Below are 230,686 nucleotides of genomic sequence, written 5' to 3' on the forward strand. Positions count from 1 at the left end.
CTAGCAAGAGCGAACCCAATTCGCCATTGTCGTCGGAGCCGGGAATATCTTCCTCGTCCTCATCGGCCGAGTTGCTATCATCAAGCGAGTCGAGAAATCCGCCAACGATTGACTGGTCGGGAAGCTGCCTGAGTAGATTGTTTACGTAATCGTTGTCTGCGGATTTGCCTTGGAGCTCAGGTATGCGATTTTCAAGTTTAAGCACGACTCGCTCCATCAACTCGGCGAGGCCAAGGCCGTCAAGAACCTCCTCTCTGATTTCCAGATCGCCAAAACTGGAGTCTTCTGCAATTGGCTTGAAGGTAACCGAATGCTCGTCTTGCAATGCACAGAGTAGTGGGTTCTGTACTACGTTTCTGTCGTCATCAAAAAACTGAGTAAGCTCGCGGAGGCGCGCTTGGTTAAACTCGCGCTGGAATCCTACGGTCTCCGGAGATTCGCTGTCGCCGCTATCGACGCGGCGTCGCTGGGGAATGCCTACCCACTGCTCTATCTGAGTTGCTGGCGCGTCAAAAAGGAGCAGTGATTTACTGTTTTTCGTCTGTTGCGTCCTGTACGCAGCGTAGCGATAGGTACGTACAGTCACACTCGTCTCCAGATGGGCAGCGTCTGACTATGACCACACCACACTAGCGAAGTGCTGGCCGTGGTCGTTACGGTCTTACGAGGTTAGAACACGGTGAAGGTTGGTTGGTCCCGAGGAGGGATGCGCGAGGTGGTCGCGTCGCGGACCGCTCGGGGTCCTAGCTGGGGGTCTCACGCACGACGTGTCGGGCGAGCTCATCGCTGGGAGTCACGTCCTGCCCATGCTCCTCGAGATGGAGCCGTGCGAGAACACGAGGAGCCACTACAGCTCGCCCGGGTGCATGGCAATCAGCGCCATGCGATCTCGATGGCGCCTTCCATCGCGGGTTGCAAGGCCGGAAGCGCACCGTGTCCTCGTCTGCCTCGACTAGGCGCGCGATCGCCGGCGCACCGCTCGCCGACCCCATGATCAGAGCTCTGCGGACTCGGATCGAGCCGTGTCTCCCACAGCGCACGATCGCTTGGAGCTGTTGGTTTCCTCGTCGGTCAGCTTCCGCGCCCGCTGTCCTATCGGGTTCACTCGCCCGGATCGGCATCAGCTACCGATCCCGACGCTGCATCCGAAACCGCCCGATCCCTAGCAGCCCACCCGGCGTGTCCTCACAGCCCGGGAACGTTCGTGGTCAGTGCTAGAGAGCGTCGTCGGCAGCCTCCCCGAGGGCCAGTTTCGCGAGACTGGTGGAGTCCTTGATCTCGCGGTCGCCGGCCAGGTAGAGAAGGCCGCGGGCTATGTGGCGGTGGAGTTCGTCGGTCGCGGTCTGCTGGTCCCAGGGGAGGTTGTCCTCGCGGAGGCGTGCGACGAGGAGGAGCCAGGGCAGTTCGCCGAGTTGGCCGGAGACGAGGCGCCAGGCGATGTCGACTGGCTTCTCGGTCCATTCGGGCAGTGATGGCGGCCGAGAAGGTTCCGCCAGGGAGCGGCATAGCGCCCAGCGAAGTAGGACGTTGCGGTGACGGACGCCGGTGCGGCGGACAAGCGTCATGATCGCGTCTCGGATGTCTGCGCCGAAGCGGACCGCGTCGGGTGGTTCGAGGCGCGCTAGCTGGGTCATGCGTAGATCGCTTCCGATTCGGACTGTGCGCTCTGAGTCGCCGCCGACTTGTTCTTCTTCATCGCCGGACTGCTTGCCGGTAGAGGCAGTRGACCTTCGCGCACGACGGTTCCTTCCGGGGTCTGCGCTAGGTGCAGCGTGTGGCTGATCGACGCCTCAATCCGCTCAAGGGTCTCCTCGCCGACCTCGGTGTCAGTCGCAAGCACAATGACCTGGTGCGCGGCATTCGGTAGGTACTGTTCGGCAAAGCGGGCTCGGTGTAGGCCATCGAGTCGGCCCAGGGGTGTGTCGATGACCACGGGAAGAGGTCGGCTCGCGGCTCTGGCGAGGCCCCAGAGAAGCGCGACCGCGAAGAGCTGGCGTTCGCCTGCTGACAGGCTACCCGTCTGAATGTTCCGGCCGTCTGGCGCGATCAGCGTGAGTTCGTAGGTTGCCGGGTCGATGCGTACATCGGCAACGAGGTCGGTCTTGTGGAGGAGGGTCTGGCAGGCTTCGAGAACCTCGGCCTGGATGCGATCGGCGTGACGCTTGGTTGCTGCAACCCTGAGCTTCATGAGCGTGGCGCGTGCGCGGACCGAGTGTTCGACGAAACGGAGAGAGTCGCCCTCCATGACCTGGGCTTGGAGCAGGTCCTTGCGTCGGATCATGGCCCGTTCCTGGTCGCGTACCTTCGCCTCTACCACGGCATTTGCTTCCTTGGCGGTGGCTTCAGCCCGTTCCTTCACGGAAACGGTCTCGGTGAGTCGGGCGTTGAGATCCTCGATGACAGCGTGGTGTGGAACCGTGTCGCGGGTGCGCTCGGCATCGCCTGCCTGCAAGGTCGCTTCCTCGAACGACTCAATCAGTTTTTTGAGGTCCGTCCGGGTCGCCTGCAGACCTCGGCCGAGATACTGGTCCAGCTTGACGAGAGTCTCTGATGACATCCCGAGCCATGGTTCGGACTCGGTGGCGGCTCGCCGATCACGATCCGCGCTCATCCATTCGGCTACGGTGTCAATGGCTGGCTGCGCGATGTCACCGACGGACGCCAGTTCGCGCAGCAGGTCTAGGAGCCCGTTGTCTCGTCCAGCCAGAACACTGGCGATCAGCTTGCCATTTTCCTGGTCCTGTTCCTGGTGGGCTTGCTCAGCGAGCTTGCGTAGCTGCTCGGCGACCAACAGAAGCGGTGCTGAGCCCGCAGCGGCGTCCAGAAGTCGCACCCGGGCACCTGTGACGGCGTCTCGGGTCTCCTGCACGCGGCCTTCGAGTTTGGCGCGGTCGGCGTAGGCCCGTCCGCCTTCCTGTACCCGCTGTTCCTCGGCTTCAGCCAGGCGCTTCCTAGCATGGTCCAGTTCGGTGTGTGCCTGTTCGCTCGCGCTCTTTGCTTCGTCGATTTCCCGGGCGAGCACTTTGAGGTGTAGATCCACGCCCTTGAGCTGCTCCGCGGCGTCGCCTGTCGCGGCATCTGCGCGGCGTCGACGCTCGATGAGGTCCAGGTCGCCGACGAGCCGGTCAACCAGGTCCAAGCCCAGGAGTCCACCAATCGCGGTCCGGAGTAGTTCCCGGCTGGCTTCCAGATCCGCGAAGGCTTCGATCTGCTCACCATCGAAGAAAAACAGACCCGCGATGCCACGAGGAACCAGCGTTTCCACGTGCTCGGTCCATGCCTCCGCGAGGCCAAGGTCGACGCGGTCGTCAACGGTGACTTGAAGGTAGTCGCGGATTCGCCCGCCAGTCTGACGCCAGCTTCGACGGATACGGTATGTCCGTTCGACTCGGTCGACGTATCCGCGCAACGCAAGTTCCACTGCAGCATTGCCGCCTGGATCCGCGTTGTGGTGGATGGACCGGGCGAGGTAGGTCTCGTAACTGAGCCCGCGGCGGCTGGTGGGTGAGGCCAGCGGGCCATAGAGCGCGAGTTGCACGGCTTCAAGAAGGGTCGTCTTCCCGCTGCCGTTGAGAGCACCGATGACAACGACCGGACGGTGTTCTCTGGGGGCAAGGGGCACAACCTGCCGGCCCGCGAAGGCGCCGAAATCCTGGAGAACAATTTCATCGAAGATCACGACTGGTCCTCGTCGTCGATAGGCAGTTGGTCCGCACGATTACCGACCTCGCGGCGATGCTGTGCCCAAGCCACCGCGTCGTCTACGTCGGTGTAAAACCCCCGCTCGAGCGCCTTCTCTAGCGCTCCATAGACGCCGGTGCGGCGGACCATGTGGCGGTAACGGCGCTCGACGTCGAGGAGTTCGCGGACCGTCTCGAAGTGGAGGCGGTCGTCGCCGCAAATCTCCTCGAGGATGCTAAGTTCGACCTTGCCTAGCGGAAGGCGTTCGCCGAGGTCTTGGCCCGGATACGGCTCATTCGTGGCTTCCGTGTAGATTTCGGGAAGTCGGTCCTCGAATTCGTGTTTGTCGATGACCCAGAGCCGGCGGATCTCCTCCAGCTCGGCCAGCGTGATCAGATTGATGGTGCGCACAGGCTCGGGGCCATGCTCGCGTACATGGGCCTGGGCCTTCAGGAGCTTCCGAAGCCAGTCCTCGCGGGCATTCTGCGTGTAAGGACCGTGGATGGTTTGGGGTCGTTCCAGGTCGCCAACGTTCTTGGTGTTCACGCTGAATAGAGTGACGCGGCCGTCCATGCGTCGAAAATCGCGGAGCTTCCAGTCGTCGGAGGCATCGAGTTCGTCGCGGAGTCTCAAGAGCGGAAGCATCCACTCCTTCTCATCGTCGTTGACGATCATCGCCGTCATCGACTTGTCCTTCTCGACAAGCGTGCAGGTCCAGCAGCCGAAGCGACTGTCACCGCAGGAAGGAGTGCTGCTGTCGACGACCAGCGGGCACTCGCCGTCGGCCGAGGCACCCTGGTAGAGGGTGAGGAGTTCCCGGTTCGAGTAACCCCAGGGATTGTCGACCTGCATGAGGAAGGTCCAGATGTCGTCGCTGGTCCAATCCTCGACTGGCGTATAGACGAGGGAGTTGGGTAGTTTCGCGTTGGGTGACAAGCGGTCGCGCACGCGGCCCTGCTCCAGAGCAGCCATCACACGGGCACGGGTTATCGATTCGGCTTTGCGGGTACCCAACACAAGAATGGCCTCGCCGTGTCGGCGGACGACCCCGCGGATGAACTGGTTGCTGGGCCTGATCTTCAGCCGTTCGGTGCACCAGCGGAATTTCGGCCGGGGTGCGGGGTAGCCGCGGCCGATGAGGTTCACCCAGAAGGTGTCCTGGACCRCGGGCGTGAGCCGGTGGGGCTCGATCGGGAGACCAGCGACCTTGGCTGCGCTCCGGAGCACCTCGAGGCTCCGCTCGACCCAGGCGGCGACGATCGGGTTCTCGACGAGTGTGTCAGTTGTGATGACGTGGACCGTCTTCGTGCGGCGCTCGGCGGGCATCTTCGCGAGTGCCAGCCAGACAAGCTGTAGGACGGCCGTGCTGTCCTTGCCTCCGGAGTACCCGACGACCCAGGGAATATCGTCCTCGCCGTAAAGGCGCGCGATCTCGTCGAGCAGACCATCGACGACGACACGCATGCCATCGTCTGCGAATGCGGATCGCCGCGAAATCGTGACGGTGGTCGTGCGCCGCGATTCTTCCGAAGCCGCTTGAGCCTCAGTGCTGCGCGTTGCCATGCCGTCCCCTTCTCTATAGTCGTCCTGTTTCCAATTACAGCTTACCGTGTGCCGTCATCAATTGGCAACCCGGCGCCGACGTGGCTCGCCTTCTCTGCGAGTATTCTAGAAACGATCGACAAGTGTTCGCTGAAACATTGTATTCGGCTTCCCCACAGCACTACGTAGCTGCCGCCCTCGCGTCTGGCCTGCGGAACTCTCGCGCCGAGCTTATCGGCCCAGGGTGGCGCGTTAACATAGGTCGAGATCGACGCTGCCGGGAGCACGCACGAAGACAGAGGCAAAATCCAACGGCAAGGTGGCTCCGTGTGTCTGCAGGGTGTCACGGAGCAAGGAACACGTTCACTGTTAATTCGTCGCTGGGTCGATCGGAGCAGGCTGTTGTTCTGGCGTCCACCGGCTGCTTCGAGTCGCGGGGTAGATCGAGTGGCTCTGAACGGGCGTGGCCCCGCTGTGTGCTGTCGCCGGCCGGTTTCCGTCTCGACGGCGCGCGCGGAGGCCGCAGCCCGTCGAGCGAGACAGGCTGCTGCTGCGACCCGAGCGGGCGCTGGGGGGGCCTGGACGGCGGATGCAGTTGCCAGATCGCGCGACGCGATGGGGGTGGTCGTTGCCATCGCGCGCACTTGGGTCAAGCTACACAAGTAGCTCGTGCAGCTTGACCTCGGGCTAGCGGATGGGGCTGGACCTTGGGTTGGCGGGAGGAAGCGATGATCGCCTACTACGACACGTGCGCTACGACTGTGGTCGACGAGCGGGTGGCGGCGGAGGTCCTGCGGCTCATGACCGAAGAGTTCGGGAATTCGGGTAGTCGTACCCACACCTACGGGCAGGATGCGCTGGCTGCCGTCGGCCGGGCGCGTCGCCAGGTCGCGGACGTCGTCGCCGCTGATCCGAACGAGGTCATCTTCACCTCCGGTGCGACCGAGGCCGACAACATGGCGATCCTCGGCCTGGCACCCGAGGGGGAGCGCTCCGGTCGTCGGCACATCATCAGCTCCCCGATCGAGCATAGGGCGGTCTTGGAACCCCTCGGCAGGCTGCGAGAGCAGGGCTTTGAGATCGATCTCGTCCCGATCGACAGCAGCGGCAGGGTCGACCCGGCGGAGGTCACGAGGCGGCTGCGTCCGGATACCCTGCTGGTCTCCGTCATGCACGGCAACAACGAGACGGGTGTATTGCAGCCGATTGACGAGGTCGCTGCAGCGCTGGCCGGCAATCCTGTCCTCTTCCACGTAGACGCGGCCCAGACATTCGGCAAGGTACTGGAGCCATTGCGTAACCCCCGGGTCGACCTGATCAGCGTTAGCGCCCACAAGGTCTTCGCTCCTAAGGGCGTCGGCGCCCTCATCGCCCGGCGACGCAACTACAAGCGGCCACCTCTTACACCGCTCCTCGTCGGCGGCGGCCAGGAACGTGGCCTGCGACCGGGGACGGCGCCCGTCCCGCTGATCGCCGGGTTCGGCCTGGGCGCCGAGCTAGCCGTCGCCGAGCACGACACCCGCCGCAAGGAATGCCTGCGGCTGCGCACCCAGGTCCTCGAGGGTCTTTCCTCGCTCGACCCGTTCATCAACGGCGACCAGAGCGCCGTCCTGCCCCATGTGCTGAACCTCAGCATCCCCGGCGCGGACGCTGAGGCTGTCATGGTCGCCTGGCGCGACCTCGTGGCCATCTCCAACGGCTCGGCCTGCACCTCAGCCAGTTACGAACCCAGCCACGTCCTGCTTGCGATGGGCCTGAGCGACGAACAGGTCCGCGGAGCGCTCCGCATCTCCTGGTCGCATTTCTCACCCGCCGTAGACTGGGCGGAGGCCGCAGCCCGAGTACGCGGCCTGTTCTAGGAAGACACTCTCTACAGGCCATGACGTCAGCAGCCGCCACGCCGACGATCCACCGTGAACGCACCGCGATGGTGCGCGCCGGCCTGTCGGTACCGGCCCGCACCGCGCTCGCAGACAGGATCTTCGATGGCCGGTCAGTTCTCGACTACGGTTGCGGCCGGGGTGGCGACGTCCGCCGGCTGGCGGCAGAGCAATTAGACGTCCGCGGCTGGGACCCTCATCACCAGCCAGACCCACCGCCGTCGCCTGCCGACGTCGTCTTACTCAGCTACGTCCTCAACGTCATCGACGACCCCGCCGAACGTGCCCGCACCTTGGCCGCTGCCTGGGATCTGGCGAGGGTCTGTCTGGTCGTCGCGGTGCGTACGCATCATGACGCTCGTAAACTCCAGGGAACCGCGCATCGCGATGGTCTGCTCACCTCGCGAGGCACGTTCCAGATCCTCTCCCATCCGGAAACGTTCGCGACCTGGGCACAGCAGATCGTCCCTGTTCGCGCCGTGACCACTCGGCCAGGCCAGCTCTACCTCTTCCGCACCAACGAAGCCCGCGCGCGCTACTTCGCCTATAGATATGCCGCAGCCCCCGACCCGGCCGGTGGCACGGACATTCTGACTGACCTGGCTGCCTGGCTCGGTCACCATGGCCGGCCGCCCAAGGATGACGAGGCGCCTGACCTGGTTCGGCGAGTGGAGCAGCAGTTCGGCACCATGACCCGTGGCGCCAAGGCTGCCGGTGGGCTGTTCRGGCCGGACGACCTCGCGTTGGCGCAGAAACGACGCAAGACCGATCTGCTGGTCGTCCTCGCCATGGATGCATTCCACGGCCGCTCCCAGTTCAGTGACCTGCCACCGGCCCTGCGCTACGACGCCCGCTTCCACTTCGGGAGCTACCGCGATGCCACCCAGCGTGCCGACCAGCTCCTCGCGGCCCTTTCCCGTCCCGAGTTCATCCGCAAGGCCACTCACGCCAGCCGGCTCGGCAAGGTCACCCCGACCGCGCTCTACGTCCACACCGACTGTGAACCGTCCCTAAGCGCAGCACTCCGCGTCTACATCGCTTGCGCCGAGCTGGTCGCCGGCCGCCCACCTCAGTCCAACATCCTCAAGCTTCACCACGACCGCGCCGCTGTCTCGTTCCTCGAGTACCCCGGCTTCGACACCGACGGCCACCCCAAGCTTGCTGCGTCGATGCTCGTCAACCTCGCCCAGATGAAGATCGACCRCCGCGACTACACAGCCTCGGCGAACCGTCCGATCCTTCACCGCAAGGAGGAGTTTCTCCCCTCCACGCACCTTCGCCGGGACCTTTACGCCCGCCTGACCCGGCGCGAGGTCGCCGCCGGCCTTTACTCTCAGCCACACCTCATCGGCACCGAAGACGGCTGGAACAAGATCCTCGCCGCCGCCGGCCTTCGCCTCGCGGGCCATCGTCTGCTGAAGGCTGCCCCCGAAACCCAGCCGACGGTGTCATAACTAATTGCCCTAATCGATCTCTGGATGCATCCAAGCGTGGAGCCCTCCACCTCTCGCGATCAATATGCGACTGGTTCCTCGGACGTCCGACCAGACTGCGACTGACGCGCGCGGATCAAGGCAACGAGCTGTGCTCGGAGAGCCGCGTGCCCTCGCTGGCGACCGTGCCCGACGGGCAAGGAGCGAGACGGTCCCCGATCAACGGGGTATCTGACGTCCATCAGGTGGCTGGCGTGCATGCTCGTAGCGGTGGGAGCCCGCGCTGATGCGGACCCAAGGCCGTCGTACCCCTGACGTAACCTCATTACCAGTTCCGTGGGGGAGGTGCGCGGCTCGATGGTGACACAGGGGGACCCTTCGCGGGAGAATGACGTGCACCAGTACCTTGACGGCGCTGAGCGCGCCTCGAACAGCACCCCTAACTGGCGGTCTGGGGTGGTCCGCTTCAGTGGATCGATGTACGAGGGTGGGCAGGGTCTCCGGGCCGCTGCGCGCCGTTCCAGAGGAGCGCTGCACGAGGTACGCGCGACTCTGGCCAAGGCGCTCGCCGTCAACGAAACGGCGCTGCAACCGCAGCCGTCGCAGAGCGCCGAGCAGGCACAACCCAAGCCGCGGCCGGACAACGCTCAGGCGCAAGTTCGCGATGCGCTGGCGACAGTGATCGCGCAGCAGTCGCCGGGACTAGCCGGCGTTGCTGGCGAGGTTGCCCTGGCCGTACACCCGTGGCCCGACGTTGCGGTGACGCGGCAGTTCCGTGAGGCTGTCGCGGAACAGCTCAACCCCTGGCTGAATGCGCGCCACCCCGACGTCCGCGAGGTCACCACCGACCGATTGCGCCGGCTAGCTGAAGTGTTTCGTGACCACTGCCTCCCCAGCACTGCCCTGGCCGAGTTGGAGGATGCCGCAGCCAGACTGACCGACATGGCCACGGCTCGGACGCCCTATCCTGCCGGCGAGGTGCCGGTGCCGCCCCAGCTGCTGGCGGCCGGGGAACCCGCTCCGGCCGGCCAACCGGCCTTGGCGGCCATAGCGGCAGGCAGCGCGACCGTCGACACGGCGACGCTGGCTGTGGTCATGGCGGCTGTCGCCCGCACGGGTTCCTCGGATCTCGGGGTCGTCCTCGGCTCCTCGCCGGTAGGTGTCTCGGTCGCTGCCCTGGTCCGGACGACAGGTCTGGTCGAGCTGCTGCAGCCGTTCGACGACTGGATCGGCGGACTGTCCCCGCGCGAGCATGACATCCTCACGCGGCGGATTCTCGCCTTCGGTGAGGTGCCCACTCTTGGCGAGCTCGGCGTTGTTTGGGGCTGCAGCCGGGAGCGGATCCGGCAAGTCGAGACTAAACTTGACGACCACGTGGCGGCGTTCCGATCTCGCTGGAACGATCTCGCGCCGGCATTTGAACCCCTGCGCGCCGTGATCTGGCCTACGAGAAGTTTCGAGCTGGCGTGCATGGCCATGGGCTCGGGATTGGCGCATCCGACCGCGGTAGCCATGGCCGCCGCGCGAAGCGCCGGGCCCTGGAACCACCAGCAGGGCTGGACTAGCCACCCATCTCTCAAGGCACGCCTCGACGAAGCTCGGCTACGGGTGCGTGACGGCGCGGACGAGGTCGGGCTGCTGCCCGAAGACGCGCCATCTCACCTCGACGGGCTGTTCGCCACGACCGACGATCGTGACAAGTATCTCCATTCGATTCTTGGGATCACCCGGCTCAGCGGATACTGGGCACTGCGAGAAACGTTGCGCGCACGCGTCCTCGCGGCGCTGCGCCGGCTCGGACGCCCGGCGACAAAGGAGGAGATCGCTGAATTCGCGGGCCTTAATCCCGAGGAACAGGACATCGGTGGCACGCTGTCGAACATCGACAGCGTCGTGCGTGCTGACAAGACCCACTGGGGTCTGAGGGAGTGGGTCGACGAGGCATATGACGGCATTGTCGCCGCGATCGGTCGGAGGATTGATGCCAACCAGGGGTCGATCGCGGTCGCCACGCTCCTTGACGAACTTCCCCACCAGTTCGGCGTCAAAGCGAGCTCGATCATGGCGTACCTGGCGACCTCGGTCTTCGTCGTCGCGGACGGGGTCGTCCGGCGCGCGGAGGGCGACTCTTTCGTCCCGTCATCGCCAACCCGGTGGGCCGACACCTTCCGTATCGACGGGTTGTGGGGCCAGCGCATTCGCCTTGAGGAGCGACATTTCCGCGGCTACTCGATGAAAATCCGATTCGACGTTGCATACGCGAATGGCGTCCGGCCCAACGACGACCTGCGGGTCCCAGTCGAAGACACAGACCATGAGGCGAGTGTCATCTGGCGACCTCACGACGCCGGCGGCGCCGTCGACGTGGGTCGCGTGACGGCTGTACTCACCGAGGGCGGCTACACAGCCGGCGATCAGGTGGTCATCTGTCCGAGTCGAGAGCGCGTCCGGATCGCCAGAGCGGACTCGTCCTGCGTGGAGGACCCCCGGGTAGCTGTCGCGGAGCCGACCGCCCGCGGAGAAAACACCGACGGCGGCTATAATGACCCGCTGCTTGACCTGCTGGGGGGATCGTGACGGTGTCCGGCCTCTCGGGCCGAGAGTGGAAGAGACGTTACGAGTCGCCGCCCGACAACCTGCTCGAGATCTTCTACAAGCCGTCGTTTGCGAGGTCGGTACGCTACGACCGGGCGGTCGGGTTCTTCTCGTCGAGCCTTCTTGCCCAGATCGCGCCTTCGATAGACGACTTCGTGCTGCGTGGCGGGCGGATGAGCCTGATCACCTCGCCCGCGAACCTGAGCGATGCGGACCTGCTCGCTATGGGTAAGGGCGAGGTACTCCGGGAGCGGCTGCAGCAAGACCTCATGGCCGCGGCCGCTGCGGTCGTGCCCTCGCCGATCCTGCGGGATCGGCTCAGCCTGTTGACCTGGATGATTGCACATGGGCGGCTCGACGTACGGATTGCGCTGCGGGAGCACGCCGATCACTACTCGCTGTTCCACGAAAAGATCGGCGTCTTCACAGATTCCGACGGCAATTGGATGACCTTCACTGGGAGCCCGAACGAGACGACCGCGGCCATGCGGGAGCACTCCGAATCCTTCCCGCTGCACCGAAGTTGGCTGAGCGAAGACCAGCGTGGCTATGCTGATGACGAGCGGCGACGCTTCGACAACCTGTGGCGCGACGCGGTAGCCGGTATCCGTTTCTGGTCGGCTAACGAGTGGATTGAGGAGCCGTTGCGTCGTGCGGTCGGCATGCGCGAGCCGTCGGTGCGCATCGACCGTCCCAGATCCGCAGAGTCGCCCGACGACATCCCCGTCAATCGCATGAGCCTACTCCCCGTGTTTCCGGATGGCCTTCAGCTCCGCGACTACCAGAAGGATGCCGTCAACGCCTGGCTGACAGGACATGGCCGCGGTACCTTTGCCATGGCGACTGGCACTGGTAAAACCATCACTGCGCTGACCGCAGCCACACGAGTCGCGGGCCTRGCCAAGGAGACCAACCGGCCGCTGCTCGTCCTCGTCGTGGTGCCGCTCGTCGACTTGGTCCACCAATGGAAGCGGGACGCCGAGCGGTTTGGCTGGCGCCCGGCGCTCGCTCACGGCGACATGACCGCCGCAGAGGAAACGTATCTGCGCACCGTGCTCGCTGCCGCGCGGTCCTCGGTCGGCCGCCGCGCGGAGATGGTTATCACGACGGCGGGCAGCCTGACCCCGCGTGCGACGGACGTAGACCACTTCCTACAGCGCCAGCTCCAGCAGCATCCGGGAAGCCTACTCGTCATCGGGGACGAGATGCATTCGCTCGGGACTCCGGCTCGACTCGCGGCGTTGCCGGAGCATGCCACCTTTCGACTGGGTCTGTCGGCCACGCCGAAGCGTCACGGCGACGAGGAGGGCACAGCCGCGTTGCTCGACTACTTCGGGCCTCCTGTCGTGAGCATCGGCATTAAACAGGCGATCTACGACTACGGCGCCCTCGTTGAGTATGACTATTACCCGCTGCGCATCGATTTCGCCGACGACGAGCTTACCGAGTACCGTGCACTTTCTAGCAGAATCGCCGCCGCCTTCGCCCGGCCCGACAAAGCGGGGCTCGACGGCCTCATCCGCCGACGTAGCCGGCTTACCCAGCACGCGTCCGGAAAGCTCAGCCGACTGCGGGCGTTGATGACCGCCGGGCTAGCGACCTCCTCACGCCAGATCGTGTACGTCGCCGAAGGCAAGGATCCCTCGACGGAGCTTAACCAGCTCGCCGCCGTGGAGGAGATCCTGACCGAGGAGTACGGGATGCGGGTGGCCCGCTACTATGGCGCTACTGAAGCCGCGGAACGAATAGACTTGCAACGCAGACTGGCCGACGGCGAGCTTACCGCATTGATCGCGATGAAATGTCTAGACGAGGGCGTAGACATCCCGTCGGCGCGAGTGGGCATCATGATGGCCTCCACCCAAAACCCGCGGCAGTTTGTCCAGCGCCGAGGCCGTCTTCTCCGTAAGGACCTTGCGAGCGGCAAAACACATGCAGAGATCTACGACTTCGTCGTGCTGCCCCCTCCGGACCCAGAGGGTGTAAGCGAGTCCGAGAAGACTCTCGTCGGCGCCGAGCTGGGTCGCGCCGTCGAACTCGCTGACGCCGCGCGGAACTCCGAGATGCGTTATGACCTGATCGAGTGGGCCTACGAGTACGGGCTTGATCCCGACCGCTATACCTGGATGAACCTTGAGGGCAGCGACGAGATGGAAGTGTGGACCGGATGATTGAGTTCGAGCAGAAGATGGCCGAGCTGTCGAACAAGCTCTCGCCCGCGGCCAAGGCGCTCATGCGTGACGTGCTCAAACTCGAATGGGACCACCGGTTCGGCGCACGCACGAAGCTTCCCGAAGAGTTCGCGACCAAGGCGCTGAAGTCCGTCACGATAGGATCCGGGAGCGTCGCCTGATGCGCTTCGAACGGATGACCATCCGAAACTGGAGGTCCTTCTACGGCGACCACGAGATCGAGTTCAGTACCGACCCGAACCGCCCGGTCACGCTCCTCCTTGGCCCGAACGGTGCGGGCAAGACTGCGCTACTGAACACCTTCACCTGGGTGATCTACGGGAAGTTCACCAAGGGATTCCTCCGTGAAAATGACCTGATCAGCCACGAAGCCCTGGCTCTGGCGGAGGACGAAACCACTGAAGTCACGCTTGTCTTCACCGACGGCGGCCGCAGATTCACCGTTCGGCGAGTCGCGACCAAGACCCAACAGGATGCTGGGACCAGCAGCCTGTTCGTAACAGTCGACGGGAGAGCGGGAACGGAGGAGGAGGTACACCGGATCCTACCCGACGCGCTCAAAGATCTGTTCTTCTTCCCGGCAGAGACGTTCGGCACGGCAGAGGTGCTCCGCTCGTCCGATCCGAAGGAGCCGGGTGGCGATCTCCAGATCGATAGAGCAATTAGGACCTTGCTCGCCAGCGATGTATACGGCAATGCGGTCAGCGATCTGAAAGCGGCCACCAAGGTTGGGGCCCTTCGCAGCAAGGGCCGGGTCACCGACGCAGCGCTTGCCCAAGCAACCGTCGACTTTGAAGACGCCGACAAACGGCTCGTAGAGAAGGAGCGTGAACTCGGCGAGTTGCCGGCCCAGGTTGAGGCGGCGTTGGCCGCAGCGGTGAGGGCGGAGGCAGTGGCAGAGCAGTACGACCGCGAGAAGATCAGAAAGTGGGGTGAGGAACACCAGCGTAAGATCGACGCCGTCAACGCGGCGCAGAAGGACGTGGAGAAAGCCAACGAACTCTACGTTAAACTCGCGCGCCACGCCTACGCACACTTTGTCGAGAAGGCAGTGACCGCCGCGGTCGGGCGGCTCGACGCCGCCGAGCAGTGCGGCCTGATCCCGCCCAGGATCGACGGAGATATCCTGCGAAGGACTCTTGACGAAGGACGCTGCTTACTCTGCGGCGAGAAACTTAACGATCACGCTATGGGTCGGGTCCAGGAACTGGAGCGCAGCGTTGCCGACTCCCGAACGGCGATGCGTGGCTTGGAAGCGCGGACCTCGCTGAGAAATCACCTTAGTCAGAACAGGACGAATCTGGACGGGCTTCGCGGCGATGTGGCGGCGTTTGCCGCTCGTTTCGAGAATGTAGGAATGCCTGCTCCCGATGCCGACCTCGTCCACCTGCGCGCAACTGTGCATGAGTGTATTGAGCTCGCGGACCGTTACCTCGGCCGTGCGCACAATGCAAAGGCCAGCTTCGAGAAGCAGGAAGGTCCCGAGCAGCCGTCAGACGACCCGTTTAAAAAGGCTCGCATCAAGCGGCTCAAGGCCAGCGATCTCCAAGAGCGGCTTCAGGAGCTTCCGGGTATTGTCAAGGGCTATGAACGGACTCGTAATGACAAGCTTGACGCCATGCATCGCAAAGCCAAGGGCTCGAGAGCTGCGACTGATAGGGCAGCGGCGATCAAGCTGCTTGACGAGGCACGGATCTTCTTCGAATCAGCCCTCGATGGGTTGACCGAGTATGGCCGCACGGACTTCGAGAAAGCGATCAATCAGACGTATGTTGAGCTCGTCAGGAAGCCTTACGAGCTCAAAGTCGGCGATGACTTCCGAATCTCGATCTTCATGCGGAACACCTCCCAAGAGGTGGCTCCCTCCCAGGCGGAGAACGTCCTGCTGCTGATCGCTTTCCTTGGTGCCATCGCCCGGCTCGCTCCGGTGTACCTGCGGATCGCAAGCCAGAAGAAGCAGTTCACGGAGGTCGGCAAGGTGCAGACTTCCGCGGCGGAAGGCTTCCCTGTGGTCATCGACTCGCCAGTCACCCCGCTCGACGAAGAGTACGAACTTGAAGTGGTCAAGGCGCTGCCGCATCTTCTGCCACAGATTGTAGTCCCGGTGTCCGCGAAGTCGGTCGCAACCTGGGAGACCATTACAGGCCATGTCGGCAGCGTCTATATTCTCGAGCTAACTTCGAGCGAGCAGAGCGACCGCGTCGTCCGCTGGGGCGGGAAAGACTGGGTCTATAGCCGACGCGACGATTCCGTCATGACCCGCACCCGAATTGTCAGGGTGGGTTAAGAATAGCGATGGCGAATGTCCATATCTACCCTGAACACCAGGGCATCCTTAACGGCTTGGTTTCCACTCACAGGGTCGCCTCTCATGAGGGCAGGACGGAGACGGGCCCTTTCAACTCATACCGAGACGCCTACGTGTTCGCGGCGTCGCTTGGAGTGGCGCTTAACCAGCCGACCTCCGAGAGCGCTATGCCGACGTCGAAGAGGGGCTCCACCGACATCCACGACACGACCTTCCTTGACGCAGACGGCGCCCGTGAGCTGGTCTTTACGGTCATCTTGCTCCAGGGGCTCGACGACCACGACGTCGCTGAGAACGGGCTGCGGGTACAGCTTGAACGGATCGCAGACACGGACAAGGGCGAGTCGCTTGCGCTGCTCGACCGGTATGCCTATGCCGGCTTCGAGTGGTTGAAGAAGACCACGAAAGACGTCGGTACGACCCGTGAGCTCGTAATGGAGGCGATCGACAAGGTCGTAAGTGTCGACCACGCTCCGGTGGACTTTCTAAGCCAGAAAGATCCGCTCCTGAAGTTCTTGATGTAGTCGGGATTCTCTGATTGGTGTATTCTCTGGCCTGACCTCTGATCCAGTTTTAGATGACCAGAGAGGGTGGGATGGCGTCGCTGCGTAGAGTGGATGCAGCGCTCTAAACGCGCGCTGACGGTTGTGATTACTTGGCAAAGACGGGTCAAGCGGGTAGTGGCCTGGCCACTACCCGATTGAGAGCTGCGCCGGGCACCCGGGCCGTGCAGGTCATCCGGCAGCTGCGGCTGATGTGTCGGTGGCGGACGTACGGCAGCGTCGCCCTGCGTTTTCGCTGGTAGGAGGCCTGCTTGTGCGTTCGGGGATCCTGGTCACGGGCCCAACGATGGTGGGGTGGCGGTTCGGGTTGTCCTCGGTCCTGTCCACCGTCACCACCAGGCATACTGAATCCCCCCAAGGATCTTGGCGGGATTCGTGGTCTCAGTCTTGGTCTCAGACACCCCTCCACCCGGTCGGCGGCAGCGCGGTTGCTGGCGGGTCGTCCTCCTCGCAGGCCTTGTTCGGCGTCGGCGAGAGCAGTCCGCCGACTAGGCTAGGTCCGCGCTGCCGGTCCGAACCTCGGTGGGCACGTGCTGGATGTCCAGCTGTTCGGAACAGGGGGCTATCGATCGGGCCACGAGCGCCGCCGAGGGTGCGGACTGGCCCCGGCAAGCTCGCTCAACGGCTACTGGGTAGCGTCTCCTTGGTGGATGTCCACCTCATCAACGACATACCCGATGGCCTGACCYGGCGAGCTCGAACGTTTGTAGCCGCGCATGGTGTCAGGATCGACGTTCGGCCCGTTGAGAGGAACAGGCAGTGGTGGCTTGAGCGAGACATTCCCGCAGTAGTGATCGACCGAATGGCTGCCTACCAGAAGCGATGGGGCGGTCTGGTTTTGCCACCCGCATTGCAGTACGACGGTGGCCCCAAATACCTCGATCCGGACTCGCCCGAATCAGATTCCGCAGGTTGGTGGTTTGAAGCCGGGATGCAGCGGACCGCAGTCCCATACTCGTTCATGATTAGTCCGTCTGGTGAGTTTGGCATTCAAGCAGACAGATGGGCGCCTCTCCACACGACCGTCCAGGGCTGGGTGGAATCGCTCGCACTTGCGCATCACGTATCCATGTGCGCAAAACAGGTCACCAGGCTCGTCGGCGATGACGTCAATGGCATCGAGCTGGACGGCTACGAGCCGGTGCCCGAGGTGATGGGCCTGGCAGACACCTGGTGGAGGGGGACCGACTCGCTGGTGGCGCTCTATACAGGGGAGGCCATGTCACTCGAGTTTCCCAAGGGTCGTATCGCATTGATCTACTCCGGCCTTGATGAGTGGGGACTACGAGGAGGCGTCGAGGTAGGCGATGGCTGAACTCCTCGAGGGTCGAGTGCAAGTTCTGAGTGCTGTCGTGGGCCAGGTTTATCGAGCGAGCGATCTCTCCTTCAAAGACGGCTCCCCGGCTTGGGGATCTGACGGCAACGGGCGTGGACGCTGGTGAACGGGCATGGACGACCGGGCCGGGAGACACAGACCCAGGGACGACCGTGGACAGTGGCGGAACCAGCGGCCATTTGAAAAGCAAAGGTCGGTGGTTCGACCCGCCCCTGCCCACCGTCATATACAGGCAAGGCAGGAGCCACCGGCGCCGCCGGTGGCTCCTTGGTCTCATTTGCCCCCCGGCTACCCCGTTGGGGCCAGAACGCTGGCCGCGCAGTCGTCCCCCTCGTCGTCCGGGCTCGGCGTCTGCCAGAGCAGGCCGCCGACTAGATCGGCGATCCTGGTCAGGACTTCCGCAGGCACGTCCTGATAGCGGGTGGCCATGCTTGCCTGCGACCAGTCCATGACATCCGTGACGGCACGGGTCGGCACCTTGAGAACCAAGAGCATCGGTAGTCGACCCAGACATGGGCGCGCCGTGGACCCGGGACGTCGGGCCGTGGGCCGCGCCCGGCACCGGGCCCCGTACGGTCACCCGGCAGCGGCAGCGGCAGCGGCAGCGGCAGCGGCAGCGGCAGCGGCAGCGGCAGCGGCGATCGGTGTGTCGGTTGTGGACGTACGACGGCATCACCGTGCGTCTCCGCTGGTAGACGTCCTGTTCGTGTGGTCGGGGATATTGATCACGGGGCCGGGGATGGTGGGGTGGCGGTTCGGGTTGTGCCCGGTCCTGTCCACGCGATCGACCTTCCTCTGTTCGGCGGTCTTTGACCACCTTCCCGGGCTCTCGCGCCATGCTGGCCCAGGGGGGCTACCCCCTGGAACCCCCGCCTCAGGGGGCTTCGCCCCCCGAACCCCCCGGCCGCTGCGCTTCGCGCGAGCGGCTTTTCTTCTTTAATGTGCGGGCGGAGGCCGCCGGCAGCGCCAGTGGCCTCGTTGGTCTCAAATCTGGGCTCAGTTGCTCTTTGCTACCTTGCTACGGTCAGGGCCAAGTGCCGGCCGTGCCGTCGTGTCCCTCGTCGTCCGGGCTTGGCGTGTGCCGGAGCAGATCACCGACCAGATCGGCGATGCCGGTCCGGACCTCGCTGTGCACGGGCTGCTACCGGGTAGCCGTGCTCGGCGCACGCCGGCCTCGGTGCAGGCTGCGCCATTCGCCTTAGTCGGTCGCGTCGAAGGCGAACGGCTCGCGGCTTGGCGATGGCCGGAGGGTTCTTCACGATCCAGCGACGCCGCTCGGCCTCGTTCAGAGCGGTCCGCGAGGTTCGGTGAATCTGGTGGATCGTTGCGGGCTTCAGGTTGTTCATGGGTTAGTCCTCAGGGAAGCATGACCTGCGCACCAACTATCTGGGCACACTGCGGATCACCCGAGCGTTCGTGCCGGCGTTGAAGGCCAACGGCGGTGGGGCGATTGTCAAACTGCTCACCTGATCGGCGCTGGCACCGGTTGGCCCGATGGCCGGCTACAGCGCCTCCAAGGCCGCCGTGCACTCCATGACCCAGGCCCTGCGGGCCGAGCTGCGCGGTACGGGCATCACGGTTGTGGGGGCGTACCCCGGTGGCATCGRCACTGACATGCTCGCCGGGGTCGATGCCGACAGGGCCGCGCCCGAGGTTGTCGCCGCGCGCATCCTCGACGGCGTTGCCGACGGTGACAGCGTCGTGTGGCCCGACGACGCCTCGGCCGGCGCCGGTTCGGTGTACCTGGCCGACCCGGTCCGGCTGGAGGAGATGCTGGCTGGTTGACCTGGGCGCCGCCCTCGGAAGAGGGCGCAAACGCCACGGGGACCGCCCGGCTCGACCTGGCCGGGAGGTTCAGCCAGCCGCTTCGGAGGCGCGGTGGCGGACGCGGAACGACGCGCTCTTGGCGCGGTTCCCGCACGCGGCCATGTCGCACCAGCGCCGCGAGGTGTTGCGGGAACCGTCAACGAAGACCCATCGGCAGTCCGCCCCCCGGCAGGCCTTGAGCCGGGGCCAGCCGGGTCGCGCCGTGGCACGCAGAAGGGCCGTGACGGTGGCCGCGCAGACGTCGCGAACRAGCCCGTCGGGGCCGACCGCAAGCAGGGACGGGCTACCTCGCAGATCCGGACGCAGGGTGAGCCGGTCGAGCCCGGCAGGGTCGACCCGGATGTCGACGCCATTGTTACGCAGGGCGAGGCCGCGGACCACGGCGCGCAGAGCGCGAAGCGTCGTCAGGTCCTCAGGGGTGTCGGGCCGCACGGATCCCAGGTCGGCTGGCGCGTCCAGGGCTGCCCACCAGGCCCGCATCGCGGGCGGATCGGCGAGTTCGTCGTGCTCGCCGTGCCCGGTGTTGGCCACCGCTACCAGGAGCTCTTCGTCTGAAAGGCCTGGCCACCCCGGCTCCTGCATCACCTAACCACCGTACGAGATTAATCGGTTGACCATCTGGATAACCAGTGTGACCGTTACAGCGGTTACATCACCGGTGGGGTGGTGTCAGGACGGGAGGCTTCGGTGGCACCGCACGGCGGCACCACGACCGGCATCCAGGCCCGAGCCGGCGAGTTGTCGATCATCGTCGCCGCCGCCGTCGACGGGGTGGGCACCACCGTCTCGGTGGCCGCCCTGCAGGCCGTGCGCCCGGCCGACCTGCTGGCGGTCGAACTTGGCGGTGCCGCCGCGGTACTGCTCGGGACGGCGGCGGCGACCGGGCGGCTGCACCGGCGCGGAGCGGGGCGGCACCTGCTGCTCGGCGCGCTGGTGCCTGGCCTGGCGTTTCTGCTGGGCGACCTGGGGCTGGCCCGCACCAGCGCCTCGAACGGCAGCCTGCTTCTGGCGGCCGAACCCCTGCTGTCGGTGCTGCTGGCTGTCGCCGTCCTGAGGGAACGACTGCCCGGCCGGGGGGTAGTCGCGCTCGTCGTCGGCCTCGCGGGCGGCGCGCTCGTGGCGTTGGAGCCTGGCGTCGACCGACCGGGCGGGAACATGACGGCCGGCAATCTCCTCGTCCTCGGCGCGGTCGTCGCGGCGGCGGTGTTCCTCGTCGCCACCCGCCGTTACGGCGATGTCGGTGACGGCGTCAACGCCAGCGCCTGGCAGACGACCGGCGGAACGTTGAGCACGGCACCGTTTGCCGCCGTCGCCTGGACCGAGGGAGGCAGCCGGCTGGGTACTGCCGGCATCACAGCCTGGGTCGCGTGTGCCGCCGTCGCGCTCTGCGGCGTAGTGGCCGGGGTCGCGTTCAACCGGGGCATCGGCCGGGTGCCCGCCGCCCGTGCCGGTCAGCTGCTGAATCTGACACCGGTGGTCGGCACGGCCACGTCCGTCGCCTTCCTCGGAGAGCGCCCGACGGCGCTGCAGTGGGCAGGAGGCACAGCCATCCTCGTCGGTCTGGCAATGCTCCTGCTCAGGGGCTCGGCGTATGCCCGGCAACATCCGCTCGACGACCTGACCGGTCGCACCACCGGTGAACCCCCGGCCATGGTCGAGGTCCACTCCGGTTCGCGTGGACGTCACGAAAAGGAGCCGTGATCATGTTTCCCTGCGGCCTGGGCGTCATGCCGCCGCTGGCGTACCCGGTCGTGCTCGCTTCTCCAACCGCCGGCGAACCGCAGGCCTCAGCTCTGGGAGTCCCCATGCCACACCGTCCTGACGGGCAGCCGCTGTTCTGCGCCGTCGCCCTCGCCGAGCGCATCGAGCGGGCCGAAGCCCAACTCATCACTGAAAGCAGCGAGGCAGCCCGCCGCCGTCGACCGGGTGCCACCGGGTTCGCCACGCCCCTTGCCGGCGGCGTGGCGAGCTTCGCCGACGAGGGCTCACCGCTGAACAAGATTGTCGGACTCGGCTTCGCCGGAGCGCCCGAGGCAGCCGACCTCGACGAGGTCGAGCGGGCGTTCGCGGCCTGTGGCTCCCCGGTCCAGGTCGAACTGGCCCATCTCGCCGACCCGGCGGTCGGCGAGCTGCTGACCGGTCGCGGTTACCGGCTGATGTCATTCGAGAACGTGCTCGGCCGTGTCCTGGAAGGCTGCCCGGACCAGACGAGGCCACCAGGCGTCGAGGTCCGGCCGAGCGGCGACGACGAGTTCGAGCTGTGGCTCGACGTCGTCTTCGACGGCTTCGCCCACCCCGACACGCAGGGGGTGCCCTCGCACGAGGACTTCCCGCGCGAGGTGCTCGCGGACGCCGTGCGCGACATGGCGGCATCCGGTGTCCGACGCTACCTCGCTTTGTGCGACGGATCTGTCGCCGGTGGTGCCAGCATGCGTACGGCTGACGGCGTCGCGCAGCTCACCGGCGCGGCGACGGCGCCCGCGCACCGGCGCCGCGGTGTGCAGTCGGCGCTGCTGGCCGCCCGGCTCGCCGACGCGGTCACCGCCGGCTGCGACATCGCGGTCGTCACCACCCAGCCCGGCTCCACATCCCAGCAGAACGCGCAGCGCCAGGGATTCGACCTGCTCTACACCCGGGCCGTGCTCGTGAAACACGCCTGAACAGCCCACTGCCGGAAAGGCGAGTTCGCCGATGAGCGGGGAGACGGCCGGGCGTCGCCGAGCACGCCGACGACGCTGTCAGACCGGCGGTTACCGCCTCCGTCGCCGGCTGGGGCGGGGCGGCACGGGAGTCGGACGCGTCTAGATTCCCGGACTCGGCAGGGTTGGGGCTGCGGACCGCAGCCCCAACCCTGGGGTCAGCCGCCGGCGGCGGCCGGGATTCTGGGCGGCGCCGTATGCCTGCGTCGCCGTGTGTTTCCACTGGTAGGCGGCCTGCTTGTGCGATCGGGGACGGTGATCGTGGGGCCGGGGATGGTGGGGTGGAGGTTCGGGTTGTGCCCGGTTCTGTCCACTCTCCCCGTCTGACCAGCGCAAACGTCGACAGGCCGGTTAAACCGTCCGTCGCACAGCGCTGGAACAGAGGAAAACTTTCGATGACGGCTTCCCGGCCCCGGCAACCCAAGACCTTGATCGCTGGCCCGTTCCAGCCCGTGATCAACTCCTTCCGGCTCCACCTGAGCGCCGAAGGCAAGTCCCCCAAGATGATCCGCACGTACGTCGAAGCAGCGCAATGGTTCGCCGCCGCGCACCTGCTCGCGCACACCAAGCAACGACGACTGGACGGACGTCACCGCGGACAACGTCCGCGCGTGGCTGGTCTACCTCCTTGATCAGTACTCGGACAGCTACGCCAACAACCAGTACCGGGCCCTGCAGTAGTTTTCAATTGGCATGCGGACGAAGACAAGGTCGACAACCCGATGGGCCGGCTCAAGCCGCCCAAGGTCGCTGCCGGCGGGGCGAACATGATCGCATGGGATCGTCCTGGGCTGTGACCTCCGTGGGATCTCGCCGGCATCTGGGGGTCGTTCGGGTCGCGACCTGCGCGGAGCGCCGTATGCTGGTCTCGGTTCGTAGCGTGGCGGAGACACCAGCGAGGAGGTCTCGTCTATGGGCGCTCCAGAGATCGGCCATCCGCTGTACCCGCCGCTGCGCCCCACGGTCAGCGTCGAGGAGCTCTTGGCCGCGAGAGGCACCCAACCGATCCGGTCCCTCGACGACTTGGCCGCCGACACCTTCGATTCTGACGAGGAGCTCGACGAGTTCCTCGCGTTCACCTATGCCGAGCGTCGTCGCGACGTTGCCTGAGTCGTCGCCGTGCAGTCTGTCGTCCTTGACACCGACATCGTCTCCCTGAGCCACAAGCGCAGGTTCGGCGGACCCGTGGCAACTCGCCTGATCGGCCGCCGGCCACTGATCACGTTCGTGACCTTTGGTGAGCTCACCAAGTGGACAGACCTGTGAGACTGGGGCAGTCGCCGACGTCAGGAACTCGCAGACTGGCTTTCAGGAATCCCTGTACTGCCTGGCGACGAAGCAGTTGCCGCTACCTGGGGCATACTCTCCGCGGCCGCCACCCGGGCCGGACAGCCCCGGCCGGTCAACGACATGTGGATCGCTGCCTGCTGCCTTACCCACAATCTGCCGCTCGCCACCTTGAACCTGAAGGACTACATGTACTTCAGGGATCATCACGGTCTACGGATTCTCGGCGAGGAGTAACCGCTGTTCCCGACTTGGACAGTGGTGTGCGGGGCCGGACCGCGCCCGGCACCCGGCCGTACTGATCTCCGGCAGTCGTGGCCGATGGATCGGTGGCAGACGTATGGCGGCGTGGCAGTGTGTTTCTGCTGGTCGGCGGTCTGTTTATGCGATCGGGGATGGAGATCGCGGGGCCGGGGATCACGGGGTGGCGGTTGGGGTTGTGCCCGGTTCTGTCCACCATCAGTACTAGGTAAAATAAAGCCCGCCAAGAATCTTGGCGGGCTTTGTGGTCTCGATCCTGGTCTCGTTTGGGCTTGTTACCCGCCGGCACCAGCGCTCAGGTTGGCCCTGCCATCGTGCCGACGGGACGCTCTCGCTGCACTGCCTGCCAGAAACCGCCCGTCGACCTGATCGGCGACGCGATGAGAGTCTCGGATTCGGGTGAGAGCATCGGTGGGGCAGGTGCTGGAATCTCCTGGGGTGCCGGTCGGGCAGGCAAAGGTCGTTCAGCCGATAACGAGCCGTTCCCCTCCGAAGTCCGCGATGATCTCCAGCTGCCCGCCGAGTGCTTTGACGTAGGCGGCGAGGGTGCGTAGCTCGCTGGCGTCGATGTTGGCCCGCTCGATGGCGGAGACGCGCTCCTGCCGGACATGCATGCGGTCGGCGACTTCTGCCTGGGTGAGGCCCAGGCTTCGACGCATCTCGGCGAGCCGATGTGCGCGGTTCTCCGCCACGAGCCGCCCGGCCCCTGCTTCGACCTCGCGGCGGTCGTGCTCGGAATCAGCTTTGACGGGCGGGTCATCTTCGGCGCCGGTACCCAGGTCGGCACCCGCGTCCAGGCGCTCGCGGACGCGGGTGTCTCGCCCGAGAAACCGGTGCTCTATTTTGGTGATCTTGATGCCGGAGGGCTCAGAGCCGCCCGGCTCGCGGCCAGTGTGGCTCAGTCCGCCGGATGGCCGGCCGTTATGCCGTGCCGCGAGCTCTACGAGCTCGCCCTGGCCTCCGAACACCGGCTCACGCAGCCACCGGTGTCGGCCGAGCTAGCCGGGTGGTCGGAACAGTGGTTTGGTGGTCATCTTGGCGAGCGGGTGCGCACCGCCCTGGTGAGCGGCCTCACCGTTCGGCAGGAGGCTGTCGGGCTGGAGCAGCTGTCCGGCCGTTCTTCGGCGGCGGACGTTGGCTGGTCGTGGAGAACTGGTCCACCTTCGAATCACTGTGCTCGGTCGCCGCGATGTCGGTCGGCTCGCCGCGGTGCCGGCACCGCGGCGACGCCCGTACTGAGCGGCGCCCGTGCTCAGGACGAGGAGAGGGCCTCCGCTGGAGTGACCCGGCTGGCCCGCACCGCCGGGTAGAGCCCGGCCAGGACGCCGATGACCAGGGTGGCGGTGAAGCCGCCGACCGTCGCCCATCCGGGCACGACCGGCGGCCATCCCCGGGTGATGGCGTAGATGCCGGTCACGACGACACCCAGCGCCACACCACCGCCCCCGCCGAGGCCGGACAGCAGCAGCGATTCGCTCAGGAACTGCGCCCGCACATGCCCTCGGGTGGCACCCAGCGACCGGCGCAGGCCGATCTCGGCGCGTCGTTCCAGGACGGAGATGACCATCGTGTTGGCGACCCCTACGCCGCCGACGAGCAGCGCCACTGCGCCGAGTCCGAGGAGCAGCGCGGTGAGGGTGTCGTCGGTGGCCTCCTTGGCCTTCAGCGCGTCGGAGGGGCGTGAGACGGCCACCTCCTCGGGGTTCGCCGGGTTGGCCGTCCGCCCCAGCACTGATCGGGTGGCTGCGATCTCGCTTTCCACCGTCCGGACGTAGACCGTGGTCGGATGGCCGTCGAAGCCGGCGTAGGTCTTCGCCGCCGTCCAGCCGATGAGGGCGGCGCTGTCGAGTTCCGGCGCGAGGGGCACCGGCGCGAGGACTCCGACGACGGCGTACCACTGCCGGCCGAGCCACACCCGGGTGCCCGGGCCGTTCAGGTCCAGCCGCTGGGCCGCCTGGGCGCCGAGGACGACGGCGGGGTAGGTCGCCGTCGCCGGGGTCAGCCACGAGCCGGCGCTCAGCTCGGCGTGCACGGTGCCCGGCAGGTCACGATCGACGGCGAGGACTTCGATGCTGCCGGTTTCTCCCGGTGGGATGTGGTCGTTGCGGTAGATGTACGCGGGGACCTTCCCGGTGGCGGCGGCCGTCTCGACCGGCCCGATCCGGTCGATCATCTGTACGGCCTCGGCCGGCAGTTTCGTGCTCTCACCGAAGACGGTGTTGCCCGGCGCGACGGTGAGCAGATTCGTGCCCAGCCGGCTGAGCGTCTGGTCGAGTTCCGCGTGGCTGGATGCCGAGATGCCGACGACCGCGAGCATCGCCCCGATGCCGATCGCGATTCCGAGGGCTGACAGCGAGACGCGCAGCGGCCGTGAACGCAGCCCGACCGCGCCGAGCCGGGCGATGTCGGCCGGGCTGAGGCGCCCGACGCGGGGCGCGCTCACGGCATTCCCGCAGCATTCGTCGCAGCGGCTGCATCGGCCGTCCCGGCTGCATCGCCGGTGATGGCTGCATCGGCCGTCCCGGCTGCATCGGCGGTGACGGCCGAATCGTGGACGATGCGGCCGTCACGAAGTTCGATGCGGCGCGGCAGCCGCGCCGCGATCTGCTGGTCATGTGTGATGACGAGGACGGTGGTGCCCGCCGCGTTCAGCTCGACGAGCAGTTCCAGAACCGATTCACCGGAGACGCTGTCGAGGTTGCCGGTGGGCTCGTCGGCCAGGAGCAGCACGGGCTCCCCGACGACGGCTCGGGCGATCGCTACCCGCTGGCGCTCACCGCCGGACAGCGCGTTGGGTAGATGGCCGGTGCGGTGGCCCAGCCCGACCCGGTCCAGCGCGGACCGCGCCCGGCGCAGCCGGTCACGCAGATGCACGCCCGAATACAGCAGACCGTCGGCCACGATCTCCACCGCCGGCACCCCGGGCGGCAGGTGGAACTGCTGGAAGACGAAGCCGATCGCGGTGGCGCGCAGGGCGGACAGCGCCCGGTCGGACAAGGCGGCGACCTCATGCCCGTCGATGCGCACGCTGCCGGCCGTCGGCCGGTCCAGCGTGCCCAGCACATGCAGCATCGTGGACTTGCCCGAGCCCGACGGGCCGACGATCCCGGCCAGTTCGCCGCGCCGGACGACGAGGTTGACGCCGCTCAGCGCCGTCACACCGCCGGGATAGACCTTCGAGACGTCCGTCAGTTCCACCGCGGGGGTCACGRCCTGGGTCGCAGCACGGGCCGCCGCGCGGGTCACTGCGGCAGCTCCACGGTGAGCCCGACGCGGAGATCCGGTCCGGAGACCTCGACCCGCCCCTCGGCGAACATGCCCACCTGCGCGGCGACGACCCGGGTGGAATCGCCCTCCACGAGTTCCAGGCCGTAACCCCCCTCGGCGAGGGCCAGGAGGGCCGCGACGGGGACGGTGAGCGCACCCTTCTTCTCACGGACCACGTGCCGGATGGTCACGGCGCCGTCGACGCCGTTCAGGGCCTGTTGGTCCTGCACCGCGACGGTCAGGTGGACCTTGGAGTCGCCGCCTTCCGAACCGGTGGACGAGGACGGCTGCGCGGCGGAGGAGACCGTGCCCGCGGCGGTCTTCCCCGCGGGGAGGGTGACCGTCACCGGGGCGCCGGGTACCGCCCAGGCGGCCTCGGACTCGTCGACGGACGCGGTCACCACCTTGGTCGTCGTGGTCGCGGACAGCACGTCGGCCGGAGCGGCGGCAMCGACGCCCACCAGCCGCTCGGACACGCGCAGGCGGTCCGCCGCATAGATCACCTGCCCGGGCTCGACCGTCCCGGTGTCGGGCAGCCCGAGATCGCGCTGCCAGCGTTTCACGGCGGTCCCGGTGGAGGCGGTGAACTCCTGGTCCGCGGTGAAACCCTGATAGCCCAGGGCTTGGAGGTTCTGTTCGAACTGGGCGACGTCGTTGCCCTTGACCCCCACGTTCAGCGACCGGTACATGGGCAGCTGCCCGTAGAGCAGCACGACCGGAAGGTCGTTCACCCTCAGCAAAGCCTGTCCGCGCTCAACGGTGGACCCTTCGTCGGGCAGCCAGGTGACGGTTCCGTCCGCCTTGCTCGCCACCTTCAGGCCCGCGCCGTACCCGGTGCTGCCGTCCACGGTGACGTAGTCGACGAGGGTGCCCAGCTTGATCGTGGTGGTGGTGCTCCGGTCGGGCGCCGTCCGCGCGCTGGTCCCGCCGCCCCGCCAGCCGAAGCCGACCGAGGCCGCGACGGCCAGGACGATCAGCGCAGCGGCGGCGGTGATGACGCTCGTCCGCAGCCGGCGTCCGCGCATCAGCCCACTCCGCCGCTGGTTGCCGACGGATCTCCGATGAGCGACGCGCAGGCCTGGGTGGCGCGGCGCGCGCCCTCCGACGTCTGGTCCCACCCCTGCTCACCCGGGGCCGATGCCGGGTAGTAGCCGTCGGGCCCGGGGTCAGGAAAGTCCGCCGCGCCGTTCTCCCGCATGCACTTCGCATAGTCGCGGGCCATTTTTATCTCCTCCTGCGTCCGGGCGGGCCTGCTCTGCAGAACCGACGGGACCGCGGGCAGGAGCTTCTTGCACTTCTGCTGGGCGGTGGTGAATTTCGGGTCACTCTTCAGGAGCTGGAGGTCGCCTTCGAAGGTGAATTTCCCCTGAGCGTTCGGGTCGGTCACCTTGAGCCCTTCGGCGCGTAGGCACGCCACGTAGGCGCGGACGCCTTCGACATACGCCGTCACCGGGTCGCCGGTGGCGGTGGCGGCCGCCGTCGGCCTGCCGCCCGCGGTGGCGACCCGCGGTTCGTCTTTCCCCCCTCCGCAGCCGGCCAGGGCGGCGCCCGTCACGACGATCACCAACAGTCCCAGGGGTACTCGGCTCCACCGCATGAGGGCACGATAGGCGGCGGCTGTGAAGAACCCGTCAAGAATCTGTCCGTACCTCATGTGGGTTCCGGGCCCGGCCGCACCGTCCCCGCGGTCGGCCCCGTGCCGGCCTCCGCGAGTGCCTCACGGATATCTTCTGTGCAGACGGAACGGGGAGGAGCCGCCGGTGGGGGCTCGTATTCTGGTAGCCGAGGACGACGTCAAGCAGGCGAATCTGGTGCGGATCTACCTGGAACGCGAAGGTCACAGCGTGCAGGTCGCCGATGATGGGCTCACCGCACTGGATCGGTGCCGGGCGGACCGGCCCGATCTCGTCGTTCTCGACATCATGATGCCCGGCATGGACGGCCTGGAAATCTGCCGTGTTCTTCGCGGCGAGTCCGACGTGCCGATCCTGCTGCTCACGGCCCGCGCCACCGAGAATGACCTGCTGGTCGGGCTGCACATGGGTGCCGACGACTACCTGACCAAGCCATACAGTCCGCGCGAGCTGACCGCGCGGGTCCGTGCGCTGCTGCGCCGCTCCGGCCGCCTGGCCGCGGACGACACCGTCGTCCTGACCGTCGGCGACCTGCAGGTCGACGTCGGGCGTTTCGAGGTGCGCGTCGGCGAGCGCGTCGTGAACCTCACGGCGAAGGAGTTCGGCATCCTTCAGGTGCTCGCCGCCGAGCCCGGGCGGGTCTTCACCAGGGCACAGATCATCGACCGCGCCTTCGGTTTCGATCACCATGTCGAGGAACGAACCGTGGACGCCCATGTCATGAACCTGCGCCGCAAGGTCGAGAGCGACCCCCGCCGGCCGCGGTACGTGCAGACCGTCTACGGCCGCGGGTACCGGATGGGGCAGTCCGGATGAGCTTCCGGCTGCGGGTGGTGCTGCTCATCGTCCTGCTGGTGGCCACCTCCACCGGCGCCACAGCATGGCTGACCTTACGGCAGGCATCCCGGGAACTCAGCGACAGCGTGGCCGCGAGCCGGCACGACGCCGCCGTCGCCGTCGACGCGCTGTCCGCCTACGGGCGGCTCCACGGGTCGTGGCGGGGAGTCGCGGGCACGGTGCGCGACCTCGCCGACCAGCTGCATCAACGCATTCGCCTGGAGACCGCAGGCGGGGAGCCGATCGCCGATTCGGACCTGCTCGCGGGGCGCCGCGCCCGGGCCGTCACCGGCGCGCCGACCACGGTCAACCCGCAGCCGGCCCTGCCGCCGCTAGCCGCCGCCAACCCCGACGCCCGCAGTCGGACGGTGATCACCCTCGTCGACGCGTACCGCCGCGGCTGGCTCTTCGCCGCCTGCCTCACCGAATCCGGCATCGGCGTTCAGCAGGTCTTCTACATGAAGGTGTCCGACGGGCGGGGTCAGCCGATCTTCCCGCTTTTCGAAGCGATCGACGATCAGGGCCCGGCCGTCGACGCCTGCCGGCAGCGGGCCGACAGTGAGCCCTTCGACAGCGAGACCGTCACCACCCGCGGCCGGGCCTGCGTCCAGCGGCCCGACGAGAGGACCTGCCTGCAGAACCTGCTCACGGAACAGATCGGCCAGGTCGCGCCGCCTTCCCTGCGGCTCTACATCGGCGCACAGGATGAGAACCCCCACGGGCTGTCCAGCGGGTCGATTGTCACGGCGGCCTCGGCCGTCATGCTGGCCGCGATCCTCAGCGCGCTGCTGCTCAGCAGGCGCGTGCTGCGCCCCATCGGTACGCTGATCGCCGCGTCGCGCCGCGTCGGCGCGGGTGACCTGGCCGAGCGGGTGACGGTCACCGGCCATGACGAACTCGCCGAGCTGGGCCATGCCTTCAACCGGATGGCCCAGTCCCTGGCCCAGAGCGAGGAGCGTCAGCGCCGCCTCATCGCCGACGTGGCCCACGAACTGCGGACGCCGCTGGCGAACCTGCGCGGCTACCTGGAGGCCCTCGCCGACGGGGTGATCGCGCCGAGCCCGGAACTGTTCCACTCGTTGCACGACGAGGCCCTGCTGCACCAGCGCATCGTCGACGACCTGCAGGATCTCGCGCTGGCCGAGGCGGGCCGGTTGGCCTACCACAGGGCGACCGTCGATCTGTGCGAACTCGCGGAGACCTGTCATACCGCCCACAGCGTCGCCGCCGAAGCCGCGGGCATCGCACTGCGCATCGACACGGCTGAGCCGGTCGGCGTGCAGGCCGATCCCGACCGCCTCCGGCAGGTGCTGAGCAACCTGATCCGCAACGCGGTCGCCGCCACCCCGCCCGGCGGGACCATCACGCTGCGGGTCCGCGGAACGGGCGGGCGGGCATCGATCGAGGTCGGCGACACCGGCAAGGGCATCGCCGCGCCGGATCTGCCGCATGTCTTCGACCGTTTCTGGCGGGCGGACACGGCCCGCGGGCGCGGCGGCAGCGGCCTGGGCCTGGCGATCGCCCGCCAGATCGTGACCGACCACGGCGGCACGATCGCCGTGACCAGCCGTCTCGGCGCCGGAACCACCTTCACGATCGATCTGCCGGCGACGCCGGCAGACGCTGAACAGCGCCCCCGGTGACGAGATCACCGGGGGCGCCGCAGCGCGGCCCGAAACGGCCGCCGGCCGAGTGGTTTCAGTCCGGCCGAGCGGTCTCAGTGTGAGACGTCAGCAGTGGTAGTTGGAGCCGTAGCCGACGAGCAGGTCGTCCCGGACCCAACCCTGCTTGCCCGTGGTGCTGTCATAGAGGTGCGTCCAGGTGTAGCCGCCGTCCCCCAGCTTGTAGCAGTCGTACTGGACGTAGTGGGACGTCTGCCCCTGCCCGACCGCGGTGCAGCCGGTACCCGGGCCGGTACGGATGTTGACGGCGTTGGTGTTGAAGAAGTAGCCGGTGCTCCCGTCGTAGATGCCCCAGCCGTTGTCCGGGCAGGAGGCAGCCAGCGCGGGGCTGGCGGGCAGCAACACCGTCGAGACACTGGTGGCCGCGGCGAGACCGAAGGCCGCGATGAGGGACCTTATTCGCATTTCTGCTCCTTGACTTGGACAGCTCAACAAATGCCGTCGGGCGGGATGCGCCGGGCGCGCGGAATCCGCACCTCATGAATCACGCCCGACTGTCGCGGAGGGATTTCGCGTACGATTTGCAGGCGAGCAAATGAGTCGGCTGGAATGGAGTCGAGCCGGGAGCGGATTGTCGCTGAACCGCATCGAGACCGCCTGCGCCGTCACAGGGGCGCCACCGGGCGGGGTGTCGGGGACGGGTTTGCTTCAACGACGCCGAACCGAAGCGCTCAGGGCGCTGAGAAGACCGGGATCGTCGAAGAATCCCGGTCTGGCCGCCTGCAGATCTGTTCTACTTGTGTACCTGTCCTGCGTGTGTGGTGAAGAGGTTTCGAACAGGCCTCCCGGAAGAGTGGGCTCTGCGGGGTTCGCTCGACTCCGAAATGGAATATAGGGCAGCTCTCACCGTGACGCAAGCCGGATTTAATAATTCATCTCGCGGCTTGATAACCCGCCAACTTCAATGTCACGTTCAGTATTGGATTCGGGTTCGACTTCCCGCTCGCCGGCGCGGCGCTCCGGGTGGGGAGCGGCTGCGCCGATTGCCGCGTCGGCGCAGCTCGGATCCCTCCTCGGTGAAGGCTGGACTCGTTGGAGGTGCTGGTTTCGGCGCCACGCCGCGATTCTCTTTGCGTTTGGACTGTGACTGTGCGTCAGTCCGGGTGAGCTGGTGCTTCGCGGACCGGGCCGGCGTCGAAACAATGCGACAGTTGGCGGTATTCGCTGGCCGCACATAGTTAGGCGAGCGGTTCCAGCTTCTAGCTTGACCGTGCCGAGAGCGCGTCACCGCCCGGCCTGTCACCTGCGTCGGGTGGCGCGGCCCCCGTCCACGATCAGCGATGACGTCGCGGCGCGTCGATTCGCGTCGCCTGCGCATCGCGGATCGGGCCAGCGGCGCCCGTCGCGGCACCGGAAGCCCTTTCATCCCCGCCATTCATGTGATCAGGCTCACGATTCGCGCGACCCATGGTCGCTGAACCCTCGGACATGCAGGCGACGTGTCAGATGCGTGGGCCCCGCAGGGCCGAGATCGATGTAAGGGAGACTGACGAAGAATGCGAAGGCTGTTTTCGGCGCGCCGTGTCGTGGTTCTGGCGGTGCTGGCCCTGTTGGCCGCGCTGGCTGGACCTGCGACAGCGGCGTCGGCCGCCGCCCCCGGCCAGCTCATTCTGTGCTCCAACGGGGGCTACGATTCTTTTGTGAGCTTCCCCGGCCGGGGTGGCCTGTCCACTTTCATCATCCCGAACGGCAGCTGCCACTCCACCTCGCTGGGCGGGAACTACAACGAGCAGATCGACGTCTACCGGTGGGACGGTGGTGAGCACTACCTCGGCTCGACCATCTACAACGGTTCGGTCGGCCTGGTTGTCGTGACCATCGGCGGGCCCAGTTACTACGCCTACGTTCCCTGACGGCGGATCCTGCCGCTGGAACGTCCCGGCGGCAGGCTGAGTCAGCCGGCCGGCTGTTTCCGTAGGCGTCGGCGTTCGGCAGGTGGCGACCTGCCCGTGAGCACCGCGGCGCTCTTGTCCGCCGCGGCGGCACGGGCGGTGGTCACACATCCGAACGCTTTCCGGCTCCGGGTGCACTGAAGACCGCGATGGCGCGTAACTGGCTCAGGAGCCGAACAGGCCGGCGAGCTGTGTGCGCTGGCCAGGACCCGGTGGACGAGGGCCTGCTCGTCTGTGGTCAGGGCGTCGACGAGGGCGGGTCCGCCTCGGGCAGGTCGGCGGTCTGCTCTGGGGCGGTCTGCTCCAGGGCGGCCTGGCTGCGTGCGTCCAAAGCCGCGAAGGCCGCGGTGGCGGCGTCGTCACGTGCCATCTGGGCGACGGCCGCCGCGATCATGTAGGCGGAGACGTCTAAACCCGCCGCCAAACCTGCCGCCTCCGCAATGCACCCGAAGCGGACGAATCATCTGTTTCCGTCAAATCGTGACCACGCAAGAGTCTCAAGCCCTCACGCCGAGACATGTTGGTTGAACGTTGACAGTGTTAATTGATTATTAATTGTTGGAGTGTTCGTGTGGGCGTCGCCTGCGCGGATGCCGGCGGAACAAGTGACCCGGAAGACTCCGCCCATGACCTGGCGCCCCCGCGGCTTTGCCGCCCTAGTCGCCTGCTCGACCGTTGTAGGCGCCGCGGCCGCTGTGCTGCCCGCGACCGCCGCTTCGGCCGCAGCGTCGGCGAAGATCGTGTTCACGGAGTTCGAATATCAGGATGCCCAGGAGGCTGGCGGCGTCTCGGGAGCGAAGTACGAGTTCTTCGAGCTCACCAACGTCGGTGATGCCGCCGCCGACCTGACCGGTTGGTCCTTCTCGGACAGCCACAAGAGCACGAGCGGAGCCTTCAACTTCAGCCTCACCGGCCTGGGTAGCGTCGCTCCCGGCCAGTCCGTGATCGTCACCGAGGCCACCGCGGCGGCGTTCCGCACCAAGTGGGGCCTCGCGGAGTCGATCGTCGTGCTCGGCGGTGAGAACGTCGGCCTCGGCAACGGCGACGAGCTCCACGTCTACGACACGTCCGGCACGGCGGTCGACAACCTTGTCTACGGAACCAGCCCGCGTACGCAGGGCACGACGGGTGTGCCGATCTCGGCGGCGGCTCTCGGCGCCAACGACATCACCCAGTGGCAGCTCTCCACTCTCACCAACGACCCGAAGTCGTGGGCGGCGCCGAACGGCGGTGACACCGGCTCGCCCGGCACCAGCCAGTTCGGCAGCGGCATCGACCCGCGTGCCACCTCCGGCGGCGGCACCGGCACCGGCGGCGGGACAGGGACGGGCGGCGGCACCTTCACGCCCGACCCCAACTGGGCGAAGATCAAGGTCAACGAGGTCTCCTCGGACAACGCCCCCGCGCCGATCCGCGACACGGTCGAGCTCGTCAACACCGGCGGCACGGCCGTGGACATCACCGGCTGGCTGCAGGGCGACAGCGGCGGCCCGACCTCCGCGACGGTCTTCTCCGACCGCGTCCACCTCGCCGACGGCACGCTGACTACGTCCGTCCCCGCGCGCGGTTTCGTGTGGTTCCAGTCGCTGCCTGGCCTGTCGAGCAGCGGTGACGCGGTGCACGTCTACCTGCCGGACGCCGCGGCGGGCGCCGCCGGGACCGAGGTCGACGGTGTCACCTACACCGCCGGCGCCGCGGGCACGGAAGACCCGGCGAGCTTCGGCGCCGCGTCGGTCGCACGCTGCCCGGACGGCACCGGCGTCTTCGCCTCGGTCGCCTCGCGCAGCTTCGGTGCGTCGAACGCGACGGCCTGCCAGCAGCAGGTCGTGAACCCGAACGGGCCGACCCCGAACGACCTGCCCGCCCCCTGCGCGCCCGAAGGGCCGAGCCTCAGCGACCGGTACCTGCCGGCGAGCCCGCTGCCCTGGCCGGGCAGCTCCGTGGTCACCACCGCGGACAACCAGTGCTACTTCGAGACCAGCACCGGCCCCGAGGGGCGTGACGTCTCCGGCCTCGTCTTCTCCAGGACCGAGCCGGGCGTCCTCTGGGCGGTCAAGAACAAGAGCTGGCTGTTCAAGCTCGTCAAGCAGGGCGGCGTCTACGTCGCGGCGCCCGGCTGGACGGGCGGCAAGCAGATCTTCTTCCCGGGCGGCACCGGCCAGCCGGACTCCGAGGGGATCACCGAAGGCCCCGACGGCGCGATCTATGTGACGACCGAGCGGGACAACGCCTCGAACAAGATCGCGCTCAACTCGATCCTGCGGATCGACCCGTCGGCCGCTGGCAGCACCCTCACGGCCACCGCGCAGTGGGATCTCACCAGCGAGTACCCGTGGCTTTCGACCGGTAACTCCACCGAGGCGAATCTCGGCTTCGAGGGCGTCACCTACGTCCCGGACAGCTACCTGACCGCGAACGGGTTCGTCGACCAGCGCACCGGTGCGGCCTACGACCCGGCGAACTACCCGGGCCACGGCGCCGGTCTCTTCTTCGGCGCACTGGAAAGCAACGGCAACCTCTACGCCTACGCCCTCGGCGACAACGGCTCGTTCACCCGGATCGCCATCGTGTCCACCGGCCTGCCGAAGGTGCAGGACGTCCAGTACGACCCCGACCTGGGCCGGATCTGGGCGCTCTGTGACAACGACTGCGCGGTGACCTCGACGCTGCTGAAGATCGACTCGACCGGGTCGATCGTCTCGGAGAAGGTCTTCTCGCGTCCCGCGGGCCTGCCGGACAACAACATCGAGGGCTTCGCGGTGGCACCGGTGGGCTCCGCCGGCGGCCAGACCCGTGAGGTCGTCTGGGGCGACGACGGCATCTACGGTGCCGGCGTCGGCAGCGCCACCAACGGCCATGCTCTCTACGCCGGCACGCTGAACGTCGACCTCGGCCTCGGTGCGCAGGGCGTCCCGACTGCCGGTGTGTCGCCTTCGAGCGCGCCGGTCGGCAGCCAGATCACGGTGACCGGCAAGGGCTTCGCGCCGGGCGAGACGGTGGACGTCGCCCTGACGACCACGCCGGGTTCCCTCGGCACGGCCGTCGCGAACTCGACCGGTGGCCTGAGCACGACGGTGACGGTGCCGGCGGGCGCCGTCCTCGGTGCGGACGAGATCGTCCTCACCGGGCAGACGTCGGGGATCACCGCCAAGGCGGCCCTCGTGGTGCTGCCGGCCACCTGGATGAAGACGAAGGCGTACAACGCCGGGGACAAGGTCAGCTACAACGGCCGGACGTACCAGGCGCTCTACTACACCAGCGGTGAGACGCCCGGTTCGAGGGCCGCCGGCGCCTGGGCGGAGTACGCCACCGACGCGGCCGGCAACGTGCTGTGGACGGCGACCGGGGTCTTCAAGGCCGGCGACGTCGTTCTTTACGACGGCATCCGATGGGTCGCGCAGTACTACAGCCGCGGCCAGGTGCCCGGGTCCAGCCCGAACATCTCGTGGAAGGTGGTTGTCGACAACGCCAACCCCGCCCCCTGGATCGCCAACTCCGTCTACGTGGCCGGGGACAAGGTGACCTACGAGGGCCACATCTACCAGGCCCAGTGGTACAACGCGGCCCAGGTGCCCACGAACTCCAAGGGCGCCTGGAAGCTCGTCGGCTAGGTAGACCAGCGAGGTGACTGTGGGGCCGGGCGCGTGACAAGCCCGGCCCCACAGCCGTTTCCGCCCGCTCCCGAACATCCGCTCCCGAACATCCGCTCGCCGGTCCGCTCCAGGAGCTCGGCGGTCCGGTCCAGGAGGTCGAGTCGAGAACGCGGCCGTGGGAACGATCGCAGCCCCTGAGGGCTGATCCGGATCCCGGGGTCCGACCGCTGGTCGGGCAGCGTTGCTGCCGGGGTGGATGCGGGGTGGCGGACGCGGGGTAGGTAGTTGACGGCGGAGCGTTCTGGACCGGCTGTACCTTTCCTGTCACACCGCGTCCTGCCACACCGCGTCCTGCCACACCGCGTCCTGCCACACCGTGGCGAGGCCGAGGAAAGGCACGGGGGAGAGGTACGGGGGGAGGCTGGGCACGGGAGCCATGGCACAGCGGCGGGCGGCCCGAACTCGGCGACCACGGCCGTGGCGGGTCGAGTGGCTGGTGGCCGTGTGTGTCGTGTTCCTGGCTGCGCTGGCAGTGATCGCCGTCGTGGGCCCCGAGGCGCGGGCAGCTCGTGCTGTCCACAGCGGCGCCGCGCTGGCCGCCGGTCTGGCTGCGGTGGCCGGGGGGTGGACATGGTGGCAGGCCAGGGATGACGGTCGTGCCCGTGCCTGGCGTCTCCTGCTCGGTCTGGCTGCTTTGACTGCTGTTCCCGGCATCGTGCAGATCGCCGTGGTCGCCGGGTCCAGTCCGCGGACGGCACTGGCGCCGCCGCCGCTGGCCGCCTATCTGACCACGTACGGACTCGCGCTCGCCAGCCTGTTGTCCGTACCGACGCGACCGGTGGCGGCCGACAGCGGCACGCCTCGAGACACCCGCGGTGGCGGCCGCCGATGGCTCACCGCGGTGCTGGACAGCGTGATCGTGGTCGGGGCCTTCGCGATCGGCGCCTGGTCGACCGTGCTGGAGCCGGCCCTGCGGGCCGGCACGCCGCACGTCGCGTCCCTGTCGCTCATCCTCGCCGTGAACCTGCTCGTCGCGGTGGCGGTGGTACTGCTGGCGACCTTTCGCCGCCCGATCGATGGCCCGCGCCCCGTCCTCCTGGGCGGCGGACTCTTCGCCCTCGCGATCTCGACCTGCGTCGGCCTGGCCTCCCAGCTCGGCGACCACGGGTCAACGACGCCCGCTCAGCTGCTCGGCTTCCCTTTCGGATGGACGCTGGTCCTCCTCGCCCTGGTAGTCCCGGCGGCGCACGTCCAGCCGCCTGTTCCCGGGCGGGCGAACTCCGTTCTGATGTGGGGCCACGCTGTCTTCCCTTATCTCCCGCTGGTGGCTGTGGGAGCCTTCCTGGCCGGTGAGGCGCTTGCAGGCACCAGGCTCGGCCAGGTGGAGATCGTCGCCGTCATCAGCCTGCTCGCGATCACCCTGGTCCGCCAGATGATCACCGTGGTTGACAACACCACGCTGCTCTCCGAGCTCCGCGAAAGCCAGCGCGACCTCCAGTACCTGGCGTTTCACGACCCACTGACCGGCCTCGCGAACCGCGCGCTGTTCCTCGACAGGGCCTCGTGGGCGCTCGAACGCCAGGCCCGCGGCGACTCCCCGGTGGGCCTGCTCTACTGCGACCTTGACGGTTTCAAGACCATCAACGACCGATACGGGCACGCTGCCGGCGACGCCCTTCTACGGCATGTCGCTGAACGGCTGTGCATCGCCACCCGGGCCTGCGACACCGTAGCCCGACTCGGCGGTGACGAGTTCGCGGTACTGCTCGATGGCGGCGGCGAAGACCTGGCCGGCCTGGCCGGCTTGGCCGACCGGGTCGCGGACGCCATCCACGCACCGCTCGCACTGGGCGACAGGTTCTACCGCCCGGAGGCAAGTTTCGGCCTCGTCCTCGCGGACAGCCCAGCCCTGAGTACCGGTTCCGCGCCACCCGCCTTACCGGGAACCCGCACCACCGAACGAGTCGACTCCCTCCTCGAGCAGGCCGACCACGCTATGTACGACGCAAAGCGGGACCATCGGCGCGGAATGGTCACCCACCGGCTGGTTGGCTGACGACGGCGTCGGCTATTGGGAGCTGCCGGGTTGTCTGCCGGCTCGTTTTCCTCCTCGGTGGGCCGTGCTGCTTTGGAGGCGGGTCACTTCCAACGTCACGGCGAAACGCCGGCCTACCCCGAACCACCAGCAGTTATCACGCAGGGTCATGCGTGGAGGTGAAGGGACAAGCTCCGCCCGTCATGCTGAGCATCCCGGGTAGAGTCGCTCTGCGCGGAGGCGCTGACTCCTCGATGTATGGTCCATTCCGTTTGCTTACGACGAGTTACCCGAAAACTCGGGGTCGCGGGGGCACGGGACCCGAAGGGGGCGGGGGTTGACAGGCACGGGCAGCGCGCCAGGTGGGAATCGGATCTGCGGCGAGGCGCATGGCGACCGGTGGTTGTGGCGGGAACTGTGCTCCGCTGGCCGGACCCGCGGTCGAATCGGACCTGGGCGGTAGCGGCCGAATGCTTGCTGTCTCGCAAGAAATGGTGAGTGCTGAGCGTGAGCGGATACAGGCGGCGCTGCCGGCCTATGAGGTGGGCGAGGCCTTAGGCCAGGGGGCGTACGGGCTGGTTTTCGCCGCGAGGCATCGCCTGCTGGGCCGCGATGTCGCGATCAAGCATCTGCTGCCTTTGCAGGGTGACCTGCCGGCCCGCCCCTCGGAGGCGCGGGTGCTCGCCAGCATGAACCACCCGCACATCGTGAAGATCCATGACTACGTCGAGGCCGTGGACGAAGGCGGGCAGCTGCGCCTGATTGTCATGGAGCTGCTGGAGAAGGAAACCCTTCATTCCCGCCTGAGGGGGCAGCGCAGCCGGGGGGAATTCGCCTGCGCTGTGGGCGTCGCCGTCGCCGAGGCGCTGGCGTACGCGCACGCGCACGATGTGATCCACCGTGATATCAAGCCGCACAACATCCTCTTCGACGAGCGTAACCAGGTAAAGGTCGCCGATTTCGGCATCGCGAAGATCATCCCCGCGTCGGGGGGCACCGTGCGGGGACTCACGGGTACTCCGATCTACATGGCGCCGGAGCAGATGTTCGGCGGCAGACTCGGGCCCTACACCGACGTCTACGCGCTCGGCGTCGTCATGCGCGAGATGCTCACGGGAGCGCCGCCCTCTGCGACCATGCCGCCACCTGRCCAGCAGCAACCTGACCCCGACCCCGACGCGGCGCTGACGCAACCTGCCGGGGCCGCCGGATCCGTGCCGGACGTAGTCAGGCGTGCGCTTGCTCAGGACCCGGCTGCGCGTCCCTCCGCGGTCGAGTTCGCGCGAGACCTCGCTGCCGCCGCCGCGCACACCTACGGTCCGGATTGGATCTCCAGTTCCGGTGTCCGACTGCATCTTGATCCCGAGGTTCGGCGGAGAGTGCGAGCGGTGCCGCGCCCTCCGACCTCCGGGTGGCGACCGAGGCCGCTCGCGGCGATGGCCGCCCTGCTCGTGGCGGTGTTGGTCGTCGTGGTCGGGCTCAGCTCCTGGCTGGTGACAGCGCGGTCGGACGCGCGGAAGGAACGCGCAGGCAGGCAGGCGGCGGTGGTGGGCGGACTGTTGGCCCACGCCGACCGCCTGGTGGACTCCGACCCGGAGCTGGCCATCCGGCTCGCACTGGCCGCGAACAGTGTCGTGGACAATGACGAAACGCGGGCCGCCCTGCAGAGAACGTTGACCAGTACCGGGTATCGGGGCTACATCGAGCACGAGGGCGTACTGCGCGCCGTGGCGTTCTCCCCGAAAAGCGAGCGGATCGCCTTCGCTGGCGACAACGGGGAGGTCATCGTCGAGGGCCTGCCGCGGGGCCGGTCCGGCGGAGATCCGATAACACTCTCACACGGAGCCCGGGTCAACGCGATCGCCTTCGCGGACAGCAGGACCCTGGTGACCGCCGGCGAGGACGGACGGGTTCTTCTCTGGAACGTCGAAAGCGCCGGCGGCAAGCCAACCGAGCTTCTCGGCCATGACAGGAATCCGGTCAGGGCGATCGCTTTCGCGGAAGACAGGCGGACCCTCGCGACCGCCGATGCCGCCGGGCGGGTGCTCCTTCGGGACATCCTGCGCCCTGACAGTCGGCCGACCGAGCTTCCCGGCCATCGAGGGTCGGTCAACGCGGTCGCCTTCGGAAAGAACCTGACCCTCGCCACCGGCGGCGAGGACGGGGTGCTCCTCTGGGACCTCTCCCTCCCTGACAGTCAGCCGACCATCCTTCCCGGCCATGAAAAACCGGTGAGCGCCGTCGCGTTCTCGGCAGGCGGCGACAGCCTCGCGACGGCGGACCGCGGTGGCACCACCAGGGTCTGGAAAATCGCCGGCAGCGGTCAGTCCGGCGCACCCGTCGTGCTGCCGCCGCGCAACACCGAGTACTCGGGCCCGATCACCGGCCTCGCCTATGCGCCTGACGGTCGGCTGATCACCGTCAATGAGGGAGACTGGGTTGACGTGCGGGACGCCGCCAACCCGAACTGGATCCTTTCCTCGTTCACATACGACCAYGGTGCCCCGGCGCTCGCCGCCGCCGTCGCCCTGGATGGGAAGACACTGGCTGTTGCCGGCGAGCACGGCGGTGTCCTGCTGTGGAGCCTGGCTCCGGACGGCCAGCCGCACATCCTCGGCGGGCTCATTCCGGGCCTGTATGCGGCCGACATGACCTTCGCTCCCGACGGCACCACTCTGTTCGCCGCCGTGCAGAACACCATCAGGGTTCTGAACGTCGCGGATCCGACCAGCCCGCAGAACATCGGCGAAACCATTCCGCTGAACGGTTTCGGGACGGCGCTGGAGACGACGGTCGCCGGTTGTGGCGCGGGTGCCACCTTCACCTGCCGGCTGGCCGTATCCAGTGACACCGGACGCTTCGCGATCTTCGATATCACCGACCGTGGGAACTCCGAGCTTTTCGTGGATCAGCCTGCTCACCCGGGTAAAGCCATACATGACATGCAGTTCAGCGACGACGGGAAGCTCCTCGTCACCGGCGCCCAGGACGGTCAGGTGGCGCTCTGGAACGTGACCAACCCGCGTCAGCCGGTCCAGGTCGGCGGCATCCCCACCGCCCACAAGGGGGCAGTGCGCGACGTGGAGTTCGGTCGCGCTGGCCAAGGTCTTCTCGCCACCGCCGGTGACGACAACGCGGTCAGGCTCTGGGACGTCAACGACCCGGCGAAGCCACAGGAACTGTCCGAACTGCGCAGCCCCCCGCTGGGGCCGGTCAACGACATCACCTTCAGCATGGACGGGAAGACACTGTTCGCCGGCGGCGACGACGGAAATGTCTGGATCTGGAATATCGAGAGTGGCGGTAAAAATGCCACACTCATGGGCCGCCTCGACCGGGAAACCCGCAGTCCGGTCTACGACCTGACATTTCTCGGCGAGGACATCCTCATCGTCGCGGGTGAGGGTCAGGCGGTCAGCTTCTGGGATGTCCGGGACCGGCACCGACCGCGCCAGCTTGGGCCGGGCGTCGCTGGCCATTTCGGCGCTGTCGTCGACACGAACGTGGCCCGTGACAAGCCTCTGATGGCGACCGCGGGCGCAGACGGGACCATTCGTCTCTGGGGCACCGAGTCGCTGCGGACGGCGGTGCCGGACGACGTCGCGGCCACGGCCTGCAGCTGGGTCGGCAGTGGACCCGGCAGGGACGACTGGGCGCTGTATATCCCCAACCTGCCCTACCGGGAGACCTGCAGGTCATGAACCTGGAACGCAATCCCCCGAATGACCAGTCCGGTCGGGCTGAGCCTGCTGAGGCTGATGACGGGCCACTGCGGGCCCAGCTCGAGAACCTCCGCCGGGACGCGGCCGAGCGGGTCCAGGCCTGGAGCAGACTTGCGGACCGCCGCCGCAGGCTCCACTACGGCGTTGGCGTCCCCGCCGCGATTCTGGCGTCCCTGGCCGGGGCCGCCACCCTCGCCGAGCTGTATCCGGTGCTCGCCGGCTTCGGCGCTCTCATCTCCGGAGTCCTCGCAACCATCCAGACATTCCTGCAGCCCGACGTGGGCGCCGTTCGGGCTCGAGAGCAGGCCATCGGCTGGCGTGAGATCCGAGAGGATGTATCGGTACTGCTGGAGGTCGACTTTTCGCTCCTGAGCAGCACTGATCGCCGGGATCAGTTCGAACAGCTGCGGGAACGCGCTCAGCTGCTTGCGCGGACCACGGCCGCGAGCCCGGCCGGGACCAGCCCCCCGACGCCTGAGCGCGGTGGCCGGCCGCTTCGTCGGCTTCCTCGGCCGTAGGGGCCATTGGTCATCGCCGCGGGTTCGTCGGTTGTGCGGCGAGGTCGGTCATTTGTTCAGGCTGGCGGTGAAGTAGTCGGTGAGCCTGCCGACGGCGAGGTCGATGTACTCGCGCCTGTCGTAGAGGTCGACGTGGCTGGCACCCCTGATCCAGTGGATCTCCGCGGGGCCGGTGGCCCGCCGGTGGGCTTCCAGGCCCATCCAGGCGGTGACGGCGTGCTCACCGAGGATCTGCAGGATAGGGCGGGGGCCGATCAGCGGGACGGCGTGGAAGACGTCGCTGGACGCCATCCTGTCGATGCTCTCCCAGGCGAGGAACTTCGCCGAGCGCTCGTGGTGGCCACGGGGGCCGCAGTAGTACTCCCAGCCTTCGACGCCGTGCTGGCCGCCGAGAGCGCCGGCCTGTTCGGCGGTCTCGGGGAACATGGTCATCGCACCGGGGTCCTCGCCGCGGGCGGCGGCCGTGCGGGCCTGGGCGGCGGCGTCCAGCAGGGACTGGAAGACGGCCGGGTCCTGGGTGCCGTCGGCGCCGTAGCGGAACTGGCGCGCGGGTTCGGCGGTGCACACGGTCGCCACGGCCCTGACCCGGTGGTCGCCACCGGTGGCGGCGAGCGAGTATCCGCCGGAGGCGCACACGCCCAGCAGGCCGATCCGGTCGGCGTCGACCTCGGGCCGGGTCGTGAGGTAGGAGACGGCGGCCTTGAAGTCCTCGACTCGCTGGGCGGGGTCCTCCAGACCACGCGGCAGACCACCGGACTCACCCTGGTAGGCGGCGTCGAAGGCCAGGGCCACAAAACCCCGCTCGGCCATCAGCCGCGCGTAGGTACCGGACGTCTGCTCCTTCACCCCGGTACCGGGGTGACCGACCACCAGCGCCGGGAGCGGGGCGCCGTCAGCCGGGCGGTCTGGAACGTAGAGGTGCGCGGCGATCTCGATGCCGGCACTGTCGAACGTGACGCTGGTCCTGGCCATGAGGACGGCTCTCCCTTGTCGATCAGTCGCTGGGTGCCCGCCGTCTGGTGCGTCCGGTGAGGGTTCGTCCCGGCTGAGCGCACCCTGTCGGGCGGTGTCCTCACCATCGACCTCGGCCCGCAGGTGGCAAAGAGGAAGGTCTCTGCCTGGGAAGGAACCTGGCCCCTCACACCGGTGCCGTTCCCGCGGCGGAAACCGCAGACTGGAGACCATGAGCTCGGCATCGGCCTCCCACCTCGGCGCCTTCCTGAAGGCCCGCCGGGCTCAGCTGGATCCGCGGGAATGCGGCCTGCCCGGGACGGACTCCACCCGCCGGGTCGCGGGGCTGCGCCGCGAGGAGGTGGCTCAGCTCGCCGCGATCAGCGTTGACTACTACACCCGGCTCGAACAGGGGCGCGTCCGGGCCTCCGCCTCCGTGCTCGCCACCCTCGTCCGCGCCCTGCGCCTCGACGGCGACCAGGAGAGCTATCTGTACGAGCTCGCGGGCAGGAGCGACGCCCTGCCGCCTCGGCGCCGGCCGGCCCAGCGGGTACGGCCTGCCATGCGCCGCCTGCTGGACCAGCTCACCCAGACGCCCGCGCTGGTCCTCGGCAGACGCCTGGACGTCCTCGACTGGAATCCGGCAGCAGCCGCTCTCTATCTCGACTTCTCGGCGCTCTCACCGGCTCGCCGCAACTATGTGAACCTGCTGTTCACCAACCCGGTGATCCGCGAGATGCACCACGACTGGAAACACGACGCCCGTGAGGCGGTCGCCGCGCTGCGCACGGAGGCCGCCGCGGATCCCGACGACCCGGAGCTCGCCCGCCTCGTCGGGGAACTGTCCGTCCAGGACCTCGATTTCCGCACCTGGTGGGCCGAGCACCGCGTCAGTAACGCCAGCTACGGGACGAAGCGTTACCGGCACCGCCTCGTGGGTGACCTCACCCTCGACTGCGACACCTGGGCCAGCCCCGACGGCTCCGGACAACGCCTGATGGTCCTCACCGCCGAAGCCGGCAGCCCGTCCCACGACGCCCTGCGCATTCTCACCTCATGGAACGCGGAGCAGTCCGGCCCCGAACGAGCAGAGGACCTGAGGCGATGAGCAAGCGGATGGGCAAGCCGATGGGTACATTCCGCTAGTCGAAGATGTCGGCGGCAGTGACGGTGAGACATTCCGGCGGTGCGTCGCGGATCTCCACGCGAGCGCACAGAGCGAGGCGCACCGTGGCGGAGCCGTCGATCCCGTTGCTGCCAGGGCTGGCGGCCGGGTCGGCCGGGTCCGCAGTCCAGTCGCCTGGCGGGCGACCCGAGGCCGCTGGAACGTCTGTCACGGATGGAGCGGCTGCTGTGACGGCACGAGCCTTCTCCGAAAGTCGGCCGGCGATCCGCCGGCCGTCAACAGAGCGAGCCCACTTCGCCTCGCCGAAGAGGACCGGGTGTCGGTCTCTGCCCGCGAGCACGACCGCATCGATCTCGTTCTGCCCGCCAGTGTTCCAGTAGGGCCCGACCGCGACGATGTCACTGCCCAGTGCGCCGGTGACCGCGAGTCGGCGTAGGTGTTCGCGAAACGCTTCCTCCCACGGTTTGCCGAGATGATCGTCCAGGCTCTCGATCAGTACGGGCAGGATCGCTTTTCCCAGTCCACGCTCGATCTCCGCGCGGTATCGAGAAAGCAGCCCGAGGTAGAAGGCCAGGAAGTTGTCGGCGATTCGGTAGACCCGACGCCGGCTGCGCGCTGTTTCGGTGACCGGCATCTGTCGTTCGACCAGCCGCAGCTCGACGAGCCGATCCAGAGTGCGGGCCGGTTCGGCGCGAATGTGGTCTTTGATCTCGTTGTACTGGGTGCGGCCCTCAGCTATCGCGTGGAGTACGGCCGCCGGGTATTCACCGTGCTCCACCTCGGTGGCGAGGACCAGCTGCCCCTCGGTGAGCAGTGGCGCCCCGGGCCGGCAGGCGAGCCGTAGCAGGTTGTCGGCGAGGTCGGCGTTCTGGTCCCACCACGACAGATACAGCGGAACCCCGCCGACCAGCCCGTACACGAGCGCACGGTCGGACGGTGTCAGCCCGGGCAGCATGAGCGCGGCCTCGTGCGGACGGAACGGATGCAGTGACAGTGACAGGTCGAACCTGCCGTACAGGGGCGCCCGCTGCTCCTGCAGCGCGGTCATGTGCCGCACGGCCGACCCACACAGCAGCAGCCGTAGCCTGGTCCGCCCGGCTGTCCGGTCGAGGAAGGCCCGCAGGACGCCGGGCAGTTCGGGTGAGGTGGCGACCATCTCGGGGAACTCGTCCAGGATGACGAGGAGCGGCTCCTGCTCAGCCGCCGCGGCTAGGTCGTCGAGCGCGTCGTCCCAGTCGAGGTAGGGCCGAGCGGCGAGATCACGGATTCGCCCCGGCAGCGCGATGGCCGCCTGACGGGACAACTGCGCCAGTTCCCCGGCGGCCGCCCGGCCGGCTCCGGTATGGGACACCGACCGACGGTCCTGGGCGAAGCGCTGCAACAGCGCGGTTTTGCCGACCCGTCGCCGCCCCCACACCACCGCCGGTCGAGGGTCCGTCGATCGCCACCACGCCTCAAGGGCGGCGAGTTCGTCGGTGCGATGCACAAAGGCCATCGCCGCCCCGCCTCTCCCACCTACTCGCACCGCCTGTAACTCACCTGTCCTGTAAGTTACAGGCGCCGTGAGTAAATAGTGGCCGGTGGCCCGTGGTCCGCGACGTCGGTGAGCTCAGGGAGCAGGCGCCTCAGGCTGCTCCCAGGCCCTCGGCGACCCGGTCGAGGACCCGGGCGGCCGGCGGCGGCGGCACGAGCTGGAGGACGACGTGATCGGCGCCGGCGGCGCGCTGGTCGTCGAGGCGTGCGCGCAGCGCGGCCGGCTCGTCGGGGACGGCGAGGGCGTCGACAAGGGCGTCGCTGGCCGTCGCGAAATCGGCGTCAGTGAAGCCGTACCGCGCGAGGTTCGCCCGGTAGTTGGGCATCCCGAGGCACAGCCCGAGGTAGCGGCGCAGCTCGTCGGTCGTCTCGGTGGCGCCGAGCGCGACCATCTGCGAGGGCGCGATCCACGGGCCGGCGCCGACGGCGGCGCGCGCGGCGGCGGTGTGGGCGACGGGGCAGAAGTAGGTGTGCAGACCATCGGTGGCGGCCCCGGCGAGCTCGATCATCTTCGGGCCGAGCGCGCCGAGGAACCGTGGCGGCAGAGGATTCCGGTGCCCAGCGGCCGTGTCCATCGCCGCGAGGTAGTCGCGCAGGGCGGTCAGGGGCTTGGCGTAGGTGGAGCCGCGAGCTTCGGCGAGATGACGATGGCTGGTGCCGAGACCGAGCGCGAACCGCCCCGGGAACGCCTCGTGCAGCGTCGCCGCCGCACCGACCATCGCGCGCGGGTCCCGGGCGTGGATCGTCGCCACTCCGAGCGCGACGGTGAGCCGTTCGGTGGCCTGCAGGTAGAGCGCGGCGCGGACGAACGGGTCCAGGCTGCTGTATTCCTGCAGCCAGATCGTCGTGATGCCGGCCTTTTCCAGGTCGCGCACGGCGGCGATTGCCTCGGCGGCCGGCAGCTGGTCGAGGAAGCCCGCCCACAGGCCGATTCCGGTCGGCAGAGTGCCGGTCATACGACGTCTCCTTACTCAGCAAGGCGCCGCGTAACCGCACGGGAGCCTCGGCCGGATGCCGTCGTCGGACGGTACATCGTCGAGCCCGCGAGTTCCTCCGATGCCGTGCTGACCCCCGGGCGAAGCCTCGGGTGAGGCCTGGGGAGACGTCCGGGTGCGGGTGACAGCCGCCGGGAATGCGGCTGCTGGTCGCGCATCGTGGGCGGTGGCGACCCTGGCCACTTTTCCCGGGGTCACCACGGCCACGAGAACCGTCGTCAGAAGACCGGATGGGTCTCCACGTACAGCAGGCAGCTGTTCCCGAAGGTCTTCGTCCAGTGGACGGCCCTGCCTCCCCAACGGCCGTCGGCCGTGGCCGTCACCGGGGCGTAGATGGCCGGGCAGAGCACCGCGGGGTCCACGGGGAGCTGGTTGAAGTCGCCGCCCGCCGCGGCGATGGCCGCGCACGCCCCCGCCGGGTCCGGATGGGTTGCCAGGGGGCTCGGCGGACAGGTCAGCAGAACAGGTTCGCCCAGATAGGGGATGGTTCCTTCGGAGACGGTGAGGATGAACGCGCCCCGCGGGACGCCGGGTGACGCCTGCGCCGCGGCCGGCGCGAAGCCGACGGCCGCGGTCGCGATCGCCAGGGCGACGACCACTTTCCGGAAAATGGATCTCGACATTGCCACAAGAACCTCCAGTGCTGATTTTCTTCACCGCAAGATAACGGGTCCGGTCACGTGGCCGAAGGATGGCGAGTACGTGAACAGTGAAGAAAGCTGGGCGGCGAGGGGATGGCTCGGGTCGAATACGAATGAAGCGCCACACAAGCTAGAGGCCCACTGTAATGGGGTCAAGTGGCGTATGTGCGCGGTGCTGGCGATGGATCCGGCCGTCTTTCATCGCCGCAGCTCAACGGGTCGGGGCAAAATTCGTTTACGCACCTGACCGGTGGCGGACACCGAGAAGCTCCGCTGCCGTTCGCCGGGCTCGACAGTGTGGAACTGAAACGGAGGAGAATCCGAACCGGAGGAGCATTCATGACCCGTCTCCCGACCCGCTGGGTGATCCGAACCGCGGGACCAGCCGGAACCCGGCCCCGGACCCACCCCCGACCGCGGTGGGTCCGCGCTGGGCTGGCCGCCGCAGCGCTGGCGGGCCTCACCGTCGCGACCGTGGGCACCGCCGCGAGCGCGGCGTCGTCGACGGCGGCCGACGGACGTCCCGTGCCCGGTTTCGGCGGGCCGGAAGCTGAATGCCCTCCGCGCGGCACCGCGATCGGTTTCAGCGACGCCCTGAACAAGGTCGTCGTCGACGGTGAGACGGTCGGCGGCCTCTCCGGGCTCGCCTACGACGCACGCAGGCACGCGTACGCGGCGGTCGTGGATCGCTCCGGCACCCGGCCCGCGCGGATCTGGTTCCTCTCCGAGACCGCCCGGCCGACGGTGGTGGGCAGCATCGTGCTGCGGACGTCCACCGGCGTCGGCTACGACGGCGGCAACTTCGACGGCGAAGGCCTCGCGGTCCTGCCCGACGGGCGGTATGTCGTCAGCTCGGAGACGGAGCCCTCGATCAGGATCTTCGACCGGACCGGGACCGAGCAGAGTGCCCTGCCGGTACCGGGTCGTTTCCGGGTGGCGCCCGCGGGTGAGGCGACCGACAACGCCACGCTCGAAGGCCTCTCCATCTCCCCGTCGGGGCGTTTCATCTACGCGGCGATGGAAGGCACCCTGGCCGGCGACGTCTCCGCGGCCGGTGAGGCCCAGACCCGGCGGATCCTCGTCTACCGGCGTACCGCCACCGGCTCGTACGAGCTGAGCCGGCAGCTGGGCTACCGGGCCGAACCCGGGCAGCGGATCTCCGAGATCGCCGCCTACGGCGAGGACGGGCTGCTCGTCCTGGAGGCCTCGTTCACCGCCGGGGTGGGTAACCGCAACGCCCTGTGGGCGGTACCGGACACCGGACGTACCGCGGATGTCACCGCGGTACCCAACCTCTCGGCGCTCCCAGCACGTGCCCTCGCCGGCAAGCAGCTCGTCGCGGACCTCACCGCCTGCCCGACGCTGGGTGCGACCAACCCCGGAACCCAGATCAACCCGCTGATGGACAACTACGAGGCTCTCGCGATCGATCCCCGAGGGCGCTTCGGACGCGGGCTGACGACCGTCAGCGTGCTCAGCGACGACAACTTCGGTGCCACCCAGGTGACCCGCCTGCTCCGGGTCGCGGTGCGGCTGCCCTGATCGACGTCCACTCCGAAGGCCGGTGGCGCCTCGGCGGTGGCGCCTCGGCGGTGGCGGCTCGGTGGCGGCGCTGAGGCGGGCGCCGCCACCGACCCTGTCAGCGGCTGCGGCTGCGGGGGGCGACGCGGCGGGTCGGTGGGGCTGTGGTCGGGTCGTCCGGCCAGGGGTGTCGGGGGTAGCGGCCGCGCAGCTCCGCGCGGACCTGCGGGTAGCCGGTGCGCCAGAACGACGCCAGGTCGCTCGTCACCGCCACCGGGCGCCCCGCCGGCGACAGCAGGTGAAGCACCAGCGGTGCGCGGCCGTCAGCGACGACGGGAACCCGTTCCCACCCGAACACCTCGGCGATCTTCACGGCCAGCACGGGGCCGGCCGCGCCGCTGCTGCCGCTGTAGTCGAGACGCACCCGGGAGCCGCTCGGCACCGTCACCCGTTCGGGTGCCAGTTCGTCCAGCCGGCCGGCCTGTGGCCAGGGCAGCAGCCGGCGCAGCGCGTGGCCGGCGTCGATACGCCCGAGGTCGGCGCGGCGTCGCACGCCGTCGAGGTCCGGCCCGAGCCAGTCGGGGGCGCAGTCCAGCAGCGCGGCGTCGGTGACGTCGGGCCAGGGGGCGCCGAGCAGCCGGTGGCAGAACGCGAGCCGGTCGCGCAGGGCGAGCGCGTCGGTGCTCCATCGCAGCACCGGCAGGCCCGCGGCCCGCAGCCCGTCGAGCACCGCGGCCCGCAGCAGGTACGGATCGGGCCTGCCCACCGGGCGTTCGGCGAGGATGATCGCGCCGAGGCGCTCGAGCTGGCGGGCGACGATGTCGCCGCCGGACCAGGCGACCTCGTCCTCGGTGCGCAGCAGCGCCGCGCCCGCCTCCCGCGCGGTCGCCGCGTCGAGGGCGACGGCCAGGCGCACTCGGGCGGACGTCCGGCCTGGCCCGCGGTCGGCGACCGCGATGGCGAGCCAGCCCGCCCCGGTCAACGCCGAGCCCGCGGCGAGCTCGGCACCGGTCCCGCCGGCCATCAGGTAGTTCGTGCTGCCGGCGTCGCGGGCCCGCGCGAGCCGTTCGGGGAAGGCGAGGCCGACCACGAGCCCCGCCGCGAGATCGTCGGTGATCCCACCCGCATCCCGCCCCGCGGGCCCGGCAAGCTCACCGGGTCCAACGGGTTTCCCGGGTCTATCGGGCTCCCCGGTGCCGGTGGGTGGGGATTGCGCGGCTGAGCGCAGCCGGCGGGTCTCCTCCCGCCAGCGGGCGGACGCGGCCCGGTCCGTGTCGCCCCGCAGGCGGCGCCACGCGGCGACGAGGTCGTCGGACGGGCCGCCGACCGATCCGCCGACCGATCCGCCGACCGGGCCGTCCCCGGAGAGCATCGCGACGACCTCCGCCGCGCGGCGGGCGCCGACGGACCGGGTGCCGTCGAGCAGCGCCCGCGCGAGCCGCGGATGGGTCCCGACCTGGGAGATCGAACGTCCTCGCGGGGTGACCCGGCCGGTCTCGTCGACGGCTCCGAGGGCCCGCAACGTCGCCCCGGCAGCTTCCATCGCGCCGGCCGGCGGCTCGCTGAGCAGGGGCAGGCCCGCCCCACCGGGATTGCCCCAGACCGCCAGTTCCAGCGCGAAGGCGGTGAGGTCGGCGACGGCGATCTCCGGTTCCGGCTGGGCGGGCAGCCGGTCATGTTCCGCGGCGGACCAGCAGCGGTACACCCGGCCCGGGGCCTCCCGCCCGGCCCGGCCCGCGCGCTGCCCGGCGGACGACCGGGACACCCGCACGGTGACCAGCGAGCCCAGCCCGCGGGCATGGTCCATCCGCGGGGAGCGGGCCAGGCCGGCGTCGACGACGACCCGCACACCGGGCACCGTGAGGCTGCTCTCCGCGACCGCGGTGGCCAGGACGACCCGGCGACGCGGGCCGGCGCGCAGCACCGCGTCCTGCGCGCCGCCGGTCTGCCGGCCGTGCAGGGTGAGGACGTCGACGGCGTCCCGGTGTCCGGCCTCCCGTCGCCCGGTGAGCCGCCCGGCGACGGCGGCGATCTCACCGGCCCCTGGCAGGAAGACGAGCACATCCCCGGATGTCTCCCGCAGCGCGCGCCCGACCGTCGCGGCGACGTGGTCGAGCAGCCTCGGGTCGACCCGCAGCCCGTGCGCCGGCGTGATCACACCTGGTGGGGGTGCCCAGACGACCTCGACGTCGTGCATCGAGGCGTCGGTCCCGATGACCGGCGCGGGCTGGTCGGGCGTGCCGAGCATCGCGGCCAGCCGCCGGGTGTCGGCGGTAGCGGAAGCGGCGACCAGGCGCAGGTCGGGACGCAGCACGGCCCGGACGTCGAGCAGGAGCGCGAGCGCCAGGTCGGCGTCGAGGTGGCGCTCGTGGCACTCGTCGAGGACGACCGCGTCGGTCCCGGGCAGTTCGGGGTCGCGTTGCAGCCGCCGGACCAGGACGCCGGTCGTGACCACCTCGACCCTGGTCGACGGCCCGGCCCGGCGCTCCCCGCGGATCGTGTAACCGACCGCGCCCCCCACCTCGCCACCGCCCCCCGCGCCACCGCCCACCTCGCGGCCACGTATCTCGCCACCGCCGGTGAGGCTGGCCATCCGCCGGGCCGCGGCGCGGACGGCGATTCGCCGCGGCTCGACGACCAGCACGCGGCCGGGGACGTGGTCGGCGAGCGCGAGGGGGACGAGCGTCGTCTTGCCGGTGCCTGGCGGCGCCACCAGCACCGCGGCCCCACCGGCGTGGCCCGGCCCGCGCTGGTCGCGGGCGGTCAGCGCGCCGAGGAGCGCCGGCAGGGCGGCCCGGATGGGAAGGTTCGCCCCGGCGACCGTGGCGTCGGGCAGCATTCACGGAGCCTAGTAGCTGCCATTCCAGGTGTTTTCGACCTTGCGAACCGGGGACATCCCCGGTTATCGTCGAGGCGGAAACGGGGATATCCCCGGATCGCTTTGCTCTGGAGGTCGCTCATGGCTTCGTCAGTGGTAACGCCTGCCGTCGGGATCGTTGAGCGGATGGCGGACGCAGTGCTCCGAGGAGACTTCGACGGTGCGTTGGCGCTGATCGCGCCCGATGCCGTCGACCATTCCGCACTGCCCGGGGCGCCCACCGGCCACGAGGGCTGGCGGCAGAAGTGGGCGGCCCTGGGCGCCCAGGCCGCGCAGGTCCGGACGACCGTCGAGCAGCGGGTGACGACCGGCGAYACGGTGGCCACCCGGTACGCCCTGCGCGACGCTGCGACGGGCGAGCCGGTCGGGTTCGCCCTCGACATGCTGCGGGTCCAGGGCGGCCAGATCGTCGAGCACTGGGGCCTGCCGCTGCCGCTGCCGCTGCCCCTGCCGGCCGCGGCGGGTTCGACTAACTGAGCGCCTGAGCTCCCCGCGGCCCGATGCCCTGGTAGAGCAGACGCAGCAGGCGGTCGGCGTGCTGGGCGCCGGTGGACTCGGTGGTGAGGGCGATCGCGTTGACCAGCGCCAGCAGGTCGGCCACCTCGAGGTCGTCGCGGACAGTGCCGGCCCGCTGGGCGGCGGCGAGCAGGGCCGCCGCGGTTTCGCCGATCGCCCCCTGGCAGGCAGCGATCACCGCGGAGTCCTCGCTACGCCCGGTCATCAGCGCCTCCGCGAGGCCTTTCCTGGACGTCACGTGCTCGATGAAGGCGTGCAGCCAGCCGAGCAGCGCCGGGCCCGGGGCCTGATCGACGGCAAGCTGCTCGCCCTGCGCGCACAGCGCCTCGACCTCTTCGACGCACACGCCGACGAGCAGGTCGCGGCGGGTCGGGAAGTGGCGGTAGAGCGTCGCGTTGCCCACCCCGGCCGTCCGGGCGATCTTGTCCAGTGAGGCCTGCGGGCCGTCGGCCCCGAAGACCGCCGCCGCGGCGGCGAGCAGGGCCTCGTAGTTGCGCCGGGCGTCCGCCCGATGAGGTGGCCGCAGCAGCGCGCCCAGCCCAGGGCGGTGGATCTCCGCCGGTACCGCTCCGATCGGACTCCCCGGACCGCTGCCGTGAGGGTGGTCCATGTCCTCACCGGTGGCCACTGTCACCGCCCCAGCCTTGCACCGTCCCAGCCTTGCACCTGCAGGGCCTGACCACCCGGGTTCCTGCGGGGCCAGACCACCCGGGTTTTAGAGCGGATGGCTCGTCGGCGGGCTGGAACCGGTGGGGCCTCGATGTCCTCCTGCGCGCGAACCGGAGGAGGGGCCGGCATGGTCCGCAGCCGACGTCGGCTGCGGACCACGACTCGCTCGTCGGCTGGCCTGAACCGGCGCGATCAGCCGCGGCTGTACTGGCGCGCGGTTGGTCCCTCGTACAGCGATCTGACCGTTGTCAGGCCGCCGCCGGTGTCCGCGGCCCGGAGGATGAAGTTCTGCCGGCTCGGGCTGACGCCGGGCCTGCTGTAGTCGATCTTGCCGAGGAGTCCGCCGGTGTCGATGTCAGTAAGGCTCTGCTTGGCGTGGACGACTCCCTCGCGGGTGAGATCGCCGGCCTGGCAGGCCTTCTCCAGGATCTCCGACATCACGTGCGCGGAGGCGAATCCGGAGAGCATCGTGACGCTGGGCGCGGAACCGGGGAACTTCTTCTGGTAGTCGGCGAGAGGTTCCTGGGTGACATCCTCGTCATAGGCTGGATAGGGGCTGATGTTGTAGTAGTTGGYGATGAGGGCATCCCGGGCGGGTGTCTTGAGCAGCCCGGGAGAGAAGGTCGGGTTGTTGCCGACCAGCGGGACGTTCAGTCCCTGCGTCGCGGCGACCGTGGCCGCCGAGGCGGTCTGGCCCGGGGAGCTTGCCAGGAGAATGGTCTTTACCCCCGCCGCCTTCAGTGCGGTGATCTGGGCGGTCATGTCCTGATCGCCTGGGGTCACCTTCTGCTCGACGACGCTCATGTCGTGCTGCTTGGCGAAGAAGGAGGCACCCGCGAGCGTGGTCGCTCCCCAGTCGCCCTCCAGGTAGATCACACCGATCGCGTCCCCGGGAGCGATTTTCTTTTCCTCGAGGAGATAGTCGAGGCCGTTGATGACCTCGACGTCGTAGGTCGGGCCCAGAACGGCCATGTCCGGGTTGTCGGTGAGGCTTGCCGCCCAGGTGAGCGGAACGGTGACGATGGAGTCCTGCTCGATCCGGTCGGACAGCGCCGCGGTCATCGCCGAGCCGAGCAGCTGCTGGATGCCCAGGACGTCGCCGCGCAGGCCCGAATACAACGAGGTGGCGTTCTGGACGTTGTACCCGTGGTCCTTGATCTCAAGCTTCACCTGGTAGGTGCCGCACACGCCGCCTTCGGCGTTGCGCGCGTCCCAGAAGATCTGCTGACCCGAGGTCAGCTCCTTTCCGAGAGCGGCGAAGACGCCGGTGGCGTCGGTCAGCACCCCGAGGGTGATCGTGTCACCCTCGATGCCGGCCCCGACCCGTTCGGAACCGCTGCTGGAATCCGGCGTGGAGTCCTGGCTCTTGCTGCTGCAGGCCGCCAGCACAAGCGTCGCGGCGGTGACGCATATCCCCGCGCCCCGCAGGTGACGTCGCCGCGGGCCCGGCGTCAGCCGTCCCCCTGACTGCCGCGCGACCGGTAAATCGATGGGTGCGTGCCCGGTTTCGGTCATGGAAGTTTCTGCCTCTCGGTGTGGATGACGGGTCCAGCTATCGCAAGGAATTCGGGTCGGGATGGGCCTGGGCTGAAATCTCAGGATTCGGGCGCGCTGTCATGCGCTGTCGCGAGTACCGTCGAGGCCTTCGCGGAGGCATTTGTTCTCGCCTGATCAGGCTGGGTCGGTTCAGGCTGATCAGCTGGTGGGCCGCCGCGCCACAGCCGTCGGGTGGGGATGGCATGTGCACGGACTTTCAGGTGTGACTGCGCGCGCCGGGCCAGGCCGGCGGCCCCGCTCGGTTCCAGCAGCACTATGAGCACCACCGCGGCGCCGTAGAGATAACGCGCCGCGTCGGCATAGCTCACCCCGCCGCTACCTGGCGCGGAAAGGAAGGGAAGGGAGTCGCTGTACTGCTGGAGAACGAGCGGGAGCGCGGTCACGAGAACGGCGCCGGCGGCGGCTCCACCGACGGATCCGAGCCCGCCCAGGACTATCATCATCAGATACTGGACGGAGATCTCGATGGTGAAGGACTCGGGTGCCACACTGCCGACGGAAAGCGCGTAGAGAACGCCCGAGAGACCCGCGTACATCGAGGACAGCAGAAATGCGCGTGACCGGTAGGCGGCGACGTCCACCCCGTTGACCGCGGCTGCGAGCTGATTGTCCCGTACCGCCTCGAGCGCGACTCCGCTGCGGCCGCGGATGATGTTTCCCGCGAAGACCATGGCCAGGATGGCGAGCAGCAGACCGAGATACCAGAGCCGCTCGGCCTGGCCGAAGGGGACGCCGAGCAGGACGAGATCCGGATCGGAGTCGCTGAAGGAGAAACCGGGCAGTGCGAAGTCCTCGACGGGCCGGCCGTTGAAACCGCCGGTGAGCGGTGTGGCGGTGTTGAGGATGTGCTGGCCGGCGACGACGAGACCCAGCGAGGCGACGGCGAGGTAAAGTCCGCGGACGCGGGCCGCCACCGGGCTGAACAGCAGCCCCGCCAGCCCCGAGACGACCACCGCCGCGATCATCGCGAGCATCGGGTGAAGGCCCAGCCCGATGACGCGATCCGAGCCCTTTCCGGTGGATTCCCCCGCGAGCAGTGAGTAGGAGATGGCGCCGACCGCGAGGAAGAACGCGTGTCCCAGGGAGAGCTGTCCGGTTGTTCCGCAGAGCAGGTTCAGCCCGACCGCGCCGATGACCGCCGCGAAGACCGCGAATCCGGTGCGCAGCCAGAACTCGTCGGCGTAGAAGGGGATCACGGCCGCGACGACGGCCAGGGCCGCAAGCAGTGACCGCCTGACATTCCCGGCGCTGGTGACGGGGCGCATGATGATCGCCCTAGACACGGTTCAGCTCCTTTGTTCCCGCGAGTCCGGTCGGCCGTACCAACAGGACGACGATCATGACGAAGTAGGGGACGACCTCTCCGATCCCGCGTCCCAGGAACAGCAGGTCATCCTGGTATCCCGCCGCCAGTGACTCGGATACGCCGATCAGCAGCCCGGCGACGAGCGCGCCGCCGGGCGAGTCCAGGCCGCCCAGGACGGCGACGGGGAAGGCGGCGAACGCCACCCACCGAATGCCCGGTTCGAGCCCTGGGGTCGGGCTGCCGGTGAGGAAGATTCCGGCGACGGCGGCCAGTGCTCCGCCGAGCAGCCAGGAGGCCAGCGCCACCCGCCCCAGCCTGATGCCCATGAGCTGGGCTGCCTCCGGATCCTCGGCGGCGGCCCGCATGGCGACTCCCCAGGAGGTGAGCCGGAACGCGGTGAACAGGCCGGCGATCACCACGGCGGCCACGGCGAAGGCGATGAGCCGGTTCGCGGAGATGCTCACCTCGGCGGCCTCGACGACGTCCGCGCCCCAGGGATGGCCGAGGCCGAGAATGTCGGAGCCGATCCGGCGGGTGAGGTCGGTCGCGATCAGGATGTCGACGCCGAGGAGCATGATGGTGAGGCTGATCGTCGGCGCGTTGCGCAGCCGGCGGACGAGAACTCGCTCGATCAGGGCGGACATTCCGGCCGCGGCGGCGATACCGAGGGCCACGGCGGCGGTGAAGCCCAGGGCCTCGTGCGTCCGGGCGATGACATACGCACCGAGGAGAACAACCGCGCCATGCGCGAAGTTCAGCACCTCACTGCACCGGAAGATGATGACGAACCCGAGGGCGAGAAGGGCGTAGACCGCGCCCACCGCGAGACCGTTGGACAGCAGCGAGAGAAAGGTCGTCAAGGCTGTTCCCTCCGGGGAAGGTCGGTGGCCGTGGGCGCGGCTTCGGAGATCCCGTCCGACGAGCCCAGGTAGGCGCGGATGACCTCGGGGTCGCGCTGGATCTCGGCRGGGGTCCCGCTAGCGATGACCGTGCCGAAGTCGAGCACCGTCACCCGGTCGGCGATCGCCATGACCATGGCCATGTCGTGCTCGACGAGCAGGATCGTGATCCCCAGTCCCGCCCTGATCGAGCGCAGCTGTTCGGCCATCAGGGCTGATTCGGTGGCATTCATTCCCGCCACCGGCTCGTCCAGCAGGAGAACGCGCGGCTCGGTGGCCAGGGCGCGGCCGACCTCGACCCGTTTGCGATCGCCGTAGGAAAGACCACTGACCTCGGCGTCGAAAAGGTCGCCGAGCTCCAGGAAATCTGCGATCTCCCTGACGCGGGCGCCGTGGAGCCGCTGTTCCCGGACAGCGGAGGGGAGCCGTAGGCCGGTCCGGACGAATCCGGCGCTCATCAGGTGGTGGCGGCCCAGCATAATGCTTCGCTCAACGGTCGCATACGGCGGGAGAACGATGTTCTGAAATGCCCGGCCGAGGCCGAGGCGAGTGATCTGGTGGGGTCGCAGCGAGGTGAGCTCGTCATCGCCGAGCCAGACCTCTCCCGCGGTGGTCCGGTACAGGCCTGAAATGACGTTGAACAGCGTCGACTTACCAGCCCCGTTCGGTCCGATGATCGCATGGATATGGCCGGGCTCGACGGACAGTGATACGTTCGAGAGCGCTTTGAGGGCACCGAAGGTGACGGACACGCCCTGGACGCGCAGCCATGGCGGCGCGTCGTCGGTCGTGGCCGTGAGCGTCCCTGCTGCCGTGGCGTTGGTACCGGTCATGACCGCCACCTCGTGAGAGTCCTGGCCTCGGATGGCCGAGCCCCGTGGCCGGCGCCGGTGGGTCTGGACTCGGCCACGGGGGTCGCCGGTGCCCCGTGGCCGAGGTAGAGCTGCCGTACCTGTTCGGATGCGGCAAGCTCGGCGGCGCTGCCGGCGAGGCTGACCTGGCCGACGTCGAGGACCACCGCGGTGTCCGCGAGCGCGAGGGCCATGGTGGCGTTCTGCTCGACCAGGACGACGCAGACGCCGTGGCGGTGGATCTCCGCCACGATCTCGCCCACCCGCTGGATCATCAGCGGCGCGAGCCCCAGCGACGGCTCGTCGAGCAGCAGCAGGCGCGGATCCGACATCAGCGCCCGACCGATCGCGAGCATCTGCTGCTCGCCGCCGGACAGCAGCGCGGCCCGCTGCCGCGAACGGGTGACCAGGATCGGGAAGAGCTCTTCGACCCGGCCTCGGGCGCGGGCCGCGGCAGCGCGGCTGCGGGCCCCGGCGGCACCGGCGCGCAGATTGTCGTCGACGGTCAGGTGGCCGAACACCCGGCGGCCTTCGGGCACCTGAACCACCCCGGCCCGCACGATGGACGCCGCGTCCCGTCGGTGGATGGCTGTGCCGTCGACGGTGATGGTGCCGGTGTCCCGCTGGCCGCCGTGGCGATCGAGGGTTCCCGAGACCGCGCGTAACAGTGTGCTTTTTCCCGCGCCGTTACTTCCCAACACCGTGAGAACGCCGCGTTCGGGGACCCGCAGCGAGACATCCCGCAGTGCCTGGACGGCGCCGCCATAAGTTACTGAAAGGCCGGCGACTTCCAACACGTGAAACCTCTTCGGAGTATTGACGGACGGTGTCTTGAAGGTAGGGAAACCGGAGGGCGGCGAGGTTTTCGGCATGCCTCGGGCAATGGTGGATTCAGGGTGCGGGGGATGGGCTGCAGGATTTGTCGTTCTCGCCGGGGAGGTGGACGGCCGTCATCTCGCTGTCCAGTCGAGGTGATGGCCGAGCCTTTTCTCCGCCGACTCGGGCCGGCGGGATCCCTGGCCGTGCATCGTGAGGCGGAAAAGGCTCGCCAGACGTCCTCGGTCCGTACAAATTGCGCGGCTATGGAAAGGTGAACTGGGTCAGGTGGAGGCTCCGGACGGGATCTGGTTCTGCTCGGCCCATTCCCGCAGCGGGCCCTTCAGCAGCTTTCCGCTGGGGTTCCGGGGAATCTGGTCGAGCCGGCGCAGCTGGGTCGGGAGCTTGTAGCGGGCGAGGTGGAGTGCGGCGAAGTCCCGTATCTCCTCGATCGTCGGCTCGGCGCCCGGGCGGCAGCTCAGGATCGCGACCACGGTCTCTCCCCAGCGGGCGTCGGGCACACCGACGACGGCCACGTCGATGACGTCGGGGTGCTCGATGAGGACCCGTTCCACCTCGGCCGGGTACACGTTCTCACCACCGCTGATGATCATGTCTTTCAGGCGGTCGACGACGTAGTAGAAGCCGTCCTGGTCGCGGTAGGCGATGTCCCCGGTGTGGAACCAGCCGCCGTGGTCGAACGCCGCGGCGGTGGCCGTCGGGTTCCGCCAGTAGCCCGGAGTCACGTTCGGGCCCTGGACACAGAGCTCGCCGCGGACGTCCGCCTCCTCAACGAGAACGCTTGTGCCCGGCCTGACCAGGCAGACCCTGGTGAAGGGCATCGGCACCCCGGCCGAGCCGAGCTTGTCCCGGGTCAGGCCGGCCGGCAGGTAGGTGGCGAACGGGGCTGTCTCGGTCAGGCCCCAGGCCTGCTGTAACAGAACGCCCCGGTCGGCGTACTCGCGGATCAGGCCGGGCGGTACCGGGGCACCGGCGACGATCGCGGATCTCAGGGCGGTGAGGTCCGCGGCGGCGAACCCGGGCAGCCTGGCGACCGCGCCGAACATGGCGGGTACCGCGAACAGGACCGTCACCTGGAAGCCGACGAGATCGTCCAGGAACTGCTGTGGATCGAAGGAACGGCGGATGATGACGAGGCCGCCACGCAGCAGGGTCCGCAGCGTGAGCGCGTTCAGCCCGCCGATGTGGAACAGCGGAGCGACGGCCAGCGTCACGTCGTCGTGGCGGGTGTCGACCACGTTGTCGACGTTGACGGCGTTCCACCAGATGTTGCCGTGGGTGAGGATGACGCCCTTGGGCAGGCCGGTGGTTCCCGAGGTGTACAGCAGGGCCGCGATGTCGTCGTCGTGGCGGGCCACCGGCTCCGCGACGTCGTCGGGGCCGGTGAGCAGCACCGACAGTGGTATCCATCCCGCGACCTGCTGGTCGGGCGCGGGGCAGGCCGGGTCGGTGTCGACGAGAACGTAGTGCCTGATCGACAGTGCGGCGCGCACGGACTCCACCACCTCGCGGTGGCCTTCCTCGACGATCAGGACCTCGGCGTCGCAGTTGGTCAGGACCTGGCGGATCTCGGCCGCGGCCAGCCGGAAGTTCAGCGGCGCGAAGACGGCGCCGAGATGCGCGGCGGCGAGCATGGTCTCCAGCAGGACCGGGCTGTTGAAACCGAGATAGGCCACCCGGCCGCCCTGCGGCACACCGTGGCGGGCGAGCCCGGCGGCGAGCTGACGAATCGTCCGAGCGAGATCGCCCGCGCTCGTCGTACGGCCTTCGTAGTGGAGGGCGGCGGCGCCCGGGGCGTATCGCGCTCGACGGTAGAGCGCAGCCGCCGGGCTGATGTCGACGGAGTTCATGGCAGGGCTCCTTGAACGGCGGTCGGGCAATGCGAGAGAACGGAAGGGTGAATGGTGAGCGAGCCTTCTCGGCCGTGCAAGGTGCGACGGCGAAGGCTCGGTGTTCTCGACACGATGTCCGGGCCCGCCGCCTCCCCCCTGTCTCCGACGTTCAGTCGTCCCCGTGGCTGACGACTGCCGTGCCCCCGCCGCAGTGCAGCGTGCGGACATAAGACGCTGGCTGCGGGGTGTGCTTCCAGCGGCTGTGCCGCGATGCGGAACATTTCCGCGGACCCTTCCGCGGGCCCTCCCGGCCAGGCTTCTCAGGGCTTCGGCGGGAGACCGCCGGGCCGAGCAGTGAGCCCCTCGTCCCGCTGGCCCGAAGGGAGCGCGGTGGCGACGGCGAAGCCGGCGATCCACTCCGGGATCGGCCGGTAGAAGCGGGATGTCATGGAGTACGCGCCGGTGGCGGCCAGGGACGCGAAGGCGGCGATCCAGGCGCGGGTCTCATGCCCGGACCCGCCGCCCTCGGCGCCCATCCATTCGACGGTCCAGGCGTCGACGTCCTCAAGCCGGCCGCCGGCGAAGGTGTCGAGGACCAGCTCGTCCCAGGCCGGGTTGATCGCAATCATGCTGGTCGATCCGCCGGCGTAGGCGCGGCCGGCCTGCACGACCCGCTCCTCGCCGCGGGCGCGCTGCTCGGGGGTGGGTGGATGGCCCTCGATCAGGGCGTCGGCGACCCGCGGTGGCGCGCCGGCGAGGATGGGCACCGGCGGGTCGTGGGAGAGGCCACCGGAGCCGATGAACAGGACCCGGCGGTCAAGGTCGGCCGCCGCCAGGCCGATGGCGGTCCCCAGGGCGCGGATCCGGCTGACCGGCCCGAACGGTGCTGCGACGCCGTTGACGAAGATCGGGACGACGGGCACCTGGTCGATGCCGCCGAAGAGCACCTGCAGCGGCTGGACGAACCCGTGGTCCACGGTCATCCGCGCGGAGACCGTCAGGTCGACGCCCCGGGCGAGCGCTCCGTCCGCGAGTGCTCGCGCGGCCTCGCCGTCGACGGAGAGGGGCCCCGCCGCGGAGCCGAAGTCCCCGACGGCGCCCGCCTCGGTGGCCAGGCAGAACGGCGGCATCTCGCGGTAGAAGAAGCCGTTGTAGTGGTCCGGCGCGTAGAGGACCACCAGGTCGGGCGCGAAGGCCCCGATGAAGGCGCGGGCGCCCGTCACCGCCTCGTCGACGGCGGCGAGGACGTCGGGCGCCGGGTCGTTCTTCCCGATCAGCGGGGAGTGGGATATCCCCACGAGCGCGGCAGGCATCAGGGCATCAGGTTCCCTTCACTCGTGCGTGTTCGTTCGTGGCTGCAGGTGCGGCGCGGGTGGGTGAATGACGATCTTTCCGGTGAGCTCGCCGTCGAGCATGAGCTGGAAGCCCTTGTCGATCTCGTCAAGGGGCAGGACCCGGTCGATGACCGGCCGCACGCCGGTGGCGTCCATCATCCGCAGCATGGCGACGAGTTCCGGACGGGTGCAGCCGGTGGAGCCCAGAATGCGTTGTTGCAGGTAGAACACCCGGGCCAGGTCGGCCGGTGGGTTCGTGCCGCTGGTGGCGCCGGCGACGACGAGCGTCCCGCCGGGGCGCAGCGACCGGAGTGAGTGCGACCAGGTGGCCTCGCCGACCGTCTCGATGACGACGTCGACCTTCTCCGGCAGCTTCGCGCCGGTGGGGAACGTCCCGCGGGCTCCCCAGGACAGCGCCTTGTCTCGTTTGTCCTCGCTGCGGCTGGTCGCGTAGACGACCGCTCCGGCCGCGGCGGCGAGGCTGATCGCGGCGGACGCCACCCCACCGCCGGCGCCCTGGACCAGCACCCGGTCGCCGGCGGTGATCCTGGCCTGGGTGAACAGCATCCGGTACGCGGTGGTCCAGGCGACCGGCAGGCACGCCGCCTGCTCGAAGGTCAGCCACCCGGGTTTCGGGACGAGGTTGCGGGTAGGCACCGTCAGGTACTGCGCGAACGCGCCGTCGTGGCGCTCGGAGAGCAGCGCCCGGTCCGGATCGAGGGTCTCGTCGCCGCCGCCGGCATCCGGATCGGCGATCACCGGGTAGACGATGACCTCGTTCCCGTCCTCGTCGATGCCGGCCGCGTCGCAGCCCAGGATGATCGGTAGCCGTTCGGCGGGATGGCCCACCCCGCGCAGGGTCCAGACGTCGTGCATGTTGAGGGACGAGGCGACCACCCGGACGACCGACCAGCCAGGTCGGGCCGCGGGCCTGGGAACATCACCGACCTTCAGCCCCGACAGCGGGTCGGTGGCGCTTTGCGCGACGGCGCGTGCTGCGAGCATGCCGTCACGATGCATCGGCCGATGTCAGGCCGGATACCACCCGTGCCGTCCTGCGGCACGGGTGCTGGCCGAAGCGGGCGTCGGCTCGTTTCCTGGTTGCTGTGACCGCACCCGCAGGGCCTCCGGGGGCGCGGTCCGGCCTCGTCCAGCCTCGTGGATCACGCCGATGCCCCGCCCCCGGGCGGCGGGGCTGGACGAGGAGGAGGCCTGCGAACACGGTGGCGGCCCCACCGGACACGGGAGAGGAGCTCCTATGACGTCGAGCCCTGAGCTGGCCGGCCGCTCGGGTCGGCCCACCCCGACTCCGTTCGGCCCCCTGAGCCGCCCGCCCGAACTGGCCTCGACCATCGACACGTCCGGGCTGGTGGACGCCGACGGCGGCCTCGTCGACCGGGCCATCTTCACGGATCACCAGATCTACCAGCAGGAGCTGCGCCGGGTCTTCGCACCCAGCTGGCTGTTTCTCGCGCACACGGACCAGTTCCGCAGGCCCGGTGATTTCTTCGGCACCTACATGGGCGAGGACCCGGTCATCGTCACGATGGACAGGAACCGGAAGATCCGGGCCTACCTCAACTCCTGCCGGCATCGGGGCGCCCGGGTGTGCCGCGCCGACGCCGGCACCACCCGGAACTTCACCTGCACCTATCACGGATGGTCGTTCGATCTCGACGGCCGCCTGGTCAGCGTCCCGAACAAGGCCGGGTACCCGGAGAGTTTCGACACCGCCGACTGGGGCCTGGTCGAGGTCCCGCTCATCGACAGCCACCGCGGCCTGATCTTCGGCACCTGGAATCCGCGGGCGCCGTCGCTGAGCGAGGCGCTGGGCACGATGGCCTGGTACATGGACGCGATGCTCGACCACGACGGCTCGGGCACCGAGGTCGTCGGCGGCGTCCACAAATGGGTTCTGGACGGCAACTGGAAACTGGCGGCCGAGCAGTTCGCGACCGACTGGTACCACGTGAACATGAGCCACGCGTCGGCGTTGATGCTTCTGTCGCCGGAGGGAAAAGGCCCCCGGGACGAGATCGTCCATCGCAGCGGCCGCCAGTACGCCGACCCGAACGGTCACGGCGCGGGATTCCCGGTCCATCCGAGGAACCGTTTCGACGCCCAGCCGGTGCACCAGTGGTTCGACTACGACGCGGCCCGGGCCCGCCTCGGGGACGCGCGGGTCGAGGGCCCGCTGACCAACGGCCATGCCACGGTCTTCCCCAACTTCTCGTACCTGCCGGTCAACGGCAGTGTCCGGGTCTGGCATCCGAAGGGCCCCGACCGGATGGAGGTGTGGGCCTGGACGCTGGTGGACCGTTCGATGCCCGACGACGTCAAGGAAGCCCAGCGCCTCTACAACCTGCGCACCTTCGGGCCCAGCGGCGTCTTCGAGCAGGACGACGGCGAGAACTGGAGCGAGGTGCAGGCCATCTCGCGCGGGTTCGTCACCAACAGCGTCCCGCTCAACTACCAGATGGGCCTGGGCTCGGAACGCGAGGACGGGCGATATCCCGGCCTGACCAGTGAGCTCTACAGCGATTCCGCCGGCCGCGCGTTCTACCGCCGCTGGCAGCGACTGATGAACACCCCGGCCTGGTACGAGGGGGACATATGAGCACGACGGGCATCCGGGTCGCGGCCCTCGACGACATTCCCGAGGGCGAGGGCATCGCGATCGACCGTGCCGTCACCGGCACCGACGACGACATCGCGTTGCTGCGTGACGACGACGGCACCGTGTGGGCGCTCAACGACACCTGCACCCATGAGACGGCCTCCCTCGCCGAGGGCTGGGTGGAGAAGGGGTACGTCGAGTGCCCGCTGCACGCCAGCCGGTTCTGCCTGCGTGACGGGAAGGTGGAAGGGCTGCCCGCGACCCGCGATGCCGTCGCCCACCGCACGGAGGTCCGCGACGGAGAGGTGTACCTTTTCCCGAACGAGCCCCCGAACGGGGCGCCGGCGTCGTGAGCGGTGTGGCGCACAAGGTCGTGGTCGTCGGTGGCGGCATCGCCGGCGTCAGCACGGTGGCCGCCCTGCGTGCCGGCGGCTACGACGGTTCGCTGACCCTCGTCGACGCGGGCGGGCTTCCCTACGACCGGCCGCCACTGAGCAAGGACTACCTGGCCGGCAAGCGAGGCCTCGAACAGATCGCCCTGCAGCGGCCCGAATGGTACGACACGCAGTCGATCCGGCTGATCACCCGAGCCCGGGTCGCGGCGCTGCGGCCCGCGTCGGGGCGGGTCGAGCTCGCCGACGGCACCGAACTGCCCGCGGACCGGGTCGTCCTGGCCACCGGCGGCTCGGCTGCGCGCCCGCCGATCCCCGGTGCCCTGCCGATCTCTGGTGCCCTGCCGATCTCTGGCGCGCGCGGCAGCGCCGTCCATGTGCTGCGCACCGTCGACGACGCGGATCGGCTCCGGGACGCCCTGCCCTCGGCACGGCGGGTCCTGGTGGTCGGCGCCGGTCTGATCGGCGCGGAGGTCGCCTCCACGCTGGCCGGGCTGGGATGCGAGGTCGTGCTGGCCGACCCGGTGACGAGACCGCTTTCCGCCGTGGTCGGACCAGACCTCGCGGCCTGGCTGCACGACCAGCACCGGGCCCGCGGCATCCACACCGTCGCCGCCGGCCTCGCCACGCTCACGCATACGTCCAGCGGTGTCGAGGCCGCGCTGGTCGGCGAGGGGCGGGCGCGGGTGGTCGACCTCGTCGTGCTCGGGGTCGGCATGGTCTCGGACACCGGGCTTGCCGAGGCCGCCGGCCTCGACGTCGACCGAGGGGTGCTGGTGGATACCGGCCAGCGCACGTCCAACCCCGCGGTGCTGGCCGTCGGTGACGCGACCCGCGCTCGCGCGGACGGTACCCGGGCCGAGCACTGGGATGCGGCCCGGTCTGACGGGGAGTGCGCGGCGGCGACACTGCTCGGCCGGCCCGCGCCGGCCCGGCCGACCCCCTGGTTCTGGAGCGACCGCCACGGCCGGCATGTCGAGGTGGTCGGCCGGATGGCGGACGCGGACCACACCGTCGTGCGCGGGTGCTTCGGCGACGAGCCGTTCGCGGTGTTCGGCCTGCGCGGGAACCTGGTGGTCGGTGCCGCGTCCGTCGACGACGGCCACGCCACGCGCACCGCGCGCCGGCTGGTGGCTGGCGCCATCCCCGTCGACGCCGCCCAGCTGGCCGACCCGTCGACGAATCTTCGCCGGCTGCTGCGCGGCGGCTGAATCGCGGGCAGCCGTGCCGCTGGGCGGCACGACACCTGGCCGGCCCCGCTCCTGAAAGGATCGAATGAGGCGTGAGCACCACGTCCGACCGTGTCGCGACACCGGATGCGGCCGTCGCTGACCGCCGAGCCGACCTCGGTACCCATTTCGAGGTCGAACAGCTCTACTACCGCGAAGCCGAACTGCTCGACGAACACCGGTTCGTGGAATGGCTGGACCTGCTCGCGGACGACCTCGTGTACTGGATGCCAACCCGGACGGACCGGCTGCGCAGGCAGCAGGCGCTCTCCGTCGCCGCCCGTGGCGAGGCCGCCTACTACGACGAGACGAAGGCCAGCCTGCAGTGGCGGATCCGCCGGTTCGAATCCGGCTCGGCCTGGTCCGAGGACCCGCCGTCACGGACCCGGCATCTGATCACGAACGTTCGGGTACGTCACGCCGTCGTGGGCGGCGACCTGGCCCAGCCGGATCTGGCCGAGCCGGGCTTGGCCGAGCCGGGCCTGGGACCCGCGGAGGCGGTGTTGGTCGCCCGCTCGAACTTTCTCGTCTACCGCAACCGGCTCCAGCGCGAGGAGAACGTGTTCGCCGGTGAGCGCACCGATCTGCYGCGACGGACCGAGGACGGGCTGGTCATCGTGCGCCGCGCGGTCCTGCTCGATCAGAACGTGCTGCTCGCGAAGAACATCAGCACATTCTTCTGATTTCCGCGCGCATGCGGATCTCCGCTTCCTCGATCTCTGATCCCACCGCCGACCTGTTGAAGGAACCATCGTGACAACCGCCAGTGAAGTCGCGCTGAGGACGCATCGGGTGCCCACCGCACTCGGCGAGATCGCCGTTGCCGAGGCAGGCGACGGCCCGGTGCTGGTCATGCTGCACGGCGGCGGGCCCGGTGCCTCCGGCGTGAGCAACTACCATCAGAACCTCCCCGCACTGACGGACCATTTCCGGGTGGTGCTGCCCGACCAGCCTGGGTTCGGCGGCAGCTATCGGCCCACCGAGAGTGATCTCGCTGCCCGGTCCATCACCGCCATCACGGCGGTCGCGCTGCTCCAGGCACTCGACGCGCTGGGTGTCGACCGGTTCCACCTGCTCGGCAACAGCCTTGGCGGAGCCGCTGCCCTCGCGCTCGCGCAGCAGCACCCCGACCGGGTCGAGAAGCTGGTGCTGATGGCACCCGGCGGCGGCTGGCTCCCGTTCGGGCCCACGCCCACCGAGGGCCAGAAGGAGATGTTCCGCTACTACCAGGGCGGCGGCCCCAGCGAAAAGAAGATGGCCGCGTTCATCCGGACAATGGTCTTCGACCACCGTCAATTCGGCGAGGATGTCGTCCGGGCACGTTACGAGGCTTCGCTGGACGAAAGCCACATCGCCTTCTACCACTTTTACAACGCGGCGTTCGCCAGGCGCGGCGGCATGGATCCGCTGTGGCGTGACCTGCACCGGATCACCGCGCCGACGCTGCTGCTGTGGGGGCGCGACGACCGGACGATCACCCTGGAGGGGGCCCAGATCATGCTGAAGCAGATCCGGGACGTCCAGCTGCATGTGTTCGGCCGCTGCGGTCACTGGGTGCAGCTGGAGCGGGCGCGGGAGTTCGAGCGCCTGGTCACCGATTTCCTGCGGGCCGCCACATGAGTGGATGGCTTTCGGGGGACGTCGCCCTGATCACCGGCGGTGCCTCCGGGATCGGCGCGGCCGTTGCCGAGCGTTTCGTCGCCGAGGGCGCCGCTGTCGTGATCTTCGATCGCGATGCCTCCCGGCTCGACGTCGTCCGCGGGAAGTCGGCCGACCCGGATCGCGTCCACACCGTGACCGGCGACGTCCGGTCCAGCGCCGACCTGCACCGCGCGGTCGCCGAGACCGTCGACCGGTTCGGCCGGCTCGACATCCTCGTCGCCAACGCGGGAGTCTGGGACTACCAGCGCCAGCTCACCCGCCTGTCAGCCGGCGAGCTCGACGTGGCCTTCGACGAGATCTTCGCGATCAACGTGAAGGGATACCTGCTCGCCGCCGAAGCCGCCTGGCGGGAGCTTGTCAAAGCACACGGCTGCATCGTCATGACGCTGTCCAACGCCTCGTTCTACGTCAACGGCGGCGGCCCGCTCTACACGGCGAGCAAACACGCCTGCCTTGGCCTGATGCGCGAGCTGGCCTATGAACTCGCGCCGAAGGTGCGGGTCAATGGGGTGGCGTGCGGGGCCATGCGCACCGACCTGCGCGGCCCCGAAACGCTCGCGCTCGCGGACCGCTCGCTCGCGGCCTCCTTCGACCGCAGGCCCGCCGACGCGCCCGCACCACCCATCCCGCTCCACAGCGCCAGCGTCGAGCCGGCGGACCTGACCGGTCCGTATGTGCTGCTGGCGGCTCGCGCGCAGAGCAGCGCCATCACCGGTCAGGCGATCCAGGCGGACGGCGGCATCGGCGTCCGCGGATTCACCTCCGGCGCGGGCGGCGACCGGCTCTGAGAGCCGGCTGGCTCTGAGAGTGGGCTGGCGCTGCTGGAGGGCTCGATCAACCGGAAGCCCAGGGGGGGCATTGCCGGGTGGCGGGTGCCATGCCGGGCGGAACACAGGGAGAAAAATGAAGAAATCGGGACAACGCCTGTTAGCGCTGCTCGCCGCGGTCGGTACCGCGGCGGCGATGGCGGTGCAGGGAGCGGTGCTGGCCAGCCCGGCATCGGCCGCCACCGGGACGGCGTGCGGCAACGTCACGCAGCCCACCGTCTCCGGCGCGACGATTCAGTCGATGTCGACAGCGGACAAGGGAGCCGACCTTCTGCTGAATGTACCGGCGCACTGTGAGGTCACGCTCTACCTGACCCACCCCGGCGACGGCGACAAGGTCCAGGTCGCGGTCTGGCTGCCGACCAACGGGTGGAACGGGCGGTTCCAGGGGACCGGCGGCGGTGGTTACGCGGCGAGCTTGCAGCTCGGTGACCTCAGCCTGGGCCCGAATGTCTCCACCCTTCCCTCGGCTGTGCAGGAGGGGTATGCCGCCGCGGCGACGGATGCCGGTATCGGCTTCAACCCGCTGAGCCCCACGGCGTGGGCGCTCAAGGCCGACGGCACCGTCAACACCGGACTGCTCACCAACTTCGCCCACCGGTCGATCCACGACATGACGGTCGCCGCGAAGCAGATTGTCGCGAGCTTCTACGGCCAGCAGGCGTCCTATTCGTACTGGAACGGCTGCTCGACCGGGGGCCGTCAGGGAATGATGGAAGCCCAGCGGTACCCGGACGACTACGACGGCATCATGGCCTCGGCCTCGGCGATCAACTGGGACACGTTCGTCCCGTCCGAGCTGTGGCCGCAGGTCGTGATGAACGACCTGAAGACCTACCCGAGTGCCTGCAAGTTCAAGGTCTTCACCGATGCGGCGATCGCTGCCTGCAACGGGGGGGACACGGTGGCCGGCGGCCTCATCAGCCAGCCGGAGACCTGCGCATTCGACCCGAAGAGTCTGATCGGCAAAGTAATCTTCTGTGATCTCACGTTCCAGACGATCACCGCCAAGGACGCCGAGGTCGTGCGACGCATCTGGGCAGGGCCGACGTCGGCGGACGGCCAGCAGGTCTGGTACGGGCTTCCGAAGGGTGCCGCGATTGACATGGTCGCCGGAACCACCTCGGACCTGCTCGGGCGGCGGAGCGGTTCACCGAACTCGCTGATCGCGGACTGGGTCAAGTACTTCCTTCTGAAACAGCCGTCGGCCGACATCGCGGCTGTCACACCCACCCAGCTGGTGTCGCTCATCGGGCAGTCCCAGGCCGAGTACAAGGAGATCATCGGGACCGGTGACCCGGATCTGACCGCGTTCAGGAACCGGGGCGGCAAGATTCTCAGCTGGCACGGTCTCGCGGATCAGCTGATCTTCCCGCAGGGAACCGTCGACTACTACAAGCGGGTGCAGAACACCATGGGCGGGGCGGCCAGCACCAACGACTTCTACCGCCTTTTCCTCGCTCCGGGCGTCGGGCACTGCGGCATCGGCGGGAACGGGCCCGTTCCGACCAACGTTCTTGCCTCGCTCGTGAACTGGGTCGAGAACGGCCAGGCTCCGGCCACGCTGACCTCCTCGACCACCAGCCTCACGGAGGGCACGATCACCCGCAACATCTGCCTCTACCCCCAGGTCGCTCGCTACAACGGCCAGGGCGACCGAAAGGTGGCGAGCAGCTACCACTGCGCTGCCTGACCAGCGCCGCGGCCGGTTCCGTGGTCGGCACGACGTCGTGCCGACCACGGAACCGGCCCGTGCGGCCCGACGTTCTTCGGCGCGCCTACCGGGACCGGCGGAAACCAGGCGTCACAGCGCGTGGTTTCCGTCACCGCCAGTCCGAAGGTGCAAACGGTGACGCCGCAATACAGTGAAGGCGTGGAGTCGGGTCATGCTGTTGTCGCGCGCAACATCCGCCTCCTCAGGCAGCAGCGGGGGCTCTCGCTGGCCGAGCTCGCCCGCCAGTCCGGGCTGGCCAAGCAGACGCTGTCGAAGCTGGAGCAGAGCAACGGCAACCCGACCGTCGACACCCTGTTCTCGATCGCTACCGCGCTCGGCGTCCCGGTTACCCGGCTGGTTGCCGAACGCGAGCAGATCGTCGCCGTGCAGCGGGCGAACGACGTCGTCTGGCAGCGGCACGACAGCCACGAGGTCCGCCTGTTGGACCACGTCTACGGGTCCGGGGTCATCGAGAACTACCTGATGCGCATCCACCCGGTGCCGGAAGGCCAAGGCGGCGAGCCCGAGCTCCATCCGGCGGGCACACTCGAACACCTCTACGTCATTGTTGGAAGTGTCCGCGTCGGTCCGGTGGACAGCCCCATCGAGCTGCGCGAGGGAGATTTCGCGCGATACGCCGGTGACCGGCCGCACAGGTATCAGTCGCTGTCCGGTGAGAGCCTGGTACACATCGTGGTAAGTGTTCCCCGCGTCCAGCCCGGCACGGGCGCCATGGGAACCCAGCGCCAGCACGGGGGCGGCGTTCGGAGCCGGATGGGGGAGTCCTGGGCCCCGGCTGAGGAACACGGGCAGGCCGAGGAATCCTGAAAAGCATTGTTCCCGGCCGCCGGTCGGGTGAGCGGTGAAGAATGTATTTGTAAGGAGCTGGACCTAGGTCCTAGGGCCGACTCCGGTTTCAGCGCCTCTGCGCACCGTCGCCGCCGCGATGGTACGAGATGCCTCATATCCCACCCGGCGTAATATCGGCGCATATCTCGCGGGATCGAACCGCTGATGCGGGCCGGCAACCGACAGCGCCGCGAGCGGCTGCCGCGCCAGGCCCATGACCGGCACGGCGACGCAGGAGAGCCCGAGCGCCGCCTCCTGGCGGTCGTAGGCGATCCCGTCCTCGCGGATGCGCCCCAGCTCGGCGCGGAGCAGCCCGCTGTCGGAGATGGAATATTCGGTACGGGCCGGCAGCGTGGCTGTCCTGGAGATGATTTCGGCGGTGGCGGGAGTGAAGGCGAGCATCGCCTTGCCGACGCCGGTGCAGTGGGCAGGCAGCCGAGTGCCGATCCTGGATGGTGAGCGGGCTGCCCGATGGCCATGGATCTTGTTGATGTACGCGACCTCGTCGCCGTGCAACACGGCGAGATGCACCGTCTCGTGGGTGTGCTCGTAGAGATCGACGAGATAGGGGAGCAGCTTGTCGTGGACCAGTGACGTGGTCGGGCCGTAGACGCAGGATCCCAGGTCGGACACGTGCGGGCTCAGCCGGTAGTCGCTGCCGACACGCTCGACGAACTCGTTGCGCTGCAGGATCGCCAGCAGGCGAAAGGCCGTCGACTTGGTCATCTGGGTGCGTCGGGCCAGTTCGCTCACACCGATCTCGCGGCCCTCGCCCGCGAGGGAACGGACGAGAAGCAACGCCTTGTCCACCGCTGTCTGCTGGCTGGCCGCGGCGGACTCGATGACGTCACCGTTCTCCATGGGGTCCTCCGGCGCATCCGCGGACAACTGTAGTAGACGCTCATCCACTTTAGATGACCCCCGTCGGCGCTGTAAACCGGACCGATGGGTCCTGGAGGCATGAGTCGACGGGTTCCCCTACTGGTCGCCCGGTACATTCGGGGCGACTGGTGCTGAGGGGGCTGGGTGCCGTTCACTGCGAGCCATCCCGCGGCGGTCCTGCCGCTGCGCGGGCTCGGTCTGCCGATGAGTGCGATGGTCGTGGGCTCGATGGTTCCCGATGTGCCGGTCTTCGGCCGCTGGGCGGACCTGTACCGGCTTACCCACAGCCTGCTCGGGATCGTCACCGTCGTCCCGGCGCTGACCATCGCGGTGCTGCTGGTGTGGAGTCACCTCGTGCGTGACGCCCTGGTCGACCTGGCGCCGGATGCCGTCCGGCTGCGGCTCGCTCCCCGAGCGCGGCTGAGCCGGCGCCAGTGGATGCTGGCTCCCGCGGCCGCGATGGTCGGCGGGCTGACGCATGTGGGCTGGGACCTGTTCACCCACCGCGACCGGTGGGGTTTTCATCAGTTCGCCTGGTTGCGTGCCGAGCACGGGGGCCTGCCCGGGTATGGCTGGCTGCAGTACGCCAGCAGCGTGGCAGGGCTGGCCATCGTCGCGCTGGCGGCCGTCGCCCACCTGCGGGCCCTGCCGCGGGGGCCACGCCGGCCGCGGCGGCATCCGTCCCAGGCCGTCATCCTGCCCATGGGCGTGCTGGTGGCGGTGGTGCCGTGCGTCGCAGCCGCCGCGGCGGCGACCCAGGACCCCCGTGGACTGCGCGCCGTCGCCTTCGAGGCCGCCGTCGCCGGCGTGCTGGCCCTGATCGGCACACTCCTGATCATCGTGGCCGGCTGGTGGGCCGTACGCCCGCGCTGAGCCCCGTGTCGACGAGCAGCTTCTCCGCTGCTGGTGCTGCTGGTGCTGCGGGGAGGGCCGGTCCTGTGGACGACGCGGCGAACTCGTCGTGGCCGAACCGGCGGCTTGCGGCCGCGATCTGCTCGGCCGAGCCACCGGAGAGATCTTCGAGAGCGCACAGGACCAGGACACCGCTCGGATCGAGGTAAGGCGGCTCGGACCGATCCTGGCAGCGCCGGAGCCACGCGGAACCGGGCGAGTCTGACGGGCAGGGCGGGTCGGAAAGCAGGACCTCGAGGTGCCCGGCGCGGACGCGGACGCCGTCGATCTGGCCGCGGGTCAGCACGTGCTCCACGCCGTCACGCCGGTAGCGCAGCATCGTCCCGCTGATGAGGAGCAGGTCGGGCCGGCAGAAGAGGTAGCCGAAGATGACAGCCCAGGACCCGAAGAAGCACGACCACACGGCCGCCGGCGCACCGATCCAGGCCGGGAGATCTCCAAGGAGGGCAACACTCCACGGTGCGGCGGCCGCGGCCAGGGCCACGACCGCGAGCACGCCCCCCAGTACCCGCCGCAGCCCCGATTCGCGCAGCTCGACGGGTTCTGTGCCGATGGCGAGGCCATCCTGAAGATCATCACCGCTGAGCGGCCGAGGATCGGCTTCATGCTTTGGCTGTTCGTCCACGTGCTCCGGCTGCCCACCCGCATGCTCCGACCGCTCGCGGTGTGGTGCGGCCAGCGCGCCGCGAAGGGCCGCCAGCGCCGCGCTGCCTGTCAGGCGGCCCGCTGGATCCTTGACGAGGAATCCCTCGATCACGGCCGCCAGCGACCCGGGCGTCCGGATGAACTGGGGACGGTCGTGGAGGACGGCCTGGATCGTCGCGGCCTGGGTCGTCCGGGAGAAGGCCGATGTTCCCTCGGCCGCGTGGTACATCGTGGCGCCGAGCGAGAACAGGTCGCCCGCCGTGGACTGGCGGATGCCCGCGAACTGTTCCGGGGCGATATACGCCAGGGTGCCGATCGGACCGTCAGTGATCGTCGGATCCGACCAGTGGGCGGCGACGCCGAAATCGACAAGCACGATGCGGCCGTCGTGGCCGATCAGAATGTTCGCAGGCTTGACGTCCCGATGGCTGATCCCGCGCTGGTGCGCCGCGACGAGTGCGTCCAGCACGGCGGCGCCGATCCGGATGACCTCGTCGGCCGAAAGCGGGCCACGGGTGCGGATCGCCTCGGCCAACGACACCGATGGCACGTACTCCATGATGATCCAGGGGAGATTGTTCTCCTCGACCACGTCGAGCACGGTGACGACATGGGGATGGTCGCGAAGCTTCGCCACCATTCGCGCCTCACGCATGACCCGGGTGACCAGCAACGAGGTGTGGCCCGCCGATGCCGCCACGGGAATCCGTAGCTGCTTGGCCGCCACGGTGACGTTGAGGACCTCGTCGACGGCCCGCCAGACCGTTCCATAGCCGCCGGCACCGATCTGCTCGATCAGCTGGTATCGCCCGACGATCCTGGTGCCTACAGCGTGATCGGCTTCCGCTGCCACCGAATCCCCTTTTGCGCTTTGGCCCTGGAAAGCACAACCCTAGTGTCGATCGAGGGTCAGTGCGCCCGGCTTTGCGTGAAACGGGGTTTGGTTCTCCCCGCTCCGGCCATCTCGGTCGGAACCGGGATCAGTCGGAGATCAACGGTGTTAGGGTCGCACGGTCAGATGTGCCATGGTCCGTCGGCCCGAGAAACGAGACCGGTATGGGTGTCGATGCCCCGCAGRCCAGCCCGAACCAGGCCGCATCGAAGGAGACTGCCTCGGGCCCGGCTGCGCCACCTGCTTCGATTCGGGTGTCACGCCAGGTCAGATCCCGGATTCGCGGTGGTGCGCGGCTGCTGCGGGCCACCGTGGACACCGGTCTTCGGGCCGGCCTCACCGTCCTGGCCGTGGCCCTCGTCGCGGTGGCGGCGGGGTTCTGGACGGCACGGGACGGCGCGACCACGCAGGCGCGGGACGTTGCTTCCACGCAGTCCGGGCCCGAGGTGGGGGCATCGGCGTCGACCGGGCTGAGCTCCGGGCCCGCAGGCGATCCGGGGGCGTCCAGCGGACCGGCATCGGTCGAGGTGCCCACGGCTCCGACCGGCCTGCGAGCCCAACCCGGCAACGCGACGGCGGATCTGTGCTGGGTGGCCTCGCCGGATGTTGACAACTACACGCTTTTCCACCGTGATGTGACGGCCGGGCAGGGCTGGATGCGGATGCCTTTTCCGATCGAGAAGCCCTGCTATCCCGCGAAGGAGCTGGTCAACGGTCATACCTATGAATTTCGGTTGACCGGCAGCAACCGTGCCGGCGAGTCGGATCCGTCCAACACGGTCACGGTCGAGCCGATGGCTCCGGCCCCGTCCACGGCGCCGGATCGGTCGACGAGCGGGCCTGAGCGCACGACGCTGTCGGCCCCGCCGGCCCCCTCGGGTCTGCGAGCCGAACCCGGCGATGCGACCGTGCAGCTGCGCTGGGCGGCGACGTCAGGTGTTGACAACTACACCCTTTTCCACCGTGATGTGACGGCCGGGCAGGACTGGATTCGAATGCCCTTTCCGATCCCGAAGCCCTCTTACACCGCGGATCAGCTGGTCAACGGCCACACCTATGAATTTCGGTTGACTGGAAGTAATCGTGCCGGCGAGTCGGGATTTTCGTCGACGATCGCCGCCACGCCGAGGAAACCGGTGCCAGCGGCGCCGTCAGGGGTGGCGGCCACGCCGCGGAACGCTGAGGCGAATCTGTGCTGGATGGCGTCGCCCGGTGCTGACGCGTATACGCTTTACTACCGTGATGTGACGGCCGGGCAGGTCCGACAGCGGATGCCGTTTGCGGTCAACGGAACCTGCTACCTGGCGAAGCAGCTGGTCAACGGGCACACGTACGAGTTCTGGTTGACCGCGAGCAACAGCTCTGGCGAGTCGGGGCTCTCCACTCCGGTCACCGTCACCCCTCGCAGTTGAGCTGAGAAGCTCAGGGGTTGTGGAGGCCGGGGGCTTCACCGGTACGGATTCACCCGACCAGGATCACCTTGACGCCGACCGCGTCATAGGTGCCGCGGGCACGTGCGTCCCTGGTCGCAAGGSCCAGGCCGTGCTCTTTGGCGGTGAGTGCCACCAGACCGTCATACACGGCGCCCCCGACGATGCCGAGTCGGCTCAAGGTCGTGTGGATCTGCTGGGCGGGTGGCCCGCTCAGCACCAGCGGTGCCGTGAATCTCGCGTCAAGCAGGCGTGCGGCGTCCGGCCCGGACAGGCGGGCGTCACCCGGGAGTCTGGTGAGCACCGAGTAGGTCTCGGCCAGGGCGTGCCCACTCAGCGTGAGCTGTTGTCCGCCCCACCACCGCGCCACGTCCGTGTGGTGCTGATGGGAGCGGACAAGCAGTGGGACGGCGACACTGGTGTCGACGGCGATGGTCACCTGCGGGTGGCGTCGATGAGGCCGAACAGGACGTCGTCGTCGACAGGCGTGTCGCCGGCGGACACGAGCACCCCGTTCTCCTCGACGAGGCGGGCGGTTCTGCCGGCTGGCACGACCTGCACGCCGGCCCCGTAAGGCGAGATGTCCACCTTCGTGCCGGGGAGCAGGCCCAGTGCGTCGCGGATGGACTTGGGCAGCACGATGCGGCCCGCCTGATCCACAACAGCTTCCATGGGAACACGATACCAATCTGATCCCACTATGCTGCCCGTGTGATCAACTTGGTGTGGCGAAATGCTGGGGCGCGACCCGGCACGCCGCGCCGACGACCGCGCTTGAGCTGCGGGACGTGAAGGTGCGCGAACCAGCTCCGGGCGAGGTTCGCATCAGAACGGAGGCGTTCTGCCTCGACTTCAACGACATCGACTCGATATACGGGCGCTCGTGTTCAGAGCCCCGTTGTCGGCCGGACGATCGAGCTCCCCGAGCTCCCCGAGGTCCCCGAGTGGCTGGACGCGATGGAGAACCGGCGCACCACAGGTCGCACCGTAGTAGCACTGTAGAGAACGGGCATCGCCATGCGTCCGGCGAACCACCAGCGGGAGGGAACATCGATGAAGGTTGACGCGATCACCCAGTGCGATCTGGCTGATGCCGCCAGGACCGCGCTGCGCGCGGAGGAATGCGGATTCGACCGGATGATCTCCGCCGAGGTGGCGCACGACCCGTTCCTGCCCATGACGCTGGCGGCCGCGGCGACCACGAGGATCTCGCTGGGAACCGGTATCGCGGTGGCATTCGCACGGAGCCCGATGACCGTCGCGGTCACGGCGGCGGACCTGCACCGCCAGTCCCACGGCCGGTTCGTGCTCGGGCTCGGCAGCCAGATCCGGCCGCACATCGTCCGGCGGTTCTCGATGCCCTGGTCCAGCCCGGCGGCGCGGATGAGGGAGTACGTACAGGCTCTTCGGGCGATCTGGGCCTCCTGGCAGACCGGCGGCCCACTGCGGTTCGAAGGCGAGTTCTACCAGCACACGCTGATGACCCCGATGTTCAACCATGGCCCCAGCGAGCACGGCGACCCGGAGATCTATCTCGCCGGCGTGGGACCGGCGATGACGGCGGTCGCCGGCGAGGTCGCCGACGGCTACCTCGCGCACGGGTTCACCACGCCGGCCTACCTGCGTGACGTCACGCTCGCCAACCTCCAGCGTGGGCTTGACCGGGCCGGGCGCTCCCGTGGCGGGATGGAGGTCAGCGTCCCGATCTTCACGGCGCTCGGGCATGATGACGCCGAGGTCGCGGCCAGCTCCCGGGGCGCCCGCGCCACCATCGCCTTCTACGCCTCGACGCCTGCCTACCGGCCCGTGCTGGACCATCACGGCTGGGGCGAACTCGGTGAGGAGCTCACCCGGCTGTCCAAGCTCGGCGCGTGGGACAAGATGGGCGACGCCATCGACGACGAGGTCCTGGCCGCGTTCGCCATCGTCGGCGCGCCCGAGGATCTTCCGGGTGAGGTGGCCCGCCGCTACGGCGGGCTGGTCGACCGGGTGCAGATCGGTCTGTCCGGCACCGTGCGCGACGACGAGCTCGGGGCGCTGGTGGACGCACTGCGCGGCTGACCTGCGCAACGGCCGGACACCGGTCTGCATACCAGCTCGGATACCAGTTCGGTCCCGGTGCTCCGCGGGCGTCGGGAAGGGTGCCCGGCGCCTCGCCGCCGGTGGCGTCTGCGGTGGCGGATGGCGGGCCACCCCGCCGGCCAGGTGGCTGGGTGCCGTCCCGGCCGGCCGGGTGGTGTGCGCGGAGCCTGCGCGGACCGCGCCGCGTCAGACCGAGGTGATCTGCTTGGCGGCGGTGTAGCGGGCGGCGACGTCGGCCCAGTTGACGATGTCCCACAGGGCGGTGACGTAGTCGGCCTTGACGTTCTTGTACTGCAGGTACCAGGCGTGCTCCCAGGCGTCGAAGGCGAGCAGCGTGGTGTTGCCGATGCCGATGTTGCTCTGGTGGTCGTAGACCTGCTCGACGAGGAGACGTCCGGAGAGCTGGTCGTAGGCGAGGATGCCCCAGCCGGAGCCCTGGACGGTGGTGGTGACGGCGGTGAGCTGGGCCTTGAAGCTGTCGAAGGAGCCGAAGGACTCGGTGATCGCGTCGCCGAGGGCGCCGTCGGGCTTGTCGCCGCCGTCGGGGGAGAGGTTCTGCCAGTAGATCGAGTGCAGGATGTGGCCGGAGACGTTGAACGCGAGGGTCTTCTCCAGGCCGACGATGGCGCCGAAGTCGCCGAAGTCGCCGAAGTCGCCGGAGTCGCGGGCTTCGGCGAGCTTGTCGAGGGTGGTGTTCGCGCCGGCGACGTAGGTCGCGTGGTGCTTGTCGTGGTGCAGCTCGATGATCTGGCCGCTGATCGTCGGCTCCAGCGCGGCGTAGTCGTACTGCAGATCGGGCAGGGTGTAGACGCTCACCTGGTCGTCCTTCACTGGTTGGTGGTGGGTGTGTGGTTGGCGGCCCGCTGTGCGCGGACCGCGCCGAGGTGCGGTTCGTGGGCGAGCAGTCGCCTCGCCGTCTCAGCTGCTCTCAGCCGTTTTCAGCTGCTCTCGGCCGTTCTCAGCTGCTCTCGGCCGGGCCGGCTGGCCGGGCGGGACCGGCGGCGCCGGAGACGTACGTGCGCTGGATCGCGCGCAGGACGTCGCGGGTGGCCACGTCCGATCCGGAGCGGTCGGCGAGGTCGTTCAGGGCGATGCCGCACAGCGTCGCCAGCCCGAGCACGAGCTCGGCCATGGCCGCTGCCGGGTTGGTGCGCTGCGCGCCGTCGGCCATCACCCGCTGGACGCTCTCCCAGAAGAAGGCGGGGTCGTCGGCTGAGTCGGTGTACGCGGTCATGATCTCGATCGCCACCGGCAGGCACGCGGCCATCGGGTCGGTAGGGACGCTTCCCACGGATCCTGCTCCCCTCGGTCGACCTGCAACTGAACAGTAGTTGCCTATGATTCGCAGCTGCAAACTAGAGGACTCAGTTGCGGGGTGTTGAGTTGGTCGCGCCCCGTGGAAGCCGCCACTCAGGGCATATGATCGCAAACTCCCGGTTACCATCATGGCTCGCCGCGTGACCGGGATGTCTCACCGTGCAGCCGGCAGGATCAGCTCCGGCGAGAGCCGGAACCGGCGAACTCCGAACCGGGCGGGGTGACAGCACGCGTGCGGCCCACCGGCCTCAGCGTCCGTCCCGCACGCCGCCTACGCCGGACAGGTCGCCCGTTACCGGGAAATCGACATTGAGAAGGTCCGTCCGGCCGAGGCCTCGCGTCGCAGCACGCCGGATGCCGGTGGAAAGCCCAGCTGTGGTGCTGGTGGCCGCCGGTGGAACCCTGGGCGACGAGATTCTCGGATTCCAGACGAACCCGGCGTGCGCGCATTTCGGCCATCCCACCCGGCTGTCACACTCACGGCACGCCGAGCTTCGTGGAGCCCGTCTCCTCGACGGCCGGGGTCGCAAAGGGGCGTGTCGATGTCCACGTTCATCGAGATCAGACCGGTGGGCACCCTCGCGGCGCCACCGGACCGGGCCCGCGGCTCCGAGCTGCTGACCCTCGTGCGGGACGCGGGGTATCTACAGCGCGACCCGAGGTACTACGCCGGGCGCATCGCCGCCGACCTGACGCTGCTCGTCGGAGGGTGGGCCGCCTTCGTGCTGGTCGGCCGTTCGTGGTGGCAGGTGCTCGTCGCCGCCTGGCTGGGGATCGCGTTCACGCACATCGGTTTCCTCGGGCATGACGCGGGGCACCGCCAGGTGTTCCGCTCCCGGCGTGGGAACGACGCCCTCGGCATTCTGGCCGCGAATCTCGCGATCGGGCTGAGTTTCGGCTGGTGGGTCGACAAGCATCGGCGCCACCACCTCAACCCGAATCATGTGGGGCTCGACCCGGATATCGACAACAAGATGGTCTCGTTCTATCCGAAGCCGGCGCGGCGGCGCGGCCGGATCGCCCGACTGGTCGTCCGCCACCAGGTGGCGGTCATCTGCATCGCCCTTCCCCTGCAGGCATTCGTGCTGCATGTGAAAAGCGTGCAGTTCCTGGTGCGGGGCGGCGGTCGTCATCGCGGGCCCGAGTGCCTCGCGCTGGCGCTGTTCGCGCTGGGGTACGCCGGACTCGTGGCGGCCGTGCTCGACCCGGTACACGCGGTCGTCTTCGTCCTGGTGCAGCAGGGTGTGTTCGGCACCTATTTCGCGCTGGTGGTCGCGCCGAACCACAAGGGCATGCCGATCGTCCACGGCAGCCCGCGGACGGACTTCGTGTGGCGGCAGGCGGCCACGGCGCGCAACGTCGACGGTGGGCGCGTGGTCGACTATCTGTTCGGCGGCCTCAACCACCAGATCGAGCACCACCTCTTCCCGAGCATGCCCCGCAGGTCGCTGCGCCGGGTGCGGCCGCTGGTGCGGGACTTCTGCCGGGCCAACGAGATTCCGTACACGCACACGTCCCTGCTGAGCACCTATCGGCAGGCCTTCGGCTACCTGCACCAGGTCGCCCGGCTGGAGAACGCCGCCCGGCCGGAGAACGGCGTGCCCGCCGATCAGCGGGGCGTGGCGGCGACGAGCCCGGCGAGGTCGAGTGCGTCTCCGCTCACCTCGGTCAGCCACTCGTCGCGGACGTAGGTGAAGCCGCCGGTCTCGGTGTCGAACAGACCGATGCTGCCGGCCGTCACCCGCTGCTCGGGGTTGACCGGGTTCGGATCCCATCGGGTGGCCTTGGGCCGCACCAGCTGGTGGAGCACGTAGGAGGTCGTCGGGCCGTAGTGCCGCGGCTCGCCGGAATGGTGGTAGTGGCCGCCGACATGCAGCCGTGGCCGCAGGTGCTCGATGAGCCGGGAGAGCTTCGGCGAGCCCTGCACGCTCCCGCGCCGGTCGCGTGACATCCCGTACGGGCCGTCGTGGGTGACCAGGACGTCCACGGTGCCCGGCGCAGTGTCGACGAGCCGGGCGTAGGCGACTTCGTCCAGATCCATCTTCCCGGCGGACTCGATCAGCCCGAGGAACGCCACTCTTGCTCCGGCGACCGTCACCACGCTCCCGCAGGCCACGTGGTGGTAGGCGCCCAGCGGGTCCACCGGCACGACCGCCGCGCCCGCGGCCGCCTCGTGCAGCGAGGCCAGCCAGTCGTGGTCCTCGTGGTTGCCGCTGACGAACAGCACCGAGGGGATGCGTTCGAGCGCGAGCCGCACGCCTTCGGCGAGCGACGGCGATGGATCCAGCAGCCGGAGGAAGTCGCCCTGGGCGGGATGATCCCGCCCGAAACGGCGGCTGGGCTCGTCGAGCCGGTCCGCCGACGGATAGGCGCCCAGATCCCCGACCTGGATCACGGCGCCGAGCCTGATTCCGCGCCGTTCCTGGAGAAGCACCGCCGCACCCAGCGCATGCAGCACACAACCGTGGACGTCGCCCACGAATGCAATGTTCATTTTCTGTCGACCTTCCGCAGGGAGCCAGGTTGAAGATGGCTCCGCGCCGGTCGGGCGGTACAACGTTGTGGTGTCAACCACCGGCACGGTAACGCGCGGATCCTGCGACGCCGGCCCGGTGACTCACATCCCAGCGTTCTACCGCTGTCTCGACGGCCGAGCCCTTTTCATCATCGACACGGACTCGCGGAATCCCTGACCGTGGACCGTGAGATGGCGAAGGCTCGCTGAGCCGGGTCAAGCGTCGCAGCCGTCTGCGGAGTCGTCAACAAGCCGTCGTCCAGGCGACTCCCGGCAGGGCGAGTCGGAAGCGTCGGGGATTTTGGTCGTTCTGGAACATGCAACAAAATCGCGAGCTTCGGACTTTGGCTGTGCCGGATCCCCGGGGGATGGCCAGGCGGCGAGTGGACACGGGCCGCGAGGCCGATGCCGGGCGCGGGCAGGCTACCCGGCTGCGCGGTTCTCGGCGACGGCCTCGCGCACCGGGGCACCGGTGACATCCTGCGCGGCGACGTCAGGAACAGCGGACCCACCCAGCGGCTCGCCGTGCCACTGAACCAGGTTCCAGCCAGCCGCGGGATCGCCTTCGATCGTGACCATCCCGGTGTTCGAGAGCCACCGATCCTCGACGGAACCGACGCCACCGACCCGTATACCGACCCAGGCCCGGATCGCGGCACCATGGCTGACGAGCAGGACGGTGTCGTGATCGTCATGCGCGGCCGCGATGTTCGTGACCGCGGTGTCGTATCCGGCGACGAACCGGCGACCGTCGTGCCCACCCGGCATCGTGCGGTCCAGATCGCCGTGGATCCAGTCACTGATGACGTCGAGGTAGGTCGTGACGGCTTCCTTGTCGCTGCGCAGCTCAAGGTCGCCGGCGGCGATCTCCTCGATGCCCTGCTCGACCTTGGCCAGCAGGCCGCATGCGTTGGCAAGAGGGGCCGCTGTGAGCTGGGTGCGGACCAGGAGCGAGGTGTAGATCGCCGAGATCGGCTTCCCGCTGAGCGCATCGGGCAGTGCCCGTGCCTGCGCGTGACCGAGCGCGGTCAGCCCGGCACCCGGCAGCCCTGTATCGAGGGCACCGGCGACGTTGGAAGGGGTTTGGCCGTGTCGGAGCAGCATCAGGCGCATCGTGACCGAGTCTAGCCAGCGGCTGACGTCGCGGTACCGGCCATCGCGAGATCAGGTCTGCCCGGACTCCCCGGATCCGACCAGGGTAGGTCCTCTCTCCACGGTCAGGCATGGAGAGAGGACCTACGGGTTTGGACCTGCTCGTTTCTAGCTGTTCACCGGCTTGGTGAGGTCGTAGACGGTCTGGCCGCCCACGGTCAGCGCGGTGAAGTTCTCGGTGACCCACGTCGAGATCTCACTGTTGCCGCCGAAGCCGCCGCCCCCGCCCCCGCCGCCGAAGTCGGGCAGACCGCCGGTGCCCGTCGCCGCGTCGCCGCCGGTGTTCTGGTCACCAGCCCCGGACTGCGTGCCGCCGTTGGTCCCGGACTGGGTGCCTCCGGTGCCTCCGGTGCCTACGGACTGCGCGGTTTCGCCGGTGCCGCTGGTCGCGGTGTTGGTGAACATGCCGCCACCCATGCCACCGGCGATGAAGTAGTGGATCTCGCCGTCGTTGACGTACTGCTTGAACTGCTCCAGCGTGATCGCCGGATCGCTGCCGGACCAGCCGCCCATCGCCACCACCGGGCTGCCCCCGCTGGCGAGCTCCATCGACGCGGCCGACTGCGAGGTGCTCGTCGCGGCGACCCAGYGGTAGCCCTCGGCGCCCTCGGAGAGGAGTTTGCCCAGCTCGTCGCTGACGTCCTCGCCCATGCCCCCGCCGCGCATGCCGCCGTCCGCGCCCGTTCCGCCGTTCCCGGTCGTGCCGCCGTTCCCGGTCGTGCCGCCGCCCGGGAAGCCCTGACCGCCTCCGGGGAAGCCCTGACCGCCGCCTGGGAAGCCCTGACCGCCGTTCGCCTCCACGATGCCCGGCCCGCCGCCCGTGCGTCCGAAGCCACCCATGCCGCCGCCGGAGGGGCCTGCCAGGGGGATCGAACCGGTATGCGGCTGTGAGGCGGTCTCCAGCGCGTAGCCCGCCGGGGCGGCCAGCGCGCCGAACGCGACGACCACGGCGAGCGCGACCACCGTCCTGCGGATCACGCGCTGGCTTGCGACCGCGGCGACCGCCCCGACCCGGACCAGATGCGGGCCCGCGAGTACCGCGACCGCCCCCACCAGGCCGGCGACGAGCACCGGCAGCCGCAGCCAGCCCTGCCAGTCGTCGTTCCGCCCGAGCAGGACGTACGGCCAGATCGAGGCGGCCGCGATGCCCGCCGCCAGGAACACCCGGGAGATGATCTCGCCGCGGGCGCGCCAGAGCTCATGCAGCCCGATCGCGATGGTGCCGGCGATGGCGGGGGCAAGCGCCACCGAGTAGTACTCGTGGACGATGCCCTCCATATAGCTGAAGGTCAGGCCGGTCACCAGCATCCAGACGCCCCACAGCACCAGCCCGGCGCGGGCGCGGTCGGTGCGCGGCGCCCGCCGGGTCGCCCACAGACCGCCGACCAGCAGGACGAGCGCGGCCGGCAGCAGCCAGGAGATCTGGTCGCCGAAGTTGTCGCCGAACATCCGGTCGAGGCCGGTGGCGCCGCCGAAGCCGCCACCCCCACCGGGGCCGTTCATCGTGAACTCGCCGCCTCCCGGCGGGCCGCCGTTCGCGCTGAAGTACTGCTCGATCTCGGTAAGCGCGGCCTGGCCACCGGGGAGGTTGCCTCGGCCGCCGCCACCGCCGCCCGGGCCGTTGCTCTCACCGAAGATCCGGCCCAGGCCGTTGTAGCCGAACGCCAGGCCGAGCACGCTGTTGTCCTCGGAGCCGCCGATGTAGGGTCGCGAGCTCTTCGGCCACAGGTCGGTGGCGAGCACCCACCAGCCGGCCCCGACCAGGATGCCGCCGACGCCGGCGAGCACCCCGCCGACGCGGCGCCACCAGCCGGTCGGCGCGGCGATCAGGTACGCCAGCCCGAAGGCGGGAACCACCAGGAACGCCTGCATCATCTTGGTCAGGAAGGCGAAGCCGACGGCCACACCGGCGGCGACCAGCCACCGCCAGGACGCGGCCTCCAGCGCGCGGGTGACCGCGTAGGCGCCGACGACCAGCAGCAGCACGAGCAGGGCGTCCGGGTTGTTGAAGCGGAACATCAGCACCGCGACCGGGGTGAGCGCGCACAGCACCCCGGCCAGCAGGCCGGCCACCGGACCGGCGACCCGGCGGACGGTGGCGTACAGGAGCCCGACCGTCGCGACCCCGCACAGCGCGTTCGGGACGAGCATGCTCCAGCTGGAGAAACCGAAGATGCGTCCGGACAGCGCCATCATCCACAGCGAGGCCGGAGGTTTGTCCACGGTGATGAAGTTCGACGAGTCCAGCGACCCGAAGAACATCGCCTTCCAGCTCAGCGTGCCGGCCTGGACGGCCGCCGCGTAGAAGCTGTTCGCGTTGCCCGAGGCGCCCAGGTCCCACAGGTAGAGCACAGCGGTGGCGGCGAGCAGCGCCAGCAGCGCCGGGCGCACCCAGCGTGGGTCGTCCGGCCGGCCGCGGACCAGCCGGGCGAACCGCCCACCCGCGGCCGCACCACCCGCCCGGTGCCCCGCACCCGAGGGCCGGGCACCGGGCTGGGTCGGTTGCTCCGCCTCCCGGACGTCCTCGTCCTCCGGACCGCGCTGCACCGGCGGCGGGATGACCTCGGCCTGCTCACCGGAACGCTGCTCACCGGAAAACGGCGCGTCGGAATGCGGCGCGTCGGAGCGCGGCGCCTCGGCATCTCTGTTGACTTTCATCGATCCTTTTCCGGGTTCCGGTTACGGGCCTGGGGCTGGGGCTGGGCGGCAGCGGACGCCGGAGGCGTTCGCGGCGACGTGGGCGGAGACGGAGCGGGCACGACGGCGGGCCTGGGCGAGGACACGACCTTTCCGGGCGTCCCGTCGCGGCGCGGGTGGAAGACCCAGACGCGGAAGGCGACGAAGCGCAGCACCGTGACCACCAGGTTCGCGATGACGAGCACCGCGAGCTCGACCCCGCGGCCCGGTTCGTCGGCGAGGGTGTGCAGGCCGGCGAGCGCGCCGCTGGTCAGGGCCAGCCCGACCGCGAAGATCACCAGGCCCTCGACGTGGCTCCGGGCGCCGACACCGCGGACGCCGAACGTCAGCCGGCGGTTGGCGGCGGTGTTGGCGACCGCGGTGAGGAGCAGCGCGAGAAGGTTCGCGGCCTGCGGGCCGAGCCACCCGCGCAGCAGGACGAACACGATCAGGTAGGCGACCGTGCTCGCGACGCCGATGGCCACGAACCGGACGAGCTGCCGGACCAGCCGGGGCGGAACCTCCGGCAGATCAGACGTCAGCGGCGCGCGGCCGAGCTGGGCGCGCAGCTGACCGATGGGTAGCCGGCCGGTTGCCAGGGCCCGGCCCACCCGCGCCACGCCGCGCAGGTCGGCGAGCGCGGTCGCGACGATGTCGACCCTGCTGTCGGGGTCGTCCACCCAGTCCACCGGGACCTCGTGGATCCGCAGGCCGCAGCGTTCGGCCAGCACCAGCAGCTCGGTGTCGAAGAACCAGGCGGTGTCCAGCACCAGGGGCAGCAGACGGTGGGCGGCCTCGGTCCGCATCGCCTTGAAGCCGCACTGCGCGTCCGAGAAGCTGGCGCGCAGTGTCGTGCGTAGCAGCAGGTTGTAGCACCGGGAGATCACCTCACGCTTGGGCCCGCGCACCACCCGCGACCCGCGCGCCAGCCGGGACCCGATCGCCAGGTCCGAATGCCCGGAGATCAGCGGCGCCACCAGCGGCAGCAGCCCGCCGAGATCGGTCGACAGGTCGACGTCCATGTAGGCGACGACGCGGGCGGTGCTGGCCAGCCAGACCTGCCGCAGCGCCCGACCGCGGCCCTTCTGCTCCAGGTGGACGGCCCGGACGTCGGTCAGCTCCTGGGCGAGCCTGGACGCGCACGCCCAGGTCCCGTCGGTGCTGGCGTTGTCCGCGATCGTGATGACGGTGCTGAACGGGAAGGACTGCCCCAGAAAGGCGTGCAGCCTGCGGACGCTGGGTCCAAGATCGTTCTCTTCGTTGTAGACCGGAATGACGATCTCGACATCCGGGCCTGTCGCGTCGGTGCCTGCGGTCGCAGGCCCTGAGGTCACGCCCGAAAGTGGCCGCGACTCGACATCGTCCAGCATCATGGCGCCAGCGTTGCCGAGGAGGCTGGCGCTAGCCTTTGGCTCGCCTGTGAGTCAGCTATGAAACACGCCAATACAGGCCGATCCATTTGTTACGAGTCGGGGTCCTTTTCGCTTCCTGCCTCCCGAGAGAAAGCGCGCCCAAGTTCACCGGGAGGTCTCCAGCCAGATAACTCCAGGTGAACGCCACGAAACGGGCGATGGGTGACTGTTGGGGTCAGGGGCAAACCAGGACGGGGCCAGGACCGAGCCAGCCAGGTCAGCCAGGCACGACGGCGGATGCACAAGCTCACCGGGCTGCGCGCGGCGGCCGCCCGTGGCGCGGTAGCCACCGCCCTCGGCCGGCCTTTCCAGCCTCAGGCAGGAACCGCATGAGCCCGAAGCGTCGCTCCGTCATCGGCGTCGGTCGCCGTCGTCGCAGCAGTCGGCGGCTCCGCCATCGCCATCGTCACCGCCGCCGCTGGCATCGGTGCATCCGGCGGGCGCTGTGCTACGTGCCACCGCCATCCGCACCACCCGCGAACTCCGCACCGCCCAGTTCCCCCACCCCGACCGGTAACCCTGAGGGGGTTCGACCGTCCCATGACGATCGAACCCGTACCCCCGTCGCCCCTATAAGGAGTTCCGGACAGAGGAGGCTTCGGTGCCCCCACCATGCTGACCGGGCTACGCGAGGTCATCCAGTCGATCGCCGGCGCACTCCCCACGTTCGCTCTTCGCCGGCACCTTCGCCCTCGTTGGTCCGCCCTGGGCCCGGCGGTCGTATCTACGCTCTCGACTACGCCGACCGCCTCACCGATCTCGGCGCCGTTCTCATCGGCCGCAACCGCAGCGTGCCCAAGTCCTGCCACTGACAGCGCGACTTGACGCCGTAATCCGTCGGATGTCCTGCTCGACATGATTTTTGTCCGCCCCCGCAACATCGGCAAGCGGGGGTAGACTTGGCTCGCTTAATCCTGACTGACCGGTCCGCTACGACGTGGCCGATGCCGCCTGGCGGCTTGTCGGGAGCGAGTGTCGTCGGCGCATCGGGGGAAACGGGGATGGAAGGGCTCAGCTACGCAGAGGTGCAGGAGCTCGCCCGCGTGTTCTACGAGGGGCGCCAGGCCCGCTCGTTGCTCACCAGCGCCGGGCTGAGCTTCGCCGTCATGCCGCCGATCGGCTCTACTGCGGAGACATTCTGGGTCGAGGTCGATCGGCTCCTGCGACACGGTGCTTTTCCAGACGGCCGGCGTCGGATTCTCGAGACAGCTGCGGCGAACTTTCCGGCGAATGAGATCTTCATCCGCGGAGCGGCCAATACGGTCGCTGTCGACACCTCGCCCATAGCGGACCGGAGCGAGCCTCGTTGGGTCGAGCGGGGCGAGCCCTCCACCGCAGGGGCCGGCCGGCAGGATTCATCCGGCCCGCAGGGCTCCCACGGTAACCCGCCGGCCGGCTCCCAGCCGGGAACGGCTCGCACTCCACCAGGTGCTTCAGCCGATGTTGCCGAGTATGTGCCGAGAGTAGGGCAACGTGCAATAGTTGTCTGCCTGGATGCGGTCGGATACAGCAATCATCCGGACTGGGCACAACTCGAAATGCATGCCGGTCAACGGTCGCTTGTCGACAAAGTCATCGAACGTGTCGACATCTCCCTTGCTCTCCTTTGGACCTGGGACCGCGGAGACGGTTTCCTTCTAGGAATCTCGCCGACCGGAGTGAGAGAGACAATCGGTGCCGAGTTCGTCAGGGAGCTCGTCCTGGCACTTCGGGCGTACAACCGGACTCGAAACGAACTCGGCCGGCTCCGGCTGCGTGTCTCCCTTGATGAGGGGCACGTGATCTCTGACGGTGCGAGCTGGGCTGGCGACGCCATCGTGAGAGCCGCGCGGCTTGTCGATTCCGCGCCGCTACGCGCCGCGCTCACCGAGCATCAGGATGCAGACCTGGCGCTCATCGTTTCCGACGACCTGTTCGAGTCGACGTTCAGCACAGATTTCAGCTGGCCGCGCCGGGATTCCTTCGGTTCCGTCGACGTGAACGCGGCCAAGTTCAGCGGTAGAGGGTGGCTGGCGGTTCCCGAGGGCGCGGAGGATCATCTGGGTCGACGGGCGCCGCATGTATCCGAAGGCCGGCGGAGGCAGCCGGTGGCCGAGAGTGCCGGGACCACCGAAGCCGGAGCGCACAAATGGGACTTCCTTGTCTCGGCCGCCGAACACGACGAGAGCTGGGCATCGTGGATCGCGTGGCAGTTGGAGGAGAGAGGCTACCGGGCACACCTCGAGACCTGGGATGTCGCGGCCGGAGCCGTCATCGCCGAGGCACTTGACGACGCGATCCGTCATGCGCAGCGCACGATCGTCGTGCTGTCCCCGTCGTATCTTCAGTCATCAATGGTGCGCGCCGCCTGGCAGCGGGCCTGGGCGCGTGACCCGGCGGGCGTGCGGCGCCTGCTCATTCCCGTCAGAGTCGCACCCTGCGATCCGGACGGACTTCTGCGCGGGATTCGCTATATCGATCTGGTTGGCCTCGACGAGCGACGTTCAAATGCATATCTGCTGGAGCAGATCGAACGGTCGGTGGTCGGTCGATATCGACCCACCGAGGCTCCGCGGTTCCCAGGGTCCTGGGAGTAATCTGTCTTCGTACATGCGAGGGGGGCATGGGCATGTCACGTCCGATGGTGGCAGGGGTCGGCAGCGGGTCCACGTTCGTTCTGGCCGGTGCCGCGGGGGCAGCCGGTGGGCTGATAGGCGACAGTCCGCTGTGGGCATCGCTGGGGTGCGCGGCGGCGCTCGTTGTCGGAGGGTTTATTACCACGTGGGTGACCATGCGCACGGCGAACGAGGATGCGCCCGACAGCCCTACACCGCCGGCGGAAGCCACGGTCACCCACTCCGTCACCCACACGGGGAACAACGACGTCAAGGATGTCGAGGGCTCGGGCTCGGGGCCGGTGATCGCTGTCAATTACGGCCATGTCGGATCGCCGGCGTCGCCCGAGAGCTCCACGCAGGGGCCGGCAGCCACGACAAACACCGTCAAGCACGAGGGCGACAACTCCGTCAGCGGACTTTCCGGTTCCGGTGAAGGTTCCGTGACTGGCGTCAACTATGGAACGGTCGAATCACCGCGTGGCGGTTCCACTCCGTGACCACGGGCAACGCCCATCACGGCAACAACACGGTCACGGGTCTGRCCTCGCCGAGCGGGCCCGTCACAGGGGTGAACTACGGCACCGTTCAACAGTTGTTCTTCAGCGGCCAGTACACCCAGCTCAAAGACGCCTCCATCGCTCTGGACTCTGTGCCCGTGTTTCTGGGCCTGATCGACCCGGCGAACCACAGCGATCTTCTGGGCATGTTCACGGGCCGCACGGAACTACTGCGCAAGATAGACGAAATCATAGACAACTGCGTTGACAAAGGTCAGGGAAAGTACCTTCTTATCGAGGCGGAGGCGGGCGTCGGAAAATCGGCGATCGCGGCGCGTCTCGCGTTCGACCGCGACCGCTCCTGGCCTGCGCATTTCACCTTTCTAGGTTTCAACAACCCGGCGCGAACCCGGCGTAGCCTGGCCGCCCAGCTGATTGCACGCTGGAATCTGGGGGAGCAGCTCCACGGTGGCATGCTCCCGGAGACGGAGGGTGGCACACCCGAGTTTCTGAACAATACTTTGTGCGCTGCGGCCGCAAGGAGGGAGCAGACGGAGCCAGACAAGCCGGTCGTCCTTGTGGTGGATGGACTGAACGAGGCCCCTGCGGCCGATCCAGGCCAAATGCCGTTCGGGCTTCCGGAGGTGCTTCCCGCCGGAACTGTCGTTGTGGCCACGACCAGACACGGCCTGCCACTCCCGTACAAGGTGCAGCGCATCGTCGAGACAATTGTTGTGGAGAGCGCGGAGAACCGCGAGGAACTACTCAGCTACCTGCGGCTGATAACCCGGCGTGATGCGGACCTCAAAACGGCGCTGGAATCCGATGGAATCAATAATGAATCATTCTGCCAGGCGCTTACAAATCGTTCGGAAGGTGTCTGGATCTACGCGAGAAACGTGCTTGACCAGATCCGGGCCGGGCAGCGCTCGGGGCTCGACATCGATCAGCTTCCACTAGGCCTGGTCGAATACTATGCGGACAGTCTCAGACGATGGCGGGACTCTCTCGGCGCCAGCTGGCCTACGCTCGGCCTGCCGCTTCTCGGCACGTTGGCCGCCGCCCGTGCAGCAATGCCAGGAGAAACCCTGGCACGTTGGTCCGGGCTGTCTTTGAACGATGTCGACGGCATACTGGACGGGCTGTTCCGACCTTTTCTCGCAGTCGACGACCGGTCGCTTGGCGGCGGGCCGAAAAGATCTTACTACGCGATACGGCATCAGAGCTTTCGGGAGTGTTGTGAAGGACCGCGGCCCCCCATAAAAGAACTCGATCCCAGTCTGCGCCCGTTGGCGCGGGCGATCAGGGAGGCGACGGCCGATGCCCATCAGCGCATCACCGACGACCTGTTGCCCAGCGGTGACATGCATACCCGGGTCTGGCCACCGGATGGATATATCCGGGCGTATCTCGCGGAGCACGCGGCCCCGGCCGGGCGTCTTGATGCACTCGTGCAGGAACCAGACTTCCTGCTCTTCGTAGGCTCGGAGGCCGTGTCACGGCTTCGTGGCCGGCTGAGGACTCTGGACGGCCGCACTGCGGCCGCTGCCGCCGCGCTGGCCGCAAACTCCGCGAACGGTGGCGACGCGGACAGCCAACGGCGCTGGCTGGAGGTTTCGGCGCGGAAGCTGCACGCCTCGAATCTGGCGGCGAACGTACAGGAGCTCCTTTCGGACTCCTGGTACCCATCGGCGGCCGCTTGGTCGGGCACGGTACATCGGATGCTCCCCGGCCACGCCAATGTGGTCGCCGTGGTCGCAGAGATAGCGAGGCCCGGCTCGGATCACCTGCTCGCCTCGGCTGGATTTGACGGTTCAGTACGGTTGTGGAATCCAGAGAAAGGGTCGGCGGAGGCCGTTCTGACCGGCCATACCGCCAGGGTGGTTACCCTCACCACGGTGGTGCAGGCCAACGGCAAGGTGAGGCTGGCCTCGGCGGGTTACGACTCGACGGTACGGGTGTGGGACGTCGACGACGCCTCGAATCTGTCTGTTCTGAGCGGCCATGCCAACACGATCAGCGCGCTGATCTCAATTCGTCGGCCCGACGCCGGAGATCTCCTGGCATCCGCCAGCTGGGATAATACGGTACGTCTCTGGGACATGGACTCCCTTGCGGAGTTCGCGGTTCTGGACGGACATACCGAACCTGTCGTCGCTCTGGCGGCTGTCAGYGGTCCGGGCGGTGACCGAATGCTGGCGTCCGCCGGCGGAGACGGGACCGTACGCTTATGGAAGCCGGACGCGACCCCGTTTGGTGTGCTCACGGAGGGCGCGGCGACGAGTCCGGGGCCTATTCTCGCCCTGGCGACGATTCCCCGCCAGGGCGTCGGAAGTCTGCTTGTCGCCGCCGGCCACGACAAGCTTGTGCGTCTCTGGGATCCTGAGCGGCGGGTCATGCTCGCCACAGGTTCCGCGCACACCGACGCGGTGGTCGCGCTTACGGTGATCGATAGATCCGACGGCAGGCGGCTGGTGGCTTCAGCCGGCAATGACGGCTCGATCGTGCTCTGGGACGCGAACAGGATGACAAGGGTGGCCACGCTCGCGGGCCATTCCGACGCTGTGGTGGCCTTGGACGTTGTGTCCAGGCCTGACGGCGGCAGTCTGCTTGCTTCTGCCGGCTATGACTCGACCGTCCGGCTCTGGGATCCGGATACCGGCCAGGAGGTTTCGACGCTCACCGGCCATTCGGGCCGGGTGGAGGCGCTGACCGTGGTCAACCGGCAGCAGGACGCACACCTGCTGGCCTCGGCCGGTTACGACGGAACGGTCCGGCTCTGGGACACGGACACGGTGCCCCTCGTCGGGCACAGTGGTCCGATCCAGGCTCTCGCGCTCGTCACCGGAGACCGCGGGCGGCGGCTGCTCGCGTCGGCCTCTTACGATCACACCGTCCGCCTGTGGGATGCGCGGACGGCTGAGGAGCTCGGACCGCTGGCCGGGCATTCCGACGCGGTTGTGGCACTGGCGACGATCAGTCTTGCGGGCCCGGGTGGAAGCCTGCTCGCGTCGGGGAGCTATGACGGGACGGTGCGTCTCTGGCACCCTGAGACGCACGGTCAGTTCGCGGTTCTAGAAGGGCACACGGACCGTGTCGTTGAGGTGATTCCACTGCGGCGTTCGGACGGAAGGCGGCTGATTGCCTCCGCGAGCCGCGACGAGACGATCCGCCTCTGGGATGTCCAGAACGCCACGGAGGTCGAAGTACTTCACGGGCATTCTGACTCGGTTACGACACTGACTACGATTGGCGGAAGCGGCCTGCTGGCATCCGGTGGCTATGACGGCACGGTGCGACTCTGGAGTCCGGACTCAGGCGAACAGGTGGGGCTTCTCAAAGGCCATACGAGCCGTGTCGTGGCGTTGACGGCGTTGCAGCGCCCAGATGGCCGCTGGCTGCTCGCGTCAGCGGGCTGGGACCGGACGGTTCATCTGTGGGACGTCACGAGCTTCTCGCTCGTCGAGGTCCTTTCCGGGCACGGGGACACGGTTTCCGCCCTCGCGGTGCTGACGGGCGCGGACGGCCGCCAGAGACTGGCATCGGGCAGTTGGGATCAGACGATTCGGCTCTGGGACCTGGATGAACTCGATAAGCCGCGGACGTTGGCAGGCCATACCGACGCGGTGCAGGCATTGGCCGTCGTTTCCCGCGTCGGCGCCTGCGCTCTGCTCGCGTCCGCGTCAAGCGACGGTTCAGTTCGGCTGTGGGAGCCGGGCCCGAGCGCTGGCATGCCGGACATCACCCTGGTCGGCCACACCGATTCGGTCGCTGCCCTGGTGGCCACGGACGATGCTGGCGCCGGACCGGCGCTCGCGTCTGCTGGCTACGACCGGTCGATCATCCTCTGGTCGGAGTCCGCGATTCGCACCGGGCGCTCTGGTCAGGGTTGCTGAGACAGCGGACCGCCCGTCATCAGGCCACCAGGCCCCTGGGCAGGCGCCGGGGACCTGGGGCAATGCCGCTTCCGGATCAGCTGGCCGTGGGGAGGGTCAGCGTGGATCCACCCGCGCCGGTCGCGACCGTGACGTCGACTGGAGTCTCGTTCTGGGTGAGCATGTCCGAGGCGCCGCCGGAAACGCGCACGGCGATGCGGTGGCCGGCCGCGAACTGCCAGTCGTCGGGCCGGATCGCGACGGTGAGGGTGACGGGTGAACCAGTCGGCACCGATGTGGGCGTGACGCTGGACGACCGGTGGCTGGCACGGAGGAAGCCGTTGTTGACCAGCGTCTCCTTGCCGTCCGGCCCGATGTCGAGCAGTTCGGCGTAGAGGTTCGCGTCGGGGCCGGACAGGGTCGCCTTCAGCGTGAGAGCCGGCCGGCCGAACAGGGATGTCGGTGCGGTCAGCGCGCTGGTGCTGAACAGGACGGACCCGCCGGCCGTGGACGGATCCTGCGGCTGGTGGAACGTCTTCGTACCGGCCGTGGGGCCGGCCGTGCCGAGCGAGCCGTCCGCATTGAGGGCGAAGGACTGTGTGACGGTGCCGGTCGGCCGATAGCCGGTGATCTCCCGCCAGCCCGGCGAGGTCGCGCCGCTGCCGGCACCGGCATGGCTGACCAGCGTCGGCTGGGCCGGGATCGGGACGTTCGGGAGTTTCATCACCCAGTGGTCGAACCAGGCGAGCGCGATGCCCGGGGAGAGCCCTTCGGAGTTACAGACACCCCCGCAGTTCGGGTAGAGCAGCGGGCTCAGGTGGGGCCACTGGCCGTAGATCGCCCAGGTCCGGTCGAGCGCGCCCTCGATGTTGGTGAACTGGCCGGAGCGGAAGTACTGGTCGACCCAGCCGCCCATGGTGAGGACCGGAACCTTGATCGAGTCGTAGCGGTCGGCGAAGGACCGCGACTGCCAGTACTCGTCGTAGGTGGGGTGCGCGCGGTTGGCGGCGTATTCGGCCTCGGTGTTGACCGCGCCACCGGTGATCGTCTGGGCGATCCCGGGCCAGTTGTCGATGCTGCCGCCCTCGGTCGATTTGATGCCGCCCGGGTAGATGACGTCCTGGTAGAGGTTCGCGGGCGACTGGAGCGGGGCGATGGCCACCAGATGCGGCGCCTGGTTGATGGCCGCGCCGTAGGTCGTCTGGCCGCCGTAGCTTTCGCCGGTCATTCCGATCCGGCCATTTGAATAGGGCTGGGTGGCCAGCCATTCGACCAGGTCGCGGGCGTCTTCTCCGTCCTGCGCCGACATGGCGTTCTGCCAGGTTCCCCCGGACCCGCCGGTCCCCCGCAGGTTGCAGATCAGTGCGTTGTATCCGTGGGTCGCGAAATACGTGCCCTCGCCGGCGACGTAGGACGTCCGTAAGATCGCGTACGGGGTGAACTCGACGACCAGGCCGGGAAACCTTCCCGAGGCCGGTGAGCCGTCGGTTGCCGGGCGGACCAGGGTGCAGCTCAGCGGGGTGCCGTCCCGGGTCGGCACCGTGATCTCGGCGGAGACGGCCTGGTGGGTGGCCGGCCGGTCGTAGCCCCACCACGCTTTTGTGGTGTCCGACAACGGTGCGGCGGCGACCGGCGTCGGCGCCGATGCCGCGGATGTCTCCGGTGTCGGCCTGTCGGTGCCCCCGGTCGACGAGGACGAGCAGGCGGCGAGCGCGAGGACGGCGATCGGAACGAGGCTGTGGACGAGCGTGCGTGTGCGGACGGCCATGAGACTCCTCCAAAATGTGTGGCAGAGTCTGCCATGCAATTTGGTGAAGGTCACGAAGTTGTCGGCCGACCTGGTGCTCCGCGCGGTGAGCGAAGCCGTCCTGTCCTAGCCGGGCGGACAGGGGCCCACCGGCTCCAGCTCCCCGGCGGCGAACGCCGCGTAGATCATCGGAAGGTCGCAGCCCCGCGCGGGATCGAGCCCGGTCAGCGCCGATGCCCGGCGCAGCCGGTAGTCGATGGTGTTCGGATGAACGTGGAGGCGGTCAGCCGTGCGGCGGCGGTCCAGCCCGCAGGAGAGAAAGACGCGCAGCGTCTCCAGAAGGTACGGCCGGGTGGCCAGCGGGCGCAGCAGGGCCGCGAAGTGGTCGCGAGCGGGGCCGGGCCTGGACATCTGATAGTCGAACGCCACGTCGCCGAGCTGGTAGATCCCGGCCGGCCGGCTGGACGCGCGGGCGACGTGGCGGATCTCGGCTGCCAGCCGGGCGGCGGAGGCGACGGCGTCCGGCCGGGCCGGCACGGCTCCGGCCATGACCTCCGCGCGCGTGGCACACCCGAGGCGGTCGGTCAGGGCGAGCAGCCGCTCCCATTCGTGCGGCGCCAGCATGTCCGCGGCCGTCTCTCCGAGCGTCCCCCCGGTGGTCTCCTCCTCGTCCAGCGGGACGAGGAGGAGACCACCATCTGCGGACAGCATGTCGAGCACGGTCCCGGAGGCGTTGCCCTCCACCTCCGTACGCATTCGGCGCAGCTTGCGGCGCGCGGCGACGGCCCGATCGCCAGCGTTCGCGCCGAGTTCGTCCGGATGCGGCCCGACCTCCAGGCTGATCACGGCGTAACGGGCGGGCAGCTGGACCGCTGCCCGGGCGGCGGCGTCTTCCGGTGGTTGTCCGGCCAACAGGGCGGACAGGACGGCCCGGCGTTCCCCGTGTTCCTCGGCGACCGTCGCCAGTCGGCTCTCCAGGTAGCCCGCGAGGACCTCCGGCATGACCTGACCGAGAAACCGCAGCAGCAGGCACGCGACCTGCAGCGCCGCCGGGAGATCCTCGGGTTCGGCCGCGGTGACGACACTCTGCGCGCAGACGTCGGCGCCGATGTGGTAGGCGCTGACCAGCACCTCGAGCGGGACGCCCTCGTCGGCCCGCAGGCTCGCCGACTCCCGGATCTCCCGCAGCTGCCTGCGGCTGGGAGGTCCGCCGGTGCGCAGCGTGTCGACGAACAGCCGTACGCACGACCGCACCAGCCCGGCGGTGTTCCCGTGGAGCTCGGCGGGCGGCATGGACGCGTGGCCGGATACCCGCTCGGACAGTTCGATCACGATCGACGCCGACAGCTCGGAGATCCGTGCCGAAAGCCACCTGTCCACGGAGACACCGTCGAGACGTAGCCCGACCTCCCCGACAACCGTCATGCGGAGCCGGTTGCCGGTGTCGGTGTCGGCGTCGGTGCCGGTGTCGGTGTCGGTGCGAAGGCGGAGGGGGTGGGGGCGCCCTGGAGGGTCCAGCCGGGGCCGGACCGCAACCAGCCGGCGGAGGCGGCGGTGCCGCCGTCGACGCTCATGGTGGTGCCGGTGATGTAGGCGGCACGGTCGGAACACAGGAACACGGCTGCGTCGGCGATCTCGGCGGCGATGCCCTCGCGGCCGAGCGGGACGTAACGCTCGATGCCGGGAACGCGCTCGGCCGGTGGACCGGGCAGCGTGTCGGGGTCGACCGGGCCGCGCATGATGCCGCGGATGCCGGCGGTGGCGGTCATGTCAGGGGCGATCGCGTTGATCCGGATGCCGGTCTCGGCGAGCTCCAGCGCCATCGTGCGCGTGAAGTTGATCATTCCGGCCTTGCAGGCGGCGTAGACCGCGTACATCGGGGCGGCCCGCATCCCCTCGATGCTGGTGATGTTGACGATCGAGCCGCCGCCCCGCCGCGCGCCCTCGCTTCCGCGCGCCTCACCGGCAGCCGCGTTCCCGGTGCCAGGGTTCCCGGTGCCAGGGTTACCGGCGGCGACGGTCTGGGCGATCAGCGGGGCCGCGGTCGAGGTGGCCGCCAGCATGCTGACGAGGTTGATGTCGATGTGCCGCCGCCAGCTGCGCTCGCTCTGGTCGAGGAACCGGCTCGCCTTCACCCCGCCCGCGTTGTTGACCAGGATGTCCAGCCGGCCGAACTCGGCGTGCGTGGCGGTGATGGCGTCGGCGAGCGCCGCGGTGTCCATGACGTCCGCGGGCAGCGCGACGGCCAGCCCACCCTCCTTCTCGATCAGTTCGGCGGTGGCGGCGGCCCGGGTCGGGTCGATCTCGACCAGACCGACCCGCACTCCGGCCGCGGCAAGCCCGCGTGCGATCGCCTGCCCGATGCCGGCACCCGCGCCGGTCACCACCGCCGCCCTGCCGGTCAGCCCGAGATCGAACATCGCCATGACGTCATCCACTCCTGTTACTCGTGATTGCTCGTACTCAGGTCGCCCTCGTGTTTTCGGGTCGCCCTCACGGCCGTGGCCGTTCAGCCGTGCCACGCCAGGATCGCGGCCTGCTGGGCGCGGTAGGCCGCGAGCACCTCCTCGAAGCCGCGGTGCAGGTGCTGCGGGGCCGGTTCGTTCCGGCCGAACAGCACATGGTCGACCATTCCGAGGCGTAGGCCGGGCTCGGTGCGGCCCGCGACCCAGAAGTCCTCACCGTCGACGACCGTCTCGCAGATCCACGGCGCCATGTCGACCGCCTTGGAATGCTCGGCCTCGGTCAGCCCGGGTCGCAGGTAGGAGGTGTGCACGACCTCGGAGGACCTCTCGTCGACCGGCAGGACCTGCCAGAGGTCGATGTGCCGGGCGTCGAAGGTGAGGCTGACGTTCGGGAACAGCGCGTACTGGTAACTGAAGTGCCCGGAGACGTCCCCCCACTCGGCCTCGGGGCGCTCCCGCAGCTCGACGATCGACTTCAGCGCCGACGTGTTGCGCAGGTGCCGGCCGAACGGGTCGAAGGTCAGCACGCCACCGACGGCGTAGCCGGCGAGGGTGTCCTTGTGCAGGTAGTTGAAGTGGTAGTTCTCCCGGAACGTGTCCAGGGTGACCTTCCAGTTCGCGCCGACCTGGTGGACGTGCGGCTCACCATGCGGCCGCCAGCTGGCGAAGTCGAGCATCGCGAGCTCCTCGGCCAGGCCTGGGCCGAGGTAGTCGTCGACGTCGATCGGTGAGCCGGGGCGCAGCCGGCCGACGATCAGCCCGTGGCCTTCCGCCACCTCGAGGCGGATGAGGCCGTACTCCGCCCGGTCGATCCCGGCGAAGCCCTCGGGGACGGGTATCCGGCCGAGCCTGCCGTCGAGGCTGTAGTTCCAGGCGTGGAACGGGCAGGTCAGCCGGATCGCCTCGCCGGCGCCGTCGCACAGCCGCACTCCGCGGTGCCGGCAGGCGTTGACGAACGCGTGCACCTGGCCGTCGGCGTCCCTGCTCAGCAGCACCGGGGTGCCGAGGATGTCGACGGCCCGATAGGTCTCCGGCTCGGGCAGCGCGCCGGACAGGCACAGCACCAGCGGCTGCTCGAGGAACAGCGCGTCGAGCTCCTCACGCTGGCGCGCCGCCGAGTAGGCGTCGGCCGGCAGCCTCATGACGTCCTCGGCCATGTCCGTCGTGCGCCGCTCGATGTGGTCGAGCAGCCGGCGCGCGATGTCGTGCTCCAGCGCTGTCCTGCCGGTCCTCGCGATGATCCCGTCCACGTTCGTCTCCTGTGTCTCTTTCTCCTCTGGCTCCTCTGGCGTGGGCCGCGGGGTCAGTGGATGTAGCGGATGTTCTGCTCGGACACGCACACCGGCCTGGGCCCGACGGAGGTGAAGGTGTGCCGCAGCCGGGCCTGGACGGCACCGCCCAGCTCCTCGACGGCGAGGATCTCGACGCGCAGGCCCAGCGGGTCCGAGACGAACATCGGTGCGGGGAACCGCACTCGGTCGAAGCCGTAGAACACCGCGTCGGACGCGCGGACGGCCAGCGCCCGCCGTTCGAGCTCGGCCCCGAGGGAGAGGGTGAGCAGGCCCTGCACCGTTGCCCGGCCGAGCGGGCTCGCCCGGGCCCGTTCCTGGTCGACGTGCATCCAGTGGTCGGCGCCGGTCATCGTCGCGAACCCGCGGACCAGGTCCGGACCGACCACCAGCACCGGCTCGGCGACGAAGATCGCCCCGACATGCCGGGCCAGCTCACGACTGTCGATGGATGTCGCTGTGCCGGATGCCGGTGTGCCGGATGTCGGTGTGCCGGATGTCGGCGCACCGGCCACCGCGACCGGCTCCGTGCCGGGTGCTGTCGCCACCGGCTCCGGGTCAGACGTCATGGACGGGTCGCCGGGTCGGGCGCCGGCCGGTGGTGCCTTCGGTGAAACCGACGTACTGCCTGGTCCGGCCGCGGGGATCGGACGTCCCGGTCATCCGTGGGCCCCAGGCGACCATCCCGCCGTCGGCCAGCACGTGGGTTCCGGTGAGGAAGACGCTGTCCGGGCCGGCGAGGAAGGCGACGACACCAGCGATGTCCTCCGGGCGGCCCAGATCCGGCCACGGCTGGAAGGTCGCCAGCTGGGCCTCGATCGCGGCGGCGTCCCGGCCCATCACCAGCGGGGTGTTGACCAGGCCCGGGCATACCGCGTTGATCCGGATGCGGTGGGCGGCGAGCTCGACGGCGGCGTTGGCGGTGAAGTTGATGACCGCGGCCTTGGCCGCCGAGTACGCGGTCAGGCCGCCGCCGCCACCGACTCCTGCGACGGAGGCGTTGTTCACGATCACCCCACCGTCACCCTGCGCGATCATCGCCCGGGCGGCGTGCTTCGTCCCGAGGAACACCCCGCGGCCGATCACGGCGAAGGTCCGGTCCCAGTCGGCCGCCTCGGTCTCGACCAGCGGCCCGAACGCGCCGCCGATGCCGGCGTTGTTGAACATGACGTCGATCCGGCCGAACCCCTCGACGGCGTCGCCGACGAGCGCGGCCACGCCGGACTCCTCGGTGACGTCGGTGGGCACGAACCGCAGGCGGGCCGGGTCCGCGACCTCGTCCAGCAGCGCCTGCGCGTTCGCCTCGTTGAGATCGCCGAAGACCACCTGGTCGCCTTCGGCGAGGAAGCGCAGCACGGTCGCCCGGCCGATCCCACTGGCCCCGCCGGTCACGACGGCGACCCGGGCGGTTCGCTGGTCAGACATGCCAGGCCCCAACAGCGAAATGAATGTTCACCCTGATCTCCTGCTCAGCGGCCACGATGGTCCGTCTTTCCGGGTTCCTTCGGGTGGGGCATGCTGTGAATCGGTGGGGCGGCACGCTGTTCGACCGCGGCGGCCAGCCGCCGCACCGCGGTGCGGTACTCGGCGAGCAGCGCGTCCTCCGCCCGGTAGTCGAACCGGTCGGTGAACGAGGGGCTCGCGGCCGGGTCGAAATCGGGGTGCTCGGCGTACCAGCCGACGAGCTCGGCGAGTGCTTCGACCGGGTCGACGACCGGGAGGTAGCCCAGCTCCCGGCGGGCCTTCTCCGTGCTCACGACGACATGGGTCGCGGTCGTGCCGGCGAGCGGAAGCAGCGTGGTGGTGGCCTCGACGGCGATCTCCCGGGGCAGCCCGACCAGCTCCAGGTCGGCTCCCATCAGCCGGGCGATCGTCGCGGCCCAGTCGTGCAGCGACCAGCTCGTCGCCTCGCCCGCGTTGTAGACCTGGCCGGCGGCCACGGCCGGGGCGTTCAACACGGCCAGGACGAACGCGGCCGCGTTGGCGGCGGCGCAGCGGCTCTGGAGCTGGCCGCCGCCATCGGGAAGGATCATGAAGGGGCGGCCGTCGCGCACCCGCCGCACCACCGACCACTCGGCCGGTCGGGCGTTGGTCGGGCCGAACAGCGTCGGGAAGCGCAGGATCGTCGCCTCCGGGTGGGCGGCGCGGACAGCCGCCTCGGCCTGGGCGAGCCGGTGGGAGAACGCCAGCGCGGCCGCGGCGGAGCCGTCCCGGACCACCGGATGATCCTCGGTCACCGGGACGGGCAGTGCCAGCTGGCTCGGGTGTGGGAAGAAGCCCTGGTAGACGGGTACCCCGCCGACGGCGACGAACTGGCCGCACCGCCCGGCCAGCGCGGGCGCGAGGTGCTTGAGCCGCCCGTACATGGCCACCACGGCGTCGAAGACCCGCCCGTCGAGGGCGTCGTCGATCGACTCGCGGAAGTGCGGGTCGCCGTGGATGTGCTCGACGTCGGCCAGCTCGGGCGGCTCGTGGGCGCCCCGGTGGAAGATCGTGACCTCGTCGCCGCGGCCGAGCAGACCGCGCACGACGTGCGGTCCGGTCGGCCCGGTTCCGCCCACAACCAGCAACCGCACTGCTTGTCCGTCCTCTCCTGCCGGTCCGCCCGTGCCTCTTCGGGTGCTGCTGCTACCGCCGGTTGAGCTGGCCCGCGTCGACCGGGATGACCGTCCCGGTGATGTAACGGGCGTCGTCCGACACCAGCCAGACGATGGTGTTCGAGACGTCGACCGGGTCCACCGCCCAGACCGGCAGCGCGTTCTCCAGCGCGCGGGCGAGCGCGGGCGGGGCGTGGCCGACGACGGCCTCGCGGTCGCCGTCGGCGGCCATGGGGGTCTTCACCGTCGTCGGGGCGACGCTGGTCACCCGGATGTTGAACTCGGCCAGGTAGTTGGCCCACGAGCGCATCAGGCCGATGACGCCGTGCTTGGCGGCGGTGTAGCCCAGGAAGCCCACATCGGGAATGCCGACGCCGACGAGCCCACCGGTGGAGCTGGTCAGGACGATCGCCCCACCCTGGCCGTTCTCGATCATCGACGGGATCGCCACCCGACCGGTGTTCCACACACCGGTGAGGTTGACGGCGACGACGTCGTCCCACTGCTGCTGCGCGGCGATCTGCCCGCCCGGACCGATACCGGCGTTCGCCAGCACGATGGTGACCGGGCCCAGCTCGGCGGTGCCTTCGTCGAACGCCTTCTGCAGCGCGTCGAAATCGCGGACGTCGGCCTGACGGGCGACGATCCGCCGCCCGAGGTTCTCCACGGCCTTCACGGTCTGGGCCAGGTCGTCCGGGGTGGCCATGGGGTAGGGCACCGAATCGAGCTGGGCGCAGATGTCAATCGCGATGATGTCAGCGCCCTCCTCCGCTAACCGGATCGCGTGGCTGCGGCCCTGCCCACGCGCCGCGCCGGTGATGAACGCGACCTTGCCGTCGAGCTTTCCCACAACGTCTCCTCAGAAAAAAGTGCGGTGATGCCTGGTCAGACGACGACGGGCAGGTTGTTGTAGCCGCGCACCGTGCTGGTGTGCAGCCGCATGGCCCGGTCGGTGTCGACCTCCCAGGTCGGGAACAGCCGCAGCGTCTCCTCGATCGCGACGCGCCCCTCCAGCCGGGCGAGGGAGGCTCCGAGGCAGAAGTGGATCCCGTGGCCGAGGGTGACGTGGCTGTCGAACCGCCGGTGGATGTCGTAGCGGTCCGGGTCGGGGTACTTTCGCTCGTCGCGCCCGGCGGACCCGGTGAGCAGCAGGACCTTCGAGCCGGCGGGGAGCGTCGTGTCGTGGAGCGTGACCTCGTCGAGCAGCATCCGCCCCTGGACGGGGGAGGGCGGCTCGTAGCGCAGGGACTCCTCGACCGCGCCCGGCACCAGCGACGGGTCGGCCACCAGCTCCGCGCGCTGGTCGGGGTGTTCGGCCAGCAGCCGGCACATCCAGCCGAGCAGCCGGACGACCGTCTCGGTACCGGCGCTGACCAGCTCGTTGGTGACCGCCCCGGCCTCGGCGGTGGTCAGGCGGCGCGGCCCGTTCTCCGTCGGGACCTCCGCCTCGACGAGCGCGGTCATCATGTCGTCGCGCGGGGCTGTGCGCCGGGCGTCGATCTGCTCGCAGAAGTACTCGCGCAGCCTGGCCGTGGCCTGCCGGGAGATGTCGTTGGCCATCCCGCCGCCCTCCACGATGTGGAAGGTCTCGTCGATCGTCTTCCGGACCTCCTCGCGGTCCTCCTCGGGAACCCCGATCAGCTCGGAGATCACCCTGGAGGGAACCTGGGCGGCGAAGTCCTGGATGTAGTCGAACCCGCCCGAGCCGACCAGGGGCTCGAGCAGATCGGTGCAGATCTTCCGGACGTTCCCCTCGAGCGCGGCGACCCGGCGCGGGGTGAAGGCCCGGGACACCAGGCCGCGCAGCGTGTCGTGGTCCGGCGGGTCCTTGAAAATCATGAAGTTGGACTGCAGCGGTTCCGGCCCCATGATTTCCAGGAGGGTGCCGTAGGCCGAGCTGTAGAGCTTCGGGCTGCGATGGGCACGCTCGACGTCCGCATGCCGGGAAAGAGCGTAGAAGCCGAACTTCTCGTTGTGGTAGAGGGGTTCTTCGTCACGTAACCGGCGCCAGACCGGGTACGGGTCGACATCGATGTCCTTGTCGAAAGGGTCCCAGTACGGATCGACCACGGCTGACCTTCCTGCCTTCCTGTTCCGGTTCTCGAAAACGTGGGCCGGTGTCACGCGACGACGCCGCGCACCTTCAGGTCGAGGATTTCTTCGATGTCGAGACCGAGGCCGGCGAGGATCTCGTCTCCGTGCTCGTTGAACTCGGGCGCCCGGCCGGGCGGGGCGGGATGCTCGTCGAACTGCACCGGCGAGGCGACCAGCGAGAACGGGAAACCATCCGCGGTCTCACACGGCTGCAGATAGCCGTTGGCGACGGACTGCGGGTCGTTCGCGGCTTCCAGGGTGTCCTGCACCACGGCCCACTGCCCGATGAAGTCCGCCAGCGCCGCACGCCATTCGTCCACGGTGCGCTGCGCGAACAGCTCCCGCAGGGCCTCGGTGGCCTCCGCGCTGTGCGCCATCAGCGATTCGAAGTCGGCGAAGCGGGGGTCGGTGGCCAGGTCGGGGCGTCCGACGCACTCGCAGAACGGCAGCCAGTAGCGGCCGGCCTGAAGGCAGGTGAGAGCAAGCCACCGGCCGTCCTTCGTCAGATAGTTACCGACCAGCGGGTTGCGCCGCGGGGCGTCGCTCGGCGGCGGTGCCCAGCCCTGGCCGAGCGTGACCGACAGCCCGATCGCCTGCCCCATCGCCCACATGGCGGACGACATGAGCGAGACATCCACCACCGTCGCCTCGCCGGTGCGCTCGCGGTGGAACAACGCCATCGCCGTGCCGCCCGCGATGGTCATCGCGCCGATCGAGTCACCGAAGCCCGGACCCGGCGGAAACGGCACGTGGCCGTACTCGGGCTGCATGATGCCCAGCGCCACACCGGCGCGGGCCCAGAAGGCGAGGCCGTCGTAGGAGCCCTTGTCGGCGTCGGGGCCGCGTTCACCCTGCCCGGTGCCCCGCACGTAGATGATGTCCGGGTTGTGGGCGCGGATGTCCTCCAGGTCGATTTTCAGCTTTTTCCGGACCCGGGGCAGCTTGTTGGTGATGAAGACGTCCGAGGTCGCCGCGAGCTTGTAGAGGATCTCGATTCCCTCGGGTGAGGCGATGTCGAGCCCGAGGCTTCGCTTCCCGCGGTTGGAGTGCTCGAGCAGGACGTGCACGTTCTCCGGAACGATCGCCGTCCCGGTCGTCGCCAGCCCGCGCATGGCGTCGCCGCGCTCGACGTGCTCGATCTTGATGACCTCCGCGCCGAGATCGGAGAGGATTGCCGAGGCGGCGGGCACGAAGGTCTGTTCGGCGACCTCCAGCACGCGCACACCTTTCATGACGGCAGCCATGTCATTCCTTCCTGAAGGAAACCGAAGGCTCTCAGGACACGTACGTCTCGCCGAAGCCTCTGATGAAGTCGAGGGTGGCGGCAGGTTCCCGGGTGAAACAGGTGATCATGAGATCGGTGACACCGACGCGCTCCAGCTCGGCGATGGCCTCGCGATGGCGGTCGGCGTCCAGAGCCGGGTCCTTGATCTCGTGGTACGAGTAAAGGAAGGTCAGCGGCTCGGTGCGGTCATTTGCCGCGGCCTGCTCGAGCACCCCGCCGATCATCTCGCCCAGTTCCGCGGTCGAGCCGATCGCGACGGTACGGGCGGTCGTCGAGAGCGACGGTGGACCGGACATCGGCATCCAGCCCTGCGCCCGCTCGGCGACGCGCCGTCGGCTCAGTCGCGAGTTCCCGCCGATCCAGATCGGGATCGGATTCTGCACGGGCCGGGGCAGGGCGATGACGTTGCGGGCGTCGAAATGCCGCCCGGTGTAGCTGAAGGCCTCTCCGCTCCAGTGCAGCGGAAGTGTGTCGAGGACCTCGTCGAAAAGGGCGTTGCGCTCCTCCATGTCCACGCCGAGGGCGAAGAACTCCGACTTCTGGTAGCCCGCACCGAGCCCGAGGACAAACCGCCCGCCGGAGAGCTTGTCGAGGGTGGCCGCCGCCTTGGCGAGGATGAACGGGTTGCGGTAGGGCGCCACGGTGAGGTGGGTGAGCAGGCGCAGTCGTTCGGTGGCTGCCGCCGCGAACGCGAGGCCGACGAACGGATCGAAGCTCTGATGACCGCCGGAGGTCAGCCACCTGGCACCGGGAATGGGATGATCGGTGAGGGCGAAGCCCTCGAAACCCGCTCGTTCGGCCTCGGCCGCGATATCACCCAGCGATCCCGGGTCGAGAATGTCGCCTTCGAGCCCGGAGGTCTCCGGGTAGTGGAAGAAGAACTTCATCGTCACCTCGTCGAGAGTCTCGACATCTTCCTTTTCCGTTGTGGGCCGCTCAGCCGATGGTCAGCGGCAGCGTCTCCCAGCCGCGAACGGTCGAGGTCTGCGCGAGCTTCGCGTCGGCCCAGTCGACGTCCCAGTCGGGGAAGCGGGTGAGCATCTCCTCGAGCGCCACCCGGCCCTCGAGTCGGGCCAGTGCCGCGCCGAGGCAGTAGTGGGCACCGAAACCGAAGGAGACCTGCTGGCTGATCCGGCGGCGGATGTCGAAGCGGTCCGGGTCGGGGTAGCGCCGGTCGTCCCGGTTCGCCGAGGCGACGAGGAAGATGAGGGCGCTGCCGGCGGGAACCGTCGTGTCGTGGAGAACGACATCCTCGGTGACGTAGCGCGCCATGAACGGGGCCGGCGGCTCCATCCGCAGGATTTCCTCGATCGCGTCGGGAATCAGCGACGGGTCGGCTGCCAATTCGCGGCGCGCCTCCGGCTGCCGGGCTAGCAGCGACCCGATCCAGCCGATGAGCCGGCCGGTCGTCTCGTTGCCGGCGCTCGCGACCACCGTGACGTAACCCAGCACCTCGTCACGCGTCAGCGTGCGGGTCGCACCGTTCTCGTCGGTGAACTCGGTGGTGAGCAGGTCGGTCATGAGGTCGTTCGACGGGTGATCCCGGCGCCAGTCGACGTACTCACCGAAGACCTCGCCGGACAGGATGGCACCCTCGGAGAGGTCCATCTGCCCGCCGTCCTCGGTCCGCAGCCTGTCGTCGAACTGGTCGCGCAGCGCCGCCTGGTCGCTTTCGGGAATACCCAACAGCATGCCRATCACCCGCATCGGCATCTCGGCCCCGACCTCTTTGATCAGGTCGAACCGCTTCTCGCCGACCAGCGGGTCCAACACGAGCCGGCAGTAGTCGCGCACCTTGCCCTCGATCGAGGCGATGCGGCGAGGGGTGAACACCCGCACGAGCAGGCGGCGGTGGATGTCGTGGATGGGCGGGTCCTCGAAGATCAGGGTCCCCGGGGGAATCTCCAGACCGGATTTGATCAGCTCGAGAATGCCGCCGCGGGCGGAGCTGAACCTCCGCCAGTCCGGCAGGCCCTGCTCGCAGTCGGCGAACCGGCTGACCGCGTAGAAGTCGTGTTTCTCGTTGTAGTAAAGCGGAGCTTCTTCTCGTAACCGCCGGTAGATCGGGTACGGATCCACCGCGAACGCCGGGTCGTACGGATCCCAGTAGACCGGGTCATCGCCTGTCGTCGTCATGTCCCATCCGCGTCCTCGTAGCCCTTCGGTGCGCACTCGGTGAACAGATCGTGGCGTTCGGTCACGCGGGCGTCGGTGTCCGCCACGCGCAGACCGGCCAGTCCAGTCGCGTCAGGGCCTCCTTCGCTCAGTCGGATCACGGCCATGCCGGCGAGGCACTGAGCGTAGGCTCACTTACCGGTGCCCTGCAATCTCCAATCGCCAATTTTTGATTTTTTATTGACGATCGGAGGCCGTGCCGACCACCATGGGTGGCGTGGTGACTGAGGCTGCGTTCAGGCGCACCAAGACCAGTGCTGTGGTCGTGGAGTACCTGCAGAAGGAGATCTTCGCCGGCAACCTGCGCTACGGCGACCGCGTCGACGTCGAGCGGATCGGCGCGACCATCGGGGTGAGCCCCACCCCGGTCCGCGAAGCCCTCGTGCTCCTCGAACGCGACGGTCTGATCGCGACCCGTGTTCACCGGGTGGCGTTCGTTCAGCACTTCGACGCCCGCACGCTCCGCGCGGACTTCCACGTCCTCGGTCTGCTCAGTGGGGTCTCGGCGGCGCGGGTCGCCAAGGACCGGGACCCCGAGGTGCTCGCCCAGCTGCGGGACCTCCTGCGGGCGCTGGCCGACAGTGACGCGACCGGCGCCCAGCTGCTGGACCTCGCCGAGGAGATCGTGCTCGTCCAGCACCGCGCGGGATCCACGCCGCGCCTGCTCGCGGAGCTGAAGGGGGTCGGTGGCTTCCTGGCGTGGGCGGTGCGCCAGAGCGACCGGCGCACCCGAGAGGAGATCGTCGAGGCTCAGCGGCTGGTGATCGACGCGATCGCCGCGGGCGACCCTTCGGAGGCTTCCCGGGCCCGGTTGCAGGACACCCGCGCCGCGGGCGAGGACGTGATCCGCGAGCTGATCCGGCGCGGTGTGCTGCGCGAGGACGGCACCAACGCCGCCAGCTGACAGCGGAGCGCCGCCACCGCAATCCTGGTTTCACCAGTGAGCGTTCACTATGTTGACGGAATCCGGGTGGGCGCCCAGCGCATGCTGAGGGGCCTGCGCCAGGTCTCTGGCCGAACCGCTGGACGGCCCGACCCGTCTGGGCGGCCCGCCGGCCCGCAAGAGCGCGAGGTGCGAGATGGAGTCTGCAGCGACCGGCCCGGGCCGGATTGACGACGAGTGGGTCGAGAAACATTTCGACCATCTGTCGCCCGAACTCGGCCGAGACTTACACGCGACGCTGGCCCGGGCACGTTCCCGGTGCCCGGTAGCACACAGCGACCAGCACGGAGGATTCTGGGTCGCCACCCGGAAGGAGGACATCCTCCGTATTGCCCAGGACTGGAAGACCTTCAGCTCCGAAGACGGAATCACCGTACCGGTCCCACCCGGGCCACCGATGAAGATCCTGCCGGTGACGGTTGACCCACCGTTGCAGCGGGAGTTCCGTCAGCTGACGAATCCGTATTTCCGGCCGGCGGTTGTCAGTGAATGGGAGGCGCCGACCCGTGACCTGGTGAACCGTCTCATCGACGGATTCATCGAGGACGGCTCCTGCGATTTCATGGAGGCGTTCGCGCGGCCGTTCCCGGGGCTCGCCTTCTTCGACCTGGCGCTGCACGCCCCCGCCGAGGACCTCGACGAGGTCAACGGGTACGCCATCATGGCGTCGCAGCTGCACCGCCCGGAGGCGATGGACTGCCTGATGAAGCTGGCCGGCTGGATCGGTCAGTTCATCGAGCGGCGGCACCGCGACGGCCCACGGGGAGACGTCGTCGACGCCGTGCTGGCTGCCGAGATCGAAGGCCGCCCGATCACCGACGAGGAGGCGGTCGGAACCATTCACCTGCTGGTTCTCGGCGGTCTCGAGACGACGGCCGGTGTGCTGGGGATGGCGATGCTGCGCCTGTGCGAGCATCCGGAGATCCTGGCGGCGCTGCGGGAGCGACCGGAACTCATCCCGAACGCCGTCGAGGAGTTCCTGCGGCTTGACGGCTCGTTCGCCTGCATCGCGCGCACGGCTCGGCAGGACACCGAGGTCGGCGGCCAACTGATCAAAGCCGGTGAACAGGTACTCATGTACTGGGTCTCCGCGAACCGCGACGAGGCCGAGTTCGAGAATCCCGACGTGTTCGACCTCGACCGGGCCAGGAACTCCCATATCGCCTTCGGTGCCGGTCCGCACCGCTGTGCCGGCTCCAACCTCGCCCGGATGAACCTGCGTATCGCTCTCGACGAGATCGTCCGGCGACTACACGACATCAGGCTCCAACCGGGCGTGGACGTCGGCTTCATGTCGACGTTCAACCGGGCGCCGATATCCGTCCCGATCCTTTTCACACCCGGCGAGAGGCTGGCCGCGGCAAATGACTGACGTCATCCCCACCAGAAGGCTCGGCAGCCTGGAAGTCGGTGCGCAGGGGCTCGGGTGCATGTCGCTCAGCCCCGCCTACGGCGCGGTGGGCGACCCCGCCGAACTGTTCGCGACCATCCACCGGGCGCTGGACCTCGGTGTCACGCTCCTGGACACGGCCGACATCTACGGTGAGAGCGAGACGCTCGTCGGGCAGGCCATCGCCGGCCGTCGCGACCAGGCGGTGGTGGCGACCAAGTTCGGCATCGTCCTCACCGGCGAGGGCGGGGGCATGGGCGCCCGCGGCGACGCCGCCTACGTGCGACAGTGCTGCGAGCGATCACTGCGCCGGCTCGGTGTCGACCACATCGACCTGTACTACCAGCACCGGGTCGACCCCGACGTTCCCGTCGAGGAGACCTGGGGAGCGATGGCTGAGCTGGTCGCCGAGGGCAAGGTCCGCCATCTTGGTATCAGCGAGGCGTCCGCGGCGACGATCCGCCGCGCGCACGCGGTGCACCCGGTCAGCGCGCTGCAGAGCGAATGGTCGTTGTGGACGCGCCGGATAGAGGACGAGATCGTGCCGACCTGCCGGGAGCTGGGTATCGGCATCGTGCCCTATTCCCCGCTGGGCAAGGGAATGCTCACCGGCAGCATCACCGACCGGGCGGATCTGGACGAAACCGATTCGCGCCGGCGGTCTCCCTGGTTCACGGACGACAACCTGCCGCACAACCTGAGGATCGTGGCCGCGCTGCGGACGCTGGCCGAGGAGCGGGGGGTGACGGTGGGGCAGCTGGCGCTGGCCTGGCTGCAGAACCAGGGCCCCGACGTCGTCCCGATTCCGGGCACCAAACGGATCCAGCGTCTGGAGGAGAACGCCGCGGCTGTGTACGTCGAGCTTTCCAGCGCCGATGTCGAAAGAATCGAGGCCGTCGTTCCCGCCGCGGCCGTGGCCGGCGCCAGCGTGACACGGGAGTACCTGCGCACCACCGACAGGTGAGTGATCAGGCCAGACCCCAGGGCAGGCCGCTGACCGCGGCGTCGGTGCGCGAATCGCGCTCCGTCGTATCTCCGACCTGCCCCACAACACCTCCGGGTACATGCGGCCTGGCCCTAAGGCTAAACGACCGGCAGGGACCCAAATGGCCCGGACCCTCTTTCGGGGGCCCCAGAAATAGGGTATTTCCAAACAAAAATAGCGTCTGCCGCGCCTGCGGGAAAAAGTGGTTCTCGTGCGGACACGAAGTCCGGGCTTCGGGCGTCACGGGAGACATCGAATGGCAAAGAATTCTGCGGCCACCGCCGCGCCTGCCCAGCAAACCAGGCCACTCAACGCCGCCGACCGTGCCTTCCTGAGCTTCACCCGGCTCAATGCCGGGGAGCGGTACGAGTTCGGCGCCGTGCTGTCCGTGGCGGATCCAGCTCTGGGCCTTGTCGAGCTGCGCGCGCACGTGGCGGAGCGGCTGCGCGACGCGCCGGCGCTCCTCGAGCGTCTCTCCCGGATGACGGCGCCCCCGGGCAGGGACGACACGGTCTGGCGGCTCGACGACGAGCTGGACCTCGAATACCACGTCAGGGCCGAAAAGCTGCCCGTGGGCAGCGGCGACGGCGGCATTCGGGCCGCGCTCGGCCGGGTCGCCGCCGAGCCCCTTGACCTGAAGCGCCCCCAGTGGCGCCTGCACCTCCTGCATGGACACAGCGCCGACGAAGTCGCCATCGTCTACTGGCTGAACCACATCCATCAGGACGCCCGCGCCATGTACCAGGCGCTGCACCTGCTTTTCGGCGCCGATCACGAACCGGCGATGCCTGATCTGCCGACGTTCCGCACCCCCCGCGCACGGGACTACACCCGCGCCGCCGCAGAAATCACGCGAGTACTCCCCCGGACGCGCCAGCTGCGCTCCTGGGGCGGACCGCCGCGGGGCGAGGCGCGCCACGTCTGGGCCGTCACCGAAATCGAGACACTCAGGCGGATCGCTCGCAGGCATTCGGTGACCGTCAACGACGTCTACCTCGCGGCGCTCGCCGGATCGCTACGCGCGTGGTCATTACCGGAATGGCTGGACGGCCGCCGCCCGCTGCACGCCATGATGCCGATCAGCGTCCGCGTGCCCGGCGAAAGCCGGCTGATGTCCAACTTCGCCATAGCTGTGCGGGTCGCACTGCCCTGCCATGAACCCGACCCGGTACGGCGGCTCGCCCGGATTGCCGAGGAAACTCGGCGCATAAAGGCGGGAGGAAGCGTCGCCGCGTTCTATCGGCAGCTTCTCGACAAGGCTCCCGCCGGGCTGCCGTCGCGGGTGCTCGCCGGCGTCATCGCCGCCAGCGGGCAGCGGAGTTGGGTAGCGTTGCTGGCAAGCAATGCGGGCACGCTTTCCGGCCCGCTCGCCGTCGCGGGCCGGAATGTCGTCAAACTGATTGCCGTGCCGCCGCTGTTCGTCGGCCGGCACCATCTCGCGGTCCTTCTGTGCGGCCTCGGCAGCCAGGCCTGTGTCGGCTTCTCGGTGAGCGCGAGCGTGCCTTGCTACGCCGAACTCCCCGACCTCTGGCACGCCGAGCTCACCGCTCTCGGTGGAACCGCGCCCAGGAGACGAGCCACGGCCGCGGCCTGACCCGGTCTCGCCATCAGAGCGTTCAGCATCGACCTCCGACCCGGTTATTGCTCAGGGAGGATGTCGGCGGCGTTGATGGTGAGACATTCCGGTGGCCACGTATGCGAGACGGCACCACTCAGGAGTGCGCCTGGCGGAGGATCAGGAGGTGGCCACGTCGATGAGAGCGTCGGTGACGGCCCGCGGCTCGGTGATCATGAGGTCGTGCCCGGTGTCGATGTCCCAGAGTCGGCCGGCCGCGCGGGCCTTCGCCGTCAGCTCCGGGTCCCTGGTCGCCAGGGTGGAGGTGCAGACGATGTGGTACTGCGGGATCGCCCACAGGGCGTCCTCGTTGGTGAGGGTCAGCGGCTGCTCGAAGCACCGCCAGGGGTGCGGGGCCAGCCGGTCGGCCATCCAGGCGATGTCGTCCGGGTCGGTCACCCCGTAGAAGGCGCCGGCCTCGGGGAACGGGATGAGTACGAGCTCGACACCGTCCACGACCTTCCCCAGCGGGCGGGTGGCGGCGATCATCGGCCCGGCGACGTCGAGCAGCGACTGGCCGTTGACCGGGTTCGCCGCGTCGAGGTAGACGAGGCGCCCGATCCGGTCCGCGGCGCGGTCGGCGACGCCGGTGATGACCATGCCGCCGTAGCTGTGCCCGACCAGGATCACGTCACGCAGGTTCTCGTGGTGCAGCATCGTGACAACGTCGTGGATGTGCAGGTCGAGGTCGACGTGCGGGCCGACGAGGTGCGCCCGCTCGCCTAAGCCGGTCAGCGTCGGCGTGTACACCTCGTGCCCGGCTGCCCGCAGCAGCCGCGCCACCGGCTGGTAGCACCAGCCACCGTGGCCGCCGCCGTGTACCAGGACGTATGTAGCCATTGATGCCGTCTCCTCCGCATTGATGGTGCTGGCGAGATCGCAGGTGCCGGTCGAGCTGGTGCCTGACCGAACCGCCAGAAACCTGGACCAACCACCCGAGTAACGTGGTTACTAGAGTAACCATGTTACTCTGAGGGCGTCAACCGAGATCGTCGCCGCTGGCGCGGCGGCGGCTGGGCGCAGGGGGCGTGCTGGCGGGGAGACGCACGCTGGGAGCACATCGAGGGGGCCGGCGCGGTGGCGGAGTCACGGTCGGCCGACGCGATCATCGACGTCGTCGTCGGGCTGCTGGAGTCCGAGGGCTACGACGCGGTCCAGCTACGTCTGGTGGCCCGTGAGGCCCGCGTCTCGCTTGCCACGATCTACAAGCTCTTCGGCACCCGTGACGAACTGATCGTCGCCGCCGTCGAACGGTGGATGGCGCGGAACAGCTGCGCGCCGGTGCCCGCCCCGCCACCCGGCGAGAGCCTCTACGACGGCCTGATGCGGGTGTTCCGGCACGTCTTCGAACCATGGGAGCACAGCCCGCGCCTGCTCGAGGCCTACCACAAGGCCCGTGCCACGCCGCCCGGTGATCGGCTCGAGCAACAGACCATGACCATCATCGAGCCCGCCGGCCGCGCCGTGCTCGCGGCCGGCGAGCCCGGCTACGTCAGCGACATCGGCCTCCTGCTGACCAACGTCGCCTACGCCGTCGTCGCCCGGTTCGCCGCCGGGGAGCTCGACATCACCGCCATCCTCCCGACCCTCGAACGCGCCGCGTACCGGCTCACCGCGAACAACGAACCCGCCGCCAGAGCGGCCGGCGCGCCTTCGGCCACGACCCGCCGGGCGAAGCGGCAGCCGCAGCACCGCGAGGGCGCCTGATTCCGCATTGCTTGCCGCGGCGCTAAGGAGCAGTGGTGACCCGGCCGAGGCGGACGGCGGAGCGGTCGGCCGGCGTCAACGCTCCGGCGTCGGGCAGCGGCACGACGACCAGCTGCCGGTCGGCATGCGGATTCTCCGCCGGCTCCCGCCGGTTCCAGGTGTGGAACGCCAGCCACCAGGTTTCCTCGCCAGTGGCCCTGTCGATCGAACGGAACGGTTCCGCGCCGCCCGGGCCGACGCCCGCGGTGCCCGTACGCAGCAGCGGTTCGGGACGCACCGTGCACGGACCGAGCGGGCCGGCGCAGGTCGCGCTCCCCGTCGCGTAGTCGGGGCTGTGCCAGTCCCCGGCGGAGAACAGCAGGTCGAAGCTTGCGCCCCGGACCAGCATCGCCGGGCCTTCGACGAGGCCGTGCTGCCAGTCGAGCGTCGGCCTGAGCAGGGCGGTCGGCTCGCCGAGCAGCGTGCGGCCGTCGGCGGCGAGGCGCTGCGCCCAGATGGTCGGTGTGGTGCCGGGCAGKATGCCTTCGCTCTTCCACGTCAGGTACCGCTCGGCCCCGACGGCGTACGGGCTGGGGTCGATGCTCCCGCCCTCGGCTTCCTGGCAGATCGCAGGGCCGGTCGAGACGTCGATGAACGGTCCGGTCGGACTCGTCGCGTGCGCGGTGGAGACGCACTGGTGGCCGGTCGCGGCGACCCTTGTCACGTAGTACATGACGTATCCGCCGTCGACCTCGGCGACGGAGGGAGCCCAGGTGGTGAAGCCGGTGTCCTGCGCCCAGCCGGGCAGGTGCGGCAGGGCGTCGCCGGCGCGCACCCAGCTGCGCAGGCTCGGATCGGTGCTGGTGAGGACGGGCACGTGCGCGCCGTCGGCGTTGGTTCCGTAGGCGTAGGTGACGCCGTCGAGCGTCAGCAGGTACGGATCCGCGAGGTTGGAGCCTCGGACGACCACGGCGGACCGCGGCTGCGCGGGATCCCCGGGGGTGGGCGATCCGGCTGGCGGCTCCACCTCGGTCGACCCTGACGACGAACCGCTCGGGCCCTGGCCGTCGTCGGTGGGAGCAGCACCGGCCTGGGGCGAGCCGGCCTGGGGCGAGGAGGCGGCGGCGAAAACGCCCCGCACGCCGCTGCCCGTGATCGCCAGCGCGGCGACGACCACCATCAGCACGACCAGGCTCCCGATGATCGCGGTCGCCCGGCGGGCACGCCACCACGGGCGCCGCGCCACCGAGGCGCCGGCTGAAACCGCGGTTTCAGCCGGCGCCTCGGTGGCGGAACCAAAGGAGAAGCTGTCGGTGGCGGCAGGGTCGAGACAGGGATCAGGCCTGGCCGAGACCGGCACGGTGGCAACCTCCAGGACGGAGCGCGGTTCGGGCACTCGTCACCCTGGACGTCTCACATGTGGGTCTGATGTGAAGAACGTTCGAGGCCGGTCAGGTCTGCTCCGGCAACCGGCGTGCGGCCATCGTTCCCTGCTGACGAGCCAGGTCTGACGGGCTGACCGTCAGGCGCCGACCGCGGCGAGGACGTCGTGGTCGGCGGCCGCCGTGCCGAGCCGCTCCAGGAGCGCCGCGGTGATGGGCGGGTCGACCTTCACCGTGATGCCCCAGAGGTAGAAGCCGTGCAGGATCCCGCGGCCGATGGCGCGCCACGCCTCGTCCCACTCCGGCGCCCGCACGCCACCCGCCCGCAGCCGGTCGAGGTAGTGCGCGAGGAGGTCGCGTTCGCTGCGGCGGCGGTCCGCGACGGTCAGCGCGGACGCGATGTGATAGCCGACGTCGATGTACCAGGGGCCGCGCTGGACCAGCTGCCAGTCCAGGAAGGACGGGCGGCCGGCGCCGTCGAGGAAGAGGTTCCCGATGTGCGGGTCCCCGTGGATCACGGCCCACGGTGACGCGGCGGCGGTTTCGGCGGCCAACCTGCGGTAGGCCGCCACCAGGCGTTCGGCGTCGCGCGTCTCGTCGGGGACTCCCGCGCCGATCCAGCAGGCGAAGTTGGCGGAGATCTCGGGCAGGCCGCGGCTCCGGAGGTATCCGTCCAGGCGGCTCCGCAGCCATCCGACGTCCGCGAGGGACGGGTCGGCCCAGGTCGCAGCGTGCAGGGTGGCCAGCTGGTCGAGGCTGTCGGCGGCCTGGTCCGGTGTGTAGTCGCTCAGCCCGTCGAGGAAGACGCCGCCCTCGGCCACCACATCCTCGGTGATGACGATGTTCGCGTCGGTGCGCGCGTCGACGTCCGCGAAGACGCTTCGCAGGGTGCGGACTCCGGTGCGGTCGGCGAGGTCCCGGTAGAAGCTGGTCTCGGGCACCCCGGCGGGGCTCGCCGGCCGGCCGATCTCGCTGAAGTAGCCCTTGGCGCACAGGTGGGGCGACAGGCCCTTCGGGACCCCGCCGGTGCAGTCGATCCGGAACCGGGCGTTGGTCGAGACCCGGCTGACCACTGGGCCGGGGGTGACCTCGACGATCTCGATCCCCGGGTAGCGGATCGCCAGCGCCTTGTTGAGCCATCCAGGGGAGAGCACCTCGTGGAGCTCGTCGGGTAAGGCGACCACGGATGCGGATTCAGCGGACACGGCTTTCCCCTCTTGTCGGGCACAGCGCTTGTCGGGCATGGCGCGCCCGCCCTGGTCAGGCAGGCTCGGAAACGGGTGCTGGGGCGGAGGCGGGTGGGGGCGCAGCCGGGCCCGACGGCCGCCGGGCCGGTGAAGGCGGCGGGCCGGCGGCGCGCCGGGCCCGGCAGGCCCGGCGTCGGTCAGGCCCCGGCGACCTCGTAGCTCGTCGGGTATCCCTTGTCGTCAAGCGTGCTGATCAGGCCGCCCTGCACGCAGGAGGCGGGCGCCGCGGAGGACGCCTTGCCGCCGCACTGGAACTTCTGCCCGCCCGAGCCGGGCAGCTCCTTCTCCGGCATCGTCTTCAGCGCGTTGATGATCGTCGCCGGGGTGATCTCACCGGTGAGGTCCTCCAGCGCCGTCTGCAGGCCCGCGACCGCCGTGAAGATGTTGATACCGGCGATCTTGCTTGTGTCGATGTTCTTGCCGTAGGCGGCGGCGACCGCGTTGTACAGGCGGGTCGAGGGGTTGTCCGTACCGACCGGGGCGATGGCGGAGATGCTGATGCCCTTGAGCTGGTCGCCGGAGATGGCGGTCCGGGTCGAGTCGGTGACGCACTGGGCGATGGCACTGATCGGGCCGCTGAACCCGACCGCGTTCAGCCCGTTGAGAGCGCTGATGCAGAACGAGTCGTTGCCGAGGATGAACACCTCGCCGTCGTCCTTCGCGATCTGCTGCATCTGCGGCGTCATGTCGGCGGTGCCGATCGGGACGGCGACCAGCTCGAACTCGATGCCCGCCTTCTTGTAGATCGCGGGCGCGCTGGCCTCGAGCGCTCCCTTCGCCGCCGGGACGTCGATCACGACGGCGGTGACCTTCTTGACGCCCTCCTTCTGCGCCACCTTGAGCGGGAGCCCGATGGTGCCGAAGGTCGCGTCGGCGAACGAGAACGTGCTCTTGGCGTCGGCCAGCAGCGCGGTGGCACTGGTGGAGTAGAGGACCACGGGGATGCCAGCCTCGTGCAGCGGCGTCCAGGCGCTCTCCTGGGCGGCGACGCCGCCGATGATCACCGCGGTGACGTCCTGCTCGATCATGCGGTTCGCGCAGTCGGCGGTTATGCCGGGATCGGCCTGGGACGCACAGGTCACCAGCTCGATCGGCCGGCCCGCGATGCCGGAGCGGTGCTCGTTGAGGTAGGCCACGGTCGCCTTGCCGGCCTCGATCTCGACGGACTGGTCGACGGTCGCCGCCTTTCCGTCGGAGACGAGCCCGATCTTCACCGGCTCGCCGGCGGCCTTCGCCACCGCTCCCAGTACCTCGGTGGCGTTCGTGGCATCGCCGGTGCCGCTGGCGCCACCGGCTGTGTCGGAGCTGTCGCTGCCACAGGCCGCGACCAGCAGCAGGCAGGCGGCCAACCCGCCCGCCACAGCGCCTAACCGCACCGCGGCCGGCCGCGGTGCCACCACTCGCCGACGTGTTGTCCCTCGGCGGAAGCCGTTCTGCCGCATGGGCGGAGTACCTCGTTTCGCTTGTCAGCGGTCGACGATCAGGACCGGCGGCCGGTTGTTCCGGGGATCGGGAGGTCGATCGATCGGTGGGTGCGATCGATCGGTGAGGTGCGATCGGTGAGTTCCGATCGGCTGGTTCCGATCGGCTGGGTGTGATCGGCCACGACGCCGGGCCGTGCGGTTCGCGGCCCGGGTTCGCGAGTCCCGAGGTCCGCGACCTGCGATGCCGGCCGCCGGATGACTGTGAGGAGGATCGCAACACCTCCGAGAGAAGTCAACGTTCTACCTAAAACGAGATGGGGTCTTCCCAAATCGCGCCTAGCCGGCCTACATTCGGGTCGTCAGCTGACAACGGCGCCTCGCTCGTCCGGTCGCGCCCCAGCCCCTGATCGCAAGCCCCTGATCGTGCGCGGGGGCCGGGCCGCCCTGCCCGCGCGGGACTCCGCGTCACCCGCGGGACGCACCGTCCCGCCTACGAACCCGTCCCGGCCGAACAGACCGACCGGCGGACGGAACGACAGAACGACGGAACGACCGACCGAACGAACGAACGACGGAACGACCGACTGAACCGACGCAGAGGAGGAGGTGCCGCGTGGCGAAGGGGGCCTTCGACGGCTTACGTGTCGTCGAGCTCGCCCAGTGGGTGTTCGTGCCCGTCGCCGGTGCGCTGCTGGCGGACTGGGGCGCCGATGTGATCCGGGTCGAGCGGCCCGAGGGCGACCCCTACCGTGCGCTGGCCACCCAGGGCATCGGCACCGATGGCGGCGGCGGGGTGAACCTCTCGGTCGCCCTGGCCAACCGGGGCAAGCGCTCCGTCGCACTCAACCTGCGCACCGAGGCCGGCCGGGCGGCGCTAGACCAGCTCCTCGAGTCGGCAGACGTCTTCCTGACCAGCTTCCGGCCCGGCGCCCTGGAACGTCTCGGCCTCGGCGCCGACGAGCTCACCCGGCGCTTTCCCCGCCTCGTCTACGCCCGAGGGCACGGTTTCGGTGCCCGCGGCCCGGGGGCCGACCGGCCCGGCTACGACTCGTCGGCCTTCTGGGCGCAGGGCGGCATGGCGCACGTGCTGACGCCACCGGACCGCGACGCGCCGATCGGCCAGCGGGGCGCGATGGGCGACCGCAACGGCGCGATGGCCCTGGCCTTCGGGATCGCCACCGCGCTGCTGGGTCGCGAACGGACCGGCGAAGGGTCCGTCGTCGACGTCTCGCTGCTGGCCACCGCGATGTGGACGCTGTCCTCAGACGTGCTGGCGGCCCTCGCCGGCGGGCGGCCGCGGGCCATGTCCGGGCGGCAGGGGTACGTCAACCCGCTCGTCGGGGCGTACCGGACCAGCGACGGTCGGCACATCCAGCTGGTCTTCCTGGAGGCCGACCGCTACTGGGCCGACTTCTGCCGCCTCGTCGGGCGCGACGACCTCGCCGCCGACCCGCGCTTCGCGGACCTGCGGGCCAGGGCCGAGAACCGCGAGGCCTGCGTCGCCGAGCTGGAGGCCGAGTTCGCGAAGCGGTCGTTCGACGAGTGGAAGGAGCTGCTCGGCCGGATCGACGCGCCGTGGGCTCCCGTGCAGGCCGTGGAGGAGCTGCTCACCGACCCGCAGGTGCTCGCCAACGACTACCTCGGGGAGGTCGTCGTCGAGGGCGGGCCCGGGTATTCGCTGCCGAACGTGCCCGTACAGCTCGACGGGGCGCCGCCGGCACTGCGCCGGGCCCCGGAGCACGGCGAGCACACGGAGACGGTGCTGCTCGACCTCGGCTACACCTGGGAACAGATCGTCGAGCTCAAGGACGCCGGAGTGATCCCGTGACGGCCCAGCCGCGGACGACCGAAGGTCAGCCGATCCGGCCGTTACCGGTTCCGGACGCGGTGTCGGCCGGCTACTGGGAGGCGGCGGCCGGGGGAGTGCTCACCGCGGCCCGCTGCGGACGCTGCGGTGCCTACGCGATCCCACCCGGCCAGGTCTGCCCGTCCTGCGGCAGCACCGACCCCGACTACGGCTTCGAGCCGGTCAGCGGGCGGGGCGCGGTGCGGTCCTGGACCGTCGTCCGCCAGGCGTTCCTGCCCGGGTTCTCCGCCGACGTGCCGTTCGTCCTCGTCGACGTCGAGCTCGCCGAACAGCCTGAACTGCGCATGATCGGCCGGCTGCTGGACGGGCCCGCGGCCCCCGGGCTGCGGCTCGGCGCCCAGGTGACGGCGGCGTTCGAGGACGTCGCTCCCGGGGTGGCCGTACCGGCCTTCCAGCTCGCGGACGCGTCCGGGCGGCCTGGGGAGGCGTCATGAGCCGCCGGTTCGCGGCGCGCGGCCAGGTCGCGATCGTCGGCTACGCGCACAGCGACGTGTGGCGCCATGCCCCCCGGCCGCTCGGCGCCCTGGCCGTCGACACCGCGCGCGAGGCCATCGCCGACGCGGGACTCAAGCCCGCCGACGTCGACGGATTCGTGACGGCGCCGCTGTTCCCGACCGCCGGTGCGCACGCCGTCGAGGACGGGGTCAGCACCGTGACGGCGCAGTGGCTCGCCGAGCATCTCGGTGTCAMCCCCGCCTACACGTCGGGATTCTCGGGGATCGGGCAGCTTCCCGGGGCGCTGGGGCTGGCGGTGGGCGCCCTTGCCAGCGGCGCCGCCGACTACGTGCTGCTGCACCGGGCGCTGCACAACCCGCCGGGTCGCTACCACGGCAATCCCATGCGTGAGGCCGCCGGCTCCCAGCAGTGGACGGCACCGCAGGGGTTCTTCGGCCCGCTGCCGATGATCGCGCTGCCCTACAACGAGTACCTCCAGCGCTACGGCGCCAGCCAGGAGGCGATGGCGGCCGTGGTGACGGAGGCGCGCAAGAACGGCGCGCGGATCCCGTGGTCCTACTGGCGCGACAGGCCGCTGAGCACCCAGGAGTACCTCGCCGCGCCGATGATCAGCGACCCGATCCGCCGTTTCGACTGCGACCTGCCGGTCGACGGGGTGGCGGCGTTCGTCCTGACCTCCGCCGAACGGGCCCGGGACCTGCCGCACCGGCCGGTCCACATCGCCGGGATCGCCACCTCCGCGCCGCCGCGCCGCCGGCTGCCGCTGCACTGGCCGCTCGACGACATCATGGCCGCCGGCACCGGCCTGGCCGGGCGGCTCTGGGAGGCGGCCGGGATCGGGCCGGGCGAGGTCGACCTGCCACAGCTCTACGACGGCTTCTCGCCGTTCGTCTACTTCTGGCTCGAAGCCCTGGGGCTGTGCCCGGTGGGGGAGGCGCACCGCTTCGTCCAGGACGGGCGCATCGACAGCGACCGCCCCGACGGGCTGCCGGTGCTCTCCGGTGGCGGCGCCCTCGGGAACGGCCGGATGCACGGCATCCCCCAGATGCTCGAGTGCTACCTGCAGCTGTCCGGCCGGGCCGGGCCGCGCCAGCGCGAACGGGCGACGGTCGGCGTCGCCTGCCAGTCCTCGCCCCACTTCGGCGGCGCGGTCGTCTACACCACCGAGCCCGCCTGAGAGGCAGCCCGAGACAGGGCCCGAGACAGGAAGGAGCGAGCACCGTGACGGAGATCCTCGCCGAACGCCGCTCGTACATCGCCGGACGCTGGGTCGACGGCGACGAGTCGTTCGACGTCGAGAACCCGGCCGACGAGTCGGTCGTGACGACCGTGGCCGCGGCGTCGCCGGCCGATGTGGAGCGGGCCATCCTCGCCGCGCGGGACAGTTTCGACCAGGGCACCTGGGCCGAGACCCCGGTGGCCGAGCGGGCGCGGGTGCTGCGTGCCCTGCTCGACCACATCGAGACACTGCACGCGCCGCTGGTCGCCAGCATGGTGGCCGAGGCCGGTCAGCCGGTGCTGTTCGCCGAGTTCGCGCAGTACGCGGCCGGGCTCATGCTCGCCCGCAACACCATCGATCTGTACCTGTCGATGCCGCACGAGCAGGCCAGCCCCGTCCCGCTCGACGAGCTGGTGCGCGGCGGGCTCAAGGCGAGCGTGCGCCGCCACGAGCCGGTCGGGGTCGTCTCGGCGATCACCCCCTACAACGGGGCGATCATCATGGCGTTCCAGAAGCTGATCCCGGCGCTGATGGCCGGTAACTCGGTCGTGCTGCGCCCGAGCCCGCTCACACCGATCTCGTCGCTGGCCTTCGGCGCGGCGGCGGACGCGGTCGGCCTGCCGCCCGGCGTGCTCAGCGTCGTGATCGAGGAGGGCTCGGCCGGCGCCGAGCTGCTCACCAGCCACCCGGCGGTGGACATGGTGTCCTTCACCGGCTCCACCGCGGTAGGCCGGAGCATCCTCGCCCAGGCCGCGCCCACGGTGAAGCGGGTCGCCCTCGAGCTCGGCGGCAAGTCGGCGCAGATCTACCTGCCGGACGCGGTGGAGAAGGTCGCTGCCGGCGCGGCGGCGGTGGTGGCGATGACCGCCGGGCAGGCGTGCGTCGCGGCCACCCGCATCCTGGTGCCCGCCGATCGCAAGGACGAGGTGGTCCAGATCGTCGCGCAGGCCTACTCCGCGCTGACCGTCGGCCCGCCGTCCGATCAGAAGGCCACGATGGGCCCGCTCATCAACGCCGCCGCCCGCGAGCGCTGCGCCCGGATCATCGCGGCGGCCGAGCAGCACGGCGGCAAGGTCGCCCTCGGCGGCGGCCGCCCGGCCGGGCTGGACCGCGGCTACTACGTCGAGCCGACCGTCCTCGACCTGCCGGACAACAGCAACCCGGCCGCGCAGGAGGAGATCTTCGGCCCGGTGGTGAGCGTGCTCGGCTACCGCGACCTCGACGACGCGGTGCGCATCGCCAACGACAGCCCCTACGGGCTGGCCGGCCAGGTCTACGGCGCCGACCTCGCGGCGGCGACCTCGGTCGCGCGCCGGCTGCGCACCGGCGCGGTGAACGTCAACGCCGGAATGTTCAGCGCGTACGCCCCGAGCGGCGGCTACAAGCAGAGCGGCCTGGGCCGCGAACGGGGACCGGACGGCATCCGGGCCTTCCAGGAGGTCAAGCACATCGCCGTCGGCGAGCTGCGCTAGCGGCGCACCCGGACGGCACGCGGGCCTGCCCGTCCCGCCTCGCCTCGGACCTGACCAAGAGCAAGAGGAGGAGACATGACCTCTGACCCGAACGGCCTGAACCTCGACTGGCTGATCTCGGTCGACGACCACGTTCTCGAACCGCCGCACCTGTGGGTGGAGCGCGTCCCCGCCAAGGACCGCGACCGTGCTCCGCACATGGAGGTCGACGAGAAGGGAATGGACTTCTGGGTCTACGACGGCAAGAAGTTCCCCAGCTCGGGCCTGTCCGCGGTGGCCGGCAAGTCGAAGGAGGAGTTCTCACCGGAGCCCCTCGCCTACAGCGAGATGCGCCCGGGCTGCTACGACGCCGCCGAGCGGATCAAGGACATGGACCAGGCCGGCGTCCTCGCGTCGCTGTGCTTCCCGACGCTGCCCCGGTTCTGCGGGCAGCTGTTCTACGAGGCCTCCGACCGGGACTTCGGGCTGGTCTGCCTGAAGGCCTACAACGACTGGATGCTCGAGGAATGGTGCGGCGCCGCCCCCGGCCGGTACATCCCGCTCGTCCTCATCCCGCTGTGGGACCCGGCCCTGGCCGTGAAGGAGCTGGAGCGCTGCGCCGCGAAGGGCGCGACGTCGTTCGCGTTCTCCGAGAACCCGGAGCCGCTCGGCCTGCCGACCATCCATGACCCGTCCGGGTACTGGGAGCCGGTGATGGCCGCGGCCAACGACCTGGAGATGGTCGTGTCGATGCATGTCGGCTCGTCGTCGCAGGTGCCGAAGATCGCGTCGAACACCCCGTTCATGGCGAACCTGACCTGGGGTGCCATGCGTACCTCGGGAACCATGCTGTCCTGGCTGTTCTCCGGCCTGTTCCAGCGCTACCCGAACCTGAAGATCGCGCTCTCGGAGGGCGAGGTCGGCTGGATGCCCTACTACCTGGAGCGGGCCGCGCAGGTCGTCGACAAGCAGCGCTACTGGGTCCAGCGGGGCGCGACGTTCGGGGACCACGGTGCCGCGACCAGCGTCGACCTGGACACCTTCGACGTGCGGGCGACGTTCCGGGACCACGTCTTCGGCTGCTTCATCGAAGACCACCACGGCATCGCCAGCATCGCCGAGATCGGCGAGGACAACATCATGTGCGAGACGGACTACCCGCACTCCGACTCCACCTGGCCCAACTGCATCCAGACAGTGAAGGGCATCATCGGCCACCTGCCGGCCCAGACCCAGTACAAGCTGCTGCGCGGCAACGCCGAGCGGCTCTACCGCTTCACCCCCGCCGCGCCGCCCGTGCTCGCGGGGGTCTGACAGTGGCCCAGACCGGCGCGGTCACGGTCGCGATCGACCGGGGGCGGTGCATCGGCAGCGGGATGTGCGTGATGTACGCGCCCGCGACCTTCGAGCACGACGACACGGCCAAGGTCGTACTCGTCGAGCCGATCGGCGACTCTCCCGAGACCGTGGAGAACGCGGTGGACGCCTGCCCCACCGGCGCACTGGCGCTGGCCCCGGCCCCGGCTGACGACTCCCCGTTAGAGAGGGAACAAGCATGAGCTCCACCGCACTGCTCGATGGCAGGAGCGCGATCGTCACCGGCGCCGGCTCAGGTGTCGGGCGGGCGTCCGCGCTGCGCTTCGCCGAGGAGGGCGCCCGGGTCGTGTGCGCCGACATCGACCTCGGCTCGGCGAAGGAGACGGTCGGGCTGATCGAGGCCGCCGGCGGCACCGCCGTGGCCGTGGCCTGCGACGTCTCCCAGGAGGACGACGTGGCGGCGGCGGTCGCGGCCGCCGTGGAAAGCTTCGGCCGGCTCGACGTCATGTTCAACAACGCGGGGATCCCGACGCCACGGCTCGGCGCCGGGTTCACCGACCACACGGTCGCCGACTTCGACCGACTGGTTTCGGTCAACCTGCGCGGGGTGTTCCTCGGCTCCCGGCAGGCCGTGCTGAGGTTCCGCGAGCAGGGCGACGGCGGGGTCATCGTCAACACCGGCTCGGTCGCCGGTCTCGTCTCCTGGGGTGGCTCCGTCTACGGCGCGACCAAGGCCGGGGTGCACCAGCTGACCCGCGCCGTCGCCATCGAAGGCGCACCGGACGGCATCCGCGCCAACGCCATCTGCCCGGCGGGTATGCCGGCGACGAACTTCATGGCCGCCGGTGGCCTGCCGTCCAGCCCGGAGCTGCTGGAGGCGACGTCCCGGCAGGTCGGCGCCTCGCACCCGCTCGGCCGCCCGATCACCGCCGAGGACTGTGCCGAGGCCGCGGTCTTCCTCGCCTCGGACCGCGCCGCCAACATCACCGGTGTGCTGCTGCCCATCGACGGCGGATACGTGGCCAGGTGACGGACCGATGACAACGACCCACCTTCTCGACCGCGACCGGGTCCGCCGGCTGTTCGACCTGCGCAGCAGCTACAACGCGATCGCCGGCGGCGACTTCACCGACGACCCGTACCCGGCGTGGCGGCGGCTGCGCGAGCAGGCGCCGGTGCACCAGGGCACCGTCCACGAGCTGACCGGCTACCAGGGCCAGGCCAGCTTCCACGGTCTGCCGGAGCCGGACCGCCCGCACTTCTCGACGTTCAGCTTCGCCGTCTGCGACGAGGCCTATCGCAACGAGGAGCTGTTCTCCTCGTCGACGAGCCTCGGCCTGGAGGGCGACGTCGGGGTCGGCGCCAGCCTGCTGACGATGGGCGGGAACCGGCACCGCCGCTACCGCGCCCTCGTCCAGCCGTCGTTCGTGCCGGCGAAGGCCAAGTGGTGGATCAGCCGGTACATCGAGGAGACGGTGCAGCTGCTGATCGACAGCTTCGTCGACGACGGCCGGGCCGAGCTCAACGTCGACTTCTGCGCGGCCATCCCGGTGCTGACGATCACCAGCAGCTTCGGCGTCCCGGTCGAGGAGGCGCTGGACATCCGCGAGGCGCTGCAGCAGCCGGCGAAGGTGATCCAGCACCTCGCGCCGATCGTCGCCGCCCGGCGCGAACAGCCGCAGGACGACCTGATCAGCATCCTCGTCGAGGCGGAGGTCAGCGACTCCGACGGCGTCCGGCACCAGCTGACCGACGCCGAGATCTACACGTTCGCCGTCCTGCTGCTGCTCGCGGGTTCCGGGACGACCTGGAAGCAGATGGGCATCACGCTGACCGCCCTGCTGACCCGCCCCGAGGTCCTGGCCGCCGTCCGGGAGGATCGCTCGCTGCTGCGGCCGGCGATCGAGGAAGCCGTGCGCTGGACGCCCACCGACCCGATGTTCTCCCGGTGGGTCACCGAGGACGTCGACTTCCACGGTGTGCATCTGCCCAAGGGGTCGGTGCTGCACCTGTGCATCGGAGCGGCGAACCGGGATCCGGCCCGGTGGGATCGCCCCGACGAGTTCGACCTGCACCGGCCGATGAAGCGCTCACTCGGCTTCGGCGGCGGCCCGCACATCTGCCTGGGCATGCATGTCGCCCGCGCCGAGATGGCGGTCGGCATCGGCGCCCTGCTGGACCGGCTGCCGAACCTGCGGCTCGACCCGGACGCGGCGCCGCCGCGGCTGATCGGGATGTACGAGCGCGGCGCCACCGAGATCCCCGTGCTGTTCGGCTGACGACCGCGGTTCGGCTGATCCGCCGGAACTCACCTATTCCCTACCCGAGAGGCGACACCATGAGTTCACCGGGCTACCAGGCGCCCGACCTCGCTCTTGTCGGCGCCGAGCACGTCCGGCGCTACCGGGAGACCGGCGGCGAGGTCGGCTACGAGTGGAACGGAGTGCACACCCTGCTGCTCACCACCACCGGGCGGAGCAGCGGCCAGCCGCGCACCAATGCGCTGATCTTCGCCCGGGACGGGGACGACTACCTGGTCGTGGCCTCCATGGGCGGAGCGCCGGAGCATCCCCAGTGGTACCGGAACCTGMTCGCGAACCCGGCGGCGGAGATCCAGGTGCGGGCGGAGCGCTTCACGGTCCGCGCGGCGACGGCCTCCGACGCGGAGAAACCACGGCTGTGGGAGATCGTGACGAAGGTGTGGCCGAACTACGACGCCTATCAGGCGCGTACCGAGCGGCCCATTCCGGTGGTGGTCCTGTCACCGGTCTGAGCGCGGGTACTGTTCCTCCCATGGGCTGGGCTGAACGTGCCGCCGACCGGTCGCCGGTGGTGCATCGCTCCCGCTCCCGCAGCATCCAGCAGACGCGGGGCATCGTGGACGCCGCGCGCCGCCTGATCGCCGTCAAGGGATCCTCCTTCACGACCCAGGAGCTCGTGAAGGAGGCCGGCGTCGCGATGCAGACGTTCTACCGGCACTTCACGGGAAAGGACCAGCTGCTTCTCGCCGTCATCGAGGACGTCGTGGCGGAGAGCGCCCTGCGGTTCGAGGAGGCCGCGCGGGCCATTCCCGATCCGCTGTCGCGGCTGCGTTACTACCTGACGACCACGGTGGACGGCCTGTTCGAGGACATCGGCTGGTCCCGGTTCGTCACCTCCGAGCACTGGCGGCTGCGCGAGCGCTTCCCGAAGGAGATAGCGGACGCCGACCAGCCCTTCACCGACCTGATCGAACGGGAGCTGCGGGCGGCCCAGGACGCCGGCCTGCTGCCGCCGAGCGATGTGGGCCGGGACGCGGAGATGGTCGCCCGGGTCGTCATGTCCGTGTTCCACCACTATGCGTTCGCCCATGGGCGCTGGTCGCCGCAGGACATCGGTGACTATCTCTGGGAGTTCTGCCTGGGCGGGATCAGCCGGGCGGACAACCCCCGGCTGACCGCCCTCACCGTCGCACCGGGGGCCTCGGCCGGCCTGGAAACCGGTGGCCATCCGGCCGAGGAACAGCAGAACACCACCCCGTAGCTGTCGGCCGTGCAGCTGTCGGCCGAACGCCGGCGGCCGAACGCCGGCCGCCCGGTCCACGCTCGCGCCACCTGGTCCACACCTGCGCCCGCGGCCGCCGGGCCGCCCGACCACGGCTGGACACGGCCGGACACGGCTGGACACGGCCGGACACGGCCGGACACCGCCGAGCACACCTCCTGGACACCGCAGCGCACCCTCGCGGCGCGGTCCACCCCGACGAGGCTTCGCCGCGCCGTCTCACCCGGCGCCGCCGTTACCCGAGGAGATCAGATGTCTGCGCACCGGTGGCCCACCCGACCCGTGCCGAGCGAGGTCACCACCGAATGGCGGCGAGCCGGCCTGTGGGACGACACCACCCTCGGCGTGAAGATCGACAGGGCGCTGCGGAACCACCCCGAGCAGCGGTTCCACGTCCATTCGCTGGAGCGGCCCTGGGAGGGGACCTTCGGCGAGCTGAGGGAGCGAGCCTTGGCGGTCGCCGGCGGGTTGGCACAGCGCGGAGTCCGCCCGGGCGACGCGGTTGCCTTCCAGCTTCCCAACTGGGCGGAGGYCGCCGTCGCCTTCTACGCCACCTCGTTCCTGGGCGCCGTCGTCGTGCCGATCGTGCACTTCTACGGCGTCAAGGAGGTGTCGTACATCCTGCGCCGGACCGAGGTGGTCGCGTTCGTCACCGCCGCGCGCTTCGGCCGGCGGGACTATCTGGCGGATCTCCCGGCCGTGGTCGACGCCGCACCATCGCTGCGGGTGGTCGCCGTGGTCGGCAGCAGCAGCCAGGGCGGTGAGGGCGGCGGTGCTGGTGACGGTGCCGGCGGTCGGGCGTTGCCGGCGGGTGCCATCCCCTTCGAGGGGCTCGAAACGGGGCCCACCCTGCCCGGCCCGGTCGACACCGATCCGGACGGGCCCGCGGTCGTCGCCTACACCTCGGGCACGACCTCGGACCCGAAGGGGGTCGTGCACTCCCACAACACGCTCGGCGCCGAGATCGTGCAGCTCGACGACATGAACGCCGGCGGCGGACTACCGTCCCTCGTCGGCGCCCCCGTCGGCCATTTCATGGGCATGCTCGGCGCGCTGCTCGTGCCGGCTGTGAACGACATGCCGGTGCATCTGATCGACGTCTGGGATCCCGCCCGGGTGCTGTCCACGATGCTCACCTGGGGGCTGTCGGCCGGGTCCGGGTCCACCTTCTTCCTCACCAGCCTGCTGGACCACCCCGACCTGACCCCCGAGCACCTCAGCCTCATGCGGTACGTCGGCCTGGGCGGTTCCGCGGTGCCGGTGGCTGTCGCGGAGCGGGCGACGGCGGCGGGCATCTCCGTGCTGCGCAGCTACGGCGCGACCGAGCATCCGTCCGTCACCGGTTCGAAGCACGAGCATGACGCCTGGTCGCGGCTGCGCACCGACGGCCGGCCGATGCCCGGCGTCGAGATCCGGCTGCTCGACGACGACGGCCAGCCCGTCCCGCCCGGCACGCCCGGGGAGATCTGGTCACGCGGGCCGGACTGCTGCGTCGGCTACACCGACACCGAGATCACCGCCCGCGCGTTCGACGCCGAGGGCTGGTACCGGACCGAGGACGTCGGAGTCCTCGACGACGCCGGCTGTCTCACCATCACGGACCGGAAGAAGGACATCATCATCCGGGGTGGCGAGAACATCAGCGCCGCCGAGGTCGAGGAACTGCTCCTGCAGGTTGTCCCCGGCCTCGCCGAAGCCGCGGTGATCTCGGTTCCCGATGCCCGCTTCGGGGAGAAAGTCGGCGCCGTCCTGCGGATGACGCCGGCGGCGCCCGCTCCCGACCTCGACGCCGTCCGCGCGCTGCTTCTCGATGCCGGGCTGGGTCGCCAGAAGCTGCCGGAGTATCTCGACACCGTCGACGACTTCCCGCGCACCTCCACCGCAAAGATCATCAAGGCGGAGCTGCGCAGGCGGATATCGGCCCGCCTGGTCGCCGCCGGCGGATAGGAACAGTTTCATGAATGCGTCGGGATCCCGGACGCGATGGCGGCGCGGTCGCGGCCGATGGTGCTGTCTCCAGGTCGATTGGACATTTCCGATGACTTGTATCGAGGTTGGATAAGTTGTTTGATCTGTCTCAGGTGAACTCTGTGGTCACGGGTTCCGTCCGCGGGCGGACCGTTCTGTTCACAGTCATTCACGGATTACCGGGGAGTAGCCATCGCCGCCCCGGAGCCTCCTGAGACGAAGCGCTTTCCCAGGCAGGCTTCGGGAATCCCTTGACCCGCCCGGCTGCGCTGTTGAGCAGCGACGGCTTAACCGCCGCCAGGCGAGATGGAAAATCGCCGCGCGCCTTCTTTCGACATTCGTCCTGTCGGCCGTTGGCGGCCGGTGGCGGCTTCTCCCACAGTGCATCTATCCGCCTTGCTGAAGGCAGGCGAAAAGCAGAAGGGGAGACCATGTTCCATGCCAGCGGAAGACGCTTTTTACCGGTCGCGGACGAGGTCTGTTCGGCGAAGCCCACGCGGCGGAACCCGCCCGCGCGCCATTGCCACCGCCACCGCCACCTTCGGCCGCACCACCAGCTGGGCCGGCACCGACGTGCGCTGCTGGCCGTTCTCGCCGCCGGTGTGACGTTCGCGGCGGCGACACTCGTCGGCCTGGTCGCCGCCGCACCGGCACAGGCGGCCACCTCATGGCCTGGTGGCCGCTGGCAGCCCGGGCCGGCCCAGTACGGAATGACCGTGGTCTCCGACGTCCCGCTGCGGATGGACGACGGTGTCGTCCTCACCGCCGACATCGGGTACCCGGCGAACCCGCTGACCGGAAAGCGCCTGCCGGGCCGGTTCCCGGTACTCGTTCAGCAGAATCCCTACATCTTCGGTGGGGAGCCGGACAGCTTCTTCGTGAGCCGGGGCTACATCTTCGTCTCGGCGGACGTGCGGGGCACGACCAACTCTCAGGGGCCGGACGACGGCCCTTTGGTCAACCCGCTCTTCGGCCCGCGAATCGCCCAGGACGGCGTGGCGGTGGTCGACTGGGCCGCCCACGACCTGGACGGCTCGAACGGAACGATCGGCCTGTACGGCTGCTCCCAGCTGGGTATCAACCAGCTGTTCACCGCCGCTGCGGTGGGCCCGAACTCACCGGTGAAGGCGATCATTCCCGCCTGCGCCTCGAACGGCTACGACATCTACTTCGCCGGCGGGGTGCCCTCCGCCACGGTCCCGCTCTTCGCCAACTCCGCGTTGGGCGGGATAAGCGGCTCCAAGCACCTGCCCGAGAACACGGCCTTCGGCGAGGCCCTCGTCGACGAGATCAGCGCCAGCGGCCCGCGTGCCTACAACGGGACCTTCTGGCAGGAGCGCACCACCTCCGCCGACATGGCTGAGCAGATCGTCCGCAACGGCATCCCGGCGCTGCTGTGGACCGGCTGGCAGGCCTCGGAGAGCACCGGCGCCCTGGAGTTCTGGACCGCCCTGCAGAACGCCGCGCAAGGCCGCCCGGCCGATGCGTCGATGCAGCCCGGCCAGCCGACCACGGGCCGTTACCAGCTCCTCGTCGGGAACTGGGGCCACGGCAGCGGGCTGGACAAGAGCATCGAGCTCGAGTGGTACGACACCTGGCTGCGAGGCCAGAACACCGGCATGGCAGCCACCCGGACGCCCCTGCACCTCTACGAGAAGGGCAGCGACCGGTGGGTCAACGCCACCAGCTACCCGCTCGTCGCCGACTACAGCCCCTACTACCTCGACGAGCGGTCCGGGTTCACGCCGAGGCCGTCCGGATCGGGCGGGACGGACACCGTCTCCTGGGGCCAGCCGGACCAGGCAGGCAACACGCTGACCTACACGACCCCCGCCTTCGCCGCCGGCACCACCCTGGCCGGTCCCGTCAGCGCCAGCATCCACGCCAGCTCGACCAACGCGAACATCGGCCTGATCGCCACCCTGGAGGACGTCGCACCAGGCGGTGCCGCCACCACGATCACCTCCGGATCGCTGGTGGGCAGCATGAGCGCACTGGACGAGGACTCCTCCTGGCGGGACAGCGACGGCGACCTGACGCTTCCGGTCCATCCGTACACCGAGGACACGACGGTGCGGCCCGGGGAGGTGGGTCGGTACGACATCAAGATCAACCCGGCTCTGTGGAGCGTCGCGCCAGGGCACTCTCTCCGGCTCGTCCTGAGCACCCAGGCCAGCTCCGACGACTGCGGTGGCTTCCTCGGCATGCCGCAGCCCTGCGCCTACACCGCCGCGCAGCAGGCCAGCCTCACCGGTGGCGGCTACCAGATCCAGCGGACCGCCGAGCATCGGTCGGTGGTGAACCTGCCGCTGCTCTCCTACCGGAAGCTGCCCACCGCCCCCAGCGGCCTGACCCCCACCAGTAACTGGACCGTCCTGCCGCTGGGCTGGTGACCAGCCAGCCAGTCCCTTCGTGACCCGCGCACGCAGGCAGACCATCCGGTTCCCATCGGAGGCCAGCGTCTCCGATGGGAACCGGGCTTGTCAGGGTCTCGTCGCCCGCGACACGACCGGCACCGGTATCCGATGTCGTCATCCGCTGTCCGATGTCGTCATCCGCTGTCGCGCGATCCTCGGTGACGGCCTCGTCCACCGCTCGTACTGCTACCAATCCGTGGGAGGGGCGCTCCGTAGTTTCACGGAGGACTTGGGGCGGCGCTGCGGTGCATCGTGTGGCTGGCCCTGCACAGCCCAGACGAGGGCTGCCTGCCAGCAGGCGCGACACCATGCCCGCGCCGCCCTCCCGAAGGGCCGCCCCTCCCGAAGGGATCTGCCCGCATGCTCACGCCGTTCGACGACTACCCCGTGCACCAGACCGCCCTCCCGGTCGCGCACGCCGGTGGCGGGCATCCCGATCACTACGACCGCTTCTGGTTCAACGGCTACGACGAGCACATGTTCTTCGCGGTCGCGCTCGGGCTCTACCCGAACCGCGGGATCATCGATGCGGCTTTCAGCGTCGTCCGCGATGGTGTTCAGCGGTCCGTGTTCGCCTCGGGGCGGGTCCCGCTCGACCGGACCCGGACCAGCGTCGGCCCGATCGCCGTGGACATCGTGGAGCCGATGCGGGTCAGCCGCATCCGGGTCGACGCGCCGGAGCACGGGCTGGTCGCCGACCTCACCGCCACCGCCCGCACGGCCGCCTACGAGGAGCCGAGGGCCACCCGTAACGACGGGACCTACCCGCTGATGGACGTCACGCGCGCAACCCAGATGGTGAGCTGGAGTGGGCAGCTCACTGTCGGCGGGCAGTCCATCCAGCTGACCGCGACGGGCTCAGACGCCGCCGGGGACGGCGGAGACGGTGACGGCATCGGCGGGGACTGTGCCGGTGGGGACGGTGTCGTCGGCGTCGTCGGGACGAAGGACCGCTCGTGGGGCGTCCGGGGCCTGGGCGATCCCATTCCCGCCGCGCCGCGGCGCATGAAGCCCCAGACGTTCTTCCTCTGGGCCCCGCTCAACTTTGCGGATGAGTGCCTGCACTACACGGTGATGGAGGACGAGAACGGCCGGCCCTGGACGGAGACGGCGGCGGTGCTGCCCGTGCTCGGTGCCGGCGATCCGGTCTTCGGGCCGGAGGCGGACCTCGGCATCCGACGGCTGCGCGGGGTGCGCCATGACGTGCGGTGGGCCGCGGGCCTGCGCCGTTCCGAAGGAGCCACCCTGCTGCTCGGGCCGGGTGAGTCGGTGGAGCTGGAACCGCTGCGCACCTTCCGCATGAAGGGAGTCGGCTACCTGCATCCGGTCTGGGGGCACGGCCGGTGGCACGGTGAGCTGGTCGTCGGCGCGGAGACGCACAAGGAATCCGAGCTGGACACCCTCGCTCCCGACTGCATCCACGTGCAGCAGGTGATGCGGGCCAGGTGGGGCGACCGGACCGGGCTGGGCGTGCTGGAACAGCTCGCCATCGGTCCGCACGCACCCAGCGGCTTCCGGAAGCTGTTCGACGGCGCCCCGGCGCGCCCGGAGGCCTGAGCCGCCATGCCGACGAATCACGAGCCGAATCAGGACGAGCCGAGTCACGGGCGGAGCGCCGGCGACCAGGTGCCGGTCGTCGACGATCCGGCTGCGGTGACCCCGCAGTGGTTGACCGCGGCGCTGCGCGCCGGCGGCACCGAGGCCGAGATTGTCGCTGTCAGTCACGAGGCCATCGGTACCGGCCAGCTCGGCGCCAGTTACCGCTTCCACCTGCAGGCCCGCCCCGGGCAGGACGGGAGCGCCCCGAGCACCGTCGTCATCAAGATGGCCGCCGGTGACCTCAGGACCCGGACGCTGATCGCCACGGCCTATCGGCAGGAGACCGGCTTCTACCGCGTGTTCGCCCCGTCGGCCCGGATCCGGGTGCCGCGCTGCTGGTACGCGGGTCTGGCCGACGACGGGCTCAGCTTCACCCTCGTCCTGGAGGACGCCCACCCCGCGAGCCCGGGACGACAGGTCCAGGGGTGCACGACCGACCAGGCGACCGCCGCCGTGCGCAACCTCGCCGGCCTGCACGCGCCGTTCTGGAACGACGACACCCTCACCGAACAGGCGACCTGGCTGCGGCGGACGAGTGAGACGGCGCTGCGCTCCATGCGGGAGGTGCTCGTCAGCGCGGCCGACACCTTCGTCGCCCGTTTCCGTGCCGACCTCTCGGTGGCGGACGCCGACGTCCTGCTCCGAACCGCCGACCAGATCGCGCGGTGGGGCCGGCAGATCCGGCACCGCACGTCGCTCATCCACGGCGACTACCGCCTCGACAACCTCCTGTTCACGGCCGACGGTCAGGTGGTGACCGTCGACTGGCAGACCCTTGAGGCCGGCTTTCCCGGCCGCGACCTCGCGTACTTCCTGTCGACGGCGCTCCCTGCCCCGCAGCGCCGTCGACAGGAGACGTCGCTGGTGGCCGCCTACCACGAGCGGCTCCTGCAGCACGGCGTCACGGACTACCCGCTCGGCGCCTGCTTCGAGGACTACCGCCTCGGCACCCTGCACGGACCGATGACGGCGATGATCGGCTGCGTGTACGCGCCGGGGACGCCGACCGAGAGCTCGGACCAGATGTTCCTGTCGATGGCGACGAACTGCGCCGCCGCGATCCGCGAGCTGGGCACCCTTGACCTGCTCTGACGGGACCAGCTCTGACGGACAGGTGCCGGGGCGGGACGTCGTTCTCCGTCCCGCCCCGGCAGCTCGGTTCAGCCCAGTTCAGTCCAGTTCGTCAGCGGTCCGTTGTGGATACGGGGCTGTCAGGCGAACGGGGTCGGCATGATGTGGACCGGTGTGAGCTCCACGTACGACTTGCCGCTGACGGACTGGCCGTTGATGGTGCCGGTGACCGTCGACGCGCCYTCCCAGTAGGACGACTGCGGAATACCCGGGATGAACAGTTCCTGGCCGGCGAGCCGGGGGGTGACCGTCAGCGTGCCGCCGGGAACGTTGACCGTCCACTTCGCCGGGTAGACGGCCCCGGTGTCGGGGCTGGTCCAGCTGCCCTGCGGGGTCTCGCTGATCGCCGTCGGCGCGAGGTTCGTGGTCGAGCCGTTGGCGTTGACCTTTGTTCCGACGACCTGGACGAGCTGGCCGTACATGTCCTTGATGAAGTACAGCATGTACTGGGTGTTGTTCGTCAGCTGGATGCTGAACCAGTCCCAGTTGCCGATACCGTTGTTGAAGTCACCCCACTGGTGGTCCTGCCAGCCGATGCCGGTGATGAACACCGGTATGCCGTGGTCGGTGACCGTCCCCGAGGCCTTCAGGTTCGTCTGGGAGTAGTAGGCCGACTCGCCCCACGGGCCGTAGGGGATCACGCCACCGGTTCCGTGCTGGGCACTGGGCGTCGACTGGCTCAGCGTGAGGTCGATGGCGTAGCTGTTGTCGGCGAACTTGCCGCTCACGTGGTTGACGCCGTTCTTGCCATCCGCGTGCAGCAGGCCGACGGTGTAGTTGTAGCCGCCACCGGCCGGCACGACGTCGGCCTGGGTCACCACGGTGGTGATGTCCTGCTTGAACGTCTTGCGGGTGAGGTCGGTGATGGCGAACTGGCCGTTGTAGTCAGCGGTCGCCGGCTCGGTTCCCCGTGCGTCCGACCGGATGACCGTGTGCTCGAACCCGTACTCGTGATACTTGCCGAAGATGTCGATGCCCTGCAGGTGCCCGGTGAAGTACCACCATTCCATGGAGGAGTCCGGGTGCGCCGCCTCGTCCGCCGGCAGCACGACCGCGGGCATCGCGGCGGTCGCGCTCTGGCTGTTCAGCACGAGCAGGAGCGGAGTGCACAGGGCGCCGAGGACAAGCCCTAATCGCCTGCGCTGACGCCGCCCGGGCGATAATTTGGCGAGTTTCATTTACTGCCTCCCTGGAGGGTGCTGGAAAAGGGGGAGCGAGAGGTCGTGTCGCCCCTGGCGAGGCTGCGTGCGGTCCCGCCCGCCGGCGGATGTCGCTCTTTCCCCGTCGGTGCGGAGCGTGGGGATCAGGATGCCGAGGGCGATGCCGGAAGTCCTCCGTGAAACTACGGACGACTCCGTACGGCTGATTGGTAGTTCGCTCGCGGTGAGTTGACGCCTCTGCCGGCGGGCCCGAGGATGACCCATGCCCCTACGGCCGCTGAATCCCGCACTGCCCGGGGAACGCACCAGTTTCGTGGGCCGGGGGTCGGAGCTCACGGAGCTTCGGCGCCTGCTCGGGCGGCACCGGCTGGTAACGGTCACCGGCCCCGGCGGAGTGGGCAAGTCGCGGCTGGCCCTGCGCGCGGCGGCGAAGGCCCAGCGGACGTACCCGGGCGGTGTCCATGTCGTGGAGCTCGGCGAGCTCCACGACCCCGACCTGCTGGTTCCCACGGTAGCGGCGGCGCTCGACTGCCGGCCGCGTGACGGTGCGTCCGACATGGAGGCGCTGAGCGAGCACCTCGCGTCCAGGCAGCTGCTGCTGGTCCTGGACAACTGCGAACATCTCGTGGCGGCCTGCGCCCACCTGGCTGACGAGCTGATGGGCCGGTGCCCCGACCTGCGTCTCGCCGTGACCAGCCGGGAGTCCCTGCGGATCCCGGGCGAGGCCACCTACCTGGTGAAACCGTTCGACGTCGCGCAGGAGCATGCGCCCGGCCGCGCCGCCGAGCGGGACGCGATGATGCTGTTCCTGGAGCGGGCCCAGTCGGTCCGGTCCGATTTCGAGCTCACCGACGGCAACCGGGCCGCGGTCTGGGAGATCTGCCGCCGGCTGGAGGGCATGCCCCTGCCCATCGAGCTCGCCGCGATGCGAACCCGGGCGCTGTCGCCGGCGGAGATCCTCGCCCATCTCGCCACCGGTACCGGTACCGGTACCGGTACCAGTACCAGGATCCTGCGCCAGGACGGCCGGGGCGTCACCACGGTCCGGCAGAGCTCCCCGCAGGCCTGCGCCGGCTGGAGCTACGACCTGTGCACCGGGCCGGAGCGGCAGTTGTGGGCTCGCCTGTCGGTGTTCGCCGGCGGCTTCGACCTCGACGCGGCCGCAGGTGTCGTCGCAGCCGGCGGGCTCGGCGAACCTCCGCTGGAACTGGTCTTCACCCTGGTCGACAAATCCGTCCTGACGTTCGAACCGGGACCGGAACGCGGCCGCCTCCGGCTGCCGGAGATGTACCGGGAGTACGGGCAGGACAGACTCACGGAGCAGGGTGAGACGGAGGCGTTGCGGCGCCGGCACCGGGACTGGTTCTCCGCCGTCGTGAGCCAGGCCAGGGACGAAGGTGCCGGCGCCGGGTGGTCGCGGTGGCTGAGCCGATTACGTCGGGACCACGCGAACCTCGACCGGGCCCTCGGCTACTGCGCCGCCGCGGGTGACGGCGACGCCGGGTTGGAGCTGGCCACCTCGCTGCACCGCTACTGGGTGGCCGACGGCCGGTTCGCCGAGGGCCAGCGCTGGCTGACCACGTTCGTCGACCAGACCGAGGGCGAGGGGCCGGGCCGTCTGCAGGCCCTGCACACCGCGGGCTGGCTGGCCGCCATGCGCGGTGACATCACCTCCGCCGAACGGCTCCGGCTGGACGCCGCGCGGCTGTCCGCCCGCGAGGGCAAAGGCGGCGGCCAGGCGCTCATCACCCAGCTCGACGGGCTCGGCGCGCTCTACGCCGGCCGGCCCGGGGCGATCGAGGCGCTGAAACCCGCGTTGGCGCAGTTCCGCCGGGACGGCGAGCTCGACCATCTGCAGGAGACGCTGTCCCTGCTCATGCTCGCGGTCGCGTTCGGTGCCGACTCCGGCGACGCGGAGGACTACCACCGCGAATGGACCACCATCGCGGCCGCGCTGGACGAACCTCGGCTGCGTTCGTACGCCGACTGGGCCTACTCGATCGCCACCTGGAAGGCCGGTGACGCCCGGCGCGCCCGCGAGATCGCCCGAGCAACGCTCGCCGACGGGCACGGCAGCCTCGACAGGCTGGGCATCGTCCTGCTGCTGGAGGCCGCGGCCTGGTTCGAGAGCAGCCTCGACGAGCACGCCACCGCCGCCCTGCTGTTCGGCGCCGCGGACAGTCTGTGGAAGCGGATGGGCACGTCGACCACCGCCCTGCCCGGGCTGTTCCGCTGCCGCCAGCGGGCCGAAGCCACCGCCCGGCAGGCGCTGGGCCGCCGGGCGTTCGAAACGGCCTGGGCCCGCGGCGCTGTGCTGGAGCTGGAGGAGGCCTGTGCCCACGCCGTCAGCGGGCGGAGTCCCATCGTCGCGGTGCCAGCAGTCACCAGCGGCAGTGCCCCGACCGTGACCGCCCCGCTGACAGCACGGGAACGCCAGGTGGCCGACCTGCTGGCCCGCGGCCTGAGCAACCGGGAGATCGCGGACACCCTGAAGGTCTCGCCCCGCACCGCCGAGGCGCACGTCCAGCAGATCCTCAACAAGCTCGGCCTCCCCACCCGCGCCCGGGTCGCCGCCTGGCTCGCCGACCACCGCCCGTGAGGGGGCGCCCCCTGTAGGCGAGCGCTACGCCGCCACGCTGTCAGCATTGCGGAGGCGGGCGGCGAGTTCCTCGATCTCGAGGTCGAGCTCGGCCTCCCGATCCGCCCGGGCAGCTCGGTCCGCGCCGGTGATGCGTTCGGAGGCGATGCGGAAGTCGTGCTCGATCCGCTGGAGTCCGACCTCGTCGGCCGCCTGGGCCTGGCGGCCGCGGCGGGCGAGGTACCGCTCGTACAGCCGCTGGCCTTCTGCTGACTGCCGGGACACCAGCTCGTCGTACTTCGATCTGCCGCTCATCAGCTTCGTCAGGGTGGGCAGGCAGTCGACGAGCACGAGCAGGATCCGCAGCAGCCACTCCCCGGCGAGCACCGCGTGGCTGCGATCGGCCAGCCGTGCGAGCGCGTCGGTCTCCTCGAGGAAGCCGATATGCCCGTAGTGTTTCCCTTTCTGATCGCGCCTGGTTTTGATGGCGCCGGTCAGCGCGGTGTTGTAGGCGGTTTCTGCTTCCTGGATCTTAGTGGGTGCATTATTGATCTTCTCGTTCAGCTGGGCGAGGTTCTTTTCATACTCCGGCAGTTTACTGCTGTCGAGATATTGGTTCCGGGTCTGCCAGGCTGTCCGGCATTTTTCACCCTCTCCGGGAATCCCGGAGAGGGTGCCGGAGGCGTTCGAGGCGCCGTTGCACTCCTGCTCGGCGAAGGTTTCCTTTTCGTGCAGAACGCGGCGTCGTTCGGCCACCAGCGGTTCGAGTCTGTCGCGTACCTTGCGGTCCTCGACCTGCTGGTTGCGCAGCGCGGCGGGTGAGCCGGGTACGTCCGAGATCAGCAGATCGGCGCACTCCGGGCTTCGCACGATCTCCCCGGAGATGGGATTGCACTTCTTCAGGGAGCTCTCGTACGCCGCCAGGTCCTGATCGCGCCCGTCCAGGACCTCCTGGCGGATGTCCGAGCTGAAGGCCCAGAGCACGAGGGGCTCGGCGATGACCGTTCCCATCAGCACCGAGATGAGGATCCTGCCGGCGAACACCTTCAGCCTGCTCCTGCCGAGTACCCCGTGGGTGCTCGCCACGAGCCAGCTGTCGAAGCTGAGGATCACATAGCCCCAGAGCAACCCCACCGGGACGAGCACCGGCAGGGGGACGCCGAGCGTTCGCCCCAGGGCGACCCCGAGCGACAGCGCGGCCAGCGAGGCCGTGTTGATGACGATCGCGCCGAGCCGGGCGTAACGCGGGCGCTCCTCCGGCACCCAGTCCAGGATGTCCTCGCTGATTCCGATGACAGCGCGCAGCCGCCTGCCGGCACCGCCGTCCGGCGCGGCGGGCCGGAACGGCGGAGAGTCCAGGCTGCTCAGGTCGTCCGGAACGATGGTGCGCTGATCGGTGAGGCTCATCCGTCTTCTTCCCGAACATCGGCGTCGAAGTCGGGACTCTCGCCACCGGGCGCATCCGCGCCGCGGAGGGCGGCGGGGTCGCCGAAGGAGAGCCGGTCGTGCGCCGGGCTCAGCTCGTCGTCGCCGGCCCGCGCAGTGGTGGTGCTCGGTACCAGCTCGCCCACCAGCCGGTCGAGGTTCACGTTCACCAGGTCGAAGTGCCCCCGCTTGGCGAACTCGCGCAGGATCTCCAGTTTCACCTCGATCGCGCGTTTCGCGTCTGCCCGCGCGTAGTCCTCGGCGCGGCGGCGGTCCTCCCGGGCGAGCTGGCTCTCGAGCTGGGCGTCGTCGCGTCGCTCCAGCCGCCGCTGCTCGTTCTCCCGGCGAACTCGCTCGTCTTCGGCACGCCGCTCCTGGCGCAGCATCTCCAGCTCGGCCCGGGAACGCTCGGCCTCCTCGCGTGCCACCGCCTCCCGGTGCGCCTCCTCCAGCCGAAGCCGCTCGGCGAACTCGCCGGCGCTGAGCTCGCCGTTGAGGTGGGCGAGCAACGTGGCGGTGCGGGAGTCCGACGCGACGGCCTCCGCGGTTCTCCGGACCTCGGAGAGCAGATGGTCGCGCCTGGCCTCGTCCAGACCCAGCTCGGCGTGCTGGCGCTCAACCGCCACCTGCTTGTGGTGCCGGAGCTGCTCGATCACCGAGAGGTGCTGGAAACGTGCGTTGGCCGCGTCAAGGGTCTGCTCCTGCTCCTGGCGCAGACCGCGCAGTCTGCTCTCCCCGCTGGCGCGTTCGAGGTCGAGCAACTGGTTGAGCTGCAGCTGGTCCGCGTCGAGCATGTGCGTGTCCCGCAGGTCACGTCGTTTCCTCGCCAGTTCCGCCAGTTCCGCGGGAGTGAGTACCTCGACGCTCACCAGCGTCACGGCGAGGCCCGGGATCACTGGCGGCCGCAGGGTGGTGAAGGCCCTGATCTGGGCGTTGACGTCCCTGCGCACCTCGTTGATCTGTGATGCCGAGGCGTTGAGACCGAGCTCGAAGATGCGACGGTGGCCGCGCAGGTACGTCTCGAGCGCCGCGGCGGCGCTGCGGATTCCCTCCCGGACCACGGTGACCGCGTTGTGGACTGTGCACGCGAACGTGACCAGCACCGGGAAGTCGCTCGCCTCCGCGGAGGGGATCGCGAGCCGCACCGTGACCTGGGCATCGTGCTGCAGGTCGACGACACTGACGTGGCTGGCGTCGACCACCGTCGTGTGGTCGCGGCCCAGTTTCGCCGGGTCGGGCACGTACTCGCCGTCCACCCGATAGACCAGCACCTGGTGGGCGGACGGCCGAGGCAGGTCCTCACCCGACCTCGTTCGCTGGCGGTGGATCAGTCCGCGTCGCCGAGCCGGGTCGAGTGCTCGTTCTTCGACGAGGGGGTAGCCGGTGCTCATCACACGATGTCCGTTCCGACGAGGATCCGTACGAATCTCGTCCGCGCGTCGCGAGCATCGCCGACCAGGCCGACCAGGTCCGCACGGAAGGTCAGCAGCTCGGCGGCGGTGAGATCCCGCTGTAGCGCGGAGCCCAGGCCGGCCGCGATATCGGTGCCGGCGTCGATGTTGTCGAGTGCCGCCAAGGCGGCCGTGAGCGCCTCCATGCCTCTCCTCCGGTAGCCGTGATGGCGGATGACACCGCCCCACAGGCGAGCGGCGAGGCTCGCCTGGTCGGGGCGGGATGACAGATAGGAACTGATGGCCGGGCGTCCGTCGACGGGATCCCGGTAACTGAGGACGGTGAGCGTCGTGTCCATCGTCAGGTCGGTGAGCCGGACGTCCACGCCCCGCCGGGTGAACCGGTCGAGGTGACGCCCGAGCGTCCTGAGCACGACGGTCGCGTCCTCCTCGGCGTGGGTCAGCGCGGCGAACAGGTTCGCCAGGCCCGCCTGGGCCTGCGTCGACAGCCGGGGGTCCTGGGTAATCAGTTGCCAGAACCGGCGGACCGCCTCCGTGGGGTAGCGCAGCCCGAGCTCGCCGCTGAACGCCAGCAGCGCGGTATGGCGCCGCTCACCGTCGGGCTCGTTGGTCCATCGGATCGCTCGCCGCAGTGCGAACCGGGACAGGGCATCCCCGAAACACATGACCCACAAGGTGAAGGAAGCCGTGAGCTGCCCCTTCGGGCCGATCACTCCCGCGGCCCAGCGTTCCAGGTACTCGTGCTCGACCTCGTCGGTGTCGGTCCGTGCGAGGTGGGCGAGCCCGGCGGCCACCTCGCGCGGGTCGCAGTCGTCCAGCACCTCCTCCAACCAGGAGCGCACCGCGTCCCAGAAACGCGAGTCGTGCCGGCGGGACAGCTCCTCGACCACGCGCCGGCGGTAGCCCGCCGACCTGAACGCGACGGCATACCGGGCGATCTCCCCGGACTCCTGGGCCTGCACCGCGATCAGCCCGCCGGGGTCGGAGAAGGCCGCGCGGATCTCGGGAAGGCCGCCGGCCGGGAGGTTTCGCGGGCCGGCGTCCTCGGGCGGCGCGAGCCTGCGGGTGAGCTGGGAGTCGAGGCGCTCCACCAGCCGCTCGAACGACCGCCGGCTCTGGCCGACCGTGAAGCAGAGCGCGGTGACCTCGACGATCTCCCGCTGCGTTCGTCCCCGGTCGAACCATGCGCCTACCTGGGACGCGGCGGTCGAGTCGAAGACGTCGAACGCACATTCGATGCCTTCGCCGGCTCTGATGCGCCGCCCCACGTCGGCGACGCTGGCCGTGGTCCACTCGGGTGGAATCACCTCCACGAGCTGAGCAAGATCGATTTCTGGCAGGTCGGGGAGATGGGCGCGGAGCACGGCGCTCAGGGAGGGCCGCGACCAGCGCACATGCCGAACCGCTTCGGTCCTGGTCGCCGTGCGCTCCTCGGCCGTGATGACCAGGTATGCGCCCGCGTCACGGATCCGGTCCCGAACAGCCCGCCAGACGACGTCCTCGCCGTGCGCGCGGAGTTCCCGGATGTGGTCGATCGTCAGGTAGGCATAGCCCCGTTCGTAGTCCCGCTCGGCGTGATCCTGCAGGGTGAGCACCGGCGGGAGCATGACGATGTGGCTGTCAGTGACCTCCCGCAGCAGCGCTATGGCGGCGGCCCGCCGTCCGGTGCCCTCCTGACCTTCCAGAACCAGGACGTGGTTCTCCAGCAGCGCCTCAAGCGCGGTCGCGTACTGCGCGGGACGGACGTAGAAGTCCAGCGCCGCGCGAACGTCCTGGTCGTCGAGTCGGCCGGTGGCCCGGCGCCGGCCCGCGCCCGGCACCGCCCAGGCGGAGCCGAACCCGCTGCCCGGGGCGTAGACCGGCGCGTTGAACGTCAGGTAGGCCTGCGCGAACGTGTTCCTCTCAGCCTCAGCCTCAGCCTCAGCTTTGGCCTCGGCCTCGGGCTCGGCCTGCTCACCGGCCGGCCGGTGGTGTCCGATGCCGTCCTCGTCGACACTCTCCGGGCTCTGCTCCTCCGGCTCGCCCGTGGCGGCGCGGTCAGAGGCCAGGCGTTCAGAGGTCGGGCGGTCGGGGCCTGCGCGGCCGCCGGCCCCCGGCCGTGGCTCCGCGGGACTGTGAGCGGTGCCGGAGCCGGGCTCAGTACCGGATTCCGAAAGTGGCATTCTCGGCGGTCACCGTTCCGTGGAATTCGTTGTGGATGGTCGGGGTGGCCGCGCGCCGAGCCGTGGCGGGCCGCCGTCGCCCGTCCTTGGACCGGCCTGCGGCCGTGGGCGCGGCGTCCTGGGCTTCGTCGCTCTGACCGGCAGCTGGATCCAGGACGGCCGGGTCGATGCCCGGCACCCAGATCCACGCCTGGCCGGTGTACTCCTTCTCCCGGACGCGGACCTCGCGGAAGTCCGTCGGTCGCAGCGTCGTGTGGCCTTGGGCGATCACGTCGTTGAACACCGGCCCCGAGACGACCACGGCGAGGTTCGCGCCTGAGGAAGTCAGCGCCGCACGGAGCTCTTCGGAGCCCACGAGGCGGCTGACCACCACCGGTCCCTGGCCGGCGACACCGTTGCTCGCCGACGCGGCCACGCCGTGATGGATCGCGAGCCGGAGCCGCAGGCGGGGCCCGGCGGGGTGCTTCTCGTTCAGCCTCGTCAGCGCCCGGCTCAGCTCGTGGACGAACTGGCCGACCACACGCTGCTCCGGCACGTCGGGCGGCAGGACGGCGAGCTCCCCGTCACCGGACGGATGGCGGTCCCAGCGTTCCCGTGCCACCCCGGCCTGGTCGGATGCCCACTGCAGAACTGTCAGCAGATCGCGCTGGGCGTCCATCTGCTGGCCGTCATCTCGCCGGCCGTACTCCATCACGTCCACGGCGACGATGACCGCTCGCCTGAACGCTGGCTCATCCTGTGCCGACAAAGCCGTCCTCCTTACTGAGATCATCATCCGTTCCCCGGAAAAACACGGGTTCGGCCAGGTCTTTTCGCTGGACATATCTGATGGAAACAGGGAGTGTGGTGCGACTCGGCCGTCTCGCTACGGCAGGGTGACGGGTGCCGTCTGGATTCGGGCACCCGCAACGTTCGATGAAGATGTCTGGCCAACTGCGAAATACGCACCCTGATCCGGAGTTCCCGGAAGACACAGTACAGGCACTTTTCGGCGATGCAAGCCTCCGGAGAATGTTTCCCCTCGCTGGCACGTCGTGCGGCAGGAAAAGGACAGGTCGAACGTTCTGGACTGCTTGTCCCGACATGTTGAGACGCCGATATGACAGCTTGCCGGGTCGAGCTTTCGCGAAACAATTTGCGACGTTCTTTGCGGCGGACTGCGTGCCTGGGAAGCCATCAACGCTGGTCACCGGGCCAGGAATTTGCGCGGCGGCCCGACTGTCGCCCTGTCGTGAAGGCTGTGGGAAGCGTGGCCGAATCCGCCTCGGCGCCCGTGGCCGGAGGTGGCGCAATCATTCGAGAGCGTCTACCGGCGAGACAGGTTCCGAACGGCCCCACCGGGTTGCGACGGTTCCCGTCCCGGTTATCCATGCAGGCGCCGGCCGTGTCACAGGTAAGTGGTGCAGGATGCAGGTATGCCGGCGAAGAGGATTCCGGGCGGTTTCGAGCACACCTTCGATGCCCGGGGCCTGTTCGACCGCGACTACCTCTACTTCTATGCCTCGCAGCTCACGGAAGCCCGTAGCGATGCCGAGACGCGGCTGATCTGGGAGCCGCTCGAACTCGAGCCCGGGATGGAAACGCTCGACCTGGCCTGCGGGCACGGCCGGACCGCCAACCGCCTGGCAGCCCGCGGCTGCCAGGCGACCGGCCTGGACACCGCTGCGCTGTTCCTCGCACACGCACGACTGGACGCTGCCGCGCGGAATGTCAGCTACATCGAGGCGGATATGCGCGCGCTGCCCTGGGTTGAACGTGCGGCACGCTCACGCCTCGTCGTCGGGTGTCGCTGACCAGCATTTCCGCCGAACGGCCGGGCTACCGCCTTTCCATTGTTTCCCGGAGAGGCTCACCGCAGGTGGTGGTGCCATTCGTGGCAGTGGCAGTGGCAGTGGCAGTGGCGGCAGCGGCGGCGGCGGCGTAGCGTGCGGTGCCGTCGGTGACGGCGGCATGGACGGCGCGGGCAAGCCGTGCTCCCCACTGGGAGCGCGGGCCGCAGTACACGGCTCGCGGCTGGCTCGAATCCGTGTCWCCTGGGCCTTCCGCGCCTTCTGCCCCGTCCGGGCAGCACACCACGACGGCGTCCGACGCGGTGCCGGTGCCGGGCATGCCGGCGTCCAGCAGCGCCTGGGTTTTGGCCTCGGTGGCTGTGATGACGGCGTTGACCAGGGCGGCGTCGCTCAGTCGTACGGGCAGCATGCAGACCAGGTTGACCGTGCCGGGGCGCCATCTGGCTTCGGGCAGCGACAGGCCGTCCGGTGCGGCGGCCCACGTCGGGTAGGAAAGCCCGACCGTCGCGTCGCAACGGACACCGCCGTCGCCGGCACTGCTCATCTGCCGGGTGTCCGCGGCGGTCATCAGCCCGGCGCCGGCCCCCGCCGGCAGGCCGAGCCTGGTGGCGATCTCGCCGAGATGGACGGCGGGGTCGTCACGGCGGTAGTCCAGCGCCACCTCGGCATTGATGATCCACTCGCCGTGGATGAGCCCGCCGCCGAGGACCGCGCTGGAAATCATCCGCACTGGAGTGGCGAACCGCCAGACGAGCACCGGACGCCGCTGCCCCGCGCCGTCGTCGTGGTGCTCGAGCTGGTCGAGTTCCACCGCCACCGTCGGGTGGGCTGGCGCGCCCTCGGCAACGCCCGCGGCGCCCGTGGCGCCGGCGAGTTCGACGCTCACCGTGGACGTACCGCCGAAGTACGTACCGGCGCCGAAAGGCCGGTGCGCGGGGCGGGCTGACCTCGCCGAAACGGGGGCGGCCAGCCCGTCAGGGTTTCTTCTCATCCTCGTCATTGGCTCCTCGCCACACCTTAGCGAGCAGCCGCCGTCGCCTCTGGCCGAGGCCGGGTCGGCGGTAGGCCGAGACGCTGGCGCGGATGGTCCCGGTCGGCCGGCTGGGTACGGGTGATGACATCGCCGCGGTCTGCGTGTTCCTGTGCAGCGACGAGGCCGGTTATCTGACCGGCCAGACCCGCTATGTCCACGGCGGCCCAGGCCCGGCCGGCATCTGACGAAAGCGCTGCGCGGGGCGGCGCCTGCGCGCAGGGCGGCGGCTTCGTACGGTTCGATGAGGTCGGAGTGGTACCTGCGGCCGCCCCACCAGTTGCGACGGTCCTGAAAGGCAACAGATGACGACACCTCGCCGGGTTGGCACGGAGACGTCGAAGACGCGCGCGGCGTTGTTGGACAGTGCGGAGCGGCTCATGCTCGGCGAGGGGTACGCGGCGGTCACCTACCGCGGCGTGGCAGCCCGGGCCGGGGTGACCTCCGGTCTCGTCCAGTACTACTTCCCGACGCTGGATGATCTTTTTCTCGCCCTGGTCCGGCGCCGGACGGAGCAGACCCTGAGCACACTGGTCGAGGCGCTTCAGACGGGTCAGCCGCTACGCGCGCTCTGGGAGTTCTCGAACAACCGGACGGCCGGAGCCCTGATCGCGGAGCTGACGGCACTGGCGAACCACCGCAAGATAATCAGGGCCGAGATGGCGGCGGTCGGCGAGAWGGTCCGTGCGCTGACGCTCGAGGCGTTGGCCAGGTCGTCGAACGACTACACGGTTCCGCTGGAGAACATCCCGCCCGAGGTGCTCGTCTTCCTGGTGACCAGCAGCCCGCGGGCGATAATCACCGAGCAGTCGGTGGGCATGTCGACGTCCCATGCCGAGACGCTCGAGTTCGTCGAGCGTTACCTCGACCGAGTCGAGCCCCGCCAGCTGGACAGCTAGCCCCGACGGCGTTCGCTTTCACGTCGCTGCGGGGGTGGACGCCGGTTTCAGGTCGTCGTCGAAATCGAGTTGCAGCGCTCCCGTCATGAATGCGGAGATCTCGTAGGCGCCGACGGTGAGAACGACGTCCAGGAGCTGCTGCGTGTCGAGCTCGGCCGCGAGGGCCGCCCAGGTCGGGTCCGTGATCGTGCCGCCGGCGATCAGTTCGTCGACGGCACGCAGCAGCGCGGCGTCGAGGGGCTCCCAGAACGGGGCGTCGGGCCCGAGGGCGATCCGGCCGATCTCACCCTCGGTGAGGCCGGCGTCCAGGCCGACGGGAACGTTCTGGGCCCAGACATAGCCACACCCGCGGACGGCCGCCACCCTGATGATGAGCAGGTGCCGCTGCCGCGCGGTGAGGGTGGTGCCCCGCATGACGTGGCCGTTGAGGGTGAACAGCGCCCGCGCGAGCTCCGGATGATGGGCGAACGTCCCCAGCGAGTTGAGCGCCCTGGGGCGGCCCTCCCGGTAGGTGGCCGGGTGGCGAGGCTCGGGCGGGGTCATCGCGGCCAGCGCGTCCCGCATCCGCGCCGGCCACTGCCGGGGCGGGATGGGCTCGACTCGTGCCATTCTCAGGGCTCCTTCCGGCTTGTCGCTTCGTCGCTTCGTCGCTCGCCGCTTCTGCCGGCTACCAGCGCGCGGGTGCGGGGGAGTCGAGGCGGAGCGGTCGCTGGTAGGCCAGGTCGTGCTGGTCCCGGGTGCCCTTCAGGTAGCCCTGCCGTTGGAACACCGGCGTCTGCAGCGCCGAGGCGTCGGCCGTGAGCATGAGCTCGACGGTCGACCGCCGCAGGCTGATCTTCCAGATGCCGTCGCGTCGTTCGAGGCGGTCGAGGTAGCGGCCGTTGATCAGGGTCGCGGTCCGGCCGTCGGGGCTGAGCAGGGTGACCAGCACGTAGCTTTCGGCGTGCGCGACGTCTCCGTCGATCTCGCAGCTGTGGGTCGTGATGTTGTGCAGGTGCTGCTGTGAGGTGGCCCCGTGCACGGTGTTCGCCCAGGCGCCGTACTCCGGCCCGGGGTTGGTCTTCGCGCCGTGCTCGTCGACGCCGTCCGGATGATAGGTGCCCGCGATCAGGTCGAGGTCGTGGCGGTCGCAGCCACGGGCGTGGTCGGCGATGCAGTCGATGATCGCCGTGCGGTCGGTCAGGTACTGGACCTGACGGCGGAGGCCGTCGAGCCCGCCGTGCTGGTCGTTCTCGCCGTGCTCGCCGTGCTCGCCGTCGGGCATGCGCGCTCCTTTGATGGCCGGAGTCGCTGGCGGGATTCCGGCGGGGTGCGGGCCCTCAGCCCTGCACATCGGGACCATACACATGTATAAAAGGACGCGTCCACGATTTTGAGAGCGTGATTCTCTTACGCTCGCGGGCTCGGATGAGGCCGTGGGCCTGCGAACGCGCTCGGCCCGGCCCCGGGAGGCAGCCATGCGTATCGGTCTGACCGGAGGCGCGTCGACGCCCGACAAGATCGTCAAGCAGGCCCGCCAGGCGGAGCAGGACGGGTTCCACGCGCTCTGGTACGCCAGCGTCGTCACCGGCGACCCGCTCGTCGCGATGGCGCTGGCCGGGCGGGAGACGTCCAGGATCGAGCTGGGCACCGCCGTGCTGCAGACCTACCCGTGCCATCCGCTGCTGCAGGCAAACCGGGCCGCCTCGGTCGTCGCGACCATGGGCCGGCCCGGTTTCACGCTCGGCCTCGGGCCGTCGCACGAATCGGTCGTGCGCGACGCGTACGGGATGTCCTACGACCATCCGGGGCGCAGCACCGAGGAGTACCTGACGATCCTCGGCCCGCTGCTGCGCGGCGAGGACGTCGACTTCCAGGGGCAGGACTGGTCAACCCGCAGCGCGGGACGGATGGCGCCACTGGCTCATCCGGTGCCGGTCCTGCTCGCCGCCCTGTCGCCGCGCCTGCTGCGAATCGCCGGTGAGCACGCCGACGGCGTGGTGCTGTGGATGGCCCCGCCGAAGGCCATCGAGACGCACATCGTGCCCCGGCTGTCCGCCGCGGCCTCGGCTGCCGGGCGACCGGCGCCCCGCGTTGTCGCGGGCCTGCCTGTGGCTGTCCACGATGACCGGGCCGAGGCCCGGGAGGCGACCGCCGCGACCGCGGCCGGGTATGCGGGCATGCCGAACTACCAGCGCATTCTCGCTCTCGGTGGCGCCGACACCCCCAGCGACGCCGCCATCGTGGGCGACGAGGCCTCCGTCCGTGCGCAGTTGGAAGCGCTGATCGGCGCCGGCGCCACCGAGGTCTGGGTGAACATCGTCCCGGTCGGAGACACCCGGGAGGCACGGGTCGCCTCCCTGCGCCGCACCACCAGCCTGCTGCAGGAGCTCCTCGACTAACCCCTGCCCGGTAGCCCGGTTTGTCGAGTCGCAAGGGTGAACGATCTGGGTCGTTCCAACGACCGAAATCCTTCTTTCTTGCGGATCGCCAAGTGAGTCTTTGCCCTTTTTGGGATGAAATATCGGCGCTGCGCGGCGGTGCGGCGGGATCATCGATGGGTGGCGGCCGTGGGTCGGGTGTGGCCGCGTGGGGCGGGCGCCGCCCGTGGGTCGGGCGGACGTATCGTCACGAACGGTTGCCGCGCCGGTACCCTTCCTGGCAGGCTGCAATTTGTCGTATGCAAATTGCGCATCCGGCCTCCCGGTGGAGTTGAATCCGTCAGGATGAGTACCGACCCAGGGCAGGGAAGGTGAGGCGGCCGCCATGGCGACCAACGCCGTCGTTGCGCGCAGACGACTCGCGCTGAGCCTCCGGGAACGGCGGCTGCGGGCCGGCCTGACCCTGGAGGAGATGGCCCGCCGGATGGAGTGCTCGCCAGCCAAGATCAGTCGGATGGAGACCGGGCGCACCGGCGTCCGCGTCGCCGACCTGCGAATGATCGCCGACGTGCTCGGGCTCGGGCCGGCCGACCACGAGGCGATGATCGAGCTGGTGCGCCAGGCCCGAGGTCGGGAATGGTGGCATGAGTTCGCCGACATCGTCCCCGAGGGGTCGGCCACGCTCTTCGGCCTCGAGGACGGCGCGCCGGCCATCAGCCAGCACAGCACGTCGATCGTGCCCGGCCTGCTGCAGACCCCCGAGTACGCCCGCGCACTGATCTCCTCGGTGGAGGGGATCACCGCCGACCTGGTTGAACGGCGCCTGGCGCTGCGGCTGCGCCGCCAGCACCTGCTGGACCGTCCACAGCCCMCGCGGCTGGACATCGTCCTGGACGAGGCCGTGCTGTGCCGGGTGATCGGTGGCGCCGAGGTGATGGCTGGCCAGTGCCGCCATCTGCTCGCGCGTGCCGCGGCCCCGCATGTGGTCGTCCGGGTGGTGCCGTTCGACGCCGCCACGCACGCCGCGGAGGGCGTCGGTTTCATCATCTTCGAGTTCGACGGCGAGGAGGACGTGATGACTCCGGTCGTCTTCGCCGAGCAGCTGAGCCGGAGCACCTTGATCGATGACCCTGATGAGGCGGGCGGCTACCAGACCGCACTCGCCGGCGCGCGCAGCGCCGCGCTGACGCCGGAGCGCTCCCTCGAGCTGATCGCCGCGCGGGCCGCCGGGCTGCGCTGACCGCCGGGCTGCTGACCGCCGGGCTGCGCTGACCCGCCCGGCTGTGCCGGTCTGCACGTACCCGCATGGACCCGCGCTGACCTGCGGCCTGCGCTGACCCACCGGGCGGTACCTGGGCTCGCCGCCGTCCCTCTCCCCGTGTGGGACGGCGGCGAGCCTTGCGTCCGGCCGGACGTCTCGGTGGCGGTTGGCCAGATTGCCGACCAGGCGGAAGCCTCGCGCAACTTGCGAGATGCAACTTGCAAGCTGCAGTATTGCGGATGCGTCCACCGATCTCAACGAAATGCCGGTCGTGGCCGGATGAACTGTGCGACCGGCCGGGTCGGCCGGCCCTCAGGTGACTCAGATCAGCGGCAGCTCGAACTCACCGTTACGAACGCCGCGAAGGAACGCCTCCCATTCCTCGGGAGTGAAGCGCAGGACCGGCCCGTCGAGGTCCTTCGAGTCGCGCACGCCGACACCGCCCGGCCCGAGCTGCACGTCCACACAGGTGTCCGCGGCGCCCTGACAGAAGCTGCTGCGCAGCCAGGAACGGTCGGCGGAGGCAGAGGCGGGGGCGGAGGCAGAGACGGAGGTGACGGGATGCGACGCACTGTCCAGGTGCGCGGGGCGGAACATGAACACTCCTTGATGGAAGGCCGGGGCGATCGGCCGAGGCGGAGCGAGTCTCGCGGGCTCCGGACCACCGTCGGTGGACAMTACGATCACACCTTTTCGTGGCCCGTTCCGAAAGGCTGCGCTGGCGCAGTGTCCGGTCAGCGCAACCACGCCGGTGGGCGGCGATAGGCCGCGAACGCGGGCGGTGCGAGGTAACCGGCCTGGACGAGGACGTAGAGGTAGTCGGGGTTGGTCAGCCCCACCCGGCGGTGCAGGCCCAGCCGTACCGCCCGCTCGTGGACGTGCCGGAGCCGTTCCCGTACCGCGCTCTCGCCGATACCGAGGCGGCGGGCGGCGGCGTCGAGCTGCATGGGCTGTGCGGGCAGCCGCGGCGGCCACTGCAACAGCTCGTTGAAGACCAGCCGCACCGCCTCCTCCTGCGGGCCGGACAGCGGCAGCGGAGGCTCGGGGCTGACGGTCCAGGTGGTCGTGGGTGGTTGGGCCCGCGGGCCCTGGGTCGTCACCGTTGCGGTGTCGGCTTCCAGCAGCAGCCAGTGATGGGCCGGATCGCTGGTGTCGGGCCCCTGGCGCTTAGCCCCGCCGAGCAGGCGGATCGCGAGTCGCGGCCAGCGCAGGAACTGGCGCCCGGTGATGCGCTGCGGCGCCTGGCCCCAGGGGTGCAGCATCGCGCCGTTGAGGTTGAGCACGTTGATGTCCCAGCCGTCCTCGGCGGCCGTCACCTCGATCGCCTTTCGGGAGATCCCCCGGTTGAGGACCTCGACGCCGAGCCTGAGCTCGCCCTCGCGGCCGACGACAAGTGTTCGGCCGACCTCGACGGACAGCCCGACGGGCACACACGACCGGCCGGGCTCGTACTCGTAGGCCAGCATCCACCGCTCACCCGCGCTCATCGTGCCGATACCCCGCTCTCCCGACTCCGTTTCGGTGGTTGCCGCGCGAACGGTATTTTTTCGATCCACCGCCTCGCCGGGTCCGGCGGGTGCGCCCGCGATGGCGGGATGATGCTGGGGTGTAGTGACTTCGCGGGTGGGAGCGTCAGGAGATCCCGACAGGTGTCGGCGATGCGCGGTTCGGCGGGCGGACTACAGCCTCGGGGCGACAGCCTCAGAAGGTCGCCGGTGTCCGCCGGTGATCGAGGTGGAACCGCATAGGCCCGGCCGGATCAATCCCGTACTCGGCCAGGTCGACCGCGCCGAGCTCGATGCTGTCGAATGCGACACCGCGAGCCGTGACGGAGACGACGATGTTTCCGGGAAGGCGCCCGACGGCGATCTGCTCGCCGAGAAACACCGAAACCCTGAAGTCGTGCGCGACTCCGTCGACGGACAGCGAACGGTGCACCGAGTTCGCGGCGATGGACTCGAGGTGCTCCAGTGTGCGGGCGCCGAGCGCGGAGCTGTCCTGGTCGGGGCTGTTCGCGACGACGAGGAATGCCTCAAGAGTTCCGTCAGTGACCGGATCGTCGAGCCGATGATCGGCTCTGACACCGCCCAGGTCGGGCCGCGCCGAGTTCACCACCACTCGCGGGCCCTGGGACCAGTCGCCGTGGCAGAGGCCGACCGACCATACGGCCGATCCCATGTCCGTGCCGTAGCCGACCACCCAGCCGGGCCTGATCCCGGGATAACGCGGCCCATGGACCGGCCATGACGGTATGGCCGACGGCGTCTTCTTCGCCACCTGAGCGAGAGTAGACGACTCGGAAATCGCGGAGCACCGCGGTCGGCTCGGGTGCGCTGAGGCCGGTCGGGTTACGCCTGGTAGGTGGTGACGGATTGCCCGCCCCCGGCCTGCTTGGCCTTGTACATGGACATATCCGCGGCGTTCAGCAGGCGGTCCGGACTGGTGCGGCCCGCGTCCGAGATGGCGACTCCCGCGCTGGCGGTCACCGTGTGGAGGACGCCCTCCACCGAGATCGCCTCGCCCAGACGGGCGATGACCCGGTGGGCCAGCCGCTCGATCTGGCCGCGGTCGCGCACCTCGGTGCAGACGATGGCGAACTCGTCCCCGCCCAGCCGGCCGACGAGGTCGGTGGGCCGGACGGCGGCTGACAGGCGGTTGGCGACGGTGCGTAGCACGGCGTCCCCGGCTTTGTGGCCGTGGTCGTCATTGATCCTTTTGAAGCCGTCGAGGTCGAGGAACATCACCGCGACGGAACGGCCCTGGCCGTGGGAGGGGTCGAGGGCCTGGCCGAGGTGGTCGAGGAGCGCTGCGCGGTTGGCCAGCCCGGTCAGGTCGTCGTGCTGGGACCGGTACCGCAGCTGGCGTTCCGCGGCCAGCCGTGCGGTGGCGGAGACCAGGACGTCCGCGATGGCCCRAACATGCTGTTCGTTGTCGGCGTCGTTCACGCCGCCCGCGAGCGCGCCGGCGGTGTCGGTCGCAGTGTCGGTGTCGGGCCGCTGCACCACGACGACCCGTGCTGACCGGCGGCCCTGCCCCGCGCCCGCCACCAGTGTCTGCCAGCCTGGGACGACGGACGCGTACCGGATGTCGCCGGCCGCGGGGATGTCACTCGTTCCGGCGAGGTGGGCGGCCACGAGGCTAGCCCAGCCGGGGGGTGGGCCCAACGCCGGTTCGGGCACCGTGCAGGCCACCGGAGCCGTACCGCCGACATCCCACAGTGAGACGTGCGCGTTCAGTGAACCGGCGAGCGTTCGTACCGCCAGGCGCCACAGTGCGGCCGAGTCGGCGGTCTCAAGTGCCTGATGGGCGAACCGCGCGACGACGGCCTGTCGGGCGCGGGCCCGCTCGCGGGCCGTGACATCCACGCCAACCCCGACCATCCGGGTCACCTTGCCCTGGGCGTCCAGCAACGGGGTGAGACTGACGTCGACATGGCCGCCGACGGCGGCGGTGGTGGTACGTGCGACGACGCGGCCGGACTGCGCGTCGCGCAGAAGCTCGATGAGCTCCGTCTCGTCGGCGAAGACCTCGAAGACGGAGGAGACCCTCGACTGTGCCAGCCCCGCGACAGCTCCCGGGGCGATACCGCCGCCGCCGATCAGCACGCGCCCGGCGGCGTCCAGCAACGCGAAGCTGACCGGGCTGTGGGCGAGGATCGTCTGCACCTGCTCGCGCAGCAGGTCGCCGTCGGCGCGGTCCTGGAGGAAGCACGCACAGTCAGCGCATCCGGGCCCTGATGCCAGTCTGGTCATCACGACCGGCACCGCGGAGCCGCCCGGCCGCCGGATCACCATGGCGTGGCGGTCCGGTGAGGAGTGCTGGTCGCGAGGGAGCAGCCCGTCCCACTCGTCGAAGGACAGCTGGGACATCAGCGGGGTGCCGAGCAGTTCGGGCCGGTCCCGGTCGAACAGGGYGACCGCGCGGTTGTTGAGATAGGAGATGCGCTCCTCCGGCGGGGTGACCACCACGACGCCGACCGGCAGGTCGTCGACCATCCTGCGCCATCGCACTGTTCCTCCCTCCGTCCCGCCGGGTTTCCCATCCATCGGGCCTACCCAGGGCGACGCGGGGGCTATCGCGCCGCTGAGGGACTGTCCGCCCGGTGTGTACTGGTCAGGGACCGGGCGGACACCGGAGGTGTCAGGACACGGGCTGCACCTGCCCGCAGATCGGGGCGTCTCCGACGACCTCGAAGTTCTGCCCGCTGGAGTCCACCCGGACAAGGTTCAGACAGGCGCTCGGCAGTGTGTAGTCGGTCAGGTTCGCGGCCGGGCGCACCAGGCCGCCCGCGTCGTACTGCAGGACCGAGCGCAGCGCGCCGATGAAGCCGTCCCGGGTCGGGCAGGCACCGGCCGCGTTCAGGCCGCGCAGCATCAGGTCGGCTGCCAGCCATCCGTTGAGCGCCAGCTGGCCCTGCTGCGTGGAGACCTCGGGGGCGTACTGCGTGAGCGCCGCGTAGAACTCCTGGTGGGCGGGCAGCTGCAGCTCGAACGGCGCGGTCACCTGCGCGACGTACATGCCCGCGTACGCGCTGCCGCCGGACCGCAGGGTCTCCTTGTCGTACCCGTTGGGGAACAGCGGGACGGTGATCTGCGCGCCCTGTGCCCTGAGCGCCGGTGCGAGCCCGGCCCAGATCTCAGGGGTGATGACACCGGTAACGATGTCGGCCTTGCTGCTGGCGATGGCCCTGGCCAACGTGGTCATGCTCAGGAGCGGGTCGAGCTGGAGATTCTGGTAGACGGTCTGGATGCCCTCCCGCTGCATGCTGGCGGCGATGGTGGTGGCCAGTTCCTGGGACGAGGGAACTCCCACCACCGCGAGCACCGCCGCCCGGGTGCCACCCAGGTTGTGGGCGATCTGGCCCCACGCGCTGGTCACCGCGCCCTGGCTCAGCAGCGAGCTCCAGGTGAACATGTTCCGGTGCTGGGTCCAGGCGACGGAGGGCCCGACCCCGGTGACCGGCACGCCCTGTTCTTCCAGGTACTGGGCTGAGCTGCCCTCGGCTACCGACGCCTCCACGACGGAGAAGACCTGTTCCCCCTCGACGAGTCGCTGGGCCTCGGTGCGGTTGCTGTCCGCGGACGCCTGGTCATCCGCCCAGATGGTGCTGATCTCGCGGCCGTGGACCCCGCCGCGGGAGTTCTCGAGTGCGAAGCGGGCCGTGATCCCGCCGCGAAATCCCTGGAATGACGACGAGAAAGGCCCGGTGTCCGGGTAAAGGACCCCGACCTTGACGGCCTCCTGGGTCACCCCCGGTGACGTGCACGCCGATGCGGTGCCACCGCCGTTCTTGTCCGCTCCGCTGCCCGTGCAGGCGCCTGCGACCATCACTGTCACCGCGAGCGCGGTGGCAGTCACCGACGTGCGTAATCCTCGCCGTCGGCCCCGAGACGGGCCGGTGCCGACGGCACGACTAGGGGCGTCGTGCCCCTCTCCTGGCGCGGCGGTACGCGGCGTGTGCACAGGAAGCCCCCCACCTGGTGGTGCTGGTCGCAGAACTGTCAGTTCGAAGTTCGCGGACTATATCGACCAGACCGGGGCGTGGGGTATCCCATCGGGGCAGGTCAGGGCGATCGGGCTGCTGGTCGGCGGTCTCCCGTGGGCTGCGTTTACGCCCGGGGACTTCCGAACAGACCTGCGTCAGGTGCAGGACGCCGGGCCGCGACGTGGGAGGTTCCGCCGATGATGGCTTTTGGGCCGCGGAGGCCCTGTGACCAGGGCCGTCGGAGTGACCCGGATCGTCGGAGTGACCTCGGCGGCCGGAGTGACGTCAACCATCGGAGTGACCTGGGCCGTCGGACCGGACGGGTCCGGTCAGCCCTGCTGCTGGCCGCGGGGCTCGGGGCGGGTTTCGCCGGCGGGCGCATCACTCGTGCGCGTGGCCCGGTGGGAAGAGCGCCTGGTGGTGCACTGGCCGCGGTCGGGGCCGGCGCCGAGCCGACCGATCCGGTGTCGCCGCTGCGCTTCGGGGATCAGCCCGATCTGCTGGCCACCGAGGATGCCGCGAGCCCGCCGTTCGAAGGGCTGTCCGCCAACACTCGTTTCGCCAACGAGGTCCTCGGTGCGGACATGTCAGACTGAAGGTCATGCGGGCGGTGGTGCAGACGGTCAGCCGCGCGTCGGTCACCGTCGACGGAGATGTCGTCGGCTCGGTGGAGAACGGCCTGCTGGTTCTGGTTGGCGTCACCCACACCGATGCCACGGCAACCGCCGAGAAGCTCGCGAGCAGAATCCACAATCTGCGGATTCTGGATGGCGGACGGTCGGCCGCGCAGATCGACGCGCCCGTACTGGTCGTCAGCCAGTTCACTCTCTACGCGGACACCAGCCGCGGCCGGCGTCCAGGCTGGCAGGACGCCGCGCCGGCGCAGATCGCCGAGCCGTTGGTCATGGCCGTCGTCGAGAGGCTGCGCGCCTTGGGCGCCCGGGTCGAGACGGGTCGTTTCCGCGCCCACATGCTGGTCGAAAGCGTGAACGTCGGCCCGCAGACGATCATTCTCGATGTCGACGGCACATGAGCGCGATGTGCCGGGGCGGGGGTCCGTGACGGCCGGACCGTGACGGTCGGTCCGGCCTGGTTCGTGTCCCCGCCCCGGCTGCTCGGCGACTACAGGCCGAGCGCGTCCCTGATCAGATCGAAGACGAAGCCGCGCTGGAACATGGTGTAGGTCGGCGTCAGCTCCACGTACGACTGGCCGGTGACGGCCTGGCCGTTGATGGTGCCGGTGACGCTGGACGCGCCTTCCCAGTACGACCCGTTCGACAGACCCGAGATCGACAGCTCCTGGTCAAGAAGCTTGGGCGTGATGGTCAGCGTCCCGCCGGGTACGGTGACGGTCCACTTCGRGTCGTAGGTGTACCCCGTGTGTGGGCTGGTCCAGGTGCCCAACGGGGTCTCACTGACCTGGGTCGGGTTGAGCTTGACGGTGCTGCCGTCGGCCTTGACGAGGGTGCCGACCGTCTCGACGATCTGCTCGTTCTCGTCCTTGATGAAGTACAGCATGTACTGCGTGTTGTTCGAGAGCTGGATGGCGAACCAGTCCCAGCCGCCGGTGCCGGGGGCGAAGTCGCCCCACTGGTGGTCCTGCCAGGCGATACCTGTCACGTTTACCAGCACGCCGTGGTCCCACAGCGTCCCCTTGACCTTCAGGTTGGTCTGCGAGTAATACGCCGACTCGCCGAACGGGCCGTAGGGAATCACCCCGGCGTCACCGTGCAACGCGGTCGGGGTGGACTGCGTCAGCGTGAGGTTGATCGACGAGTAGCTGAGGTCCGAGAAGCCGGCGAAGAGGTGGTTCACACCGTTCTTGCCGTCCATGTGCGTCGTGCCGACGGTGTTGTTGAAACCGCCGCCGCTGGGCACGACGTCCGGCTGCAGGCCCACCATTGACATGTTCTGCGTGAACGTGCCACGGGTGATGTCGCTGATCGCGAGGTGCCCGTTGTAGGCGGCTGCCACCGGCTCGGTCGCGAGCGCGTCGAGGCGGATGTGGGTGACCTCGAACCCGTACTCGTGCTTCTTGCCGAAGACGTCGGTGCCCTGGAGGTGGCCGGTGAAGTACCACCACTCCATGGTGGTGTCAGGGTGCGCGGCCTCGTCGATCGGCAGCGATACCGGCGCCATGGTGGCGGATGCGGAGGGGGCAGCCACGAGGAGCAGAAGCGGGGTGCACATCGCGCCGATGGTGACCATCAGGCGCCTACCTCGACGGCGGCCCGACCATAATCCGCTGATTTTCATCAACTTGCCTCCCAAAGCGCTGGCTGGTGGTAGAGACGCGCGACTGTGCGACGACTCTGCGCATCCGTCGACCTGAGGGAAGAGCCTGGGCCGGCAGCGAGGCTTGGCTATTCCTTAAGATCTCCTGGATTCCCGGTCAGCTTCGATGAGAAGGCCGATGACCCGCATCCGTAGAACTACGTGGATGTCCACGTGCGCCCGCGGAGGTGAAGGCGGCGCCCGGCGAGGGCGTACCTGCGGAGGGCGTGCTGAGGGGATGCGACCGGGACGTCCCTAACCAGGGTGCACCGACCGGGAGCTTCCGTTCTTCTCCTTGCGACGGCGCTTCGAGTGGTACATCGCGGTGTCAGCCTGATGCAGGATATGTTCGGCGCTGGTGGGCTGGCCGTCGGCCAGGGCGAGGCCGATGCTGATCTGGATCTGCGCGGTGTGGCCCGAGAGTGCCACCGGTTTGGCCATGGCCGCCTTGATGCGCCGTGCGCACTGCTCGCCGGCGACGCGCGGGCTGGTGTCGGGGTCGGGGCCGGAGTCGGCGAGCAGGACGGCGAACTCGTCACCGCCGAGGCGGGCGGCGAGGTCGTCCTGGCGCACGGCGGTGTGCAGCCGGGCCGCGACCGTACGCAGGAGCTGGTCGCCGGCGTGGTGGCCGTGGGTGTCGTTGACGGTCTTGAAATGGTCGATGTCGCAGAAGAGGACGACCACCGGCCGGCCGTGGTCCTGATGGGTGGCGACCGCGTGTTCGAGTTCCCGGGTGAACAGGGCGCGGTTGGCGAGCCCGGTCAGTCCGTCGTGGTCCGCCTGGTACTGGAGGCGATGGTGCGCCAGCTTCACGTCGGCGACGAGCCGGCGGTTCTCGGTGACGCTGACGATCTGCCGGAGGCTGACCAGCGCGGCGAGTCCGATCGCCAGGTACAGCGGGAGGTCGCGTAGCGCACCGTCGCGCAGAGCCGTCGCCAGTACGAGGGAGGCGGCGAGGCTGAGCGGCAGGTAGGGCAGGTAGGCGTGCAGCCAGGGGCGGATCTCGGGTCGCCGGCGGCGGCGACTGGTCGGCGCTGTCCCACTGCCCCGCAGCGGGGGCTGCGCGGGCGCCCGCTCGGGGGCGATCATGGCGAAGGCGACCAGGAGCGGGCCGGCAGCGGCACCGATCCACTGCTGCACGGTTGCCCGCACGTCGACCTCGCCGGGCAGGCTGAGCCGGACCAGCGCCGTCTCGGAGACCGCGGTCGCGATGATGCCGCCGGCGAGCAGGGCGAGCGCGCGGCCGTTGTGCGGCTGGCGGAACGCGGCCACCAGGATCAGGACGACCAGCATCATCGCCGCGGTGAGGACGAAGGCGACGGCGATGACGAACGACGTCCCGCTGACCACCGTGCGGGTGAGGTCCCGCAGCTGGGCGTACCAGGCGATCAGGAGCATCGACAGGACGATCAGGAGACTGTCCAGGGTGATGATCGTGTGGGAGTAGCGCGGGGTCCAGCGGGTGGCGTGCTGTGGAGGTGCCCGGGTCGGCCGGCCGTCGGCCACCGGCGCCGCCGGCATGCAGATCAGGCCGACGGTCGTGAGAATCGGGGCGAGCAGGAACAGGGCTTCGATCGGCGTGAACTTGAGCGTCATCGGATTGCCGGAGGAGTACTGGATCGTCCACTCGACGGCGGCGGGAATCGAGGACAGCGGGCCGGCCGCGACGAGCAGCCGCCAGCGCCGGTCCACCCCCCCGGGTGCGCACGATTCCGATGATCGCCAAGGACGTCGTCAGCACGCTGCAGGGGAGGATGGTGGCCGCCTGCGCGATCAGACGAGGCTGGCCGGACAGCGCCAGCTGGCCCGCGACCGACAGCGCGAGCAACGTCAGGACCGGCACAAACAGAACACGGAAGGTCCGCTCGGCGACCGGCCGGACCTGAGTGCCGGCGACGGCACTCGCACCTCCCGCGGCGTCAGCTCTGTGTGAATCGGCTCTGTTCGAGCCGGCTCTGCGCGAGTCGCCCATCCGCGGTGTTCGGTCTGATCGGGTCGTGATGCCCCCGTCTTCCAAGGGCTTGCCTCCTTCGATACCTGGCCTCCCACGATGCCCGGTCCGGAGAAAGCGCGCAGGTCTGACGATCGCGCTTCGTGTTCGAATGGCGTCGGTACGGGTTGTTGAAGGGGTGCGGGGTGGCGTGCTCTACCAGGCCGGTGCCGGGTAGAGGGGGTGTGTGGCTTGGCTGTGGACTCACGGCGCGGTTCCTGACAGGGCCGCCGGCGATCGCGCCTTCTTCGTCGGTCCGCCGCTGATCGGGTCGATCTTCCTGCTGTTGCTGGCGGTCATGCCCGGCTCCCCGAACTACCTGCGACCCGGCGCCCTGGCGGCGGCCAGCCTCGGGGCAGTCACCGTGGCCGCGACGTGCGTCGCGCCGGCGTGGTGGCTCCGGCGGCTGACCCTGGCCTCGTGCGTCGGGATGACCTCCGTGGTGGCGGTCATGCTGGCCATGGCGGGATCCGACGAGCTGGCCATCACCCTGCTGTTCTGGTTCCCATGGGCGGGCGGCCAGGCCGGGCTCGCGTGGAACCGGCTCGGTGTCGTCATGGCGCAGAGCATCGTCATGACGGCCCTCGTTCTGGGTGTTTTCAGCGTGCAAGGGCGTCTCACGGAGTACCCGCTCGCCGCGGTCGGCAGTGTCCTGGGGGTGCTGGCCGCCGGACCGCTGGCCCACGGGTCCTTCCGGTGGGGGCGCACCCGCACCTTCACCGACTCCCTGACGGCGCTGGCGAGCCGCCCCGGGCTGATCCAGGCGGCTGATCCGCTCATCGCCGGGAGATCAGCGGCGGGATGCCAGACCGTGCTGATGGTCGTCGACCTCGACCACTTCAAGGAGATCAACACCGCGTTCGGCTACGAGGCGGGTGACGACGTCCTGCGGACGTTCGGCCGCTGGCTCCGCCTGGTCAGGCCACCGCCGCTGCTCACCGCCCGGCTGGGCGGGGACAAGTTCGCACTGCTGCTGCCCGGTGAGCCGGCTCCGCCCGGGGCGGCCGGGGCCGGCTGGGCGTCACCCGGGCCGGAGACAGCCGATCCGGCGCTCGCCGACCTCGGCCGGGACGTCCTGCGGCAACTCGACGGCCGGTTGCGGATCGGCGGTGTGGATGTCGAGGTGGAGGCGACGGCGGGTCTCACGTCGGCGCCCGCCTGCGGGAAGCGGGTCATCGAGCTGCTGTCGTGCGCGGACGCCGCGCTCGCCGACGCCAGGCGCAGCGGCGAACGGGTCGGGGTGTGGACGACCGGGATGGCCGCGGTGCGGCCCTGGGAGCTCGCGCTGCACGCCGAGCTGCGTTCCGCGATCGACCAGGGCGAGCTGGAGCTCTTCTACCAGCCGATGGCGCAGGCGGCGACCGGGCAGATCGTCGGGGTCGAGGCGCTGATGCGCTGGCGCCATCCGTCCCGTGGGCTGCTTCCGCCCGGATCGTTCCTGCCGATGGCCGAACGTTCCTCGCTGATCGTCGAGCTGACCTGGTGGGAGCTCGACGAGGCGTTGCACCAGTGCGCGCGCTGGCGGGCGGAGGGGATACCGGTGGCCGTCTCGGCGAACCTGTCGCCCCGGCTACTGGTCGTCGACGCGCTCCCGAAGGTGGTCGCCGGGCGGCTGGCTGCCTACGACCTCCCCCCTGACGTGCTCACGCTTGAGATCACCGAGAACGCGCTGGTCTCCCAGCCGGCCCGGGCCGCCGCGATGCTCAGCGAGCTGCGGGTCTCCGGCGTGAAGCTGTCGATGGACGATTTCGGGACCGGCTACAACTCCATGGAGATCCTCAAGGCGCTGACCTTCGACGAGATCAAGATCGACCGAAGCTTCGTCGTGGACGCCCAGGGCAGCCTCCCGGACATGGCGATCGTGCGGTCGGTGGTCGACCTGGGGCACCGCCTCGGCCTGCGCGTGGTCGGCGAGGGCATCGAGGACGAGTCGAGCGAGCGGATCCTCACCGAGCTCGGCTGTGACGTCCTGCAGGGCTACGCGGTGTCGGTGCCGTTGCCCGCGCGGGAGCTGACCCCACTGCTCGCCGCCGGCAGTCGTTCGGCTCCGGCCGCGGGGCCTGGGCCGGACAGCCCAGACCGGCGGGCATCCCCGACCGCGCAGACCCCCCGGAACGGGCAGACCTCCTGGAACGGGCCGGCCTCCCGGAACGGGCCGGCCTCCCGGAACGGGCAGGTCTCGCCGAACGGGAAGCCAGCCCGGGCCACCTCGGCAGCCAGGACGGATACCGGTGACGAACACGCGGCGGCCCGCGGCGTCACACCGCGCCTCCAGGACCGCTGGGCACTGGGTGGTCTCCCCGCGCCCGTCCCGGCCGATGAGGACTCCCGGCTGGCGGCGCTGCGGCGCTATCACATCCTGGACACGCCCGCGGAGCCCGAGTTCGACGAGGTGGTCGTGCTCGCCGCCCAGATCGCGGACTGCGCCAACGCCCATGTGGTGTTCGTCGACGCCGACCGGGAGTGGTTCAAATCGAGTCATGGCCGGCAGATCTCCAGCATTCCCGGCCGGTCGGGTGTGGTGGCCCATGCGGTCTCGTCCGGCGAATACCTGGAGATCGCCGACGCGGCACGAGATGTGCGTTTCGCGCACCTGGTCGAATCCGATCCGACCGCTCCGGTGCGCTTCTTCGCCGCGGCGCCGCTACGGACATCCGACGGGCATGTGCTGGGTGCGCTGTGCGTCGCCGACCGGATGCCTCGCCAGCTGGCCCCCGGCCAGCGGCATGCGCTGGGCAACCTCGCCGCCCAGACGATGCGGCTGTGCGAGGCGCGCCGGGACCGGATGATGGGCGAGCAGGCCGCGAGCGGGCTGGAACGCCTCGACCAGTTCTGGCATCCCGACGACCTGCCCGCCGCGGCCACCCTGATAGCCGACGTCATACGTGCCCTCGTCGGCGCGGACGCGGTCGGAGTGATGATGGCGAAGATTCCGGGCGCGACCGTGTTCGAGGCGGCCGGCTGGTCGGTCGCACCGGGGACCGAGCCGATGACGAAGGTGGGGGCCCGGGCCACGCCCGACGACGAGGCGGCGCTGCGCGCGCTGTCGCAGCTGCGGGCCCCGCTGTTCGTCCCGGATCCCGCGGGTACCCCCCTTATCCCGAACGAGCGGGTGGATCGGCTGAAGATCGGCTCCGCGATGGTGATTCCCATGCCGGACGAAGGCGGCCTGCTCGGTTTCGTCACCGTCCGGTGGACGCAGCCGATCCGCGCCGTGGAGCCGTCCGTCATGCGGGCGGTGACCATGTTCGCCACCCCGGCCCGCTGCACCCTCGCGCGGCTGCGGTGGATGGCGTGCCGTCCGGCGCCACAGCGGGACCGCTACGGCAGGGGAGCCTGACGCCTGGCCCGAAGTGGTTTCTGGATTCGCCGTGCGATCGCGTGGGTAGCAGCGTTCGGTGACGACCATTCTGCCCGCGGCCGCAGCGGGTCCGTCGGCGGCCGCAGCGGGCCCGGTCGCCTTCGTGCTCGGCGGCGGCGGGATGCTCGGCGCCGCGGAGGTCGGCATGCTCCGGGCGCTGCTGGAGGCCGGATGCCGGCCCGATCTGCTCGTCGGGACGTCGGTCGGTGCCATCAACGGCGCCGCGGTCGCCGCCGACCCGACGGTCGGCGCGCTCGATCGACTGACCGAGCTGTGGTCGGACCTGGGCAGCTCGGAAATCTTCGCGGGCGGTCCGGCGAAGCGTCTGGCCACGGTCGTCCAGCATGGCTACCTGCACTCGAACGCCCCGCTGCGGCTGCTGCTGCGCCAGCAGCTACCCGCCACGTTCGAGGAGCTGCCGGTGCGCTTCCAATGCGTGGCCGCGAGCATCGAACGGGCGGCGGCGCACTGGTTCGGTGCCGGGCCGCTGGTCGATGCGGTACTGGCCTCCTGTGCCGTGCCCGCGCTGCTGCCGCCGGTGCGGATCGATGACGAGCACTACGTAGACGGGGGTCTGATCGACAGCACGCCGGTGGGCCGGGCGGTGTCCCTTGGCGCGCGCACGGTGTACGTGCTGCACGTCGGAAGGATCGAGCGGCCACTGCGGCCAGGCCGTTGGCCGTGGGAGGCGGGGCTGGTCGCCTTTGAGATCGCCCGGCGCCGCGGCTTCGCCGATGCGATGGCCAACCTGCCGGCGGGGGTGACGGTGCACGTCCTGCCGGTCGGTGACGGGAACGGGGCACCGCTGCTCGGACTGCGCTACCGGTCGGCTTCCGGTGTCCGTCGCCGGATCGAACGGGCCCGCGAGGCCACCGCCGCCTACCTCGAACGGCCCGCGCCGGTCGGCCGGCCCCAGGCTGCCGCCGAGCCGGCGCGAGGTGAACGCGAAGAGCGCGAGGTGAGCGCGAGGTGAGGGTGCCGCCGCGCGCTGTGCGCCGCCTTCTCATCGACCCCCTGTTCGTCCTGTTCGCCGTCGTGGGAGCAATGCTCGGTGCCGCCGTCACGGTGCTGGGCCTGGCCGGCGTGCCGCTGGACCGGCGGCTGCGGCTGAGCCGGGCCGCCGCGCTCGCCGCGGTCTACCTGGTCGCCGAGATGGTCGTGATCATCATCGGATTCGGGTTATGGCTGGTTCGTCCACTGCTGCGCACGCGGTGGGAGCAGGCCAATCTCGCGTTGCTGCGTGCGACGCTGGCGTTTCTCATGGCGGCCGCGGGCCGGCTGATGCGGTTCCGGCTGGCGGTGCAGGAGCCGCCCGCGGGGTCGTTCGACTGCGCCGGTCGACCCGTGCTGGTCGCCAGCAGGCATGCCGGCGCCGGCGACTCGTTCGCGCTCATCGATCTGGTCGCCAACCGTTACCGGCGCACGCCGCGGGTCGTCCTGCTCGGCACGCTCCAGCTCGATCCGGGGATAGACATCCTGCTCGGCCGGCTCGGCGCCTGTTTCCTGCGGGCCGGGGCCGACGGCGCCGACGCCACCGCGGTGGCCCGGATCAACACCCTGGCGGGCGGGCTGACCGCCGGCGATGCCCTGGTGATCTTCCCTGAGGGGGCGAACTTCACCGTCCGGCGTCGCCGCCGCGTGATCGCGGGCCTGCGCCGGCGCGGGCAGAGCGTGCGGGCCGAGGTGGCGGAGAACCTCACCCATGTGCTCCCGCCGCGCTCGGCCGGAGTGCTCGCCGCGCTGGACCCGGGCACCGTTGCTGGGACGGTGGTGGTCGCCCACACGGGCCTGGACGGTCTGGTCAGCCCGGGGCTTCTCTGGCGGGCCCTGCCCCTGGCGACACCCATGACGATGCGCTGGTGGTGGTTCCCGGCCGGCAGGCTGCCGACCGCCCGTGCGGAACGGACGGACTGGCTCACCCTGCAGTGGGCCGTGGTGGACGCCTGGATCGACGCCCACCGGCCCACCTGCCCATCCGTCCCGCACCCGCAGCAGTCCCCGGCCTGACGCCGCCCTGGCCTGACGCCGCCCCGGCCGGTGCCATGCCGGACGCGCGTCGCGGCTCAGACTGCCAGGGCGTCGGGATTCTTCGTGCTCGTGCTCGCGCTCGTGCGCGGCTGCGCCGGATAACCGAGTGTTGACGCGCGGGCGACCAGTTCCGGGGTGAACTGCACCTGCTGGTGCTGATGCCGAGGGTTGTTCGCCTCGTCGAGCAGCAACTCGGCGGCGGTGGAGCCGAGCAGCCGGCGCGGCTGGCGTACCGAGGTCAGCGGAACCGTCGCCGCGGCGGCGAAGTCGATGTCGTCGTACCCGACGATGGCGCAGTCGTCGGGCACCGCGATGCCGAGCCGGACGCACATCTGGAGCAGGCCGAGCGCGACGAGGTCGTTCGCGCAGAAGGCGGCGGTGGGCCGGCGCTGCGCCGGCAGCCCGGCCAGCCGCTCGGCCGCGCCGCGGCCTTCGGCGACGGTGAGCGCGCTGGTGGACAGGTCGATCAGGCGGTCGGGCGGCAGGCCCGCGTTCTCCAGCGCGCGCAGTGCGCCGGCGCGGCGTTGGCGCACCTGGCTGAGCGTGCCCGGCCCGCCGACGAAGGCGATCCGCTCGTGGCCGTGCTCGATCAGATGGGCCACGGCGAGCTCGCCGCCGAGGACGTCGTCCACGAAGACCGAACAGCCGTGGAAGGCCCCGGCGGTGCGGTCCACGAGGACCACCGGGGTGCCCTGCTCCTGGAGGCGGCTCAGCCGTTCGTCGGCCGCGTTCACCGGAGTGATCAGGATGCCGTGCACGCGGTGCTGCTGCAGATGATCGAGGTGGCGCGCCTCGCGGCCGGCGTCCTCGCCGCTGTTGCAGAGGAAGACCACCAGGTCGGCCGCCGCGGCGACCTCCTCGATGCCGGTGGCGACGTCGGTGAAGAACGGGTTCGCCGCGTCGAGCATCACGTAGGCCAGGCTGCGGCTGTGGCCGGCGCGCAGCTGCCGGGCGGACTCGTTGCGGACGAAGCCGAGGTCGGCCATGGCCTGCTCGACCTTCTGCCGCGTTCGCGGGCTGACCAGCTGCGGCCGGTTCAGGACGTTGGAGACGGTGCCGAGCGAGACCTCCGCGGCCGCCGCGACGTCCTTGACGCCGGGGGCGCGCCGGGCGGCGGGGCGCGCCGGGGCCGCCGGGTCAACCGGCGTCGGCTCTTCGTCCGCCACGACATCCTCCTTGAAACGTGCAAAACATACCAGTCGGCGTGAACCGTCCCAAGTCCATCGCTCCGCCGTCGGAGGCCGGACGATGCCACGGAAGGTAAACGGCAGATGGCTATAAGCACCACAAAGCTACCAGCTAACCGACCTTGTATGACGCTTGACACAGATCTAGCACTACAGCTAGCTTGCAGCAACCACTTTGAAACCTTTCACTAACCGGGGGAAAGATGCCTCCCGACTCGACGGGTCCGTTGCTGCACGTCCACAACGTCAGCAAGTCGTTCGGCGCGGTCGCGGCTGTCCGCGACGTGTCCATCCCGGTCTACGCCGGCGAGGCGCACGCCCTGGTCGGTGAGAACGGGGCCGGCAAGTCGACGATCGTCAAGATGCTCGCGGGCGTGCACCGCCCCGACACCGGTTCGATCGACCTGGCCGGGCAGCCGCTCGACCTGCGGTCACCGGCTGACGCGAGGGCCGCCGGGATCGCGGTCATCTACCAGGAGCCGACGCTGTTCCCGGACCTCTCGGTCGCCGAGAACATCGCCATGACCCGTCCGCCGCGCGGCCGGTTCGGGATGATCGACCGCCACCGGGCCGCGCGCACCGCCGCCGATCTGTTCGCCCGCCTCGGCGTCGAGATCGACCCGGCCCGGCCGGCGCGCGGGCTCTCGATCGCGGACCAGCAGATCGTCGAGATCGCCAAGGCGTTGTCGATGGACACCCGCGTGCTGGTGATGGACGAGCCGACCGCCGCGCTGACCAGCGTCGAGGTCGAGCGCCTGTTCGCGGTAGCCCGGTCACTGCTGGAGCAGGGGACGGCCATCGTCTTCATCTCGCACCGCTTCGAGGAGATCACCGCACTGTGCGCGCGGGTGACGGTGATGCGCGACGGCCAGCACGTCTCCACCGATCTGATGGCCGACCTCGACGTCGACGAGATCGTGCGGCGCATGGTCGGCCGCGACCTGTCGGCCCTGCACCCACAGCGGACCGCGGCCCCCGGCGAGGTCATGCTGCAGGTGGAGGGGCTCGGCCGGGACGGCGTCTTCGAGGACGTGTCGTTCACCGTCCGGTCGGGGGAGATCGTGGCGCTCGCCGGTCTGGTCGGTTCGGGCCGGTCCGAGGTGGTGCAGGCCGTCTTCGGTGTCGACCGCCGCGATCGCGGCACCGTCCGGGTGGGTGGTCAGCGGCTGCGGGCGAACTCGCCGCGGGCCGCGATGGCCGCCGGCCTCGCGCTCGTCCCGGAGGACCGCCGCCTGCAGGGGCTGGTCATGGACGCCTCCATCCAGCGCAACGTCACCCTGCCGCGGGCCGGCTCGCTGGCCCGGGTGGGCCTGCTGCTCGGCGGAGCCGAGCGGCGTTCGGCCGAGGAGTGGACCACCCGGCTGCAGACCAAGTACCACCGGCTCAGTGACGCGGTGTCGACGCTCTCCGGCGGCAACCAGCAGAAGGTCGTGCTCGCCAAGTGGCTCGCGACGATGCCCCGGGTGCTGATCATCGACGAGCCCACCCGCGGTATCGACGTCGGGACCAAGGCCGAGGTCCACCGGCTGATCACCGGGCTTGCCACCGACGGTGTGGCCGTCGTCGTGGTCTCCTCCGAACTGCCCGAGGTGCTCAGCCTGGCCGACCGGGTGCTGGTCATGCGCGAGGGCCGCCTGGTACGGGAGCTCGACCGAGACGAGGCCACCGAGGAGTCGGTGATGTTCGCCGCGGTCGGCCAGGGGCTGCAGCCGGCGGCCACAGCGGCCACAGCGGCGACGGCAGCGACGGCAGCGACGGCGACATCGGGACCGGCACCGGAGCTGGAGGTTTCGCGGTGACCACCATGCAGGACATTCATCCGCGGATCGGGCGGACCGCCGCCCGGCGGTCGGCGCTGCGCAGGGTGCTGACCGCCCGGGAGATCAGCATTGTCTTCGCGCTCGCCGTGCTGGTCGCGGTGACGGCCGGGGTGCGCCCGGCGTTCGTGCACTCCCAGAGCATCCGGGACATCCTGCTCGGTGCGGCGATCGTGGCCGTGCTCGCCGTCGGCCAGACGGTGGTCATGATCACCCGAAGCGTCGACCTGTCGGTCGGGTCCATCCTGGGCCTGTCCGCCTACGCGGCCGGGACGGTGCTCTCCGACCATCCCGGGCTGCCGGTCGTGCTCGCGCTCCTGCTCGGGATGGCGGTCGGTGCCTGCTGCGGCGTCGTCAACGGGCTGCTCGTCCGGTTCGGCAACGTCCCGGCGCTGGTCGTCACCCTCGGCACGCTGTACATGTTCCGCGGTGTCGCCTACCTGTGGGCCGACGGCGAGCAGATCTACGCCGACGAGCTGCCCGGCGGGTTCCTGAAGCTGGGGACGGCGAGCCTGCTCGGTGTGCCGTACCTCGTCGTCATCGCGCTGATCGTGATGGTGGTCGTCGGTGTGGTCCTGCGGAACTACCCGGTCGGCCGGCAGCTCTACGCGATGGGCTCCTCGCCGCCGGGGGCACGGCTGGCCGGCATCCCGGTCGGCCGGCGGCTGCTCGGCGCCTTCGTCGTCAGCGGCACCCTGGCCGGGCTCGCCGGAGTCCTGTTCGCCGCCCGGTTCGGCACGATCGACGCCTCCGCCGGCAACGGTTACGAGCTGAACGTGGTGGCCGCGGCGGTCGTCGGCGGTGTCGCCGTCGCCGGTGGCGTCGGCACCGTCTGGGGCGCCGCGCTGGGCGCGCTCCTGCTGACCACGATCAGCAGCGCGCTCGCCGTCCTCAACATCAACCAGTTCTGGCAGCAGGCCATCGTCGGGGCGCTGATCCTGCTCGCCATCGGGATCGACCGGCTGATCGCCCTGCGGGTCGCGGCGGCGCTGAAGAAGGAGGGCTCGAATGTCCGCTGACGTGTCCGCCGACGTGCCTGTGTCCGCTGGCGCCTCCGCGCCCGGGCGGCCCGGCGCGCCGGAACGTGCGGAACGTGCGGTGCGTCCGGGCGGCCCGGTGCGTCCGGTGGCGGCGGTGCTCGCCCGGCTCGCCAGCTGGGACGTGGCGGTGATCGCGCTCGCGGCGCTCGTCATCGTGCTCGCCTCGGTGTTCGTCGACAACTTCGGGTCGTCGCGGAACTTCACCTTCCTGGTCCTCGACCTGCTGCCGATCGTGCTGATCGCACTGCCCATGACCTTCGTCATCGCCACCGGGGAGATCGACCTGTCGGTGGCCAGCGTGCTCGGCCTGAGCAGCGCGGTGATGGGCTACCTGTGGAACCAGGGCCTGACCATCGAGACGATCATCCCGCTGTGCGTGCTGCTGGGCGCGGCGCTCGGGGCGGTGAACGGCCTGTTCGTCACCGCGCTCGGGCTGCCGTCGCTGGCCGTCACCATCGGCACGCTCGCCCTCTACCGGGGCCTCGCGTTCGTGGTGCTCGGTGACACCGCGGTCGCGGACTTCCCGTCGAGCTACACCTCGTGGGTCACCGGGACCATCGACGGCACGTCGATACCCAACGTCGCGATCACCATCGTGGCACTTGCTGTGGTCTTCGGCGTGCTCCTGCACGCGACCCCGATCGGCCGCTGGACGTTCGCCGCCGGTGCGGGGGAGCAGGCAGCCCGGTTCGCCGGCGTCCGCATCCCGATGCTGAAGTTCTGGCTGTACGTCGCCACCGGCGCGGTCGCCGGCCTCGCCGGTGTGCTGTGGACGCTGCGCTACTCCAGCGCACGGGCCGACAACGGCTCGGGGCTGGAGCTGGCGGTCGTCGCGGCGGTCCTGCTCGGCGGGGTCTCCATCTTCGGCGGGCGCGGAACGCTGCCGGGTGTGCTGGGCGGGGTGGTCCTGCTCGCCTCGCTCCAGAACGCACTGCGCCTGTCGGACGTCTCCAACGAGGCCCTCAACATCGTCGTCGGCGCGCTGCTCGTCGCCTCCGTCCTGCTGCCCAACGTGACCCAGGCCGTCCGCACCGGCACCGACCGGTTCCGGCGCCGGCACAGCCACCCAACGGGTAGCCCGCCCCTGGCCGCCGCTCCCCGGTAGCCCGAGCGGCTCCCCGGTGGCCCGAGTGGCTCCCCGGTGGCCCGAGTGGCTCCCCGACAGCCCGAGCGAGCCGCAGATCTCCCGGAGTCCGCAGTCAGCGGCTCCCTCACTGAGAAAAAGGGACAACAGCTCATGTCAGAGGAATCCATGTCACCGGAGTCGTCCCGGTTCCGGTCGCGTCGCCGGACGTCGGCCAGCGGCGTCAGCGGTGTCCGCAGGTCACGGGCGGTGGTCCTGAGCGCGGCGGTGGCCGTGGTGGCCGTTGCGTTAACCGCCTGTGGCGGCACGTCGAAGGACGACAGCGAGGCCACCTCAGCCGGTGGCAGCGCCGCGACCGCCAACCCGAACGCCGAGCTGAAGTCGGACGTCCGGATGGCCTTCCTGCCCAAGCAGCTCAACAACCCGTACTCGGATATCGAGACCGGTGGCGGCAAGGAGGCCCTGGGCGAGCTCAAGGGCGAGTACAAGCTGGTCGGCCCGAACGACGCCTCCGCGTCGTCGCAGGTCAGCTACATCAACACCCTGATCCAGCAGCAGCAGGACGTCATCGCGATCGCGGCGAACGACCCGAACGCGGTCTGCCCGTCGCTGAAGCAGGCCCGTGACAGCGGCATCAAGATCGTGGCGTTCGACTCCGACGCCTCGGCCGACTGCCGGGACGTCTTCATCAACCAGGCGACCGCCGAGGGCATCGGCCAGACCCTGGTGAAGATGACCAGCGAGCAGATCGGCGGCGAGGGCGAGATCGCGGTGCTCTCCGCCACGCCGAACGCGACGAACCAGAACGCCTGGATCGACGTGATGAAGACCGAGCTGGCCAAGCCGGAGAACAGCAAGATCAAGCTCGTGAAGATCGCCTACGGCAACGACGACGACCAGACCTCGTTCCAGCAGACCCAGGGCCTGCTGCAGTCGTACCCGAACCTCAAGGCGATCGTGTCGCCGACGACCGTCGGTATCGCCGCCGCGGCGCGTTATGTGAGTACCTCGTCCTACAAGGACAAGGTCGTGATCACCGGTCTCGGCACGCCGAACCAGATGCGCCAGTACGTCAACGACGGCACGGTCAAGCAGTTCGCGCTGTGGAACCCGGCTGACATCGGCTACCTCGCCGCGTACGCCGGCGTCGCGCTCGCGTCCGGCCAGATCACCGGCGCCGAAGGTGAAACGTTCCAAGCTGGTCGGCTCGGCAAGTACACGATCGGCGCGAAGGGCGAGATCGTGCTCGGCCTGCCGACGATCTTCGATTCGACCAACATCGGCGACTTCGACTTCTGAGGCACGCCGAGCCCCAGGTTCCGCCGGGCCGGTGAGCCGGCCCCTGCCGCCGCCCGGCCGCTCGGCCGCCCGCCCGCTCGGCCCGGCGGAACCCGGATCGTCCAAGGAGGCTGCGCCAGTGCGTCGCTACTGCTTCTGCCTGCAGGTGAAACCAGAACGGACGGCCGAATACACGCGCCGGCACAGCGCCGTCTGGCCCGAGATGCGCGCGGCACTGAGCGCCGCCGGATGGCACAACTACTCACTTTTCCTCCGCCCGGACGGCCTGGTCATCGGCTATGTCGAGACGGACGATCTGGCCCTGGCCCGGGCCCGGATGGCGGCGAGCGAGGTCAACGCCCGCTGGCAGGCCGAGATGGCTGATTTCTTCGTCGAGCTCGGCACGGATATGCCCGACGAGGCGATGCAGCTTGTTCCGGAGGTCTTTCACCTCGACTCCACCAACCCCCTGGACACGCCCGAAGCCCCTGAAACCTTTGATGCTCCCGACTCGACCGCCCGCCTGATATCCCTGACGCAAGGAAAGTGCTGACCATGCCGAACCCGGCGAATGTGAGGGCCGCGCTGCGGTCACTGGAGATCGAGACGCCGTCCTGGGCGTACGGGAACTCCGGGACGAGGTTCAAGGTCTTCGCCCAGGCCGGTGTGCCGCGGACGCCCCAGGAGAAGATCGCCGACGCCGCTCAGGTGCACCGGTTCACCGGCTCCGCTCCCAGCGTCGCCCTGCACATTCCCTGGGACCGGGTGGACGACTTCACCGAGCTGGCGAAATACGCGCACGACCAGGGTGTGCGTATCGGGGCGATCAACTCGAACGTCTTCCAGGACGACGACTACAAGCTCGGCAGCGTCACCAACCCGGATCCCCGGGTTCGGCGCAAGGCGGTGCGGCACCTGCTCGACTGCGTCGACATCATGGACGCCACCGGCTCCCGGGACCTGAAGCTGTGGTTCTCCGACGGCATCAACTACCCCGGCCAGGACGACCTGCGTGACCGGCAGGACCGGCTCGCCGAGGCGCTGCGCGAGGTGTACGACCGGCTTGGCCCGCACCAGCGGATGCTGCTGGAGTACAAGCTGTTCGAACCGGCCTTCTACGCGACCGACGTCCCCGACTGGGGAACCTCGTACGCACACTGTGTGGAGCTCGGCCCGCGCGCCACGGTCTGCATCGACACCGGCCACCACGCGCCGGGCACGAACATCGAGTTCATCGTCGCCTTCCTGCTGCGGGCCGGTCGGCTTGGCGCGTTCGACTTCAACTCCCGCTTCTACGCCGACGACGACCTGATGGCCGGCGCGGCGGACCCGTTCCAGCTCTTCCGCATCATGTACGAGATCGTCCGGGCTGATTCCCTGTCGAGCGGCATCGCTTTCATGCTCGACCAGTGTCATAACATCGAGGCGAAGATCCCGGCGGTGATCCGCTCTGTTCTGAACGTCCAGGAAGCAACCGCCAAGGCGCTTCTGGTGGATCGGGACGCGCTGCGCGCCGCCCAGCTGGAGGGCGACGTGCTCGGCGCGAACGCGGTGCTGATGGACGCCTACAACACCGACGTCCGCCCGCTGCTCGCCGAGCTGCGCACGGAGGACGGCCTGGACCCCGACCCGGTCGGCGCCTACCGGCGGTCCGGTTACGGCGAGCGTGTCGTCGCCGAGCGGGTGGGCGGCCAGCAGGCCGGCTGGAACGCCTGACCTGATCTGATCTGACCCAAGGAAACCGATCGCAGGCGCTTGACTGAAAGCGCTCATGAAACGTTTCATATTCTGGTGGTGCGGCGGCGGGTCACCCGCCCAGCCGCCGCCTGGCGGAGGGAACCCGAAGATCATGAGTGAGCACGCCGACGTGGTCGCCGACCTGCTGGAACGGTCGAACCGGCTCGGCTCCGACCCCCGGAACACCAACTACGCCGGCGGGAACACCTCCGCGAAGGGGGCCGCGACCGACCCGGTCACCGGCGGCCCCGTCGAGCTGATGTGGGTGAAGGGCTCCGGGGGAGACCTCGGCACCCTCGTCGAGGACGGCCTCGCCGTCCTGCGCCTCGACCGGCTGCGTGCCCTGGTGGACGTCTACCCGGGCGAGGAGCACGAGGACGAGATGGTCGCCGCGTTCGACTTCTGCCTGCACGGGCGGGGCGGCGCCGCACCGTCGATCGACACCGCCATGCACGGGCTCGTCGAGGCCGCGCACGTCGACCACCTGCACCCGGACGCCGGAATCGCGCTGGCCACGGCCGCCGACGGCGAACGCCTCACCCGCGAGTGCTTCGGTGACCGGGTGGTCTGGGTGCCCTGGCGCCGCCCGGGCTTCCAGCTCGGCCTCGACATCTCGGCGATCGCCCGGGACAACCCGCAGGCGATCGGCGCGATCCTCGGCGGGCACGGCATCACGGCGTGGGGGCCGACCTCAGAGACCTGTGAGGCGAACTCGCTGAAGATCATCGAGACGGCGACCCGCTTCATCGCCGAGCGAGGCAAGGCGGCGCCGTTCGGCGCGCCGGTGCCCGCCAACGCCCCGCTGGCACCGGCCGAGCGCCGCCGCCGCGCCGCCGAGCTCGCCCCGGTGATCCGCGGCCTGGCCAGCACCGACCGCCACCAGATCGGCCGCTTCACCGACACCGACGTCGTGCTGGACTTCCTCGCCCACGACCGCCACCCGGCCCTGGCGGCCCTGGGCACCTCCTGCCCGGACCACTTCCTGCGCACCAAGGTTCGCCCGCTGGTGCTCGACACCGCGCCCGACGCCCCGCTCGACACCGTCATCGCCCGGCTGGGGGAGCTGCACACCGCCTACCGGGAGGACTACCGCGCCTACTACGAGCGGCACGCCACCGGCGACAGCCCGGCGATGCGCGGTGCCGACCCGGCGATCGTGCTCGTCCCCGGCATCGGCATGTTCTCCTTCGGTGCCGACGCGCAGACGGCCCGGGTCGCCGGCGAGTTCTACGTCAACGCGATCAACGTGATGCGCGGCGCGGAGGCCGTCTCCACCTACGCGCCCATCGACGAGGCCGAGAAGTTCCGCATCGAGTACTGGTCGCTGGAGGAGGCGAAGCTGGCCCGGCAGCCGTTGCCGCGCCCGCTGGCCACCCGGGTCGCGTTCGTCACCGGCGGCGGCTCGGGCATCGGCCGGGCGATCGCGCACCGGCTGGCCGCCGAGGGCGCCTGCGTGGTCGTCGCGGACCGTGACGGCAGCGCCGCCGAGAAGGTCGCCGCCGAGATCGGCACCTCCGACCGGGCGGTGTGGGTGACCGCCGATGTGACCAGCCCCGACCAGATCGACGAGGCCTTCGCCGCCGCCGCCCTGGCCTTCGGCGGTGTCGACATCGTGGTGAACAACGCCGGCCTGTCGATCTCGAAGCCGCTGCTGGAGACGACCGTCACCGACTGGGACCTGCAGCACGACGTGATGGCCCGCGGCTCCTTCCTGGTCTCCCAGCGCGCCGCCCGCACCCTGATCGCCCAGGGCACCGGCGGCGACATCGTCTACATCGCCAGCAAGAACAGCGTGTTCGCCGGGCCGAACAACATCGCCTACAGCTCCGCCAAGGCCGACCAGGCCCACCAGGTGCGGCTGCTGGCCGCCGAGCTGGGCGAGCACGGCATCCGGGTCAACGGCGTCAACCCGGACGGAGTCGTCCGCGGCTCCGGCATCTTCGCCGGCGGCTGGGGCGCGAAGCGGGCCGCCGTCTACGGGGTGCCCGAGGAGGAGCTCGGTGCCTTCTACGCCCAGCGCACCCTGCTCAAGCGGGAGGTCCTGCCGGACCACGTCGCGGCGGCCGTCTTCGCCCTCACCGGCGGCGACCTCGCCCAGACCACCGGCCTGCACATCCCCGTCGACGCCGGCGTCGCCGCCGCGTTCCTCCGTTGACACTCGTCGCAGCGGTCGACATCGGCGCGTCGGGCGGCCGGGTGCTCACCGCCCGGGTGCGCCCCGACCGGCTTGACCTGACCGAGGCACACCGCTTCCCGAACACGCCGCTGGCGCTGCCGGACGGACTGCACTGGGACCTCGGCCACCTGTACTCAGAGGTGGTCGAGGGCCTGCGTGCGGTCGCGGCGGCGGGTGATGTTCCCCGCTCCGTCGCCATCGACTCCTGGGCGGTGGACTACGGTCTGCTTGACCCGGCCGGGCGGCTGCTCGGTCTTCCCTACCACTACCGGGACGCCCGGACGAGCCCGGCGGTCATCGCCGCGGTGCACGCCGCCAGCGATCCCGACGAGCTGTACCGCGCCAACGGGCTGCAGTTCCTGCCCTTCACCACGCTTTACCAGCTCGCCGCCGAGGCCGGTGCGGGGGTCGGTGCCGGGAAACCCGGCCCCCGCACCTCGGCGGTCCTGGCCGGAGCCGCCCGGCTGCTGCTCGTGCCGGACCTGTTCGGGTACTGGCTGACCGGCGCCCAGGTCGCCGAGCTGACCAACGCGTCCACCACCGGCCTGCTCGACGTCCGTGACCAGACCTGGTCCGCCCCCCTCGCCCGACTGGCCGGTATCGAGCCTGGCCTGCTCGCACCACTTGTCACCCCGGGCACGGTCATCGGCGGGCTACGCCCGGGGATCGCCGAGCAGACCGGCCTGCCGACATCGACCGCCGTCACCGCGGTGGGCTCACATGACACCGCCTCGGCGGTCGTCGGCGTGCCCGCCGAGGGCGAGAACTGGGCCTACATCTCCTGCGGCACCTGGTCACTGGTCGGCGTCGAGCTCGACGCGCCGGTGCTGACCACCGCGAGCCGCCGCGCCGGGTTCACCAACGAGGCCGGCGTCGACGGCCGCATCCGCTACCTGCACAACGTGATGGGCCTGTGGATGCTGCAGGAATGCCTACGCCAGTGGGCCCCCCGCGCGGACCAGCGACCGGCGCTGCTCGCCGACCTGCTCGGCCAGGCCGGCGCGCTGGCATCCGGCGGGCCGGTCATCGACCCGGACGACCCACAGTTCCTCCCGCCGGGCGACATGCCGGCCCGCGTCGCCGCCGCGGCCAGGGCCAGCGGGCAGCGGGAGCCGGCGGCGCCGGCGGAGATCGTCCGCTGCGTGCTCGACAGCCTCGCCGCCGCGTACGCGCGGACCATCGACACCGCCGAGACGCTGTCCGGTCGCCGGGTCGACGTCGTGCACATCGTCGGCGGCGGCTCGCGCAACGCGCTGTTGTGCCAGCTCACCGCCGACGCGCTCGGCCGCCCGGTGCTCGCCGGCCCGGCCGAGGCCACCGCGATCGGCAACATCCTCGTGCAGGCCCGGGCCCACGGCGCGCTGAGCAGCCCCGGCGGGCGGGGCGGCGACGTCAGCCTGGACGCGCTGCGCGCCCTGGTGCGCCGGACCACCCACCCGGCGCGGTACGTCCCGGCGCGGTCTCGCCCGGCGCCGGCCGCCGCCCCCGTGCTGGTCCGGCCGGGAGGAGACTGAGCCCATGCGGGTCGCGTTGCTTGTCACCTGCCTGGTGGACGGCATGTTCCCGGACGTCGGTCAGGCCACCGTCGCCGTGCTGGAACGGCTCGGCCACCAGGTCGACGTGCCGCTGGCCCAGACCTGCTGCGGCCAGATGCACATCAACACCGGCTACCGGCGCGACGCGCTGCGCCTGGTCCGCGGCACCGTTGCGGCGTTCGAGGGCTACGAGGCGGTGGTCGCGCCGAGCGGCTCGTGCGTCGGATCCGTCCGGCACCAGTACGCCGGGCTGGCCGCCGCCCGCGGTGACACCGCCCTCGCCGCGGCCGCCGCCGACCTGGCCGCCCGGACGTTCGAGCTCTCCGAGTTCCTCGTGAACGTCCTGGGCGTGACGGATGTCGGCGCGCACTACCCGCACCGGGTCACCTACCACCCGACGTGCCATTCGCTGCGGATGCTGGGCGTCGGCGACGCTCCGCTGCGGCTGTTGCGCGCGGTGCGCGGCATCCAGCTGGAGGAGCTGCCGGCGGCCGAGTCGTGCTGCGGCTTCGGGGGCACGTTCGCGCTGAAGAACCCGGACACGTCCACCGCGATGCTCACCGACAAGATCCGCGGCATTCTCGACACCCGAGCCGAGATCATCACCGCGGGCGACTCGTCCTGCCTGATGCACATCGGCGGCGGGCTGTCCCGGCTGCGCGCCGGGGTGCGGCCGGTGCATCTGGCGGAGATCCTCGCGAGCGAGCCTGCGAAGGTGGCATGAAGACCCCGACCCCGACCCCGACTCCGAGCCAGACCTCGGCCTCGCCCTCGGCCGCGACGTTTCTCGGTATGCCGACGGCGCCGCGTGGTGTCGGCGCGCTGCGCGGTGACGAGCCGTTCCCGCAGGCGGCGCGCCGGGCGCTCGCCGACACCCAGCTGCGCCGCAACATCGCCAATGCGACCGGCACGATCCGCCGCAAGCGTGCGGCCGTCGTCGGCGAGCTGGACGACTGGGCCGAGCTGCGGGCCGCCGGCGCGGCGGTGAAGGACGACGTCCTCGCCCATCTGGACCAGTACCTGTGCCAGCTGGAGGAGCAGGTCACCGCCCGGGGCGGCACGGTGCACTGGGCCCGTGACGCGAACGAGGCCAACGCGATCGTCACCGGGCTCGTCCGCGCCACCGGCGCGCAGGAGGTCGTGAAGGTCAAGTCGATGGCGACCCAGGAGATCGGCCTCAACGAGGCGCTCGCCGAGGCGGGCATCTCGGCCTGGGAGACCGACCTGGCCGAGCTGATAGTCCAGTTGGGCGAGGACCGGCCCAGTCACATCCTGGTGCCGGCGATCCACCGCAACCGGGCCGAGATCCGCGAGATCTTCCTGCGCCGGATGGGCGCCGCGGGCGGCGTGCCGGCCAGCCCCGACCTCACCGACTCCCCGGCCGCGCTGGCCGAGGCGGCCCGCGGCCACCTGCGCGAACGGTTCCTGCGCACCCGGGTCGCGATCAGCGGCGCCAACTTCGCGGTCGCCGAGACCGGCACCCTGGCGGTGGTGGAGTCCGAAGGCAACGGCCGGATGTGCCTCACCCTGCCCGAGACGCTGATCACCGTGATGGGCCTGGAGAAGATCGTGCCGACCTGGCGCGACCTGGAGATCTTCCTGCAGTTGCTGCCCCGCTCGTCCACCGGTGAGCGGATGAACCCCTACACCTCCTTCTGGACGGGCATCACCCCCGGTGACGGGCCACACGAGTTCCACCTCGTCCTGCTCGACAACGGGCGGACCGCCACCCTCGCCGACCCGGCCGGGCGGGCGGCGCTGCGGTGCATCCGCTGCTCGGCCTGTTTGAACGTCTGCCCCGTCTACGAGCGCACCGGAGGGCACGCGTACGGCTCGATCTACCCCGGCCCGATCGGGGCGGTGCTCTCGCCCCAGCTCACCGGTGTCGCCGACAATCCGTCGCTGCCGTACGCCTCCACGCTGTGCGGTGCCTGCCTCGAGGCCTGCCCGGTCGCGATCGACATCCCGTCGATGCTGGTCCATCTGCGCGGCCAGACCGTGGAACAGACGGGGCATGAGCACCCGGTCGAACGGGGGGTGATGAGGACGGCGGCGTGGGTGATGGCCTCCCCGCGCCGATGGTCGGCGGCCCTGCGCATGGCCCGGCTGGGCCGGTTCCTCGGTAGGCGGCGCGGCCGCATCACGCTGCTCCCGCCGCCACTGGCCGCCTGGACCACCAGCCGGGATCTTCCGCTCCCACCGGCGGAGACCTTCCGCGAGCAGTGGGCCCGGCGAACCGAGGGCGGTGACCGATGAGAACCTGGCGCCGCCGGGGCGCCGGGGCAGGCGCTCCGTCCGCTGGTCCGGCTGCTCCGTCCGCTGGACGGACCGACCCATCCGCTGGCCGGACCGGCCCGTCCGCTGGTCCGACCATTGCGGCCCGCGCCGAGGTTCTGGCCCGGGTCCGCACGGCTCTCGGTGACCGGCCGGAGCCGGCGCCGGTGTCGCGTGACTACCGGCTGGCCGGGCAGGGCTCCGCGAGCGTCCCTGCCGGCGCTGCTCCGGGTATCGCCGCCCAGGTGCTCGTGGACCGTCTCCTCGACTACCACGCACTGGTACGCCAGGTACCGGCGGTCGCGACCGCCACGCCCGCCGGCCCCTCGGGGGTCGCCACGGGCGGTTCCGTGGAACCGGGCTCAGTCGTCGGCGGTTCGGCTGAACCGTCGAGCGTGGCCGGAGCCGTCGCCGCGGCCCTCGCCGAACGGCGGGTGCGCCGCCTCGTCCGCCCGGCCGGGCTACCCGCCTCGTGGCTGGCCGAGCTGGCGCAGCTGGCCGAGCTGCCTGAGGGGGTCGAGCTCCTCGAGGACGACCCGCCGCTGTCCGTGCGCGACCTCGACGCCGCCGACGGGGTCATCACCGGCTGCGTGCTGGCGATCGCCGAGACCGGGACGATCGTCCTGGACGGCGGCCCCGGCCAGGGGCGCCGCGCGCTGACCCTGATCCCGGACTACCACCTGGTCGTGGTCCGAGAGGACCAGATCGTGGCCAGCGTCGCCGACGCCATCGCCCACCTGGACGGTGCCGGCGCTACCCGCCCGCTCACCTGGATCAGCGGCCCCAGCGCGACCAGCGACATCGAGCTCAACCGGGTCGAAGGCGTCCACGGCCCCCGCACCCTGGAGGTCATCGTCGTCCACGCGGCCGCCGGCCAGGAGTTCGGGTAAACGGGGCCGGGAATTCATCTGACAATCGCAGGAGTTGACGATTCCGGCCGTCGGAGAGCATGTAGCAGAATCGCGAGAAGCGGCGAGGGTTCGAAGCCGCCGGCATCGGCCCGGCGGCCCGTGTCCACTCGCCGCCTGACCACCCCCAGGGATCCGGCACCGTCACGCCGCGCCGGCAATTCACTCCAGGAGAGACAAAAGGGACGCAGGTTCGTTTGGCAATCCGCAAGAGTGGAGGATTCTGGCTGCCAGAACGACGAAAATCCTCCACACTTGCTCGGTAGCAGCCAAAATCCGAAGCTCGGGATTCCGCTGCCTGCCCCTGCCCCCTGTGGGCGGATCACCTTCGCGGCGGTCGGTCACGCCCTGCCGCAGGTTACCTTCGCGCCGCGCAGTTCATAGCTCATCAGCCCGTCGCACCAGGTCATCTCGGGGGTCTGCACCAGGCGCAGGTCGGGCAGGCGGAACAGCCGGTCGAGGAACACCCGGGTCTCGGCCATCGCGACCTGGGCTCCGGGGCAGCGGTGGCTGCCGTCGCCGAAGCTCATGAAGGTGCCGACCGTCCGCATGCGCTTCGCCCGGTCCGGGTCGAGGGCGAACGGGCATTCGCCGACGGTCTCCGGGTCGACGTTCGCGGCCCGGATGTCGACGGCGAGCACCTCGTCGCGGCGGGCGGAGCCGGGGCCCAGCTCGACGTCCTCGGTGGCGCGCCGGTGCAGCATGGCGGCGACCGGCTCCAGCCGGAGGATCTCCTCCAGGATCGTGGTCTGCTCGGCCTCGTCACCGGCGGTGAACCGGTCGCGCAGCTCGGCGTGGTCGAACAGGTGCCAGGCCGCCATGACGATGAACTCCCGCGTGGTCACCATGCCGGCGACCGCGTAGGTCATGCATTCGATGAGGATCTGCTTGTCCGGGTAGCCCTCGTCCAGCAGGTGCGAGATGACGTCGTCCTGCCGCTCCGCCCGCCGCGCCTTGACCGCCGGGCGCACGTCGTTGCGGAAGAACCGCAGCGCGTGCACGGCCGTCACCGCCTGCGCGGGGACCCGGACGGCGGGATGCATGCCCCGCAGCCGGGTGCCGAGCAGCGTCGCCTGGATGCGCTTCGCCATCGCCCGCTGGTCGCTGTTCGTCAGTCCGACGATCTCCGCGGCGACCGCGACGGCGAGCTCGTAGCTGAGCTCGTCGAGGTTCCCGCCCCCGGCCGCCTGGAGCTTGCCCAGCAGCTCGTCGGACGTCTTCTCCATGACCAGGCGGTGGCGGGTGTTGATGGCCTTGGGGGTGAAGTAGCGCGCGATCGCGGTGCGGCGGCGCTTGTGGATCTCGCCGTCGAGGAAGAAGACGGAGGCGTACTGGCCCGCGGACTTCATCTGGTCGGAGCCGGCGCCGGCCTGCAGCATGCTGCCGCTGCGCAGGATCTCGCGGCCGAAGGCGAATTTGCCGACGACCCGCGCCCCGGGATCGGCATGCACCCGCTGTGCTGCCAGCACCGCCGACTTGCGGTCGTCGCGCGCCGGGTCGATCGGGCACGCGGGGGGCACGGGCACGGTACTGGTCACAACCCACTCCAGTTGCTGATGCGTTGAGCCTTTGGTGGATGTCGGACATCGACAGGGTCAGCGTAGCCCATTTAGTGCAATGGGTCTTGCCTCAATTGCCGGCGGCGTCGAGGTCTGGACCCGGCCCTACTTCGTGGGTACATTAGTTGAGTAACGAACCGATGGTCCTGGCAACCGATGGCCCTGACGGAGTGGGGGGTGGCAGTGCTCGATGGTGGGACCCCGTTGTTCACCCAGATCGCGGAACGACTGGCCGACGAGATCGCCGACGGATCGCTCGCGGAAGGCGAGCGGGTGCCGTCCAGCAACGAGATGGCGGCCTTCTACCGGATCAACCCGGCCACCGCGGCGAAAGGGCTCAACGTGCTGATCGACGACGGGCTGCTGGAGAAACGCCGCGGTATCGGCATGTTCGTGGTGGCCGGTGCGCGGGAGCGGCTGCTGGCCGACCGTCGCAGGGATTTCGCGGAGCGCTTCGTGCGGCCGCTCGTCGCCGAGGCCCAGCGCCTCGGCATCGACGGGGAGTCATTGGTTGAGCTGGTCCGCGAGGCCAGCGGAGTCCAGGGAGGTGTTTCGCTGTGACGGCCGCCATCTCGGTCCGCGGGCTGACTCGCCACTACCGCGGCCACCGTGCCCTCGACGACGTCACGATCGACATCGACGGTCCGTCCATCACGGGCCTGCTGGGGCGTAACGGTGCCGGCAAGACGACCCTGCTGCGCATGATCGCGGCCCAGGAGCTGCCATCGCGGGGCCGGGTTCTGGTGTTCGGCGCGAACCCGCTCGAAAACGACGCGATACTGCGCCGCCTGGTCCTCATCCGCGAGGACCAGACCTTTCCGGATTTCAAGGTGCGGCACGCGCTGAAAGCGGCGTCCTGGTTCTACCCGAACTGGGATGGTGACCTGGCCGCGGCGATGGCAGGCGAGTTCGACCTGCCGCCGGACCGCGCGGTCAAGAAGCTCTCCCGCGGGATGCGCTCGGCACTGAGCATCGTGATCGGCCTGGCGGCCAGGGCCGAGATCACCCTGTTCGACGAGCCGTATGCCGGGCTCGACGCCGTTGCCCGCCAGCTGTTCTACGACCGGCTGCTCGCCGAGTACGCCGAGCATCCTCGGACGATCCTGCTGTCCACCCACCTGGTGGACGAGGCCGCCGCCCTGTTGGAGCGGGTGGTGATGGTCGACCGCGGCCGGGTGGTCCTCGACGCGCCCACGGATGAGCTCCGGGGTGCGTACACGGCGGTGAGCGGCCCGGCCGCCGCGGTGGCGCAGCTTCTGGCCGACCGTCCCGACCGGCCCGGCCAGGACCGGCGCCGGGTCGCGGCACACGAATCGGTGGTGATCGCCGGCCCGCTCGGCGGCGCCGACCTGCAACGCGCCCGCGATCTGCACCTGCGGCTGGAACCCCTGTCACTGCAGCAGGTCCTGATCCATGCCGCCGGGCGATCCGACAACGAGAGTTCCGAAAGCGAGCGAGCTGAGAGGGCGAGCGCGTGACCACCTGGAGCACGATCGTCAACGTCGGGCGATACCACCTCACCCAGCGGCCGATCTACCTGACGGTGCCCTGGGCTCTGACGGTGTTCAGCATGCTCATCAATCTGATCGTCTCGACGGCGGTGCCCACCAGCATTCACACCGCTGGGCTGGCCACCCTGTACGTCTGGATGTTCGTCGGCGGTCTGATGGCGACGCACCGGTCGCTGCCGTTCGGGCTCGCCCTCGGTCTCAGCCGGCGCTCCTACTATCTCGGGACCGCGGCCCTCGCCGTCGCCCTTTCGGCGGCCGACGCCGTCGCCCTCACCGTGCTGTACGCCGTGGAGGGGGCGACCGGCGGCTGGGGGGTCGACCTGCACTTCTTCCGGATCTCCTACCTTCTCGACGGGCCGTGGTACCTCACCTGGCTGACGTCCTTCGTCGGCCTGGGGCTGCTGTTCGTCTACGGCATGTGGTTCGGCATCGTCTACCGCCGCTGGAACGTCACCGGCCTGGCCGTCTTCATCGCCGGTCAGGCGACCCTGCTGCTCGCCGGCGTTCTCGTCGCGTCCTGGGCCGACGCGTGGGCGGCGATCGGCGATTTCCTCACCGATCTCAGCGCCGCCGGGCTGACCGGCGTCCTGGCCGTCGCGGCAGCGGCCCTCTTCGTCGGCGGATTCACCACGATGCGCCGGGCGACGGTCTGATCAGCTGGAAGCGGCACCGGCCTACAGCGGGATGTTGCCGTGGTGGCCGCGCCGAGCCGGTGCGTCCGCCAGCGCCTCGGCGACCCGTCGGCGGGTTTCGGCCGGTTCGATGACGGCGTCGATGACCCCGAGGGAGAGCCCGCGGTCCACCCCGCCGGCCGTGCGGGTGTGCTCCTCGACGAGTTGGGCGAGCAAGGCCGGCCGCTCCTGTTCGGACGCCGCGGCCAGGGCGCGCCGGTGCAGGATGCCGACCGCGGCCTCGGCGCCCATCACGGCGACCTCGGCCTGCGGCCAGGCGAGAACGGCGGTAGCCCCCAGCGAGCGGGAGTTCATCGCGATGTACGCCCCGCCGAACGACTTGCGGGTGACCAGGGTGACCCGGGGCACCGTGGCCTCCGCGAACGCGTACAGCAGTTTGGCGCCGCGCCGGACCACCCCGTCCCATTCCTGGCGCACACCGGGCAGATAGCCGGGTACGTCGACCAGCACCACGAGCGGGATCCCGAACGAGTCGCACATCCGGACGAACCGCGAGATCTTCTCGGCGCTGAGCGAGTCCAGGCAGCCGCCTTTGCGGATCGGATTGTTCGCGATGACTCCCACCGGCCGGCCGTAGAGGCGACCGAGGCCGATCACCGCGTTCGGTGCCCAGCGCGGCTGCAGTTCCTCGAACGGGTACGGATCATCGTCGAGGATCCGCAGGATCAGCGGCCGGACGTCGTAGGCCCGGCGGGGCCGCTGCGGGAGCAGCGTGCCCGGGTCGGGCCGCCGGCGCTCGTCGGCGTCGAGCTCCGCCGTGCGCCCGGGGTCGATGACGAACGGGCCGGACCCGGCCAGCAGGTTGGTGATCCGCCGTGCCCGCTGGTAGGCGTCGCTCTCGGAGGACGCCTGCACATGTACGACACCGGACCGGCGTCCGTGCGCATCGGCGCCGCCGAGCCCCTCCATGTCGATCTGCTCGCCGGTGACGCTGCGGACCACATCGGGACCGGTCACGAAAACTCGGCCGGCGGGCGCCATGACGACGACGTCGGTCAGCGCCGGCCCGTACGCCGCACCACCCGCGGCCGGCCCCAGCACCACCGAGATCTGCGGGATCCGGCCGGAAGCGTGGATCATGGCGGCGAAGATGCGGCCGATGCCGTCGAGGGCCTGCACCCCTTCGGTGAGGCTCGCCCCACCGGAGTGCCACAGGCCGACGACGGGGCGGCGCAGGCGCACCGCCTCCTCGACGGCGGTGACGATCCGGGCGGCCCCGTCGGCTCCGATCGCCCCGCCCATCCGGGTTCCGTCAGTGCAGAAGGCGACGGCGGCCTCGCCGTCGATCCGGCCGCGACCAGCCAGCACACCGCTGGCGGCCCCGCCGGGAAACGGGACGAAGGAACCCGCGTCGAACAACTGGCTGAGCCTGTTGTGGGGAGTGCGGGCATCCTGCTCCGGGATGACTACCTGAACCCGGTCGCCGCTTGCCACCTCGGTCATGTCATTCCTTTCCCAGCGTGAACTGGTCCGAATGATGACCGGTCGTCCTTCTAAATCTCTATAGTCGCGCTCAAGCCGGCCCGGAGCAGGTGCCGCCCCGGTTCAGCAGGACCGACACGGTGCTGCCGCGGCTGTTCGTGACGACCACATCGGCCCGGTCGTCGCTGTCGCCGAGCAGGTCGGCGGTCTTCACCGCGGACGGACCGGGGCCGACGGGGTAGACCTTCGGCGGCCCGAACACCCCGTGTCCGTTGTTCAGCAGCACCGACACGGTCTCGTCTCCCTGGTTCGCGACGACCAGGTCGTCCGCGTCGTCGGCGGTGAGGTCGCTGATCTCCACCCCGGTCGCGCCCGGACCGGAGAAGTACGCCACCGGCGGGGGGAAGGTCCCGTCACCGTTGCCCAGCAGCACCGACACGGTGGCGTCCCCGGAGTTCGCGACGGCCACGTCGTTGATGTCGTCGCCGTTCATCAGCCCCACCGTCACCGAGGCCGGACCGGGCCCGGTGACATAGACCTGCGGGCCGAGCAGGATGCCGCGGTTGCTCAGAAACACCGACACGGTTGCGTTGCCGGCGTTCGAGACCGCGACGTCGCCGACGCCGTCCCCGTTGAAATCGCCCACTCCCAGCGACGCGGGGCTCGGGCCACTGAGGTACGGGACGGCGGGCTGGAAGGTTCCGTCACCGTTGCCCAGCAGCACCGACACCGTGCCGTCGAAGCTGTTCGCGATCGAAAGATCGACGATTCCGTCGCCGCTGACATCCTCGGCCCGCAGGCCACCCGGCCCACTTCCGGCGAAATAGGGAATCGGAAGGCGAAAGGTGCCGTCACCGTTGTTCAGGTACACCAGCACCGTGTCGTCGTATCGGTTCGTGACGGCGAGATCCCGGTAATCGTCCCCGTCGAGGTAGTTCGACCGCACCCCGGCCGGCCCGGAGCCGGTGAGATAGATCTGTGGCGGTCCGAGCGTTCCGTCGCCGTTGCCGAACAGCACCGAAAGGGTGTTGTTCCCGGTGTTCACGACGGCCACGTCGACATTGCCGTCGCCGGAGAGCTCCTCGGTCGCCGCCGCGACCGGGCCGGGTCCGGTGAGATATTCGGCCGGCAACGGCCCGGGCGCCGCCGGCACTGCCGGAGAAAGGGCCACGAGTATGAACGAGGCCAAAAGAACCATCACGGTCAGGCGCCGGTACAGGCCTCGTGCCACGGGCCTGATGGTGGCCTGGCGAGTCCCGGCGGCCCGGTAGCGACACACGGGACGTGCCAACCCGCTCCGGCTGCCGACCCGGTCTGGCTGCCGGCCCGGTCTGGCTGTCGGCCCGGTCCGGCTGTCGGCCGGCGGGTGCTCCGGCTCCGGCCGGCCGGCGGCTCGGGTCGGGATGTTCACGGTGGTCTGGAGCCCGTCGCGGAATCCCGAGCTTCGGCCCGCCACTGCCGCCGCTGCTTCCGAGCAGGAAGTGAGGATTTCGGCTGCGAGGACAACCAAAATCCTCACTTCCTGCGGATCGTCAGGCGACTGCTACGCGCTCGCTGGGTGTCACTTCTGGTAGGTGAGGCAGTCCACGCCGTTCAGGTTGAAACCGACGCTGATTCCGTCGGCCTGACAGACGAAGTTCTTGTTGTGTCGACAGTCGGTGACCTTACAGGCGCCTACGCGGCCTTTGTCGGACGGGTTGCCGCCTTTCGAGGGGGCGACGAAGAAGGTGTCGCAGTGTGCCACCAGAGCACCTGAGTCCCCGACGGTGATCGCGGGGGCGTGGCAGGCCTGCTTGCCGTTGTACGCGCACGCGTCGACGGCACACTTCGTGATGATGGGAAGGTCCATGATTGGCTGCCTCTCCTTGCGGAAATACCTCGAGAGGAAATCCTCTCGGGCACTTCCTAGAGTCGGCCCGAGGTCTCGTCAAGACGGGAGGAGAGTGTCGCAGAATGACACCGGCACGTGAGGTTGGCCTAACCTAAAAGTCTCGCGGAGAAACTAGGATGGGGACGGAATGGTGAGATAGCCGAGGATCTCGGCGCCATGCGCCGCGAGGTCCTGCTCGGTCAGCCCGCCGCGGTCATGCGCGTCCCGGGGCAGCGCCGGAACCGCGGCGGCGTCCACCAGCAGGACGTAGATGCGTGTCGTGATCCCGGTGTAGCCGCCGTAGCCGAGGTTGTAGGGCTGGACCGTGAAGCAGTTCTCGGTGGTCAGCTCCAGCACCTGGCCCGGGTAGAACAGGCCGTTTCCGGGGTTGTGGGCCGCGGTGGAGTCCGTTGTCGCCGGGTCCGCCCAGGAGGCCCCCATCAGCAGCTGCCCGGCCGCGGGCCGGGCACTGATCTTTCCGCCCACCGCGGCGGAGGGGCTCCACGACGCGAAGTACTGGTAGGCCCCGGCCGTGACCCGCAGCCCGGTGGCCGCACTGCCCGGGCCGTCGACCACTGCCGCTTCCGTCGGCAGTTCCAGCCGGTAGCAGCCGCTGCCGGCCGACGGCCCGCCGGCCGGCGCGGGGCCCGCGTTCGCCGGCGGGCCCGGCCCGCCCACCGGCGCGGCCGCACCGGGCAGGGCAACACCGGGCACAGCGACGCCGGGCTGAGCAGCACCGAGCCGAGCCCCGTTCGGCGCGACCGGCCCAGCGGACTGGGCCGACAGCGCCGACTGGGCCGACAGTGCCGGCGCGGCGGGGGTGTCGCCGTCGGCCAGAATGAAGATCATCGCAGTGACGGCCACCACGGCGGCGATCAGCGCCGAGCCGGTCAATGCCTGGGCGGCTCGGCGCGAGAGCCCGCCCGCCACCGGCGGCGCTGGCGGCACCGGTGGCATCGGCGCCGCGGGCGCGGCCGGCACCGCCGGTGCCAGGGCTTCGTCAGGCGCCGTGGTTTCGGCGGGCGCCGTGGTTTCGGCGGGCGCCGCGGAATCGGCAGTCGCCGCGGGCTCGGTAGGCGCAGGGGCTTCGGCGAGTGCCGGTGGCTCGGCGGCAGCCGCGGGCGACGGCGCCGCCGACAGCGCTGCCGGCGGAGTCGGGGGCGGAGCTGTGGGTGCCTTCCTGGCGACCCTCGGATGCAGCCGATGCCAGACGTCCAGCCAGGCTTCACCGTGCTCGGGGTCGTAGGCCGCCACGATCAGCGTGAGGGTTTTGAGCGTCAGCCGACGACGCCCGTTGCGCAGGTCGTTCACCGTCGTCTTCGACACCCCGACGCGCCGCTCGACCGCACGATCGTCGGACGTCCCCAGCAGACGCACCACCGCGGCCCGAAGGTCCTCGTCGTTCGAGATCTCCGTTGGTTCCGCGCCCGGTGTCCCGGGATCTCCCTCCGACGGTGGCAGTGTCGTCGTCCCTTCGTGCGCCGTGCGTCGATCGCCTGGTGTCACAGCGATTGTCCCAGGTCCGCCCGGCGGCAGGACAGGACGGGACACACAGGACGACCGCCACCACCGAATCCGGCCGGGATCAACCTCTTACGTGGGTAACCTCGTCACGCGAACGGGGGGGCGCCCAGTAACCGGGCACCGGGGCTCAGCGCCGGTGCCCGGCGGCTGGTGGCTGGTAGCCGGTGGCCGGGTGCCGGCGACGTCGAGCAGCGCCGGGGCGAGTTCGCGCCATTCGCGGTCCGGCAGCGCCGTCGGGTCGGCGGTGAGGACCTGGATGGCCACGTGGTCGGCCCCCGCCTCCAGATGCTCGCGGACTCGGCCACGGATCACCTCGGCATCGCCATGGGCGACGATCGCGTCAACCAGTCGGCGACTCGGTCGACCTGCGCCCGGACGACCTCGTCCAGCTCGTCGTCGGCGTCGCGCTGGCAACCTCCCGCGGCGACGACGCCGACGACGACCAGGCCGTTCGGCTGCTCAGGCTGACCCTCGACGCGGTCCGAGTCTCCGGCGGGGACGCCTGACGGCTGGAAAGCCTGACGGCGGGTTCAGCCGCGCCCGGGCCACGTCCAGTCGCGGACCTCGGGCAGGTCCTCGAAGTGCTCGGTGACGTAGGCGTGGTGCCGTTCGAGCGACAGCTCGCAGTGGTCGACGAGCCGGTCGGTGCCCGGGTGCGTGCTGCGGGCGAACTCCACGGCGAGGCGGGCCAGGTGGAACCGGCTGACGCCGTTGCGCACGACCATGTCGAACGGCGTCGTGGTGGTGCCTTCCTCCATGAAACCGCGCACGTGGAAACGGCTCGGGTTGCGCCGGCCGTGCAGCAGCTGGTGGACGGCCCGGCTGTACCCGTGGAACCCGACCACGACATCCGTCTCATCGGTGAACAGGGCACGGAACATCGGATTCGAGAACCCGTGCGGGTGCAGGTCGGGCCGCAGCAGGGCCATCAGGTCGACCACGTTCACCACCCGTACCGACAGGCTGGGGACGAACTGGTGGAGCAGGTCGGCCGCAGCGAGGATCTCCATGGTGGGGACGTCGCCGATGCCCACGAGCACGATGTCCGGGTCCCGCCCGTGCCGGGCCTCGGTACCGGCCCACTCCCAGACCGAGGCGCCGCGGGCACAGTGCTCGGCGGCCTCGTCCGCGGTCAGGTACTGCAGGTGCGGCTGCTTGTCGGCGACCATCAGGTTGACGTGGTTGCGGCTGCGCAGGCAGTGGTCCGCGACGGAGAGCAGCGTGTTGGAGTCCACCGGCAGCCAGATCCGCGCGACACCCGGGGACAGCGGCACGACCGTGTCGATGAGCCCCGGGCCCTGGTGTGAGAAGCCGTTGTGGTCGTTGCGCCAGCAGGTGCTGGTCAGCAGCACGTTCAGGCTCGGCACGGGCACGCGCCAGTCGAGCTTCGACGCCTCCTGCAGCCATTTCGTGTGCTGGACGACCATGGAGGCCGAGACCATCGCGAACGCCTCGTAGGTGGCGAACAGGCCGTGGCGCCCGGTGAGGGTGTAGCCCTCCAGCCAGCCTTCGCACAGATGTTCGGAGAGCACCTCCATCACCCGGCCGTCGGGGGAGACCCGGTCGTCGGTCGGCTCGATCGGGGCGACCAGGCAGCGGTCGGAGACGTCGAGGATCGCGCCGAGACGGTTGCTGCTGAGCTCGTCCGGGCTGAAGACCCGGAACGTGGTCGGATTGTCCTGATAGACGTCGCGCAGCAGCTCACCCAGCGGCCTGGTGGTCTCGTGCAGGAGCGTGCCGCGGCGCGCCGGGTCGATCTGCAGGGCATAGGAACGCCACTCGCGCAGGCGCAGCGGCTCGGTCCGCCGGCCGCCGTTGGCGTAGCTCGCCGCGCCCATGCGCCTGTCGCCGTCCGGCGCCAGCGCGGCCAGGTCCGCGATGAGCCGCCCGCCGGCGTCGAATAGGCGCTCCGGCTCGTAGGAACGCAGCCAGGCCTCGAGCTGCGCCAGGTGTGCCGGGTTGTCCCGGACCCCGGCGAGGGGCACCTGGTGGGCCCGGAAGGTCCCCTCGACCTGGACGCCGTCGACCTCGCGCGGACCCGTCCAGCCCTTGGGCGTACGCAGGATGATCATCGGCCAGCGGGGCGCGTCGGTCACCGTCGCCCCCGGCCGCCGCGCCGCGACCTGGAACTCGCGGATCCGCCCGTAGGCGGTGCGCAGCGCCGCCGCGAAGTCGCGGTGGACCTGCTCGACGTCCGACCCCTCGACCCAGTGGACGTCATAGCCGTGCCCGGTGAACAGGCTCGTCACCTGCTCGCGGCTGTGCCGGGCCAGCACGGTCGGATTGGCGATCTTGTACTGGTTGAGGTTCAGGATCGGCAGGACGGCGCCGTCGCGGCGGGGGTTCAGGAAGCTGATGCCCTTCCAGCTGCCCTCCAGCGGGCCGGTTTCGGCCTCGCCGTCGCCCACCACGGCCGCGACCAGCAGATCCGGGTTGTCGAACGCCGCGCCGAAGGCGTGGACCAGGGCGTAGCCGAGCTCGCCCCCCTCATGGATCGACCCCGGGGTCGGGACACTGACATGACTCGGGATGCCGCCAGGTGTCGAGAACTGCCGCACGAGCCTGGTCAGCCCGGCGACGTCCCGCGAGACCGCAGGGTAGATCTCGGAGTAGGTGCCCTCCAGGTAGGTGTTGGCGACCAGCGCCGGGCCGCCGTGCCCCGGGCCGGTGACGTAGAGGACGTCCTGGCCGGTCAGCCGCACCAGGCGGTTCAGATGCGCGTAGATGAGGTTCAGCGCGGGTGAGGTGCCCCAGTGGCCCAGCAGCCGCGGCTTGATGTCCTCACGCCGCAGGGGCTGGCGCAGCAGGGGGTTCGCGAGCAGGTAGATCTGGGCGGCCGTCAGATAGTTCGCGGCCTTCCAGTAGTCCACGAGGCGCGTGAGCGCCTCGTGGTCCAGCTCCGGGACGGTGGTGGTGTTATCGGTCGACTGTGCCGTCGCAGTCATGCGCCGTGGATATCACGTCCACTGTCAGCTCACGGCGAGGCCGTCAGCTGACGGTGAGGCCGTCAGCTGACGGTGAGGCCGTCAGCTGACGGTGAGGCCGTCAGCTGACGGTGAGGCCGTCAGCTCACGGTGAGGCCGTTGTCGACCGTGTAGACGGCGCCGGTGATCGAACGTGCCTCGTCGGAGGCGAGGAACGCGAACAGGGCGGCGATCTCCTCGGGCTCGGCCAGCCCGCGCAGGCCACCCATCCGCCGGGCGAGGTCGGGATCCACGTCGCTCGGGAACGTGCCCGAGGTGGCGATGTTGGTCCTGGTGCCCGCAGGCGCGATCGCGTTGACCCGCAGCCTCGTCTTGAGGTACTCGACGGCCAGCGACCGGGTGAGCGCGATCAGCCCGCCCTTGCTCATGCTGTAGGCCGCCGAGTAGGGAACGCCCTGCAGGCCGGAGTTCGACGCGATGTTGATGATGGTGCCGTCGGTTTCCAGCAGGTGGGGGATCGCCGCCTGGGCGAGGAAGAAGCAGCCGTCGAGGTTCACGCCCATGACCCGCCGGTACTGCTCGACCGGCATCTTCGTCGTGTGCTCGGCCAGATAGATCCCCGCGACGTTGCCGAGCACGTCGAGCCGCCCGAACTCGGCGACGGCCGCGGCGACCGCCTCGGCGCAGGCGGCCGGATCGCTGATGTCGGCCTGGCGTACCGACAACCGCCCGGTCGTCAGCGCCAACGCCTGCGTCTTCGTCTCGGCGAGCCGGCCCTCGTCGATGTCGATGCCGAGCACCGACGCTCCCTGCCCAGCGAGCCGTAACGCGATCGCACGGCCCATGCCGGACCCTGCGCCGGTGATGAGCGCCGCCTTGCCCTCAAACGAAGCAGTCATGATTGGTGAATCCTCCGGACTCTGTGTCAGGATTTCCGCTGGTCGGTGAAGATGCCGGGCTGCCCGGAGTGGATCTCGATCCACTCGGCGCCCTCGTCGCCGGCCCGCCAGGCGTAAAGAAGATCGGGCGTGAAGAATCCCATTCCCGCGCCGACCTTCCGCCGGCCGAATATCAGCTCGCCGCGCAGGACGTAGTTCAGCTGGTGCGTGCCGTGCCGGTGCGGCTTGACCTTCTCGCCGGGCGCGGCTGTCTCATGGAAAACAGACAGCTCCGGGGACTGCAGGATCGTCCTGGTGACAAGGTCGCGTCCGAAGAGGTCGAGGTACTCCTGTGCCTCTTCGGAATCACCGAAGAGCTCGGCGTTCGTGTGCCCCGGAAGCTGGTTGACATCGAAGAAGAACTGCCGGGCGGGCTCGTCGGCCATCAGTTGGCTCCTTCCAGGCGCCGTCGGCGCTCTGAACAATTCACGTCTCAACCGGCCGTCCGGTCAACTCGTGACTTTCGGAGCGCAAGCGGCTATGCGGCGGCCGGGTGGTCCTGGCGGAACACGAAGAGGAATTCGCCGAGCTTGAGTCGTCCGCCGTCGTGGGTGGTGATGGGTGAGCCGAGCCCGCCCGACCGCGTCCCGTCCGGTTCGGCGGAACCGCTCCGGGCCCGGCTGCCACTGGGCCGGGCGCCGGCAGACCTGTCCGCGCGGTCTGCGTGGGCCGTGGGCCGTCGGCCGTGGGCCGTGGTCGTTCGGGAGCCCTGCGGACGATACTGTCCGAAGCCCCCATTTCGACATGCGGCGGCCGGAACTCCCACGCGGGCCGGCAGTTCGGACGGAGATGTGCCATGACCACGCCAGGACAGCCGCCGTATCCGGACCCGGGCCAGCAGGGACACGGTTTCGGTGAGACGGGGCCACAGGAGCCGGGCTACGGCCCGCCACCCGGCGGATTTCCACCCGGCCCGCCGCCTGGGTACGGGCCCCCGCCTGGGTACGGGCCGCCGCCGGGTTACGGTCCGCCGCCGGGTTACGGACCTCCGCCGGGCTACGGTCCCCCACCGGGCTACGGAGCCGGGTGGGTCGACCCCACAGCCCCCTACGGACGCCATCCGGTGACTGGCGAGCCCCTCTCGGACAAGCAGAAGCTCGTCGCCGGGCTGCTCCAGATCTTCCTCGGTGGGGTCGGTGCGGGGCGGTGGTACATGGGAAGCAACGGCATCGCGATCGCCCAGCTGCTCACCTGCGGCGGGCTCGGAATCTGGGCCCTGATCGACGGCATCATCATCCTCACCAGCGATGTCCGGGACCAGTACGGCCGCCCGCTGCGTGACTGACGCGGGCGCCACCGACGAGCACGCGGGGCGCCGCCGGCGGCGTCTCCTTCTCGCCGGCGCGGCCGGGTGCCTGGTGGCGGGCGCGGGCTACCTGGCAGCCGTCGACCCGCACGACCCGGCCGCCGCGATGCCGACGTGTCCGACGAAGGCGCTGACCGGCCTGGACTGCCCGGCCTGCGGTGGCCTCCGGCTCGCCCACGATCTGCTCCACGGCATGCCGGCGGCCGCCGCGCACGACAACCTGTTCCTGCTGGTGTGCGCACCGCTGCTGGTCGCGCTCGTGGTCCGGCAAGCCCGTGCCTACGAGCGCGGCGTGCGCGCGCCCCTCCCGCGCCCGCTTGCGCACGGCATCGCGGGTGCCGCGCTGGCGTGGACGGTCATCCGCAACCTGCCGGGCTGGCCGCTCACGCCGACCACCGGCTGACAGCCGGGCGGTTCCGCGCAGGCGCCCCACGTTCGGCCAGCGCTTGCTGCCGGCCAGGGGAGTGCTCAGCCGGCAGCACCGAGCTCGGTGCCGGTCGCCGTCGGTGTGCCACTGCGGGCCTTGGATGGCCGGGTTCTGGCCGGGCTGTCCGCGTCCACATCGTCAGCGGTCGCCGCTGCTTCCGGCCAAAAAGCGAGGATTTCGGCTGCGAGGGCAACCGAAATTCGCACTTCTTGCGGATTGCCAAACTGCCCCGGTTGTACCTGTTGGTGTGAATTGCTGGCGCTGTGGGGCGACGCGGGATCCTCGGCGGCCCAGTCAAGATCGGTAGCGCCGTCCGATCTTTCTGTGCGAAAGTTCACTTGACATCCTGTAAAGTTCCGCGTGAGTGTGGGGTTCGCCTCGCGAGGTGAGGGCTGTCGGCGGGAATGGGCGGCCTTCCCGGTTCGGTTGAGCCTTCAACAGAACAGCCTCGTCCAGAGCGGAGACCCCCATGTCCAAGCCCCTCCTGCAGATCATCATCGCGAGCACCCGCCCGACCCGAGCCGGTGCGGCGGTGGGGGCGTGGATCGCCGACGCCGCACGGGCGCAGGGTGGCTTCGACGTCGAGGTCGTCGACCTTGTCGACGTCGATCTGCCGATCTTCAACGAGCCGAACCACCCGATGACCGGGAACTACGTACACGAGCACACGAAGCGGTGGAGCGCCACGATCTCCCGCGCACAGGCGTTCGTGATCGTGACCCCGGAGTACAACCACAGCTTCCCCGGCTCGCTGAAGAACGCGCTGGACTACCTCAGCCGCGAATGGCGCTACAAGGCCGTCGGCCTGGTCTCCTACGGTGGGGTTTCGGCGGGCCTGCGCGCGGTCACGCAGCTCAAGCCGGTCCTCGCCGCGCTGCGCATGGTGCCGGTGACCGACGCCGTCTCGGTGCCGTTCCTCGGCCAGCGCCTGGACGAGTCCGGCGCCTTCCGCAGCGACGAGCTGATCGACGCGTCCGCCAAGAGGATGCTCGACGAGCTGGTGACGGTGGGCACCGCGCTCATCCCGTTGCAGACGCCCGCGGGCGACTGACCGCCCGGCCGTACGCCGCCTGACTGGCCGTACGCCGCCTGACTGGCCGTACGCCGTCTGACCGGCAGTACGCCATCCGAGCCGGCGGTTCCGCGGAACCGCCGGCGCCCGCCCGCTGACACCCGCCGAGGCCGCCGACAAGGGAATCGAGAAGCGGACGGTCCGGACGGTCCGGGCGCGATGAGCGCGACAGGCGCGTTGGGCGTGATGAGCGGGAGCAGGCGATGAGCTGGAGCAGGGAGCAGATGGCGGCCCGCGCCGCGGCGGAGCTGCGCGACGGCGAGTACGTCAATCTCGGGATCGGCCTGCCGACCCTCATCCCCAACCACCTGCCGGCCGGGGTCGGGGTCACGATGCAGTCCGAGAACGGGCTGCTGGGGGTCGGTCCGTACCCGTACGACGAGGACGTCGACCCGGACCTGATCAACGCGGGGAAGGAGACCGTGACGCTGCTGGACGGGGCGTCGGTCTTCGACTCGTCGCTGTCGTTCGGCATGATCCGCGGCTCGCACGTGGACGTCGCGGTGCTCGGTGCGATGCAGGTCTCCGCCCGGGGTGACCTGGCGAACTGGATGGTTCCCGGGAAGATGGTCAGGGGGATGGGCGGCGCGATGGACCTCGTCCACGGCGCCCGCCGGGTCATCGTGCTGATGGAGCACACCACCCGCGACGGCGCGTCGAAGATCGTGCCGACCTGCACGTTGCCGCTGACCGGGCGGGCCTGCGTCCACCGGATCATCACCAACCTCGGCGTGCTCGACGTGACCGGGAACGGGCTCGCGCTTGTCGAGACCGCGCCCGGTGTGAGCGTCGAGGAGATCACCGAGAACACCGCGGCCGCGCTGTCCGGCGCGACGCTGTGACAGCGGCGCTGTGATGACGGCGCTGTGATGACGGCGCTGTGCAGCGGTTTTGGAGCTGGTCCGCTGATCGATCGAACAGTCGTCAGAAAGGTGACCGACCTGTAGCGATTTGTGGCCAGCTGTATAGGCTGATCCAACTATGGCGGGGCAGCGGGAAACACTGCACGACATCGGATACTCACGGTGATCTTCGATCGCGGGTGGGTGGAACGAGCACTGCCCGCCTATCGGGTGGGCGAGCAGCTGGGCTCGGGGTCGTTCGGTGCGGTGCTGGCTGGTGAGCACCGGTGGCTGGATCGTCGGGTCGCGATCAAGGTGATGGCCGGTGACGGGGTGGCGCCCGCCGCGAGCGGGTTCGCCGAGGAGGCGAAGGCACTCGAGAAGCTGAAACACCCGCACGTGCTTCATGTGCACGACTATGTCGAGGCCGAGGGCCTCTGCCTGGTGGTGATGGAGCTGATGGCCGGCGGCACGCTGGCTGATCGGCTGCTCGGTATGACCCCGGAACAGGCGTGCGGGGTCGGGCTGGCTGTCGCGGCGGCGCTGGAACATGCGCACAGCCACAAGATGCTGCACCGCGACATCAAGCCCGAGAACATTCTTTTCGGCGCCGACGGCACGCCCGTCGTCGGCGATTTCGGCCTGGTGAAGATGTTCGAGGGCTCCGCGGCGACCGCGAGCGCGTCGGGCACTCCGCTTTACATGGCACCGGAGCAGATTCAGGGCGGCCGGCTCGGGCCGGGCGTCGATCTGTACGCGCTCGGCGTGGTGCTCTACCAGCTGCTGGTCGGGGCGCCGCCGTTCGGCCGCGACCGGCAGTCGGTGCCGGCGGTGATGTTCCAGCACCTGACCCAGCCTCCGCCGCCGATGACCGGTGTGGCGGCCCCGTTGGCCGACGTCGTGTTGCGTGCCCTGGCGAAGTCACCCGCCGACCGCCACCGGGACGCCGCCGCCTTCGCCCTCGATCTCGCGAGGGCCGCGACCAGGGTGTTCGGGCCAGGTTGGGCCGCCCGGACAGGGTTGTCGCTACATCTGCAGGACGCCGTCCGGCGATTCGCCCTCCATCCCCTCGATCCCTTCGATTCCGTGGGTACCAGGCCCGGCACGGTCACCGACGCGGGTGCCGACGACCGGACTGGGGCGGAGCGGCCGAGCTGGGATTTCTTCGTCTCGTACGCCAGGGCCGATCGTGCCTGGGCGGAATGGATAGCCGGACAGCTGGTCGCCGCGGGCCACCGGGTGCTGCTGCAGGCCTGGGACGAGACGCCGGTCCCGTACTGGAGCACCGGCATGTTCGAGGGCACCGTGTACGCCGCCCACACGTTGGCGCTGCTCTCGCCGGCCTATCTGGAAACGGTGCTCGGGCAGCCTGAATGGAACGCCGCCTCGGATTCCGACCGGGCTCGGTTCGCCCGCACCCTGATACCGGTACGCATCGCGGACTGCCACTGGCCCGACCTGCCCGCCGGGGGTCGCCACGTCGATCTCACCAGGACGTCCGCCGACGGGACCCGGCGCATCCTGCTCGACCAGCTCGACACGGCTCGGAGTGGTTCCGCGAGAGGCGCGGCCAGCACGGAGATCGACACCGCTCCCACGCCCGTCGGCGCACCGGCGATCAACTCGCTGATACCGCCCCAGCGCCATCCCGCGGACGCCGTCCCAAGCGCTCCGCCGGTGACAGCGACCAGGCCGGTCGCCGAGCCCGAGCTCCAACCCGAGCCCCAGCTCCAGCCCGAGCCCGAACTCCCGCCCGAGCCCGAGGCCGAGCCCCAATCCGAACCCGAGCTCGCACCTGCGGCCGACCTGGACACACCCGGGCCGGTGTCCCGGCGCGAGCGGCAGCGTGCGCGCAGGCGCAGGTCGCGGCGCCGAACCGCACGGCTGGCCACGGTCTGTGGTGTCATCCTGGCCGTCCTGGCGGTGTCGGTCGGGGCCGTCATGTCCGGAAACCTCTTCGGCGGCACGCACGGGGACTCGGGCGATATGACGGGCTCCCAGGGACGGGACGACCTGGTGAAGGTGACCCCGGTGCCTTCGTCGCCCACCACCTCCGTCACGCCCACCGGGAGCCCCACGCCGACCGCGGTGATCTCGGCGGCCGGCTCGACGGCTCCGGTCGCTCCGACGACCTCGCCCGCCAGCCGGCCGACGGACCCGGTCACCACCACCAGGCCTCCTGCCGTGGCGAGGACGACAGCTCCTCCCGGCAACTCGGCCCAGGCCGCCCCGGCGGGCCCGGGCAGCGGCGACAAGTACCAGGAAGGCTCGCAGGTGAGTGTCTCCGGCTGCACGGGCTGGCTGAACTTCGAGGGCGTGCTGTACGGAAAGCTCTCCGCCGGCGCGGGGTCATGTGTCGCCGACGTCATCGTGAACGGTGAGACGAACACCAGTTCCTCTACCAAGAGGCTCGAAGCGTCGAACTACGCCACCGCGAACTCCAAGCCGGGCAGTTTTCTCGTCTTCGGCTACTACCAGTACTCGGAGCGGATCTGCGTCTGGAACGCGGTGGATCCGGGTGGCAAACGGTGCTCGCTCACGTTCGTGGACACCCAGGGAAAGGTCTCGCGGAGGTGACCATCGGGCCTCGCACCATGACATACGCAAACGGGCCGGCCTGAGGGAGCTCAGGCCGGCCCGTCGCCAGCAGTGCTGTCAGTGCTCAGCGAGCGCCGATCGGATGATCAGCGGTGGTCGCCGCGGGGGTCGTGGTAGTCGCGGTCGTCGCAGCCGTCCCAGGGGCCGGTGATGGCGAGCACGTAGCCGGGGGTCTGGATGTTGGCGAAGAGGATCTTCTTGTCGGCGCTGAAGTTCGGGCCGGTGAACTCGCTCTCGTTGAGCTCGTTGCGCGCCAGCGCGTAGGCCGTGCCCTTCTTGGTGACACCGATCAGGTGGCTGACGCCCTCGCCGTCCTCGGCCAGGATGAGGCCGCCGTAAGGCGACACAGTGATGTTGTCCGGGCCGTCGAAGTCGACGTCCTGGGTCGGGTCCRGGTTCAGACCGAAGATCACCTTGAGGGTGATGGTCTCGTTGTTCGGGTTGTAGAACCAGACCTGGCCGTCGTGCTCCTTGGGGCTGCCGTCGCTCACCCGGGCGTAGCTGCAGACGAAGTACACGCCGCCGTCACCCCACCAGGTGCCCTCCAGCTTGCGGCTGTTGGTGACCTGGTCGGTGGTGAACTGCTTGCGGATGGAGACCGTGGCCGCGCTGCGGTCGGGGACGTCCACCCAGCTGACCTTGTACCTGGTGCCGACCGTGGTCGCCTCGGAGAGGTCGACGATGTGCTGCGACCCGTTGCTGGCGCTCAGCGCCTGCAGGGAGCCGGCGGTGTCGCCGCCCGCGCTCAGCGCGAGCGCACGCAGCGCGCCCTTGCCGGCGCGGAACCTCTTCGGCGGCGTCCAGCGGTAGAACAGGCCGTGCGGGCTGCTGGCGTCCTCGGTGAGGAAGATCTCGGCGGTCTTCGGGTCGACGGAGACGGCCTCGTGGGCGAAGCGGCCGAGGAACTTCAGCGGCACCGGGTTCTTGTTCGCGGCCTGGTCCACCGGGTCGACCTCGAAGACGTGCCCGTGGTCGTACTTGTAGGTGGCGTTGGCCTTCTGCTCGGTCTCCTCACAGGTCAGCCAGGTGCCCCACGGGGTGTAGCCGCCGGCGCAGTTGGTGAGGGTACCGGCCAGGCTGACGTACTCGCGGACCCGGTTGCCCTTCCGGTCGACCACGATGTTGGTGGTCCCGCCGGGGGCGCCCGGGTCGTAGGTGTAGTCCGCGATGTGCGGCACCGGGTTGGCCGCCGCGCCGCTGAGCTCGTGGTTGTTGACCAGCACCGAGCCGCCGTTGCGGGTGGGGAAGGAGGCGGTGCCGTCCGGGGCGCCCGGGGTCGGCTCGCCCGACTCGAGCGTCGTCACACCGGTCTGGGCGATGATCTTGTAGGAGAAGCCCTTGGGTAGCGCGAGCAGGCCCGCCGGGTCGGCGATGACGGCGCCGTAGCCGGTCGCGGAGCGGGATGTGGCCTGCGCGGCGGTGCCGGCGAGGACGTCCATGCTGCCGGCGGCAACCAGGCCGAGGCCGCCCACCGCGCCGGTGCGCATCAGGTTACGGCGGGAAATGGAAGAAGTCACCGGCGTGCCTCCATGGATCATTATTAACTGGGACGCCATGACATTGTCGGGTCGACCTGACACCTCGTTTGTCGGTATATGGCCGCCCGGCCAACAGCTGGGAAACGGTTGCTACGTGCGTGCAGGTTGGGCCCCCGGTCACCGGCCGGGACGCGTCTGTTGGGTGCGGGCATTCCCGGGCCGGAAAAAGCCGTGCACGTCGAGTCCCCGCAATGAATACCGAGCGTTGCCGATTCGGGTGTCGAATCCACAGAAAAGACTTCTGCTTGTGTTTGGTAAGCCTAAGTTTAGTTTGAGGCCTGTCGGACGAGCGGCAGGAAGATCGTATCGACGATCTCGGTGAGGGCGTCCTCGGGCACCGGCGCGAGAGTCATCAGGGCCTCGTGGCGCAGGAGGTCGAACGGAAGCGATTTCACCCGGTCGGGCAGCGGGCTGGGGCCGATCTCGCCCCGCTGGGCGGCGCGGGCGAACAGGGCGTCGAACCCGTCCTTGCGGTCCCCTTTCAGGACGCGGCGCAGGTCCGCGGGGCTGGTGCCGGTCTCCCGGTAGTAGTCGGCCAGGTGGACGCTCACCAGGGTGATGAGCTGGATCCGGGTGGCGTTGACCTGCCGCATGAGCGTGAGGATGTCGTCGCGCAGGCTGCCGGTGTCGGGGACGGTGATCTCGTCCCGTTCGAGGGCGCGGATGATCGTGGCGCGGACGAGCTCGTGCCGGTCGGGCCAGCGGCGGTAGAGGACGGGTCGGCTGGTTCCGGCGCGCTGGACGACGGCATCCATCGTGAAGCTGGCATAGCCGTGCTCGGTCAGCTCCGCCCAGGCCGCGTCGAGCAGTGCTGCCTCCAGTGCGGCCCCGCGGCGACGCTCCGTCATCTTCCCTTCGGCCCCTGTTCTACCCGTTCCGCCTTAGACACGCTTGCGTATCTTAGCGAGGGCGCCTACGATCGCCTCTGGTAAGAAACGTCGATGTATCTTAGGCGGTCGTTCATTGAGTACCTCCGACGGGACCGCAACCGCTGCGCAGCAGGGCCACGTCGACCCCGACCGTATCGACCCGGCGGTGTGGCGCATGGCGATCACCGTCATCGTGGGTGCGCTCGCCGTCATCTTCGACACGACGATCGTCAGTGTCGCCATCAATGATCTCACTCGCGAGCTGGACACCTCGCTCTCCACCATCCAGTGGGTGAGCACCGGCTATCTGCTGGCCATGTTCGTCACGATCCCGGTCGCCGGGTGGGCGCAGTCCGTACTCGGCGGCAAGCGGCTGTGGATCGCCGCCCTCGGAATCTTCCTGCTCGGTTCGGTCCTGTGCGCGGCCGCGTGGGATGTGCACAGCCTCATCGTGTTCCGCGTCGTCCAGGGCATCGGTGGCGGGATCATGATGCCGCTCATGATCACATTGATCATGCAGGCGGCGCGGGGAAGCAGCATAGGCAAGGTCATGGCGACGATCTCGCTGCCGGCCGCCCTCGGGCCCATCCTCGGTCCGGTCCTGGGCGGCGTCATCCTGCATGTCGGCGACTGGCGCTGGATGTTCCTGGTCAACATCCCCTTCTGTGTCGTCGGTGCCTGGCTCGCGGCCCGGAACCTGCCCGACGACCGGCCGCGGGGCGCCGCCCGGGCCCGCCTCGACGTCGTCGGCCTGCTGCTGGTCTCGCCGGGCGTCGCCGCCGTCATCTTCGGTCTCTCCCGGGTCGAGGGAGACGCGGGTTTCGCCAGCGTGGAGGTCCTGCTGCCGCTGATCGTCGGCCTCGCCCTCACAGCGGTGTTCGTGGGCTGGGCGCTGGCGCGCTCCACGGCCGCGCTGGTCGACCTGCGCCTGTTCCGTCACCGCCCGCTGGCGTCATCCGCCGCCGTCGGCTTCGTCCTCGGCGGGGCCCTCTACGGCTCCATGCTGCTGCTCCCGCTGTTCTGGCAGCAGGCCCGCGGTGAGGATGCCCTCGGGGCGGGGCTGCTGCTGATCCCGCAGGGAGTCGGCACCCTGTTCTCCCGGAACCTCGCGGGCAGGTACACCGACCGGTACGGGCCCCGCTGGGTCGCGCTGACCGGGTTCACCCTCGCCTGCGTGGCCACCCTGCCGTTCGCGTTCGTCACGGCCGGCACGGGCGACGTGCCGCTGCTGGCCGCGCTCTTCGTCCGTGGCCTCGGCCTCGGCGCCGCCACCATTCCCCTGGCCGGTGCCGCCTTCATCGGCCTCGCCCATGCGGAGATCCCGCACGCCAGTGTCATCACCCGAGTCGGCCAGCAGATCGGCGGCTCCCTGGGTACCGCGGTCCTTGCCGTGGTCCTCCAGCACACGGCCGGGGGAGCTCACACCCCCGAGGCCGTCGCCGACGCCTTCGGCGAGGCCTTCTGGTGGTCGATCGCCTTCACCGCCGTCGCCGTCCCGCTCTGCCTGCTGCTGCCCGGCCGCCCCGCCGCACCGTTCGTTCCCGAGACGGCCGACGTCGACGCTGACGCGGAAGTCGCCGCGCCGGCGTAGGGGAAGCCGCTGTGTCGGCGTAGGGGAAGTCCCTGCGCCGGCACAGAGCGGGAAGCCGTTGCGCCGGCACAGGGCAGACGAGCGCTTTCAGGGTTTGCGGGCCACACCTGCGAACAGCCAGTCGGTGCGCGGGCTGTCGTCGTCCCCAGGGTTCCACTGCCACGGCCGGACAATTCCGGGTTCGACCAGGTCGAGGCCGGAGAAGAAACCCTCAATGGCGGCTCGCGGCCGGAAGATTATTGGCGACGTCGCGTTCTCGTAGGCTGCCTCCGTCCGGGCCACGCCCTCGGCCGGCGGCCCGTCCGTCGTCAGGTGCGAAAGTGTCAGGAAGGATCCGGCGGGAACCGCGCTCATGAACTCGGCGAGCAGCTCACGGGGCCGCTCGCCGTCCTGGATGAAGTGGAACAGGGCCACCGAGAGAACGGCGACGGGCCGGGAGAAATCGATGAGGGCGCCCGCGTCCGGATGGTCGAGGATCGACCGGGGCTCGCGTGCGTCCGCGGTGATAATTGTTGTCGTCTTGTTCGTCGCGAGCAGCGCGCGACCGTGCGCCAGGACGATCGGGTCGTTGTCCACATAGACCACCCGGGCATCCGGGTTCACCTGCTGGGCGATCTCATGCACGTTCCCCTGCGTCGGCAGGCCGGTCCCGATGTCGAGGAACTGGTCTATACCGGCGTTCGCGAGCCAGCGGGTCGCCCGCTGCAGGAAACGGCGGTTCTCCCAGACGATGTCGAACGTCATCGTCTTGCCCAGGGCGCTGTCGACGGCGGCGGCGGCCGTCCGGTCGACCTCGAAGTTGTCCTTGCCCCCGAGGAAGAAGTCGTACATGCGGGCCGGGGTCGGCCGGTCCGTCCGAAGATCGGCGCCGGGGTCACCGCCGTCGCTCTCGGACACCGCTGATTTGAAGTTCCAGCCCATCAGCCCGCCTCGCCAGCTGTCTCGTCGAATCCGGCGACCTCGACGACGCCGGCGAATGTGCATTCCGGAGCGTATCGCCCTGGATGTCGCCTCGACCCACCCGGACTACCCGAGGTAGGTCCGCAGCGCGCCCAGTGCCTCGTCGAGGATCTCCTCAATCGTGCGCTGCTCGTCGTCCAGCCACTGCTCATAGGCGGAGACCGCGATTGCCAGGGCCACATGGCCGACCGTGCGCGGCAACAGGTCCTCAGCCGTCAGCCCGTGGCGTTCGGCGGCATAGGAGGCGATGACCCGGCGCCACTGCCGGTACTTCAGCGCCGAATGGGCCATCAGCGTCGGAGTTCTCAGCAGCAGGGTCATCCGTTGCCGGTGCTGGGCCACGGCCGCCGCGTCGACATGGTTGAACGCGAGCACCGCCCGGTGCACCGCCTCGTGGACGGGAATGTCCGTCGGCATGGCGGCGAGGGTCTTCTGCAGCCCGACCAGGCTCTCGTCGAACTGCCCCCAGGGGATGTCGTTCTTGGACGGGTAGTACCGCAGCAGCGTCCGGCGCCCGACCCCGGCCGCCGCGGCGATCGCGTCCAGGGTGGTGGCATCGAAGCCGTGCTCGGTGAACACCGCGAAGGCGGCCCGCTCGATCGAGGCGTGATCAGTGACGGGCGGGCGCCCTTTCGGCCGGCGGGCCGGGGCGTCCAGCGCGCCTGGGCTGTCCAGCGTGCCTGGGCTGTCCGGGGTTTCTGGGGTGTCCGGGGTTTCTGGGGTGTCCGGGGTGCTCACCGAAGCGCGCCACTCGAGGAGTTGAGGATTTTGGTCGTTCCCGCGGCCAAAATCGTCAGATCTTGCCAAGCAGCAACTCCAGCCGCGCCGGCGGCTCGAAGCCGAGACTCGAGGAGCTGAGGATCTCGGTTGTTCCCGCGACCACAATCCGCAGGTCTTGCTCGGTGGCAGCGGTCACGCTCGCGAGGATCGAGCGCGGCGATGGCGCTGCCGCCAGCGCGGCGCGCCCGTGGGGTGCCAGCGGGCGTGGCGGAGCCCTGCCGAGTGCCCAGGAACAGGGCGAGGTCCGCGCGCATGACCCGATTCTTCCCTACCGGAGAACCGCGATCGTGCGCGCGACCCGGGCGGATGGGTGGGGCCAGGCCTTCAGCGCGTGGCAGGCTGGCCGGGCTTCGCTGGTCGGCCTGGCTGGCCTGGTCGGGCTGGCTGGCCTGGTCGGGCTGGGAGCAGCGGTCGAAGGGTCCGGCCGCGCAGCGCGCCGGCCCAAAGCCCGGTGCCGTAGGCGAGGTCGTCGAGGCGGCGGGCGAGCAGGAACCTGGCCGGATCAAGCCGTGGGGCGCACCGGCGGTAGTCGACCATCCCGTCCACGACCGCGGCGGCCAGCACGGCGCGGCGCAGGCGGCGGGAGACCAGGCAGCCGGCCAGGCTCAACGGCCACCAGTGGCGCAGCAGCAGGCCGCTGGTCTGGCTCGCGTTCGCGGCCAGTCCGTGGCGGGCGACACCAGGCGAGATCCCCGCGCGGGCGAGGCGCACGGACTGCGCGGTGAGGATGCCCGCCGCGGCGGGCAGCGACCATCGTCGCTGGGCGAGCAGAGCGACGGCGACGCCCGCGCTCCACGGCGCGAAGACCGCCGGTGCCACCGCGTCGTCGTGCCGGCTGGCGAGGACGGTCGCCCCGGTGCCGTAGAACGCCTTGCGGCCCAGCCAGGCGGTGAGACCGGCACGATGATCGTGCCGGGCGGTGACGGCGGGCTCGTGCCGCACCTGCCAGCCGGCGGCGGCCAGCCGCCAGACCAGGTCGACGTCCTCGGCGACCCGCTGGCCGTCGGCGAAGGTGAAACCGGCGCCGAGCGCGGCGACCCGGGCCATCAGGCACGCCGCGGGCACCCAGCCGACCGCGGAGCGAGGATGCACCAGGGCGGCCACGGGGCCCATGTCGAGTGAGGAGCGGGCATCCTCGTAGCGCCCGATCCAGTTCGTGCCGCCCGGCTCGGCCAGCCCGAGGATGCGCGGTGCCACGGCGGCGACCCGGGGCTGGTGGAAGTGGCGGGCCAGCAGGGCGAGCGCCGCCGGCTCGACGACGACATCCGAGTCGATGAAGACGACCAGCGGTGTGGTCACCTGCGCGAGCCCGGCGTTGCGGGCCGTTGCCGGGCCGCGGTTGGCTGGCAGGGCGACGAGCTTCGCGCCATGCCGGTCGGCGACCCGGGCAATGGCCGACGGGTCAGCTGAGCAGTCGTCGACGACGATCATCCGAAGCCGGCCGGCGAGGCCGGACAGCAGCAGGTCGAGTGGCCCGGGCCGGTCGCGGACCGGGACGACCACCGTGACCGCGGACAGCTCGGCCGGTGGCAGCTCGTCGAGCACCGGGTTCGCCACGCCGCTGGCGAGCAGCCGGTCGGCGAGCTGCGCGGACGTCGCGTCGACCACCCGCAGCCGGCGTCCGTCCAGGTAGCGCGCCGCGCGTTCGTTGAGCCGAAGCAGCCGCATCGGCGCACCGCCGACGAGCACCCGCCCGCCCTCGGAGACCCGGACGCACTCACCGATCTCGACGACGAGCCCCAGCCCGACACCGGGATCCAGGCCGACGCCGCTGCCGACGCCGCTGCCGGTGCCGATGCCGATGCCGGTGCTCATCCGCGGAAACCGCCTTCGGCGCTGACGACGGAGCCGGTCAGCACCCCGCCGGCGACCGAGCAGCAGAAGGCGATGGTCTCGGCGATCTCGCCGGGGTCGATCAGCCGGCCGGTGAGCTGCCCGGAGGCGAAGGACTCGACGTCGTCCAGGTCGTACAGCGCCGCGGTGGCGGCCAGCATCGCGGTGCGGGTCGAACCGGGTGAGACCGCCACCGCCGTGACGCCCGTACCGACGAGGTCGGCGGCGAGGCCGCGGACGAGGCCGATGACGGCGTGCTTGGCCATGCTGTAACCGGCCAGGTGGAACAGCCCGCGGGTGCCGGCGGCGGAGGCGACGGCGGTGAAACGGCAACCGCCCGGGTCCGGCCCGGCCAGCATGTGCGGCACGCAGGCGGCGGCGGTGTTCCACACCCCCAGGACGTCGACATCCCACAGGGTCTGCACGTGCGCGGCCGGGGTCTCCCACAGCGGCTGGCCGCCGACCATCACGGCGGCGGCGGCGACCGCCGCGTCGAGGCGGCCGAAACGCTCGACGGCCGTGGCCGCCGCCGCGTCGAGGGCGGCGCGGTCACGCACGTCGGCGAGCACGGTGTGGATCTGGTCGGGGTGCTCGGCGCGTACCGCCGCCAGCTGCTCGCGGCTCGCCAGCGGGTAGTCGACCCCGGGCAGGTCCGTGGCGGTGTCGCCGGCGCCGCTGTCGACCGCGACGAGCCGGTAGCCGCGCCGGCACAGGGCCCGGACGGTCGCGGCGCCGATTCCGCGGCCGGCGCCGGTGACCAGCGCGACCCGCCCGGCGTCGGGTGGTCCGGAGTCGACCCGCCCGGTGTCGGGCCGGTCGCCGCTCACGGCTGACGCTCCGCGGTCAGCCGAGGACGCAGCCGGCCGTGCTGGTCCGGTTCGCCGTGGTCGATGAGGGCGGACACGTTCTCGATGATTGCCCGCAGCAGTTCCTCGCCGGCCCGGGCGCTGGCCGCGGTCGGGTCCCCGAGCACGCCGGACGGCGCGACGGCCGCCACCCCGCCGGCGACGATGGCGGGCATCAGCTCGGCGAGCGGGGCGGTGTTGCCGGCCTGGGCCAGGCAMATCCGCACCTGTTCCGGCGCCAGGTGCAGCATGAGGGACGTCTCGGTGAACCCGGCATGTGAATCGGTCGCCGCGTCACGGCCGACGTCGTCGTGCCCGGCGCTGTCGTGCCCAGGTCTGTCGTGCCCGGCGTTACCGCGGCTGGCGCTGTCGCGACCGGCACCGCTGGCGAGCCAGGCCACGTCGTGGCCCTCGTGGCGCAGCTGGGTGACGGCCTCGGTGAGTCCGCGCAGGTTGCCGCCGTGCGCGTTGACGAACACGATCCGTCCGCTCCAGTCCCGCATGGAGCGGACCAGCTCGACCAGCAGCAGCCGCAGCGCCTGTGTGCCGATGGACATCGTGCCCGGAAACCCCTGGTGCTCCCCGCTGGCCGTGTAGATGACGGGCGGGGCGACCAGCACCGGCACGGCGGCGTCGTGCCGGCCAAGGCGCTGGTGCTGGCGCTGGCGCAGGTGCTCGGCCGCACCCTCGGCCACCGCCACCGCGATCGTGGTGTCGGTGGTCAACGGCAGGTGCGGCCCGTGCTGTTCGCAGGAGCCCACCGGGATCAGCACCAGCGGCGCCGGCGGCACGGCGGGCCATGCCCGCGCCGCCAGCGCCACCGACGCTCCCGACGGCACCGTCACTGCGCCGGCACCGACACCGGCTCCGGCTCTGGCGCGGGCACCGACTCCGCCGCGGGCACCGACTCCGGCGACGGCGTCGGCGCGGGTACGACGACGCCGAGCGTGCGGGAGAAGCCGCTGGGGATCAGGACGTCGTCCGGGGTCAGGTCGTGGATGGACGTGTGGCCGAGCGCGAGCAGCGCCGAGTCGATCCCGTTGCGCAGCACGTCCAGGACGTTCTCCACGCCGGCCTGCCCGTTCGCGGCCAGGGCCCACAGGTAGGCGCGGCCGATCATGACGGCCCGTGCGCCGAGCGCCAGGGCCTTCACGACGTCCCCGCCGCGGCGGATGCCGCTGTCCATCACCACTTCGATGTCGCCGCCGACGGCCTCGACGACCGCGCGCAGGGCACGGATCGGGGCCGGGGTGCTGTCGAGGTTGTTGCCGCCGTGGTTGGAGACGGAGATCGCGCTGACGCCGGCGTCGCGGGCACGCAGGGCGTCGTCCACCCGGCTGACGCCCTTGAGCATGAACGGCCCGTCCCACTGTTGGCGCAGCCAGGCGATGTCGTCCCAGCTCGGCGGGGGTGTCTGCATCCATTCGCCGTAGGCGCCGAAGAAGGTGGGCACCGGCTGGCCGGGTTCGGCCAGGTTCGGCACGGACAGGTCGGGGAGCTTGCCGGTGCGCAGGTAGCTCGCCAGCCAGGCCGGCCGGGACAGGCCCTGCGGCGCCATCTTCACCATGGTCTTCAGGTCGAGCCGTTCGGGGATCCAGGGGCTGCCCCAGTCGCGGCTGTGCGAGAACGACCAGTCGAGGGTCACGATGAGGCCGACCGCGCCGCCTTCTCGGGCGCGTTCGAGCCGGCGGACCATCGACTCCCGGGTGCCCATCCAGTAGATCTGGAAGAACGTGCGCGGGTTGGCGGCGACGACTTCCGACAGCGGCTTGCTGGCGAACGAGCTCAGGCCCATCGCGGTGCCGCGGGCCGCGGCGGCCCGGGCGACGGCGACCTCCCCGTCGGGGTGGACGGCCTGGACACCGGTCGGGGAGATGATGACCGGCAGCGAGATCTCCTTGCCGAGGACGGTCGTCGCCAGCTCACGCTTTTCCTTCAGCCCGGCCACGTGCGGGGCGAAACCGAGCTCGTCGAACGCGCCGGTGTTGTCGCGGTAGGTCACACCGGCTTCCGAACCGGCCAGCAGTGCGCTGTACACCGATTTCGGGAGCCGGCGCTGCGCGCGCCGCTGCGCTTCGGCGACTGATTCGAACCAAGTGTTACCCATGCTCCACCTTCTTGCCGCTTCAATATTTCGCCGGTGCTTCAGCGCGCCGGGGTGAATCCCGCCAGCGGGTTCTCGGCGCACGCGGAGACCGGCGGGGCCGCCGGAGTCGCCAGGGTGGCCGCGTCCGGCCGGGTGCCGAGCTGGAGCAGTACCGGCTCGCGCCGTCCGGCGGGTTCCCGCCGGTGCGAGTGGTCGAGGCTCAGCGCCGGGACGGTCCGCTGCGGGTCGGCCAGCGCGGCCTGCCCGTAGCCCTGGACGCATTCGGGGTCCGGCCCGTCCAGGGGCAGGCCGGTGAAGAACTTCGCCGCCATGCAGCCGCCGCGGCACACGTCGTAGTGCTGGCACGCCGAACACGCCCCGCCGCCCTGCGGTTCGCGCAGCCGGCCGAACAGCTCACTGGTTCGCCACACCTGGGCGAAACCGCCGTCGGTGACGATGTTCCCGGCACGGAACGTCTCGTGGATCGTGAACGGGCAGGCGTAGACGTCGCCGACCGGGTCGATGAGGCAGACCACTCGCCCCGCCCCGCACAGGTTCAGCCCGGGCAGCTTCTCGCCGAAGCCGGCGAGGTGGAAGAAGGAGTCGCCGGTGAGCACCTTCTCGCCGGCCCGCACCAGCCATTCGTAGAGGTCACGCTGCTGGTCGTGGGTGGGATGGAGCTCGTCCCACACGTCCGCGCCGCGCCCCGACGGGCGCAGCCGGGTGAGCCGCAGGGTCGCGCCGTGGTCGTCCGCGATGCGCTTGAACTCGTCGAGCTGGTTCACGTTGTGCCGGGTGACGACAACCGAGATCTTCGCGTCCCGGAAACCGGCGGTGGTCAGGTTGTCCAGCGCCCGCAGCGCCATCGCGAACGAGCCCTCGCCGCGGACCTGGTCGTTCACCGCCGCGGTGGCGCCGTCGAGGGAGACCTGGACATCCACGTAGTCGGTCGAGGCCAGGTAGCGGGCCCGAGCGGCGTCGATCCGCACGCCGTTGGTGGAGAACTTCACCCCGACCTGGTGGTTGACGGCGTATTCGAGCAGATGCCAGAAGTCGGGGCGCACGGTCGGCTCGCCGCCGCCGACGTTGACGTAGAAGACCTGCATCGCCTGCAGCTCGTCGATGATCGACTCGCACTGCTCGGTGCTGAGCTCCCGCGGGTCACGCCGGCCGGACGCCGACAGGCAGTGCACGCAGGACAGGTTGCAGGCGTACGTCAGTTCCCAGGTCAGGCAGATCGGTGCGGCCAGGCCACGTTCGAACCGCGCCACCAGCGGCATCGCCCGCTCGGTGTCGGCGGGCTCGGTCAGGATGGTCAACTGGCTTCTCCCTCTGGCTCACGTGGCTCACGGGGACGGATCACGTCGGCGTTGGCCAGCCCGCGCAGCGCGGCCGCGAACGACGGCCACTGCTCGGCGGGGACACCGGCTCGGCGCAGGGCGGTGCGGGCGTCGGGCGCGTCGCCCAGGCCTCGCACCACCTCGACCAGCTCCCTGCGCTTCAGGAAGATCAGACGGCGGTTGCCGAAGTGGTACGCGAGCGCCCCGAACGACTCGGGGCGCAGCGCAACGGACCGGGACAGCTCCCAGGCCGCGTCGAGGGTCTGATCCTCGATGGCGCGGTCCTTGAGGGTGCGGTCCGTGAGGGTGTCAGTAGACACCGCACATCCCGTCGATCGAGACCTCCTCGATCAGGGTGTCCTCGACCAGCGGTGCCTCGGTGCCGTGGTGGATCTGCGCGGCGGGGCCGGTGGGGGCGGYGGGGCCGGTGGTGCCGACCTGCTCAGCCTCGACCTGGGTGCTGGGCCTGCGCATGGTGCCTCCTCGTGTCAGGTACCGGCGGTCACGTACCGGCCGGCAGCCGGCGCGCTCGGTGGTGTGCGGTCACATTAATGGCACCTGTGGCTAAAATAAAGCCCCATGAGGCCACCGCCCGGGTTGTTACCGCCGTTACCCGTCCTGTCCGCCCTGCCCGCCCTGCTGGCGCTGCTCGCCGACAGGGCCGCGCCCCCGAGCCGTCGGGAGAGCCGATGAATGGCTCCCAGCAGGCGACGGACTCCGACCGCTACGCCGGCAGGCGGGTGAAACGGGTCGAGGACGCACGGCTTCTCACCGGGCGGGGCACCTTCGTCGACGACGTGGTGCGTCCCGGCATGCTGCACGTCAACTTCGTGCGCAGCCCGGTCGCCCGGGCCCGGATCACCGGCATCGACATCTCCGAGGCACTCGCCCTCGACGGCGTGCACGCGGTCCTCACCGCCGCCGACATCAACCCCCACGTCCACGAGCAGTGGTTCAGCCTGGAAGGCCGCCACGCGCCGGACACCCCCCGCCCGCCGCTGGCCGAGGGCGAGGTGCGCCACGTCGGTGACCCGGTGGCGATGATCATCGCGCAGGACCGCTACATCGCCGAGGACGCCGCCGAGCTGGTGATCGTCGACTACGACCAGCTGCCGCCGGTGGTCGACTACGCCACCGCGTTCGATTCGTCCGAGCTGGTCCACGAGGCGTACCCCGGAAACCTCGTCGGCCAGATCGGTGGCCGGCCGATGGCCGACCTCGCGCCCACCTTCGACAACGCCCCGCACGTGGTCAGCGAGACGTACCACCAGCAGGCCTACTGCGCGATGCCGATGGAGACCCGCGGCATCGTCACCGAATGGTCGCCGTCCGACGGGACGATGACGATCTGGACGGCGACGCAGTCCCCGCACGAGGTGCGCGGCTTCTGCGCCCGTCTGCTCGCGATCCCCGAGCACTCGGTGCGGGTCGTCATGCGCGACACCGGCGGCGGCTTCGGGCAGAAGGTGCTGCCGCTGCGCGAGGACATGTGCATGATGATCGCGGCGACGAAGGTGCCCGCCGCGCTGAAGTGGATCGAGGACAGGCAGGAGCACCTGCTCGCCGCCGGCCAGGCCCGCCACGAGCACGGCGAGGCGCGGATGGCCTTCGACGACGACGGCCGCATCCTCGCCGCCACCATCGACCACGTGCAGGACGCCGGCGCCTACCCGTCACCGAACCCGGTGGGCAGCGGCATCGCGGTCGGGCTGATCTTCCCCGGGCCGTACCGCATACCCGAGGGGACGTTCAACTCCCGGTTCGCCTTCTCCAACACCAGCGGGCGGGTCGCCTACCGCGGCCCGTGGCAGTTCGAGTCAGTGGCCCGTGAGTGCCTCCTCGACGTCGCCGCCCGCCAGATCGGCATCGACCCCGTCGAGCTGCGCCGCAAGAACATGCTGCGCCGCGACGAGCTGCCGACCGCGAACTGCAACGGCATGCCCTACAGCGACATCACGCCGCTGGAGACGTTCGAGCAGGCCCTGGAGATCCTCGACTACGACGCGTTCCGCCGCGAGCAGGAGCAGGCGCGGGCCGCCGGGCGCTACCTCGGCGTCRGCACCTGCACCTACGTGGAGCCGACCGCGGGCGCGAGCGCGCTGTACGGCACCGAGGGCGCGACGATCCGGGTCGAGCCGTCCGGCAAGGTCAACGTGTACGTGGCCGGCGGCTCGTGCGGCAACAGCCTGGAGACCACGGTCATCCAGCTCACCGCCGACGCCCTCGGCGTCGACATCGCGGACGTCAGCAGCATCCAGGGCGACACCGCCGTCACCCCGTTCGGCGGCGGCACGGGCGGCAGCCGCTCCGGCCCGATGACCGCCGGCGCGGTCAACCAGACCGCCACCGAGCTGCGCGGACGGATCCTGGCCCTGGCCGCCCACCTGCTCGGCGGCGTCCCGGTCGACGAGGTCGAGTTCACCCGCGGCGTCGCCACGGTGAAGGGCAGCCCCGAGAAGCAGGTGACCCTGGCGGAGATCGCCGAGACCGCCTACTTCAAGTCCGGCTCGCTGCCCGCGGAGCTGTCCGTCGGCCTGGAGGTCAGTGGACGGTTCCGGGCCCAGCACCTCATGCTGTGGGCCAACGCGACGCACGTGTGCACCTGCGAGGTGGACATCGTCACCGGCGAGGTGAAGCTGCTGCGCTACATCGTCAGTGAGGACTGCGGGCCTATGATCAACCCGAACGTCGTGGAGGGCCAGATCTTCGGCGGCACCGTCCAGGGCATCGGTGGCGCGCTCTACGAGGAGCTCGCCTACGACGACGCCGGCAACCCCGTCACCACCACGTTCATGGACTACCTGCTGCCGACCGCGGCGGAGGTGCCCACGATCGAGCTCGGCCACGTCGAGACACCCAGCATCGGCCCCGGCGGCTACAAGGGCGTCGGTGAGGGCGGCGCCATCGGGGCCCCACCCGCGGTGATCAACGCGGTCGCCGACGCGCTCGCGCCGTTCGGAGTGCGCATCTCCCGGCTGCCGCTGACCCCGTCGACGATCGTCGACCTGCTGGAGGAAGCGGCCCAGCGCGGCGCGGCCGGCGCGGTGCGGACGGCGGTGGCGGGATGAAGCCGGCGACGTTCGAATACCACGCGCCGACCAGCGCCGAGGAAGCCGTCGAACTGCTCGCCGACCTGGACGACGCGAAGGCCCTCGCCGGCGGCCAGAGCCTGGTGCCGATGCTGGCCCTGCGGCTGGCGGTCTTCGAGAACCTCGTCGACCTGCGCCGCGTCGACGAGCTGCGCGGCATCGAGACGCGCGACGGATCGGTGTGGATCGGTGCCGGCACCACCCAGGCGACCATCGGGCGCTCCGAGTCGATCGGCCTCAACGTGCCGCTGCTCGCCCGGGCCACCCCGCTGATCGGCCACCTCCAGATCCGCAGCCGCGGAACCATCGGCGGCTCCATCGCCCATGCCGACGCCTCCGCCGAATACCCGGCGGTCGCGCTCGCGCTGGACGTCGAGCTCGACGCACTGTCACCCCGCGGGCGCCGCACCATCCCCGCCGCCGAGTTCTTCACCGGCACGTGGAGCACCGAGCTGGAGGACGACGAGCTGCTCACCGGCATCACCTTCCCGGTCTGGCAGGGCCGTGCCGGGTTCGCCGTCGAGGAGTTCGCCCGTCGTCACGGCGACTTCGCGATGGCCGGTGCCTGCGTCGCCGTCGGTGTCGGCTCGGACGGGCGGATCGACCGGTGCGCCATCTCCCTGTTCGGCCTGGGCCCGTGCGCCCGCCGGGCGACGGAGGTGGAGTCCGAGCTGCTCGGCACGTCACCCGCCGACAGCGACGCCGACGAGATCGGGCGGACCGCCATGGCCGGCCTCGACTCGGTTCCCACCGACCTGCACGGGTCGGCCAGCTATCGCAAGCGCGTGGGCGCGGCCATGGTGGCCCGGGCCTGGCAGCGGGCCTTACAGGAGGCGGTCGGTGACTGACGTCGACATCCAGGTACGGGTCAACGGGATCGCGCGGCGGGCCAGTGTGCCGCCGCGGCTTATCCTCGCCGACTTCCTGCGGGTCAACTGCGGGCTGACCGGCACGCATCTGGGCTGCGAGCACGGTGTGTGCGGGGCCTGCTCGGTGCTCCTCGACGGTGAGGCCGTCCGCGCCTGTCTGATCTTCGCCGTGCAGGCCGACGGCGCCGAGATCACGACCGTGGAGGGGCTGGCGGAGCCCGACGGCGAGCTGTCCGTCGTCCAGGCCGCCTTCCGTGATCATCACGGCCTCCAGTGCGGGTTCTGCACACCGGGGTTCGTCGTCTCGGTGACGGCCTTCCTCGAGGAGAACCCGAAGCCCACCGACGACGAGATCCGGGACGCGCTGTCCGGGAACCTCTGCCGCTGCACCGGTTACCAGGGAATCATCAACGCCGTCCGGGCCGCGGCGGAAGCCCTGGCCGAAGGCGCCGGCTCTGCGAAGGAATCCGAATGAAACTGGAGAACACGCTCAGCATTCCCGTGCCGGCGGACGAGGCCTGGCGGGTGCTGCTGGACGTCGAACGGATCACGCCGTGCGTCCCCGGTGCGGTGCTCACGTCCAAGGACGGCGACAGCTACCAGGGCAAGATCAAGGTCAAGGTGGGCCCGGTCGGCCTGACCTACAACGGCACGATCAAGTTCGTCACCCAGGACGAGGTCGCCAAGGTCGCGGTGCTCGAAGCCAGCGGCCGGGAGCTGCGCGGGAACGGAACCGCCAAGGCGCTGGTCACCTGCCGGCTGGTGGACTCCGGTGACTCGTCCACCAACGTCGAGGTCGAGACCGACCTGGACATCACCGGAAAGCCCGCGCAGTTCGGCCGCGGGGTGCTCGCCGAGGTCGCCGGAACCCTGGTCGGAAAGTTCGCGACGAACCTCGCCAACGAGCTGACCGCGACCCCCGCCGAAGCGCCGGCCGCGCCGGCCGAAACACCTGCCGTGCCAGCCGCGCCGCCCGCGCCGCCCGCGCCGGCCGCGGCGAACGGTTCCGCGGAACCGGCCGCGGCGCCACCCGCCGTGCCGCAGGCGGCATCCGCGGCATCGGAGGCATCTGCGGCATCGGAGGCGCCGATGGCCGAGCCTCTCGACCTGCTGGCCACGGCGGGAGCCGGGCTGTTCACCAAGCTCACGCCGCTGCTCATCCGTCTCGCGCCGCTCGCGCGCTACCTCCCGCTCGCGCGTTCCGCGGCGGCGCCGGCCGGGGCGTTGCTGCTGGTCGTCGCCCTGGCGCGGCGTAAGCCACGCCCCATCGTGGTCAACGTGGTCCTTCCGCCCGGCCCGGGCACCAGGCGCTGACCGTAGGCACGCAGCCAGGACAGCCCCGGATGCTCTCGGCGGCCGGTTCCGCGGAACCGGCCGCCGACCGGCTCCAGCTGTCCGGGCTACTGGCGCAGCTGGGCTACTGGCGCAGCTGGGTTACTGGCGCAGCTGGGCTGCCCCGGGCGCGGCCTCGAACCAGACGTTCTCCTCGACCAGGCGCCGGCTCTTCCAGCCCTCGTCGGTGCGCACCATCTCGTGGTTGTAGAAGCCGCCGCAGTAGGACAGACCGGTCGTCCCCGGCAGGCGCATGGGGTTGAAGAACATCGCCAGCACCTTCGCGGTGTCGCCGGCGAGCTCGATCTCGATGTTGGTGATGTAGTGCTGCGTCATCGGGATCATGCCGATGCCGTTCGTCAGCCAGGCCTCCATCTCGTCGCGTGAGCCGAAGCTGGTGTCCGACGAGCTGGCTGCCCGGTAATCAATGAATGCGTCCTCGGTGAAAACCGTCCGCCACAGATCCCAGTCCTTGGTGTCGACGCCCCGCGCGTACCGGGCCAGCACCTCGTGAATTTCGATCTTGTCGGCCAGCTCCTGTAAGCCCATGCGGTTCCTTCCTCGAAAATCTTCGTTCACGGGTGGCGCCTGGCGTGGTCGATGAGTAACATACGCTCGCACAGCCCGCCGCGGATCGCGCGTACGAATGCAGACCGGATGCGGGCATGCGGGTAATACCGGCACGCGGAAGCCGGTATTAACGGCGGAACGTCAGTTGTCTTACCACGGCCGGATGTGCGCAATCAACTCGCAATCCGCAGTTCCCAGCGGTTGGCAGCCGGGTCGGCGCAGAACAGCACGGTCAGGCCGTCTCGGCCGGTGGTCCGGTAGCTGATGCCGGCAGCGCGTAGCCGCGACTCGACCTCGGTATCGATCTCCACGGCGGTGTGTGCCCTGGCTGCGGGCCGATGGTCCGGGTCGGTACTGAGATGGATCTGGCTGGCGTCGTCCGCCTCGTACCAGCGGGCGACGCCGACCAGGTCGGCGGGCACGTCGATCCGGCGGTAACCGAGGATGTCGACGAGGAACGCGCCTTCGGCGTCCTCAAGACCGGGCGGAACGCCGAGGTTGGCGTGGTGGAATCGTGGCATGCCCCAACGCTGGCATCAGCTGCGGCCGAGTTCCAGTGGCTGGCGTCGGACGTTACGGTCGGCGTACAGTTCCCACCCGGTAGGACGGGCCCACACTGACGGCCTGAATCCGGGAGGAATCCGAGTGGCGGAACCACTTAGTCCTGCCCGGTCGAAATGTCAATGACCGGAATTCGGAGAATAGGCAAGGCGGAGGAGCTGGGATGGCGGACGATCTGGGAGCGGCTGGCCTGCGTTTCGAGCGGGAGGGCGTCATCGGCTGGTGCATCATCGACCGGCCGGCGGCCCGGAACGCGCTCACCCCGGCCATGTACTACGGCATCAAGCGGGCTGTCCGCCTGGTCAACACGGATCCCGAGCTGTCCGCGCTGATCATCACCGGCACCGGCGACGTGTTCGCGCCGGGAGGTGACCTCGGAGGCAGGTCCGAGCCCGGAGACTCCTACCCCACCGACCTCAGGAGCGAGGACATCCTGCCGTTCCTCACGGTCCGGGACAGTCGGGCGCCCGTCGTCTCCGCGGTCAACGGCATCTGCCAGGCCGGTGGCCTGCTGATCGCGATGATGTCCGACATCGCGGTCGCCAGTGACCGCGCCGTCTTCCGGGTGCCCGAACTGCTGCGCGGTATCCCCGACGCCACCTACGCCGCCGTGCTGCCCGCGCACGTCGGGCTTGCCATGGCCCGTGATCTGCTGCTGTCCGCCCGCCGCTTCGACGCGGCCGAGGCGCAGCGCCTGGGTGTCATCAGCCGGGTCGTCCCGCACGACCAGTTGCGTGAGGCCGCGCTGCAGGCCGCGGGTGAGATCCTGCAGACCGCTCCGGAGGCCCGGATGCACGTCAAGCGCATGCTCAACGAGCGCTACGGTCTCATCGACTACCAGACGATGAGCTGGTCGCTGGAGAACTCGCCGGAACCGCGCGAGGGGATGCGCGCCTTCATGGAGAAGCGCGCGCCCGCCTGGATTCCGGCGGAGTTCGCGAACGGCGGCGGCCGGCGATGACGCCACCTGTCCGGCGATGACGCCAACTGGATGACGCCAGCTGTCTGAGCCACGGAGGCCTGTGATGGAGACCGGACTGGGCGGGCGCACGGTGGTCGTCACCGGCGGGAACGCCAACATCGGGCGGGCGGTGGCGCTGGCCTTCGCCGCTGAGAGCTGCAACGTCGTCATCGTGGGCCGGGACGAGAAGCAGGGCCGCCAGGTCTGCGAGGACCTGGCCGGCCAGGGGGCCCGGGGCGTGCTGTGGCAGGCCGCGGACGTCACGGACCGAGCCCAGGTCGCGGCGATGGCCGCTGCCGTGCACGCCCGGTTCGGCCCGGTGGACGTCCTCGTGAACAACGTCGGCGGCAACGTCGGCATGGACGCGTTCGTCGACTCCGACCCGGACACCTGGGAACGCGACATCGCGCTCAACTTCACCAGCACACTGAACTGCTCCCATGCTCTCCTGCCCCGGATGATCGAACAGGGCCGTGGGCGGATCATCAACATCGGGTCGACATCCGGAATAGTCGGCGACCCGCTGCTCGCCGTCTATTCGGCGATGAAGGGTGCGGTACACACCTTCACAAAGGTGTTGGCCAAGGAGGTCGGGCGGCACGGCATCACCGTGAACGCCGTCGCGCCCTACGGCACGGTTCCGCAGGATTTCCAGAAGGAGGTCAGCGCCGGCAGCCGCTGGCATCCACAGGGCGTCTTCGCGCGGCTGGCCGCGACCCGGGCCGAGGAGTTCCACTCGATCGGCCGCCGGACCGTGCTGACCCGCCAGACCGCCTACCCCGCCGAGATCGGCGCCGCCGCCGTCTACCTCGCCTCCGACGGCGCCGCCTTCGTGACCGGCCAGGTGCTCTGCGTGGACGGCGGAACGCAGATCGCCTGACGTCTCAGCGACAGTAGGGAAACCAGTGCAGGAATCAGGGTCATTACCGCCGTTGTGCCCGGTCGAACTGGCCGTCGATGTGCCCGCACCGGAGGGAACGTGGCAGATCGCGGCAAGCGTCCATCTGCCGGCGGGGGAGCCGGCTTCGGCAGGCCCGCAGCCCGTTCTCGTCGCGCTGCCCGGCGGCGGATACAACCGGCGCTATTTCGACCTGCCGGCCGCCGGATTCAGCCAGGCGGAACACCATTGTCGGCGGGGCACCGTCGTCGTGGCGATCGACCATCTCGGGGTCGGTGACAGTACCGTTCCACCGCCGGCGGTCACCACCCTGGCGACGCTTGCCGCCGTGAACCACACCGTCGTCACCGACCTGCTGGCCCGGCTGCGGGACGGCACCGTCGCGCCGGGCGTCCCGCCGCTGGAGGTCTCCGCCGTGATCGGTGCCGGCCAGTCGCTCGGCGGCCACGTGCTCGCCGCGATGCAGGCCGACCACCGCACCTTCGACGGGGTGGCGATGCTCGGCAGCAGCATGTCCGCCACCACCATGCCCGTCCGCCCGGGCACCCCCGAAGTCGAGATCCCGGCGGGAACGCCCGACGCGGACGCGGCCCTGCTTGTGCTGGCGAACACCGACTGGCCCTGGGTCTTCCACTGGCAGGACAGTCCTGACGCCCTGACAGCGCTGGCACCGCCGGTGGCCCGGGCGCCAACCCGCCGGCCACGCCGTGGGACCGGGCCTCCCTGATCGCCGCGGACCTGGCAGGAGGCCTCCCCGCACGGCGGACCGCCCCACCGTGGGGCAGCCTCACCGCCCCGGGATTCGGCTTCGAGTCGATGCTGCCCGGGGTGGTGAGCGCCCAGATCGCGTGCATCGACGTCCCTGTTCTGCTCGCGACCGGTGAGCGGGACGTCTGCCGCCCGCTCACCGTGGAGCTCGCCGGCTTCGTCGCGGCCACCGATCTCGCGGGTTTCGTCGTGCCCAGGATGGCGCACATGCACAACTTCGCGGAGACCCGCAGCCTGCTGTGGGAACGTCTCGACGCTTTCATCGCCCACGTGGCCCGGGCCGCAACCCGATCCGCGGGCTGAACAAGGGCTCCCGATCGGTCGGGAATGGCCCCTTTGGGAGGATCGGCCCATGCGCGCGCGCCCGGCCTCGGATACGTCGACTTCGGCATCGAAGGCGCCGGCTTCGGCATCGAAGGGGCCGGCTTCGGAAGCGCCGGTCTCGGAGGCGCCCGTTCCTGTTCCGGCTCCTGCGCCGGTTCCYGATCCGCCGGGTGCGGCGTGGGCGCAGGCCGTTGCCAGCTGCCGCGGGATCGTCGACGCCGAGGTCCGTCCGCTGCGCGACCGGTATCGGCGGCGAGCGAGCCGGCACCAGCTCCTCTACCGTCTCAGCGGGCTGGCCACGCTGTTGCTGGCGGTCAGCCTGCCGCTGCTCGCAGGCTTGCGGTTCGACCACCGTGACGTGGCCCTGTCCGTCGTTGGCGTCTCCGTGGCGGTGCTCACCGGGCTGCGCGAGTTCTACCGGTGGGACGAGGTGGGGTCCCGACTGCGGCGGACCGAGAACGCGCTCTCCGACGCGCTCCTGCGCTGGGAACTGGCGGTCAGTGACGGGGTCCCGGCCGCCGACCCCGAGCAGGGCCCGCGTGCCTGCTACACGGCGACGGAGGAGCTTCTCACCACGGTTCGCGCGATCCGGGACGCCCAGGCCGCCGCGTAGCGGAACCGCCGGCCGCCGCCGGTCGAGGATCCGAGGATTCTGGCTGGGCACCTGAGCGCGGTGGCCTGGTTGGCGAGTCGCAAGAGTGGAGGATTCTGGTCGTTCCGACGACCGAAATCCTTCCATTTCGCGGTTTGCCAGGTGGTTGTACGCTCGCTGCCCTGGCTCCGCCGTGCGAGCTGCGGCCGCGGGCCGCGGGACTGCCTTCCTGGAATCTCTCCGGTCTTTCGGCCTGACGGTCGGGCGACCTTCTTCTCGCGGTGTTGTTTCTCATCGGCGGCGGGTGCCGGCTGATGCGTAGCATTTCGCCGGTACCCGCGCCTGCGATTTCGGTGCGTGGGTGCTTGGCTGCGCGGAAATGGCATCGGTCCCGGGCGAGACGGTGAGAGGAAAATACCTGTGGCGGAGCCGGTGGGTAAGCCCGTCGAAGGTGAGCGCTACCACGATCTCGACGCGCTGCGTGGGGTCCTCATGCTGGTGGGCGTCTTCGTCCACGTCTCGACCCTGGGGGTCGACCCGGTTTTCGACTTCATCGCCCGGGCCTCCGGTCTTTTCCGGATGGAGACCTTCTTCGTGGTCTCCGGATTTCTCTCCACGATGCTTGTCGCGAAATACGGAGCGACTCGTGCCGTGCGCCGCAGGCTCGTCGCGGTCGGGGTCCCGCTGCTGGCCACCCAGCTGGTGTTCAACCCGCCGACGCTGTGGATGAGCAGTGTCTTCCACAGCGGTCACGAGATGTCCTTCGCCGAGTTCCTGCGTATCGGTTCCGGGGAGGCGCTCGCCGGCCGGCTCAACTGGTACCTGCATCTGTGGTTCCTGTTGGTGCTGGTCGGGTATGTGCTGCTCACCCCCGCCGCGGTGCGTGCGGTGAGGGCGGCGACCACGACCCGGGCCTACCAGCTGGCCACCGCGGGGCGGCTGCGCGCCATGACGGCGATAACGTTGGCGGTGCTGGCGCTCATGGCCGCCGGGCGGGCCTGCTGGAGCGGCGCCCTCGAGCCCGTTCTCGGCTCGGGATTCCATGCCGACCTGCTCCGCCGCGTCCTGGAGTTCCTGCCGTTCTTCCTGCTCGGGGTGCTGCTTCACCTGGACCGCGCCCGGCTGCTGCCGCTCTTCAGCCGACCCGCGCCGGTGGTGCTTGTGGTGTATGCGCTRCTTCTCGCGGTCTCCTGGGGCCGGTGGGTGAGCGTGCTGTCGGCGGGCACCGGCCGTGCTCTGGTCGAGACGTTGTTCGCGCTGCCGGTGATAGCCACGCTCTTCGCCGTGGCCAACCGTTTCGGGTCCCGACCGCGACCCGTCTTCCAGTACCTTTCGGATGCGTCCTACACGGTGTATCTTCTGCACTTCTTCTGGATCTTCGCCTTCGCGCGGCTGCTGGGAATGGACCCGAGTCTCGGGTTCGCGCAGATGGCGGTGCTCGTCGTGGCGACGTACGCGGCCACCTTCGCCTGCCACCATTTCGTCGTGCGGCGTTCCGTGTTGCTGCGCGGGATCCTCAACGGGAGATCGATACGTGGCTCAGCTGGCGCGCGCGAGACGCAGGGCGGCGCCGTGACGTCGATCGACCTGCCTGGGCGGCCGGCCGACACCGCGGGTCGCCCAGCCGCCCAGATCGAGCGTGTTTCTTCGGCTCGCTGACAGAGCCCCGGCTCAGCCGGCCGCGGCGCCACCGGCGACTGAAGCTGCCAGCGCCGCGAGAAGGGTCTGCCGGGCGGCAGCCACCGCCGCCTCCAGCGCGCGGGTGAAAGCGGTGCTGTCAGCGGCCGCGGTGGCCAGCCGCGCGGCGTCGGCCTGGCCTTCGGCGGGGACCAGGCGATCGAGCAGGCCGAAGGGGTGCGCGATCGCCAGCAGTGCGGAATCGGCCGGCGACGGCGCGGTCCGCGAGGCCAGCACGGCCTGCAGCCGCTGCCGGAGGGCCTGCCCGGGCGCGGGTTCGCTGACGGGGTGGAGGGTCACCTGGAACACCAGGGCGACCCGTTCCTTCTTCTCGGTCAGGACGCCGCGTTCGACGAGCTGACGGGCCACCTGCTCCCACAGCGGGGACAGCTCCGTGGCGATGACGGGGAGCAGGTCATCCAGCTTGGCCGGGGCGCCCGTGCTCACGGCCGCGGCGTGTGCAGAGCGCAGCAGCGGGCTGTCGGGCACCTCCGACGTGCCGGCGCCCAACGCCAGCGTCTCGTCGTCGAACCGTAGGCTGCCGGCCTCCAGCAGGTCGGCGACGAGGGACGCGGCAAGGCCCACGTCGACTCCGACACCGGCGACGTCCTTCCCGCTCTCGTCCAGCGCGAGGAGCAGGAACTTCTCGGCCATGGTGATGTCCATGGCCGACATCATCGCGGCTTCCTGCCGTCCTGACAAAGCAGGCCGTTCCCCCCGGAATGTCAGCTGAAATACACCTGCTTTTGTTTCTCGGTTACCTCCGGTTTTTGTCGGACGATGTAAGGAGCCCGGACTTTCCGGCGGTGGTGTTTCCGGCGGCGCGGAGAAGCCGGCTGGCCAGGCCGAGCTGGCGTTCCTGGCGGTGCCGTAGGACCTCCCGCACCCGCTCGGCATGCTCCGGCGTGCCGCACCAGAGCGGAAGGCCGATGACCGCGCCGCCGCCCTGGTCTGCCGGCTGCCTGCTGACGACCAGGTCCGGCCAGGGCGGAGCGGTCTGGTCCACCGGCCCGAGGGCCTGCTCGACCAGCTCGGTGACCGCGGCGGGGCTGACCGGCTCGCCGGCCTGGCCTCGCTCGGCCCGGCCTGGTCCGGCCCGGCCTCGTCCGGCCTGCAGCGGCCAGCGCAGCTCACCGGTCGCGGCGAGGTCGCGGTACCAGGCGATCTGGTCGGCGCGGGCGCTGTCCCGGATCGCCGCGGCCGACTCCGCCGCACGCAGGGCCGCGACGGCTCGGGCGGCGCTTCGGAGGTCGGGAAAGTGCCCCAGCGGGTGGTGATGTCGCCGCGGCACCCGGGTACGTCGGCTGGGGCCGCCGTCCTCGAGCACGACGGTGCGGGCGTCCACGGTGGCGAAGCGCGCTCCGGCGTCGGCGAGGCGTAGCCAGAGGTCCCAGTCCTCCAGGCCGCAGTCCAGCTGGCGCCAGCCACCCACCGCCTCGGTCAGGCCGGCCCGGTGCGCCACCCGGGACGGCTCGAAGAACGGCGAGACGATCTGCAGCTCCGGGTGCCAGAGCAGATCCAACAGCCCGGTGGCCGAGGTGCGGGTGCCGTCCGGGCCGACCCGGACGGCACCCGTGGCCGCGACATCGGCACCGGCACCGGCACCGGCTCCGGCTCGGGCGCCCGAGCCGGTGCCGGAGCTGCCGTGGTGCAGGGCGTCGACCAGGACCGCCAGATGGTCGGGCAGCCAGGTGTCGTCGTGGTCCAGGTAGGCGATGACGTCACCCCGGGCCTGCGTCAGCCCGATCTCCCGGACCGGTGCCGGGTGGCCCTGGCGGGACGTCCGCAGCAGGCGTACCCGGGGATCCACGGCTGCGTATCCGGTGACGATCTCGTCCGTGTCGTCGCTGGAACCGTCCGAGACGACCAGGAGCTCCCAGTCGGGGTAGGTCTGCGCCCGCACCGAGCGCAGCGTCGGCAGGATCCGGCTGGACCGGTTRTAGGTCGGGCAGATCACCGACACTGCGGGCCTGGGCATCGGGGCAGATCCCGGGTCAGCCGATGATCGATCGAACGGCGGGCGCGACGTAGGTGTCGATCAGCCAGCCACCGACGCTCACCCGGTCCAGATGGATGTCGGCCAGACCGGAGTCCTGGAGCCGGTCGGTGCCCTGCTCGAGGCGCACCCCGTCCAGCTGCTGGAAGGTCGCGCTGATGGTCTCGGGCCCGCCGCGAACCGGGATCGCGGTGCCCATGGGGGCGAACCGGGAGCCGGTGTCCACCGCCACGCCGCTGGTGGTGGCGCCCGCGATGACGCTGCCGGCCAGCAGGCCCGTCCGCAACAGGTCGACCCGGTGGCCGGCGTCGGTGGCGGCGGGGTCGGTTCCGTCCGGCAGCACCAGCAGCACCCGGCCGTCGGCGACGAGGTAGCCGGCGCGCACGGTGCGGGGCACCTCGACGAGCAGCGCGGCGGCCGCGCAGAGCGTGACGATCAGGACCGACACCACCGAGATCCGCGCGATCCCGGCCCCGTTCTCCCTGGCCTCGACGAGCAGCTTCCACCCGGCGCGAAGTCCCAGGACGATCACCGCGGTGATCAGGGCGAGACCGCCGGCCGCGCCGACGGGGCCCAGCGTCACCAGCGCGCCCAGCCACGACTGGGCCGCCAGCCCGACCAGGTAGACGGGGAAGAGGATGCAGCAGAAGCCGAACAGCGAGCTCCACCACAGCCGGGGCAGCTCCCGGCGGTACCGCCCGCCGAACAGGAACCGCGCGGCGGCCCGCCGGGCGTCGGCCATCGACTTCTTCCGCAGGTGCGGGATGTCGAGATGCGACATCAGCGCGATGTATCCGTCGAACTTGACGAACGGGGTGAGGTTGAAGACGCCGTAGACGTAGCAGGCCAGGGCCAGGCCCACGACCGCGTCGTGGATGTCGCCCGCGGGCAGTGCCAGGCTGACGAGCGCGGCCACGCCGGCGCACACCCACTGCACGGCGACACCTGCCAGCGCGGTGGCGACCCGGTAGCGGTTGTGGCGCAGCCGCCAGCCGTCGGAGATGTCGCAGAAGAACGCAGGCGTCAGATAGAACAACATCACCCCGAGCCGGCGCGGCCGTCCGCCGAGCGCCGTCAGGACGGCGGCGTGCCCCAGCTCGTGGATGCCCGTGACGACCAGCAGGCCACCGAGCACGATGCCGTACTCGCCCAGCCCGAGCGGGTGGCTGACCACCCGCGTCAGCGACCCGCCCTGCCAGGCCAGCGCTCCCAGCCCGGCGACCGTGATCGCGAGGTAGATCCCCCGGGCGACGGGTGACATCAGCCGGCGCAGCGCCGGGCGGAACCGCCCCAGCACCCGGCTCGGGTCGACGAGGGTGAGCTGGATCGACAGCGGCGGCTGGTAGCTCACCCGCCGCGGCAGCCGGGGCCGTCGGGGCAGCCATCGACGCCGGCGTCGCTCCCGCCCCGCGCCGTCCGTGCCGTCCGCACCGGCGGCCGCCGCCTCGGCCGCCGCCAGGTCGGCCGCGTCCACGACCAGGCCGGTCCGAACGAACGCCCGCAGGGTCCGCTCCACCAGCGCGGCGGTCCACGGCGCTCCGAGCACCACGACGAGACCGTCGACATCCCGCTCGCCGTCCAGGGCGGAGAGCAGGGCCGCCGCGTCGGCGCCGACCCGGATGTAGCGGTGCGGCCCGATCTGCGCCACCCAGACGTCCGTGACGTCGACCGGCGGATGCAGGCACGCCTCGGCGGCCAGCACCGGGAGCCGCGGCACCGGGTCGGCCACGGCGACCTGCGTGCTCTTCGGCGCCGGCACCGGTGCCGACGCCGGTGCCGGTGCCGGCGCCGCGGGTTCCTGGTCGGTGGTGGGGGGAGTGGGAGGCGTGGTGGTCGTAACGGACGTGGCGGTCGTAACGGACATGGTCGTTCGTCCCCTTGTCGGTCTTGCGGGGAGAGCCAGGAGGTCGTGCGGTCAGGTGACGTCGCGTCGATGCAGCAGGCGCTCGGCGGCGACACCGGCCACCGCGAGCCAGCCGCAGAACAGGGCGACACCCCACGGCATCGCGAGCACGTCGGTCGCGGTGTCCCGGTAGATGGAGGCCTGGGCGCCACCTGGCAGGAAGCGGGCGAAGTCCGGCACCCAGGCGCTCAGCGCGCTCTCCACGACCAGCGTCCAGATCAGGGTGATGATCACTGCGGGTACCTGCTGGCGGATGACCCAGCCCAGGAACGTCCCCCAGGGGGCGGACAGGGTCGAGACGAGCACCAGCCCGAGGCAGATGAGCCAGGTCTCGCGGTCGAGCACGAGGTCGTCCCCGCGCGCGCCCATCGCGATCCACCCGGTGAGCAGGCCGGTCGCGGCCCCGGCGAGGCCGAAGACGAGACCGCCGAGCAGGCTCACGGTCGCCTTGGCGGCGAGGACGTCCCGGCGCGAGCGGGTGAGCAGCAGAGACCGGCTGATGGTTCCCGTGCGGTACTCCCCGGTGACCATGAGCACACCGAACAGGGCGGCGAACAGCAGGTTCGCGAAGCCGAGCCGGACGACGTCGTGCGAGCCGGCGGCGAGGGTCGTCCGGCCGGCCGCGATGTCGTCGTGGACGACGCTGGACGTCCCGAGCATGGAAAGGGCGTCGAGCATGACCGCGGTGAGCAGGAGCGCGGGCAGCAGCCAGCCGCTGCGTGCCTTCAGCAGCTCACTGCGGATCTGTCTGCGCATTGCTTCCCTCCCCGGACGCGCCGACGCCGGCCAACGCGGGTTTCGTGAGCAGGTCGAAGAAGCGCTCCTCCAGCCGAGCTCCGTCGCTCACCAGGCTGCTGAGCTCGCCGACGAAGAGGACGCCACGGTTGATGATCACAATGTCGTCGACGGTGTTCTCCAGCTCGGCGAGCATGTGGCTGGAGAGCAGGACGGTGCGCCCGGCGGCGGCCTGGTCACGCAGGAAGGTGCGCAGCCAGCGGACGCCCTCGGGGTCGAGCCCGTTGGTCGGCTCGTCCAGGACGAGCAGGTCCGGGTCCCCGAGCAGGGCGGTGGCCAGGCCGAGGCGCTGGCGCATACCGGTGGACCAGCCACGCAGCCGGCGGTTCGCGGCGTCGGCCACGCCCGTCAGCTCCAGGACCTCGTCGACCCGGCTGTCGGGCAGCCCGATGGCCCGGGCGTAGACCGTCAGGTGCCGCCGCCCGGAATGCRCCGGGTTGATGCCGACGCCGTCCATGCTCACGCCGACGCGGCGAGCCGGGTCGGTGAGGGCGGAGTAGGGGCCGCCGAAGACGGTGGCGCTTCCCGAGGTGGGACGGACCAGGCCGAGCAGGCCGCGCAGCGACGTGCTCTTGCCCGCGCCGTTCGGCCCGACGAGGCCCACGACGCGGCCGGACCGCACCTCGAAGCTGAGGTCCTTGACAGCCACCGTCTCGCCGAAGGCCTTGGTGAAGGCGTCGAAACGCACGACGGGTGTCATGACCCGCCACCGCTTCGGTGGCTCAGCGCCTGGCCGATGAGTACCCCCATGCCGGTGATCAGGACGAGCATCGCCACGACGCTGACGATTCCCAGCGCGGAGGTCGCGGTGTTCGAGCCCTGCGGGGTGAGCATGGCGATGACGGCGACGAGGAGACCCATCCCGCTCACCAGCGCGGCCAGGGCCTGCGGCCGGCTGGCCGCGGAGAGGGCGAATATCCGACTCATCAGTGTTCTCCTCACCCGGGTGCAAAGGTGCGAAGGCGCACGGGTGCACGGGCAGAAGCCGGACCCGGCCTGATCGGGTCGGATCGAGCCAGACCAGAGCAGGCCGGGTTGGTCAGATCAGATTGCCGGTCGGCTCAGGTCAGCACGAGGGCGATCCCGCCGCCCACGACCGCCACCGTGATGGCGCCGGCCTCGGCACCAACCCAGAACGCGCGCCAGTCGAAGGGGGCGTCCAGAGCCTCGAGCTCGTCGACACCCAGCTCCAGCAGATCACTGTCGAGAGTGTTCATGTTTCACCTCCAGACGGAATGGACAGGTCCTGATAACGGCGGTACCAAGGTGGTACGGAAGCGGGCGGCTACCATCCGCCCGCTTCCGTCCGCCTTTTCAGGTGGAGCCGAGGGTCCCGGTCGATCAGGTGATCGCGATGCCGATGCCGATACCGGCGCCGGCAGCGCCGGCCACCGCGACACCGACCCGGAATCCCTGCCAGAAGGCACCCCAGTCGAAGAGGGCCTCAAGGGACTCCAGCTCCTCGACGTCCAGCGACAGCGACGGGGTGTCGGTCCCGGGCCCGGTCAGAACGGACGCGAGCATCTCTCACCTCCTTTGCTGTTCACCGGTCGTATGAGGAAGGCCGACATCAGGTGATGGCGATGCCGATGCCGACACCGGCCGCACCGACGCCGACGACGGCGACACCGGCGCGGAAGCCCGACCAGAAGGCGTCCCAGTTGAACGGGGCCTCGAGCGACTCGAGCTCCTCGATGTCCAGCGAGAGCAGCTTCGTGTCGAACGGGCGCTCAGCGGTGAGAACAGACATGTTTGCACCTCCTTTCCGTTGTTGGGAGCGAACGGCCTGGTGCCGGACGCGGATCAGGTGATGGCGACGCCGATGGCGATGCCGCCGTAGAGGGCGGCGCCGCCGACAACCGCGCCGGCACCGAAGC

197 protein-coding genes and 8 pseudogenes (1 of these 205 cut by a window edge) are annotated in these 230,686 nt (G+C 70.0%); 100 read left to right on the forward strand and 105 right to left on the reverse strand.

From position 1 onward, the window contains the following. The 5 genes and pseudogenes from CcI49_RS41455 to dndC all read right to left on the reverse strand — a co-directional run. Positions 1–586 (reverse strand): annotated as a pseudogene (locus CcI49_RS41455) (hypothetical protein); the annotation flags it as partial. A 340-nt stretch (positions 587–926) separates the two neighbouring features. Next, positions 927–1,105, reverse strand: a pseudogene (locus CcI49_RS44365) (IS630 family transposase); the annotation flags it as partial. 109 nt (positions 1,106–1,214) lie between these two features. Further along, positions 1,215–1,634, reverse strand: a complete 420-nt coding sequence (locus tag CcI49_RS08870) for a DndE family protein (protein WP_076825610.1) — start codon at positions 1,632–1,634, stop codon at positions 1,215–1,217. Next, entirely contained in the window at positions 1,631–3,679 is a 2,049-nt protein-coding gene (dndD, locus tag CcI49_RS08875; protein ID WP_076825612.1) for a DNA sulfur modification protein DndD, read from the reverse strand. The genes CcI49_RS08870 and dndD overlap by 4 nt, the downstream gene beginning before the upstream one ends. Further along, the gene (dndC, locus tag CcI49_RS08880) at positions 3,676–5,145 is read right to left on the reverse strand and encodes a DNA phosphorothioation system sulfurtransferase DndC (RefSeq protein WP_076825614.1); all 1,470 of its coding nucleotides are present in this window, start codon (positions 5,143–5,145) and stop codon (positions 3,676–3,678) included. The genes dndD and dndC overlap by 4 nt, the downstream gene beginning before the upstream one ends. An 806-nt stretch (positions 5,146–5,951) precedes the next feature. On the opposite strand from dndC, the gene CcI49_RS08885 reads away from it, so the two are divergent. From CcI49_RS08885 to CcI49_RS08920, 8 genes are all read left to right on the forward strand, one after another. Further along, positions 5,952–7,082: an aminotransferase class V-fold PLP-dependent enzyme gene (locus CcI49_RS08885; RefSeq protein WP_083749384.1), complete on the forward strand. Its 1,131-nt coding sequence runs from the start codon at positions 5,952–5,954 to the stop codon at positions 7,080–7,082. Positions 7,083–7,102: 20 nt separating this feature from the next. Next, positions 7,103–8,557, forward strand: a complete 1,455-nt coding sequence (locus tag CcI49_RS08890; protein WP_076825618.1) for a DNA phosphorothioation-associated putative methyltransferase — start codon at positions 7,103–7,105, stop codon at positions 8,555–8,557. A gap of 372 nt (positions 8,558–8,929) precedes the next feature. Next, complete coding sequence (locus CcI49_RS08895) at positions 8,930–11,113, forward strand: sigma factor-like helix-turn-helix DNA-binding protein (RefSeq protein ID WP_158230727.1); 2,184 nt, start codon at positions 8,930–8,932, stop codon at positions 11,111–11,113. Between the two features lie 2 nt (positions 11,114–11,115). After that, positions 11,116–13,302 carry a DEAD/DEAH box helicase family protein gene (locus tag CcI49_RS08900; RefSeq protein WP_076825622.1) on the forward strand — a complete coding sequence of 729 codons (2,187 nt, stop codon included), beginning with the start codon at positions 11,116–11,118 and terminating at the stop codon, positions 13,300–13,302. After that, positions 13,299–13,484 (forward strand): hypothetical protein, encoded by a 186-nt coding sequence (locus CcI49_RS41985; RefSeq protein ID WP_158230728.1) that lies wholly within the window; start codon positions 13,299–13,301, stop codon positions 13,482–13,484. The genes CcI49_RS08900 and CcI49_RS41985 overlap by 4 nt, the downstream gene beginning before the upstream one ends. Next, on the forward strand, positions 13,484–15,610 hold the full coding sequence (locus CcI49_RS08910) for an AAA family ATPase (RefSeq protein WP_076825626.1): 2,127 nt from the start codon (positions 13,484–13,486) through the stop codon (positions 15,608–15,610). Before CcI49_RS41985 ends, CcI49_RS08910 begins: the two co-directional genes overlap by 1 nt. Positions 15,611–15,618: 8 nt before the next feature. Continuing rightward, on the forward strand, positions 15,619–16,155 hold the full coding sequence (locus tag CcI49_RS08915) for a hypothetical protein (RefSeq protein WP_076825628.1): 537 nt from the start codon (positions 15,619–15,621) through the stop codon (positions 16,153–16,155). An 841-nt stretch (positions 16,156–16,996) separates the two neighbouring features. Continuing rightward, positions 16,997–17,509, forward strand: coding sequence for a hypothetical protein (locus CcI49_RS08920; protein WP_198955478.1), 513 nt, complete (start codon positions 16,997–16,999; stop codon positions 17,507–17,509). Between the two features lie 309 nt (positions 17,510–17,818). Here CcI49_RS08920 and CcI49_RS08925 read toward each other — a convergent pair whose 3' ends face one another. Both CcI49_RS08925 and CcI49_RS44370 read right to left on the reverse strand, forming a co-directional pair. Beyond that, a complete protein-coding gene (locus tag CcI49_RS08925) occupies positions 17,819–18,025 on the reverse strand; it encodes a hypothetical protein (protein WP_076825630.1) in 207 nt (68 codons plus the stop codon). Positions 18,026–18,762: 737 nt separating this feature from the next. Continuing rightward, positions 18,763–18,864, reverse strand: a pseudogene (locus tag CcI49_RS44370) (site-specific integrase); the annotation flags it as partial. 142 nt (positions 18,865–19,006) lie between these two features. On the opposite strand from CcI49_RS44370, the gene CcI49_RS08940 reads away from it, so the two are divergent. Beyond that, positions 19,007–19,315, forward strand: coding sequence for an SDR family NAD(P)-dependent oxidoreductase (locus CcI49_RS08940; protein WP_347280109.1), 309 nt, complete (start codon positions 19,007–19,009; stop codon positions 19,313–19,315). A 69-nt stretch (positions 19,316–19,384) separates the two neighbouring features. Here CcI49_RS08940 and CcI49_RS08945 read toward each other — a convergent pair whose 3' ends face one another. Then, positions 19,385–19,888, reverse strand: coding sequence for a CGNR zinc finger domain-containing protein (locus CcI49_RS08945; RefSeq protein WP_054570700.1), 504 nt, complete (start codon positions 19,886–19,888; stop codon positions 19,385–19,387). Positions 19,889–20,044: 156 nt separating this feature from the next. On the opposite strand from CcI49_RS08945, the gene CcI49_RS08950 reads away from it, so the two are divergent. The 5 genes and pseudogenes from CcI49_RS08950 to CcI49_RS44375 all read left to right on the forward strand — a co-directional run. Next, complete coding sequence (locus tag CcI49_RS08950; protein ID WP_076825640.1) at positions 20,045–21,058, forward strand: DMT family transporter; 1,014 nt, start codon at positions 20,045–20,047, stop codon at positions 21,056–21,058. A 104-nt stretch (positions 21,059–21,162) separates the two neighbouring features. Then, the gene (locus tag CcI49_RS08955; RefSeq protein WP_076825917.1) at positions 21,163–22,017 is read left to right on the forward strand and encodes a GNAT family N-acetyltransferase; all 855 of its coding nucleotides are present in this window, start codon (positions 21,163–21,165) and stop codon (positions 22,015–22,017) included. Between the two features lie 434 nt (positions 22,018–22,451). After that, entirely contained in the window at positions 22,452–22,688 is a 237-nt protein-coding gene (locus CcI49_RS41460) for a hypothetical protein (protein ID WP_131831041.1), read from the forward strand. A gap of 280 nt (positions 22,689–22,968) precedes the next feature. Continuing rightward, positions 22,969–23,166: a hypothetical protein gene (locus CcI49_RS08960; RefSeq protein ID WP_054570701.1), complete on the forward strand. Its 198-nt coding sequence runs from the start codon at positions 22,969–22,971 to the stop codon at positions 23,164–23,166. A gap of 177 nt (positions 23,167–23,343) precedes the next feature. Continuing rightward, positions 23,344–23,580, forward strand: a pseudogene (locus CcI49_RS44375) (PIN domain-containing protein); the annotation flags it as partial. Between the two features lie 488 nt (positions 23,581–24,068). Here the strand turns inward: CcI49_RS44375 and CcI49_RS44380 are convergent. The 5 genes from CcI49_RS44380 to CcI49_RS08990 all read right to left on the reverse strand — a co-directional run bounded on the left by CcI49_RS44380 (position 24,069) and on the right by CcI49_RS08990 (position 28,525). Then, a complete protein-coding gene (locus tag CcI49_RS44380) occupies positions 24,069–24,383 on the reverse strand; it encodes a helix-turn-helix transcriptional regulator (protein ID WP_054570974.1) in 315 nt (104 codons plus the stop codon). Positions 24,384–24,856: 473 nt separating this feature from the next. Beyond that, positions 24,857–26,047: an ABC transporter permease gene (locus CcI49_RS08975; RefSeq protein ID WP_054570702.1), complete on the reverse strand. Its 1,191-nt coding sequence runs from the start codon at positions 26,045–26,047 to the stop codon at positions 24,857–24,859. Further along, the gene (locus CcI49_RS08980) at positions 26,044–26,814 is read right to left on the reverse strand and encodes an ABC transporter ATP-binding protein (protein WP_076825919.1); all 771 of its coding nucleotides are present in this window, start codon (positions 26,812–26,814) and stop codon (positions 26,044–26,046) included. The genes CcI49_RS08975 and CcI49_RS08980 overlap by 4 nt, the downstream gene beginning before the upstream one ends. Before the next feature lie 32 nt (positions 26,815–26,846). Then, the gene (locus tag CcI49_RS08985; protein ID WP_076825643.1) at positions 26,847–27,896 is read right to left on the reverse strand and encodes a peptidoglycan-binding domain-containing protein; all 1,050 of its coding nucleotides are present in this window, start codon (positions 27,894–27,896) and stop codon (positions 26,847–26,849) included. Next, complete coding sequence (locus tag CcI49_RS08990) at positions 27,896–28,525, reverse strand: hypothetical protein (RefSeq protein WP_198955479.1); 630 nt, start codon at positions 28,523–28,525, stop codon at positions 27,896–27,898. Before CcI49_RS08990 ends, CcI49_RS08985 begins: the two co-directional genes overlap by 1 nt. A 106-nt stretch (positions 28,526–28,631) precedes the next feature. On the opposite strand from CcI49_RS08990, the gene CcI49_RS08995 reads away from it, so the two are divergent. Further along, entirely contained in the window at positions 28,632–29,321 is a 690-nt protein-coding gene (locus CcI49_RS08995) for a response regulator transcription factor (protein WP_054570705.1), read from the forward strand. Beyond that, positions 29,318–30,985: a HAMP domain-containing sensor histidine kinase gene (locus CcI49_RS09000; protein ID WP_054570706.1), complete on the forward strand. Its 1,668-nt coding sequence runs from the start codon at positions 29,318–29,320 to the stop codon at positions 30,983–30,985. Before CcI49_RS08995 ends, CcI49_RS09000 begins: the two co-directional genes overlap by 4 nt. Positions 30,986–31,072: 87 nt before the next feature. On the opposite strand, the gene CcI49_RS09005 is transcribed toward CcI49_RS09000, so the two are convergent. Then, positions 31,073–31,429 (reverse strand): SH3 domain-containing protein, encoded by a 357-nt coding sequence (locus tag CcI49_RS09005; RefSeq protein ID WP_054570707.1) that lies wholly within the window; start codon positions 31,427–31,429, stop codon positions 31,073–31,075. A gap of 1,091 nt (positions 31,430–32,520) precedes the next feature. Here CcI49_RS09005 and CcI49_RS09010 point away from each other — a divergent pair. Beyond that, positions 32,521–32,877 (forward strand): hypothetical protein, encoded by a 357-nt coding sequence (locus tag CcI49_RS09010; protein ID WP_076825645.1) that lies wholly within the window; start codon positions 32,521–32,523, stop codon positions 32,875–32,877. Positions 32,878–33,154: 277 nt separating this feature from the next. Here the strand turns inward: CcI49_RS09010 and CcI49_RS09015 are convergent, their stop codons facing one another. Further along, positions 33,155–33,340: a hypothetical protein gene (locus CcI49_RS09015; protein ID WP_235498401.1), complete on the reverse strand. Its 186-nt coding sequence runs from the start codon at positions 33,338–33,340 to the stop codon at positions 33,155–33,157. A gap of 202 nt (positions 33,341–33,542) precedes the next feature. On the opposite strand from CcI49_RS09015, the gene CcI49_RS09020 reads away from it, so the two are divergent. The 4 genes from CcI49_RS09020 to CcI49_RS09035 all read left to right on the forward strand — a co-directional run bounded on the left by CcI49_RS09020 (position 33,543) and on the right by CcI49_RS09035 (position 42,784). Beyond that, a complete protein-coding gene (locus CcI49_RS09020; protein WP_158230729.1) occupies positions 33,543–36,527 on the forward strand; it encodes a lamin tail domain-containing protein in 2,985 nt (994 codons plus the stop codon). Between the two features lie 478 nt (positions 36,528–37,005). After that, on the forward strand, positions 37,006–38,565 hold the full coding sequence (locus CcI49_RS44110) for a GGDEF domain-containing protein (RefSeq protein WP_083749388.1): 1,560 nt from the start codon (positions 37,006–37,008) through the stop codon (positions 38,563–38,565). Between the two features lie 473 nt (positions 38,566–39,038). Next, a complete protein-coding gene (locus CcI49_RS09030) occupies positions 39,039–42,245 on the forward strand; it encodes a serine/threonine-protein kinase (RefSeq protein ID WP_158230730.1) in 3,207 nt (1,068 codons plus the stop codon). Continuing rightward, positions 42,242–42,784 (forward strand): SLATT domain-containing protein, encoded by a 543-nt coding sequence (locus CcI49_RS09035; RefSeq protein WP_054570711.1) that lies wholly within the window; start codon positions 42,242–42,244, stop codon positions 42,782–42,784. Before CcI49_RS09030 ends, CcI49_RS09035 begins: the two co-directional genes overlap by 4 nt. A 48-nt stretch (positions 42,785–42,832) precedes the next feature. Here CcI49_RS09035 and CcI49_RS09040 read toward each other — a convergent pair whose 3' ends face one another. Next, entirely contained in the window at positions 42,833–43,756 is a 924-nt protein-coding gene (locus CcI49_RS09040; RefSeq protein ID WP_076825651.1) for an alpha/beta hydrolase, read from the reverse strand. Between the two features lie 211 nt (positions 43,757–43,967). Here CcI49_RS09040 and CcI49_RS09045 point away from each other — a divergent pair, with 211 nt between their 5' ends. Beyond that, positions 43,968–44,843: a helix-turn-helix domain-containing protein gene (locus CcI49_RS09045; RefSeq protein ID WP_076825654.1), complete on the forward strand. Its 876-nt coding sequence runs from the start codon at positions 43,968–43,970 to the stop codon at positions 44,841–44,843. 34 nt (positions 44,844–44,877) lie between these two features. Here CcI49_RS09045 and CcI49_RS09050 read toward each other — a convergent pair whose 3' ends face one another. From CcI49_RS09050 to CcI49_RS09060, 3 genes are all read right to left on the reverse strand, one after another. Then, the gene (locus tag CcI49_RS09050) at positions 44,878–46,356 is read right to left on the reverse strand and encodes an ATP-binding protein (protein ID WP_076825656.1); all 1,479 of its coding nucleotides are present in this window, start codon (positions 46,354–46,356) and stop codon (positions 44,878–44,880) included. Positions 46,357–46,486: 130 nt separating this feature from the next. Beyond that, positions 46,487–47,350 (reverse strand): TIGR03620 family F420-dependent LLM class oxidoreductase, encoded by an 864-nt coding sequence (locus CcI49_RS09055; protein ID WP_054570715.1) that lies wholly within the window; start codon positions 47,348–47,350, stop codon positions 46,487–46,489. A 257-nt stretch (positions 47,351–47,607) separates the two neighbouring features. Then, entirely contained in the window at positions 47,608–48,012 is a 405-nt protein-coding gene (locus tag CcI49_RS09060; RefSeq protein WP_063793315.1) for an SSI family serine proteinase inhibitor, read from the reverse strand. A 357-nt stretch (positions 48,013–48,369) separates the two neighbouring features. Here CcI49_RS09060 and CcI49_RS09065 point away from each other — a divergent pair, with 357 nt between their 5' ends. Next, positions 48,370–49,572, forward strand: a complete 1,203-nt coding sequence (locus CcI49_RS09065; protein ID WP_083749390.1) for an esterase-like activity of phytase family protein — start codon at positions 48,370–48,372, stop codon at positions 49,570–49,572. Between the two features lie 97 nt (positions 49,573–49,669). Here CcI49_RS09065 and hrpB read toward each other — a convergent pair whose 3' ends face one another. Then, positions 49,670–52,390: an ATP-dependent helicase HrpB gene (gene hrpB / locus CcI49_RS09070; RefSeq protein ID WP_076825659.1), complete on the reverse strand. Its 2,721-nt coding sequence runs from the start codon at positions 52,388–52,390 to the stop codon at positions 49,670–49,672. 165 nt (positions 52,391–52,555) lie between these two features. Here hrpB and CcI49_RS09075 point away from each other — a divergent pair, with 165 nt between their 5' ends. Beyond that, positions 52,556–52,906 (forward strand): nuclear transport factor 2 family protein, encoded by a 351-nt coding sequence (locus CcI49_RS09075; protein WP_076825661.1) that lies wholly within the window; start codon positions 52,556–52,558, stop codon positions 52,904–52,906. Here the strand turns inward: CcI49_RS09075 and CcI49_RS09080 are convergent. From CcI49_RS09080 to CcI49_RS09120, 9 genes are all read right to left on the reverse strand, one after another. Continuing rightward, the gene (locus CcI49_RS09080) at positions 52,899–53,579 is read right to left on the reverse strand and encodes a TetR/AcrR family transcriptional regulator (RefSeq protein WP_241839972.1); all 681 of its coding nucleotides are present in this window, start codon (positions 53,577–53,579) and stop codon (positions 52,899–52,901) included. The genes CcI49_RS09075 and CcI49_RS09080 overlap by 8 nt on opposite strands. 227 nt (positions 53,580–53,806) lie before the next feature. Next, positions 53,807–55,129 (reverse strand): ABC transporter substrate-binding protein, encoded by a 1,323-nt coding sequence (locus CcI49_RS09085; protein WP_083749392.1) that lies wholly within the window; start codon positions 55,127–55,129, stop codon positions 53,807–53,809. An 80-nt stretch (positions 55,130–55,209) separates the two neighbouring features. Next, positions 55,210–56,454 (reverse strand): branched-chain amino acid ABC transporter permease, encoded by a 1,245-nt coding sequence (locus CcI49_RS09090; RefSeq protein ID WP_076825663.1) that lies wholly within the window; start codon positions 56,452–56,454, stop codon positions 55,210–55,212. Beyond that, positions 56,447–57,337 (reverse strand): branched-chain amino acid ABC transporter permease, encoded by an 891-nt coding sequence (locus CcI49_RS09095; protein ID WP_076825665.1) that lies wholly within the window; start codon positions 57,335–57,337, stop codon positions 56,447–56,449. Before CcI49_RS09095 ends, CcI49_RS09090 begins: the two co-directional genes overlap by 8 nt. After that, the gene (locus CcI49_RS09100) at positions 57,334–58,209 is read right to left on the reverse strand and encodes an ABC transporter ATP-binding protein (protein ID WP_076825929.1); all 876 of its coding nucleotides are present in this window, start codon (positions 58,207–58,209) and stop codon (positions 57,334–57,336) included. The genes CcI49_RS09095 and CcI49_RS09100 overlap by 4 nt, the downstream gene beginning before the upstream one ends. Continuing rightward, on the reverse strand, positions 58,206–59,024 hold the full coding sequence (locus tag CcI49_RS09105; protein ID WP_076825667.1) for an ABC transporter ATP-binding protein: 819 nt from the start codon (positions 59,022–59,024) through the stop codon (positions 58,206–58,208). The genes CcI49_RS09100 and CcI49_RS09105 overlap by 4 nt, the downstream gene beginning before the upstream one ends. 303 nt (positions 59,025–59,327) lie before the next feature. Continuing rightward, entirely contained in the window at positions 59,328–60,914 is a 1,587-nt protein-coding gene (locus CcI49_RS09110; RefSeq protein WP_076825669.1) for a long-chain fatty acid--CoA ligase, read from the reverse strand. 302 nt (positions 60,915–61,216) lie between these two features. After that, positions 61,217–62,209 carry a 3-carboxyethylcatechol 2,3-dioxygenase gene (locus tag CcI49_RS09115; protein ID WP_054570723.1) on the reverse strand — a complete coding sequence of 331 codons (993 nt, stop codon included), beginning with the start codon at positions 62,207–62,209 and terminating at the stop codon, positions 61,217–61,219. 18 nt (positions 62,210–62,227) lie between these two features. After that, the gene (locus tag CcI49_RS09120) at positions 62,228–63,235 is read right to left on the reverse strand and encodes a quinone oxidoreductase (RefSeq protein ID WP_054570979.1); all 1,008 of its coding nucleotides are present in this window, start codon (positions 63,233–63,235) and stop codon (positions 62,228–62,230) included. A gap of 253 nt (positions 63,236–63,488) precedes the next feature. On the opposite strand from CcI49_RS09120, the gene CcI49_RS09125 reads away from it, so the two are divergent. The 8 genes from CcI49_RS09125 to CcI49_RS09160 all read left to right on the forward strand — a co-directional run bounded on the left by CcI49_RS09125 (position 63,489) and on the right by CcI49_RS09160 (position 71,499). Further along, a complete protein-coding gene (locus CcI49_RS09125; protein WP_076825671.1) occupies positions 63,489–64,847 on the forward strand; it encodes an aromatic ring-hydroxylating dioxygenase subunit alpha in 1,359 nt (452 codons plus the stop codon). After that, positions 64,844–65,200: a non-heme iron oxygenase ferredoxin subunit gene (locus tag CcI49_RS09130; RefSeq protein ID WP_076825673.1), complete on the forward strand. Its 357-nt coding sequence runs from the start codon at positions 64,844–64,846 to the stop codon at positions 65,198–65,200. The genes CcI49_RS09125 and CcI49_RS09130 overlap by 4 nt, the downstream gene beginning before the upstream one ends. After that, positions 65,197–66,450, forward strand: coding sequence for an FAD-dependent oxidoreductase (locus CcI49_RS09135; protein WP_054570726.1), 1,254 nt, complete (start codon positions 65,197–65,199; stop codon positions 66,448–66,450). Before CcI49_RS09130 ends, CcI49_RS09135 begins: the two co-directional genes overlap by 4 nt. A gap of 71 nt (positions 66,451–66,521) precedes the next feature. Beyond that, positions 66,522–67,151: an aromatic-ring-hydroxylating dioxygenase subunit beta gene (locus tag CcI49_RS09140; RefSeq protein ID WP_076825675.1), complete on the forward strand. Its 630-nt coding sequence runs from the start codon at positions 66,522–66,524 to the stop codon at positions 67,149–67,151. A gap of 109 nt (positions 67,152–67,260) precedes the next feature. Then, entirely contained in the window at positions 67,261–68,088 is an 828-nt protein-coding gene (locus CcI49_RS09145) for an alpha/beta fold hydrolase (protein WP_347280110.1), read from the forward strand. Beyond that, positions 68,085–68,918: a 3-(cis-5,6-dihydroxycyclohexa-1,3-dien-1-yl)propanoate dehydrogenase gene (hcaB, locus tag CcI49_RS09150; RefSeq protein ID WP_076825677.1), complete on the forward strand. Its 834-nt coding sequence runs from the start codon at positions 68,085–68,087 to the stop codon at positions 68,916–68,918. The genes CcI49_RS09145 and hcaB overlap by 4 nt, the downstream gene beginning before the upstream one ends. A 115-nt stretch (positions 68,919–69,033) precedes the next feature. Next, complete coding sequence (locus CcI49_RS09155) at positions 69,034–70,650, forward strand: tannase/feruloyl esterase family alpha/beta hydrolase (protein ID WP_054570730.1); 1,617 nt, start codon at positions 69,034–69,036, stop codon at positions 70,648–70,650. A 156-nt stretch (positions 70,651–70,806) separates the two neighbouring features. Further along, entirely contained in the window at positions 70,807–71,499 is a 693-nt protein-coding gene (locus CcI49_RS09160) for an XRE family transcriptional regulator (protein ID WP_198955480.1), read from the forward strand. A gap of 63 nt (positions 71,500–71,562) precedes the next feature. On the opposite strand, the gene CcI49_RS09165 is transcribed toward CcI49_RS09160, so the two are convergent. Further along, positions 71,563–72,381: an IclR family transcriptional regulator gene (locus CcI49_RS09165; RefSeq protein ID WP_076825679.1), complete on the reverse strand. Its 819-nt coding sequence runs from the start codon at positions 72,379–72,381 to the stop codon at positions 71,563–71,565. A gap of 165 nt (positions 72,382–72,546) precedes the next feature. Between CcI49_RS09165 and CcI49_RS09170 the strand changes: the two genes are divergently transcribed. Further along, a complete protein-coding gene (locus CcI49_RS09170) occupies positions 72,547–73,275 on the forward strand; it encodes a DUF4184 family protein (RefSeq protein ID WP_054570732.1) in 729 nt (242 codons plus the stop codon). Here the strand turns inward: CcI49_RS09170 and CcI49_RS09175 are convergent. Continuing rightward, complete coding sequence (locus CcI49_RS09175) at positions 73,238–74,812, reverse strand: serine/threonine-protein kinase (protein ID WP_076825680.1); 1,575 nt, start codon at positions 74,810–74,812, stop codon at positions 73,238–73,240. The two genes, CcI49_RS09170 and CcI49_RS09175, sit on opposite strands and share 38 nt — an antisense overlap. A 629-nt stretch (positions 74,813–75,441) precedes the next feature. Between CcI49_RS09175 and CcI49_RS41990 the strand changes: the two genes are divergently transcribed. Then, on the forward strand, positions 75,442–76,263 hold the full coding sequence (locus tag CcI49_RS41990) for a fibronectin type III domain-containing protein (RefSeq protein ID WP_158230731.1): 822 nt from the start codon (positions 75,442–75,444) through the stop codon (positions 76,261–76,263). A 49-nt stretch (positions 76,264–76,312) separates the two neighbouring features. Here the strand turns inward: CcI49_RS41990 and CcI49_RS09185 are convergent, their stop codons facing one another. Beyond that, a complete protein-coding gene (locus CcI49_RS09185) occupies positions 76,313–76,720 on the reverse strand; it encodes a type II toxin-antitoxin system VapC family toxin (RefSeq protein WP_076825684.1) in 408 nt (135 codons plus the stop codon). Next, positions 76,717–76,953 carry an AbrB/MazE/SpoVT family DNA-binding domain-containing protein gene (locus tag CcI49_RS09190; RefSeq protein ID WP_006544239.1) on the reverse strand — a complete coding sequence of 79 codons (237 nt, stop codon included), beginning with the start codon at positions 76,951–76,953 and terminating at the stop codon, positions 76,717–76,719. Before CcI49_RS09190 ends, CcI49_RS09185 begins: the two co-directional genes overlap by 4 nt. Before the next feature lie 381 nt (positions 76,954–77,334). On the opposite strand from CcI49_RS09190, the gene CcI49_RS09195 reads away from it, so the two are divergent. Beyond that, positions 77,335–78,342: a TIGR03617 family F420-dependent LLM class oxidoreductase gene (locus CcI49_RS09195; protein ID WP_076825932.1), complete on the forward strand. Its 1,008-nt coding sequence runs from the start codon at positions 77,335–77,337 to the stop codon at positions 78,340–78,342. A 207-nt stretch (positions 78,343–78,549) separates the two neighbouring features. On the opposite strand, the gene CcI49_RS09200 is transcribed toward CcI49_RS09195, so the two are convergent. Both CcI49_RS09200 and CcI49_RS09205 read right to left on the reverse strand, forming a co-directional pair. Continuing rightward, the gene (locus tag CcI49_RS09200) at positions 78,550–79,179 is read right to left on the reverse strand and encodes a superoxide dismutase (RefSeq protein ID WP_076825934.1); all 630 of its coding nucleotides are present in this window, start codon (positions 79,177–79,179) and stop codon (positions 78,550–78,552) included. A 142-nt stretch (positions 79,180–79,321) separates the two neighbouring features. Next, positions 79,322–79,654, reverse strand: a complete 333-nt coding sequence (locus tag CcI49_RS09205) for a hypothetical protein (RefSeq protein ID WP_054570736.1) — start codon at positions 79,652–79,654, stop codon at positions 79,322–79,324. Between the two features lie 568 nt (positions 79,655–80,222). Between CcI49_RS09205 and CcI49_RS09210 the strand changes: the two genes are divergently transcribed. Next, on the forward strand, positions 80,223–81,371 hold the full coding sequence (locus CcI49_RS09210) for an acyl-CoA desaturase (RefSeq protein WP_083473891.1): 1,149 nt from the start codon (positions 80,223–80,225) through the stop codon (positions 81,369–81,371). On the opposite strand, the gene CcI49_RS09215 is transcribed toward CcI49_RS09210, so the two are convergent. From CcI49_RS09215 to CcI49_RS09230, 4 genes are all read right to left on the reverse strand, one after another. Continuing rightward, the gene (locus CcI49_RS09215; protein ID WP_054570738.1) at positions 81,290–82,174 is read right to left on the reverse strand and encodes a metallophosphoesterase; all 885 of its coding nucleotides are present in this window, start codon (positions 82,172–82,174) and stop codon (positions 81,290–81,292) included. The two genes, CcI49_RS09210 and CcI49_RS09215, sit on opposite strands and share 82 nt — an antisense overlap. Positions 82,175–82,618: 444 nt before the next feature. Further along, positions 82,619–83,308 (reverse strand): histidine phosphatase family protein, encoded by a 690-nt coding sequence (locus CcI49_RS09220; protein ID WP_054570739.1) that lies wholly within the window; start codon positions 83,306–83,308, stop codon positions 82,619–82,621. A gap of 147 nt (positions 83,309–83,455) precedes the next feature. Then, complete coding sequence (locus tag CcI49_RS09225) at positions 83,456–86,005, reverse strand: glycosyltransferase family 39 protein (RefSeq protein ID WP_076825686.1); 2,550 nt, start codon at positions 86,003–86,005, stop codon at positions 83,456–83,458. Continuing rightward, complete coding sequence (locus CcI49_RS09230) at positions 86,002–87,396, reverse strand: bifunctional glycosyltransferase family 2/GtrA family protein (protein ID WP_076825688.1); 1,395 nt, start codon at positions 87,394–87,396, stop codon at positions 86,002–86,004. Before CcI49_RS09230 ends, CcI49_RS09225 begins: the two co-directional genes overlap by 4 nt. A gap of 1,040 nt (positions 87,397–88,436) precedes the next feature. On the opposite strand from CcI49_RS09230, the gene CcI49_RS39555 reads away from it, so the two are divergent. Genes CcI49_RS39555 through CcI49_RS09245 form a run of 3 tightly spaced genes read left to right on the forward strand, consistent with a single transcriptional unit; the run spans position 88,437 to position 94,425 of the window. After that, on the forward strand, positions 88,437–90,011 hold the full coding sequence (locus CcI49_RS39555) for a toll/interleukin-1 receptor domain-containing protein (protein ID WP_158230732.1): 1,575 nt from the start codon (positions 88,437–88,439) through the stop codon (positions 90,009–90,011). A 26-nt stretch (positions 90,012–90,037) separates the two neighbouring features. Next, entirely contained in the window at positions 90,038–90,529 is a 492-nt protein-coding gene (locus tag CcI49_RS09240; RefSeq protein ID WP_076825690.1) for a hypothetical protein, read from the forward strand. Then, positions 90,526–94,425, forward strand: coding sequence for a hypothetical protein (locus CcI49_RS09245; RefSeq protein WP_131831045.1), 3,900 nt, complete (start codon positions 90,526–90,528; stop codon positions 94,423–94,425). The genes CcI49_RS09240 and CcI49_RS09245 overlap by 4 nt, the downstream gene beginning before the upstream one ends. A 76-nt stretch (positions 94,426–94,501) precedes the next feature. Here CcI49_RS09245 and CcI49_RS09250 read toward each other — a convergent pair whose 3' ends face one another. The 12 genes from CcI49_RS09250 to CcI49_RS09305 all read right to left on the reverse strand — a co-directional run bounded on the left by CcI49_RS09250 (position 94,502) and on the right by CcI49_RS09305 (position 108,017). Then, complete coding sequence (locus CcI49_RS09250; protein WP_076825694.1) at positions 94,502–96,172, reverse strand: CocE/NonD family hydrolase; 1,671 nt, start codon at positions 96,170–96,172, stop codon at positions 94,502–94,504. A 105-nt stretch (positions 96,173–96,277) separates the two neighbouring features. Continuing rightward, positions 96,278–97,576 carry a helix-turn-helix domain-containing protein gene (locus CcI49_RS09255; protein ID WP_076825696.1) on the reverse strand — a complete coding sequence of 433 codons (1,299 nt, stop codon included), beginning with the start codon at positions 97,574–97,576 and terminating at the stop codon, positions 96,278–96,280. Further along, positions 97,573–98,571: an SDR family NAD(P)-dependent oxidoreductase gene (locus CcI49_RS09260; protein ID WP_076825938.1), complete on the reverse strand. Its 999-nt coding sequence runs from the start codon at positions 98,569–98,571 to the stop codon at positions 97,573–97,575. The genes CcI49_RS09255 and CcI49_RS09260 overlap by 4 nt, the downstream gene beginning before the upstream one ends. An 89-nt stretch (positions 98,572–98,660) precedes the next feature. Beyond that, positions 98,661–99,866 (reverse strand): aromatic ring-hydroxylating dioxygenase subunit alpha, encoded by a 1,206-nt coding sequence (locus tag CcI49_RS09265; RefSeq protein ID WP_076825698.1) that lies wholly within the window; start codon positions 99,864–99,866, stop codon positions 98,661–98,663. 53 nt (positions 99,867–99,919) lie between these two features. Continuing rightward, positions 99,920–100,474 carry a MaoC/PaaZ C-terminal domain-containing protein gene (locus tag CcI49_RS09270; RefSeq protein ID WP_083749396.1) on the reverse strand — a complete coding sequence of 185 codons (555 nt, stop codon included), beginning with the start codon at positions 100,472–100,474 and terminating at the stop codon, positions 99,920–99,922. Continuing rightward, positions 100,464–101,330 (reverse strand): SDR family oxidoreductase, encoded by an 867-nt coding sequence (locus CcI49_RS09275; protein ID WP_076825702.1) that lies wholly within the window; start codon positions 101,328–101,330, stop codon positions 100,464–100,466. The genes CcI49_RS09270 and CcI49_RS09275 overlap by 11 nt, the downstream gene beginning before the upstream one ends. Positions 101,331–101,374: 44 nt before the next feature. Then, entirely contained in the window at positions 101,375–102,481 is a 1,107-nt protein-coding gene (locus tag CcI49_RS09280; RefSeq protein WP_076825703.1) for a sugar nucleotide-binding protein, read from the reverse strand. Positions 102,482–102,533: 52 nt separating this feature from the next. Continuing rightward, a complete protein-coding gene (locus tag CcI49_RS09285; protein ID WP_076825705.1) occupies positions 102,534–103,352 on the reverse strand; it encodes a mycofactocin-coupled SDR family oxidoreductase in 819 nt (272 codons plus the stop codon). A gap of 35 nt (positions 103,353–103,387) precedes the next feature. Next, positions 103,388–104,572, reverse strand: coding sequence for a cytochrome P450 (locus tag CcI49_RS09290; RefSeq protein WP_076825940.1), 1,185 nt, complete (start codon positions 104,570–104,572; stop codon positions 103,388–103,390). Positions 104,573–104,622: 50 nt separating this feature from the next. Next, entirely contained in the window at positions 104,623–105,840 is a 1,218-nt protein-coding gene (locus CcI49_RS09295) for a CoA transferase (protein WP_076825706.1), read from the reverse strand. A gap of 31 nt (positions 105,841–105,871) precedes the next feature. Further along, a complete protein-coding gene (locus CcI49_RS09300; protein WP_076825709.1) occupies positions 105,872–106,768 on the reverse strand; it encodes an LLM class F420-dependent oxidoreductase in 897 nt (298 codons plus the stop codon). 49 nt (positions 106,769–106,817) lie between these two features. Then, entirely contained in the window at positions 106,818–108,017 is a 1,200-nt protein-coding gene (locus CcI49_RS09305; protein ID WP_076825711.1) for a cytochrome P450, read from the reverse strand. A gap of 256 nt (positions 108,018–108,273) precedes the next feature. Here CcI49_RS09305 and CcI49_RS09310 point away from each other — a divergent pair, with 256 nt between their 5' ends. From CcI49_RS09310 to CcI49_RS09325, 4 genes are all read left to right on the forward strand, one after another. Beyond that, positions 108,274–108,960, forward strand: coding sequence for a GntR family transcriptional regulator (locus CcI49_RS09310; protein ID WP_054570981.1), 687 nt, complete (start codon positions 108,274–108,276; stop codon positions 108,958–108,960). Between the two features lie 175 nt (positions 108,961–109,135). Further along, a complete protein-coding gene (locus tag CcI49_RS09315) occupies positions 109,136–110,371 on the forward strand; it encodes a cytochrome P450 (protein ID WP_076825713.1) in 1,236 nt (411 codons plus the stop codon). Then, positions 110,364–111,353: an aldo/keto reductase gene (locus tag CcI49_RS09320; protein ID WP_054570755.1), complete on the forward strand. Its 990-nt coding sequence runs from the start codon at positions 110,364–110,366 to the stop codon at positions 111,351–111,353. Before CcI49_RS09315 ends, CcI49_RS09320 begins: the two co-directional genes overlap by 8 nt. 400 nt (positions 111,354–111,753) lie before the next feature. After that, a complete protein-coding gene (locus CcI49_RS09325) occupies positions 111,754–112,968 on the forward strand; it encodes a wax ester/triacylglycerol synthase domain-containing protein (protein ID WP_235498404.1) in 1,215 nt (404 codons plus the stop codon). 141 nt (positions 112,969–113,109) lie between these two features. Here the strand turns inward: CcI49_RS09325 and CcI49_RS09330 are convergent, their stop codons facing one another. After that, entirely contained in the window at positions 113,110–113,829 is a 720-nt protein-coding gene (locus tag CcI49_RS09330; protein WP_054570757.1) for an alpha/beta hydrolase, read from the reverse strand. 237 nt (positions 113,830–114,066) lie between these two features. Between CcI49_RS09330 and CcI49_RS09335 the strand changes: the two genes are divergently transcribed. Next, the gene (locus tag CcI49_RS09335) at positions 114,067–114,696 is read left to right on the forward strand and encodes a TetR/AcrR family transcriptional regulator (protein WP_054570758.1); all 630 of its coding nucleotides are present in this window, start codon (positions 114,067–114,069) and stop codon (positions 114,694–114,696) included. Positions 114,697–114,718: 22 nt separating this feature from the next. On the opposite strand, the gene CcI49_RS09340 is transcribed toward CcI49_RS09335, so the two are convergent. The 3 genes from CcI49_RS09340 to CcI49_RS09350 all read right to left on the reverse strand — a co-directional run bounded on the left by CcI49_RS09340 (position 114,719) and on the right by CcI49_RS09350 (position 118,665). Next, positions 114,719–116,071: a glycoside hydrolase family 43 protein gene (locus CcI49_RS09340; RefSeq protein WP_241839973.1), complete on the reverse strand. Its 1,353-nt coding sequence runs from the start codon at positions 116,069–116,071 to the stop codon at positions 114,719–114,721. A gap of 126 nt (positions 116,072–116,197) precedes the next feature. Continuing rightward, positions 116,198–117,262, reverse strand: coding sequence for an aminoglycoside phosphotransferase family protein (locus CcI49_RS09345; RefSeq protein WP_054570759.1), 1,065 nt, complete (start codon positions 117,260–117,262; stop codon positions 116,198–116,200). A gap of 179 nt (positions 117,263–117,441) precedes the next feature. Beyond that, on the reverse strand, positions 117,442–118,665 hold the full coding sequence (locus CcI49_RS09350; protein ID WP_241839974.1) for an ABC transporter substrate-binding protein: 1,224 nt from the start codon (positions 118,663–118,665) through the stop codon (positions 117,442–117,444). Between the two features lie 676 nt (positions 118,666–119,341). Between CcI49_RS09350 and CcI49_RS09360 the strand changes: the two genes are divergently transcribed. The 11 genes from CcI49_RS09360 (at position 119,342) to CcI49_RS09410 (ending at position 130,528) form a co-directional block, all read left to right on the forward strand. After that, positions 119,342–120,556, forward strand: a complete 1,215-nt coding sequence (locus tag CcI49_RS09360; RefSeq protein ID WP_054570761.1) for a CoA transferase — start codon at positions 119,342–119,344, stop codon at positions 120,554–120,556. Beyond that, on the forward strand, positions 120,553–121,029 hold the full coding sequence (locus tag CcI49_RS09365; RefSeq protein WP_054570762.1) for an OB-fold domain-containing protein: 477 nt from the start codon (positions 120,553–120,555) through the stop codon (positions 121,027–121,029). The genes CcI49_RS09360 and CcI49_RS09365 overlap by 4 nt, the downstream gene beginning before the upstream one ends. After that, positions 121,026–122,228 carry a thiolase family protein gene (locus CcI49_RS09370; protein ID WP_076825719.1) on the forward strand — a complete coding sequence of 401 codons (1,203 nt, stop codon included), beginning with the start codon at positions 121,026–121,028 and terminating at the stop codon, positions 122,226–122,228. Before CcI49_RS09365 ends, CcI49_RS09370 begins: the two co-directional genes overlap by 4 nt. Positions 122,229–122,272: 44 nt before the next feature. After that, on the forward strand, positions 122,273–123,742 hold the full coding sequence (locus CcI49_RS09375; protein ID WP_076825721.1) for an aldehyde dehydrogenase family protein: 1,470 nt from the start codon (positions 122,273–122,275) through the stop codon (positions 123,740–123,742). 75 nt (positions 123,743–123,817) lie between these two features. Beyond that, entirely contained in the window at positions 123,818–125,035 is a 1,218-nt protein-coding gene (locus CcI49_RS09380) for an amidohydrolase family protein (RefSeq protein ID WP_076825723.1), read from the forward strand. A 2-nt stretch (positions 125,036–125,037) separates the two neighbouring features. Then, positions 125,038–125,280: a ferredoxin gene (locus CcI49_RS09385; protein WP_235498407.1), complete on the forward strand. Its 243-nt coding sequence runs from the start codon at positions 125,038–125,040 to the stop codon at positions 125,278–125,280. Further along, positions 125,277–126,068, forward strand: coding sequence for a glucose 1-dehydrogenase (locus CcI49_RS09390; protein ID WP_076825725.1), 792 nt, complete (start codon positions 125,277–125,279; stop codon positions 126,066–126,068). Before CcI49_RS09385 ends, CcI49_RS09390 begins: the two co-directional genes overlap by 4 nt. 7 nt (positions 126,069–126,075) lie before the next feature. Beyond that, positions 126,076–127,317, forward strand: a complete 1,242-nt coding sequence (locus CcI49_RS09395) for a cytochrome P450 (protein ID WP_076825728.1) — start codon at positions 126,076–126,078, stop codon at positions 127,315–127,317. 59 nt (positions 127,318–127,376) lie between these two features. Continuing rightward, a complete protein-coding gene (locus CcI49_RS09400) occupies positions 127,377–127,811 on the forward strand; it encodes a nitroreductase family deazaflavin-dependent oxidoreductase (protein ID WP_076825730.1) in 435 nt (144 codons plus the stop codon). 20 nt (positions 127,812–127,831) lie between these two features. Next, a complete protein-coding gene (locus CcI49_RS09405) occupies positions 127,832–128,560 on the forward strand; it encodes a TetR/AcrR family transcriptional regulator (RefSeq protein ID WP_054570769.1) in 729 nt (242 codons plus the stop codon). Positions 128,561–128,833: 273 nt separating this feature from the next. Further along, entirely contained in the window at positions 128,834–130,528 is a 1,695-nt protein-coding gene (locus CcI49_RS09410) for an AMP-binding protein (protein WP_076825944.1), read from the forward strand. 190 nt (positions 130,529–130,718) lie between these two features. Here CcI49_RS09410 and CcI49_RS42000 read toward each other — a convergent pair whose 3' ends face one another. Beyond that, a complete protein-coding gene (locus CcI49_RS42000; protein WP_158230734.1) occupies positions 130,719–131,045 on the reverse strand; it encodes a hypothetical protein in 327 nt (108 codons plus the stop codon). A 106-nt stretch (positions 131,046–131,151) separates the two neighbouring features. Here CcI49_RS42000 and CcI49_RS09415 point away from each other — a divergent pair, with 106 nt between their 5' ends. The 3 genes from CcI49_RS09415 (at position 131,152) to CcI49_RS09425 (ending at position 135,657) form a co-directional block, all read left to right on the forward strand. Continuing rightward, positions 131,152–132,942 (forward strand): CocE/NonD family hydrolase, encoded by a 1,791-nt coding sequence (locus CcI49_RS09415; protein ID WP_076825733.1) that lies wholly within the window; start codon positions 131,152–131,154, stop codon positions 132,940–132,942. A 384-nt stretch (positions 132,943–133,326) separates the two neighbouring features. Next, the gene (locus CcI49_RS09420; protein WP_076825735.1) at positions 133,327–134,523 is read left to right on the forward strand and encodes a hypothetical protein; all 1,197 of its coding nucleotides are present in this window, start codon (positions 133,327–133,329) and stop codon (positions 134,521–134,523) included. Between the two features lie 6 nt (positions 134,524–134,529). After that, positions 134,530–135,657 (forward strand): phosphotransferase, encoded by a 1,128-nt coding sequence (locus tag CcI49_RS09425; RefSeq protein WP_076825737.1) that lies wholly within the window; start codon positions 134,530–134,532, stop codon positions 135,655–135,657. 119 nt (positions 135,658–135,776) lie between these two features. On the opposite strand, the gene CcI49_RS09430 is transcribed toward CcI49_RS09425, so the two are convergent. After that, positions 135,777–136,874, reverse strand: coding sequence for a lipocalin family protein (locus tag CcI49_RS09430; RefSeq protein WP_083749398.1), 1,098 nt, complete (start codon positions 136,872–136,874; stop codon positions 135,777–135,779). A gap of 244 nt (positions 136,875–137,118) precedes the next feature. On the opposite strand from CcI49_RS09430, the gene CcI49_RS09435 reads away from it, so the two are divergent. Next, positions 137,119–139,455 carry a LuxR C-terminal-related transcriptional regulator gene (locus tag CcI49_RS09435; protein ID WP_076825739.1) on the forward strand — a complete coding sequence of 779 codons (2,337 nt, stop codon included), beginning with the start codon at positions 137,119–137,121 and terminating at the stop codon, positions 139,453–139,455. 24 nt (positions 139,456–139,479) lie between these two features. Here the strand turns inward: CcI49_RS09435 and CcI49_RS09440 are convergent, their stop codons facing one another. The 4 genes from CcI49_RS09440 to CcI49_RS09455 are packed head-to-tail and all read right to left on the reverse strand — an operon-like array spanning position 139,480 to position 145,181. After that, entirely contained in the window at positions 139,480–140,841 is a 1,362-nt protein-coding gene (locus tag CcI49_RS09440; protein ID WP_083749399.1) for a DUF4407 domain-containing protein, read from the reverse strand. After that, positions 140,838–142,250: a hypothetical protein gene (locus CcI49_RS09445; RefSeq protein WP_076825741.1), complete on the reverse strand. Its 1,413-nt coding sequence runs from the start codon at positions 142,248–142,250 to the stop codon at positions 140,838–140,840. The genes CcI49_RS09440 and CcI49_RS09445 overlap by 4 nt, the downstream gene beginning before the upstream one ends. Next, positions 142,250–144,433, reverse strand: a complete 2,184-nt coding sequence (locus CcI49_RS09450; protein ID WP_076825743.1) for a hypothetical protein — start codon at positions 144,431–144,433, stop codon at positions 142,250–142,252. Before CcI49_RS09450 ends, CcI49_RS09445 begins: the two co-directional genes overlap by 1 nt. Further along, positions 144,408–145,181 carry a hypothetical protein gene (locus CcI49_RS09455; protein ID WP_083749400.1) on the reverse strand — a complete coding sequence of 258 codons (774 nt, stop codon included), beginning with the start codon at positions 145,179–145,181 and terminating at the stop codon, positions 144,408–144,410. Before CcI49_RS09455 ends, CcI49_RS09450 begins: the two co-directional genes overlap by 26 nt. A 667-nt stretch (positions 145,182–145,848) precedes the next feature. Between CcI49_RS09455 and CcI49_RS09460 the strand changes: the two genes are divergently transcribed. Continuing rightward, complete coding sequence (locus CcI49_RS09460) at positions 145,849–146,226, forward strand: class I SAM-dependent methyltransferase (protein WP_076825745.1); 378 nt, start codon at positions 145,849–145,851, stop codon at positions 146,224–146,226. Between the two features lie 25 nt (positions 146,227–146,251). Here the strand turns inward: CcI49_RS09460 and CcI49_RS09465 are convergent, their stop codons facing one another. Then, on the reverse strand, positions 146,252–147,034 hold the full coding sequence (locus tag CcI49_RS09465) for an adenosylcobinamide amidohydrolase (RefSeq protein ID WP_347280111.1): 783 nt from the start codon (positions 147,032–147,034) through the stop codon (positions 146,252–146,254). A 257-nt stretch (positions 147,035–147,291) separates the two neighbouring features. On the opposite strand from CcI49_RS09465, the pseudogene CcI49_RS09470 reads away from it, so the two are divergent. Together CcI49_RS09470 and CcI49_RS09475 are read left to right on the forward strand one after the other, a co-directional pair. Beyond that, positions 147,292–147,441 (forward strand): annotated as a pseudogene (locus tag CcI49_RS09470) (SDR family oxidoreductase); the annotation flags it as partial. A gap of 117 nt (positions 147,442–147,558) precedes the next feature. Beyond that, positions 147,559–148,152 (forward strand): TetR/AcrR family transcriptional regulator, encoded by a 594-nt coding sequence (locus CcI49_RS09475; RefSeq protein ID WP_076825747.1) that lies wholly within the window; start codon positions 147,559–147,561, stop codon positions 148,150–148,152. A gap of 18 nt (positions 148,153–148,170) precedes the next feature. On the opposite strand, the gene CcI49_RS09480 is transcribed toward CcI49_RS09475, so the two are convergent. Together CcI49_RS09480 and CcI49_RS09485 are read right to left on the reverse strand one after the other, a co-directional pair. Next, complete coding sequence (locus CcI49_RS09480) at positions 148,171–148,761, reverse strand: carboxymuconolactone decarboxylase family protein (RefSeq protein ID WP_076825750.1); 591 nt, start codon at positions 148,759–148,761, stop codon at positions 148,171–148,173. Positions 148,762–148,819: 58 nt separating this feature from the next. After that, the gene (locus CcI49_RS09485) at positions 148,820–149,416 is read right to left on the reverse strand and encodes a nuclear transport factor 2 family protein (RefSeq protein WP_076825752.1); all 597 of its coding nucleotides are present in this window, start codon (positions 149,414–149,416) and stop codon (positions 148,820–148,822) included. Between the two features lie 193 nt (positions 149,417–149,609). On the opposite strand from CcI49_RS09485, the gene CcI49_RS09490 reads away from it, so the two are divergent. After that, positions 149,610–150,533 (forward strand): TIGR03564 family F420-dependent LLM class oxidoreductase, encoded by a 924-nt coding sequence (locus CcI49_RS09490; RefSeq protein ID WP_054570782.1) that lies wholly within the window; start codon positions 149,610–149,612, stop codon positions 150,531–150,533. A gap of 364 nt (positions 150,534–150,897) precedes the next feature. Then, the gene (locus CcI49_RS09495) at positions 150,898–151,752 is read left to right on the forward strand and encodes a helix-turn-helix transcriptional regulator (RefSeq protein WP_076825754.1); all 855 of its coding nucleotides are present in this window, start codon (positions 150,898–150,900) and stop codon (positions 151,750–151,752) included. 342 nt (positions 151,753–152,094) lie between these two features. Here the strand turns inward: CcI49_RS09495 and CcI49_RS09500 are convergent, their stop codons facing one another. The 5 genes from CcI49_RS09500 to CcI49_RS09520 form a co-directional block, all read right to left on the reverse strand. Further along, on the reverse strand, positions 152,095–152,370 hold the full coding sequence (locus CcI49_RS09500; RefSeq protein WP_083473867.1) for a DUF397 domain-containing protein: 276 nt from the start codon (positions 152,368–152,370) through the stop codon (positions 152,095–152,097). Positions 152,371–152,507: 137 nt separating this feature from the next. Next, positions 152,508–153,260 carry a hypothetical protein gene (locus tag CcI49_RS09505; protein WP_054570784.1) on the reverse strand — a complete coding sequence of 251 codons (753 nt, stop codon included), beginning with the start codon at positions 153,258–153,260 and terminating at the stop codon, positions 152,508–152,510. 214 nt (positions 153,261–153,474) lie between these two features. Then, a complete protein-coding gene (locus CcI49_RS09510; protein ID WP_131831046.1) occupies positions 153,475–153,951 on the reverse strand; it encodes a hypothetical protein in 477 nt (158 codons plus the stop codon). Between the two features lie 170 nt (positions 153,952–154,121). Next, positions 154,122–155,783, reverse strand: a complete 1,662-nt coding sequence (locus CcI49_RS09515; RefSeq protein ID WP_158230735.1) for a sensor domain-containing diguanylate cyclase — start codon at positions 155,781–155,783, stop codon at positions 154,122–154,124. Positions 155,784–155,913: 130 nt separating this feature from the next. Beyond that, complete coding sequence (locus CcI49_RS09520) at positions 155,914–157,131, reverse strand: ABC transporter substrate-binding protein (protein ID WP_083749402.1); 1,218 nt, start codon at positions 157,129–157,131, stop codon at positions 155,914–155,916. 528 nt (positions 157,132–157,659) lie between these two features. Here CcI49_RS09520 and CcI49_RS09525 point away from each other — a divergent pair. Both CcI49_RS09525 and dtd read left to right on the forward strand, forming a co-directional pair. After that, entirely contained in the window at positions 157,660–157,854 is a 195-nt protein-coding gene (locus CcI49_RS09525) for a hypothetical protein (RefSeq protein WP_235498408.1), read from the forward strand. Positions 157,855–157,859: 5 nt separating this feature from the next. Continuing rightward, the gene (gene dtd, locus CcI49_RS09530; RefSeq protein WP_054570788.1) at positions 157,860–158,291 is read left to right on the forward strand and encodes a D-aminoacyl-tRNA deacylase; all 432 of its coding nucleotides are present in this window, start codon (positions 157,860–157,862) and stop codon (positions 158,289–158,291) included. Positions 158,292–158,380: 89 nt separating this feature from the next. On the opposite strand, the gene CcI49_RS09535 is transcribed toward dtd, so the two are convergent. Then, complete coding sequence (locus CcI49_RS09535) at positions 158,381–159,466, reverse strand: lipocalin family protein (protein WP_083749403.1); 1,086 nt, start codon at positions 159,464–159,466, stop codon at positions 158,381–158,383. A 321-nt stretch (positions 159,467–159,787) separates the two neighbouring features. Then, a complete protein-coding gene (locus tag CcI49_RS09540) occupies positions 159,788–161,224 on the reverse strand; it encodes a GGDEF domain-containing protein (RefSeq protein WP_076825763.1) in 1,437 nt (478 codons plus the stop codon). 485 nt (positions 161,225–161,709) lie between these two features. Between CcI49_RS09540 and CcI49_RS09550 the strand changes: the two genes are divergently transcribed. Genes CcI49_RS09550 through CcI49_RS09560 form a run of 3 tightly spaced genes read left to right on the forward strand, consistent with a single transcriptional unit; the run spans position 161,710 to position 166,890 of the window. After that, positions 161,710–164,862 (forward strand): EAL domain-containing protein, encoded by a 3,153-nt coding sequence (locus CcI49_RS09550; RefSeq protein WP_076825767.1) that lies wholly within the window; start codon positions 161,710–161,712, stop codon positions 164,860–164,862. 58 nt (positions 164,863–164,920) lie between these two features. Then, positions 164,921–165,856, forward strand: a complete 936-nt coding sequence (locus tag CcI49_RS09555; RefSeq protein ID WP_054570792.1) for a patatin-like phospholipase family protein — start codon at positions 164,921–164,923, stop codon at positions 165,854–165,856. Then, positions 165,853–166,890 (forward strand): 1-acyl-sn-glycerol-3-phosphate acyltransferase, encoded by a 1,038-nt coding sequence (locus CcI49_RS09560; protein ID WP_054570793.1) that lies wholly within the window; start codon positions 165,853–165,855, stop codon positions 166,888–166,890. The genes CcI49_RS09555 and CcI49_RS09560 overlap by 4 nt, the downstream gene beginning before the upstream one ends. A 56-nt stretch (positions 166,891–166,946) precedes the next feature. Here the strand turns inward: CcI49_RS09560 and CcI49_RS09565 are convergent, their stop codons facing one another. Then, a complete protein-coding gene (locus CcI49_RS09565) occupies positions 166,947–168,077 on the reverse strand; it encodes a LacI family DNA-binding transcriptional regulator (RefSeq protein WP_054570794.1) in 1,131 nt (376 codons plus the stop codon). Between the two features lie 224 nt (positions 168,078–168,301). Between CcI49_RS09565 and CcI49_RS09570 the strand changes: the two genes are divergently transcribed. The 11 genes and pseudogenes from CcI49_RS09570 to CcI49_RS09620 all read left to right on the forward strand — a co-directional run bounded on the left by CcI49_RS09570 (position 168,302) and on the right by CcI49_RS09620 (position 181,929). Then, positions 168,302–169,897: a sugar ABC transporter ATP-binding protein gene (locus CcI49_RS09570; protein ID WP_076825769.1), complete on the forward strand. Its 1,596-nt coding sequence runs from the start codon at positions 168,302–168,304 to the stop codon at positions 169,895–169,897. A 5-nt stretch (positions 169,898–169,902) separates the two neighbouring features. Continuing rightward, positions 169,903–170,934: an ABC transporter permease gene (locus tag CcI49_RS09575; protein ID WP_054570987.1), complete on the forward strand. Its 1,032-nt coding sequence runs from the start codon at positions 169,903–169,905 to the stop codon at positions 170,932–170,934. Next, on the forward strand, positions 170,924–172,060 hold the full coding sequence (locus CcI49_RS09580; protein ID WP_198955481.1) for an ABC transporter permease: 1,137 nt from the start codon (positions 170,924–170,926) through the stop codon (positions 172,058–172,060). Before CcI49_RS09575 ends, CcI49_RS09580 begins: the two co-directional genes overlap by 11 nt. Positions 172,061–172,192: 132 nt before the next feature. Next, positions 172,193–173,338: a rhamnose ABC transporter substrate-binding protein gene (gene rhaS, locus CcI49_RS09585; protein ID WP_235498409.1), complete on the forward strand. Its 1,146-nt coding sequence runs from the start codon at positions 172,193–172,195 to the stop codon at positions 173,336–173,338. Positions 173,339–173,456: 118 nt separating this feature from the next. Beyond that, a pseudogene (locus tag CcI49_RS44385) lies at positions 173,457–173,774 on the forward strand (L-rhamnose mutarotase); the annotation flags it as partial. A 98-nt stretch (positions 173,775–173,872) separates the two neighbouring features. Continuing rightward, positions 173,873–175,033 (forward strand): L-rhamnose isomerase, encoded by a 1,161-nt coding sequence (gene rhaI / locus CcI49_RS09595; RefSeq protein ID WP_116437377.1) that lies wholly within the window; start codon positions 173,873–173,875, stop codon positions 175,031–175,033. A 133-nt stretch (positions 175,034–175,166) separates the two neighbouring features. Then, positions 175,167–177,209, forward strand: a complete 2,043-nt coding sequence (locus tag CcI49_RS09600) for a bifunctional rhamnulose-1-phosphate aldolase/short-chain dehydrogenase (RefSeq protein ID WP_076825959.1) — start codon at positions 175,167–175,169, stop codon at positions 177,207–177,209. After that, entirely contained in the window at positions 177,206–178,744 is a 1,539-nt protein-coding gene (locus CcI49_RS09605) for a rhamnulokinase family protein (RefSeq protein ID WP_076825776.1), read from the forward strand. The genes CcI49_RS09600 and CcI49_RS09605 overlap by 4 nt, the downstream gene beginning before the upstream one ends. Before the next feature lie 4 nt (positions 178,745–178,748). Further along, the gene (locus CcI49_RS09610; protein ID WP_054570800.1) at positions 178,749–179,489 is read left to right on the forward strand and encodes a (Fe-S)-binding protein; all 741 of its coding nucleotides are present in this window, start codon (positions 178,749–178,751) and stop codon (positions 179,487–179,489) included. Continuing rightward, positions 179,486–181,021 (forward strand): LutB/LldF family L-lactate oxidation iron-sulfur protein, encoded by a 1,536-nt coding sequence (locus CcI49_RS09615; RefSeq protein ID WP_054570801.1) that lies wholly within the window; start codon positions 179,486–179,488, stop codon positions 181,019–181,021. Before CcI49_RS09610 ends, CcI49_RS09615 begins: the two co-directional genes overlap by 4 nt. A 116-nt stretch (positions 181,022–181,137) precedes the next feature. After that, positions 181,138–181,929: an LUD domain-containing protein gene (locus CcI49_RS09620; protein WP_054570989.1), complete on the forward strand. Its 792-nt coding sequence runs from the start codon at positions 181,138–181,140 to the stop codon at positions 181,927–181,929. Between the two features lie 359 nt (positions 181,930–182,288). Here the strand turns inward: CcI49_RS09620 and CcI49_RS09625 are convergent, their stop codons facing one another. After that, complete coding sequence (locus CcI49_RS09625; protein ID WP_054570802.1) at positions 182,289–183,485, reverse strand: cytochrome P450; 1,197 nt, start codon at positions 183,483–183,485, stop codon at positions 182,289–182,291. Between the two features lie 204 nt (positions 183,486–183,689). On the opposite strand from CcI49_RS09625, the gene CcI49_RS09630 reads away from it, so the two are divergent. The 3 genes from CcI49_RS09630 to CcI49_RS09640 are packed head-to-tail and all read left to right on the forward strand — an operon-like array spanning position 183,690 to position 185,670. Continuing rightward, a complete protein-coding gene (locus tag CcI49_RS09630; RefSeq protein ID WP_054570990.1) occupies positions 183,690–184,067 on the forward strand; it encodes a GntR family transcriptional regulator in 378 nt (125 codons plus the stop codon). After that, positions 184,064–184,984, forward strand: coding sequence for an ABC transporter ATP-binding protein (locus CcI49_RS09635; RefSeq protein ID WP_054570803.1), 921 nt, complete (start codon positions 184,064–184,066; stop codon positions 184,982–184,984). The genes CcI49_RS09630 and CcI49_RS09635 overlap by 4 nt, the downstream gene beginning before the upstream one ends. Continuing rightward, positions 184,981–185,670 (forward strand): hypothetical protein, encoded by a 690-nt coding sequence (locus tag CcI49_RS09640; protein WP_054570804.1) that lies wholly within the window; start codon positions 184,981–184,983, stop codon positions 185,668–185,670. The genes CcI49_RS09635 and CcI49_RS09640 overlap by 4 nt, the downstream gene beginning before the upstream one ends. Positions 185,671–185,691: 21 nt before the next feature. On the opposite strand, the gene CcI49_RS09645 is transcribed toward CcI49_RS09640, so the two are convergent. The 5 genes and pseudogenes from CcI49_RS09645 to CcI49_RS44390 all read right to left on the reverse strand — a co-directional run. Next, positions 185,692–187,152, reverse strand: coding sequence for a carboxyl transferase domain-containing protein (locus CcI49_RS09645; RefSeq protein ID WP_076825778.1), 1,461 nt, complete (start codon positions 187,150–187,152; stop codon positions 185,692–185,694). A gap of 70 nt (positions 187,153–187,222) precedes the next feature. Beyond that, positions 187,223–188,302: a VCBS repeat-containing protein gene (locus tag CcI49_RS09650; protein WP_158230736.1), complete on the reverse strand. Its 1,080-nt coding sequence runs from the start codon at positions 188,300–188,302 to the stop codon at positions 187,223–187,225. Between the two features lie 390 nt (positions 188,303–188,692). Then, entirely contained in the window at positions 188,693–188,980 is a 288-nt protein-coding gene (locus CcI49_RS09655) for a DUF1540 domain-containing protein (protein WP_054570807.1), read from the reverse strand. 153 nt (positions 188,981–189,133) lie between these two features. After that, positions 189,134–190,507: a helix-turn-helix transcriptional regulator gene (locus tag CcI49_RS40425; RefSeq protein ID WP_131831048.1), complete on the reverse strand. Its 1,374-nt coding sequence runs from the start codon at positions 190,505–190,507 to the stop codon at positions 189,134–189,136. A gap of 87 nt (positions 190,508–190,594) precedes the next feature. Continuing rightward, positions 190,595–190,873 (reverse strand): annotated as a pseudogene (locus CcI49_RS44390) (LLM class F420-dependent oxidoreductase); the annotation flags it as partial. 14 nt (positions 190,874–190,887) lie between these two features. Here CcI49_RS44390 and CcI49_RS44395 point away from each other — a divergent pair. Then, positions 190,888–191,031, forward strand: a pseudogene (locus CcI49_RS44395) (TetR/AcrR family transcriptional regulator); the annotation flags it as partial. 24 nt (positions 191,032–191,055) lie between these two features. On the opposite strand, the gene CcI49_RS09675 reads toward CcI49_RS44395, so the two are convergent. From CcI49_RS09675 to CcI49_RS09685, 3 genes are all read right to left on the reverse strand, one after another. Beyond that, on the reverse strand, positions 191,056–193,470 hold the full coding sequence (locus tag CcI49_RS09675; protein WP_054570809.1) for a phosphoketolase family protein: 2,415 nt from the start codon (positions 193,468–193,470) through the stop codon (positions 191,056–191,058). 119 nt (positions 193,471–193,589) lie between these two features. Further along, positions 193,590–194,348, reverse strand: a complete 759-nt coding sequence (locus CcI49_RS09680) for an SDR family oxidoreductase (protein ID WP_076825782.1) — start codon at positions 194,346–194,348, stop codon at positions 193,590–193,592. A gap of 26 nt (positions 194,349–194,374) precedes the next feature. After that, complete coding sequence (locus CcI49_RS09685) at positions 194,375–194,773, reverse strand: cupin domain-containing protein (RefSeq protein ID WP_054570811.1); 399 nt, start codon at positions 194,771–194,773, stop codon at positions 194,375–194,377. A 410-nt stretch (positions 194,774–195,183) separates the two neighbouring features. Between CcI49_RS09685 and CcI49_RS09690 the strand changes: the two genes are divergently transcribed. The 5 genes from CcI49_RS09690 (at position 195,184) to CcI49_RS42005 (ending at position 200,611) form a co-directional block, all read left to right on the forward strand. Continuing rightward, positions 195,184–195,672, forward strand: coding sequence for a TM2 domain-containing protein (locus CcI49_RS09690; RefSeq protein WP_054570812.1), 489 nt, complete (start codon positions 195,184–195,186; stop codon positions 195,670–195,672). Then, on the forward strand, positions 195,665–196,096 hold the full coding sequence (locus CcI49_RS09695; RefSeq protein WP_054570813.1) for a DUF2752 domain-containing protein: 432 nt from the start codon (positions 195,665–195,667) through the stop codon (positions 196,094–196,096). Before CcI49_RS09690 ends, CcI49_RS09695 begins: the two co-directional genes overlap by 8 nt. Positions 196,097–196,589: 493 nt before the next feature. Further along, on the forward strand, positions 196,590–197,171 hold the full coding sequence (locus tag CcI49_RS09700) for an NADPH-dependent FMN reductase (protein WP_076825784.1): 582 nt from the start codon (positions 196,590–196,592) through the stop codon (positions 197,169–197,171). Between the two features lie 224 nt (positions 197,172–197,395). Then, positions 197,396–198,034 (forward strand): CoA transferase subunit B, encoded by a 639-nt coding sequence (locus CcI49_RS09705; protein ID WP_076825786.1) that lies wholly within the window; start codon positions 197,396–197,398, stop codon positions 198,032–198,034. Positions 198,035–198,217: 183 nt separating this feature from the next. Beyond that, on the forward strand, positions 198,218–200,611 hold the full coding sequence (locus tag CcI49_RS42005; protein ID WP_076825788.1) for a protein kinase: 2,394 nt from the start codon (positions 198,218–198,220) through the stop codon (positions 200,609–200,611). 107 nt (positions 200,612–200,718) lie between these two features. On the opposite strand, the gene CcI49_RS09715 is transcribed toward CcI49_RS42005, so the two are convergent. Further along, complete coding sequence (locus CcI49_RS09715; RefSeq protein WP_198955484.1) at positions 200,719–202,149, reverse strand: alkaline phosphatase PhoX; 1,431 nt, start codon at positions 202,147–202,149, stop codon at positions 200,719–200,721. A gap of 287 nt (positions 202,150–202,436) precedes the next feature. Beyond that, the gene (locus CcI49_RS09720) at positions 202,437–203,018 is read right to left on the reverse strand and encodes a TetR/AcrR family transcriptional regulator (RefSeq protein WP_054570818.1); all 582 of its coding nucleotides are present in this window, start codon (positions 203,016–203,018) and stop codon (positions 202,437–202,439) included. A 115-nt stretch (positions 203,019–203,133) separates the two neighbouring features. Here CcI49_RS09720 and CcI49_RS09725 point away from each other — a divergent pair, with 115 nt between their 5' ends. Next, entirely contained in the window at positions 203,134–204,630 is a 1,497-nt protein-coding gene (locus tag CcI49_RS09725; RefSeq protein WP_054570819.1) for an MDR family MFS transporter, read from the forward strand. Positions 204,631–204,717: 87 nt separating this feature from the next. Here CcI49_RS09725 and CcI49_RS09730 read toward each other — a convergent pair whose 3' ends face one another. The 10 genes from CcI49_RS09730 to mftA form a co-directional block, all read right to left on the reverse strand. Next, on the reverse strand, positions 204,718–205,551 hold the full coding sequence (locus CcI49_RS09730; RefSeq protein WP_054570820.1) for an SAM-dependent methyltransferase: 834 nt from the start codon (positions 205,549–205,551) through the stop codon (positions 204,718–204,720). A 105-nt stretch (positions 205,552–205,656) separates the two neighbouring features. Next, a complete protein-coding gene (mftR, locus tag CcI49_RS09735) occupies positions 205,657–206,247 on the reverse strand; it encodes a mycofactocin system transcriptional regulator (RefSeq protein WP_198955492.1) in 591 nt (196 codons plus the stop codon). 136 nt (positions 206,248–206,383) lie between these two features. Further along, entirely contained in the window at positions 206,384–206,506 is a 123-nt protein-coding gene (locus CcI49_RS44115) for a hypothetical protein (protein WP_255354819.1), read from the reverse strand. A gap of 188 nt (positions 206,507–206,694) precedes the next feature. Next, complete coding sequence (gene mftF, locus CcI49_RS09740; RefSeq protein WP_083749406.1) at positions 206,695–208,185, reverse strand: mycofactocin biosynthesis glycosyltransferase MftF; 1,491 nt, start codon at positions 208,183–208,185, stop codon at positions 206,695–206,697. Further along, a complete protein-coding gene (locus CcI49_RS09745; RefSeq protein ID WP_054570821.1) occupies positions 208,182–209,030 on the reverse strand; it encodes a mycofactocin-coupled SDR family oxidoreductase in 849 nt (282 codons plus the stop codon). The genes mftF and CcI49_RS09745 overlap by 4 nt, the downstream gene beginning before the upstream one ends. Next, positions 209,027–209,887 carry a mycofactocin biosynthesis peptidyl-dipeptidase MftE gene (gene mftE / locus CcI49_RS09750; RefSeq protein ID WP_347280112.1) on the reverse strand — a complete coding sequence of 287 codons (861 nt, stop codon included), beginning with the start codon at positions 209,885–209,887 and terminating at the stop codon, positions 209,027–209,029. Before mftE ends, CcI49_RS09745 begins: the two co-directional genes overlap by 4 nt. Before the next feature lie 2 nt (positions 209,888–209,889). Further along, a complete protein-coding gene (gene mftD / locus CcI49_RS09755) occupies positions 209,890–211,155 on the reverse strand; it encodes a pre-mycofactocin synthase MftD (protein ID WP_076825795.1) in 1,266 nt (421 codons plus the stop codon). A 38-nt stretch (positions 211,156–211,193) separates the two neighbouring features. Beyond that, complete coding sequence (mftC, locus tag CcI49_RS09760) at positions 211,194–212,414, reverse strand: mycofactocin radical SAM maturase (RefSeq protein WP_054570994.1); 1,221 nt, start codon at positions 212,412–212,414, stop codon at positions 211,194–211,196. Between the two features lie 35 nt (positions 212,415–212,449). After that, positions 212,450–212,749 (reverse strand): mycofactocin biosynthesis chaperone MftB, encoded by a 300-nt coding sequence (gene mftB, locus CcI49_RS09765; protein WP_054570995.1) that lies wholly within the window; start codon positions 212,747–212,749, stop codon positions 212,450–212,452. A 34-nt stretch (positions 212,750–212,783) separates the two neighbouring features. Further along, positions 212,784–212,867 (reverse strand): mycofactocin precursor MftA, encoded by an 84-nt coding sequence (gene mftA, locus CcI49_RS44400; protein WP_114476374.1) that lies wholly within the window; start codon positions 212,865–212,867, stop codon positions 212,784–212,786. A gap of 296 nt (positions 212,868–213,163) precedes the next feature. Between mftA and CcI49_RS09775 the strand changes: the two genes are divergently transcribed. The 4 genes from CcI49_RS09775 to CcI49_RS09790 are packed head-to-tail and all read left to right on the forward strand — an operon-like array spanning position 213,164 to position 217,746. Continuing rightward, positions 213,164–215,542, forward strand: a complete 2,379-nt coding sequence (locus tag CcI49_RS09775) for a xanthine dehydrogenase family protein molybdopterin-binding subunit (protein WP_076825798.1) — start codon at positions 213,164–213,166, stop codon at positions 215,540–215,542. Next, on the forward strand, positions 215,539–216,411 hold the full coding sequence (locus CcI49_RS43180) for a xanthine dehydrogenase family protein subunit M (RefSeq protein WP_054570824.1): 873 nt from the start codon (positions 215,539–215,541) through the stop codon (positions 216,409–216,411). The genes CcI49_RS09775 and CcI49_RS43180 overlap by 4 nt, the downstream gene beginning before the upstream one ends. Continuing rightward, positions 216,404–216,907, forward strand: coding sequence for a (2Fe-2S)-binding protein (locus CcI49_RS43185; protein WP_054570825.1), 504 nt, complete (start codon positions 216,404–216,406; stop codon positions 216,905–216,907). The genes CcI49_RS43180 and CcI49_RS43185 overlap by 8 nt, the downstream gene beginning before the upstream one ends. Beyond that, entirely contained in the window at positions 216,904–217,746 is an 843-nt protein-coding gene (locus tag CcI49_RS09790; RefSeq protein WP_076825800.1) for an SRPBCC family protein, read from the forward strand. The genes CcI49_RS43185 and CcI49_RS09790 overlap by 4 nt, the downstream gene beginning before the upstream one ends. A 120-nt stretch (positions 217,747–217,866) precedes the next feature. Here CcI49_RS09790 and CcI49_RS09795 read toward each other — a convergent pair whose 3' ends face one another. Together CcI49_RS09795 and CcI49_RS09800 are read right to left on the reverse strand one after the other, a co-directional pair. Further along, positions 217,867–218,313 carry a nuclear transport factor 2 family protein gene (locus tag CcI49_RS09795; RefSeq protein ID WP_076825803.1) on the reverse strand — a complete coding sequence of 149 codons (447 nt, stop codon included), beginning with the start codon at positions 218,311–218,313 and terminating at the stop codon, positions 217,867–217,869. 194 nt (positions 218,314–218,507) lie between these two features. After that, entirely contained in the window at positions 218,508–218,855 is a 348-nt protein-coding gene (locus tag CcI49_RS09800) for a glyoxalase (RefSeq protein ID WP_076825805.1), read from the reverse strand. Between the two features lie 203 nt (positions 218,856–219,058). On the opposite strand from CcI49_RS09800, the gene CcI49_RS09805 reads away from it, so the two are divergent. The 6 genes from CcI49_RS09805 (at position 219,059) to mdoC (ending at position 224,097) form a co-directional block, all read left to right on the forward strand. Next, complete coding sequence (locus CcI49_RS09805; RefSeq protein ID WP_054570829.1) at positions 219,059–219,856, forward strand: enoyl-CoA hydratase/isomerase family protein; 798 nt, start codon at positions 219,059–219,061, stop codon at positions 219,854–219,856. Between the two features lie 64 nt (positions 219,857–219,920). After that, a complete protein-coding gene (locus CcI49_RS09810; protein WP_076825807.1) occupies positions 219,921–220,736 on the forward strand; it encodes an SDR family NAD(P)-dependent oxidoreductase in 816 nt (271 codons plus the stop codon). A gap of 25 nt (positions 220,737–220,761) precedes the next feature. Next, positions 220,762–221,481 carry a hypothetical protein gene (locus CcI49_RS09815; RefSeq protein WP_131831049.1) on the forward strand — a complete coding sequence of 240 codons (720 nt, stop codon included), beginning with the start codon at positions 220,762–220,764 and terminating at the stop codon, positions 221,479–221,481. A 104-nt stretch (positions 221,482–221,585) separates the two neighbouring features. Beyond that, entirely contained in the window at positions 221,586–221,825 is a 240-nt protein-coding gene (locus CcI49_RS40440; RefSeq protein WP_158230737.1) for a hypothetical protein, read from the forward strand. 49 nt (positions 221,826–221,874) lie between these two features. After that, on the forward strand, positions 221,875–222,459 hold the full coding sequence (locus tag CcI49_RS09820; RefSeq protein WP_076825809.1) for a DUF4231 domain-containing protein: 585 nt from the start codon (positions 221,875–221,877) through the stop codon (positions 222,457–222,459). 399 nt (positions 222,460–222,858) lie between these two features. Further along, positions 222,859–224,097 carry a glucans biosynthesis protein MdoC gene (gene mdoC, locus CcI49_RS09825; protein WP_054570833.1) on the forward strand — a complete coding sequence of 413 codons (1,239 nt, stop codon included), beginning with the start codon at positions 222,859–222,861 and terminating at the stop codon, positions 224,095–224,097. A gap of 12 nt (positions 224,098–224,109) precedes the next feature. Here mdoC and CcI49_RS09830 read toward each other — a convergent pair whose 3' ends face one another. The 10 genes from CcI49_RS09830 to CcI49_RS42515 form a co-directional block, all read right to left on the reverse strand. Further along, complete coding sequence (locus CcI49_RS09830) at positions 224,110–224,781, reverse strand: GPP34 family phosphoprotein (RefSeq protein WP_076825812.1); 672 nt, start codon at positions 224,779–224,781, stop codon at positions 224,110–224,112. A gap of 91 nt (positions 224,782–224,872) precedes the next feature. Then, positions 224,873–226,093 (reverse strand): glycosyltransferase, encoded by a 1,221-nt coding sequence (locus tag CcI49_RS09835; protein WP_076825814.1) that lies wholly within the window; start codon positions 226,091–226,093, stop codon positions 224,873–224,875. A 16-nt stretch (positions 226,094–226,109) separates the two neighbouring features. Continuing rightward, positions 226,110–227,975, reverse strand: a complete 1,866-nt coding sequence (mpaP, locus tag CcI49_RS09840; RefSeq protein ID WP_054570836.1) for a daptide biosynthesis intramembrane metalloprotease — start codon at positions 227,973–227,975, stop codon at positions 226,110–226,112. 51 nt (positions 227,976–228,026) lie between these two features. Beyond that, entirely contained in the window at positions 228,027–228,770 is a 744-nt protein-coding gene (locus CcI49_RS09845; RefSeq protein WP_076825816.1) for an ABC transporter permease, read from the reverse strand. Further along, complete coding sequence (locus tag CcI49_RS09850) at positions 228,748–229,509, reverse strand: ATP-binding cassette domain-containing protein (RefSeq protein ID WP_076825818.1); 762 nt, start codon at positions 229,507–229,509, stop codon at positions 228,748–228,750. Before CcI49_RS09850 ends, CcI49_RS09845 begins: the two co-directional genes overlap by 23 nt. Further along, a complete protein-coding gene (locus CcI49_RS09855) occupies positions 229,506–229,736 on the reverse strand; it encodes a hypothetical protein (protein WP_076825820.1) in 231 nt (76 codons plus the stop codon). The genes CcI49_RS09850 and CcI49_RS09855 overlap by 4 nt, the downstream gene beginning before the upstream one ends. A gap of 134 nt (positions 229,737–229,870) precedes the next feature. Then, complete coding sequence (locus tag CcI49_RS42010; protein WP_158230738.1) at positions 229,871–230,026, reverse strand: daptide-type RiPP; 156 nt, start codon at positions 230,024–230,026, stop codon at positions 229,871–229,873. A 124-nt stretch (positions 230,027–230,150) separates the two neighbouring features. After that, entirely contained in the window at positions 230,151–230,333 is a 183-nt protein-coding gene (locus CcI49_RS09860; protein WP_054570840.1) for a hypothetical protein, read from the reverse strand. A 46-nt stretch (positions 230,334–230,379) separates the two neighbouring features. Then, positions 230,380–230,559 carry a daptide-type RiPP gene (locus tag CcI49_RS09865; protein WP_054570841.1) on the reverse strand — a complete coding sequence of 60 codons (180 nt, stop codon included), beginning with the start codon at positions 230,557–230,559 and terminating at the stop codon, positions 230,380–230,382. A gap of 53 nt (positions 230,560–230,612) precedes the next feature. Further along, on the reverse strand, positions 230,613–230,686 hold the 3' end of the coding sequence (locus tag CcI49_RS42515; RefSeq protein WP_198955485.1) for a daptide-type RiPP. Its footprint extends 82 nt past the window's final position; the window shows 74 of its 156 coding nt (coding positions 83–156); the start codon falls outside the window, past its right edge — the gene reads right to left on this strand; its stop codon occupies positions 230,613–230,615.

The organism is Frankia sp. CcI49 (assembly GCF_001983215.1).
Taxonomy (GTDB): domain Bacteria; phylum Actinomycetota; class Actinomycetes; order Frankiales; family Frankiaceae; genus Parafrankia; species Parafrankia irregularis.

Bases quoted from the DNA above. Each gene is read 5' to 3' on its own strand.
- CcI49_RS08870 (WP_076825610.1), bottom strand. From the start codon at position 1,634: ATGACCCAGCTAGCGCGCCTCGAACCACCCGACGCGGTCCGCTTCGGC.
- CcI49_RS08885 (WP_083749384.1), top strand. From the start codon at position 5,952: ATGATCGCCTACTACGACACGTGCGCTACGACTGTGGTCGACGAGCGG.
- CcI49_RS41985 (WP_158230728.1), top strand. From the start codon at position 13,299: ATGATTGAGTTCGAGCAGAAGATGGCCGAGCTGTCGAACAAGCTCTCG.
- CcI49_RS08910 (WP_076825626.1), top strand. From the start codon at position 13,484: ATGCGCTTCGAACGGATGACCATCCGAAACTGGAGGTCCTTCTACGGC.
- CcI49_RS08915 (WP_076825628.1), top strand. From the start codon at position 15,619: ATGGCGAATGTCCATATCTACCCTGAACACCAGGGCATCCTTAACGGC.
- CcI49_RS08920 (WP_198955478.1), top strand. From the start codon at position 16,997: ATGGCTGCCTACCAGAAGCGATGGGGCGGTCTGGTTTTGCCACCCGCA.
- CcI49_RS08925 (WP_076825630.1), bottom strand. From the start codon at position 18,025: ATGCTCTTGGTTCTCAAGGTGCCGACCCGTGCCGTCACGGATGTCATG.
- CcI49_RS08955 (WP_076825917.1), top strand. From the start codon at position 21,163: ATGCCACACCGTCCTGACGGGCAGCCGCTGTTCTGCGCCGTCGCCCTC.
- CcI49_RS41460 (WP_131831041.1), top strand. From the start codon at position 22,452: ATGACGGCTTCCCGGCCCCGGCAACCCAAGACCTTGATCGCTGGCCCG.
- CcI49_RS08960 (WP_054570701.1), top strand. From the start codon at position 22,969: ATGGGCGCTCCAGAGATCGGCCATCCGCTGTACCCGCCGCTGCGCCCC.
- CcI49_RS08990 (WP_198955479.1), bottom strand. From the start codon at position 28,525: ATGAGGTACGGACAGATTCTTGACGGGTTCTTCACAGCCGCCGCCTAT.
- CcI49_RS09000 (WP_054570706.1), top strand. From the start codon at position 29,318: ATGAGCTTCCGGCTGCGGGTGGTGCTGCTCATCGTCCTGCTGGTGGCC.
- CcI49_RS09005 (WP_054570707.1), bottom strand. From the start codon at position 31,429: ATGCGAATAAGGTCCCTCATCGCGGCCTTCGGTCTCGCCGCGGCCACC.
- CcI49_RS09010 (WP_076825645.1), top strand. From the start codon at position 32,521: ATGCGAAGGCTGTTTTCGGCGCGCCGTGTCGTGGTTCTGGCGGTGCTG.
- CcI49_RS09020 (WP_158230729.1), top strand. From the start codon at position 33,543: ATGACCTGGCGCCCCCGCGGCTTTGCCGCCCTAGTCGCCTGCTCGACC.
- CcI49_RS09035 (WP_054570711.1), top strand. From the start codon at position 42,242: ATGAACCTGGAACGCAATCCCCCGAATGACCAGTCCGGTCGGGCTGAG.
- CcI49_RS09040 (WP_076825651.1), bottom strand. From the start codon at position 43,756: ATGGCCAGGACCAGCGTCACGTTCGACAGTGCCGGCATCGAGATCGCC.
- CcI49_RS09045 (WP_076825654.1), top strand. From the start codon at position 43,968: ATGAGCTCGGCATCGGCCTCCCACCTCGGCGCCTTCCTGAAGGCCCGC.
- CcI49_RS09050 (WP_076825656.1), bottom strand. From the start codon at position 46,356: ATGGCCTTTGTGCATCGCACCGACGAACTCGCCGCCCTTGAGGCGTGG.
- CcI49_RS09055 (WP_054570715.1), bottom strand. From the start codon at position 47,350: ATGACCGGCACTCTGCCGACCGGAATCGGCCTGTGGGCGGGCTTCCTC.
- CcI49_RS09060 (WP_063793315.1), bottom strand. From the start codon at position 48,012: ATGTCGAGATCCATTTTCCGGAAAGTGGTCGTCGCCCTGGCGATCGCG.
- CcI49_RS09065 (WP_083749390.1), top strand. From the start codon at position 48,370: ATGACCCGTCTCCCGACCCGCTGGGTGATCCGAACCGCGGGACCAGCC.
- hrpB (WP_076825659.1), bottom strand. From the start codon at position 52,390: ATGCTGCCCGACGCCACGGTCGCCGGGGCGAACCTTCCCATCCGGGCC.
- CcI49_RS09110 (WP_076825669.1), bottom strand. From the start codon at position 60,914: ATGAACTCCGTCGACATCAGCCCGGCGGCTGCGCTCTACCGTCGAGCG.
- CcI49_RS09115 (WP_054570723.1), bottom strand. From the start codon at position 62,209: ATGCCTGCCGCGCTCGTGGGGATATCCCACTCCCCGCTGATCGGGAAG.
- CcI49_RS09120 (WP_054570979.1), bottom strand. From the start codon at position 63,235: ATGCTCGCAGCACGCGCCGTCGCGCAAAGCGCCACCGACCCGCTGTCG.
- CcI49_RS09125 (WP_076825671.1), top strand. From the start codon at position 63,489: ATGACGTCGAGCCCTGAGCTGGCCGGCCGCTCGGGTCGGCCCACCCCG.
- CcI49_RS09130 (WP_076825673.1), top strand. From the start codon at position 64,844: ATGAGCACGACGGGCATCCGGGTCGCGGCCCTCGACGACATTCCCGAG.
- hcaB (WP_076825677.1), top strand. From the start codon at position 68,085: ATGAGTGGATGGCTTTCGGGGGACGTCGCCCTGATCACCGGCGGTGCC.
- CcI49_RS09155 (WP_054570730.1), top strand. From the start codon at position 69,034: ATGAAGAAATCGGGACAACGCCTGTTAGCGCTGCTCGCCGCGGTCGGT.
- CcI49_RS09165 (WP_076825679.1), bottom strand. From the start codon at position 72,381: ATGGAGAACGGTGACGTCATCGAGTCCGCCGCGGCCAGCCAGCAGACA.
- CcI49_RS09190 (WP_006544239.1), bottom strand. From the start codon at position 76,953: ATGGAAGCTGTTGTGGATCAGGCGGGCCGCATCGTGCTGCCCAAGTCC.
- CcI49_RS09195 (WP_076825932.1), top strand. From the start codon at position 77,335: ATGAAGGTTGACGCGATCACCCAGTGCGATCTGGCTGATGCCGCCAGG.
- CcI49_RS09210 (WP_083473891.1), top strand. From the start codon at position 80,223: ATGTCCACGTTCATCGAGATCAGACCGGTGGGCACCCTCGCGGCGCCA.
- CcI49_RS09215 (WP_054570738.1), bottom strand. From the start codon at position 82,174: ATGAACATTGCATTCGTGGGCGACGTCCACGGTTGTGTGCTGCATGCG.
- CcI49_RS09220 (WP_054570739.1), bottom strand. From the start codon at position 83,308: ATGCGCCTGATGCTGCTCCGACACGGCCAAACCCCTTCCAACGTCGCC.
- CcI49_RS09230 (WP_076825688.1), bottom strand. From the start codon at position 87,396: ATGATGCTGGACGATGTCGAGTCGCGGCCACTTTCGGGCGTGACCTCA.
- CcI49_RS39555 (WP_158230732.1), top strand. From the start codon at position 88,437: ATGGAAGGGCTCAGCTACGCAGAGGTGCAGGAGCTCGCCCGCGTGTTC.
- CcI49_RS09240 (WP_076825690.1), top strand. From the start codon at position 90,038: ATGGGCATGTCACGTCCGATGGTGGCAGGGGTCGGCAGCGGGTCCACG.
- CcI49_RS09250 (WP_076825694.1), bottom strand. From the start codon at position 96,172: ATGGCCGTCCGCACACGCACGCTCGTCCACAGCCTCGTTCCGATCGCC.
- CcI49_RS09255 (WP_076825696.1), bottom strand. From the start codon at position 97,576: ATGACGGTTGTCGGGGAGGTCGGGCTACGTCTCGACGGTGTCTCCGTG.
- CcI49_RS09260 (WP_076825938.1), bottom strand. From the start codon at position 98,571: ATGTTCGATCTCGGGCTGACCGGCAGGGCGGCGGTGGTGACCGGCGCG.
- CcI49_RS09270 (WP_083749396.1), bottom strand. From the start codon at position 100,474: ATGACGTCTGACCCGGAGCCGGTGGCGACAGCACCCGGCACGGAGCCG.
- CcI49_RS09275 (WP_076825702.1), bottom strand. From the start codon at position 101,330: ATGTCTGACCAGCGAACCGCCCGGGTCGCCGTCGTGACCGGCGGGGCC.
- CcI49_RS09295 (WP_076825706.1), bottom strand. From the start codon at position 105,840: ATGGCTGCCGTCATGAAAGGTGTGCGCGTGCTGGAGGTCGCCGAACAG.
- CcI49_RS09300 (WP_076825709.1), bottom strand. From the start codon at position 106,768: ATGAAGTTCTTCTTCCACTACCCGGAGACCTCCGGGCTCGAAGGCGAC.
- CcI49_RS09315 (WP_076825713.1), top strand. From the start codon at position 109,136: ATGGAGTCTGCAGCGACCGGCCCGGGCCGGATTGACGACGAGTGGGTC.
- CcI49_RS09320 (WP_054570755.1), top strand. From the start codon at position 110,364: ATGACTGACGTCATCCCCACCAGAAGGCTCGGCAGCCTGGAAGTCGGT.
- CcI49_RS09330 (WP_054570757.1), bottom strand. From the start codon at position 113,829: ATGGCTACATACGTCCTGGTACACGGCGGCGGCCACGGTGGCTGGTGC.
- CcI49_RS09380 (WP_076825723.1), top strand. From the start codon at position 123,818: ATGACCTCTGACCCGAACGGCCTGAACCTCGACTGGCTGATCTCGGTC.
- CcI49_RS09390 (WP_076825725.1), top strand. From the start codon at position 125,277: ATGAGCTCCACCGCACTGCTCGATGGCAGGAGCGCGATCGTCACCGGC.
- CcI49_RS09395 (WP_076825728.1), top strand. From the start codon at position 126,076: ATGACAACGACCCACCTTCTCGACCGCGACCGGGTCCGCCGGCTGTTC.
- CcI49_RS09405 (WP_054570769.1), top strand. From the start codon at position 127,832: ATGGGCTGGGCTGAACGTGCCGCCGACCGGTCGCCGGTGGTGCATCGC.
- CcI49_RS09420 (WP_076825735.1), top strand. From the start codon at position 133,327: ATGCTCACGCCGTTCGACGACTACCCCGTGCACCAGACCGCCCTCCCG.
- CcI49_RS09425 (WP_076825737.1), top strand. From the start codon at position 134,530: ATGCCGACGAATCACGAGCCGAATCAGGACGAGCCGAGTCACGGGCGG.
- CcI49_RS09435 (WP_076825739.1), top strand. From the start codon at position 137,119: ATGCCCCTACGGCCGCTGAATCCCGCACTGCCCGGGGAACGCACCAGT.
- CcI49_RS09440 (WP_083749399.1), bottom strand. From the start codon at position 140,841: ATGAGCCTCACCGATCAGCGCACCATCGTTCCGGACGACCTGAGCAGC.
- CcI49_RS09445 (WP_076825741.1), bottom strand. From the start codon at position 142,250: ATGAGCACCGGCTACCCCCTCGTCGAAGAACGAGCACTCGACCCGGCT.
- CcI49_RS09450 (WP_076825743.1), bottom strand. From the start codon at position 144,433: ATGCCACTTTCGGAATCCGGTACTGAGCCCGGCTCCGGCACCGCTCAC.
- CcI49_RS09460 (WP_076825745.1), top strand. From the start codon at position 145,849: ATGCCGGCGAAGAGGATTCCGGGCGGTTTCGAGCACACCTTCGATGCC.
- CcI49_RS09480 (WP_076825750.1), bottom strand. From the start codon at position 148,761: ATGGCACGAGTCGAGCCCATCCCGCCCCGGCAGTGGCCGGCGCGGATG.
- CcI49_RS09485 (WP_076825752.1), bottom strand. From the start codon at position 149,416: ATGCCCGACGGCGAGCACGGCGAGCACGGCGAGAACGACCAGCACGGC.
- CcI49_RS09490 (WP_054570782.1), top strand. From the start codon at position 149,610: ATGCGTATCGGTCTGACCGGAGGCGCGTCGACGCCCGACAAGATCGTC.
- CcI49_RS09500 (WP_083473867.1), bottom strand. From the start codon at position 152,370: ATGTTCCGCCCCGCGCACCTGGACAGTGCGTCGCATCCCGTCACCTCC.
- CcI49_RS09505 (WP_054570784.1), bottom strand. From the start codon at position 153,260: ATGAGCGCGGGTGAGCGGTGGATGCTGGCCTACGAGTACGAGCCCGGC.
- CcI49_RS09510 (WP_131831046.1), bottom strand. From the start codon at position 153,951: ATGGGATCGGCCGTATGGTCGGTCGGCCTCTGCCACGGCGACTGGTCC.
- dtd (WP_054570788.1), top strand. From the start codon at position 157,860: ATGCGGGCGGTGGTGCAGACGGTCAGCCGCGCGTCGGTCACCGTCGAC.
- CcI49_RS09570 (WP_076825769.1), top strand. From the start codon at position 168,302: ATGCCTCCCGACTCGACGGGTCCGTTGCTGCACGTCCACAACGTCAGC.
- CcI49_RS09575 (WP_054570987.1), top strand. From the start codon at position 169,903: ATGCAGGACATTCATCCGCGGATCGGGCGGACCGCCGCCCGGCGGTCG.
- CcI49_RS09580 (WP_198955481.1), top strand. From the start codon at position 170,924: ATGTCCGCTGACGTGTCCGCCGACGTGCCTGTGTCCGCTGGCGCCTCC.
- rhaS (WP_235498409.1), top strand. From the start codon at position 172,193: ATGTCAGAGGAATCCATGTCACCGGAGTCGTCCCGGTTCCGGTCGCGT.
- rhaI (WP_116437377.1), top strand. From the start codon at position 173,873: ATGCCGAACCCGGCGAATGTGAGGGCCGCGCTGCGGTCACTGGAGATC.
- CcI49_RS09600 (WP_076825959.1), top strand. From the start codon at position 175,167: ATGAGTGAGCACGCCGACGTGGTCGCCGACCTGCTGGAACGGTCGAAC.
- CcI49_RS09610 (WP_054570800.1), top strand. From the start codon at position 178,749: ATGCGGGTCGCGTTGCTTGTCACCTGCCTGGTGGACGGCATGTTCCCG.
- CcI49_RS09615 (WP_054570801.1), top strand. From the start codon at position 179,486: ATGAAGACCCCGACCCCGACCCCGACTCCGAGCCAGACCTCGGCCTCG.
- CcI49_RS09645 (WP_076825778.1), bottom strand. From the start codon at position 187,152: ATGACCGAGGTGGCAAGCGGCGACCGGGTTCAGGTAGTCATCCCGGAG.
- CcI49_RS09655 (WP_054570807.1), bottom strand. From the start codon at position 188,980: ATGGACCTTCCCATCATCACGAAGTGTGCCGTCGACGCGTGCGCGTAC.
- CcI49_RS09675 (WP_054570809.1), bottom strand. From the start codon at position 193,470: ATGACTGCGACGGCACAGTCGACCGATAACACCACCACCGTCCCGGAG.
- CcI49_RS09680 (WP_076825782.1), bottom strand. From the start codon at position 194,348: ATGACTGCTTCGTTTGAGGGCAAGGCGGCGCTCATCACCGGCGCAGGG.
- CcI49_RS09685 (WP_054570811.1), bottom strand. From the start codon at position 194,773: ATGGCCGACGAGCCCGCCCGGCAGTTCTTCTTCGATGTCAACCAGCTT.
- CcI49_RS09690 (WP_054570812.1), top strand. From the start codon at position 195,184: ATGACCACGCCAGGACAGCCGCCGTATCCGGACCCGGGCCAGCAGGGA.
- CcI49_RS09700 (WP_076825784.1), top strand. From the start codon at position 196,590: ATGTCCAAGCCCCTCCTGCAGATCATCATCGCGAGCACCCGCCCGACC.
- CcI49_RS09705 (WP_076825786.1), top strand. From the start codon at position 197,396: ATGAGCTGGAGCAGGGAGCAGATGGCGGCCCGCGCCGCGGCGGAGCTG.
- CcI49_RS09720 (WP_054570818.1), bottom strand. From the start codon at position 203,018: ATGACGGAGCGTCGCCGCGGGGCCGCACTGGAGGCAGCACTGCTCGAC.
- CcI49_RS09730 (WP_054570820.1), bottom strand. From the start codon at position 205,551: ATGGGCTGGAACTTCAAATCAGCGGTGTCCGAGAGCGACGGCGGTGAC.
- mftF (WP_083749406.1), bottom strand. From the start codon at position 208,185: ATGAGCACCGGCATCGGCATCGGCACCGGCAGCGGCGTCGGCAGCGGC.
- mftD (WP_076825795.1), bottom strand. From the start codon at position 211,155: ATGGGTAACACTTGGTTCGAATCAGTCGCCGAAGCGCAGCGGCGCGCG.
- mftC (WP_054570994.1), bottom strand. From the start codon at position 212,414: ATGCCGCTGGTGGCGCGGTTCGAACGTGGCCTGGCCGCACCGATCTGC.
- CcI49_RS43180 (WP_054570824.1), top strand. From the start codon at position 215,539: ATGAAGCCGGCGACGTTCGAATACCACGCGCCGACCAGCGCCGAGGAA.
- CcI49_RS09790 (WP_076825800.1), top strand. From the start codon at position 216,904: ATGAAACTGGAGAACACGCTCAGCATTCCCGTGCCGGCGGACGAGGCC.
- CcI49_RS09795 (WP_076825803.1), bottom strand. From the start codon at position 218,313: ATGGGCTTACAGGAGCTGGCCGACAAGATCGAAATTCACGAGGTGCTG.
- CcI49_RS09800 (WP_076825805.1), bottom strand. From the start codon at position 218,855: ATGCCACGATTCCACCACGCCAACCTCGGCGTTCCGCCCGGTCTTGAG.
- CcI49_RS09805 (WP_054570829.1), top strand. From the start codon at position 219,059: ATGGCGGACGATCTGGGAGCGGCTGGCCTGCGTTTCGAGCGGGAGGGC.
- CcI49_RS09810 (WP_076825807.1), top strand. From the start codon at position 219,921: ATGGAGACCGGACTGGGCGGGCGCACGGTGGTCGTCACCGGCGGGAAC.
- CcI49_RS09830 (WP_076825812.1), bottom strand. From the start codon at position 224,781: ATGGACATCACCATGGCCGAGAAGTTCCTGCTCCTCGCGCTGGACGAG.
- mpaP (WP_054570836.1), bottom strand. From the start codon at position 227,975: ATGTCCGTTACGACCGCCACGTCCGTTACGACCACCACGCCTCCCACT.
- CcI49_RS09845 (WP_076825816.1), bottom strand. From the start codon at position 228,770: ATGCGCAGACAGATCCGCAGTGAGCTGCTGAAGGCACGCAGCGGCTGG.
- CcI49_RS09855 (WP_076825820.1), bottom strand. From the start codon at position 229,736: ATGAGTCGGATATTCGCCCTCTCCGCGGCCAGCCGGCCGCAGGCCCTG.
- CcI49_RS42010 (WP_158230738.1), bottom strand. From the start codon at position 230,026: ATGAACACTCTCGACAGTGATCTGCTGGAGCTGGGTGTCGACGAGCTC.
- CcI49_RS09860 (WP_054570840.1), bottom strand. From the start codon at position 230,333: ATGCTCGCGTCCGTTCTGACCGGGCCCGGGACCGACACCCCGTCGCTG.
- CcI49_RS09865 (WP_054570841.1), bottom strand. From the start codon at position 230,559: ATGTCTGTTCTCACCGCTGAGCGCCCGTTCGACACGAAGCTGCTCTCG.